The sequence below is a fragment of the Streptomyces hypolithicus genome (assembly GCF_052934925.1).
Genome location: NZ_CM128811.1, coordinates 4022712 through 4253397, shown reverse-complemented (window position 1 = coordinate 4253397; position 230686 = coordinate 4022712). Strand labels below are relative to the sequence as shown.

Annotated in this window: 184 protein-coding genes, 5 tRNA genes and 7 pseudogenes (2 of these 196 only partly in view); 64 read left to right on the top strand and 132 right to left on the bottom strand. The window is 70.9% G+C overall.

Annotation, left to right across the window (positions count from 1 at the left end; genetic code table 11):
* Together ACU6WZ_RS20075 and ACU6WZ_RS20070 are read left to right on the top strand one after the other, a co-directional pair.
* Positions 1 to 208: the 3' portion of a metal ABC transporter permease gene (locus ACU6WZ_RS20075; protein WP_447029474.1), read on the top strand. Its footprint begins 701 nt before the window's first position; 208 of the gene's 909 nt are visible here — the last part of the coding sequence; the start codon falls outside the window, past its left edge; the stop codon is at positions 206 to 208.
* 65 nt (positions 209 to 273) lie between these two features.
* Positions 274 to 705 carry a Fur family transcriptional regulator gene (locus ACU6WZ_RS20070; protein WP_447029473.1) on the top strand — a complete coding sequence of 144 codons (432 nt, stop codon included), beginning with the start codon at positions 274 to 276 and terminating at the stop codon, positions 703 to 705.
* A gap of 99 nt (positions 706 to 804) precedes the next feature.
* On the opposite strand, the gene ACU6WZ_RS20065 is transcribed toward ACU6WZ_RS20070, so the two are convergent.
* The 5 genes from ACU6WZ_RS20065 to recO all read right to left on the bottom strand — a co-directional run bounded on the left by ACU6WZ_RS20065 (position 805) and on the right by recO (position 6082).
* Entirely contained in the window at positions 805 to 1254 is a 450-nt protein-coding gene (locus ACU6WZ_RS20065; RefSeq protein WP_447029471.1) for a response regulator, read from the bottom strand.
* The gene (locus tag ACU6WZ_RS20060; RefSeq protein ID WP_447029470.1) at positions 1251 to 3035 is read right to left on the bottom strand and encodes a sensor histidine kinase; all 1785 of its coding nucleotides are present in this window, start codon (positions 3033 to 3035) and stop codon (positions 1251 to 1253) included. The genes ACU6WZ_RS20065 and ACU6WZ_RS20060 overlap by 4 nt, the downstream gene beginning before the upstream one ends.
* Positions 3035 to 4243, bottom strand: a complete 1209-nt coding sequence (locus ACU6WZ_RS20055) for a PP2C family protein-serine/threonine phosphatase (RefSeq protein ID WP_447029468.1) — start codon at positions 4241 to 4243, stop codon at positions 3035 to 3037. Before ACU6WZ_RS20055 ends, ACU6WZ_RS20060 begins: the two co-directional genes overlap by 1 nt.
* Before the next feature lie 173 nt (positions 4244 to 4416).
* Positions 4417 to 5256 carry an isoprenyl transferase gene (locus tag ACU6WZ_RS20050; RefSeq protein ID WP_447029467.1) on the bottom strand — a complete coding sequence of 280 codons (840 nt, stop codon included), beginning with the start codon at positions 5254 to 5256 and terminating at the stop codon, positions 4417 to 4419.
* 79 nt (positions 5257 to 5335) lie between these two features.
* A complete protein-coding gene (gene recO / locus ACU6WZ_RS20045; RefSeq protein ID WP_447029465.1) occupies positions 5336 to 6082 on the bottom strand; it encodes a DNA repair protein RecO in 747 nt (248 codons plus the stop codon).
* Positions 6083 to 6296: 214 nt separating this feature from the next.
* Here recO and ACU6WZ_RS20040 point away from each other — a divergent pair, with 214 nt between their 5' ends.
* Both ACU6WZ_RS20040 and ACU6WZ_RS20035 read left to right on the top strand, forming a co-directional pair.
* Positions 6297 to 6641, top strand: a complete 345-nt coding sequence (locus ACU6WZ_RS20040; protein WP_447029464.1) for a hypothetical protein — start codon at positions 6297 to 6299, stop codon at positions 6639 to 6641.
* Positions 6642 to 6885: 244 nt separating this feature from the next.
* A complete protein-coding gene (locus ACU6WZ_RS20035) occupies positions 6886 to 8271 on the top strand; it encodes an FAD-dependent oxidoreductase (protein ID WP_447029462.1) in 1386 nt (461 codons plus the stop codon).
* A 28-nt stretch (positions 8272 to 8299) separates the two neighbouring features.
* On the opposite strand, the gene ACU6WZ_RS20030 is transcribed toward ACU6WZ_RS20035, so the two are convergent.
* Entirely contained in the window at positions 8300 to 8995 is a 696-nt protein-coding gene (locus tag ACU6WZ_RS20030; RefSeq protein WP_447029461.1) for a TerB family tellurite resistance protein, read from the bottom strand.
* Positions 8996 to 9146: 151 nt separating this feature from the next.
* Positions 9147 to 10913 (bottom strand): 2-isopropylmalate synthase, encoded by a 1767-nt coding sequence (leuA, locus tag ACU6WZ_RS20025; protein WP_447029460.1) that lies wholly within the window; start codon positions 10911 to 10913, stop codon positions 9147 to 9149.
* Between the two features lie 294 nt (positions 10914 to 11207).
* Between leuA and ACU6WZ_RS20020 the strand changes: the two genes are divergently transcribed.
* The 4 genes from ACU6WZ_RS20020 to ACU6WZ_RS20005 all read left to right on the top strand — a co-directional run bounded on the left by ACU6WZ_RS20020 (position 11208) and on the right by ACU6WZ_RS20005 (position 13576).
* Positions 11208 to 12263, top strand: coding sequence for a M4 family metallopeptidase (locus tag ACU6WZ_RS20020; protein ID WP_447029459.1), 1056 nt, complete (start codon positions 11208 to 11210; stop codon positions 12261 to 12263).
* A gap of 71 nt (positions 12264 to 12334) precedes the next feature.
* A complete protein-coding gene (locus ACU6WZ_RS20015; RefSeq protein ID WP_447029458.1) occupies positions 12335 to 12598 on the top strand; it encodes a protealysin inhibitor emfourin in 264 nt (87 codons plus the stop codon).
* 28 nt (positions 12599 to 12626) lie between these two features.
* Complete coding sequence (locus ACU6WZ_RS20010; RefSeq protein ID WP_447029456.1) at positions 12627 to 13490, top strand: GNAT family N-acetyltransferase; 864 nt, start codon at positions 12627 to 12629, stop codon at positions 13488 to 13490.
* Entirely contained in the window at positions 13427 to 13576 is a 150-nt protein-coding gene (locus ACU6WZ_RS20005; RefSeq protein WP_447029455.1) for a hypothetical protein, read from the top strand. The genes ACU6WZ_RS20010 and ACU6WZ_RS20005 overlap by 64 nt, the downstream gene beginning before the upstream one ends.
* Here ACU6WZ_RS20005 and era read toward each other — a convergent pair.
* The 4 genes from era to ACU6WZ_RS19985 form a co-directional block, all read right to left on the bottom strand.
* A complete protein-coding gene (era, locus tag ACU6WZ_RS20000; RefSeq protein WP_447029454.1) occupies positions 13573 to 14514 on the bottom strand; it encodes a GTPase Era in 942 nt (313 codons plus the stop codon). The genes ACU6WZ_RS20005 and era overlap by 4 nt on opposite strands.
* Before the next feature lie 77 nt (positions 14515 to 14591).
* Positions 14592 to 14981 (bottom strand): transglycosylase family protein, encoded by a 390-nt coding sequence (locus ACU6WZ_RS19995; protein WP_447029453.1) that lies wholly within the window; start codon positions 14979 to 14981, stop codon positions 14592 to 14594.
* A gap of 456 nt (positions 14982 to 15437) precedes the next feature.
* On the bottom strand, positions 15438 to 15806 hold the full coding sequence (locus ACU6WZ_RS19990; RefSeq protein WP_447029452.1) for a cytidine deaminase-like protein: 369 nt from the start codon (positions 15804 to 15806) through the stop codon (positions 15438 to 15440).
* Positions 15807 to 15833: 27 nt separating this feature from the next.
* Positions 15834 to 16658 (bottom strand): helix-turn-helix transcriptional regulator, encoded by an 825-nt coding sequence (locus ACU6WZ_RS19985; protein WP_447034150.1) that lies wholly within the window; start codon positions 16656 to 16658, stop codon positions 15834 to 15836.
* A gap of 181 nt (positions 16659 to 16839) precedes the next feature.
* Here ACU6WZ_RS19985 and ACU6WZ_RS19980 point away from each other — a divergent pair, with 181 nt between their 5' ends.
* Positions 16840 to 18333, top strand: a complete 1494-nt coding sequence (locus ACU6WZ_RS19980) for an MFS transporter (RefSeq protein WP_447029451.1) — start codon at positions 16840 to 16842, stop codon at positions 18331 to 18333.
* Between the two features lie 26 nt (positions 18334 to 18359).
* Here ACU6WZ_RS19980 and ACU6WZ_RS19975 read toward each other — a convergent pair whose 3' ends face one another.
* The 12 genes from ACU6WZ_RS19975 to hrcA form a co-directional block, all read right to left on the bottom strand.
* Positions 18360 to 18716: an MmcQ/YjbR family DNA-binding protein gene (locus ACU6WZ_RS19975; RefSeq protein ID WP_447029450.1), complete on the bottom strand. Its 357-nt coding sequence runs from the start codon at positions 18714 to 18716 to the stop codon at positions 18360 to 18362.
* Positions 18713 to 19996 carry a hemolysin family protein gene (locus ACU6WZ_RS19970; protein WP_447029449.1) on the bottom strand — a complete coding sequence of 428 codons (1284 nt, stop codon included), beginning with the start codon at positions 19994 to 19996 and terminating at the stop codon, positions 18713 to 18715. The genes ACU6WZ_RS19975 and ACU6WZ_RS19970 overlap by 4 nt, the downstream gene beginning before the upstream one ends.
* Entirely contained in the window at positions 19993 to 20490 is a 498-nt protein-coding gene (gene ybeY / locus ACU6WZ_RS19965) for an rRNA maturation RNase YbeY (protein WP_447029448.1), read from the bottom strand. Before ybeY ends, ACU6WZ_RS19970 begins: the two co-directional genes overlap by 4 nt.
* Positions 20491 to 20503: 13 nt before the next feature.
* Positions 20504 to 21511, bottom strand: a complete 1008-nt coding sequence (locus ACU6WZ_RS19960) for a PhoH family protein (RefSeq protein ID WP_447029446.1) — start codon at positions 21509 to 21511, stop codon at positions 20504 to 20506.
* Positions 21512 to 21745: 234 nt separating this feature from the next.
* Entirely contained in the window at positions 21746 to 22843 is a 1098-nt protein-coding gene (locus ACU6WZ_RS19955) for a carbohydrate kinase family protein (protein ID WP_447034149.1), read from the bottom strand.
* 279 nt (positions 22844 to 23122) lie between these two features.
* Positions 23123 to 24112 carry an adenosine deaminase gene (locus tag ACU6WZ_RS19950; protein ID WP_447029445.1) on the bottom strand — a complete coding sequence of 330 codons (990 nt, stop codon included), beginning with the start codon at positions 24110 to 24112 and terminating at the stop codon, positions 23123 to 23125.
* Positions 24113 to 24134: 22 nt separating this feature from the next.
* Complete coding sequence (locus ACU6WZ_RS19945; protein WP_447029444.1) at positions 24135 to 25043, bottom strand: ribonuclease Z; 909 nt, start codon at positions 25041 to 25043, stop codon at positions 24135 to 24137.
* Positions 25044 to 25135: 92 nt separating this feature from the next.
* Positions 25136 to 25495, bottom strand: a complete 360-nt coding sequence (locus tag ACU6WZ_RS19940) for a histidine triad nucleotide-binding protein (RefSeq protein WP_447029443.1) — start codon at positions 25493 to 25495, stop codon at positions 25136 to 25138.
* 286 nt (positions 25496 to 25781) lie between these two features.
* Positions 25782 to 26525, bottom strand: a complete 744-nt coding sequence (locus ACU6WZ_RS19935; RefSeq protein ID WP_447029442.1) for a 16S rRNA (uracil(1498)-N(3))-methyltransferase — start codon at positions 26523 to 26525, stop codon at positions 25782 to 25784.
* Positions 26522 to 27604: a nitronate monooxygenase gene (locus ACU6WZ_RS19930; protein WP_447029441.1), complete on the bottom strand. Its 1083-nt coding sequence runs from the start codon at positions 27602 to 27604 to the stop codon at positions 26522 to 26524. The genes ACU6WZ_RS19935 and ACU6WZ_RS19930 overlap by 4 nt, the downstream gene beginning before the upstream one ends.
* A 165-nt stretch (positions 27605 to 27769) precedes the next feature.
* Positions 27770 to 28903 (bottom strand): molecular chaperone DnaJ, encoded by a 1134-nt coding sequence (gene dnaJ / locus ACU6WZ_RS19925; protein WP_447029440.1) that lies wholly within the window; start codon positions 28901 to 28903, stop codon positions 27770 to 27772.
* Positions 28904 to 29920 (bottom strand): heat-inducible transcriptional repressor HrcA, encoded by a 1017-nt coding sequence (gene hrcA / locus ACU6WZ_RS19920; RefSeq protein ID WP_447029439.1) that lies wholly within the window; start codon positions 29918 to 29920, stop codon positions 28904 to 28906.
* A 185-nt stretch (positions 29921 to 30105) separates the two neighbouring features.
* On the opposite strand from hrcA, the gene ACU6WZ_RS19915 reads away from it, so the two are divergent.
* The gene (locus tag ACU6WZ_RS19915) at positions 30106 to 30885 is read left to right on the top strand and encodes an MBL fold metallo-hydrolase (protein ID WP_447029437.1); all 780 of its coding nucleotides are present in this window, start codon (positions 30106 to 30108) and stop codon (positions 30883 to 30885) included.
* A 68-nt stretch (positions 30886 to 30953) separates the two neighbouring features.
* Positions 30954 to 31784, top strand: a complete 831-nt coding sequence (locus ACU6WZ_RS19910) for a DUF3097 domain-containing protein (protein WP_447029436.1) — start codon at positions 30954 to 30956, stop codon at positions 31782 to 31784.
* Between the two features lies 1 nt (position 31785).
* Here the strand turns inward: ACU6WZ_RS19910 and ACU6WZ_RS19905 are convergent.
* The 5 genes and pseudogenes from ACU6WZ_RS19905 to lepA all read right to left on the bottom strand — a co-directional run bounded on the left by ACU6WZ_RS19905 (position 31786) and on the right by lepA (position 40015).
* Positions 31786 to 32355 (bottom strand): annotated as a pseudogene (locus tag ACU6WZ_RS19905) (Uma2 family endonuclease).
* A 100-nt stretch (positions 32356 to 32455) separates the two neighbouring features.
* A complete protein-coding gene (gene hemW / locus ACU6WZ_RS19900) occupies positions 32456 to 33688 on the bottom strand; it encodes a radical SAM family heme chaperone HemW (RefSeq protein ID WP_447029435.1) in 1233 nt (410 codons plus the stop codon).
* Positions 33689 to 33808: 120 nt separating this feature from the next.
* Complete coding sequence (locus ACU6WZ_RS19895) at positions 33809 to 35842, bottom strand: SpoIIE family protein phosphatase (RefSeq protein WP_447029433.1); 2034 nt, start codon at positions 35840 to 35842, stop codon at positions 33809 to 33811.
* Positions 35843 to 36023: 181 nt separating this feature from the next.
* The gene (locus ACU6WZ_RS19890; RefSeq protein ID WP_447029432.1) at positions 36024 to 37913 is read right to left on the bottom strand and encodes an AMP-dependent synthetase/ligase; all 1890 of its coding nucleotides are present in this window, start codon (positions 37911 to 37913) and stop codon (positions 36024 to 36026) included.
* A 230-nt stretch (positions 37914 to 38143) separates the two neighbouring features.
* Complete coding sequence (gene lepA / locus ACU6WZ_RS19885) at positions 38144 to 40015, bottom strand: translation elongation factor 4 (protein ID WP_447029430.1); 1872 nt, start codon at positions 40013 to 40015, stop codon at positions 38144 to 38146.
* A 181-nt stretch (positions 40016 to 40196) separates the two neighbouring features.
* Here lepA and rpsT point away from each other — a divergent pair.
* Positions 40197 to 40461 (top strand): annotated as a pseudogene (rpsT, locus tag ACU6WZ_RS19880) (30S ribosomal protein S20).
* Between the two features lie 312 nt (positions 40462 to 40773).
* On the opposite strand, the gene holA reads toward rpsT, so the two are convergent.
* Positions 40774 to 41757, bottom strand: a complete 984-nt coding sequence (holA, locus tag ACU6WZ_RS19875; protein ID WP_447029429.1) for a DNA polymerase III subunit delta — start codon at positions 41755 to 41757, stop codon at positions 40774 to 40776.
* 104 nt (positions 41758 to 41861) lie between these two features.
* On the opposite strand from holA, the gene ACU6WZ_RS19870 reads away from it, so the two are divergent.
* The gene (locus ACU6WZ_RS19870) at positions 41862 to 42119 is read left to right on the top strand and encodes a hypothetical protein (protein WP_447034148.1); all 258 of its coding nucleotides are present in this window, start codon (positions 41862 to 41864) and stop codon (positions 42117 to 42119) included.
* Between the two features lie 137 nt (positions 42120 to 42256).
* Here the strand turns inward: ACU6WZ_RS19870 and ACU6WZ_RS19865 are convergent.
* From ACU6WZ_RS19865 to leuS, 5 genes and pseudogenes are all read right to left on the bottom strand, one after another.
* Positions 42257 to 44755: pseudogene (locus ACU6WZ_RS19865) on the bottom strand (ComEC/Rec2 family competence protein); the annotation flags it as partial.
* On the bottom strand, positions 44752 to 45555 hold the full coding sequence (locus tag ACU6WZ_RS19860) for a ComEA family DNA-binding protein (RefSeq protein WP_447029427.1): 804 nt from the start codon (positions 45553 to 45555) through the stop codon (positions 44752 to 44754). The pseudogene ACU6WZ_RS19865 and the gene ACU6WZ_RS19860, both read right to left, overlap by 4 nt.
* A gap of 827 nt (positions 45556 to 46382) precedes the next feature.
* On the bottom strand, positions 46383 to 47228 hold the full coding sequence (locus tag ACU6WZ_RS19855; RefSeq protein ID WP_447029426.1) for a DegV family protein: 846 nt from the start codon (positions 47226 to 47228) through the stop codon (positions 46383 to 46385).
* A 65-nt stretch (positions 47229 to 47293) separates the two neighbouring features.
* Positions 47294 to 48067 (bottom strand): hypothetical protein, encoded by a 774-nt coding sequence (locus tag ACU6WZ_RS19850; protein ID WP_447029425.1) that lies wholly within the window; start codon positions 48065 to 48067, stop codon positions 47294 to 47296.
* A gap of 123 nt (positions 48068 to 48190) precedes the next feature.
* The gene (gene leuS, locus ACU6WZ_RS19845; RefSeq protein WP_447029424.1) at positions 48191 to 51058 is read right to left on the bottom strand and encodes a leucine--tRNA ligase; all 2868 of its coding nucleotides are present in this window, start codon (positions 51056 to 51058) and stop codon (positions 48191 to 48193) included.
* 476 nt (positions 51059 to 51534) lie between these two features.
* Between leuS and ACU6WZ_RS19840 the strand changes: the two genes are divergently transcribed.
* Positions 51535 to 52899 carry a ferric reductase-like transmembrane domain-containing protein gene (locus ACU6WZ_RS19840; RefSeq protein WP_447029422.1) on the top strand — a complete coding sequence of 455 codons (1365 nt, stop codon included), beginning with the start codon at positions 51535 to 51537 and terminating at the stop codon, positions 52897 to 52899.
* The gene (locus ACU6WZ_RS19835) at positions 52896 to 54473 is read left to right on the top strand and encodes an NADH-ubiquinone oxidoreductase-F iron-sulfur binding region domain-containing protein (protein WP_447029420.1); all 1578 of its coding nucleotides are present in this window, start codon (positions 52896 to 52898) and stop codon (positions 54471 to 54473) included. Before ACU6WZ_RS19840 ends, ACU6WZ_RS19835 begins: the two co-directional genes overlap by 4 nt.
* 82 nt (positions 54474 to 54555) lie before the next feature.
* Here ACU6WZ_RS19835 and ACU6WZ_RS19830 read toward each other — a convergent pair.
* From ACU6WZ_RS19830 to ACU6WZ_RS19795, 8 genes are all read right to left on the bottom strand, one after another.
* A tRNA-Ala gene (locus tag ACU6WZ_RS19830) sits at positions 54556 to 54628 on the bottom strand.
* Between the two features lie 146 nt (positions 54629 to 54774).
* Entirely contained in the window at positions 54775 to 55008 is a 234-nt protein-coding gene (locus ACU6WZ_RS19825) for a hypothetical protein (protein ID WP_358586772.1), read from the bottom strand.
* A gap of 336 nt (positions 55009 to 55344) precedes the next feature.
* Positions 55345 to 55417: transfer RNA gene (locus ACU6WZ_RS19820), tRNA-Ala, on the bottom strand.
* A 69-nt stretch (positions 55418 to 55486) separates the two neighbouring features.
* Positions 55487 to 56149: a histidine phosphatase family protein gene (locus ACU6WZ_RS19815; protein ID WP_447034146.1), complete on the bottom strand. Its 663-nt coding sequence runs from the start codon at positions 56147 to 56149 to the stop codon at positions 55487 to 55489.
* Positions 56146 to 56640 carry a ribosome silencing factor gene (gene rsfS / locus ACU6WZ_RS19810; RefSeq protein ID WP_447034144.1) on the bottom strand — a complete coding sequence of 165 codons (495 nt, stop codon included), beginning with the start codon at positions 56638 to 56640 and terminating at the stop codon, positions 56146 to 56148. The genes ACU6WZ_RS19815 and rsfS overlap by 4 nt, the downstream gene beginning before the upstream one ends.
* Before the next feature lie 23 nt (positions 56641 to 56663).
* Positions 56664 to 58325 carry an LCP family protein gene (locus tag ACU6WZ_RS19805; protein ID WP_447029419.1) on the bottom strand — a complete coding sequence of 554 codons (1662 nt, stop codon included), beginning with the start codon at positions 58323 to 58325 and terminating at the stop codon, positions 56664 to 56666.
* Between the two features lie 59 nt (positions 58326 to 58384).
* Positions 58385 to 58999, bottom strand: coding sequence for a nicotinate-nucleotide adenylyltransferase (nadD, locus tag ACU6WZ_RS19800; protein WP_447029418.1), 615 nt, complete (start codon positions 58997 to 58999; stop codon positions 58385 to 58387).
* Between the two features lie 38 nt (positions 59000 to 59037).
* Positions 59038 to 59205 carry a hypothetical protein gene (locus ACU6WZ_RS19795; protein WP_447029417.1) on the bottom strand — a complete coding sequence of 56 codons (168 nt, stop codon included), beginning with the start codon at positions 59203 to 59205 and terminating at the stop codon, positions 59038 to 59040.
* Between the two features lie 192 nt (positions 59206 to 59397).
* Between ACU6WZ_RS19795 and ACU6WZ_RS19790 the strand changes: the two genes are divergently transcribed.
* Positions 59398 to 60468: a M48 family metallopeptidase gene (locus tag ACU6WZ_RS19790; RefSeq protein WP_447029416.1), complete on the top strand. Its 1071-nt coding sequence runs from the start codon at positions 59398 to 59400 to the stop codon at positions 60466 to 60468.
* 140 nt (positions 60469 to 60608) lie between these two features.
* Here the strand turns inward: ACU6WZ_RS19790 and ACU6WZ_RS19785 are convergent, their stop codons facing one another.
* From ACU6WZ_RS19785 to folC, 23 genes are all read right to left on the bottom strand, one after another.
* The gene (locus ACU6WZ_RS19785) at positions 60609 to 61826 is read right to left on the bottom strand and encodes an SCO2583 family membrane protein (RefSeq protein WP_447029414.1); all 1218 of its coding nucleotides are present in this window, start codon (positions 61824 to 61826) and stop codon (positions 60609 to 60611) included.
* A gap of 197 nt (positions 61827 to 62023) precedes the next feature.
* Positions 62024 to 62635: an SCO2584 family spore wall biosynthesis protein gene (locus ACU6WZ_RS19780; RefSeq protein WP_447029413.1), complete on the bottom strand. Its 612-nt coding sequence runs from the start codon at positions 62633 to 62635 to the stop codon at positions 62024 to 62026.
* A 58-nt stretch (positions 62636 to 62693) separates the two neighbouring features.
* Positions 62694 to 63938 carry a glutamate-5-semialdehyde dehydrogenase gene (locus ACU6WZ_RS19775; protein ID WP_447034143.1) on the bottom strand — a complete coding sequence of 415 codons (1245 nt, stop codon included), beginning with the start codon at positions 63936 to 63938 and terminating at the stop codon, positions 62694 to 62696.
* Between the two features lie 195 nt (positions 63939 to 64133).
* On the bottom strand, positions 64134 to 64619 hold the full coding sequence (locus tag ACU6WZ_RS19770; RefSeq protein ID WP_447029412.1) for a DUF8830 family protein: 486 nt from the start codon (positions 64617 to 64619) through the stop codon (positions 64134 to 64136).
* Positions 64620 to 64785: 166 nt separating this feature from the next.
* Positions 64786 to 65913, bottom strand: coding sequence for a glutamate 5-kinase (proB, locus tag ACU6WZ_RS19765; RefSeq protein WP_447029410.1), 1128 nt, complete (start codon positions 65911 to 65913; stop codon positions 64786 to 64788).
* Between the two features lie 188 nt (positions 65914 to 66101).
* Complete coding sequence (locus tag ACU6WZ_RS19760; protein WP_447029409.1) at positions 66102 to 67343, bottom strand: glycosyltransferase family 2 protein; 1242 nt, start codon at positions 67341 to 67343, stop codon at positions 66102 to 66104.
* A gap of 209 nt (positions 67344 to 67552) precedes the next feature.
* Complete coding sequence (locus ACU6WZ_RS19755; RefSeq protein ID WP_447029407.1) at positions 67553 to 69688, bottom strand: hypothetical protein; 2136 nt, start codon at positions 69686 to 69688, stop codon at positions 67553 to 67555.
* 152 nt (positions 69689 to 69840) lie between these two features.
* Positions 69841 to 71340 carry an SDR family NAD(P)-dependent oxidoreductase gene (locus tag ACU6WZ_RS19750; RefSeq protein WP_447029406.1) on the bottom strand — a complete coding sequence of 500 codons (1500 nt, stop codon included), beginning with the start codon at positions 71338 to 71340 and terminating at the stop codon, positions 69841 to 69843.
* 219 nt (positions 71341 to 71559) lie between these two features.
* On the bottom strand, positions 71560 to 72993 hold the full coding sequence (gene obgE, locus ACU6WZ_RS19745; RefSeq protein ID WP_447029405.1) for a GTPase ObgE: 1434 nt from the start codon (positions 72991 to 72993) through the stop codon (positions 71560 to 71562).
* A gap of 132 nt (positions 72994 to 73125) precedes the next feature.
* Complete coding sequence (gene rpmA, locus ACU6WZ_RS19740; RefSeq protein ID WP_361535646.1) at positions 73126 to 73383, bottom strand: 50S ribosomal protein L27; 258 nt, start codon at positions 73381 to 73383, stop codon at positions 73126 to 73128.
* A gap of 11 nt (positions 73384 to 73394) precedes the next feature.
* Positions 73395 to 73715 (bottom strand): 50S ribosomal protein L21, encoded by a 321-nt coding sequence (rplU, locus tag ACU6WZ_RS19735; RefSeq protein ID WP_363211177.1) that lies wholly within the window; start codon positions 73713 to 73715, stop codon positions 73395 to 73397.
* 270 nt (positions 73716 to 73985) lie between these two features.
* Positions 73986 to 78398, bottom strand: a complete 4413-nt coding sequence (locus ACU6WZ_RS19730) for an Rne/Rng family ribonuclease (RefSeq protein WP_447029404.1) — start codon at positions 78396 to 78398, stop codon at positions 73986 to 73988.
* Positions 78399 to 78628: 230 nt separating this feature from the next.
* A complete protein-coding gene (locus ACU6WZ_RS19725) occupies positions 78629 to 79411 on the bottom strand; it encodes a TIGR03936 family radical SAM-associated protein (protein WP_447029403.1) in 783 nt (260 codons plus the stop codon).
* A 335-nt stretch (positions 79412 to 79746) separates the two neighbouring features.
* Positions 79747 to 81672, bottom strand: a complete 1926-nt coding sequence (locus ACU6WZ_RS19720) for a TIGR03960 family B12-binding radical SAM protein (protein WP_447029401.1) — start codon at positions 81670 to 81672, stop codon at positions 79747 to 79749.
* A 50-nt stretch (positions 81673 to 81722) separates the two neighbouring features.
* Positions 81723 to 83285 (bottom strand): CYTH and CHAD domain-containing protein, encoded by a 1563-nt coding sequence (locus ACU6WZ_RS19715; RefSeq protein ID WP_447029400.1) that lies wholly within the window; start codon positions 83283 to 83285, stop codon positions 81723 to 81725.
* A gap of 101 nt (positions 83286 to 83386) precedes the next feature.
* Positions 83387 to 84586 carry a rod shape-determining protein RodA gene (rodA, locus tag ACU6WZ_RS19710; protein WP_447029399.1) on the bottom strand — a complete coding sequence of 400 codons (1200 nt, stop codon included), beginning with the start codon at positions 84584 to 84586 and terminating at the stop codon, positions 83387 to 83389.
* Complete coding sequence (mrdA, locus tag ACU6WZ_RS19705) at positions 84586 to 86751, bottom strand: penicillin-binding protein 2 (RefSeq protein WP_447029398.1); 2166 nt, start codon at positions 86749 to 86751, stop codon at positions 84586 to 84588. Before mrdA ends, rodA begins: the two co-directional genes overlap by 1 nt.
* A 25-nt stretch (positions 86752 to 86776) precedes the next feature.
* A complete protein-coding gene (gene mreD / locus ACU6WZ_RS19700) occupies positions 86777 to 87448 on the bottom strand; it encodes a rod shape-determining protein MreD (protein ID WP_447029397.1) in 672 nt (223 codons plus the stop codon).
* 13 nt (positions 87449 to 87461) lie between these two features.
* Positions 87462 to 88403, bottom strand: a complete 942-nt coding sequence (gene mreC, locus ACU6WZ_RS19695; RefSeq protein WP_447029396.1) for a rod shape-determining protein MreC — start codon at positions 88401 to 88403, stop codon at positions 87462 to 87464.
* Positions 88404 to 88460: 57 nt separating this feature from the next.
* Positions 88461 to 89480, bottom strand: a complete 1020-nt coding sequence (locus tag ACU6WZ_RS19690) for a rod shape-determining protein (RefSeq protein WP_447029395.1) — start codon at positions 89478 to 89480, stop codon at positions 88461 to 88463.
* 292 nt (positions 89481 to 89772) lie between these two features.
* Entirely contained in the window at positions 89773 to 90186 is a 414-nt protein-coding gene (ndk, locus tag ACU6WZ_RS19685) for a nucleoside-diphosphate kinase (protein WP_447029394.1), read from the bottom strand.
* An 80-nt stretch (positions 90187 to 90266) separates the two neighbouring features.
* The gene (locus ACU6WZ_RS19680; RefSeq protein WP_447029393.1) at positions 90267 to 90635 is read right to left on the bottom strand and encodes a DUF4233 domain-containing protein; all 369 of its coding nucleotides are present in this window, start codon (positions 90633 to 90635) and stop codon (positions 90267 to 90269) included.
* A gap of 5 nt (positions 90636 to 90640) precedes the next feature.
* Positions 90641 to 92173 (bottom strand): bifunctional tetrahydrofolate synthase/dihydrofolate synthase, encoded by a 1533-nt coding sequence (gene folC, locus ACU6WZ_RS19675; protein ID WP_447029392.1) that lies wholly within the window; start codon positions 92171 to 92173, stop codon positions 90641 to 90643.
* A gap of 118 nt (positions 92174 to 92291) precedes the next feature.
* On the opposite strand from folC, the gene ACU6WZ_RS19670 reads away from it, so the two are divergent.
* The gene (locus ACU6WZ_RS19670; protein WP_447034141.1) at positions 92292 to 93374 is read left to right on the top strand and encodes a rod shape-determining protein; all 1083 of its coding nucleotides are present in this window, start codon (positions 92292 to 92294) and stop codon (positions 93372 to 93374) included.
* A 58-nt stretch (positions 93375 to 93432) separates the two neighbouring features.
* Here the strand turns inward: ACU6WZ_RS19670 and ACU6WZ_RS19665 are convergent, their stop codons facing one another.
* Complete coding sequence (locus ACU6WZ_RS19665; RefSeq protein WP_447029391.1) at positions 93433 to 96084, bottom strand: valine--tRNA ligase; 2652 nt, start codon at positions 96082 to 96084, stop codon at positions 93433 to 93435.
* A gap of 136 nt (positions 96085 to 96220) precedes the next feature.
* On the opposite strand from ACU6WZ_RS19665, the gene ACU6WZ_RS19660 reads away from it, so the two are divergent.
* Positions 96221 to 97204: a hypothetical protein gene (locus tag ACU6WZ_RS19660; protein ID WP_447029390.1), complete on the top strand. Its 984-nt coding sequence runs from the start codon at positions 96221 to 96223 to the stop codon at positions 97202 to 97204.
* Between the two features lie 74 nt (positions 97205 to 97278).
* Here the strand turns inward: ACU6WZ_RS19660 and clpX are convergent, their stop codons facing one another.
* From clpX to ACU6WZ_RS19635, 5 genes are all read right to left on the bottom strand, one after another.
* Entirely contained in the window at positions 97279 to 98562 is a 1284-nt protein-coding gene (clpX, locus tag ACU6WZ_RS19655; RefSeq protein ID WP_447029389.1) for an ATP-dependent Clp protease ATP-binding subunit ClpX, read from the bottom strand.
* A gap of 158 nt (positions 98563 to 98720) precedes the next feature.
* The gene (locus ACU6WZ_RS19650; protein WP_447029388.1) at positions 98721 to 99407 is read right to left on the bottom strand and encodes an ATP-dependent Clp protease proteolytic subunit; all 687 of its coding nucleotides are present in this window, start codon (positions 99405 to 99407) and stop codon (positions 98721 to 98723) included.
* 41 nt (positions 99408 to 99448) lie between these two features.
* Positions 99449 to 100054 carry an ATP-dependent Clp protease proteolytic subunit gene (locus tag ACU6WZ_RS19645; protein ID WP_447034140.1) on the bottom strand — a complete coding sequence of 202 codons (606 nt, stop codon included), beginning with the start codon at positions 100052 to 100054 and terminating at the stop codon, positions 99449 to 99451.
* 241 nt (positions 100055 to 100295) lie between these two features.
* Positions 100296 to 101693 carry a trigger factor gene (gene tig / locus ACU6WZ_RS19640; protein WP_447029387.1) on the bottom strand — a complete coding sequence of 466 codons (1398 nt, stop codon included), beginning with the start codon at positions 101691 to 101693 and terminating at the stop codon, positions 100296 to 100298.
* Between the two features lie 191 nt (positions 101694 to 101884).
* Positions 101885 to 101961, bottom strand: a tRNA-Pro gene (locus ACU6WZ_RS19635).
* Between the two features lie 139 nt (positions 101962 to 102100).
* Between ACU6WZ_RS19635 and ACU6WZ_RS19630 the strand changes: the two genes are divergently transcribed.
* Positions 102101 to 102174, top strand: a tRNA-Gly gene (locus ACU6WZ_RS19630).
* Between the two features lie 89 nt (positions 102175 to 102263).
* Here ACU6WZ_RS19630 and ACU6WZ_RS19625 read toward each other — a convergent pair.
* On the bottom strand, positions 102264 to 102458 hold the full coding sequence (locus ACU6WZ_RS19625; protein WP_447029386.1) for a hypothetical protein: 195 nt from the start codon (positions 102456 to 102458) through the stop codon (positions 102264 to 102266).
* Positions 102459 to 102972: 514 nt separating this feature from the next.
* On the opposite strand from ACU6WZ_RS19625, the gene ACU6WZ_RS19620 reads away from it, so the two are divergent.
* A complete protein-coding gene (locus ACU6WZ_RS19620; RefSeq protein ID WP_447029385.1) occupies positions 102973 to 104220 on the top strand; it encodes an acyltransferase family protein in 1248 nt (415 codons plus the stop codon).
* Here ACU6WZ_RS19620 and ACU6WZ_RS19615 read toward each other — a convergent pair.
* The gene (locus ACU6WZ_RS19615; RefSeq protein ID WP_447029383.1) at positions 104217 to 104663 is read right to left on the bottom strand and encodes an HD domain-containing protein; all 447 of its coding nucleotides are present in this window, start codon (positions 104661 to 104663) and stop codon (positions 104217 to 104219) included. The two genes, ACU6WZ_RS19620 and ACU6WZ_RS19615, sit on opposite strands and share 4 nt — an antisense overlap.
* Positions 104664 to 104714: 51 nt before the next feature.
* Positions 104715 to 105878, bottom strand: coding sequence for a PP2C family protein-serine/threonine phosphatase (locus ACU6WZ_RS19610; RefSeq protein ID WP_447029382.1), 1164 nt, complete (start codon positions 105876 to 105878; stop codon positions 104715 to 104717).
* An 87-nt stretch (positions 105879 to 105965) separates the two neighbouring features.
* On the opposite strand from ACU6WZ_RS19610, the gene ACU6WZ_RS19605 reads away from it, so the two are divergent.
* A complete protein-coding gene (locus ACU6WZ_RS19605) occupies positions 105966 to 107225 on the top strand; it encodes a GNAT family N-acetyltransferase (RefSeq protein WP_447029381.1) in 1260 nt (419 codons plus the stop codon).
* Between the two features lie 54 nt (positions 107226 to 107279).
* Here the strand turns inward: ACU6WZ_RS19605 and ACU6WZ_RS19600 are convergent, their stop codons facing one another.
* The gene (locus ACU6WZ_RS19600) at positions 107280 to 108092 is read right to left on the bottom strand and encodes an Fpg/Nei family DNA glycosylase (RefSeq protein ID WP_447029380.1); all 813 of its coding nucleotides are present in this window, start codon (positions 108090 to 108092) and stop codon (positions 107280 to 107282) included.
* Positions 108093 to 108174: 82 nt separating this feature from the next.
* Complete coding sequence (locus tag ACU6WZ_RS19595; RefSeq protein WP_447029379.1) at positions 108175 to 108663, bottom strand: ribose-5-phosphate isomerase; 489 nt, start codon at positions 108661 to 108663, stop codon at positions 108175 to 108177.
* Positions 108664 to 108821: 158 nt separating this feature from the next.
* Between ACU6WZ_RS19595 and ACU6WZ_RS19590 the strand changes: the two genes are divergently transcribed.
* A complete protein-coding gene (locus ACU6WZ_RS19590) occupies positions 108822 to 110294 on the top strand; it encodes an amino acid permease (RefSeq protein WP_447029378.1) in 1473 nt (490 codons plus the stop codon).
* A 124-nt stretch (positions 110295 to 110418) separates the two neighbouring features.
* Here the strand turns inward: ACU6WZ_RS19590 and ACU6WZ_RS19585 are convergent, their stop codons facing one another.
* Positions 110419 to 111021 (bottom strand): biotin transporter BioY, encoded by a 603-nt coding sequence (locus ACU6WZ_RS19585; RefSeq protein ID WP_447029376.1) that lies wholly within the window; start codon positions 111019 to 111021, stop codon positions 110419 to 110421.
* Between the two features lie 494 nt (positions 111022 to 111515).
* Between ACU6WZ_RS19585 and ACU6WZ_RS19580 the strand changes: the two genes are divergently transcribed.
* A complete protein-coding gene (locus ACU6WZ_RS19580) occupies positions 111516 to 112961 on the top strand; it encodes an amino acid permease (protein ID WP_447029374.1) in 1446 nt (481 codons plus the stop codon).
* 107 nt (positions 112962 to 113068) lie between these two features.
* On the opposite strand, the gene ACU6WZ_RS19575 is transcribed toward ACU6WZ_RS19580, so the two are convergent.
* Complete coding sequence (locus tag ACU6WZ_RS19575) at positions 113069 to 114325, bottom strand: S1 family peptidase (protein WP_447029372.1); 1257 nt, start codon at positions 114323 to 114325, stop codon at positions 113069 to 113071.
* 132 nt (positions 114326 to 114457) lie between these two features.
* Positions 114458 to 114868, bottom strand: coding sequence for a hypothetical protein (locus ACU6WZ_RS19570; RefSeq protein WP_447029370.1), 411 nt, complete (start codon positions 114866 to 114868; stop codon positions 114458 to 114460).
* Between the two features lie 255 nt (positions 114869 to 115123).
* Here ACU6WZ_RS19570 and ACU6WZ_RS19565 point away from each other — a divergent pair, with 255 nt between their 5' ends.
* Positions 115124 to 115765, top strand: a complete 642-nt coding sequence (locus ACU6WZ_RS19565; protein WP_447029368.1) for a superoxide dismutase — start codon at positions 115124 to 115126, stop codon at positions 115763 to 115765.
* Positions 115766 to 115919: 154 nt separating this feature from the next.
* Here ACU6WZ_RS19565 and ACU6WZ_RS19560 read toward each other — a convergent pair whose 3' ends face one another.
* Positions 115920 to 116558: a mycothiol-dependent nitroreductase Rv2466c family protein gene (locus ACU6WZ_RS19560; protein WP_447029366.1), complete on the bottom strand. Its 639-nt coding sequence runs from the start codon at positions 116556 to 116558 to the stop codon at positions 115920 to 115922.
* A gap of 135 nt (positions 116559 to 116693) precedes the next feature.
* Here ACU6WZ_RS19560 and pepN (ACU6WZ_RS19555) point away from each other — a divergent pair.
* Positions 116694 to 119281, top strand: a pseudogene (gene pepN / locus ACU6WZ_RS19555) (aminopeptidase N).
* Positions 119282 to 119480: 199 nt separating this feature from the next.
* Positions 119481 to 120545, top strand: a complete 1065-nt coding sequence (locus ACU6WZ_RS19550; RefSeq protein ID WP_447029364.1) for a hypothetical protein — start codon at positions 119481 to 119483, stop codon at positions 120543 to 120545.
* 139 nt (positions 120546 to 120684) lie between these two features.
* Here ACU6WZ_RS19550 and ACU6WZ_RS19545 read toward each other — a convergent pair whose 3' ends face one another.
* Together ACU6WZ_RS19545 and ACU6WZ_RS19540 are read right to left on the bottom strand one after the other, a co-directional pair.
* The gene (locus ACU6WZ_RS19545) at positions 120685 to 122409 is read right to left on the bottom strand and encodes a TIGR03767 family metallophosphoesterase (RefSeq protein WP_447029362.1); all 1725 of its coding nucleotides are present in this window, start codon (positions 122407 to 122409) and stop codon (positions 120685 to 120687) included.
* Positions 122410 to 122738: 329 nt separating this feature from the next.
* Positions 122739 to 123200: an NUDIX hydrolase gene (locus ACU6WZ_RS19540; protein WP_447029360.1), complete on the bottom strand. Its 462-nt coding sequence runs from the start codon at positions 123198 to 123200 to the stop codon at positions 122739 to 122741.
* A gap of 212 nt (positions 123201 to 123412) precedes the next feature.
* On the opposite strand from ACU6WZ_RS19540, the gene ACU6WZ_RS19535 reads away from it, so the two are divergent.
* The 3 genes from ACU6WZ_RS19535 to pepN (ACU6WZ_RS19525) all read left to right on the top strand — a co-directional run bounded on the left by ACU6WZ_RS19535 (position 123413) and on the right by pepN (ACU6WZ_RS19525) (position 130798).
* On the top strand, positions 123413 to 126703 hold the full coding sequence (locus tag ACU6WZ_RS19535; RefSeq protein WP_447029359.1) for a S8 family serine peptidase: 3291 nt from the start codon (positions 123413 to 123415) through the stop codon (positions 126701 to 126703).
* Between the two features lie 336 nt (positions 126704 to 127039).
* The gene (locus ACU6WZ_RS19530; RefSeq protein ID WP_447029358.1) at positions 127040 to 128068 is read left to right on the top strand and encodes an aspartate-semialdehyde dehydrogenase; all 1029 of its coding nucleotides are present in this window, start codon (positions 127040 to 127042) and stop codon (positions 128066 to 128068) included.
* 159 nt (positions 128069 to 128227) lie between these two features.
* The gene (gene pepN / locus ACU6WZ_RS19525; protein WP_447029356.1) at positions 128228 to 130798 is read left to right on the top strand and encodes an aminopeptidase N; all 2571 of its coding nucleotides are present in this window, start codon (positions 128228 to 128230) and stop codon (positions 130796 to 130798) included.
* Between the two features lie 63 nt (positions 130799 to 130861).
* Here pepN (ACU6WZ_RS19525) and ACU6WZ_RS19520 read toward each other — a convergent pair whose 3' ends face one another.
* From ACU6WZ_RS19520 to ACU6WZ_RS19490, 7 genes are all read right to left on the bottom strand, one after another.
* Positions 130862 to 131602, bottom strand: coding sequence for an SDR family oxidoreductase (locus tag ACU6WZ_RS19520; RefSeq protein WP_447029355.1), 741 nt, complete (start codon positions 131600 to 131602; stop codon positions 130862 to 130864).
* A 154-nt stretch (positions 131603 to 131756) separates the two neighbouring features.
* Positions 131757 to 132893 carry an allantoicase gene (gene alc, locus ACU6WZ_RS19515; RefSeq protein ID WP_447029354.1) on the bottom strand — a complete coding sequence of 379 codons (1137 nt, stop codon included), beginning with the start codon at positions 132891 to 132893 and terminating at the stop codon, positions 131757 to 131759.
* Positions 132894 to 132993: 100 nt separating this feature from the next.
* Complete coding sequence (locus ACU6WZ_RS19510) at positions 132994 to 133902, bottom strand: LysR substrate-binding domain-containing protein (protein ID WP_447029353.1); 909 nt, start codon at positions 133900 to 133902, stop codon at positions 132994 to 132996.
* A gap of 23 nt (positions 133903 to 133925) precedes the next feature.
* Positions 133926 to 134867 (bottom strand): DMT family transporter, encoded by a 942-nt coding sequence (locus ACU6WZ_RS19505; RefSeq protein ID WP_447029351.1) that lies wholly within the window; start codon positions 134865 to 134867, stop codon positions 133926 to 133928.
* A 282-nt stretch (positions 134868 to 135149) separates the two neighbouring features.
* Positions 135150 to 135380: a hypothetical protein gene (locus ACU6WZ_RS19500; protein WP_447029350.1), complete on the bottom strand. Its 231-nt coding sequence runs from the start codon at positions 135378 to 135380 to the stop codon at positions 135150 to 135152.
* A gap of 20 nt (positions 135381 to 135400) precedes the next feature.
* On the bottom strand, positions 135401 to 137557 hold the full coding sequence (gene malQ / locus ACU6WZ_RS19495) for a 4-alpha-glucanotransferase (RefSeq protein WP_447029349.1): 2157 nt from the start codon (positions 137555 to 137557) through the stop codon (positions 135401 to 135403).
* Positions 137558 to 137806: a hypothetical protein gene (locus ACU6WZ_RS19490; protein ID WP_447029348.1), complete on the bottom strand. Its 249-nt coding sequence runs from the start codon at positions 137804 to 137806 to the stop codon at positions 137558 to 137560. It lies immediately after the preceding gene.
* 241 nt (positions 137807 to 138047) lie between these two features.
* Between ACU6WZ_RS19490 and ACU6WZ_RS19485 the strand changes: the two genes are divergently transcribed.
* Complete coding sequence (locus ACU6WZ_RS19485) at positions 138048 to 141020, top strand: glycoside hydrolase family 84 protein (RefSeq protein WP_447029347.1); 2973 nt, start codon at positions 138048 to 138050, stop codon at positions 141018 to 141020.
* 78 nt (positions 141021 to 141098) lie between these two features.
* Here the strand turns inward: ACU6WZ_RS19485 and ACU6WZ_RS19480 are convergent, their stop codons facing one another.
* The gene (locus tag ACU6WZ_RS19480) at positions 141099 to 141635 is read right to left on the bottom strand and encodes an HNH endonuclease (protein ID WP_447029346.1); all 537 of its coding nucleotides are present in this window, start codon (positions 141633 to 141635) and stop codon (positions 141099 to 141101) included.
* Between the two features lie 236 nt (positions 141636 to 141871).
* On the opposite strand from ACU6WZ_RS19480, the gene ACU6WZ_RS19475 reads away from it, so the two are divergent.
* The 12 genes from ACU6WZ_RS19475 to ACU6WZ_RS19420 all read left to right on the top strand — a co-directional run bounded on the left by ACU6WZ_RS19475 (position 141872) and on the right by ACU6WZ_RS19420 (position 157790).
* Complete coding sequence (locus tag ACU6WZ_RS19475) at positions 141872 to 142936, top strand: mechanosensitive ion channel family protein (RefSeq protein ID WP_447029345.1); 1065 nt, start codon at positions 141872 to 141874, stop codon at positions 142934 to 142936.
* A gap of 194 nt (positions 142937 to 143130) precedes the next feature.
* The gene (locus ACU6WZ_RS19470; protein WP_447034138.1) at positions 143131 to 144363 is read left to right on the top strand and encodes an ROK family transcriptional regulator; all 1233 of its coding nucleotides are present in this window, start codon (positions 143131 to 143133) and stop codon (positions 144361 to 144363) included.
* Positions 144360 to 145625, top strand: a complete 1266-nt coding sequence (locus ACU6WZ_RS19465; protein ID WP_447029343.1) for a 6-phospho-beta-glucosidase — start codon at positions 144360 to 144362, stop codon at positions 145623 to 145625. The genes ACU6WZ_RS19470 and ACU6WZ_RS19465 overlap by 4 nt, the downstream gene beginning before the upstream one ends.
* Complete coding sequence (locus ACU6WZ_RS19460; protein WP_447029342.1) at positions 145616 to 146593, top strand: N-acetylglucosamine kinase; 978 nt, start codon at positions 145616 to 145618, stop codon at positions 146591 to 146593. Before ACU6WZ_RS19465 ends, ACU6WZ_RS19460 begins: the two co-directional genes overlap by 10 nt.
* A 196-nt stretch (positions 146594 to 146789) precedes the next feature.
* A complete protein-coding gene (locus tag ACU6WZ_RS19455) occupies positions 146790 to 148118 on the top strand; it encodes a GlnX family signal transduction membrane protein (RefSeq protein ID WP_447029341.1) in 1329 nt (442 codons plus the stop codon).
* 104 nt (positions 148119 to 148222) lie between these two features.
* Complete coding sequence (locus tag ACU6WZ_RS19450; RefSeq protein ID WP_447034136.1) at positions 148223 to 149176, top strand: glutamate ABC transporter substrate-binding protein; 954 nt, start codon at positions 148223 to 148225, stop codon at positions 149174 to 149176.
* 74 nt (positions 149177 to 149250) lie between these two features.
* Positions 149251 to 150603, top strand: coding sequence for a hypothetical protein (locus tag ACU6WZ_RS19445; protein WP_447029340.1), 1353 nt, complete (start codon positions 149251 to 149253; stop codon positions 150601 to 150603).
* On the top strand, positions 150600 to 153410 hold the full coding sequence (locus ACU6WZ_RS19440) for a serine/threonine-protein kinase (protein ID WP_447029339.1): 2811 nt from the start codon (positions 150600 to 150602) through the stop codon (positions 153408 to 153410). The genes ACU6WZ_RS19445 and ACU6WZ_RS19440 overlap by 4 nt, the downstream gene beginning before the upstream one ends.
* 3 nt (positions 153411 to 153413) lie before the next feature.
* Positions 153414 to 154697 (top strand): PP2C family protein-serine/threonine phosphatase, encoded by a 1284-nt coding sequence (locus ACU6WZ_RS19435; RefSeq protein ID WP_447029338.1) that lies wholly within the window; start codon positions 153414 to 153416, stop codon positions 154695 to 154697.
* A 20-nt stretch (positions 154698 to 154717) separates the two neighbouring features.
* Positions 154718 to 156112, top strand: a complete 1395-nt coding sequence (locus ACU6WZ_RS19430; protein ID WP_447029337.1) for a vWA domain-containing protein — start codon at positions 154718 to 154720, stop codon at positions 156110 to 156112.
* A gap of 68 nt (positions 156113 to 156180) precedes the next feature.
* Positions 156181 to 157311, top strand: coding sequence for an FHA domain-containing protein (locus ACU6WZ_RS19425; RefSeq protein WP_447029336.1), 1131 nt, complete (start codon positions 156181 to 156183; stop codon positions 157309 to 157311).
* A gap of 74 nt (positions 157312 to 157385) precedes the next feature.
* Positions 157386 to 157790 carry a globin gene (locus tag ACU6WZ_RS19420; RefSeq protein ID WP_447029335.1) on the top strand — a complete coding sequence of 135 codons (405 nt, stop codon included), beginning with the start codon at positions 157386 to 157388 and terminating at the stop codon, positions 157788 to 157790.
* Positions 157791 to 157922: 132 nt separating this feature from the next.
* On the opposite strand, the gene ACU6WZ_RS19415 is transcribed toward ACU6WZ_RS19420, so the two are convergent.
* From ACU6WZ_RS19415 to ACU6WZ_RS19385, 7 genes are all read right to left on the bottom strand, one after another.
* On the bottom strand, positions 157923 to 158657 hold the full coding sequence (locus ACU6WZ_RS19415) for a DUF8010 domain-containing protein (RefSeq protein ID WP_447029334.1): 735 nt from the start codon (positions 158655 to 158657) through the stop codon (positions 157923 to 157925).
* On the bottom strand, positions 158654 to 159115 hold the full coding sequence (locus ACU6WZ_RS19410) for an acyl-CoA thioesterase (protein WP_447029332.1): 462 nt from the start codon (positions 159113 to 159115) through the stop codon (positions 158654 to 158656). The genes ACU6WZ_RS19415 and ACU6WZ_RS19410 overlap by 4 nt, the downstream gene beginning before the upstream one ends.
* A gap of 2 nt (positions 159116 to 159117) precedes the next feature.
* A complete protein-coding gene (gene ettA / locus ACU6WZ_RS19405; RefSeq protein WP_447029331.1) occupies positions 159118 to 160782 on the bottom strand; it encodes an energy-dependent translational throttle protein EttA in 1665 nt (554 codons plus the stop codon).
* Between the two features lie 195 nt (positions 160783 to 160977).
* Positions 160978 to 162465 carry a Cys-Gln thioester bond-forming surface protein gene (locus tag ACU6WZ_RS19400; protein ID WP_447029330.1) on the bottom strand — a complete coding sequence of 496 codons (1488 nt, stop codon included), beginning with the start codon at positions 162463 to 162465 and terminating at the stop codon, positions 160978 to 160980.
* A 194-nt stretch (positions 162466 to 162659) separates the two neighbouring features.
* Positions 162660 to 163136 carry a single-stranded DNA-binding protein gene (locus tag ACU6WZ_RS19395; RefSeq protein ID WP_447029329.1) on the bottom strand — a complete coding sequence of 159 codons (477 nt, stop codon included), beginning with the start codon at positions 163134 to 163136 and terminating at the stop codon, positions 162660 to 162662.
* Between the two features lie 94 nt (positions 163137 to 163230).
* Complete coding sequence (locus tag ACU6WZ_RS19390; RefSeq protein WP_447029328.1) at positions 163231 to 165054, bottom strand: YfjP family GTPase; 1824 nt, start codon at positions 165052 to 165054, stop codon at positions 163231 to 163233.
* An 8-nt stretch (positions 165055 to 165062) separates the two neighbouring features.
* Entirely contained in the window at positions 165063 to 166664 is a 1602-nt protein-coding gene (locus tag ACU6WZ_RS19385; RefSeq protein ID WP_447029327.1) for a dynamin family protein, read from the bottom strand.
* Between the two features lie 321 nt (positions 166665 to 166985).
* Between ACU6WZ_RS19385 and ACU6WZ_RS19380 the strand changes: the two genes are divergently transcribed.
* A tRNA-Arg gene (locus ACU6WZ_RS19380) sits at positions 166986 to 167058 on the top strand.
* Positions 167059 to 167251: 193 nt separating this feature from the next.
* On the opposite strand, the gene ACU6WZ_RS19375 is transcribed toward ACU6WZ_RS19380, so the two are convergent.
* The 4 genes from ACU6WZ_RS19375 to ACU6WZ_RS19360 all read right to left on the bottom strand — a co-directional run bounded on the left by ACU6WZ_RS19375 (position 167252) and on the right by ACU6WZ_RS19360 (position 172997).
* The gene (locus ACU6WZ_RS19375) at positions 167252 to 169396 is read right to left on the bottom strand and encodes a 3'-5' exonuclease (RefSeq protein ID WP_447029326.1); all 2145 of its coding nucleotides are present in this window, start codon (positions 169394 to 169396) and stop codon (positions 167252 to 167254) included.
* Between the two features lie 14 nt (positions 169397 to 169410).
* On the bottom strand, positions 169411 to 169557 hold the full coding sequence (locus tag ACU6WZ_RS19370) for a hypothetical protein (RefSeq protein WP_447029325.1): 147 nt from the start codon (positions 169555 to 169557) through the stop codon (positions 169411 to 169413).
* A gap of 96 nt (positions 169558 to 169653) precedes the next feature.
* Complete coding sequence (locus ACU6WZ_RS19365) at positions 169654 to 171327, bottom strand: SWIM zinc finger family protein (protein ID WP_447034135.1); 1674 nt, start codon at positions 171325 to 171327, stop codon at positions 169654 to 169656.
* Positions 171328 to 171557: 230 nt separating this feature from the next.
* Complete coding sequence (locus ACU6WZ_RS19360; RefSeq protein WP_447029324.1) at positions 171558 to 172997, bottom strand: ATP-binding protein; 1440 nt, start codon at positions 172995 to 172997, stop codon at positions 171558 to 171560.
* 672 nt (positions 172998 to 173669) lie between these two features.
* On the opposite strand from ACU6WZ_RS19360, the gene ACU6WZ_RS19355 reads away from it, so the two are divergent.
* Both ACU6WZ_RS19355 and ACU6WZ_RS19350 read left to right on the top strand, forming a co-directional pair.
* Positions 173670 to 175157 carry a PP2C family protein-serine/threonine phosphatase gene (locus tag ACU6WZ_RS19355; RefSeq protein ID WP_447029323.1) on the top strand — a complete coding sequence of 496 codons (1488 nt, stop codon included), beginning with the start codon at positions 173670 to 173672 and terminating at the stop codon, positions 175155 to 175157.
* Positions 175154 to 175528: an STAS domain-containing protein gene (locus ACU6WZ_RS19350; protein ID WP_447029321.1), complete on the top strand. Its 375-nt coding sequence runs from the start codon at positions 175154 to 175156 to the stop codon at positions 175526 to 175528. The genes ACU6WZ_RS19355 and ACU6WZ_RS19350 overlap by 4 nt, the downstream gene beginning before the upstream one ends.
* 248 nt (positions 175529 to 175776) lie before the next feature.
* On the opposite strand, the pseudogene ACU6WZ_RS19345 reads toward ACU6WZ_RS19350, so the two are convergent.
* The 4 genes and pseudogenes from ACU6WZ_RS19345 to ACU6WZ_RS19330 all read right to left on the bottom strand — a co-directional run.
* Positions 175777 to 175842 (bottom strand): annotated as a pseudogene (locus ACU6WZ_RS19345) (hypothetical protein); the annotation flags it as partial.
* A 97-nt stretch (positions 175843 to 175939) separates the two neighbouring features.
* Positions 175940 to 176407, bottom strand: coding sequence for an anthrone oxygenase family protein (locus ACU6WZ_RS19340; protein WP_447029319.1), 468 nt, complete (start codon positions 176405 to 176407; stop codon positions 175940 to 175942).
* A 35-nt stretch (positions 176408 to 176442) separates the two neighbouring features.
* Positions 176443 to 177309 carry an ABC transporter permease gene (locus ACU6WZ_RS19335; RefSeq protein WP_447029318.1) on the bottom strand — a complete coding sequence of 289 codons (867 nt, stop codon included), beginning with the start codon at positions 177307 to 177309 and terminating at the stop codon, positions 176443 to 176445.
* Positions 177306 to 179960: an alpha/beta fold hydrolase gene (locus ACU6WZ_RS19330; RefSeq protein WP_447029316.1), complete on the bottom strand. Its 2655-nt coding sequence runs from the start codon at positions 179958 to 179960 to the stop codon at positions 177306 to 177308. The genes ACU6WZ_RS19335 and ACU6WZ_RS19330 overlap by 4 nt, the downstream gene beginning before the upstream one ends.
* Positions 179961 to 180090: 130 nt before the next feature.
* On the opposite strand from ACU6WZ_RS19330, the gene ACU6WZ_RS19325 reads away from it, so the two are divergent.
* Positions 180091 to 180501 (top strand): GNAT family N-acetyltransferase, encoded by a 411-nt coding sequence (locus ACU6WZ_RS19325; protein WP_447034134.1) that lies wholly within the window; start codon positions 180091 to 180093, stop codon positions 180499 to 180501.
* Positions 180502 to 180578: 77 nt separating this feature from the next.
* On the opposite strand, the pseudogene ACU6WZ_RS19320 reads toward ACU6WZ_RS19325, so the two are convergent.
* The 3 genes and pseudogenes from ACU6WZ_RS19320 to ACU6WZ_RS19310 all read right to left on the bottom strand — a co-directional run bounded on the left by ACU6WZ_RS19320 (position 180579) and on the right by ACU6WZ_RS19310 (position 182185).
* Positions 180579 to 181181 (bottom strand): annotated as a pseudogene (locus ACU6WZ_RS19320) (DUF4291 domain-containing protein).
* A gap of 28 nt (positions 181182 to 181209) precedes the next feature.
* Positions 181210 to 181698 (bottom strand): GNAT family N-acetyltransferase, encoded by a 489-nt coding sequence (locus ACU6WZ_RS19315; RefSeq protein ID WP_447029315.1) that lies wholly within the window; start codon positions 181696 to 181698, stop codon positions 181210 to 181212.
* A 67-nt stretch (positions 181699 to 181765) separates the two neighbouring features.
* On the bottom strand, positions 181766 to 182185 hold the full coding sequence (locus ACU6WZ_RS19310; RefSeq protein WP_447029314.1) for an arsenate reductase ArsC: 420 nt from the start codon (positions 182183 to 182185) through the stop codon (positions 181766 to 181768).
* 143 nt (positions 182186 to 182328) lie between these two features.
* Between ACU6WZ_RS19310 and ACU6WZ_RS19305 the strand changes: the two genes are divergently transcribed.
* Positions 182329 to 182637: an ArsR/SmtB family transcription factor gene (locus ACU6WZ_RS19305; protein WP_447029313.1), complete on the top strand. Its 309-nt coding sequence runs from the start codon at positions 182329 to 182331 to the stop codon at positions 182635 to 182637.
* Entirely contained in the window at positions 182634 to 183743 is a 1110-nt protein-coding gene (gene arsB, locus ACU6WZ_RS19300; RefSeq protein WP_447029312.1) for an ACR3 family arsenite efflux transporter, read from the top strand. Before ACU6WZ_RS19305 ends, arsB begins: the two co-directional genes overlap by 4 nt.
* Here the strand turns inward: arsB and ACU6WZ_RS19295 are convergent.
* Entirely contained in the window at positions 183736 to 184155 is a 420-nt protein-coding gene (locus tag ACU6WZ_RS19295) for a GNAT family N-acetyltransferase (protein ID WP_447029310.1), read from the bottom strand. The two genes, arsB and ACU6WZ_RS19295, sit on opposite strands and share 8 nt — an antisense overlap.
* Here ACU6WZ_RS19295 and ACU6WZ_RS19290 point away from each other — a divergent pair.
* Positions 184064 to 185339: pseudogene (locus ACU6WZ_RS19290) on the top strand (SidA/IucD/PvdA family monooxygenase). The gene ACU6WZ_RS19295 and the pseudogene ACU6WZ_RS19290 sit on opposite strands and share 92 nt — an antisense overlap.
* A gap of 27 nt (positions 185340 to 185366) precedes the next feature.
* On the opposite strand, the gene ACU6WZ_RS19285 reads toward ACU6WZ_RS19290, so the two are convergent.
* The 5 genes from ACU6WZ_RS19285 to iolC are packed head-to-tail and all read right to left on the bottom strand — an operon-like array spanning position 185367 to position 191575.
* Complete coding sequence (locus tag ACU6WZ_RS19285) at positions 185367 to 186866, bottom strand: CoA-acylating methylmalonate-semialdehyde dehydrogenase (RefSeq protein WP_447029309.1); 1500 nt, start codon at positions 186864 to 186866, stop codon at positions 185367 to 185369.
* Between the two features lie 30 nt (positions 186867 to 186896).
* Positions 186897 to 188777 (bottom strand): 3D-(3,5/4)-trihydroxycyclohexane-1,2-dione acylhydrolase (decyclizing), encoded by a 1881-nt coding sequence (gene iolD / locus ACU6WZ_RS19280; RefSeq protein ID WP_447029307.1) that lies wholly within the window; start codon positions 188775 to 188777, stop codon positions 186897 to 186899.
* Complete coding sequence (gene iolB, locus ACU6WZ_RS19275; protein WP_447029306.1) at positions 188774 to 189658, bottom strand: 5-deoxy-glucuronate isomerase; 885 nt, start codon at positions 189656 to 189658, stop codon at positions 188774 to 188776. The genes iolD and iolB overlap by 4 nt, the downstream gene beginning before the upstream one ends.
* A 28-nt stretch (positions 189659 to 189686) precedes the next feature.
* Positions 189687 to 190571: a Cgl0159 family (beta/alpha)8-fold protein gene (locus ACU6WZ_RS19270; RefSeq protein ID WP_447029305.1), complete on the bottom strand. Its 885-nt coding sequence runs from the start codon at positions 190569 to 190571 to the stop codon at positions 189687 to 189689.
* Entirely contained in the window at positions 190568 to 191575 is a 1008-nt protein-coding gene (gene iolC, locus ACU6WZ_RS19265; RefSeq protein WP_447029304.1) for a 5-dehydro-2-deoxygluconokinase, read from the bottom strand. The genes ACU6WZ_RS19270 and iolC overlap by 4 nt, the downstream gene beginning before the upstream one ends.
* Positions 191576 to 191760: 185 nt before the next feature.
* Here iolC and ACU6WZ_RS19260 point away from each other — a divergent pair, with 185 nt between their 5' ends.
* The 6 genes from ACU6WZ_RS19260 to ACU6WZ_RS19235 all read left to right on the top strand — a co-directional run bounded on the left by ACU6WZ_RS19260 (position 191761) and on the right by ACU6WZ_RS19235 (position 198084).
* The gene (locus tag ACU6WZ_RS19260) at positions 191761 to 192672 is read left to right on the top strand and encodes a sugar phosphate isomerase/epimerase family protein (protein WP_447029303.1); all 912 of its coding nucleotides are present in this window, start codon (positions 191761 to 191763) and stop codon (positions 192670 to 192672) included.
* Between the two features lie 251 nt (positions 192673 to 192923).
* Positions 192924 to 193121, top strand: a complete 198-nt coding sequence (locus ACU6WZ_RS19255) for a helix-turn-helix transcriptional regulator (RefSeq protein ID WP_447029301.1) — start codon at positions 192924 to 192926, stop codon at positions 193119 to 193121.
* 179 nt (positions 193122 to 193300) lie between these two features.
* Positions 193301 to 194464, top strand: coding sequence for an IS701 family transposase (locus ACU6WZ_RS19250; protein ID WP_185302568.1), 1164 nt, complete (start codon positions 193301 to 193303; stop codon positions 194462 to 194464).
* Positions 194465 to 194663: 199 nt separating this feature from the next.
* The gene (locus ACU6WZ_RS19245; RefSeq protein ID WP_447029300.1) at positions 194664 to 195278 is read left to right on the top strand and encodes a GNAT family N-acetyltransferase; all 615 of its coding nucleotides are present in this window, start codon (positions 194664 to 194666) and stop codon (positions 195276 to 195278) included.
* A gap of 91 nt (positions 195279 to 195369) precedes the next feature.
* Positions 195370 to 195618: a heavy-metal-associated domain-containing protein gene (locus tag ACU6WZ_RS19240; RefSeq protein WP_447029299.1), complete on the top strand. Its 249-nt coding sequence runs from the start codon at positions 195370 to 195372 to the stop codon at positions 195616 to 195618.
* Positions 195619 to 195714: 96 nt separating this feature from the next.
* Entirely contained in the window at positions 195715 to 198084 is a 2370-nt protein-coding gene (locus ACU6WZ_RS19235; RefSeq protein WP_447029298.1) for a heavy metal translocating P-type ATPase, read from the top strand.
* A 345-nt stretch (positions 198085 to 198429) separates the two neighbouring features.
* On the opposite strand, the gene ACU6WZ_RS19230 is transcribed toward ACU6WZ_RS19235, so the two are convergent.
* The 6 genes from ACU6WZ_RS19230 to ACU6WZ_RS19205 form a co-directional block, all read right to left on the bottom strand.
* The gene (locus tag ACU6WZ_RS19230; RefSeq protein ID WP_447029297.1) at positions 198430 to 199728 is read right to left on the bottom strand and encodes a citrate synthase; all 1299 of its coding nucleotides are present in this window, start codon (positions 199726 to 199728) and stop codon (positions 198430 to 198432) included.
* Between the two features lie 196 nt (positions 199729 to 199924).
* Complete coding sequence (recD2, locus tag ACU6WZ_RS19225) at positions 199925 to 202270, bottom strand: SF1B family DNA helicase RecD2 (protein ID WP_447029296.1); 2346 nt, start codon at positions 202268 to 202270, stop codon at positions 199925 to 199927.
* A gap of 251 nt (positions 202271 to 202521) precedes the next feature.
* Positions 202522 to 202677, bottom strand: coding sequence for a hypothetical protein (locus tag ACU6WZ_RS19220; RefSeq protein WP_447029294.1), 156 nt, complete (start codon positions 202675 to 202677; stop codon positions 202522 to 202524).
* Entirely contained in the window at positions 202670 to 203266 is a 597-nt protein-coding gene (locus ACU6WZ_RS19215) for a Uma2 family endonuclease (protein ID WP_447029292.1), read from the bottom strand. The genes ACU6WZ_RS19220 and ACU6WZ_RS19215 overlap by 8 nt, the downstream gene beginning before the upstream one ends.
* Positions 203267 to 203459: 193 nt before the next feature.
* On the bottom strand, positions 203460 to 203783 hold the full coding sequence (locus ACU6WZ_RS19210; RefSeq protein ID WP_447029290.1) for a hypothetical protein: 324 nt from the start codon (positions 203781 to 203783) through the stop codon (positions 203460 to 203462).
* Positions 203780 to 204094: a hypothetical protein gene (locus tag ACU6WZ_RS19205; protein ID WP_447029289.1), complete on the bottom strand. Its 315-nt coding sequence runs from the start codon at positions 204092 to 204094 to the stop codon at positions 203780 to 203782. The genes ACU6WZ_RS19210 and ACU6WZ_RS19205 overlap by 4 nt, the downstream gene beginning before the upstream one ends.
* 190 nt (positions 204095 to 204284) lie before the next feature.
* Here ACU6WZ_RS19205 and ACU6WZ_RS19200 point away from each other — a divergent pair, with 190 nt between their 5' ends.
* Both ACU6WZ_RS19200 and ACU6WZ_RS19195 read left to right on the top strand, forming a co-directional pair.
* Positions 204285 to 205103 carry a helix-turn-helix domain-containing protein gene (locus ACU6WZ_RS19200; protein WP_447029287.1) on the top strand — a complete coding sequence of 273 codons (819 nt, stop codon included), beginning with the start codon at positions 204285 to 204287 and terminating at the stop codon, positions 205101 to 205103.
* Positions 205096 to 205320, top strand: a complete 225-nt coding sequence (locus ACU6WZ_RS19195) for a DUF397 domain-containing protein (RefSeq protein ID WP_447029286.1) — start codon at positions 205096 to 205098, stop codon at positions 205318 to 205320. The genes ACU6WZ_RS19200 and ACU6WZ_RS19195 overlap by 8 nt, the downstream gene beginning before the upstream one ends.
* Positions 205321 to 205375: 55 nt before the next feature.
* On the opposite strand, the gene ACU6WZ_RS19190 is transcribed toward ACU6WZ_RS19195, so the two are convergent.
* From ACU6WZ_RS19190 to ACU6WZ_RS19170, 5 genes are all read right to left on the bottom strand, one after another.
* The gene (locus ACU6WZ_RS19190; protein ID WP_447029284.1) at positions 205376 to 206122 is read right to left on the bottom strand and encodes an HNH endonuclease family protein; all 747 of its coding nucleotides are present in this window, start codon (positions 206120 to 206122) and stop codon (positions 205376 to 205378) included.
* Positions 206119 to 207327, bottom strand: a complete 1209-nt coding sequence (locus ACU6WZ_RS19185) for an AAA family ATPase (RefSeq protein ID WP_447029282.1) — start codon at positions 207325 to 207327, stop codon at positions 206119 to 206121. Before ACU6WZ_RS19185 ends, ACU6WZ_RS19190 begins: the two co-directional genes overlap by 4 nt.
* 646 nt (positions 207328 to 207973) lie before the next feature.
* A complete protein-coding gene (locus tag ACU6WZ_RS19180) occupies positions 207974 to 208804 on the bottom strand; it encodes a sugar phosphate isomerase/epimerase family protein (protein WP_447029280.1) in 831 nt (276 codons plus the stop codon).
* Positions 208801 to 209979: a dihydrodipicolinate synthase family protein gene (locus ACU6WZ_RS19175; RefSeq protein ID WP_447029279.1), complete on the bottom strand. Its 1179-nt coding sequence runs from the start codon at positions 209977 to 209979 to the stop codon at positions 208801 to 208803. Before ACU6WZ_RS19175 ends, ACU6WZ_RS19180 begins: the two co-directional genes overlap by 4 nt.
* A complete protein-coding gene (locus ACU6WZ_RS19170) occupies positions 209976 to 211127 on the bottom strand; it encodes a Gfo/Idh/MocA family protein (protein WP_447029278.1) in 1152 nt (383 codons plus the stop codon). The genes ACU6WZ_RS19175 and ACU6WZ_RS19170 overlap by 4 nt, the downstream gene beginning before the upstream one ends.
* A 99-nt stretch (positions 211128 to 211226) precedes the next feature.
* Here ACU6WZ_RS19170 and ACU6WZ_RS19165 point away from each other — a divergent pair, with 99 nt between their 5' ends.
* A complete protein-coding gene (locus ACU6WZ_RS19165) occupies positions 211227 to 212366 on the top strand; it encodes a LacI family DNA-binding transcriptional regulator (RefSeq protein ID WP_447029277.1) in 1140 nt (379 codons plus the stop codon).
* Positions 212367 to 212769: 403 nt separating this feature from the next.
* Here ACU6WZ_RS19165 and ACU6WZ_RS19160 read toward each other — a convergent pair whose 3' ends face one another.
* Entirely contained in the window at positions 212770 to 213606 is an 837-nt protein-coding gene (locus ACU6WZ_RS19160; RefSeq protein WP_447029276.1) for an ABC transporter substrate-binding protein, read from the bottom strand.
* A gap of 72 nt (positions 213607 to 213678) precedes the next feature.
* Between ACU6WZ_RS19160 and ACU6WZ_RS19155 the strand changes: the two genes are divergently transcribed.
* The 3 genes from ACU6WZ_RS19155 to ACU6WZ_RS19145 all read left to right on the top strand — a co-directional run bounded on the left by ACU6WZ_RS19155 (position 213679) and on the right by ACU6WZ_RS19145 (position 217403).
* Positions 213679 to 214608, top strand: a complete 930-nt coding sequence (locus ACU6WZ_RS19155; RefSeq protein WP_447029274.1) for a bifunctional helix-turn-helix transcriptional regulator/GNAT family N-acetyltransferase — start codon at positions 213679 to 213681, stop codon at positions 214606 to 214608.
* Positions 214605 to 215396 carry a sugar phosphate isomerase/epimerase family protein gene (locus ACU6WZ_RS19150; protein WP_447029272.1) on the top strand — a complete coding sequence of 264 codons (792 nt, stop codon included), beginning with the start codon at positions 214605 to 214607 and terminating at the stop codon, positions 215394 to 215396. Before ACU6WZ_RS19155 ends, ACU6WZ_RS19150 begins: the two co-directional genes overlap by 4 nt.
* A gap of 192 nt (positions 215397 to 215588) precedes the next feature.
* On the top strand, positions 215589 to 217403 hold the full coding sequence (locus tag ACU6WZ_RS19145) for a glycoside hydrolase family 3 protein (RefSeq protein WP_447029271.1): 1815 nt from the start codon (positions 215589 to 215591) through the stop codon (positions 217401 to 217403).
* 65 nt (positions 217404 to 217468) lie between these two features.
* Here the strand turns inward: ACU6WZ_RS19145 and ACU6WZ_RS19140 are convergent, their stop codons facing one another.
* The 6 genes from ACU6WZ_RS19140 to speB form a co-directional block, all read right to left on the bottom strand.
* Complete coding sequence (locus tag ACU6WZ_RS19140; protein ID WP_447029269.1) at positions 217469 to 218893, bottom strand: S28 family serine protease; 1425 nt, start codon at positions 218891 to 218893, stop codon at positions 217469 to 217471.
* A 65-nt stretch (positions 218894 to 218958) separates the two neighbouring features.
* Positions 218959 to 219330 (bottom strand): hypothetical protein, encoded by a 372-nt coding sequence (locus tag ACU6WZ_RS19135; protein WP_447029268.1) that lies wholly within the window; start codon positions 219328 to 219330, stop codon positions 218959 to 218961.
* 97 nt (positions 219331 to 219427) lie between these two features.
* Positions 219428 to 223162: an ABC transporter ATP-binding protein gene (locus ACU6WZ_RS19130; protein ID WP_447029267.1), complete on the bottom strand. Its 3735-nt coding sequence runs from the start codon at positions 223160 to 223162 to the stop codon at positions 219428 to 219430.
* 190 nt (positions 223163 to 223352) lie between these two features.
* Positions 223353 to 224246, bottom strand: a complete 894-nt coding sequence (locus ACU6WZ_RS19125) for a serine hydrolase (RefSeq protein WP_447029266.1) — start codon at positions 224244 to 224246, stop codon at positions 223353 to 223355.
* Between the two features lie 176 nt (positions 224247 to 224422).
* Positions 224423 to 226105 (bottom strand): thiamine pyrophosphate-binding protein, encoded by a 1683-nt coding sequence (locus ACU6WZ_RS19120; RefSeq protein WP_447029265.1) that lies wholly within the window; start codon positions 226103 to 226105, stop codon positions 224423 to 224425.
* On the bottom strand, positions 226102 to 227085 hold the full coding sequence (gene speB, locus ACU6WZ_RS19115) for an agmatinase (protein ID WP_447029264.1): 984 nt from the start codon (positions 227083 to 227085) through the stop codon (positions 226102 to 226104). Before speB ends, ACU6WZ_RS19120 begins: the two co-directional genes overlap by 4 nt.
* A gap of 284 nt (positions 227086 to 227369) precedes the next feature.
* Between speB and ACU6WZ_RS19110 the strand changes: the two genes are divergently transcribed.
* From ACU6WZ_RS19110 to ACU6WZ_RS19100, 3 genes are all read left to right on the top strand, one after another.
* Positions 227370 to 228896 (top strand): PucR family transcriptional regulator, encoded by a 1527-nt coding sequence (locus ACU6WZ_RS19110; RefSeq protein WP_447029263.1) that lies wholly within the window; start codon positions 227370 to 227372, stop codon positions 228894 to 228896.
* A 178-nt stretch (positions 228897 to 229074) separates the two neighbouring features.
* A complete protein-coding gene (locus ACU6WZ_RS19105; protein WP_447029262.1) occupies positions 229075 to 230232 on the top strand; it encodes an acyl-CoA dehydrogenase family protein in 1158 nt (385 codons plus the stop codon).
* A gap of 37 nt (positions 230233 to 230269) precedes the next feature.
* Positions 230270 to 230686: the beginning of an acyl-CoA thioesterase gene (locus tag ACU6WZ_RS19100; protein ID WP_447029261.1), read on the top strand. The gene runs 468 nt beyond the window's last position; 417 of the gene's 885 nt are visible here — the first part of the coding sequence; the start codon lies at positions 230270 to 230272; the stop codon falls past the right edge of the window.

The window sequence follows — 230686 nt, the reverse complement described above, 5'->3', positions numbered from 1 at the left end:
GGTCACTTCGTACGAGTACGACGTGCCGCCAGGCGCGACCATCGTGCTGCTCGCCATCGCCGCGTTCATCGCCCTGACCGCCTTGGCCGCGCCGCTGGCCCGGCGCAGGGCCAGGGCGGTGCCCGAAGCCGGGCCGGTGGCCGGCTGTAGCGTGGAACCGGGAGCTCTGCCGGACTCCCGCGGCACGACCGGCGGCGTCAAGGTCTGACCGCTGGTCGCTCTGAAGCTGGCAGAATGGCCCGACATATGTACGGGCGACCAGAGGAGGCACCTGTGACGACTGCGGGAACCCCGTCCCCGGTGCGTGGCCGGTCCACCCGGCAGCGGGCCGCCGTAGCGGCGGCGCTCGACGAGGTGGATGAGTTCCGCAGCGCGCAGGAGCTCCACGACATGCTCAAACACCGGGGCGACTCGGTCGGGCTGACAACGGTCTACCGCACCCTGCAATCCCTCGCCGACGCGGGCGAGGTCGACGTACTGCGCACCAGCGAGGGCGAGGCGGTCTACCGGCGCTGTTCGTCGGGCGAGCACCATCACCACCTGGTGTGCCGGATGTGCGGCAAGGCGGTCGAGGTCGAGGGCCCCGCGGTGGAGAAGTGGGCCGAGGCCATCGCGGCCCAGCACGGCTATGTGAACGTGGCCCACACCGTGGAGATCTTCGGCACCTGCGTCCAGTGCGCGGCGGCCGTGTCGGCGCAGGGCTGAGCGGCCCCGGAACGAAGCAAGCGAGCAGCGCGAAGGCCCGCCCGCCCCCCTATGTGGGGTGCGGGCGGGCCTTCGCCGTGTCGGCTCAGCGGCCGTACTTCAGCGGCCGTACTTCGGCAGCCGTACGACCGACACCCAGAAGTCGTCGATCTGCCGGACAGCGGCGATGAACTGGTCCAGGTCGACCGGCTTGGTGACATACGCGTTGGCGTGCAGCCGGTAGCTGCGCACGATGTCCTCCTCCGCCGACGACGTGGTGAGGACGACCACCGGGATGTGCGCGAGAGCGTCGTCCTGCTTGATGCGCTCCAGCACCTGCCGCCCGTCGTACTTGGGCAGGTTGAGGTCGAGGAGAATCAGGTCCGGGCGCGGGGCCTGGGTGTGGTCACCCTGCCGGTAGAGGAAGTCGAGCGCCTCCTGGCCGTCGCGGACGACGTGGAGCTCGTTGCGGATCTTGTTGTCCTCGAAGGCTTCCCTGGTCATCAGCTCGTCGCCGGCGTCGTCCTCGACCAGGAGGACCACGATCGGTTCCACGTCTTCTTCGCTCATGATGCTGCTCCTGTCGGGGTGGCCTCGGCGGGCTCACGCTCGGTGGTGCGCTCTGCGCTGGTCCCGGTGGTCACGTCGCCCTCAGTGGTCCCGTCGCCCTCGGCGGCCGTCGGTTCGTCCTCGGCGGCCTTCGGCTCGGCGTCCTCGTCGGCCGGCAGGCTGAAGCAGATGCGGGCGCCTTCGGCGACCGAGGTGTCCAGCTGAATGTGGCCGCCGTGCTGCTCGACGATCTTGCGGCAGAGTGCGAGACCGATGCCCGTGCCGGCGTATTCGTCACGGCCGTGCAGCCGCTGGAAGATCACGAAGACCTTCTCGCTGAACTCCTCGGGAATGCCGATGCCGTTGTCGGCGACGCAGAACTTCCACAGGCCGCCCTCGCGCTCGCAGGTGACGGTCACGGTGCACGGCCGGTCGGGATGACGGAACTTGATCGCGTTGCCGAGCAGGTTCTGCCACAGCATGACCAGGGTGGTCGGATCGCCCCGCAGCACCGGAAGTGGCCGGCCTTGTACGTCAATCGTGGCGCCGCTGTCCTCCACCGACGCGGCGAGATTGCCGAGGGCCCGGTCGAGCACGCCGTCCAGCGACACCTCGGACCTGACTTCGCCCACCCGGCCGACCCGGGAGAAGGTCAGCAGGTCGTTGATGAGAACCTGCATCCGCTTCGCGCCGTCGACGGCGAAGGCGATGTACTGCTTGCCGCGGTCGTCGACGGTCTCGCCGTACCGCTTCTCCAGCAGCTGGCAGAAGGACGCGACCTTGCGCAGCGGCTCCTGGAGGTCGTGCGAGGCGACGTACGCGAACTGCTCCAGCTCCGCGTTGGAGCGGCGCAGGTCGATCGCCTGCGCGTCCAGGTCGGCGGCCTGAGCGGCCAGCTTCGCCTCACTCGCCCGGGTCACGGCGAGCTCGCCGGCGATCCGCTCGCGCATGGCCTCGACCGTGGCCCCGACCGCCTGGACGTCCGAGGGGCCGTGAACGAAGATGCGGCTGTCGAACTCGCCTCCGGCGACCCGGTCGGACGCGGCGCGCAGCTGGTGCAGCGGCCGCACGACCATGCGGTGCAGCAGCACGGCGAGAACCACCCCGGTCGCGGCGAACACGGCGAGCATGGCCGCGAACGTCCAGTCCCGCAGCTTGCGGGCGCTCTCCGCCTCGGCGCGCGTCTCGGCCTTGGCCTCGTCGATACGGAGTTCCTGGGCCCGCATCAGGGAGCGCAGCTCGTCGAAGCTCTTCTTGTTCGCGAAGAGCTTCGACTCCACCTTGGCGGGGTTCTCCCCGGCCCGTACCGAGGCGATCATCGGCTCGGCCTGTTCCCTGCGCCACTCGTCGGCCTTGCGCACCACGGCGGACAGGTCGGCGCGGAAGTCCCCGTCGTCGAGCAGCTGAGAGACGGTCGCCCGGCTGCGCCGTTCGTCGCGGATGCCCTGGTCGTACGGTTCGAGGAAGGTCTCGTTGCCGCTGAGCGCGAAGCCCCGTACGCCCGTCTCCTGGTCCAGCAGCGCCTTGTGCAGCTGGAGGGTGGCCGAGCGGCCGGGCTCGATGTGGTCCGACAGGGCGGCGTTGCGCTCGGCGGCGGTGCTGAGCACCTGGGCGCCGACCAGCGCGCAGACCACCAGCAGGAAGGCCATGGACAGCAGGACCAGGCGGATCCAGCCCTGGACCGAGAGACGTCCGAGCAGTCTGCTCCGGGTCCCCGCAGGTCCGGTGGGAGCCTGGCCGGGCCCCGTGGGGGCCTGCCCGGCTCCGGCCGCCTTCGCGGACGGTGGGGCGGAAGTGCTCATCAATCGTTCTCCCATGCGAGGTGCAGTACGGCTATGTCGTCGGAGAGGCCGCCGTGCGGTGCGGCGGCCGCCGCTGCGCCGTCGACCATCGCCTGGACGAACGCGGGGGCGGGCAGGCCGGCGCACCGCTGGGCCATGGCGAGCAGACCTTCCTCGCCGAGGCGGGTGCGGGGGCCGGTCAGCCCCTCGAACAGCCCGTCGGTGAAGAGCACGAGGCCAGTGCCGGGGTCGAGCGGCAGGACGGTCTCCGGCCAGCTGGAGTACCCGGGCACCAGCCCGAGGGCCAGCCCGCCCGGGGCGTCGTACCAGCTCGTGCCGGTGGTCGCGCGGACGAGCATGCCGGGGTGGCCGGCCCGGACGACCCGGACGCTGCGCCGGTCCGGCGGGAAGACAAGGCTGGTGAGGGTGACAAAAACCTGGTCGGCGGGTCTCTCGGCCGCCAGGATCTCCTCCAGCAGGCGCATGAGCGCGGGGCCCGTGCAGCCGCTGAGGACCCCGGCCCGCCAGGCGACGCGCAGGCACACCCCGAGGGCCGCCTCGGCGGCGCCGTGGCCGGAGACGTCACCGATCACGGCGTGCACGGTTCCGTCGTGCATCTGGACGACGTCGTAGAAGTCACCGCCGAGCAGGCCCTGTTCGCGGCCGGCGTCGTAGCGCGCGTCGACCTGGAAACCGGAGCTGCGCATCAGCGGCACCGGGAGCAGACCGCGCTCCAGGCGGGCGTTCTCCTCGGCGCGCAGCCGCCCCAGTCGCAGGGCCGCCGCGGCGGCCTCGACCTGCTTGCGCTGGAGGGAGTAGCGGACCGCGCGGCTGAGTATCCCGCCGTCGAGGAGGCCCTTGGCGAGGTAGTCCTGGGCGCCCTCCGCCACCGCGGCCTGGCCCGCCTCGGCCTCGGCGAGGCCGGTGAGCACCACGATGGCGGCGTCCGGGTGGGCGGCGAGCACCTGGCGTACGGCGTCGAGGCCCTGGGCGTCGGGCAGGTGGAGGTCGAGGAGGACGCAGACGGGGCCGTTGTGGCCGCCGAGGAACTTCCGGGCCTCGGCGAGCGACTTGCACCAGGTCGCCTCGACCGGCAGCTCGCTGTCCGCCAGCACCTCGGTGAACAGCAGGGCGTCACCGTCGTCGTCCTCGACAAGCAACAGCGCCGCCGCGGGGTCCCATGCCGACAGGCCCGCTCGAGCGATTGCCTCGACCGTGGTCTCGGACATCGCAGATTGCGCAGCCACCATTTCCCCACCCCACCTTCACTACGGCCGTACTGCCGTGCGTTCCGGTGAGGAATCGTACTGCCCGCACGCCCCGGCACTCAGCCCTCTGCTCGCAGCCGTACCCGCCAGGCCGTGGGGCCCGTGAGATGCGGCACAGCCGTGGCTCGGGACGCTCAGGCCCCGGGGTCGGCGGCCTGCGGCGCTTCCTGCTCCTCGTTCGGGGCGGCCCCGCCGAAGCGGCGGTCGCGTCGGGCGAACTCCAGGCAGGCCCGCCACAGGTCACGGCGGTCGAAATCCGGCCACAGGACGTCCTGGAAGACCATCTCGGCGTACGCGCTCTGCCAGATCAGGTAGTTGGAGGTGCGCTGCTCGCCACTGGGGCGTACGAACAGATCCACGTCCGGCATGTCCGGGTAGTAGAGGTACTTCGCGAGGGTCTTCTCACTGACCTTCGACGGGTCGAGCCGCCCCGCCTTGACGTCCTCGGCGAGCGCCTGCGCCGCGTCCGCGATCTCGGCGCGGCCGCCGTAATTGACGCAGAAGTACAGCGTGAGCTTGTCGTTGTCCTTGGTCTGCTCCTGCGCGACCTGGAGTTCCTGGACGACGGACTTCCACAGCTTGGGCATGCGCCCGGCCCAGCGGATGCGGATACCGAGCTCGTCCATCTCGTCGCGCCTGCGGCGGATGACGTCCCGGTTGAAGTTCATCAGGAAGCGCACCTCGTCGGGCGAGCGCTTCCAGTTCTCGGTGGAGAAGGCGTACAGCGACAGGTTCTTGACCCCCATCTCGATGCAGCCCTTGAGCACGTCCATGACGACGCCCTCGCCCACCTTGTGGCCCTCGGTGCGCGGCAGCCCGCGCTCCTTGGCCCAGCGGCCGTTGCCGTCCATGACGATCGCCACGTGCTCCGGGACCAGCTCACCGGGGATCTTCGGGGGCCGCGCACCCGAGGGGTGCGGTTCCGGCGCCTTGTACTCCCGCCGGTTACGGCCCAGAATCCCGCGTCGTGCCATGAGCTTCGTCTCCCTCGGTTCAGAGTGACCGGCGCATGGGGGGCGGCGTCGCGGCCCACCCCCCAGGTGCCGGTCACTCTCACTTCTCTACGTATCGCAGCGAGCGCAGTCCGCGCTCCAGGTGCCAGTGCAGATACGCCGACACCAGCCCGCTGCCCTCCCTGACGTGCCGCGCCTCACAGCGGTCCGCCGTCTCCCAGTCCCCCGTGAGCAGCGCGCTGAGCAGGCCTACGGCCTCCGCCGAGGGTACGACGCTTCCGGGCACCCGGCAGTCGCCGCAGATGACTCCGCCGGCCGCGACGGAGAAGAAACGGTTCGGCCCGTCGAGGCCGCAGCGCGCGCAGTCGGTGAAGCTCGGCGCGTAGCCGTTGACGGCGAGCGAGCGCAGCAGGAACGCGTCGAGGATGAGGGTCGGGGCGTGCTCGCCGCGGGCGAGGGTGCGCAGGGCGCCGACGAGCAGCAGGTACTGCTGCACGGCGGGCTCGCCCTCGTGGTCGGTGAACCGCTCGGCGGTCTCCAGCATGGCGGTGCCGGCGGTGTAGCGGCCGTAGTCGGTGACGATTCCGCCGCCGTACGGGGCGATGGTCTCGCTTTGGGTGCACAGCGGCAGCCCGCGCCCGACAAGTTCGCTGCCGCGCGAGAAGAACTGCACATCCACGTGCGAGAACGGCTCCAGCCGGGCCCCGAACCTGGACTTCGTACGCCGCACCCCCCGGGCGACGGCCCGGACGCGCCCGTGGCCCCGGGTGAGGATCGTGATGATGCGATCCGCCTCCCCCAGCTTCTGGGTACGCAGCACGATGCCGTCGTCGCGGAAGAGACTCATACGGGCCATTGTCGCGCAGTCGCCGCCCGCTGGGGCAGGGCGGTCCCGCCGCGGCCACGGGACGCGCACGGGAGGGTCCGGGAGAGCCATGCGAGCCGGACCCATCGGCCGTCCGCATGACGTCGTGGCGTGTACGGCGGGGCGGCCGGGTGCGCGTGTGGTGGGCTCAAAGGGCATCAGAGCCCACCCCCTCCACACATTCAGGAGAGCGCACATGCTTCGTCGCATCGCGATCACCCTCGCCGGTATCACCGCCGCCGGCTTCATGGCGGCCGCGCCCGCCGCTGCCATGGACTACGACGGCGGCTACTACGACGGCCACAAGATCGGCTACTCGCACTCCGAGCTCGAGTACGCCAACATCGGTGGCCCCTACGGCATCACCTTCCTGGAGGGCTCGCACACCTCGGCCTACGGCAAGTACGGCAAGAACAAGTACGACAGCTACGACAAGCACGACGAGTACGGGCACAACGGCGACGATGGCCGCAACGGTGACTACGGCCACAAAGACGACTACGACAAGGGCCACCACGACGACAAGGGTGGCCGCTGGTAGGACGCCGCCCCGAGGCTGATCCGATCGGCCCCGCGTCCACGGTCTTCCGTGGACGCGGGGCCGTTTCCGTGCCGGGCCCGGCCGACCGCCGGGAAGGCTGTCTTTGAGAGGCCATAAGGTCCGCTTATGAGGTCATAGGCACGGGTCACGTACCTGAGCGGTCATCTCACTGCCTAGGCTGGCGGAAGACACCTGTCGCCGTTCGAATGCCATGCTCGAATGCCACCGCTCGAAGGGAACACCCATGCCCCGCCCCCTGCGGGTCGCGATCGTCGGTGCCGGCCCCGCCGGCATCTACGCCGCCGACGCCCTGCTGAAGTCCGACGCCGCCGCCGACCCCGGGGTGTCCATCGACCTCTTCGAGCGCATGCCGGCCCCCTTCGGGCTGATCCGGTACGGCGTCGCCCCTGACCACCCCCGCATCAAGGGCATCATCACCGCTCTGCACCAGGTCCTGGACAAGCCGCAGGTGCGGCTCTTCGGCAACGTCGACTACCCGTCCGACATCGGCGTGGACGACCTCCGCACGTTCTACGACGCGGTGATCTTCTCCACCGGTGCGAGCGCCGACCGGGCGATGGACATACCCGGCATCGGACTCGACGGCTCGTACGGGGCCGCCGACTTCGTCTCCTGGTACGACGGCCACCCCGACGTCGCCCGCACCTGGCCGCTGGAGGCCGAGAAGGTCGCCGTGCTCGGCGTCGGCAATGTCGCCCTGGACGTGGCCCGCATCCTCGCCAAGACCGCCGACGAGTTGCTGCCGACCGAGATCCCGCCGAACGTCTACGACGGGCTGGCCGCCAACAAGGCACTCGAAGTGCATGTCTTCGGCCGCCGCGGCCCCGCGCAGGCGAAGTTCAGCCCGATGGAGCTTCGCGAGCTGGACCACTCGCCGAACATCGAGGTCGTCGTCAACCCCGAGGACATCGACTACGACGAGGGCTCCATCGCCACTCGCCGCGCCAACAAGCAAGCGGACATGGTCGCCAAGACGCTGGAGAACTGGGCGATCCGGGACGTCGGCGAGCGCCCCCACAAGCTGTTCCTGCACTTCTTCGAGTCGCCCACCGAGGTCGTCGGCGAGGACGGCAGGGTCGTCGGCCTGCGCACCGAGCGGACACGGCTCGACGGCACGGGCAACGTCACCGGCACGGGCGAGTTCCACACCTGGGACGTGGGGGCCGTCTACCGCGCGGTCGGCTACCTCTCCGACGAACTCCCTAAGCTGCCCTTCGACTTCACCACGGGCACCGTCCCGCACGAGGGCGGCCGGGTCGTCGAGGCCGACGAGCACCTCACGTCGACGTATGTCACGGGCTGGATCAAGCGTGGCCCGGTCGGCCTGATCGGCCACACCAAGGGCGACGCCAACGAGACGGTCGCCAACCTCCTCGCCGACCACCGCGAGGGCCGGCTCCCCGACCCGGCGGCGCCCGCCGAGGACGCCGTGACGGGCTTCCTGGACGACAAGGAGGTCGCGTACACGACATGGGAGGGCTGGCACCACCTCGACACCGCCGAGCGCGCCCTGGGCACCACGCAGGGCCGCGAGCGAGTCAAGATCGTCGAGCGCGCGGACATGCTCCTGGCCAGCAGGCCCGTACCGGCGGCCCCGGCCCAGGACTGATCACGCCTGTTCAGGATGTTCAGGGTGCTCAGGAGGCCGTGCGCGCGGCCCTGAGCAGCCGGACCGTGTCGTCCGGGGCAATGAGCAGCGCACGGCCGACGATGGCCAGCACCTCGCGTTCGCCGGCGCTGTACGGGCCGTCGGCGAGCGCGATCGCGGCGCCCTGAAGCAGGATCGACTCCCGGCCCGCGGCGGCCAGGTGCGGGGCGAGCGGTTCCAGTGCCTCGTGCAGTTCGATGGCGAGTGCGGCGCCGCACGGCTCGCTGGGCGCCTCGTACGCCCCGGGGAGGCGTCCGGTGTCGGCGGCGAGGGCCTCGATGAGGGTGGTGAGCTGGTCCTCGGTGCAGTCGTCGTAGCCCGCGGCGCGCACCGCGGCGACGGCGGTGACCCGCACCGTACGCGAGGACGTGCCGCCGGCGAGAAGGACCGCGAGGGCGACCGTGTGGACGGCGTCGCGGAGCATCGCGGAGAACCGCACGGTGGTGGGGTGGTTGAGCGCCTCGGTGCTGAAGTGGCCCTGGCAGGCGGCGCATTCGACGACCGGGCCCGTGCTGCCGCGCGACAGCAGCGGCAGGCCGAGCACCGTGAGGCGTCTGCGGCCCGTACGGCGGCGGTAGTTGCGGTCGCCGCCACAGCCCGGGCAGAAGAAATCACCGTCGCCGATCGTGCTCCAAGCGGTGCGAATGCCCCATACGCATTGTTTCCGCCTTCGGGCTGGCAGCACGTCGCACCTCCGTAACGCTCCGGCAACACTGCCGCATTGACGTGATGTTAGCCACATCAGTGATGTCGCGTCAGCACCCTGTCACGACAAGCATCACGCGAAACGCCGGACGTGGCCGAAAAAACGGCCCGCCCGGCGCTCGGTCGGCGTGCTATCGCGTGGCCCGGTTCACCGCCGAGACGACCGCCTTCAGCGACGCGCGCGTGGTGTTGGCGTCGATGCCGATGCCCCACAGGACCTTGCCGTCGATCGCGCACTCGATGTACGACGCGGCCTGGGCGCTGGCGCCCTCACTCATCGTGTGCTCCTGGTAGTCCAGCAGCCTGGCGTCCACACCGACCGCGCCCAGCGCCTCGAAGAAGGCCGAGATCGGACCGTTCCCCGCGCCGGTCAGCACCGTCTCGGCGCCGTCCACGACCGCCTCGACGGTCAGCGTGTCGATGCCGTCCGTGTCGGTGGTGGTCTGGCCGGAACGCAGCTGGATACGGCCCCACTCGTGGCCCGCGTTGGGCAGGTACTCGTCCTGGAAGACCGACCAGATCGCCTTCGGCGTGACCTCGCCGCCCTCGGCGTCGGTCTTGGCCTGGATGATCCGCGAGAACTCGATCTGCATGCGGCGCGGCAGTTCCAGCTTGTGGTCGTTCTTCAGGACGTACGCGATACCGCCCTTGCCGGACTGCGAGTTGACCCGGATGACCGCCTCGTAGGAGCGCCCCACGTCCTTCGGGTCGATCGGCAGGTACGGCACGGCCCACTCGATGTCGTCGACGGTCCTGCCCTGCGCAGCCGCGTCGGCCTCCAGCGCGTCGAAGCCCTTCTTGATGGCGTCCTGGTGGGAGCCGGAGAAGGCGGTGTAGACCAGGTCGCCCGCGTAGGGGTGGCGCGGGTGGACCTCCATCTGATTGCAGTACTCGCTGGTGCGCCGGATGTCGTCGATCTGCGAGAAGTCGATCTGCGGGTCGACGCCCTGGGAGAACAGGTTCATGCCCAGCGTCACCAGGTCGACGTTGCCGGTCCGCTCCCCCTGCCCGAACAGGCAGCCCTCGATCCGGTCTGCGCCCGCCATGATCGCCAGCTCGGCTGCGGCGACGGCGGTGCCCCGGTCGTTGTGCGGGTGCACGGACAGGCAGACGTGCTCGCGGCGGGACAGCTTCCGCGACATCCACTCGAAGCGGTCCGCGTGCGTGGACGGGGTCGAACGCTCCACCGTGGCGGGCAGGTTCAGGATGATCTCCCGGCCTTCCTCGGGCTGCCAGACGTCGCAGACGGCCTCGCAGACCTCCAGGGCGAAGTCCAGTTCGGTGTCGGTGAAGATCTCCGGGCTGTACTGGTAGCCGAAGACCGTCTCGGGGCCCAGGATCTTGTCGGCGTACTCCATCACCAGCCGGGTGCCGTCCACCGCGATCTGCTTGACCTGCTCCTTCGAGCCCCGGAAGACGACCCGGCGGAAGGTCGGCGCGGTGGCGTTGTACAGGTGCACGGTCGCGCGGTGGGCTCCGCGCAGCGACTCGACCGTGCGCTCGATCAGCTCCTCGCGCGCCTGGGTCAGGACGGAGATCGTCACGTCCTCGGGGATCGCGCCCTCTTCGATGATGGAGCGTACGAAGTTGAAGTCGGTCTCGCCGGACGACGGGAAGCCGACTTCGATCTCCTTGTAGCCCATGCGTACGAGCAGGTCGAACATCTCGCGCTTGCGGGCCGGCGACATGGGGTCGATCAGGGCCTGGTTGCCGTCCCGCAGGTCGGTGGACAGCCAGCGGGGCGCCTTGGTGACGCGTTGCTCGGGCCAGGTGCGGTCGGGGATCTCGACGGCTTCGTACGGCCGGTACTTGTGGACCGGCATCCCGGACGGCTTCTGCAGCTGCGTCGCGTTGGTGATGGGGGTGGGGCGGCCGACGGGCGAAACAGGGGCGTTCATCGCGTAGGGCTCCTCGGTGTCCTGCGGAGGGGACGGCCGACGGTGTCACTGCAGCACCAGACTCCGCGGGGAGGGGGTCGGCCTACAAGTACAGACCCTCGCCGCGGCAGCTAAGGAGAAGCAGCCCGTAACGCATGATGTGCCGCAGCCTAGCCCAGGGGCGGCGCGTGCGCCGCTGCGTATCAGTATGCGGGACCGGCGCCCGGTAACGGGCGAAGCGTGATGCTTCACTCGATTTCAGCAATCATCGTGGCAACCAGTGACAGGACGGTTACCTGGTGCGAGATTGCCGCCATGAACACCACTCATCCCGTTTTCTGCACCATCGTGCCGCCCCATGTCCTCGACCGGCTGGCCCGGTCCGAGGACCCGGCGCTCGCCGGACCCGCCCGCCGGACCCTGGAGGCCGACGCCGCGCAGCGCACCCGCCGCCGGCTGACCACCGTCCTCGGGGCCCCCGGCGCCCCGCCCCGCGGAACCCCCGCCCCGGCGCCGCACCGCACGGTCTGCGACGCCCAGAACGGGCAGGAGCTGCCGGGCCGCAAGGTGCGCGGCGAGGGCGACGAACCCGTCCGGGACGCCACCGTCAACCGGGCGTACGCCGGTCTCGGCGCGACCTTCGAACTCCTGCTGACCGCCTTCGGCCGCGACTCCGTCGACAGCACCGGCCTGCCGCTCGACGCCAGCGTCCACTACGGCGAGAACTACGGGAACGCCTTCTGGGACGGCGAGCAGATGGTCTTCGGCGACGGTGACGAGATCTTCCGCGACTTCACCCTCCCGGTGGACGTGATCGCACACGAACTGGCCCACGGCCTGACCCAGTACACGGCCAACTTCAGCTACTTCGGACAGCCCGGCGCGCTCAACGAGTCCGTGTCCGACGTCTTCGGTTCCCTGGTCAAGCAGTACGTCAACGACGAGACGGCCGACCGGGCCGACTGGCTGATCGGCGCCGGCCTCTTCACCGAGCGCGTCACCGGCGTGGCCCTGCGCTCCATGAAGGCGCCCGGTACGGCGTACGACGACGACGTGCTCGGCAAGGACCCGCAGCCCGCGACGATGGACGACTACGTACGCACCGGCCGGGACAACGGCGGCGTGCACATCAACTCCGGCATCCCCAACCACGCCTTCTACCTGCTCGCCACCGCTCTGGGCGGCAAGGCGTGGGAGCGGGCGGGACTGATCTGGTACGACACCCTGACCGCCGGGACTCTGCAGGTCGACGCGAGCTTCGCCGACTTCGCGCGCGCCACGACGGCTGCGGCGCAGACCCGTTTCGGTGCCGGAGCGGAGCACCAGGCGCTGCTCAAGGCGTGGTCCACGGTCGGCGTGCCCACCGGCTGAGCCGCTTCCGTGCGGGGCCTCGGTACGGGGCCGCTTCCGTACTGGGCCGCTTCTGTACTAAAACCATCCCCATGCTGATTCAGGTGAGGCGTACGGGCGGATTCGCCGGCATCGAGCGCCGGGCCGAGGTGGACACCACGGCGCGGCCCGACGCCGGCGAGTGGCACGCCCTGGCCGAAGCGGCGCTCGCTCCCGGCCCCGGCTCGCCGGTGGGCGTACCCGACGGGTTCCAGTACGAGATCACCGTCGACGGGACGACCGTCCACTGCGCGGACCCACAGCTGACCGAGGCCCAGCGCCGGCTCGTCTCCCGGCTCCTGAAAGAAGGTGCGTGAGCGACCCTGCGGGTGCTCTGATGCCCCGATGACTTCTACCAGCACCCCGGACACCGAGAACACCGAGAACACCGCCGACCTTCTTGCCGAGTTCGAGCTGTTCTACGACTCGGTGCCGCGCTCCGGTGCGCGCGCCGAGGACTTCGGTCCGCTGACCCTGTTCGTACGGGCAGGGAGCGGCGGATTCCCCTTCTACGCCCGGCCCACCCGGGGGTGGACCGGCGCCCCGGTGACCGCCGCCGACGTGGATCGGGTCAGGGCGCGGCAGCGGGAGCTGGGCCTGCCGGAGACGTTCGAATGGGTACCGGAGACAACTCCCGCGCTGCGCGGGGCGCTTGAGGCCACCGGCCTCGGTGTGCAGGCGCGCCCCCTGATGCTGCTGGAGAGCCGCGAGGAGCCCTCGCCGCATTCGCTGGTCCGGGTACTGGCCTCCGACGACCCGGTGCTGCCCGGCGCACTCGCGGCGCGGCACCTCGCCTTCGCGGACCCCGGCACTGCGGTGGGGCCGGCGGGCCCCACCGAACTGGCCGCGGAGATCGGCGCCCGCGACGGCGACGGCTCGCTGGAACGCCTGGCCACCAGGATGAAGGCCGGCCTGACCGTGGTGGCGGCAGCAGTCGAGGACGGCGTCGTGCTCTGCGCGGGCCAGTACAACCCGGTCGGCGCCGTCACCGAGATCGTCGGCATCGGCACCCTGCCCGCCGCACGCCGGCGCGGCCTCGCGGTGGCGGTCACGGCGGCGCTGGCCGCGGACGCGCGGGGGCGGGGCGTACGCACCCGATCGTCGGCATCGGCACCCTGCCCGCCGCACGCCGGCGCGGCCTCGCGGTGGCGGTCACGGCGGCGCTGGCCGCGGACGCGCGGGGGCGGGGCGTACGCACCGTGTTCCTGACGGCGACGGACGACGCGGTGGCGCGGATCTACGCGCGGGCGGGGTTCAGGCAGGTGGGAACCGCGATGGAAGCCGAGCCCGTCTAGAAACCGAGCTTGCGCAGCTGCTTCGGGTCGCGCTGCCAGTCCTTGGCGACCTTCACATGCAGGTCGAGGAAGACGGGCGTACCCAGCAGCGCCTCGATGTGCTTGCGCGACTTCGTGCCGACGTCCTTCAGGCGCTGGCCCTTGGGGCCGATGATGATGCCCTTCTGGCTGGGGCGCTCGATGTAGACGTTCGCGTGAATGTCCAGCAACGGCCGGTCGGCCGGACGGTCCTCGCGCGGCAGCATCTCCTCGACGACGACCGCGATGGAGTGCGGCAGTTCGTCCCGTACCCCTTCGAGAGCGGCCTCGCGGATCAGCTCCGCGACCATGACCATCTCGGGCTCGTCGGTGAGGTCGCCCTCCGGGTACAGCGGCGGGCTCTCGGGCAGCAGCGGGACCAGCAGGTCGGCGAGGAGCGAGACCTGGCTGCCGCTGACGGCCGACACCGGAACGATCTCCTGCCACTCGAAGCCGAGCTCCGTGGCGAGCTGATCGATGGCGATGAGCTGCTCGGCGAGCTGCTTGGAGTCGACGAGGTCGGTCTTGGTGACGATCGCGATCTTCGGCGTCTTCCGGATGCCGGCGAGTTCCTTCGCGATGAACTTGTCGCCGGGGCCGAGCTTCTGGTCGGCCGGCAGGCAGAAGCCGATCACGTCGACCTCGGCCCAGGTGGTGCGTACGACGTCGTTGAGCCGCTCGCCCAGCAGGGTGCGCGGCTTGTGCAGCCCCGGGGTGTCGACCAGGATCAGCTGCGCCTCAGGGCGGTGCACGATCCCGCGCACGGTGTGGCGGGTGGTCTGCGGGCGGCTGGAGGTGATGGCCACCTTCTGGCCGACCAGAGCGTTCGTCAGGGTGGACTTGCCCGCGTTCGGGCGGCCGACGAAGCAGGCGAAGCCGGCCCGGTGGGGGGCCTCGGAAGACTGGGTGCGAGCGCTCATGCGTGCCATTCTCCCCGATGTACGCGGCCGGGCCGACCAGAGTGCCGGCCCGGGCGTCCCGGCGGAGCGGCGGCGGGTCAGCCCAGGCCGGCCTTGGCACCGCACACGGGCCAGGCGCCGGGACCCTGGCCGGCCAGCACCTTGTCGGCGACGGCGGCCTGTTCCTGGGCGGAGGCCTGGTCAGCGCTCGGGGCGTACTCGGTGCCGCCGTACGCGCTCCACGTGGACGGGGTGAACTGGAGGCCGCCGGAGAAGCCGTTGCCCGTATTGGCGTTCCAGTCGCCACCGGACTCGCACTCCGCGACCGCGGACCAGTCGGCTCCCGAGGCTGCGGTGGGGGCGGCTGCCGCCGGGGCGGCGGACGCGCCGGCGGCGCCGGCGAGCACCATCACGCCGGTCACACCTGCGGCGACGACGGAACCGGTGATGCGGCGGGCGAGGGGGGTGCGGGTGAGGGAGGAGAACACGCTGTACGCCTTTGTTCGGGGGCGGGGGATGTCTCCACCGTGGCAGGGCGGGGCGCCGTGATCCACGGACCTTGGGGAGGGTGCGGCGAGCCTTTCGGCCCGGCAGGGCGGCGAGTGCCCGGGGGCCGTACGGCTCGGGCCGAAGGTCCCGGAGGTGGGCCGTTGCGGGGGCTCGAGGTGGGCGGCGGGAGCGCGGTCCGGGGGTCGCCCGGCCCCCTCGTGGCGGCGATGGTGACGCTGGTCACACGGGTCGCAGATGCCCGGCCCGAGCGGATGTGCGGCCACTTTCAGCCCGCCCGGCGTTTGAGGACCGGGGTCCGGGGCGGAGCCCCCACGCGGTGGAGCCGCACAGTGTCACAGCCGGGACCGGGTAGGGGAGAGCGCCGCAGGCCGCCCCTGCCCCCGGCTCAGCGTCGAAAGGCGCGGGCCCCCGCCGGCTCGCCGCCGCCCCGAACGTCAGCCCGCGGTGACTCGGGCCCGCAGCGTCCCGTCCGGCCCCGCCACAAGCACCGGCGTCGCAGGCCCGCCCAAGTCCCGTACCGCCGCCCGGTCCTCGTCCGTCGCCGTCGCCACCTCCGCCGCCGTCACCACCGCTGCCGCCTCCAGCGACTTCGCCCCGCTGGCCACCGCCATCGCGACCGCCGTGCGCAGGGCGCTGAGCTTGAGGGAGTCCAGGTCGACCGTGCCCGCCACGTACGTACGGCCCGTCTCGTCCCGGACCGCCGCCCCCTCCGGCACCCCGTTCCGCGCCCGCGCGCTGCGCGCCAGCGTGATGATCTTGCGGTCCTCGGAGTCGAGTTCGGTGCTCGGCGTGGTCTCAGTCATGCCCCGAGCATAAGGAGCGCCGACGGCTCAGCCCGCGACCGGGTACAGCGAGCCGCGCCGCCCCTCCGACGAGGCCAGCCACTCCAGCTTCGCCGCCGTCTCAGCCTCCGGCAGCGCGGTGTGCAGCACGATCGTCAGGTCGGGGCGGGCCGGCACTCGCAGCTGTGTCCCTTCCAGGATCAGCGTGCCGGCGACCGGATGCTCCAGCTCCTTGCGGACCTGACCGCCGGGCGCGATGTCCCGCCGCTGCCACAACCGTACGAACTCCGGTGAAAGCGCCGACACTTCGTCGACGACCGCCCGGAACCCCTCGTCGTGCGGGTGCTCGGAGCACGCCGCCCGGTACTGCGCGACGACGTACGCCGCGTTCTGCTCCCAGCTCTTCGCCCGGGCCCGGTAGATCGGGTCGGTGAAGAACGCGACCAGGCAGTTCTGCGTCCGGCCCCCGGGCCGCATGCCCAGGACCGCCGCGGCCGCGTCGTTGTACATGACCGTGTTCCAGTACGCGTCCATGATGTGCGCCGGGTACGGCATCCAGGCGTCGATGAGCCGGTGCAGGCCCCCGCACATGTCCGCCTGGCTCGGATCGACCTCGGGCGCGGGCGGGTTAAGCCCGGCCAGGACGTACAGGTGACGGCGCTCCACGCTGCTCAGCCGCAGCACCCGCCCCACCGAGTCGAGCACCTGAGGCGAGACGGTGATGTCCCTGCCCTGCTCCAGCCACTGGTACCAGGAGACCCCGACGCCCGCGAGCACCGCGACCTCCTCACGGCGCAGTCCCGGCGTGCGCCGCCGGGCGCCGCCCGGTGGAAGTCCGGCCTCCTCGGGGCTGACCCGGGCGCGTCTGCTCATCAGGAACTCGCGCAGTTCGCCGAGGCGGTGCGCCTTGGGACCGAGCGTCCTGGGACCGCCCGCCTTGGGACCGACCGCTGTACCCACGTCCCTACTCCCCCTGTCCGGCTGCCTGGTGGCTGCACCAACAGGATAAGTTCCCGCTCCCCACGGCTATTCCGGCGGCCCGAAGGTGGGGACCATGGCAATCGACACCTCCGCTCCCACACCGGGCACACCAACCTCCCCCGGCACCCCCGAAGTCTCCGCCCCGCCCCGGCTCTCGGGTCGCGCCAGGCTGGTCCTCTTCGTGCTGTGCGCCGCCCAGTTCATGGTGGCCCTCGACTTCTCCGTTCTGAACGTGGCGCTGCCCGTCCTCGGCAGGGACCTCGGCATGAGCCGGTCCGCGCTCCAGTGGGCGGTCACCGCGTTCGCCCTCCCGTCCGGCGGTTTCCTCCTGCTCTTCGGCCGGATCGCCGACCTCTTCGGCCGCCGCAAGCTGTTCCTGACCGGCCTGGCCGTCTTCGGCACCGCCTCGCTGCTGGCGACATTCGCCTGGGACCCGGCGTCGTTCCTCGTCGGGCGGGCGCTTCAGGGGCTGGGCGCCGCCGCGATCGTGCCGACCGGCATGTCCCTGCTGACCACCACCTTTCCCGAAGGCCCTCAGCGCGCCCGGGCGCTGGGCATCAGCGGCACGCTGCTCTCGCTCGGCTTCACTGTCGGCATGGTGTTGGGCGGCGTCATGACCGACACCCTGGGCTGGCGCTCCACGATGGGGCTGCTGGCCGTGGCGGCGGTGCTCGTGCTCGTACTCGCGCCGGGCCTGCTGTCCGAGTCCCGCCCCCATAGCCTTAAGGACATGGGAGGTGCCCCCCTCCATAGCCTTAAAGGCATGGGAGGTGCCCCCACCCCCGAGCGGCCGCGGCTGGACATTCCCGGCGCGGTCACCGTCACCGGCGGTCTGCTCGCGCTGATCTACGCCCTGTCGACGGCCGCCGAGCACGGCTTCGGTGGCGCCGACGTGCTGGTGACGCTGATCGTCGGCGTCGCCCTGCTGACCGCCTTCGGGTACGTCGAGTCCCGCGCGGTCCAGCCCCTGGTGTCGCTGCCGATGCTGCGGCGCCGCACGGTGGCCTGGGGCAACCTGGGCGGGCTGGTGACGTTCTCGATGATGAGCACGGTCGTGTTCGTCCTCACGCTTTACCTCCAGGACGTGCTGAGGCTCTCAGCCCTCCAGACCGGCCTCGTCTTCGGCGTGCAGGGCGTGGCGTCCGCGATCGGGGGCTCGTACGTCCCGAAGGTCATCGGTCGCTTCGGGGCTCGCCGCACGCTGGTCGGCTCGCTGGTCGTCCAGGGCGTGTTCGTCGGCGCCCTGCTCGGCGTCGGCACCTCGTCGGGCGCGATCCTGGCCACGGTCGCCGTCTCGGTGGCGAGCATGGGCCACCTGGGCGCGATCATCTCGTACGGCGTGATCGTGACGTCCGATGTGCCGGACGAGGAGCAGGGTCTGGCGACCGGCCTGGTCACCACCACCCAGCAGGTCGGCATCACGGTCGGCATCCCGCTGCTGGGGGTGCTGGCCACCACGCAGGGGGCGCTCTTCGACGGCGTACGCACCGTGCTCGCCGTGGACGCCGTCCTGGTGCTGGTGGCGGCGGTGCTCGTGGCGGTGGGCCTCAGGAAGGGGCGGGGCTAGCGGGTGTCGGGGGCGGGCCGTGGGGGTCAGGGTCGGTCCAGGCGTAGGCGTTCAGCCTTCGGAAGGCCCGCCACCACCAGGTCGTACGAGTCCTCGATCAGCTCCCGGACCATGCGGTCCGGGAGCTGCCCGCCGACGGTGACCGTGTTCCAGTGGCGCTTGTTCATGTGGTAGCCGGGGACGATCTCCGCGTGCTCCTCGCGGAGTTGCACCGCGATGTCCGGATCGCACTTGAGGTTGCTGGTGAGGGGTTCGGCGTCCAGGGAGCTCAGGGCGAAGAGTTTCCCGAGCACCTTGAAGACGGAGACCTCGGGGCGGAAGGGAAACTCCTCGGTCGCCGCGTTGAATTCCAGGCAGAACGCCCTGAGCTCCTGCGGGGTCACGGCTGCTCCTTGTCCTCCGGCTCCACCAGCACGGTGACGATCTTGTTGCGGCGGCCGGCCGGGGACTCCGCCGTCAGGCGCAGCGCACGCCCGTCGGGGAGGTTCACGGTCGCGGACGCGCCGGCGATCGGCACCCGGCCGAGCGCCTTCGCGAGCAGCCCGCCGACCGTTTCGACGTCGTCGTCGTCGTACTCCTCGAAGCCGAAGAGTTCGCCGAGGTCACCGATGTCGAGGCGGGCCGTCACCCGGTAGCAGCCGTCGTCCAGCTCTTCCACGGGCGGCAGTTCGCGGTCGTACTCGTCGGTGATCTCGCCGACGATCTCTTCGAGGATGTCCTCGATGGTGACGATGCCGGCCGTGCCGCCGTACTCGTCGATGACGACGGCGACGTGGTTGCGCTGCTGCTGCATCTCGCGCAGCAGGTCGCCCGCGTTCTTCGTGTCGGGGACGAAGACGGCGGGGCGCATCGCGGTCAAGACCAGGTCGGACTCGGAGTCGCGGTTGATGTGGGTCTTCTTGACCAGGTCCTTGAGGTAGACGACGCCGACGATGTCGTCCTCGTTCTCGCCGGTCACCGGGATGCGGGAGAAACCGGAGCGCAGGGCGAGGGTCAGGGTCTGACGGATCGTCTTGAAGCGCTCGATGGCGATCAGGTCGGTCCTGGGGACCATCACCTCACGCACGAGCGTGTCACCGAGCTCGAAGACGGAGTGCACCATGCGGCGCTCGTCGTCCTCGATCAGGGATTCCTGCTCCGCCAGGTCGACCATGGCGCGCAGCTCGGCCTCGCTGGCGAAGGGGCCCTTGCGGAAGCCCTTGCCGGGGGTCAGCGCGTTGCCGATGAGGATGAGCAGTTGCGGGACGGGGCCCATGATGCGGGCGAGCGGCAGCAGGACGTACGCCGAGGCGGTCCCGGTGCTCAGCGGGTGCTGGCGGCCGATGGTGCGCGGCGAGACGCCCACGGCGACGTACGACACGAGGACCATCACCGCGATGGCGACGGCCAGTGCCTTCCACGTCTCGTCGAAGGTGCGCAGGCAGGCGTACGTCACGAGGACACCGGCGGCCATTTCGCAGACCACCCGCATCAGCAGGGCGACGTTCAGGTAGCGCGTCGGGTCGGCGGCGACCTGCGCCAGCTTCGCGCTGCCGCGCCGGCCCGACCGTACGGCCTCTTCGGCCCGGAAGCTGGAGACACGGGCGATGCCTGCCTCCGCGCACGCGGCCAGCCAGGCGACGACTACCAGCAGGACGGCGCCGACGATCAGTTGCGCGGTCATGAAACGGTCGGTGCGGGGGACGGGCCAGTCAGGCCCTTGTCCGACCGCCAGCCGTCCACGATGGCCGCCTGGAGGCCGAACATCTCGGCCTTCTCGTCCGGCTCCTCGTGGTCGTAACCGAGCAGGTGCAGCACGCCGTGGACGGTGAGGAGCTGTAGTTCCTCGTCCATCGAGTGCTCCGTGTCGGCCTCCGCGCCCTGCTTCCGGGCGACTTCGGGGCAGAGCACGATGTCACCGAGGAGCCCCTGCGGGGGCTCCTCGTCGTCCTTGGCCGGCGGACGCAGTTCGTCCATCGGGAAGGACATGACATCGGTCGGACCGGAGAGGTCCATCCACTGCATGTGCAGCTGCTCCATCGCGGCCGTGTCCACGACGATCACCGACAGTTCGGAGAGCGGGTGGATCCGCATCCGGGAGAGTGCGTAGCGGGCGATGTCGAGGATCGCCCGCTCGTCGACCTCGGTTCCGGACTCGTTGTTGACATCGATCGACATGGTGCTGGATCTACTACTTCCCGTTGCTCTGACTGTCGTCGTACTTCTCGTACGCGTCGACGATACGGCCGACCAGCTTGTGCCGGACGACATCCTGCGACGTGAGCCGGGAGAAGTGCACGTCCTCAACGTCGTCCAGGATGTGCTGGACCTGCCGCAGGCCGCTCTTCGTGCCGCCGGGCAGGTCGACCTGGGTGACGTCGCCCGTGATGACGATCTTCGAGTCGAAGCCGAGCCGCGTCAGGAACATCTTCATCTGCTCGGCGCTGGTGTTCTGCGCCTCGTCCAGAATGATAAAAGCATCATTCAGGGTGCGGCCTCGCATGTAGGCGAGCGGGGCGACCTCGATCGTGCCGGCCGCCATCAGGCGGGGGATCGAGTCGGGGTCGAGCATGTCGTGCAGTGCGTCGTAGAGCGGGCGCAGGTACGGGTCGATCTTCTCGTAGAGCGTGCCGGGCAGGAAGCCGAGCCGCTCGCCGGCCTCGACAGCCGGCCTGGTCAGGATGATCCGGGTGACCTGCTTGGACTGCAGGGCCTGGACCGCCTTGGCCATGGCGAGGTACGTCTTGCCGGTGCCGGCGGGGCCGATGCCGAAGACGATGGTGTGCTTGTCGATGGCGTCGACGTACCGCTTCTGGTTGAGCGTCTTGGGGCGGATGGTGCGGCCGCGCGAGGAGAGGATGTTCTGCGTGAGCACTTCGGCCGGGGTCTCGTCCGGGCCGTCCCCGTTCTCGCCCGCCCTGAGCATGGCGATCGAGCGTTCCACTGCGTCCTCCGTCATCGGCTGTCCGGTGCGGAGCACCAGCATCATCTCGTCGAACAGGCGCTGGATCAGGGCGACATCCGCCGCGTCACCAACCGCGCTGACTTCATTGCCCCGGACATGGATGTCGACCGCCGGGAAGGCTTTCTCGATCACGCGCAGCAGGGAGTCGCTGGATCCGAGTACCGTCACCATGGGGTGCCTGGCGGGGACGGTGAACCGGGCGCTGGCCTGCGGGTGTGTGGGTGTCTGAGTCATGGGCCGGCACTGTGGCCTGCGCATACCTCCCGTTGCAGGGTTCTCGCTGCTCGACAACCTCTGGAAGACCAAGCGTACGTCGGCGCACTGACAAGGCCGAGGGCTTTTCGCACGGGCGCGCGGGTGCGGGTGGAGTGGGGCTGTGGTCGCGTCGCGGGTGGGTGTGCGCGGCTGGTGATCGCGCCGGTGGGTGGGCGCGGCTGGTGATCGCGCGGGTGGGCAGGACGGCGGATCTCAGGCCGGCCGGCGGAAGCCGATCGTCGGGACCGCCCTGCGCAGCGGCCACACGCGGTCCGCGGCCGGCAGCAGACCGTCCAGGAAGGCGTACCGGCGCAGCGCCTGCGGGTCCTGGCCTTCGACGGCCTGGACCTGCTGCCACCAGCCGGCGACCTCCGACCAGCCGGGCGCCGACAGTGATCCGCCGAACTCCTGCACCGACAGGGCGGCGGTCAGCCCGGCGAAGGCGAGCCGGTCGGCGAGTGGCCAGCCCGCGAGCGTACCGGTGACGAATCCGGCGACGAAGACGTCTCCGGCGCCGGTCGGGTCGAGGGCTTCGACGGCGATGGCGGGAACCTCGGCGGTCTCCCCCGTCGCCCCGTCCACGGCGTACGCACCCTCAGCGCCCAGCGTGACGACGGCGACCGGCACCTTCTCGGCCAGGGCTCGGGCGGCGGCGCGCGGGCAGTCGGTACGGGTGTAGCGCATCGCCTCCTCGGCGTTGGGCAGGAACGCCTCGCAGTGTTCCAGGTCGGCCAGGCCCGCCAGGTCCCAGCGGCCGGTCTCGTCCCAGCCGACGTCGGCGAAGACCTTGGCGCCGCGCCGGGCCGCCGAGGCGATCCACGCCTCCATCCGGCCCGGCGTCAGTGCGGCGATGGCGGCCCGAGCGCGGGGCGGGCAGTCGGGGAACGGGCCGGGCTCGGCGGGCGGTGGGGCCTCGTGTCCGTGGGAGATCATGGTGCGCTCGCCTTCGTACGCCATCGACACGGTGACCGGGGAGTGCCAGCCGGGCACTGTCCGTGACATGTTCAGGTCGATGCCTTCGCCGTCCGCGAGCGCGTCCCAGCAGTACTCGCCGTAGTGGTCGTCGCCGAAGGCGGCGGCCAGCGACGTGCGCAGGCCGAGGCGGGCCAGGGCGGTGGCCATGTTCGCGACGCCACCGGGGCTCGACCCCATGCCGCGCGCCCAGGACTCGGTGCCGCGCACGGGGGCGCTGTCGAGGCCGGTGAAGATGATGTCGAGGAAGACCGTGCCGGTGAGGAACACGTCGCAGCAGGGGCCACCGGGTGCGCGCAGGCCATCCAGCGGATCGAGGTGCGCGGCCCCATCGTGCACGGCCCCGTGGTGCGGGGCGCCGTGGTGCGGGGCGCCGTGGTGCGGGGCGCCGTGGTGCGGGGCGCCGTCGTCCGTGGCGCCGTCGTCCGTGGCCGCTGCGTGCTGTCTCACCGTGCTCACCCTGTGCTCCCGTGCCGTGGTGGGGATCAGAGGTGGTGCCACGCGCGCCGTCGCAGGGCGCCGCAGGGTGCCACCACCTCTCGGGCAAGTGTGCACGATGGGTGTTCGCCGGGGCTTGCGGCGATGCGACGGAGGTCTGCGGCCCTGCGGCCTGCCACCTCAGAAGACGTACGCGTCGACCTCGGCGAGGTAGGCCGCCCTGCGCTCCTCGTCGTGGTCGAGGAAGGCCGCCAGGAAGGAGTTGCGGGCGAGTTCGCGCAGCTGCTCCTGGTCCAGGCCGAGCGCTTCACGCACCGCGTGGAAGGTGTCGCCGACGTACCCGCCGAAGTAGGCGGGGTCGTCGGAGTTCACGGTGACCAGCATCCCGGCTGCCATCATCTGCGGCAGCGGATGCTCCTCCAGTACTTCGATGGCCCGCAGCCGTACGTTCGACAGCGGGCACAGCGTCAGCGGCACCCGCTCCCGCACCAGTCGCTCCACCAGCTCCGGGTCCTCCATGGCGCGCAGCCCGTGGTCGATACGCTCGACGCCGAGGATGTCCAGGGCCTCCCTGATGTACGCCGGCGGGCCCTCCTCCCCCGCGTGCGCTACCTTCCGCAGCCCCAGCGCCCCGGCCGCCTCGTACACCTCGCGGAACTTCGACGGCGGGTTGCCGACCTCGGCCGAGTCCAGGCCGACCGCCGTGATGCGGTGCAGGTACGGCTTGGCGGCGTCCAGGGTGGCCAGCGCCGACGCGGCGGACTGGTCGCGCAGGAAGCACATGATCAGCTGCGTGGAGATGCCGTGCCGCTCCTCGCTGCGGTCCAGCGCGCGGGCGAGTCCCTCGATCACCACCCCGATGTCCACCCCGCGCGCGGTGTGCGCCTGCGGGTCGAAGAAGATCTCCGCGTGGCGCACGCCCTGGGCGGCGGCGCGCGTCAGGTAGGCGTCCGCGAGCCGGTCGAAGTCGTCCTCGGTGCACAGGACCGGCATCAGCGCGCAGTACAGGTCGAGGAAGGACTGGAGGTCGTCGAAGAGATAGGCGTGGCGCAGCTCCTCGGTGGTGGAGTGGGGCAGCAGCACCGCGTTGCGGGCGGCGAGTTCGAAGGCCAGCTCGGGTTCGAGGGTGCCTTCGATGTGGAGGTGCAGTTCGGCCTTGGGGAGGTGCATGGGGGATCTTCTCGTTCAGGGCTCAATGGTGGCGCTTGGGCAGGGGGACGCGCAGCAGATCGGCGGCGACGGTCAGCTCGCCGTCGAACCCGGCAGCGCGCGCCTGGAGTTCGAAGGCCTCGGGGTCGCCGTAGCGCTGCGAGAAGTGGGTGAGGACGAGGTGGCGTACGCCCGCCTCGTGGGCCACCCGGCCGGCCTGTCCGGCGGTCAGGTGACCGTGGTCGGCGGCCAGTCGGTGGTCTCCGTCGAGGAAGGTCGACTCGATGACGAGCATGTCGCAGCTCTCGGCGAGCGCGTACACGCCGTCGCAGAGCCGGGTGTCCATGACGAACGCGAACCGCTGCCCGCGGCGCATCTCGCTGACCTGGTCGAGCGTGACCCCGCCGAGCCGGCCGTCGCGCTGGATGCGGCCGACGTCGGGGCCCTTGATGCCGTGCTCGGCGAGCAGCGCGGGCAGCATGCGTCGCCCGTCGGGCTCGGTGAGCCGGTAGCCGTACGACTCGACGGGGTGCGAGAGTCTGCGGGCGTCGAGGACGTACGAGGGCCCGGTGGCCAGCGGCCCGTCGGCGGCGACCGGCGCCTCGGTCAGCAGGACCGTCTCGCGGTAGGCGGTGGCGTACCGCAGGCGGTCGAAGAAGCGCTGACCGCTCGCCGGGTAGTGCGCGGTGACGGGGTGCGGGACCCGGTCCAGGTTGATGCGCTGGATCACGCCGGCCAGGCCGAGTGAGTGGTCGCCGTGGAAGTGGGTGACGCAGATCCGGTTGATGTCGTGCGCGGCCACCCCGGCGCGCAGCATCTGGCGCTGGGTCCCCTCGCCGGGGTCGAAGAGGATGCCCTCGCCGTCCCAGCGCAGCAGGTAGCCGTTGTGGTTGCGGTGCCGGGTGGGGACCTGACTCGCGGTGCCGAGGACCACCAGTTCTCGTACGGACACGTGCTCTGCCTTGTCTGCCGCGACTTGTCTGCTCGACCTGTCTGCCTCGACTTGCCTGATTCGGCTTGTCTGGTTCGGCTTGTCTGTTCGGCTTATCCGGGGGGCCAGGCGAGCCCGCGGCCGCCGAGGACGTGGGCGTGCGCGTGGAAGACGGTCTGGCCGGCTCCGGAGCCGGTGTTGAAGATCACGCGGTACCCGGTGCCGTCGATCTTCTCGTCGGTGGCGACGCGGCCCGCCTCGGCCAGCACGTCCGCGAGGATCTGCGGCTCGGCGGCGGCGAGCGAGGCGGCGTCCGGGTGGTGGACCTTGGGGATGACCAGGACGTGCGTCGGGGCCTGGGGGTGGATGTCGCGGAACGCGACGGTGGTGTCCGACTCACGGACGACGTCCGCCGGCACGTCTCCTGCGGCGATCTTGCAGAACAGGCAGTCCGCCTGAGGTTGTCCCGCCATGGTTCTGGTCTCCTGGGTTCAGGCTGATCTTGATCTGCCGATCAAGTATGGCCGCATGCTATCCGCCGTGCGTGCTGCGGCCCTTGGGCGCGGCCGCCGCAGGCGCAGGGTAACGGCCTGGTGCGCGATAGGGGGCGGATCAGCCCGCGGCGTCGGATGCGGTGCATCGCAAGGCGGCGGAGCGTCCTCATAGCGGAGCTATTAGGGCGTTTCGCCAACGCGGCGAGGTGCCGTAGCCGGCGTCGCGGGCCCGTCCCCTATCGCGCACCAGGCCGTAAGCGGGGCCTCAGGCCCAGCGGCCCGTGCGGCCCAGCAACAGGGCCGTCGCCGCCGTGCCGGCCGTGGACGTACGCAGGACGCTGCGCCCCAGCCGGTACGGTTTCGCGCCCGCGGCGGCGAACACCGCCAGCTCGTCCGGCGACACGCCCCCCTCAGGGCCGACGACCAGCACGAGGGAGCCCGCGGCCGGCAGGCCTGCGGTGGCGAGCGCCTCACTGCCCACCGTCGGGTCCTCGTGCAGGACGGCCGCGAAGTCCGCCGTGGCCAGAAGCGCCGCCACCTGTTTGGTCGTTGCCGCCTCCGCGACTTCGGGAAAGCGCAGTCGGCGCGACTGCTTGCCGGCCTCGCGCGCCGTGGCCCGCCACTTGGCGAGCGCCTTCGCGCCGCGCTCCCCGCGCCACTGCGTGATACAGCGCGACGCCTGCCACGGCACGATCACGTCGACGCCGGTCTCCGTCATCGTCTCTACGGCCAGTTCGCCTCGGTCGCCCTTGGGCAGCGCCTGTACGACGGTGATACGGGGCGCCGGCTGCGGCTCCGCCGTGACGTCCCGCACCTCGACGACGAGCCGGTCCTTGCCCTCGGCCGCGAGCACCACCGCGGCTGCGCCCGCCCCGAGGCCGTCCGTCAGGACGACGTCCTCACCCGCGTGCAGCCGCTTCACGGACACCGCGTGCCGGCCCTCGGGCCCTTCGAGTACGTACGGCCCCTTCGCCGGTACGGCGTCGACGACGAAGACCGGCGCCGTCACGCCGCACCGCCCGCGCCGCGCAGCGCCAGCGCGGAGCGGGCCGCGTCGGCCTCCGCGGCCAGGACCTCGACGAGCTGCCCGGCCGGCAACTCCCGCGCCAGCCGGTGCCCCTGCCCGGCCCACAGCGCCATGCCCTGCGCGTCGCCCGCCTTGGCCGCTGCCTTGCGCAGGCCGGAGGTGATGTGGTGCACCGCCGGATAGGCGGCGGGGGCGTACGGGCCGTGCTCGCGCATGAAGCGGTTGACGAGGCCGCGGGCGGGGCGGCCGGAGAACGCCCGGGTGAGTTCGGTGCGTACGAACAGCGGGTTGGTCATGGCCTGCTTGTGCAGGGCGTTCGCACCCGACTCGGGGCAGACCAGGAACGCCGTGCCGAGCTGTGCCATGTCCGCGCCGAGCGCGAGCACCGCGCTGATCTGCGTGCCGCGCATGATGCCGCCCGCGGCGACGATCGGCAGCTGCACGGTCTCGCGGATCAGCGTGACGAGGGAGAGCAGGCCGATGCCGGTGTGGTCGCTCTGCGGGTCGTCGCGGTGCGTGCCCTGGTGGCCGCCGGCCTCGATGCCCTGGACGCACACGGCGTCGGCGCCGGCCCACTGGGCGGCCTGGGCCTCTTCGGGGGTGGTGACCGTGACGACGGTGACGGTGCCGGCCTTGGCGAACGCGTCGAGGACGGGCCTGGCGGGGCAGCCGAACGTGAAGGAGACCACGGGGACGGGGTCGTCGATGAGGATCGCGAGCTTGGCTTCGTAGCCGTCGTCGGAGGAGTTGTCCGACTCGCCGAGCGGGGTGTCGTACCAGCCGGATTCGCCCGCCAGCTGATTGCGGTAGACGTCGATGGACGCGGGGTCGGCGTGAGCGGGCTGCGGCATGAAGAGGTTGACGCCGAACGCGTGGGCGGTGAGGCCCCGCAGCTGCTTGATCTCCTCGTACATGCCGTCGGCGGTCTTGTACCCGGCGGCGAGGAACCCGAGGCCGCCGGCCTCGGCGACGGCAGCGGCGAGCTGAGGACTGGAGGCGCCACCCGCCATGGGGGCCTGCACGATCGGATAACGGCAGAGATCGGTCAGTGCGGAGGACATGAACGCATAGTTTCATGCCCTCCGCGGTGCGCCGAATCCCACTCCCCCGGGGCTCCGCCCCGAACCCCGGTCCTCAAGCGCCGGACAGGCTGGTTTCCCGTCAGCGCCCGTTGGCTGCATCTCCCGGGGACAACCCCCGGACCCCGGGCCGGCGACTCGGCCGCGTCAGCGCCCGTTGAACGCGTCCTTCAAGCGGGAGAACAAGCCCTGCTGCCCGGGTTGGAACTGCCCAGTGGGCCGTTCCTCGCCGCGGAGCTTGGCGAGCTGGCGCAGGAGGTCCTCCTGCTGGGGGTCCATCTTCGACGGGGTCAGCACCTCGACGTGCACGATGAGGTCGCCGCGCCCGCCGCCGCGCAGGTGCGTGATGCCGCGCCCGTGCAGCGGGACCGACTGGCCGGACTGCGTACCGGGCCGGATGTCGATGTCCTCCATCCCGTCGAGCGTCTCCAGCGGGCACTTCGTGCCCATCGCGGCCGCCGTCATCGGGATGGTGACCGTGCAGTGCAGATCGTCGCCGCGCCGCTGGAACACCGCGTGCGGCGTCTCGTGGATCTCGACGTACAGGTCACCGGCGGGGCCACCGCCCGGGCCGACCTCGCCCTCGCCCGCGAGCTGGATGCGGGTGCCGTTGTCGACACCGGCCGGGATCTTGACCGTGAGCGTACGGCGCGAGCGCACCCGTCCGTCGCCCGCGCACTCCGGGCACGGCGTGGGTACGACCGTCCCGAAGCCCTGGCACTGGGGACAGGGCCGCGACGTCATGACCTGGCCCAGGAAGGACCGGGTGACCTGCGAGACCTCGCCACGGCCACGGCACATGTCGCAGGTCTGCGCCGAGGTGCCGGGGGCGGCACCCTCGCCGCTGCACGTCGTACACACGACGGCCGTGTCGACCTGGATCTCCTTGGTCGTACCGAAGGCCGCCTCGTTGAGGTCGATCTCCAGACGGATCATGGCGTCCTGGCCGCGGCGGGTGCGCGAGCGCGGGCCGCGCTGGGACGCCGTACCGAAGAAGGCGTCCATGATGTCCGAGAAGTTCCCGAAGCCGCCCTGGCCGAAGCCGCCGGCTCCGCCGCCCGCCTGCGAGAGCGGGTCGCCGCCGAGGTCGTAGACCTGCTTTTTCTGCGGGTCCGACAACACCTCGTACGCGGCGTTGATCTCCTTGAAGCGTTCCTGCGTCTTGGGATCGGGATTCACGTCCGGGTGGAGCTCACGCGCCAACCGTCGGAATGCCTTCTTGATCTCGTCCTGGGAAGCGTCGCGGCGCACGCCGAGTACGGCGTAGTAGTCCGTGGCCACTTACGACTCCGCCAGGATCTGTCCGACGTAACGTGCCACTGCGCGTACCGCTCCCATCGTTCCGGGGTAGTCCATGCGGGTCGGTCCGACCACGCCGAGTTTTGCGACTGCTTCGTCGCCCGAACCGTAGCCGACTGCGACGACGGACGTGGAGCTCAGCCCCTCATGGGCGTTCTCATGCCCGATTCGTACGGTCATGCCTGAGTCCGTGGCCTCACCGAGCAGCTTGAGGAGCACGACCTGCTCCTCCAGCGCCTCCAGCACGGGCCGGATGGTGAGGGGAAAATCATGCCCGAAGCGCGTCAGATTGGCGGTGCCGCCGATCATCAGCCGCTCCTCGGTCTCCTCGACCAGGGTCTCCAGGAGGGAGGCCAGGACCGTCGTGACGGTCCCCCGGTCCTCCGCCTCGAAGGAATCGGGGAGGTCCTGCACCAACTGCGGTACGTCCGCGAAGCGGCGCCCCACGACCCGGCTGTTGAGCCGGGCGCGCAGGTCCGCCAGGGACGTCTCGCCGAAGGGGGCCGGGCAGTCGATCATGCGCTGTTCGACCCGTCCGGTGTCCGTGATGAGCACGAGCATCAGGCGGGCGGGCGCCAGCGACAGCAGCTCCACGTGCCGCACCGTCGACCGGGTCAGCGACGGGTACTGCACGACGGCGACCTGCCGGGTCAGCTGCGCGAGCAGCCGCACCGTACGGGCCACGACGTCGTCGAGGTCGACCGCCTTGTCCATGAAGTTCTGGATGGCGCGGCGCTCGGGCGACGACAGGGGCTTGACGCCGGCGAGCTTGTCGACGAACAGGCGGTAGCCCTTGTCCGTCGGAATGCGCCCGGCGCTGGTGTGGGGCTGCGCGATGAAGCCCTCGTCCTCCAGGACGGCCATGTCGTTGCGGACGGTGGCCGGGGAGACGCCGAGCTTGTGGCGCTCGGTGAGCGCCTTGGAGCCCACCGGCTCCTCGGTGCCCACGTAGTCCTGGACGATGGCGCGCAGCACCTCGAGTCTGCGTTCGCTGAGCATCGCGCACACCTCCAGCTGTCGGTCGTCGGCTTCTGCCTGGCACTCGCTGCGGGGGAGTGCCAGCAGTCTCCCGAGTCAGTGTACGGCGGTGGGGTGCACCCCTAGCAAGGGGCGGCAGGTCACGGTGTCGCACGAAGGACCTGTTCAGCGGGCGCGGGGGTGGGGGGCGGGACTAGCGTCGGAGTATGGACGTGCGGTGGGAAGAGGCAGGCTGGGAGCGGCTCGCGGCGGGTGTCGGGCGGCGGCGCATGCCGCTCTGGGACGCCACGGTCGGCCTGGTGGCGGGGGGCGAAGGGGCCGGCGGCGGGGCGCTGCTGATCGATACCGGGGCGACGCTGCGCGAGGGCGCGGAGCTGCGCGGGCAGGTGCAGCGCCTACTGGCGGACCTGAGCCCACCGAGTCCTCATGGGGCCGGGCGAAGAGTGACGCATATCGCTCTCACGCACCCCCATTTCGATCATGTCCTGGGGACGGCGGTGTTCGCGGGCACGCAGGTGTACGGGGCGGTGGGCGTCGGCGAGCTGCTGCGGCGGGACCGGGACGCCCTGCGTGACGACGCGGTCCGGCACGGGGTGGACGCCGGGGCGGCGGCGGAGGCGGCGGATCTGCTGGTGGCGCCGCACCACGCGGTGTGCGGCGAGTGGACGCTGGACCTGGGTGGCGGCCGACAGGTGCTGCTGGCGAACGTCGGACCGGGGCACAGCGGACACGACCTGGCGGTACTGGTACCCGGCCTGGCGCCGGGCGACCCCGAGGTGGTCTTCTGCGGCGACCTGGTCGAGGAGTCGGGGCCGCCCCAGGCCGGCCCGGACGCCCACCCGTCGCACTGGCCGGCGGCCCTGGACCGGCTGCTGGAACTGGGCGGCGAGAACGCGGCGTACGTGCCGGGGCACGGGGCGGTGGTGAACGCGGCCTACGTCCGCGCGCAGCGGGACGCGCTGGCGGCGCGTGCGGGGGTGGCGTGACGGGGTGGTGCGACGGGGTGGCGTGACGCGCTGTTTGGCGGGGTGTGCGACGGGCCACAATGGCCCTCATGCGCAGCCGACAGTACGGGCCGGACCTCACTCCCCCGTGGAAGAAGACCGCACCCGCTCCCGAAGTCCCCGCCGAGGCCGATCTTGTCGTGGAGGAGGTCACCACCGGGTTCTGCGGGGCGGTGATCCGCTGCGAGAAGACGGCGCAGGGCCCGGTCGTGACCCTGGAGGATCGTTTCGGCAAGCACCGGGTGTTCCCGATGGAGGCCCGCGGCTTCCTCCTGGAGGGCCGTGTGGTCACGCTGGTACGCCCCGACGCCGCCGCTCCCGCCCCGACCCGCCCGGCCCGTACTGCGTCGGGCTCGGTGGCGGTTCCGGGGGCGCGGGCGCGGGTGGCGCGGGCGGGCCGTATCTACGTCGAGGGGCGTCACGACGCGGAACTGGTCGAGCGGGTGTGGGGCGACGACCTGCGCATCGAGGGCGTGATCGTCGAGTACCTGGAGGGCATCGACGACCTCCCCGCGATCGTCGCGGACTTCGCCCCGGCGGCCGACGCCCGCCTCGGCATCCTGGTCGACCACCTGGTCCCCGGCTCGAAGGAGTCCCGTATCGCCGCGCAGGTCTCGGACGCGAGCGTCCTGATCGTGGGCCACCCGTACATCGACGTGTGGGAGGCGGTGAAACCGTCCGCCGTCGGCATCGAGGCGTGGCCGAGGGTCCCGCGCGGCCAGGACTGGAAGACGGGCGTGTGCCGGGCGCTGGGCTGGCCGGAGAACACCGGGGCGGCCTGGCAAGCGATCCTGGCGTCGGTGCACTCCTACCGGGACTTGGAGCCAGCTCTGCTGGGGCGGGTGGAGGAACTGATCGACTTCGTGACGATCGAGAGCTGAGCTATCGGGGGCCGACCGGGGGCAGGGTGGGAAATTCCGCGGTGTCGAGCGTGACACCGAGTGCGTCGAGAGGGACCTGCTCGCCGAACTTGCTGGTGCGTTCCGTGCGGTAGTTGGCTTGTTCGCCACTGCCCACGGGTTCGGTGAGCACGACGCACTTGGCCTCGAAGGGATCGATGATCAAGTAGACCGGCACACCACCGGCCGCATAGATCGACCGCTTGACCACATAGTCGCGGTGCGGGCTCGTCTTCGACACAACCTCGACCAGCAGCGTTACCACTTCGGAAGGCAGAAGCCGCCCGGACTCGGGGCCCGCACCGCGTTCCAGCACCACGAGGTCCGGCTGCGGCTCGCTGGTCTCCGCGAGGATGCCGATGTCCTAGGTCTGGAGGCGCTGCCACTGTTCGCGAGGAAACCCGTCCTGCACAATCTCGACGATTCGATTGTGGACCAAGTCCGGCCCGGCCATCATCACGATTTCCCCCCGCAGTAGCTCCACCTTGACGCCTTCGGGAACTTCGAGGTTCTCGAAGAGATGGGTCATCCGGTGGTCATCCACAGTGGTCATCTCCGGGCCCTCCACATCGCGCCGCGTTCCGTGGCGGCAGCCTAGGAACAGGGTAAGCAGGCCCGCAGCGGGATGGCAGGGCTTCACTCTCGCGAGCGATTCAGTCCACCAGGTCCCGCACCACCGCGTCCGCCAGCAGCCGCCCCCGCAGCGTCAGCACCGCGCGCCCCTCCCCGTACGGCCCGGGGTCCAGCAGCCCGTCCGTCAGCGCCCGCTCCGACGCGGCGAGGCCCGCAGGAGCCAGCAGCGACAGGGGGCAGCCGTCGGCGAGGCGCAGTTCCAGCAGGATCCGCTCCACGCGCCGGTCCTCCGCCGGGAGGATTTCGCGCCCCGCGCCCGGCGACCGCCCGTCGCCCAGCGCCTGCGCGTACGCGCCCGGGTGTTTGACGTTCCACCACCGCACCCCGCCCACATGGCTGTGGGCGCCGGGGCCCGCGCCCCACCAGTCCGCCCCGCGCCAGTACAGCTCGTTGTGCAGGCAGCGGGCGTCGGCCGACGTGGCCCAGTTGGAGACCTCGTACCACTCGAAGCCCGCCGCCGAGAGCGCGGACTCCGTCATCAGGTACCGGTCCGCGTGCACGTCGTCGTCCGTCATCGGGACCTCGCCCCGTCTGATCCGGCGGGCGAGCTGCGTGCCCTCCTCCACGATCAAGGCGTACGCGCTCACGTGGTCGGGGCCCGCCCCGATCGCCGCGTCCAGCGACGCCTGCCAGTCCGCGTCGGACTCCCCCGGCGTGCCGTAGATGAGGTCCAGGTTCACGTGCTCGAAGCCCGCCGCCCGCGCTTCGGCGACGCACGCTTCGGGGCGGCCGGGTGTGTGCGTACGATCCAGGATCTTCAGGACGTGCTGCTTCGCGCTCTGCATCCCGAACGAGACCCGGTTGAAGCCGCCGGCCCGCAGCGCCTCGAGGTACGACGGATCCACCGATTCCGGATTCGCCTCGGTGGTGATCTCCGCGTCGTCCGCGAGCCCGAACTCGTCGCGGATCGCCCCCAGCATCCGTACGAGATCACCGGCGGCCAGCAGGGTGGGCGTACCCCCGCCGACGAAGACGGTCCGTACCGGGCGGGGATCGTCGCCGAGGACCTTGCGGGCCAGGCGCACCTCTTCGATCAGCGTGTCCGCGTAGTTGTCGCGCGAGGCCAGCGCACCGCCCGAACCGCGCAGCTCGGTCGCCGTGTAGGTGTTGAAGTCGCAGTAGCCGCACCGAGTGGCGCAGTACGGAACGTGCAGGTAGAAGCCGAGCGGCCGCTCCGCCGCGCCGGCCAGGGCGTGCGACGGCAGCGCCCCGTCGTCGGGCATGGGCTCACCGTCGGGCAGAACTGAAGGCATACCCCCATTGTCACAGCTCCGGACATCACGGCTCCGGACACACCGCCCGGATCGTTCGTCGTACCGCCCGCAGCGCCGCGACCCCCGCAGCCAGGCCCCGCGCCGGTCGCCCCCGCGGCCTCAGACCGCCTGGAGGACCAGCAGCGCCACGTCGTCGTCCGGTGGGATGGGCGAGAAGTCGTGCACCTCGCGCATGATCCGTTCGGCGACGCCCTGCGCGCTCAGTCCCGCGCACCGCCCGAGCGCCGCCGCCAGGCCGTCCGCGTCGTCGAACATCCGCAGACCGGAGCGCCGCTCCGTCACCCCGTCCGTGACGCACAGCAGGGTGTCACCGGCCCGCAGTACGAAGGTCTCGCTCTCGTACGTCACGTCGTCCACGACCCCGAGCAGCATCTGGGGGACGGCGGCGGGTCGTACGCTGCCGTCCGGCCGCAGGACGAGCGGGAGCGGGTGCCCGGCGCTCGCCAGTGTGCAGCGCACCCCGCCGCCGTCGGCCGCGGCGAGCGGGACCAGTTCGCCGTACAGGAGGGAGAGGAAGCGCGGCTGCGGCGGCCCCTCCAGCCCGCCGAATCCCCCCGCGAGCCCGACACCGGCACCGGCACCGATTCCGGCGACCCCGGCACCGGCCGGCCCCGGCAGCCCCGTCACCCCGGCCGCCGCCTCCACCGCCGCCATCCTGGCCGTCGCCTCCGCCGCTTCGACCGCGTCGTCGAGCAGCAGCCCGTTCAGCCGCCCGAGCACCTCCCCCACCGCCCGCCCCTCGCGGGCGAGCAGCCGCAGCCACGGCCTGACGAGGCCGGTGACGACCGCCGCCTCGGGGCCGCTGCCCTGGACGTCGCCGAGCGTGAAGGACCAGCGGCCGCTCGCGCCGGGGAAGACGTCGTAGAAGTCGCCGCCCGCGACACCCTGCCCGCGCGGCTCGTACACCAGGGCCTTCTCGACGCCCGGGATGTCGGCCATCTGCCCCGGCAGCAGGGCGCGTTGCAGCACCCGGCTGATGGTGGCCTGCCGGGTGTACTGGCGGGCCGCGGCGACGGCGAGTGCGACACGGCGTACGAAGTCCTCGGTCAGGCCGGTCACTTCGTCGGGCATCCGCGTCGTCCCGGCCCGGCCCAGCATCAGCGTCCCGAGGCCGCGGCCGCCCGCGGCCAGCCGGTACGCGACCGCCGCACCTCCGCCGTCTTGGACATCACCCCCTGCCGGCTCTTCCGGCGGGTCCGCGCCCGGCCACGGCACCGGCACCGGGCCGCCGCTCGCGGAGTCCGCCGCCGGCGGCTCCTTCTCGACGCGGCGGCGCAGCTCCTCGACGCCGGCTTCGCGCTGGTGCCAGACGTGGGCGAGCCGGGGCGCCGCGCCTTCCTCCTCCAGCCACACGGCGCACCAGTCGGCGAGCCGGGGCACCAGGAGCTGCGCGGCGAGCGCCGCGATCATGTCCTCGTCGAACTGGCCGGTCAGCAGGTCGGAGGCCTCGGCCAGGAAGGACAGCGCGCCCCGGTTGATCCAGTCGCTGTCGTATTCGCGGTACTCGCGGTACTCGCGGTACTCGCGCGCGGACCGCTGCGGCTCGGGAGCGAGATCGGGCGCGGCCGCCGCGGGGGATGCGGCGGGCGCGGAGCCGGCGGGCAGGACAGGACGCCCCGGCTGCGCGCCGTCGAGGCAGACGCGCGCCCAGACCGTCTTGAGGCCGCTGCGGTAGGTGACGCCCCAGGACGCGGAGAGCGCGGCCACCAGACGCAGCCCGCGCCCGAACTCGTTGCCGCCCACGGCGGGGTTGCTGTCGGGTTCGCCTCGCAGGGCGCGGGCGGGGTGGTGGTCGGAGACCTCGACGACCAGGGCCGCGGGGTCCTCGTCGCGCGCCTCCTCCAGATGGCAGACGAGTTCGACGTCGGTCCCGGCGTGCACGACCGCGTTGGTGACCAGTTCACTGACGATGATCACCGCGTCGTCGGCCGTCCGGTCGGTGAACGCGATCGTCTGCGGCAGCCCGAGCCCGGTCCATTCCGCGAGCGCGGCCCGCACGAACCGGCGCGCGGCAGCAGGGGCGAGCGGATTCCCGGGCAGGCTCGCGCAGGTAGCCGACTGGCCGTCAGGAAGCCCTGCGGTCAGATGCGTTGCGCGGTAGGTGGACTTCCGCTGCCTCGGAATGGACGCCACAGTGCGACTCCCGGTCGGTTCTCTCGAATGCGCCCCGAATGCGCCCCCGACGACACCGACAGAGTGACAGAACGAGTCCACCCATAAGCAAGAAGTAACCGAAGTCACGCACGGAAATGGCCGGGCGGGCGGAACCATACGGCACTTTCGTGCGGTTCCGCCCGCCCGGCCCGCCGCTTCGTCACGCCTCGCGCGAGCCCGCGTACATGTCCTCGATCAGATTCTTGTACTCGCGCTCGACCACCGGCCGCTTGAGCTTGAGGCTCGGGGTCAGCTCGCCGTGCTCGATGTCCAGGTCGCGTGGCAGCAGGCGGAACTTCTTGATGCTCTGCCAGCGCTGCAGGCCCTCGTTGAGCTGCCGCACATAGCCGTCGACGAGCTCCAGCGTCTGCGGCGCGGCGACGATCTCGGCGTACGACTTGCCCTCCAGGCCGTTGTCCTTGGCCCAGCCCAGGATCGTCGGCTCGTCGAGCGCGATCAGCGCGGTGCAGAAGTTACGGTCCGCGCCGTGCACCAGGATGTTGGAGACGAACGGGCACACCGCCTTGAACTGGCCCTCGACCTCGGCCGGCGCGATGTACTTGCCGCCCGACGTCTTGATGAGGTCCTTCTTGCGGTCCGTGATCCGCAGGTAGCCGTCGACGGACAGCTCGCCGATGTCCCCGGTGTGGAACCAGCCGTCCGACTCCAGGACTTCCGCGGTCTTCTCGGGCTGCCCGTGGTAGCCCTGCATGATGCCGGGGCCCCGCAGCAGGATCTCGCCGTCGTCCGCGATACGTACCTCGGTGCCGGGAAGCGGCTTGCCGACCGTGCCGGTGCGGTAGGCCTCGCCCGGGTTCACGAAGGAGGCGGCGCTGGACTCGGTCAGCCCGTAACCCTCCAGGATGTGGATGCCCGCGCCGGAGAAGAAGAAGCCGATGTCGGGTGCGAGCGCCGCCGAACCGGAGACGCAGGCGCGCAGGTTGCCACCGAAGGCCTCGCGGATCTTGGCGTAGACGAGGGTGTCGGCGACCTTGTGCTTCGCGGTCAGGGCGAAGGGCGCGGAGGCCGTGCCCGTACGCCGGAAGTTGTCCTGGCTGACCTTCGCGTACTCGCGGGCGACCTCCGCCGCCCACTGGAAGATCTTGTACTTGGCGCCGCCGCCGGCCCGTGCCTTGGCCGCGACGCCGTTGTAGACCTTCTCGAAGATGCGCGGCACGGCGGCCATGTAGGTCGGCTGGACCACCGGCAGATTCTCGATGATCTTGTCGACGCGGCCGTCCACGGCGGTGACGTGCCCGACCTCGATCTGGCCCGAGGTCAGCACCTTGCCGAAGACGTGCGCGAGCGGCAGCCAGAGGTACTGCACGTCCGAGGCCGTGATCAGGCCGGTCGCGACGGTCGCCTTGGCCATGTACGACCAGCAGTCGTGCTCCAGGCGTACGCCCTTGGGCCGGCCCGTGGTGCCCGAGGTGTAGATCAGCGTCGCGAGCTGGCCGGAGGTGATCGCCGCCACGCGCTCGACGACGGCCTGCGGGTGCTGCGCCAGGTGCGCCGCTCCGCGTGCCTCCAGGTCGGCGAGCGAGAGGACCCAGCCCTCGGGGTCGCCCTCGGCCGGTTCGGCGCCCTGGGGGTCGATGACGACGACATGGGCGAGGTTGGGCAGGTCGGCGCGCTTCTCGCGGGCCTTGGCGAGCTGCGCGGCGTCCTCGGCGATCAGGACGCGGCTCTCGGAGTCGGCCAGGATGTAGGCCGACTCCTCGGCGTTGGTCGACGGGTAGACCGTCGTCGTCGCGGCGCCCGCGCACATCACGCCGAGGTCGGCGAGGATCCACTCGACGCGGGTGTTGGAGGCGAGGGCGACCCGGTCCTCAGGATGCAGGCCCAGGGTGATCAGGCCGGCGGCGACGGCGTACACCCGCTCGGCGGCCTGCCCCCAGCTCAGCGACTTCCAGGCGTCGGGGCCCTGCCCCGACGCGGCCGGTACGGGATACCGGTATGCCTCACCATCGGGCGTGGCAGCCACGCGCTCAATGAAGAGGGCCGCAACCGACGGCGGCCGGTTCTCGATCAAGGTCTGTGTGTCGCTCACGACGTCCTCCGGGCCTGCGGCATCCTGCACGGCTGGCTGGTATTTAACTGGCGAGTAACCTTCGAGTCGTGATCAGAGTAAAGCGCACGCGGCCGGGGCGTAAGAGTCTGCGGCTCGCGGCTTCATAACAGAACGGACCCGCCGCGCCCCGGCACACCCCGGTACGCGAAAAGCGCCCGTCCGGGATACGGAGGGCGCTTCGCGCGTGCCGCACGGCCTGGTGGCGGCTGCTACTTCTTGGACTTGCCGCCGCCGGAGTCGTCGCTGGACAGCACGGCGATGAAGGCCTCCTGCGGGACCTCCACACTGCCGACCATCTTCATCCGCTTCTTGCCTTCCTTCTGCTTCTCCAGCAGCTTGCGCTTACGGGAGATGTCGCCGCCGTAACACTTGGCCAGGACATCCTTGCGGATGGCGCGGATGGTCTCGCGGGCGATGACCCGGGAGCCGATGGCGGCCTGGATGGGGATCTCGAAGGCCTGCCGCGGGATGAGCTCCCTGAGCTTCGCCACGAGCCGCACGCCGTACGCGTACGCCGCGTCCTTGTGCGTGACGGCGGAGAAGGCGTCGACCCGGTCGCCGTGCAGCAGGATGTCGACCTTGACGAGGGCGGCGGACTGCTCGCCGGTGGGCTCGTAGTCCAGGGAGGCGTAACCGCGCGTCTTGGACTTCAGCTGGTCGAAGAAGTCGAAGACGATCTCCGCGAGCGGCAGCGTGTAGCGGATCTCGACCCGGTCCTCGGAGAGGTAGTCCATGCCGAGCAGCGTGCCGCGACGGGTCTGGCAGAGCTCCATGATCGCGCCGATGAACTCGCTGGGGGCGAGGATCGTGGCCCGCACGACGGGCTCGTACACGTCCGAGATCTTGCCCTCGGGGAACTCGCTCGGGTTGGTGACCGTGTGCTCGCTGCGGTCCTCCATGACCACGCGGTAGACCACGTTGGGCGCGGTGGCGATCAGGTCGAGCCCGAACTCGCGCTCGAGGCGCTCGCGGATCACGTCGAGGTGCAGCAGGCCGAGGAAGCCGACGCGGAAGCCGAAGCCGAGCGCGGCGGAGGTCTCCGGCTCGTACACCAGGGCGGCGTCGTTGAGCTGGAGCTTGTCGAGGGCCTCGCGGAGGTCGGGGTACTCGGAGCCGTCCAGCGGATACAGACCGGAGAAGACCATCGGCTTCGGGTCCTTGTAACCGCCCAGGGCCTGGGTGGCGCCCTTGTGCAGGGAGGTGATCGTGTCACCGACCTTGGACTGACGGACGTCCTTCACGCCGGTGATGATGTAGCCCACCTCGCCGACGCCGATGCCGTCGGCCGGGGTCATCTCCGGCGAGGAGACACCGATCTCCAGCAGCTCGTGGCTCGCGCCGGTGGACATCATCTTGATGCGCTCACGCTTGTTGAGCTGCCCGTCGATCACACGTACATAGGTGACGACGCCCCGGTACGAGTCGTACACCGAGTCGAAGATCATCGCGCGGGCGGGGGCGTCGGCAACGCCCACCGGGGCCGGCACGTCCCGCACGACCCGGTTGAGCAGCGCGTCCACGCCGATGCCGGTCTTCGCGGAGACCTTGAGCACGTCCTCCGGCTGGCAGCCGATGAGGTTCGCCAGCTCTTCGGAGAACTTCTCGGGCTGAGCGGCCGGCAGGTCGATCTTGTTCAGTACCGGGACGATGGTGAGGTTGTTCTCCATCGCCAGGTAGAGGTTCGCGAGCGTCTGCGCCTCGATGCCCTGGGCGGCGTCGACGAGCAGCACCGTGCCTTCGCAGGCGGCGAGCGACCGCGACACCTCATACGTGAAGTCCACGTGCCCCGGGGTGTCGATCATGTTCAGGACATGGGTGCTGCCCAGGTCCGGGCCCTCGGTGGGCGCCCAGGGCAGCCGTACCGCCTGGGACTTGATCGTGATGCCGCGCTCGCGCTCGATGTCCATACGGTCGAGATACTGGGCGCGCATCTGCCTCTGATCGACCACACCGGTCAGCTGGAGCATCCGGTCGGCGAGGGTCGACTTGCCGTGGTCGATGTGCGCGATGATGCAGAAGTTGCGGATCAGCGCCGGGTCGGTACGGCTCGGCTCGGGCACGTTGGGAGGAGTCGCGGGCACGCAGGGTCTCGTCTCGGGGCGATGTTGGATCGATACGTAGCTGCCATCGTCCCACGGACGGGGGCCGGGTCTCGGTTTGGGCCGCCCGACCGGCCGCTGGTACTCTGGGCAGCTGTGTCTCGTGGCCCTCTAAGCAGCGAGGCACTCATCGAAGATCCAACGAACCTGTAAAGGCTCTTTCGTGGCGAACATCAAGTCCCAGATCAAGCGGAACAAGACGAACGAGAAGGCGCGCCTGCGCAACAAGGCCGTCAAGTCCTCGCTCAAGACCGCGGTCCGCAAGGCCCGCGAGGCTGTCACCGCGGGTGACCTCGAGAAGGCCACTGTGGCCGTCCGCGAGGCTTCGCAGAAGCTCGACAAGGCAGTCTCGAAGGGCGTCATCCACAAGAACCGCCGCCAACAAGAAGTCGGCGCTGGCGCACAAGGTTGCCGCCCTGCAGGGCTGAGCCCCACACGCACGACCGGTATGACCCGTATGACCTGTATGACTTGCACCATCGCCGGTAGGGACTCAGCGGGCCCTCTCTTCCGCTCCTGACCCGGCACACCTCGCGCCGCACGCGGCCTGCGTTCGCCACGCGGGTGCGGCGCATCCAGGCTCTGACAGAACCTGACAGGCTTCGCGCAAGGGCCCCGGCCTCCGTCCTTCCCCAGGACGGCGGCCGGGGCCCTTGTGGTTTCCGCGGCGTTGGGCAGGTTGCGGCGCTTTACTTTGTCGCAGCGCTTTCCGCAGGGGCGGCGCTTTCCGCTACGGGCGGCTACCGGTTGCGGGCAGCGCGGGCGACCGCGACCACGGCCTTCTCCAGCGCGTACGCCGGGTCGTCGCCGCCACCCTTCACGCCTGCGTCGGCCTCAGCGACGGCGCGCAGCGCCAGCGCCACACCGTCGGGCGTCCAGCCGCGCATCTGCTGGCGCACCCGGTCGATCTTCCAGGGCGGCATGCCCAGCTCACGGGCTAGGTCGGCGGGACGGCCGCCGCGGGCGGACGACAGCTTGCCGATGGCCCGGACGCCCTGGGCGAGGGCGCTGGTGATCAGGACGGGGGCGACGCCGGTGGACAGCGACCAGCGCAGCGCTTCCAGGGCTTCGGCCGCGCGGCCCTCCACCGCACGGTCGGCGACCGTGAAGCTGGAGGCCTCGGCGCGGCCCGTGTAGTACCGGCCGACGACGGCCTCGTCGATCGTCCCCTCGACATCGGCGACGAGCTGGGCCACGGCGCTGGCGAGTTCGCGCAGGTCGCTGCCGATGGAGTCGACCAGGGCCTGGCTCGCCTCGGGGGTCGCGGAGCGGCCCAGCGCGCGGAATTCGGACCGTACGAACGACAGGCGCTCGGCTGCCTTGGTCGTCTTGGGGCAGGCGACCTCGCGGGCGCCGGCCTTGCGGGCCGCGTCCAGCAGTCCCTTGCCCTTGGCGCCGCCCGCGTGGAGGAGTACGAGAGTGATCTCCTCGGCGGGGGCGTCGAGGTAGGACTTCACGTCCTTGATCGTGTCCACGGAGAGGTCCTGCGCGTTGCGCACGACGACGACCTTGCGCTCGGCGAAGAGCGAGGGGCTGGTCAGCTCGGCGAGGGTGCCGGGCTGGAGCTGGTCGGGGGTGAGGTCGCGCACATCGGTGTCGGCGTCGGCGACCCGGGCGGCCGCCACCACCTGCTGCACGGCGCGGTCGAGCAGCAGGTCCTCCTGCCCCACGGCGAGGGTGAGGGGGGCGAGCGGGTCGTCGGTCGAATTCTTCCTGGTGGCCATCGCGGTCCAGCATCCCACGCCCCACTGACAGTGCCCTCGCGCTCCCTGCTGTTGCCCCTGCCCTACCCCTGCCGGAGTTGCCGGAGAATGTGCGGGTGAGCGATGTGAGACACGGACGACGACACGTACGACACGTACTGGTACTGCCCGACCGGGACGCCGCGGAGGAGGTGGCCGGTGAACTCCACGACCGCTTCGGGGTCTCCGAAGAACCCCAGCTGGTCCGGGACGCGCTGGCCGGCGAGGACGACGCGGAGGACGCGCAGTGGCTCGTCGTGGTCGAGGACCCGGACGGCCACCTCGACGCCGCGGCGCTGGACGGGTTCGCGGCGGAGTACGAGGGGTGGCGGGAAGCGACGTGAGAGCTCAGTCCGTTGGCCGAGGGGAGGAGAACGAGCCGGCCGAGCGAGCTTGATGCACGGCGGCCGCTGGCTCGTCTGAACCTGCGTGCCGTCACGAACCTACCCGCCGTCACGGCCCGCCGGTCACGCCCCGCAGGGACCGCACGCAGCGTGGGACCCGAGCCGGTCACGGCCACGGCGCCGTCCGTGTCCGTGCGCAGCACAAGCGCGCCGCCGGTGCGAAGCGCGGTGACGGTGCGGGGTGAGGGGTGCCCGTACGGGTTGTCCCGGCCGCAGGAGACCAGGGCGATGCGGGGGCGGGCGCGGGCGAGCAGAGCGGGGTCCTGGTAGGCGGAGCCGTGATGGGCGACCTTCAGTACGTCCACCGGCGGGAGAAGCGGGTAGGTCCGCAACAGTGCCTGTTGGGCCGGGGGTTCGAGGTCCCCGAGCAGGAGCAGGGTCAGGGAGCCTGCGCGCACCAGGAGCGTGACGCTGGCGTCGTTAGGCCCCTCGGGGAGCAGGGTCGGCACAGGCGGTGGCCACAGTGCCTGCCAGGTCAGGAGCCCGATCCGTCGCCGCTCCCCCGGGCCCGTCTCGCGTACCGGCACCCGTGCGGCGGACGCCGTCCGGCGTACGAACGCGCTCTGTTCCCGGGGCTCCTGGAGCGTCGTCGTCCGGATCTCGCCCACCGCACGCCCGCGCAGCACGCCCGGCAGCCCCGCCACGTGGTCCGCGTGGAAGTGGGTCAGCACGACGAGCGGGACCCGGGTGACGCCGAGCGCCCGCAGGCAGCGGTCGACGCTGCGTGGGTCCGGGCCCGCGTCCACGACCACGGCCGTGCCGTCGCCGGCCGCGAGAACCGAGGCGTCGCCCTGGCCGATGTCGCACATCGCGAACTTCCAGCCCGGCGGCGGCCACCCGGTGACGTACCGGGTGAGTGGGGTCGGTCGCAGGATCGCGAGGACCAGCAGGACCGCGCAGGCAGCGGTCAGCCACGGGTGCCGCAGCAGCCGGCGTGCGGCGAGCACGGTCACCACTGTCACCACTGCCAGCAGCAGGCCGCCGCGCCATCCGCCCGGCCAGTCGGCCTCCGCGCCGGGGAGCGCTGCGCCGGTACGGGCAACCGAGGCGATCCACTCGACCGGCCACCCCGCGCACCGGGCCAGCAGCTCGGCGACGGGCATCGCCAACGGAGCGGCGGCGAGGGCTGCGAAGCCGAGCACGGTCGCCGGCGCCACCGCGAGTTCGGCCAGCAGATTGCAGGGGATGGCAACCAGGCTCACCCTGGCCGCCATCATCGCGACGACGGGCGCACACACGACCTGAGCCGCGGCCGCCGCGGCGAGTACCTCGGCGAGCCGGGGCGGCACACCGCGCCTTTGCAGCCCGGCGCTCCAGCGCGGGCCGATGGTGAGGAGGGCGCCGGTGGCCAGGACGGAGAGCAGGAAGCCGTAACTGCGGGCCAGCCACGGGTCGTACAGGACCAGCAGCAGGACGGCTGCGGCCAGCGCCGGGATCAGCTGCCTGCGCCGGCCCGTGCCGATGGCGAGCAGCGTGATGAGCCCGCAGGCGGCCGCCCGCAGCACACTCGGCTCCGGCCTGCACACCACCACGAAGGCGAGCGTGAGCGCACCGCCGAGCAGGGCGGTGGCCCGCAGCGGGATACCCAGGCGTGGTGCGAGCCCCCCGCGTTCGGCGCGCAGTGCGGTGCCCGGCGGCCCGATCAGCAGCATCAGGACGATGGTGAGGTTGCTCCCGGACACGGCGAGCAGATGCGTCAGGTCGGTCGCCTCGAAGGCCTCCTGCAGCTCGGGCTCGACCCGGGAGGTGTCGCCGACGACCAAGCCCGGCAGGAGCGCCCGCGCATCGGGCGGGAGCCCTGCGGATGCCTCACGCAGACCTGCCCTGAGGTCACCGGCGGTGCGTTGCAGGGTAGTTGGCGGGCGCACCACGGCCGGGGGTTCGCCGTTCGGCACCCGCAGCACGGCGGCGATGCGTTCGCCGCCGCCGGCCGACGGAGGGGCGAGCCGGGCCGTGAGCCGCAGCCCGGTGGACGGCAGCAGTCGCTGCCAGCGGGACGCCCCTCCGTCGGCCGCCGGTGCGACGACCAGGACCGGCGTACGGACGAGCGAGTCCGGCCGGGCAGGCGCACCCGGGCGCGGGCCGCCGGGCGCCGTGACGCGGGTGATGTCGGCGTTGATCACCACCGACCTGGACGTCGTCCGGTCGCCCCGTACCCGGGGGCGGGTCAGGCGCGCGTCCGAGGTCACCGTCAGGTGGGCAGTTACCTTCGCGTACTGGTCGGCCATGCGGGGCACGGGCCCGCGGTGGAGGTCGGCAGCGTGCAGCCCGCCCGACGCCGCACCCGCTGCCCCGCACAACAGCGCGGCGGCGACGGCCGTGACGCTCAGCCCGCGCGGCGCCCCGGCGCCCCTCCTTTCCCGTAGAGCCCGGAAGGCGAGCAGCCCGACCGCCGCGAGCACGCACACCGCCACGAAGCCGGCGGTCCAACGGCCGGAAGCCCCGACCGCCAGGGCCGCCGCAGCCCAGGCGGCCAGCGCGGGAGGCGCGAGCCGCAGATCCGCAGGCCCCTCCTGCCGGGGGTCCGAGGCGCCCAGCCGATGTCCCGACTCGGCGTGGACCTGGGGGCGCGTCATGGCCGTACGAGGGGCTGGAGGTCCGCGAACCTGCGGTCGCCGATCCCCCGCACCTCGCGGAGTTCGTCGACGGAGCGGAACCCGCCGTGCTCGGTGCGGTAGTCGATGACGGCCTGCGCCAGTACGGGGCCCACCCCGGGCAGGGCCTCCAACTGCTCGGCGGTGGCGGCGCTGAGGCCGACCGGAGCCGTCGTGGGGCCGAAGGCAGCGCCCGATGAGGCTCCGGCACCCGATGCGGCCCCGGAACCGCCGGGCGCCGCCGGGCCCGCTGCCCCGGCGGCGCCCGGCAGCCCCACCGCCACCTGCTCGCCGTCCATGAGCAGCCGCGCCCGGTTCAGCCCGGCGGTGTCCGCACCGGTCTTGACCCCGCCGGCCGCGTGCAGCGCATCGGCGACGCGCGATCCGGCGGGCAGCCGGTGGATGCCGGGCCGGCGTACTTTGCCGCTCACGTCGACGACGATGCGTGCGTCGCCGGGGGCGGGGGCGGCGCCTGCGCCGAGGCGGGCCGCTGCTGCGCCGGGTGCCGTAGCGGGCGCACCCGGCGACGGCTCCGGCCGTACCGCCACCGGCTCTTCGGCCACCACGTCCGGGGGCTCTACGGACTGTGGCCGGCCCGTCCAGAAATGCTGGGCGGCGAATACGGCAGCCACGACGAGGGCGACAGCCAACGCGGCCAGCGTCTTCGGTTCGAGCCCGCACCGCGCCTGCACCCACACGGGCAGCCGTTCCCGCAACGCCAACCGCACATGCCGCAGACCGCCCCCGCCGCCGTCCGCCGCATCCGGCCGGATGTGAGACACGATCGGCGCGGGATCCGAGGCTGTGGCCGTTGCGGGTGTCGGAGCAACCGGCGACGCGACGAACCCGGCTGGGGCGGGGGCCCCGACGCTGGGGCGGGACCACGTCGGAGCTGCGGCAGCGGTCGGAGCCGTCGAGGACGAATCCGGTGTACGGGCCACTGCCGGGGCCTGGTCCTGAGCGCGATCCCGTGCATGGGACGGCGGCGGTTCCTCCGCTGTCGCTGTTGTGCCAGTCGTCACCGCAGGACCGGGCGAGTGGGCGGGCGAATGTGCGAACGGCTCCCCACCCGGCGGCGCGTCGCCTCGACGTGCTGACGGTGGTACCGGCGCGAGAAGCGCCTCCGCGCGGCGGCGCAGCGCACGGGACTCGACGGATTCGCAAGACCGGGGCCCGAGACGACTCCGCCGCCGTCGGTGCCCACGTCGGCCCCGGACATCGGAAGCACGACCGTCCGCGCCTCCCCTCGCACCGGAGGGCCTGGCGAACAGGGGCCGAGCCCCCGACGACGGGGACCGGCGCGAGCGAAACTCGGCGTCGCGGCCGACGCCGGACGGCAGAGCGTCACCGGAAGACGCGTCGCCGGAAGACGGGTCGTCGAAGCTGCGGATGTCGGGGGGGCGCGTACCGGCCCAGTGGAGGGGCGAGGCCGGGGCGCGGCCCGGGCCCGTGGTTGCGGAGCGTGATCGGAGAGCCATGGCACAAGACGGTAGGCACATCCGCCCAGCTGCGATGATCAAGCTCAATTCCGGTGGAAAATCCGACCGTTGTGGATAACCCGGTCACTCTCGCGAGGGAAGGCTGTGGGCGAGTCGCCCGCCCACAGCCGTCAGTGCGGCGCCACCACGACCCCGAGCAGCCCCGGCCCTGTGTGCGCCCCGATCACTGCCCCCACCTCGCTGACATGCAGCTCCGCCAGTCCGGGAACCCGGCCGCGCAGCCGCTCCGCCAGTCGTTCGGCGCGTTCCGGGGCCGCCAGGTGGTGCACCGCGATGTCGACGGGGCGCGTTCCGGCCCGCCCGGCCACGATCTCCTCCAGGCGGGCGATCGCCTTGGACGCCGTTCGCACCTTCTCCAGCATCTCGATCCGCCCGCCCTCCAGCTCCAGCAGTGGCTTCACCGCGAGCGCCGAGCCGAGCAGCGCCTGCGCCGCGCCGATGCGGCCGCCTCGGCGCAGGTAGTCCAGCGTGTCCACGTAGAAGTACGCCGACATGCCGGCCGCCCGCTTCTCCGCCGCGGCCACCGCCTCGTCGACGCCGCCCCCCGCGTCGGAGGCCTCCGCAGCCGAGAGCGCGCAGAAGCCGAGGGCCATGGCGACCATGCCCGTGTCCACCACCCGCACCGGCACCGGCGCGTCCCGCGCCGCGACCACGGCTGCGTCGTACGTACCGGAGAACTCGGAGGACAGGTGCAGCGAAACGATTCCTGTCGCCCCCGCTTCGGCCGCCGCCCGGTACGCCGCGGCGAAGACTTCGGGGCCCGGCCTGGACGTCGTGACGGACCGGCGCTTTTGCAGCGCGAGGGCCAGAGTGCGCGCCGAGATCTCCGTGCCCTCCTCAAGGGCCCGGCCGCCGATGACGACGGTCAGCGGCACCGCGGTGATGGCATGCCGCTCCATCGTCCGCTGTGGCAGGTAGGCCGTGGAATCGGTGACGATCGCGACATGGCGGGACATGAGCGGGAGGTTACCCCGCGCGGACGCCCTGCGGCAGTCGAGCCTTTCCGGGCCGTCTTTCCCGTTCAGACCGTGCCTTCCGGCCGGGCCGCCTTCTGCCACGGATACACCGTCTGCCGCTTCGGGTCACCCGCGGTGATCGCTTCCGGCCCTGCGTCGTCCGCGGTCCCGTCTCGCGCGCCGGCACCCGCCGCAGGGGTGTCCGCGTCCGCCGGCACGTCCTGCCACGACTGAGCCCGTGCCGGCTCAGTCGCGCTGCCCGCCGCCGGCCAGGACGCCTCTGCCCCCGGCCCGGTCGCCCAGTGCCGCAGCGCCCCCGACTCCACCTCGATCTGCGCGCTCAGTGACGCGAGGTCGTCGTCCGCGAACCGACTCGCCCGGTCCCGCGCCGCCCACCGCAGTGAGTCCGCCGCGTGCGTCACCCGTTCCGTGCGCTCCCGCAGGTCCGGCATGCGCTCCGCGACCCGCGCCTTGTCCGGCTCGCGCTCCAGCCGCCTCAGCTCGTCGTCCAGCTCGTGCCCATGTGCGCTCAGCCGCTCGAACAGCGCGATGGACTCCGACAGGGACGCGTCCTCCGCGGCTCCGGCGTGCAGCGCGTCCTGCGTCGCCTTCATCGACGTACGCAGCGAAAGCCTCAGCTGGGCCAGCTCGCCGGCGACACCCAGCTGTCCGAAGCTCTTGGCTCGCAGGGTGGTGTCCTCGACGCTGCGCCGCGCCTGCGTGATCGTACGGTCCACTCCGCGCTTCGCCGCGCCGACCGCCTTCACGCCCGCGTAGACGCCTGTCGCCACGAATGCCAAGAAGAGCAGCAGCGCCAGGATCACAATGACGGCTTCCATGAGCGCCCCTCTGTTTGTCGGTCCACTCGACTCGCGTGGTCTCTCCACCGTAAACGGAACGGGCAGGCCGAGGGTTCCATCGGAACCCCCAACCTGCCCGTAGGGGAAAGCCCTACACCGCGATCACGCCGGAACGATGTTGACCAGCTTCGGCGCCCGCACGATCACCTTGCGGATCCCGGCGCCGCCCAGCGCCGCGACCACGCCCGGGTCGGCCAGTGCCAGCTTCTCCAGCTCCGCGTCACCGATCGACGGGGAAATCTCCAGCCGCGCCTTGACCTTGCCCTTGACCTGCACCACACACGTCACGGTCTCGTCGACCACATACGCCGGGTCCGCGACCGGGAAGTCCTGGTGCACCACGGAGTCCGTGTGCCCCAGCTTGCGCCACAGCTCCTCCGCGATGTGCGGGGCGAGCGGCGCGATCAGCAGCACCAGCCGTTCGGCGACCGAGCGCGACAGCGGGCCGCCCGCCTTCGTCAGGTGGTTGTTCAGCTCGGTGACCTTGGCGATGGCGGTGTTGAAACGCATGCCCGCCATGTCCTGGCCGGCCCCGTCGATCGCCTTGTGCAGCGCGCGCAGCGTCTCCTCGTCGGGCTCCGTGCCGACCACCGTGACCTCACCGGTCGTCTCGTCGACGACATTGCGCCACAACCGCTGCAGCAGCCGGTACTGGCCGACGACAGCGCGTGTGTCCCACGGCCGCGACACGTCCAGCGGGCCCATCGCCATCTCGTACAGCCGCAGCGTGTCAGCGCCGTACTCGGCTGAGATCTCGTCCGGAGTGACCGCGTTCTTCAGGGACTTGCCCATCTTGCCCAGGACGCGGCCGACCTTTTCGCCGCCGTACCAGTACCCGCCGTCGCGCTCCTCGACCTCGGCCGCCGGCACGGCGATGCCGCGCGCGTCCCGGTAGACGAACGCCTGGATCATGCCCTGGTTGTAGAGCTTGTGGAACGGCTCCGACGACGAGACGTGCCCCAGGTCGAACAGCACCTTGGACCAGAACCGCGCGTACAGCAGGTGCAGTACCGCGTGCTCCGCGCCGCCGACGTACAGGTCGACACCACCGTGCGGCATGCCCTCGCGCGGGCCCATCCAGTACTGCTCGATCGCCGGGTCGACCAGCTTCTCGCTGTTGTGCGGGTCCAGGTAGCGCAGCTCGTACCAGCAGGAACCGGCCCAGTTGGGCATGGTGTTGGTCTCTCGCCGGTACTTCTTCGGACCGTCGCCCAAATCCAGCGTCACATCGACCCAGTCCTCGTTGCGCGACAGCGGCGTCTCGGGGCGGCTGTCGGCGTCGTCCGGGTCGAAGGTGCGCGGCGAGTAGTCCTCGACCTCGGGCAGCTCCAGCGGCAGCATCGACTCGGGCAGCGGGTGCGCGATGCCGTCCTCGTCGTAGACGATCGGGAACGGCTCGCCCCAGTACCGCTGCCGGCTGAACAGCCAGTCGCGCAGCCGGTAGTTGACGGTGCCCTCGCCGATGCCGCGGGCGGCCAGCCACTCGGTGATCCGCGCCTTGGCGTCGACGACACCCAGCCCGTCCAGCGAGACCCCCTCGCCCGCCGAGTTGACGATCTTCGCGTCGTACGAGGCGAAGGCGTCGTCCCACTGCGCCGGATCCGTGCCCCGCCCGTCGGAGGGCTCGACGACGCAGCGCATCGGCAGCTCGAAGGCGCGCGCGAACGCGAAGTCGCGGGAGTCGTGCGCCGGGACGGCCATGATCGCGCCGGTGCCGTACCCCATCAGCACGTAGTCGGCGATGAAGACCGGCACCTGCTCACCGCTGACCGGGTTGACGGCGTACGCGCCGGTGAAGACGCCCGTCTTGTCCTTCGCCTCGGCCTGCCGCTCGACGTCGGACTTCGACGCGGCCTGCTTGCGGTACGCCGCCACGGCCTCGGCGGGAGTGGCGTGACCTCCGGTCCACACCTCGTGCGTGCCCTCGGGCCAGGCGACCGGGACGATCGCCTGGACCAGGTCGTGCTCGGGCGCCAGCACCATGTACGTCGCGCCGAACAGGGTGTCCTGCCGGGTGGTGAAGACGGTGATCGCGCCCGCGTCCCCCACCGGGAAGTCGACGCGCGCGCCCTCGCTGCGCCCGATCCAGTTGCGCTGCTGCAGCTTGATCGCCTCGGGCCAGTCCAGGCCGTCCAGGTCGCTGAGCAGGCGGTCGGAGTAGGCGGTGATACGCATGTTCCACTGGCGCAGCTTGGCCTTGAAGACGGGGAAGTTGCCGCGCTCGGAGCGGCCGTCCGCGGTGACCTCCTCGTTGGCCAGCACGGTGCCCAGGCCCGGCGCCCAGTTGACGGGCGCCTCGGAGGCGTACGCCAGGCGGTACTCGCCCAGGATGTCGGCGCGTTCGGCGGCGCTCAGCTCACTCCACGGGCGCGCGTCCGGCATCGTACGCTCCCCGCTTTCGAACTGGGCTACCAGTTCAGCGATCGGACGGGCACGGTCCGCGTCCTTGTCGTACCAGGAGTTGAAGATCTGCAAGAAGATCCACTGGGTCCACGTGTAGTAGCCCGGGTCGATCGTCGCGATGGAACGCCGCTTGTCGTGTCCCAGGCCCAGCCGGCGCAGCTGCTGCTTCATGTTGTCCATGGCGGCCTCGGTCGACACCCGGGGGTGGGTGCCGGTGGCGACCGCGTGCTGCTCGGCGGGCAGGCCGAAGGCGTCGAAACCGAGGGTGTGCAGGACGTTGTGGCCGGTCATCCGCTGATGGCGGGCGTAGACGTCGGTGGCGATGTAACCCAGCGGGTGCCCGACGTGCAGGCCCGCACCCGAGGGGTACGGGAACATGTCCATGATGAACTTCTTGGGCCTGGCGGCCAGCTCGGCGTCGCCCGCCAGGCCCCCGCTCGGGTTCGGCGCCTCGTACGTGCCCTCGACGTCCCAGAAGTCCTGCCAGCGTGCCTCGATGTCAGCGGCCATCGCGGCCGTATAGCGGTGCGGTGCTGCCACCTCGGCAGCAGAATTCGTCTCGCTCATGATCCTCAAAGCTCCATCGATCGTCTCTGCCCGCGGCCTGCAAATGAAAAATCCCCTCGCACAGGAGGGGACGCCGCGCCGATTCCGACCGGATCTGTCATCCGTCGGGACTGATCAGCGCGGCTCGCTAAGCAGAAGGCGTACGGCACGCATGGCGTCAGGGTACCGCAGGGCCCGACAGGGCCGCGGCGAGTATCCGCCCGTCGGCCCCTTACCCGCCGCCGGCGCCTTCCCGGTGGCCCGTCGGCCAGGGTTACTCCGCGTATCGGCCCTATCCGGGGCAACGTTCGAGCGAGTTTTCACACAGTTCCCGCACTAAACCTCCAAACGCCGTACTGCCTGGTATGACCCGACCTAGCATGCGGCAACGGGACCACTTTGCCGAACCATTCGGAGTCGCCCCCATGAACCCTCATCCACACCCCCCACATCCCAACTCGCGTCGCAAGAAAAGCACTTCCTTCGCTTTCCCCGCATTGAGCCGGCCCGCGCAAGGAGGCCTGACAGCGGCCGTACTGGTCGTCATACCCCTGTTCGCCATAGCCGGAAGCGACAGTTTCCGGGCCGCGCTGGACTTCACCACGGGCGTGCTGTCCCTGGTGTCCCTCACCGCCTCTGTCGCCTGGGGCATGCTGGCCACCGACCGGCTGCTGCTGCGCCCACGTCACCGTCTGCTCGCCCAGGGCATCCACCGGGCCACCGCGGTCGCCTCCCTCGGCTTCCTGCTGCTGCACGCGACGGTCAAGGTCTCGCTGGGGCACATCTCGCTCCTCGGAGCCCTGATCCCCTTCGGCCTCGGCGTCTCCGGTACGTCCGGCCTCATCGGATTCGGCTCCCTTGCCGGATTCCTCATGATCGTCGCCGCCTCGACCGGCGCCCTGCGCAGCGCCTTCGCCACCCCCGGACGCATCGCGGGCCGCTGGCGGGCGCTGCACATGGTCGCCTACCCCGCCTGGGGATCGGCCCTGGTACACGGCCTGTTCGCAGGCCGGCCGGCCGCCGGGTGGGTGGTGACGATGTACGCGCTGTGCCTCACGGCGGTCGTCGGAGCCCTCTCACTGCGCCTGCTGCCGCCCCCGCTCAAGCGGATGGTCGCCGACCGGATCGTGGCCCTGGCCACCTCGGGCTCCCTGGCACGCCGGCCCGAGCCCAGACCGCGCGACGCTGTGCTCTCCCCGCTGCCCGGCGGCGGATTCGCACCGCCTCAGGAACCGCCGCGCCCGCAGCGGGCGCCCGAGCAGCTGCTGCGCGATGACGCGCCCACACACGTGCAGCCGCCGCCCCGCCTCGCGGCCCCCTCACCGCCGCTGTACGAGGCCGGCCTTCCGGCGCCCGCCTGCAACGCGGCTTCGGACAACGGCATTTCGGCGGCATACCGCGCCGTGTCGGCATCGGCCCCACCCGCCGCCCACGCCTCGGCGTTCGCGGCCGCGCCCACCGAGCGGATCCCGCTGGCGGAGCAGATCCCCCTGACGGAGGAGATCCCGGCCCAGGCACCGCCGCCCCGCTGGCCCACCCCCTCCCCTCCGCCCCCCATCCCGGCCGCCCGCCCGCCGTACGACCCGGACCGCGCGGCGTACGGCCCCGGTGCCGTCCCCGCCCCGGACCTGCCCGGATACGGCCCCGGCGGCTTTCCCGCACCCGACCTCCCCGGGTACGCCGAGTACGCCGCTCACCCGGACAACGTCCCGGGCGCCACCGCCGGGCGCCCCTCCTACGCCCCCGAGGCGTCCGCCGCACCCGCCCCCCACCCCTTCGGCGCACCCGACCCCGCGCCGGCCCCGCCCCACCGGCCCGCCGCAGGCGAGCCCTGGCACGCACCCGCAGGAGAACGACGTTGAACGACCCGCTACCCGACGTCCCCGAAGTCCGCGTCGTCGGCCTTCCCCAGCTGACCACCGGCTTCGACCTGGTCGAGCGCCTCGACCTCGGCATGCACCTGAAAGTGCACGGCCCGCTGGAGCCGGTGGGCGGGGAGCGCCTGGCCGAACTCGCGGACTACATCTCGCTGCGTGGCCGCGGCGGGGCAGGTTTCCCGTTCGGCAAGAAGCTGCGGGCCGTCGCGCAGGCCTCCATCAGGCGCGGGGTGCGGCCCGTCGTCGTCATCAACGGCAGTGAGGGCGAGCCCGCCTGCCGCAAGGACACCGTCCTGCTCAACCGCGCCCCCCACCTGGCGCTGGACGGCGCGCTGCTCGCGGCCGAGGCACTCGGCGCCCGCACCTTGATCGTCGGCGTCACCCGCAACTCGACCGAGGCGTCCATGCGGGCCGCCTTCGCCGAGCGCGGCCTGTCCGACCGGCGCGGCCAGCAGTTGCGCGCCCGGATCGTACGCACCCCGGAGCGCATGGTCTCCGGCGAGGCGTCCTCGCTGATCCGCGCGGCCAACGGCGGCCCCGCCCTGCCGCCGGGGCGCCGTGAGCGCGCCTCCGAAACGGGCGTCGGCGGCGCGCCGACGCTGCTGTCCAACACGGAGACCTTCGCGCAGCTCGCCGTCGCCGCCCGCATCGGCGCCCGCCGCTACGGCCACACCGGCCTGGAGAACGAGCCGGGCACCGTCATGCTGACGATCTCCGGCGCGGTCTCGCGCCCCATGGTCGTGGAGGTGCCCACCGGCGTACCGCTGCGTTACGTTCTCCAGATGGCCGGCGCTCCACCGATGCCCCAGGGCGTCCTGACCGGCGGCTATCACGGCAGCTGGATCGACGCGGTCGCCGCGCACGACGCCGTGATATCCCGTGAGTCGCTCGCGTCCTTCGGCGGCGCGCTCGGGGCGGGGGCGATCCTGCCGATCGGCCCCGAGACCTGCCCGCTGGGCGAGTCGCTGCGCGTGGCGAACTGGCTGGCGGCGGAGACGGCGGGCCAGTGCGGGCCCTGCCGCCTTGGGCTGCCCGCCGCCGCCGGGGGCCTGTCCGACGTGATCAACGGTGGCGGTCAGGCCGCGCTGGAGGCGCTGCGGGAGGTGACGCAGGCCGTGAAGGGCCGCGGCGCCTGCAAGCACCCCGACGGCTCGGTGCGCTTCTTCGTATCGACCCTGAACGCCTTTACGGACGACTTGGCGGCGCACGTCCTGGGCGGCGGCTGCGGCCGCGAGACAGCGGGTGTGCTGCCGCTCCCGGGGCCCGGTTACGAGGAGGAGGGCGTCCCGAGCGGCGAGAAGTTCGCCGTGGACTGGACGCTGTGCAAGGGCCACGGGTTGTGCGCCGACATCGTTCCGGAGCTGATCCGGCTCGGCCCCGATGGCTACCCGGCGCTCTCGGACGCGTCGGTGCCGGTGCACCTGCGGGGGCGCGCGCAGCGTGCCGTACGCCGCTGCCCCGCGCTCGCGCTCCGTATCGAGCAGGAGGCTCCCGCGCGGCCGGCTCGGGCCGCGCTGCCGGGCAGCACCAGGAAGGCCCTCGGCAGCGGCCGGGACTGACCCCCGGCCGCCCCCGGGGCATACGAAAGATCCCGCCCGGTCTCATCCGACCGGGCGGGATCTTCGTGCTGTGGAGCTTCTGTGGAGCTAAGGAGAATTGAACTCCTGACCTCCTGCATGCCATGCAGGCGCTCTACCAACTGAGCTATAGCCCCGCGCGTTCTGCCGTTCTCCGTGGTTTCCCCCGGCGGCTCCGCCAACATTACACGGTCCCCCCGGCCCTCCACCAAATCGTTTGCCCACGCGCCCGCTTTGTCCGTTTCTATCGGACAGTCAGCCGGTCAAGCGGTCGGTCAGGCGGTCAGGCGGTCGCGAAGGAGTAGAAGCGCTTGAGCGTGCAGTGCTCGTCGAGCAGCCTGCCGTAGATGGGCTCGCCCTCGAGTTCGCGATACGTCTCGATGGGGTCGCCCTTTATGATCAGCGCCCGCGCGCATTCCTCGCACCAGTACTGGTACTCGGCGTTGACGGGCTCCATGTCACGGACGATGGGCGTGCCACTGCCGCACCAGTCGCATTTCCGCCGGTGTGCGCCCATGCTTCAGTTCCAGCCGTGGCGGCAGGCCGTGCACACGTACGCGATACCTCCGTTGTCGGCCGGTCCCTCGTCCCCCTCCGGCCGTCCGATTCTGCCATGGCTGTGCAAGAGGGGCGGTGACCTCGGGGCAGGAGGTCCGCCACACCGCACGGCAGTTGACGCCGGAGATCGCGAACTGCCCCGAAATGCGGCGCACTAGCGCTGCGCTGCGCACCGCGAGCGTCACAGAATCCGTCGTTACGGGAGCCGTCATCACGGGAGCCGTGGTCACGGGAGTAATGGTCACGGAAACAAGAAACCCGGTCCCCCCTGGAGGAGGAACCGGGATCCGGATTGTGGAGCTAAGGAGAATTGAACTCCTGACCTCCTGCATGCCATGCAGGCGCTCTACCAACTGAGCTATAGCCCCGCTGTTCTCCGCGCTGTGCGCTGCGAACAAGAAGAACTTTAGCCTGCGACCTGGGAGAAGTGAAATCCGTCAGTCGTCGTCGCCGAGCACCGGCTCCGGGAGCGTCCCGGCGTTGTGCTCCAGCAGCCGCCAGCCGCGGGCGCCTTCGCCCAGGACGGACCAGCAGCAGTTGGAGAGCCCGCCCAGGCCCTCCCAGTGGTGCGACTCCAGCCCCAGGAGCCGGCCGATGGTGGTGCGGATGGTGCCACCGTGGCTGACGACGACGAGGGTGCCGTTGTCGGCCAGTTTGTCGGCGTGCGCGAGCACGACGGGGGCCGCCCGGTCGGCGACCTCGGTCTCCAGCTCCCCGCCGCCGCGCCGCACGGCCTCGCCGCGCTTCCATGCCGCGTACTGATCGCCGAACTGCCCGATGATCTCGTCGTGCGTCAGACCCTGCCAGGCGCCCGCGTACGTCTCGCGCAGGGCAGCGTCGTGCGTCACGTCCAGGCCGGTCAGGGTGGACAGCTCGACGGCCGTTGCCGCCGCCCGCTTGAGGTCGGACGCAATCATCACGTCCGGCTTCAGGGAGGCGAGCAGCCTGGCGGCCCGGCGCGCCTGCGCGACGCCGGTCTCGGTCAGCTCGATGTCGGTGCTGCCCTGGAAGCGGCGCTCCAGGTTCCAGGAGGTCTGGCCGTGTCGCCACAGGACGATGCGCCGGCCCCGGCTCGGCCGGCCGGTGTCGCCGGCGTTCAGCTCAGGTCTCCGTCCACATCACCGGCCGCACGCAGCTTGGCGTGCTCGTCGGCCAGGCCGCGGGTCTTGACGGCGTCCTCGGGCAGTGCGATCTCCGGGCAGTCCTTCCACAGGCGCTCCAGGGCGTAGAAGACACGCTCCTCGCTGTGCTGGACGTGGACGACGATGTCGACATAGTCCAGGAGCACCCAGCGGGCCTCGCGGTCGCCCTCGCGACGCACGGGCTTGACACCGAGCTCATTGTTCAGTCGCTCCTCGATCTCGTCGACGATCGACTTGACCTGACGGTCGTTGGGCGCCGAGGCGACCAGGAAGGCGTCGGTGATGGACAGCACATCGCTGACGTCGTACGCGATGATGTCGTGCGCGAGCCGGTCTGCGGCCGCCTGAGCGGCGGCGTTGATGAGCTCGATGGAACGGTCCGTGGCGGTCACAGGCAGGCTTTCGTCGGTGGTCAGCAGTCCCTCCAGGGTCTCACGGACCACCGACAGCCCCGACGAAATGAACGGGTGCCCTACCTGACCTCGAAATCCTGGCCCAGTACGACGCTGATTTCGGCGTTCGGGGCGCTCTTGCCCTTGCGTACGGCGCTCTCCGGCAGCCCCAGCGTCTTGGCGACCTCCTGGGCCTGCGCTTTTTGAGCCGTGGCGCCGTAGTTGACCTGCGACGACGTGATAGCGGTGCCCGCGCTGCCGGCGTCCACGAACGCGTACCCGCCGTTGACCAGGGCGATCCTGGCGCTCTCGGTGGCGCCCTCGCTGCCGTTCGCGTTCTTGATCCCGACCCGCACGGCCGCACCCTGCTCCGGGCTGCTGACCGAGCCGCCCAGGATGTCCTTGACCACACTGGCGGCGGCGGACTCGCTCAGGCGCCCGTCGGGCTGCACAGGCAGCTGGGCCGTCTTGTGGTCGCCCTTCTTGGCGTGCTCGGCGAGCTTGGCGAGCGAGGCCCCGAGATCCTTCTCCGGCAGCGACGGGTCGAGGATCTGCGCCAGCGTGCGCACGGTGGTGGTCGCGGCCTGCGGATCGTCCGAGATCTCCTTCAGTACGCCCTGCATGACCTGGCCGAACCGCTGGAGCTGCGCGGCCTCTGCCTCGCCGGTCGCCCGGTGGGTGGCGTACGCGACGGCCATCCGGCCGCTCAGCGTCTGCTCCTTGCCCTGACGCACCACGGGTGAGGCGCCCTTCTTGGAATCGGGCACGTCGGTGTCGGTGTCGATCTCGATGTTGCCGACCAGCTCGACGAGGTTCTCCAGGTACGGAGTGTCCAGGCGCCAGGTGCCACCGACCTTCGTCCCCAGCACGGACCCGATCGCCTCACGGGTGCCGGCCGCGCCGTCGTCGTCGACGGACTTGCCGAGCGTCGTGGTGGTGCCGTCGTCTTTCGCCACGGAGAGCGAGTTGGGGAGCAGCACGGTGGTTCCCTGCCCGGTGGTGGCGTTGTCGACGAGCAGCGCGGTGGAGGTGACGCCCTTGTCGCCCCGCTTGGTGTCGTGCAGGTGCACGACGAAGACATCGCGCTTCTGCGGACCGGAAGCGGCGCTCGGGCTCTCGTCGCCGCCGGCGAGGCCGGGCAGCATGCCCGCGTACCAGAGGTAGCCGATGCCGGCCGCGACCACCAGCGCCAGGACGGCGACCAGGGAGACGACACGGTTGCGGCCCCGGCGCCTGGCCTCCTCGCGGCGCTCGGTGCGGCTCTCGGTGAACTTCAGCCAGTCGATGACGTCTTCGGAGTTCTCGTCCGGCTCTTCGACGAAGGAGAACTGCTCGGTGGCGTACTCGTTCCCTGGCCTGCGCTGCTCGGGTACGGGAGCCCGCTCGGGCTCGGCCTCGGGCTCGGCGGCGGGAGCGGGCGCGCTCTCATGCACCGGACCGGCCTGCTGTGGGATCCACTGCTGCTGCTGGGCGGTGTCGGCGTACCCGTAATGCTGCTCCTGCTGGGGCTGCTGCTCGGGCTGCTGTGCGTACGGGTCGTACTGGGGTTGCTGGGCGTACGGGTCGTAGCCGTACCCCTGCTGCTGTTGCGGGGAGTCGTACTGCTGCGGGGGCTGATGAGGAGCCTGCTGCTGGGGCTGCTGGTACACCGGGCGGCCGTAGGCGTCGTAGCCGATGATCTCCGGCTGCTGGACGTACGGATCCTGCGCGTACGGGTCGTACGGATACTGTCCGTCGTTCACCGGTGCCCCTCTCCCTGCTGTGTCTGTGCTCCCCGTACAACCGTGCCGATGCCTGCCGCTCAGTCGCGGTACAGCTCGCACTTGTCGATGTAGCGCACCACACCGTCCGGAACGAGATACCAGACCGGGTCACCCTGCGCCACCCTCGCCCGGCAGTCCGTCGAGGAGATGGCGAGGGCCGGCACCTCGACCAGGGAGACGCCCCCCTTGGGCAGACCGTCGTCGGTCAGGTGGTGCCCCGGCCGGGTCACTCCGATGAAGTGCGAGAGCGAGAACAGCTCCTCCGCGTCCCGCCAGGTGAGGATCTGCGAGAGGGCGTCCGCGCCGGTGATGAAGAAGAGATCCGCGTCGGAGTTGGCCGCCCGCAGATCGCGCAGTGTGTCGATCGTGTACGTCGGACCGCCGCGGTCGATGTCGATCCGGCTCACCGAGAACTGCGGATTGGACGCCGTGGCGATGACCGTCATCAGATAGCGGTCCTCGGCCGGGGAGACCTGCTTGTGGCTCTTCTGCCACGGCTGCCCGGTCGGCACGAACACCACCTCGTCGAGGTGGAAGTGCGCTGCCACCTCACTGGCCGCCACCAGGTGTCCGTGGTGGATCGGATCGAACGTCCCGCCCATCACACCGAGCCGGCGTTTGCCCGCGGCGCTGGGCACCCTGTGCTCTTCCATGCGTGCAGAGCCTACTGGCCCGCTCTCGCGGCCCCGCCTCAGCGGTCGCGGTTGAAACGCGTGGTGATCCAGAGCAGCAGGATGAGCGCGACGAACGCGCCCGCGCCGGTGAAGTAGGGGTTCAGGGACTCGTGGTTGCCGCCGTGTTCGCCGCCCTCGCCGGAGGCAAGGGTCACGAGGGAGGCAGCGGTGCTGTGGAGGCTCATCTTCGGCAGGACCTATCGGGAGTCGGAGCGGAGACTTCGCGCACATCGTATGCGGGCCACCCGGGCACGCTCACGCCGACTCAGTCGTTGACGCAGTGACCGGGCCAGGGAACCGGCCCGGCGCGCGCCGCGTCAGCGCATACGCTGGGACCGTCCGGGGGACGGGAAACACTCGTAGACAGGGGGCCATCCATGACAGACGGCAATCACGAGCATGTGCCAAGCCGCAACCGCCGGCGCTTCCCGGGCATCTCCTCCCGGGCGTACGAGCACCCGGCGGACCGCTCGGCCCTGGTCGCCCTGCGCAAGCTGACCGGCTTCGACACCGTGTTCAAGGCCCTCAGCGGACTGCTTCCCGAGCGCAGCCTGCGGCTGCTCTTCCTCTCCGACTCGGTGCGGGTCGGCGAGACCCAGTTCGCGCACCTGCACGCCATGCTGCGGGACGCGTGCTACATCCTGGACCTGGAGAAGGTCCCGCCGATGTACGTCTCCCAGGACCCGAAGCCCAACGCCATGTGCATCGGCCTGGACGAGCCGATCATCGTGGTCACCACCGGCCTGGTCGAGTTGCTCGACGAGGAGGAGATGCGGGCGGTCGTCGGCCACGAGGTGGGCCACGCGCTGTCCGGTCACTCCGTCTACCGCACGATCCTGCTCTTCCTCACCGGTCTCGCGCTCAAGGTCGCCTGGATTCCGCTCGGCAACATCGCGATCATGGCGATCGTGACGGCGCTGCGCGAGTGGTTCCGCAAGTCGGAGCTCTCCGCGGACCGGGCCGGTCTGCTGGTCGGCCAGGACCTCCAGGCGTCGATGCGCGGCCTGATGAAGATCGCCGGAGGCAACCACCTGCACGAGATGAACGTGGACGCGTTCCTTGAGCAGGCCGAGGAGTACGAGGCGGGCGGGGACCTGCGCGACTCCGTGCTGAAGATCCTCAACGTCCTGCCGCGCTCGCACCCGTTCACCACGGTCCGGGCGGCCGAGCTGAAGAAGTGGGCGGCCGGCCGCGACTACCAGCGGCTCATGGACGGCCACTACCCGAGGCGTGACGAGGACGGCGACACCTCCGTCACGGACTCGTTCCGCGATTCGGCGTCGCACTACGCCGACACCGTGCGGACCAGCAAGGACCCGCTGATGAAGCTCGTCGGCGACCTCGCGGGCGGGGCGAACGATCTCGGAGGCAAGCTGCGCGGCGCATTCGGCGGCCCCAAGCCCGGCCCCACCACCCCGCCCGACGACACACCTCCCGGCACCCCCTGAGAGGCAATCCGGCCCCGCGTGGCAGCCGTGCGGGGTCGGTAAATCCAGCCCCCGCTTGGCAGCCGTGCAGGACCAAATCCAGCCCGTCCGGCGATTGAGGACCGGGGTCCGGGGCGGAGCCCCGCGTCCCCGCCGGCGCCTTACCGGCCGCCGCCCCGCAGCCCCGGCGAAGCGCCCGGCATCGCACCCGGCGCAAACGTCCCGCACAGCGCCGTAGCACCCGGCCCCGTGGCGTACGGGTCGGTCCCTGCCGGTCCCTCCTTCGCGGCCCGCTGCCCGGCCGTCACCGGCCGCAGGTGGCTCGCCCCGCCCGGGGCGGCGCACGCCTGCGGCCCGGCCTGGACGTACGCGCCCAGCAGCTCGGCCCGGTGCATCCGCAGGTCGTCGCGGTCGAACCGGAACCTCAGCTCACGCCGCACGGTGAACAGCGACGCGGGCGACCCGGTCGAACCGTCCGCTCCGGCCGGCCGTACCGCGTACACGAATGTGTGGTCGGAGGTCACGTCCAGACGGCCGGTCTCCGTCTCCTCGACCCGCAGCACGCCCCGGACCCGCACCTGCGGGCTCGCCTGCGCCACCTGCGCCGGGTCGAAGCGCACCAGCCACCCCGTGGCCGCGTGCCGCCCGTCGTCGGCGGGGGCGTCCAGGCTGCGGTCGAACTGGCCCAGCTGGTCGGGATCGAGCAGCGCCCGCACCGGCCGTGCGGTGGACGCCGTGGCCCCCCACACCACCTCGGGGTCGAGCGACGACGTGACGAGGTAGTCCTTCGCGATGGTCAACGCGGCCATCACCTGGCCCTCCGAGAAGTGCGCGGTACGCCGCACGGCCGGCAGAGTGACCCCGTCCGCGCCGGTACGGAACTGCGCCGCCGGGCTGCGCGCGAAGAGCTCTGCGGGCCTGCCACCCGACACCACGCCCTCCGGGGCCAGCGGCACCACCGTGGTCCGCAGCGCCCCGGTGTGCAGGGCGGGCGGGGGCTGGTACGGGTGGCGCACGCCCAGGTAGATCGCCGTACCGAAGGCGACCGCGATCATCAGGACGAGTAGCAGCGCCTGCGCACCCGCCCCGCCCCGCCGCCTGCGGCCTGGGCCGCCGGGCCCAGCACCGCCGTGGCGGACGGCCTGGCGGGCCTGCCACGCCGACCGGCTCCGGACCGACTTCTCCTGCTTCTCGTGGTCGTCCAGGCGCTCCTGCGCCGAGAACTCCTGAAGCCGGGCAGCCCGCACAAACGATTCGTCGAAGACGACGGACCGGTATTCGTCGTCGGGGCCGCCCGGGGGGCCCTCGGGGGGACCTTCGGGGGGACCTTCGGGGGGACCTTCGGGGGGACCTTCGGGCGGCTTTTCGCGGCCTGCCATGACTTCTCCCGACCTCCTCCTCCGCACCAACCGAAGCCGCCGCGCCACGCCCCGTTATGGCCGCGAGCGCACCGAGTAGGGCCTGTCCGTCATGAGTTCAGGGTAGGTCGTCGACGTCGTTCGCGATCGACGGCCGCCATGAAGAGGAAACGTCCAGGTGGGCGACTGCTGTCAAGGGTTGCTGTCAGGGGTTGCTGTCAGGGTGCGGAGCGCGGCACCGCGGACACGGCGGGCACCGCGGAGACCGCGGGCGCCGAGTGCTCGGCGGACGCCGAAGGACCGCCCGGCCGGGAGTTGTCGCTGGTCGCAGGCGGCGGCACCTGGTCCTGACGGGCCCCGGACGCCCCCCGGTATACGGCGCTGAACGCGAGCGCCACCATCCCGATGCCCAGCAGCAGGGCCAGCATCCACGCCACCGGACGGTGCCAGCGCGCGTGTCCGCGGTACGGGCGAAGGCCCCCGCCGTGCCGCCCGTGGAAACCGTCCTCCGCGTCCTCGTCGTCGGCGCAGGCAGGACCGTACGCGCCGTCGTGGCCGGGTTCGCGCAGGCCGTACCCGGCGCCGTACAGCTCGTCGAAGAGGTCGTCGTCCGAGGGGGCCTTGCCGGCCCGCGCCCGGGTGGCTTCCGCGTCGGCGCGCGCCTGGGCGGCCGACAGCAGCCGCTCCACGGCGCTCGGTTCGTGGATCTCGGCGGCTCGTACGAAGTCCTCGTCGAACACCACGGAGGCGAAGTACTCATCCGCGCCTCCGCGGTCGTCGTCGGGCTCCCAGCCGTCCTGGAACGGCCTGCCCCCCACGTCGTCCGGCACTCGTTCAGCGTAGCCCCGGACGGGCGTTTTGGGCAGAGAACGTGCGAACCGGAGCGGGTTACCGGGTGTGGCCGTCTCCGGTGACGATGTACTTCGTCGAGGTCAGTTCGGGCAGCCCCATCGGTCCGCGCGCGTGCAGCTTCTGCGTCGAGATCCCGATCTCGGCCCCGAAGCCGAACTGTCCGCCGTCCGTGAAGCGCGTGGACGCGTTCACGGCGACCGTCGTCGAGTCCACCAACTGGGTGAAGCGGCGGGCCGCGGCCTGCGAGGTCGTGACGATGGCCTCGGTGTGCCCGGACGTCCAGCGCCGGATGTGGGTGACGGCCCCGTCCAGTGAGTCGACGACGGCGGCGGCGATGTCGTACGACAGGTACTCCGTCTCCCAGTCCTCCGCGGTGGCCGGCACGACGGTCGCCTTGGAGCCTTCGCCGTACGCGAGCACCTGCTCGTCCCCGTGGACGGTGACGCCCGCCTCGGCGAGCGCCTGCAGGGCGCGCGGCAGGAAGGCGTCCGCGATGTCCTGGTGGACCAGGAGCGTCTCGGCGGAGTTGCAGACGCTGGGGCGCTGAGCCTTGGAGTTGATGAGGATGTCGACCGCCATGGTGAGGTCGGCCTCGGCGTCGACGTACACGTGGCAGTTGCCGGTGCCCGTCTCGATGACGGGGACGGTGGATTCCTCGACGACCGTACGGATCAGTGAGGCCCCGCCGCGCGGGATCAGCACGTCGACCAGGCCCCGGGCGCGCATCAGTTCCCGTACCGAATCCCGGGACTCCCCCGGCACCAGCTGGACCGCGTCGGCGGGCAGGCCGGCCGCGGCGACGGCGTCGCGCAGGACGCCGACGAGCGCGGTGTTGGAGGCGTACGCCGAGGACGAGCCGCGCAGCAGCACCGCGTTGCCGGACTTCAGGCACAGCGCGGCCGCGTCCACGGTGACGTTCGGGCGGGCCTCGTAGATGATCCCGACGACACCGAGCGGCACCCGGATCTGGCGCAGGTCGATGCCGTTGGGCAGGGTCGAACCGCGTACGACCTCGCCGACCGGGTCGGGCAGCGCGGCCACGTCCCGCACGTCGGAGGCGATGGCCGCGACCCGCTGCGGGGTCAGCGTCAGCCGGTCGACGACGGTCTCGCTGGTACTGGCGGCCCGCGCCCGCTCGACGTCCTGGGCGTTGGCCGCCACGATCTCCTCCGTACGGGCCTCCAGCGCGTCGGCGACGGCCAGCAGCGCGGCGTCCTTGGCGGCGCGCGGGAGCGGCGCGATCTCGGCGGCGGCGGCGCGGGCCCGCCCGGCGGTCAGCATGACCGGGGAGGACGCCGCGGAGGACGCCGGGGTGTGCGGCGCGGGCGGGGACGCGGAGTCGGCGGGAGACGTGTGCGAGGTCATGCCCGCAGGGTAATGCGCCCCCTGCCGGCACAGGCCGGCAATCCCGCTCCGCGAGACGGCCTGCTCACGGCTCAATACAGGTGGCTCAACGGTGGCTCAATATGGGGGGGCTCAATACGGGTGTACGCCGACCGGTGCGGCGGGCAGCGGACCGAAGCCTTCGGCGATCCGCAGGTGGTAGGTGTCCCGGTCGATGACCTCCAGGCCCACGATCTCCCACGGCGGCAGCTTCGACGACGCCCGGTGCTCGCCCCACAGCCGCAGGGCCACGGCAGCGGCGTCGTGCAGGTCGCGGGCCTCTTCCCAGTAGCGGATCTCCGCGTGATCATTGGCGTATCTGCTGGTCAGCAGGAAAGGGTGGTCGTGGGCGAGCTGTTCGAGGCCTCTTCTGACGTCCGCCAGCGGGGCTTCGGCGCCCGAGACGCTGAGGGTGATGTGCCAGAGCCGCGACGCCTCCCGGCTGCCGTGGATCTCCCGGCCGGCGGCCGGTCCCTGATCAGGCTCCGGGCGGTCGTCGAAGTCGGCTCCAGCCCCGACACTCGTCAGGGCACGCTCGGACGTCCCTCGGGGCAGCGCCCCCGGACGCGCTCGTCTCACCGGCGGCCTCCTGTAATGCGTTGTTGTGCCGAGCCAGCGCCGTATACCGCGCCTTGTCCCGCGCCGTACCCCGCAACGCGTCCCGCAACAAAGTTGACCAGTCCTGGGCCCGGCGCGGGGCGCTTTTCGTGAAGGTCTCCGGCCCGAGGCCGGACTTTCAGCCGTTTCAGGGGTGGAGAAGCACCAGATCGTCCCTGTGTACGACTTCGCGCTCGTACGCCGGCCCGAGCTCCTTCGCCAGGTCACGCGTGGAGCGGCCGAGCAGCTGCGGGATCTCCTTGGCATCGTAGTTGACGAGTCCGCGGGCGACGGCCCGGCCCGCCGGGTCCCGCAGCTCCACCGGGTCGCCGGCGCTGAACTCCCCCTCTACGCCCGCGATTCCGGCGGGCAGCAGTGACGTACGCCGCTCCACCACGGCCCGTACCGCCCCCTCGTCGAGCGTGAGCGCGCCCTGCGGCGTCGACGCGTGGGCGAGCCACAGCAGCCGGTCCGCGCTGCGCCGGCCGGTGCGGTGGAAGTGGGTGCCCGTGTCGCGGCCCGCGAGGGCGTCGGCGGCGCGGCCGGCGGAGGTGAGGACGACGGGGATGCCGGCGGCCGCGGCGATACGGGCCGCCTCGACCTTGGTGACCATGCCGCCGGTGCCTACGCCTGCCTTGCCGGCGCTGCCGATGCTGACGTGCGCGATGTCGCCGGGGCCGCGCACCTCGGCGATGCGCGCGGTGTCGGGGGTGCTGGGGTCGCCGTCATAGAGCCCCTCGACATCCGAGAGCAGCACCAGCAGGTCGGCCCGTACGAGATGGGCGACGAGCGCGGCGAGCCGGTCGTTGTCTCCGAAGCGGATCTCGTCCGTGGCCACGGTGTCGTTCTCGTTGACGACGGGGACCGCGCCCATGGCGATGAGCTGGTCCAGCGTCCGGTAGGCGTTGCGGTAGTGGGCGCGGCGGCTGGTGTCGTCGGTGGTGAGCAGCACCTGGCCGACGCGTACGCCGTAGCGCGCGAAGGAGGCGGTGTAGCGGGCCACGAGGAGGCCCTGGCCGACGCTGGCGGCGGCCTGTTGGCGGGCCAGGTCCCTGGGGCGGCGGGCGAGCCCGAGGGGCGCGAGTCCGGCGGCGATGGCGCCGCTGGAGACGAGAACGATCTCCTTCTCGCCACCGCTGCGTGCCGTGGCGAGTACGTCGACGAGTGCGTCGACCCGGTCCGCGTCGAGGCCGCCCGACGCGGTGGTCAGTGAGGAGGAGCCGACCTTGACGACGATCCTGCGTGCCTCCGCGACGCCCTGCCTTGCCCGTGACACGTACACACCCCACTCTTGTTCGCCCGGCTGTCCCCGCAATGTACGTGAGCGGGTCGCGGCGGCGCCCGCGCATTTCGCCCGCTGGACGGGCCCGGCCCCCCGGCTCCGGCTCCTCCCTCCCCGCACCGGCCAGAACGTGAGGGGCGCGCGGGGCGCGACGAGGAAGGCAGCCGGTAGGTGACAGCCCCTCAGGAGCGGGCGATCCGACCGGAGACCGCGCCCCGCGCCATCCGTCGCAGCTTGCGCACGACGCGCCGCGCGAAGGACGGTCTGGGTCTGGCGGCGTTCTTCTGCGGCTTCACCGGGGCGACCCGGACCCCGGCGACCCACTCCGGGACGACCACGGCGAACATCTCGTCGGGTACGCCGGCCGCCGTGTCCCCGAAGTGCGGGTAGGCGAGGTACGGCTTGCCCGCCGAGCCCTTGCGGACGACTTCCGGCACCTCCTCCGCCTTGAGGAACGTCAGGTGTTTCTCCAGGAGATCGGCGCGGCCCTCGGCGACGTAATACATCCGCAGTCGCTCCGGCACCTTCAGCCGGCGGGCCACGCCGGGCGTCCAGTACTTGTCGGTGAGCGGCTGGGCCAGCTCGATCTTGTTCTGGCGGGCGCCGTTCTTCTCCTTCAGCCAGCGGTGATCGAATTGCGGAAGCAGGGTGATCACGAATGGGCGGATCATCAGCTCGTCGCGTTTTTCGCCCGGCGGGAAGAATTCGGCGATCAGGTCCATGAGGGCCGTCGCAGAATCGAACCGCATCGCGTAACTGCCGCTCTGCGTGATGTGCTTGCCGTCGTCCCGGCGCACGATGTAAAGGCAGACGTAGTCGGCCACGATGGAGACCGCGGAACTGCGAACATACGCTTCAAGAGTGAAGCGCGCGTCCTCGCCTGTATACAGCTGCTGATCGAAGCGCATGTTGTGCTTCTCCAGCAGTTCACGCCTGAACAGCTTTTCCGCGCTGAGCGTGAATTTGATGTTGGACGAGAAGAGGTCCGTACGCTCCAGGGTGCGGCCGAACATGGACTTCGGCGCACCGCGTCCGACGCCCTCGATCTTCCCCAGGACGACGTCCGTTCCGTTGCGGTCGGCCATGGCGACCATCCGCTCCAGCGCCTCGGTGCCGAGGTAGTCGTCGGCGTCGAGGAAGAACACGTAGCGACCGCGGGCCATGCCGAGCCCGACGTTGCGGGGCTTGCTCGGTCCGCCGGAGTTCTCCTGGTGGACGACGCGCGTGGCGACTTTGCTCCGGACCGCGAAGTCGTCGAGGTACTCGCCGGTCCCGTCGGTCGAGCCGTCATCGACAGCCACGATCTCAATGCGGTCGGCGCCCAGCGTCTGGGCCTCGACCGACTCAAGGCAGGGGATCAGGTACGGCATCGCCTCGTAAGCCCCGATGATCACGGTTACATCGGGAATCTCAGCGGGGGCCATGCCCGTCTCATTCTCGTTCATCAACATCCAAGACAGTCCGCACATGGGTGGGGTTGTTCACCATCGTCACTTTTTCACGTGATGCACGCCACATCACACACGAACAGCCCGGCGGAACGTCCCGAAGGACGCCCCCCCGGGGCCGTTCTTGTGACTGTGTGCGGTTTTCGACCGCCAGTGCGGCCCGTGAGAGCGGGGACGGGCCGAGGTCAGCCGGTCACGGTCGAGTCGAGCCCGCAGGACTCCGGAGCGGAGTCGCTCGGGTCCGCCGCGGTGACGGCGATCTCCACGCCGGTGCGCTGAGCCACACCCAGGTTGCGGACCTCCGACGCGGCCGCGAGGGCTCGTACCGCGTCGTTGAACTGCACGATGGACGGGGGCTCGTCGGGGCCGAGCAGGTACGTCTTCAGCTCACGCCGCGCCTCGGCCAGCGCGTCCGCGCGCTCGCCCGCGGTGACGGTGGCGAGCAGTTCGCCGAGCTCGGCCGCGTCGTTGGAGAGGATCACGGCGGCGCGTACGGCGGTGTTCTGCCGCTTGAACTCCTCCACGCCCAGCTCCGCCGAGTCGGTCACCGCGTACGGCTTGCCGCTCGCGATGAAGTCCGAGACGACGCTGGAGATGTCGGAGACCATGCCGTCGGATTCGTTGAAGCAGTCGTACAGGTGCGGCTCGGGGCCGGTGATCACCCGGTGCTCCCACCACCCGAACGAACGCCAGTACGCCGCGTTCCAGGTGTGCCGCAGCTGCGCCAGCTCCGCCTCGCGGGCCGGGTCGGCCAGCGCGTCACGTGACTTCTCGGCTTCGTCCTGGCCGTTCTGGCCGTTCTTGCCGCTATTGGGCTTGCCGTTGCCACCGAGCTCGCCGAGGCGTTCCTCGATACGGTCCAGCTCGGCCCGCGCCGCGAGCTGCTGCGAGCGCAGCGCGGCCCCCTCCTCCGCCCAGCGGGGGTCGGTCGCCCGGCCCGCGGCCGCCGTCTCGACCATGGCGGTGATGCGGGCGTGGACGGCCTTCGCCACGGGGCTGCGGGTCCCGGTGAAGGGGTGCGGCTTGTACAGGACCCGCACCGGCTCAGGGTTCGCCAGCAGTTGCCCCACGATGTTCTCGCCGGCCAGCAGGAGCGAGGTGTTCCCCGGGTTGTCGTCCCAGCCCTCCCAGGTGGGGGCGTACAGCACGGTCGGAACCGGGTGCTTCGGGGCGCCGCTCCAGGTCTGGATCGGGGCGAGCTGCGGGCGGCCCACCTCGACGATGTCCTCGTCGCGGACACCGACGTCAGCGAGCGCGAACCGGTCGCGTCCGGCCCGGCCGGCGCTCCACACCTCGTCGTAGACCTTGCTGTACGGGTTGATGCTCGCGACCTTGTCGCTGTCGCCGTGTCCGATGAAGACGTGCTTCATCGTGGGCACGCGCAGCAGGTGGATGTTCTTGCCGACGTTGGCGGCGTAGAGCGCGACGCGGACCGTGGAGAGGTCCAGGTTCATCAGGTGTGTGGCGCTCGGGACACAGATCATCGGCACCGAGGTCGGGGCGAGCTGCGGCACGATGTGGCGCTCTCGCAGGATGATCAGCGGCCGGCCGTCGAGCTGCTTCATCGTGTCCAGCCACATGTTGACCTGGTACGCCGACTCGCGGGAGCCGGAGAAGTACAGCACGACGTTCGGACGGTACTCGCGCAGCCAGTCGTCGATCGACGCCAGGACGGTGTCCACCGGCGGGACCCGGCGCCCGGGCCGCAGGTAGGGCGTCAGCGCCGCGAGGTAGGCCACCCCCAGGCCCAGGCTGACCGCCAGGCCGGCGTAGCCGATGGCGTACGTGCCGCTCTCGACCGCGATCAGCACACCCGCCAGGGCGAAGACGTCGAGGTGCAGCATCTTCTCCGCGGACCGGTGCAGCAGCGCCTTGGGCGGCGCCGCCGGGATGTTCAGCGCGCCGAGGTCGATGTTGCGGGTCACGACCGGCATCCTGCGGCGCATCCTGATCAGGGCCACGAGCGCGCCGTGCGGCGCCTGGAACCCGTAGAAAAGCAGCAGCCCGGCGATCGTCACGTAGAAGATGCGCTGGTCGGCGAACTCCATGCGGGCCAGCAGCAGGATCAGCAGCAGCTGGCGCACCAGGAACCGGATGGACAGACCGGCCCGGACCTTGCCGAGACGATTGATCAGATAACTGCCGCAGCGGTGCAGGTAATGGTCGGCGACGTACGTCGCGACCCCCGCTCCCGCGAAGATCCAGAGATTCGGGATCAGGGCGGCCAGCATTATGCACGGGTAGCCCAGCCCGATGACTGCAGCGGCGGCCAGTTCGGAACCGCTGCCCACGCGGGCCAGGCGGATGGCGGTCGAAATCACGAAGAACCTGCTCCATAGGGTGCCGGTTGTTTTTATGATCGAGAGGAGAGCGTCAGGCAGAGAAGCGCGTAGGCCGACGCCACGAACTCGGGCCTCTGTTCATCGCCCTATTGGCGACCACAGAGGCCCGAATTGTCAATTGTCAAGCAGTATTACACATCTTCCTGCCGATCAAGAACAGCCGCCAGCGCCTGCTCGAAACCGGACGCCTCCGACGCCGCACGGGTCGGGTCCACCTGCCGTACGTCGATGACGTGACCGGTGAGTTCCGACAGCAGCACGTCCAGCGACGTCCGCGCCACCGCCTCGGAGGACAGCAGCGAACCGGCCGGCTCGTCGCCGAACGCCTTGGTGCGCATAGGAGTTGCCGTGCGCTCCGGGTTGACGCAGTTGACGCGCACGCCTTCGGTCGCCCACTCGTCCGCGAGAGCCTGGGTGAGATTCACCATGGCGGCCTTCGTGGAGGAGTAGAGGCTGTACTCGGCGCGGCCGCGGGTGTAGCTGCTGGAGGTGTAGAGCAGCAGCTGGCCCTTGGTCTCGGCGAGGTACTTGTGCGAGGCGCGGGCGATCTGCACGGGGGCCAGGTAGTTGACGTTCAGCGCTTCCTGGATGGTCGTGTTGTCCGTCTCGGCGAGCTTGCCGATGCGGAGCACGCCCGCCGTGTTGATCACGTAGTCGATCCGGCCGGTCTCCGAGTACGCCTTCGACAGCGCGTCGTCGACGTGCTCGGGGTTCTCGACGTGCGTCCCGGTGGTGGAGCGGCCCAGGGCGTACACCTGGGCGCCGTAACTCTCGGCGAGGGCGGCGATGTCCGCGCCGATGCCGTACGAACCGCCGAAGACGACCAGGGTCTTGCCGGCCAGCAGTTCGCGGTAGGCGGCCTCGTCGGCCTGCTGCGGGGAGGCTGTGGTGGCGAGCTGGAAGAGCTTGTCGGCGATGAAGACGTCGACGGGCTGCGTCACCTTCATGTTGTACTCGTCACCCGCGACGACGTAGATCGGCACGTCCGGCAGGTACTTCAGCACCACCGAACAGTCGTCGGTGGCCTGGAAGTTGGGGTCGTCGGCGGCGACCTCGTACGCCCTGCGCACGGTCGACAGCTTGAAGGCCTGCGGCGTCTGGCCACGGCGCAGCCGGGACCGGTCGGGGACCTCGGTGATGAACTCGCCGTCGCCGCCGTGCGTGCGCGTCACGATGATCGTGTCGGCGGACGGGATGGCGACGTCGACCGCCTCGTAGCGCTCCAGCGCGTCGACACAGTCCTGGATCACGCGCTGTGACAGCAAGGGGCGCACCGCGTCGTGGAAGAGGACATTGCGGTCCTCACCCTCGGCGAGGCCCTCGCCGAGCGCGGAAATGGCGCGCTCGGTGGTCTCGTTGCGCGTCGCACCGCCCTCGATGATCCTGCTGACCTTCTTCAGGCCCGCCTTGGCGACGATGTTCTCGACGTCCGGGACGAAGCCCGGCGCCATCAACACGACGATGTCGTCGATGCATTCGGCCTGCTCGAAGATCGACAGCGTGTGCTCGATGACCGCCTTGCCCGCGATCTTCAGCAACTGCTTGGGAATCGACAGACCCACGCGCTGACCGGTACCGCCGGCGAGCACTACTGCTGTGGTTCGGGGCTTCGCTACGCGCTGCACAGACACACACGACCTACCTTGTGAGGGTTGGGAGACATTTGCGATGGTCGCACTCTCCGTCACCGTCTCGCAAGATGGACGTCCTTCTGCCGACACCTGTACGAAACCGACTCACAGTACGTCCGACGAAAAACGGACGGGCCGGATCTCCCCGCGCAACACCGTGAAGGTGCAGCCCGGCGAAATCCGGCCCGTCCGTTGATTCGAGAACCCGTCCCGCAGGGGTTAGAACGGGTCGAACTCGTCGTACTCGCGCTGTGCGTCGTCACGCTCGGCCTCGCGGTCACGGCGGCGGGTGGCCGCCGGACGCGGGGCCTCCAGGCGGTGGTCCTCGCCTCGGCGGCCCAGCATCTCCGCTCCGGCCATCATGGTCGGCTCCCAGTCGAAGACGACCGCGTTCTCCTCGGGTCCGATCGCGACCGCGTCGCCCGCATTGGCGCCCGCCTTCATCAGCCGGTCCTCGACACCGAGGCGGCTCAGGCGATCCGCGAGGTAGCCGACGGCCTCGTCGTTGCTGAAGTCGGTCTGACGGATCCAGCGCTCCGGCTTCTCGCCGCGCACGCGGTAGACGCCGTCCTCCTCGGTGACCGTGAAGCCTGCGTCGTCGACGGCCTTCGGGCGGATGACGACCCGGGTCGCCTCCTCCTTCGGCTTCGCCGCGCGCGCCTTGGACACGACCTCGGCGAGCGCGAAGGACAGCTCCTTGAGCCCCGTGCGCGCGACGGCGGACGCCTCGAAGACGCGGTAGCCGCGCGCCTCCAGGTCCGGGCGGATCATGTCCGCGAGGTCCTGCCCGTCCGGGATGTCGATCTTGTTGAGGACGACCACGCGCGGCCGGTCGTCGAGCCCGCCGTACTGCGACAGTTCCTCCTCGATGACGTCGAGGTCAGAGAGCGGGTCACGGTCGGACTCCAGCGTCGCGGTGTCCAGTACGTGCACGAGCACCGAGCAGCGCTCGACGTGCCGCAGGAACTCCAGGCCGAGGCCGCGGCCCTGGCTGGCGCCCGGGATGAGGCCGGGAACGTCCGCGATCGTGTAGACGGTCGAACCCGCGGTGACGACACCGAGGTTCGGTACGAGCGTGGTGAACGGGTAGTCCGCGATCTTCGGCTTGGCGGCGCTGAGCACCGAGATCAGCGAGGACTTGCCGGCGCTCGGGTAACCGACCAGCGCCACGTCGGCGACGGTCTTGAGCTCCAGGACGACGTCGCCGCCCTTGCCCGGCTCACCGAGCAGCGCGAAGCCGGGCGCCTTGCGGCGGGCCGAGGACAGTGCCGCGTTGCCGAGGCCGCCGCGGCCGCCCTCACCCGCGACGTACGTCGTGCCCTCGCCGACCATGTCGGCCAGGACGTTGCCGTCGCGGTCGAGGACCACGGTGCCGTCGGGCACCGGCAGGACCAGGTCCTGGCCGTCCTTGCCGCTGCGGTTGTCGCCCGCGCCGGGCTGGCCGTTGGTGGCCTTGCGGTGCGGGCTGTGGTGGTAGTCAAGCAGCGTGGTCACGGACTGGTCGACGACGAGGGTGACGTCGCCGCCACGCCCGCCGTTGCCGCCGTCAGGACCGCCAAGCGGCTTGAACTTCTCACGGTGTACGGAGGCGCAGCCGTGGCCTCCGTTACCCGCGGCGACATGCAGTTCGACGCGGTCCACGAAGGTGGTCATGGGTGGGTCCTCCAGTACATACGAAAATGTCTACATACGTAACGCGCCAAGGGCGGCCGCGCTTCCCCGTCACCCGGGAAAGTGCGTCCGCCCTCGGAAAGTGCTGTGTGTACCGCTCGACGAAGGCCGTGATTACTCGGCGATCGGAACGATGTTCACAACCTTGCGGCCACGGTGCGTGCCGAACTGAACCGCACCGGCGGCCAGCGCGAACAGCGTGTCGTCGCCGCCACGGCCGACGCCCGCGCCGGGGTGGAAGTGGGTGCCGCGCTGGCGGACCAGGATCTCACCGGCGTTGACAGCCTGACCGCCGAAGCGCTTAACGCCGAGCCGCTGGGCATTGGAGTCGCGACCGTTCCGAGTGGACGATGCGCCCTTCTTGTGTGCCATGTCTCAGTCCCTTACTTCGCAGCCGTGGGGATACCGGTGACCTTGATCGCCGTGTACTGCTGGCGGTGACCCTGGCGACGGCGGTAGCCGGTCTTGTTCTTGTACCGAAGGATGTCGATCTTGGCACCCTTGTGGTGGTCCACGACCTCGGCGGTGACCTTGATGCCGGCCAGGACCCACGGGTCGCTGGTGACGGCGTCGCCGTCGACAACGAGCAAGGTCGAGAGCTCGACCGTGTCGCCAACCTTGGCAGTGGAAATCTTGTCAACCTCAACGATGTCGTCGACAGCAACCTTGTGCTGGCGACCACCGCTGCGCACGATGGCGTACACGCGGATCTCTCTTTCGCTCGGAACGGGACCCCTGATGCCAGCCGCTCGCACGGGCCGGGGCCCGCGACGAATCCGAATGGACGAGCGGCCTCTGACAGCGCACCCCACGGAGAACCCGAAGGAATGCTGAAAGGGAGATGCTCAGGAGATGGCGTGCATAAAAACACGCCGACGGTCAAGAGTACGGGCCCCCGCAGGGAGGGTCAAACCGGCCCCGGCGCAGCTCTCCCCCCGCCAGGCGGGGCCGGCGGGGGGAGAGTGAACCGGAGGTCAGTCCTCGGTGGTGGCGGCCGAGACCGCCGACTGCGACTGCTGGTCGGCAGCCACGGTCTTCTTCGAAGCCGACGCCTTCTTGGCCGTCGTCTTCTTGGCGACGGTCTTCTTGGCCGCCGTCTTCTTCGTGGCGGCCGCCTTCTTCGCCGGGGCCTTCTTGGCGGCCTTACGGACCGCCTTCTTGGCCGGAGCCGCGCCTTCCGCGTCGGCCTCGGCCGGAGCGGCGTCGCCGGCAGCGGCACCGGCTCCGGCGCTCGCCTCGGCCCTAGCCTCGGCCGCCGGGGCCTCGACGACCAGCACGGCCGCGTCGTCCGCGCCCTTGGGCGACCCGGCAGGCGCGGACGCCTTACGGGTCGCACGACGGCGCGCACGCGGCGCAGCAGCGGCTTCGGGCTCCGCGGCTGCCTCGGCCACCGGCTCGGCGGCCTTGGGCTCCTCGGCCTTCGGCTCCACCACGGGGGCGGGGGCGACGACCTGGATGTCCTCAACGACCTCGACCGCCTCGGCGGACTTGGGCGCACCGGCCGGTGCCGACGCCTTGCGGGTCGCCCGACGCCGCGTACGGGCCGGTGCGGCCTCGGGCTGCGGCTCGGACAGCGCCTCGGGCACCTCAGGCGTCTCAGGCGTCTCGGGCTGCGAAGCCGTCACGGCCTCGGCCGGCGTAGCCGCCTGCGGAGCGCGCTCCGGCTCTTCGGCCCGCACCGGAGCTGCCGCCCTGGGCGCGCCGGCCGGAGCCGACGCCTTCCGGGACGCGCGACGGCGCGAACGGCCACGCCCCGCGGCCGCCTCGGCCTCGGCGGCGCTGCTGTACAGCTCCTCGTCGGCCTCGAACACGGGCTCCGGGAGGGCCAGCGGCGCAGCCACCTCGGCGGCGAGCTCGTCCTCGGTCTCCACCTCGATGTCGGCCTCGGCCGACTCGGCGCTCTCGATCTCGTGGTCGTGCGGGTGCTCCGCACCGCCACGACCCCGCTTCTTGGCCCGCTTGCCGCCGCCACCGCCACCGGCCGATGTCGGCTGCTCCATGTGCACGATCACGCCGCGCCCGTTGCATTGGACGCAGGTCTCGGAGAACGACTCCAGCAGACCCTGGCCCACCCGCTTGCGGGTCATCTGGACCAGGCCCAGCGAGGTGACCTCGGCGACCTGGTGCTTCGTACGGTCGCGTCCCAGGCACTCCAGCAGGCGCCGCAGCACCAGGTCCCGGTTCGACTCCAGCACCATGTCGATGAAGTCGATGACGACGATGCCGCCCAGGTCGCGCAGCCGCAGCTGGCGCACGATCTCCTCGGCCGCCTCCAGGTTGTTCCTGGTGACGGTCTCCTCAAGGTTGCCGCCCTGCCCGGTGAACTTGCCGGTGTTGACGTCGACGACGATCATCGCCTCGGTCTTGTCGATGACCAGCGAACCACCGCTCGGCAGATAGACCTTACGGTCCAGGGCCTTCATCAGCTGCTCGTCGATCCGGTACGTCGCGAAGACATCGACCTCCGACGTCCAGCGCGACAGCCGGTCCGTCAGGTCGGGGGCGACATGGGCGACGTAGCCGTGGATGGTCTCCCACGCCTCGCTGCCGCTGACGATCACCTTCGAGAAGTCCTCGTTGAAGATGTCGCGCACGACGCGCACCGTCATGTCCGGCTCGCCATAGAGCAGCGTCGGCGCGCTGGTCGCGCCGGTGGTCTTCGACTTCCGCTGGATGTCCTCCCACTGCGACTGGAGGCGCTCGACGTCACGGCGCAGCTCGTCCTCGCTCGCACCCTCGGCGGCGGTGCGCACGATGACGCCCGCGTCCTCGGGGACGATCTTCTTGAGAATGGTCTTCAGGCGGGAACGCTCGGTGTCGGGCAGCTTGCGGCTGATGCCGGTCATCGAGCCCTCGGGCACGTAGACCAGGTAGCGGCCGGGCAGCGAGACCTGGCTGGTCAGGCGGGCGCCCTTGTGGCCGATCGGGTCCTTCGTGACCTGCACGAGCACCGACTGGCCCGACTTGAGAGCGGTCTCGATGCGGCGCGGGCCGTGGCCCATGCCGAGCGCGTCGAAGTTGACCTCACCGGCGTACAGGACGGCGTTGCGGCCCTTGCCGATGTCGACGAAGGCGGCCTCCATCGACGGCAGTACGTTCTGGACCTTGCCCAGGTAGACGTTGCCGACGTACGAGGTCGACTCCTCCTTGTTGACATAGTGCTCGACGAGGATGTCGTCCTCGAGCACGCCGATCTGGGTGCGGTCGCCGTGCTGACGTACGACCATGACCCGCTCGACGGCCTCACGGCGGGCCAGGAACTCGGCCTCCGTGATGATCGGGACACGTCGGCGGCCCTGCTCACGGCCCTCGCGGCGGCGCTGCTTCTTGGCCTCCATGCGGGTCGAGCCCTTGATGGACTGGACCTCGTCGAAGCCGGTGCCGGGCTCGCGCTCTTCCTTCTTGCGCGGCTCGCGGACCTTGACGACCGTACGCTCCGGGTCGTCCGAGCCGTTGTCGGCGTCGGTGCCGGAGTCGCCACTGCGACGGCGGCGACGGCGGCGGCGACGGCTGGAGGCGGAACCCGAACCGTTGTCGCCGTCCTCGTCAGCGTCGGCTTCAGCGTCGGCGGCGGCGTCGGCCGCGCGGGCCGCGTCGGCGGAGTCGGTCTCGTCGCGGCCCTTGCCTGCCCCGTCCTGCTGCTCGGCGCGGCCCTCGTCCGACTCGTCGGCGTCCTCGGCGTCGGCGGGCTCGCCACGGCGACGGCGACGGCCACCGCGGCGACGGCGGCGCGCCCTGCGGTCCTCGGCGTCGTCCGCGTCGTCGCGGTCCGCGCCGGAGGTGTCGGCGGCGTCCTCAGCTTCGTCGGCGTCCTGCGCGCGCTCGTCCTCGACGCCCTTCTGCGGCTCGGGCTCGGGCGCGGTCGCGGTCGCGGTCGCGGTCGCGGTCGCGGTCTCAACGAATCGTTCGGCCTTGGCCGGACGCTCGGTGCGCTCGTCCTCGGCGGGCTCACCGCGACGGCGGCGACGGCGGCCGCGCGAGCCGGTCTGCGGGGCGGGGGCGGTCTCGGCGACCGTCTCCTCCTCGGCCTCTTCCGTGTACTCGGGGTACTCCGGCTCGGCACCGCGAGCGGCAGCGGCAGCCGCAGCCGTCTCCGGGGTCTGGAACATCGGCTCGGTGAAGACCGGGGCCTGGAACACGGCGACAGCCGGCCGCGTGGCGCGGCGGCGCGAGCGCGGCGGCTCCTCGGCCGCGTTTCCGGCGGGCTCGGCGGACTTTGCGGGCTTCGGCGTGGTCTCGGCTGCCGCGGCCTCGTCGGCGGCCTTGCGGCCGGCGCGGCGACGCGGCGTACGGCGCGGGGTCTCCTCGGCCTCGGCGGCCACGGGCTCGGCCGGGGTGGGCTCGGCCGGGCGGGCTTCCTCGGCGGCGGGTGCCTCTTCGGCCTTCGGCTCGCTGCGGGGCGCGCCGGCGGGCGCGGTGGCCTTGCGGGTCGCCCGGCGGCGGCCGCGGCCACGCGGCGCCTCATCGGCGCTCTCGTCGGCGGAGGCGGACTCGTCCGCCACAGCGGCAGGCACCGCGGCAGCCTCGGGCGACGCGGGTGCGGCCTCGACGACGGTCTCGACAGGCGCAGCGCTCTCCTCGCTCTTCGGCGCACCGGCGGGCGCGGTCGCCTTACGGGTCGCACGACGACGCGCACGAGCCGGCGGAGCGGCCTCCTCGACGACCTCTGCCACAGCCTCGGGCTCAGGCTCGGCCTCGGAGCCGGTCTCGGGAGTCGCAGCGGCGTCCTCACCCTTCGGCGCACCCGCGGGCGCGGTCGCCTTACGGGTCGCACGACGACGCGCACGAACCGGCGGAGCCGCCTCTTCCGCGGCTGCTACGGCGGCGGGCTCAGGCTCGGGCTCGGAGCCGGTCTCGGGAGTCGCAGCGGCGTCCTCGCCCTTCGGCGCACCCGCCGGCGCGGTCGCCTTACGGGTCGCACGACGACGCGCACGAACCGGCGGAGCCGCCTCTTCCGCGGCTGCTACGGCGGCGGGCTCTTCGGCCGCGGGCTCGTCGGCGGCAGCCACCGGGGCCTCCTCGGCCACTACGGCCTTCGGCGCACCCGCAGGCGCGGTCGCCTTGCGCGTGGCGCGGCGGCGCGGACGGGCCGGCGCGGCCGACTCGGTGTTCTCTGCGGCGTTGTTCTGCGCGGCCTCGGCCGCGTCATTGGTGTCGCTCACGGCACCCTCTCCGGCCGGTATGGCCGGAGCCGCGGCCTCTGTGATCTCGGCGGTCTCGGCGGTCACCACGGCCTTCGCGTCGCCGGACGGAGGTCCGGCGGCGCGCGAAGCGGCGCGGCGCCGGCGGCGCGGCGGCAGCGTGTCGCTGGGTGAGTTGTTGTCGGATTCCCCGGCGGTACGCGCGGTACCTGCCGAGGGCTCGGTGGAATCGGTCGGCTCAAGCATTGCGGGCGGTTCTCCCGTCGCGCTCCCGGGCGCCACGCCTGATCCGGTCCGGTTCGGTCCGCTCGATGAACGCGGTACCGCCGTCCGGGGCGCGGGCGCCGCACGGGAGCTGTTGTCTAGCTCGCCGGTTCCGTCCGCGTGATGCGCACGGCCTGGCGAAAGTCTTCTGGCCATTGCGCGGCCCGACCCAGGTGGCTCCCGAGTGCCAGGGCTGCGCTACAACGACCGCCCTACGCGGAACCTGCACCTTCCGGCGCCTTCGCGGCGGTCAGTCCGGCGGCCATGGGTGTGGCGGCCGTGACTGCCTCGCGGTCGGGCGCGAGCGGGTCGGTCACCGTGCCGGTCTCCTCGTCGAAGAGCCCCTGCGCCAGCCTGGTCACCGCTGCGGCAACCGGCGGCGCCAGGTCGGCCACGGCTCGGAGACCGGACAGGACGTCGTCGGGTCGTACGGCGGGTGTTGCGTGCCGAACAACCAGGCGCAGTATCGCACAGGCGTCGTCCCTGGGCCTATCGGCCTGCGGAGCGGCTGCCTGCAGATTCGCGACGGCACCGCGCGCGTCGAAGGACCTCATGCCGTTCTTGGTACGGCGCTGGACCTCGACGCTCTCCGCCGCGAGGAAGGCCGTCACCGCCTTCTCCGCGTCCTGGACCGCGACTCCGTCGAGCCGCAGCTCCCACACCGACGCCTGCAGCCGGTCAGCGAGTCCAGACGTACGCGCCTCGACCGCGTCGGTGATGTCGAGCCCGTCCGGCAGTGACTCGTTGAGCAGCTCGCGCAGCTCGTCGGGATCGCGCGGGGCGGTCAGTGCGATTTCCAGGTACTCGGCCTCGCTGCCGGTGCCGGTGGGTGCGGCATTGGCGTACGAGACCTTCGGGTGCGGGGTGAAGCCGGCCGAGTAGGCCATGGGCACGTCGGCGCGGCGCAGCGCCCGCTCGAAGGCGCGCTGGAAGTCGCGGTGGCTGGTGAACCGGAGGCGGCCGCGCTTGGTGTAGCGCAGTCGGATGCGCTGCACCGCCGGTGCGGGCGGCGGGCCTTCGGGCTGTCGCTTGCCCAGTGGTTCTTCTCCTCGTGCGGGGCGGCGCGCTGTCCGCGCACCACCCTCCGGCGTGGTGGTGTCCCCGATGGGGCGTCCGCCGCCCGGCTCACCCCTGCGAATCAGTCCTGCAGGGAGATCTCGGACGCGGGTGCCGCGCTGGGGGCAGTCGTCTTACTACCCAGAGTACGCGCAGCAGCCCCCACCGGTTCCCCGGCCTCGCCCGACGCCCGTCCCGGCACGGCGGTGCGGGCCCGGAGCGCCCTCGGCCCGGACCGGGTCCCGGTCCGGGCCTTCGGCACTGTGCCGCCGCGCTACTTGACGACCGTCAGCGGCAGCAGCTTCTTGCCTGTCGGGCCGATCTGGATACTCGTGTCGAGCTGAGGACACACGCCACAGTCGAAGCACGGCGTCCAGCGGCAGTCCTCGACCTCGGTCTCGTCCAACGAGTCCTGCCAGTCCTCCCAGAGCCAGTCCTTGTCCAGGCCCGAGTCCAGGTGGTCCCAAGGCAGGACTTCCTCGTACGTGCGCTCACGCGTCGTGTACCAGTCGACGTCCACGCCGAAGTCCGGCAGCGTCTTCGCGGCGGCTTCCATCCAGCGGTCGTACGAGAAGTACTCGCGCCAGCCGTCGAAGCGGCCGCCGCCCTCGTAGACGGCGCGGATGACCGAGCCGATGCGCCGGTCGCCGCGTGAGAGCAAGCCCTCGACGATGCCGGGCTTGCCGTCGTGGTAGCGGAAGCCGATGGAACGGCCGTACTTCTTGTCGGCGCGGATCTTGTCCCGCAGCTTCTCCAGACGCGCGTCCGTCTCCTCGGCGCTGAGCTGCGGCGCCCACTGGAACGGGGTGTGCGGCTTGGGTACGAAACCGCCGATGGAGACCGTGCAGCGGATGTCGTTCTGGCCCGAGACCTTGCGGCCCTCGGCGATGACCTTGACGGCCATGTCGCCGATCTGGAGCACGTCCTCGTCGGTCTCGGTCGGCAGGCCGCACATGAAGTACAGCTTCACCTGGCGCCAGCCGTTGCCGTACGCCGTCGAGACCGTCCGGATCAGGTCCTCTTCGGAGACCATCTTGTTGATGACCTTGCGGATGCGTTCCGACCCGCCCTCGGGGGCGAAGGTGAGGCCGGACCTGCGGCCGTTCCTGGTCAGCTCGTTGGCGAGGTCGATGTTGAAGGCGTCCACGCGGGTTGACGGCAGGGAGAGGCCGATCTTGTCCTCCTCGTACCGGTCGGCGAGCCCCTTGGCGACTTCCGCGATCTCAGTGTGGTCCGCCGAGGACAGCGACAGCAGGCCGACCTCCTCGAAGCCGGTCGCCTTGAGACCCTTCTCGACCATCTCGCCGATGCCGGTGATGCTTCGCTCCCGCACGGGGCGCGTGATCATGCCGGCCTGGCAGAAACGGCAGCCGCGGGTGCAGCCGCGGAAGATCTCGACGGACATCCGCTCGTGGACGGTCTCGGCGAGCGGGACCAGCGGCTGCTTCGGGTAGGGCCACTCGTCGAGGTCCATGACGGTGTGCTTGGACACCCGCCACGGCACGCCGGACCTGTTCGGTACGACACGGGCGATACGGCCGTCGGGCAGATACTCGACGTCGTAGAACCGCGGCACGTACACGCTTCCGGTCCTGCTCAGCCGGAACAGCACCTCCTCGCGCCCGCCGGGACGGCCCTCGGCCTTCCAGGCACGGACGATCTCGGTGATCTCCAGCACGGCCTGCTCGCCGTCGCCGATCACCGCGCAGTCGATGAACTCCGCGACCGGCTCGGGGTTGAAGGCGGCGTGGCCGCCCGCGAGCACGATGGGGTCGTCGAGCGTGCGGTCCTTGGACTCCAGCGGGATGCCGGCGAGGTCCAGGGCGGTGAGCATGTTCGTGTAGCCCAGCTCGGTGGAGAAGCTGAGCCCGAAGATGTCGAAGGCGCGGACCGGACGGTGCGCGTCCACCGTGAACTGCGGGACCTTGTGCTCACGCATCAGCGCTTCGAGGTCCGGCCACACGCTGTAGGTGCGCTCCGCGAGGACGCCCTCGCGCTCGTTCAGTACCTCGTAGAGGATCATGACGCCCTGGTTGGGCAGACCGACCTCGTAGGCGTCCGGGTACATGAGCGCCCACCGGACATCGGTGGCGTCCCAGTCCTTGACGGTGGAGTTGAGTTCGCCGCCGACGTACTGGATCGGCTTCTGGACATGCGGGAGAAGCGCTTCCAGGCGTGGGAAGACCGACTCGACAGGCATCGTGTGTCTCTCATGAGCGGGCAGGGTGACCATCCAGCGTACCCCGACGCTCAGCCGCCCAGATCCGCCCGGAGTTTCGCCCCCGACGCCAGCTCCCAGGCCTGCGGCAGCTCGCGCTCCCGGGCGTCGGCGGCCGCTTCCTCCTGGCCGTACAACAGGCCCCAGGTGAACGCCGTCTCGCCCGCCGCGTGGGACTGGACGGCCAGCGTCCGCAAGGCCTCGCGGGCCACCACGCTGTCCTGGTGCTCGCCGAGTACGGACTGAACAGCCTTCACCCGCTTCGCGAACCGCTTGGCGGGCTTGCCCAGGGCGGGTTTGGCGGCGTCGGCGGCGTAGCGGGTGCGCTTGGCGGCCTTACGGGCGTCATGCATGGCCAGATCACGTTCCTCGCCGGGAGGCAGGGCGAGCGCCCGCTCCATCCGGGTGGCGAGGCGGGCGTAATCCTTCCGGATCGCCTTGGGCAGCCGCTTCGTGGCGGGCTTCGAAGCGGCCGGGAGCAGCGGCGGGTCGGCGAGGAGCCCGTGCAGGGTGCGCAGGAGGTCGAGGTGGCGCTTGCTGTCGAGTACGGCGAGGGTCTTGCCGCGGGAGCCGGTGCGGCCGGCGACGGACCAGATGCGCAGCCGGCCCTGGACGGGGCCGAGGAGGAGGGGGTGCGGGAGCTGTCCGACGCGGGTCTGGATGCGGTCGTCGAGGACCTCCTGGTCGCGGTCCACGCCCAGTTCCTGGGCCAGCCATCTGAGTTCGGCGGCGATCGGGTCGGTGACCTCGCGGTCGAGGATCTTGCGGTAGGTGCGGAACGCGCTGCGCATGCGGCGGGTGGCCACCCGCATCTGGTGCACGGAGTCGGGCAGGTCGCGCCGGACGGCGGGGTCGTACGCCACGAGGGCGTCGTACTGCCGGCGGAGGTACGTGAGGACGTGGTCGCCCGCGGTGTGCGAGGCGGCGGCGGGCGGCGCGGAGGTCTTCGCGGCCGGCACCGTGTCCTGGAGTGCGCGGGCCAGCTTGGAGGCGTACGACGCGGGGCGCAGCCCGGCCTTGCGGAGTTTCTTCTCTACGGCGTCGAGTACGGCGGGGTCGCCCTGGTCGGCGAGTTCGACCTCGATCTCGGTCCAGCGGACGGCTGTGACGAGGGCCGTGCCGCCCCCGGCTGCGGGGCCGGCGCCGGAGCCCGCGGCGCCCAGCCGCTCGGCCGTGACGGAGTCGACGCTGACCTCGGCGAGCAGTTCGCCGCGCGCGTCGAGCAGATGGCGCAGGTCGCGCGAGGAGCGCAGCCGCACGACGGGAGCGATCGCGTCATCCAGGGTCCTGGAGCGGAGGAGGCCCTTGATCGAGCCGGGGACCGTGTCGCCCAGCGGGGCGCGGATCTCGTCGCGTACGTCCGGGGAGACGGGAAGTTTGAGGTGCCAGCCCGCGTCATCGCCTCCGGTGCGGCGGCGCAGGGTGATGGAGTCGGCGGCCAGCCGCAGGTCCTGGGTGTCGTAGTAGACCGCGTCGAGTTCCGCGACGCCCTTGTCCTGGACGGTCGAGACTCCGGCCACCCGGGTGAGGTCGGGCAGCCGGACCCCGTCATTGGCTTCGTACTTGCGCTCGATTTCTCGCTTGATGTCCGCCATGAATCGAATCTAGTCGCGATTGCGGCTCCATGACAGGCCCCGAAAGAGCTACCGGGCAGAGCTGCCAGGCAGAGCTACCGGGCCGGGCTACGGCGCAGCGCCTACGCCGACATGGGCCGTTGCACCCTGATCGACTGGAGCAGGCCGATCGCCACCCAGACCGCGAACATCGATGATCCTCCGTACGAGACGAAGGGCAGCGGCAGTCCGGCCACCGGCATGATGCCGAGCGTCATGCCGATGTTCTCGAAGGACTGGAAGGCGAACCAGGCGATGATGCCGCCGGCCACGATCGTGCCGTACAGCTCCGTCGTCTCGCGTGCGATGCGGCAGGCGCGCCACAGGACGACGCCGAGCAGCAGCAGGACCAGGCCGGCGCCGAGGAACCCGAGTTCCTCGCCGGCCACGGTGAAGACGAAGTCCGTCTGCTGTTCGGGGACGAACTGTCCGGTGGTCTGGCTGCCCTTGAAGAGCCCGGTGCCGGTGAGGCCGCCGGAGCCGATCGCGATACGCGCCTGGTTGGTGTTGTAGCCGACGCCCGCGGGATCGAGTTCGGGGTTGGCGAACGCCGCGAAACGGTTGATCTGGTACTCGTCGAGCAGGCCGATCTGCCACACGATCAGCGCTCCGGCGGCGCCCGTGCCGACCAGGCCCAGCACCCAGCGGTTGGAGGCACCGGAGGCCAGCAGCACGCCGAGGATGATGACCGCGATCACCATGACCGACCCGAGGTCGGGCATCAGCATGATGATGACGATCGGCACCACGGCCAGGCCGAGCGCCTTGACGACGGTGCGGTGGTCGGGGTGCTGCTGGTCGCCGGCGTCGACGCGGGCGGCCAGCAGCATGGCCATGACCAGGATGATCGTGATCTTGGTGAACTCGGAGGGCTGGAGGGAGAAGCCGCCACCGACCACGATCCACGCGTGCGCGCCGTTGATCGTCGCGCCGAGCGGGGTGAGCACAGCGGCGACCAGGACCACCGAAAGCCCGTACAGGACCGGCACGGCGCCGCGCAGGGTGCGGTGGCCGAGCCAGATGGTGCCGACCATCAGGGCGAGGCCGATGCCGGTGTTGAGGATGTGGCGCCAGAGGAAGTACTCCGGGTCGCCCTGGTTGAGCGTGTCGCGGCCGCGGGTCGCGGACCACACCAGCAGCGCGCCGATGACCGACAGCGCGAGGGACGCGCCGAGCAGCGGCCAGTCGAGTCTGCGCACCATGGAGTCGCGGGCGGTGAGCTTGGCCAGGCTGCCGCGCTCGGGAGCGTAGCGCTGGATGGAGAAGCCGTGCGGGCTGTTCATCAGTCTCTCCTGCCGATCGCGAGCTGCTGCGCGTCGGCCGGCGGCTTGGGCTTCTCGGGTACGTACGGCTTGATCTGGGGGGCGTCGATGGTTCCGTCTCCGCCGACCTTGGGAAGTGCCTTCTGCGGCTCGGGCAGCAGGGCCTTCTTCTTGTTGATCTTGCCGTCTTCGCTGACGCCGTACAGGGCGTTGTAGATCTTGCGTACGGCGGGTCCTGAGGCACCGGAGCCCGTACCACCCTGGGAGATCGTCATGACGATCGTGTAGTCGTCGGTGTACGTCGCGAACCACGAGGTGGTCTGTTTGTCGTAGACCTGGGCGGTGCCGGTCTTGGCGCGCATCGGGATCTTGTCCTGCGGCCAGCCGCCGAACCGCCAGGCGGCGGTGCCGCCGGGCTCGACAACCGCCCGCAGGCCCTTGTCGAGGTCGCTGACGGTCTGGGCGTCGACCGGCAGCTTGCCGTGGGCCTTGGGCTTGATCTCTTCGACCTTCTTGCCGTCCGGGCTGATCACGGCCTTGCCCACGGTGGGCTCGTAGAGGGTTCCGCCGTTGCTGATGGCGGCGTAGGCGGTGGCCATCTGGATGGGGGTCACGAGGACGTCGCCCTGGCCGATGGCGTAGTTGATGCTGTCGAAGGCCTTCAGCTGGTTGCCTTCGAGGCAGCTCTCGTAGGCGATCTGCTCGACGTAGGTGCCGCCCTTCTTGCCCTGCTTGCACCAGGAGTCCTTGTTGGCCTTCCAGAAGTTCTGCTTCCACTCACGGTCGGGGATGCGGCCCTTGACCTCGTTCGGCAGGTCGATGCCGGTTTCGGCGCCGAGTCCGAAGTCGTGGGCGGTCCGGTAGAACCAGTCGTTGGCGTTCTTCTTCGGCCTTATGCCGCCGTCGCGTTGCCACTCCTTGTGGCCGAGGGCGTAGAAGACGGTATTGCAGGAGAACTTGAGGGCGTCGCCGAGGCTGATGGGACCGTGCCCCTTGGACTCGAAGTTCGCGAAGCTCCGGTTGCCGAGGCTGTAGGAGCTGCTGCAGTTGTAGCGGCCGTCGAAGGGGTAGCCGGCCCGCACGGCCGCGCTCGCCGACACCACCTTGAAGATGGAGCCCGCGGGTGCCTGGCCCTGGATGGCCCGGTTGAGCAGCGGGTAGTTGGCTTTCTTACCGGTGAGTCTGGCGTACTCCTTGCCGGAGATGCCGCCGACCCAGGCGTTCGGGTCGTAGTCGGGCTGGGAGGCCATGGAGACGACGCGGCCGGTCTTGGACTCCATGACGACGACGGCGCCCGAGTCGGCCTCGTACTTGCGCCCGGTGACCTTGTCGGTCTCCTTCCGGGCGGTCTTCATCGCCTCATGGAGCTCGAACTCGGCGACCGCCTGTACCCGGGCGTCGATGGAGGTGACGACGTTGGCGCCGGGGACCGTCGGGTCGTTCTCGGCCTCCCCCATGACGCGGCCGAGGTTGTCGACCTCATAGCGGGTGACGCCGGCCTTGCCGCGCAGTTCCTTGTCGTACGTACGCTCAAGTCCGGAGCGGCCGACCTGGTCGGAGCGCAGATACGGCGACGGGCCGTCCTTCGCCTTCTCGATCTCGTCGTCCGTGACGGGCGAGAGGTAGCCGAGGACCTGGGCGGCCCTGGACTTGCCGGGCGCCGCGTAGCGCCGTACGGCCATGGGTTCGGCGGTGATCCCCGGGAAGTCCTCGGCGCGTTCGCGGATCTGGAGTGCCTGCTGGGTGGTGGCCTCGTCGGTGACGGGGATCGGCTGGTAGGGCGAGCCGTTCCAGCAGGGCTTGGGGGTCTCGGAGTCGCAGAGCCTGACCTTGCCCTGGATCTCTTTGTCCGTCATCCCGAGGACTTCGGCGAGGACGGCTAGGACGGACTTGCCGTCGTCCTTTATCTTCATCAGCTCCGTGCGGCTGGCGGAGACGACGAGGCGGGTCTCGTTGTCGGCGAGCGGCACGCCGCGGGCGTCGAGGATCGAGCCGCGGACGGCGGGCTGGACGACCTGTTGCACGCCGTTTCCGGCGGCTTCGGCGGTGTACTCGTCGCCGTTGCGGATCTGGAGGTACCAGAGGCGGCCGCCGAGGGTCAGGAGCAGGGAGACGACGAGGACCTGGATGATGATGAGCCGGGTCTGGACCCTGGGGGTCCTGCCGGTCTCGGGAATGTTGCTCACGCCGTCCCCTCCGTGATGCGAGCTGTCACAGTCGCTTGCCCCCCTTGATACGTCCGGCCCGCGCGGCCCGTGAGCGCGCGGTCTTGATCCTCATCCCGCCGCGCTGGCCGCCGATGCGCAGGCCGGTGCCCGAGGCGAGCCAGCCGGAGGCCACGTCGCCGCCGCCGTTGCCGCTCTGGGTGTCGACGAGCGGATCGTTCTCGGCGCGTCTGGCCAGTGCCATGACGACCGGCACGACGAACGGGGCGAGCAGCAGGTCGTACAGCGCGGAGGTGAACAGCAGTCCGACGATGCCGACATGGCGGGCCGCGGTGTCACCGACGAGGGCGCCCACCGAGGCGTACAGCAGGGTGGAGCCGAGGGCGGCCGCGACGACGGCGACCATCGGGCCGGTCGCGGATCTGAGCTGCCCGCTCTCCGGCTTGGCGAGGCCCGCGAGGTAGCCGATGAGGCACAGGACCAGCGCGTAGCGGCCGACCGCGTGGTCGGCGGGCGGGGCGAGGTCGGCGAGGAGGCCCGCGCCGAAACCGATGAGCGCGCCGCTGACGTGCCCGTACACGAAGGCCAGCCCAAGGACGACCAGGAGCATCATGTCCGGTACGGCGCCCGGCAGTTGCAGTCTGGCCAGGACGCTGACCTGGACGACCAGGGCGACGAACACCAGGGCCACGGAGAGCAGCATCCGGTTGAAGCGCATGGGGGGTCAGCTCCTACGGGGTGCCGTCGGCGGCGGCGGGCGGCGCCGACGGGGGGACGGTGACGGTCACCGTGGGCGTGGGTTTGGGGCCCGCCGGCTTGGGCGGCAGGACGGTGTCGCGGGGGTCCGTACGGGGAGCTTCTACGACGACGCCGACGATGTCGAGCCGGCTGAAGCCGACGTACGGGCGAACGTAGACGGTACGGGTGAGGTCACCGCCGGACGGGTCGACGCGGGAGACCTCGCCGACCGGGACACCCGGCACGAAGGGCCGGTCGCCCTGCGAGCCGAACGTGACCAGCCGGTCGCCGGCCTTGACCTTGGCCTTGCCGTTCAGCATCTGCACGGCGAGCGGGCGGTCGCCCTGGCCGGTGGCGAAGCCGAGTTCGGCCGTCTTCTCCAGCCGGGTGCCGACGGTGAAGTCCGGGTCGTTGGCGAGCAGCACGGTCGCCGCGTCGGGGCCGACGGTGGTCACGCGGCCGACGAGTCCGTCACCGTTGAGCACCGTCATGTCGCGCTTGATGCCGTCGTTGGTGCCCGCGTCGATGGTGGCGGTCCAGGAGAACCCCTGGGCCGCTCCTATACCGATGATCTCGGCGCCCTTGATGCCGTACTGGCCGGCGCCGGCCGTCTTGAGGAGGCGGTCCAGTTCGCGTACGCGGCTGCGGTTGCGGTCGTCGCTGCCGAGCTTCTGCTTGAGTGCGGCGTTCTCCCGCTCCAGCACGGCGAGGCGGTCATGGCGCTGACCGGAGTCCCGGATCGCGCCGATGGCGTTTCCGATCGGGTTGACGGCGGTGGAGACCCCGTTCTCCACCGGTCCGAAGACGGTGGCGGCGGCTCTCCTGGCCCCGTCGACCGGCGACTGTTCGCCACCGCGGATGTCCACCGTAATCAAAGCGAATGCGATGGCGATCAGCAGCACCAGGAGCAGCCGGCTCTCTCGTGTGTCCCTCACGTGCGGCGGCCGTGCCTTCCTCGTCGGGATTGTCGTGCCTGTGTATCGCGGAGAGGATCACCGCCGGGGCTGGGCGTCCAGCACCTGCTGGAGCGCCTCGAACTCCTCGACGCACTTGCCCGCGCCGAGCGCGACGGAGTCGAGCGGGTCCTCGGCGATGTGGATCGGCATGCCGGTCTCGCGGCGCAGCCGTTCGTCGAGACCGCGCAGCAGGGCGCCGCCGCCGGTGAGAACGATGCCGCGGTCCATGACGTCGCCGGACAGCTCGGGCGGGCACTTGTCGAGCGTCGTCTTCACGGCGTCGACGATGGCGTTGACCGGCTCCTCGATGGCCTTGCGGACCTCGGCAGCGGAGATCACGACGGTCTTGGGCAGACCCGAGACGAGGTCGCGGCCGCGGATCTCGGTGTGCTCGTCCTTCTCGAGGTCGTACGCCGACCCGATGGTGATCTTGATCTGTTCGGCGGTGCGCTCACCGAGCAGGAGGGAGTACTCCTTCTTGATGTGCTGGATGATCGCGTTGTCCAGCTCGTCGCCGGCGACCCGGATCGACTGTGCCGTGACGATTCCTCCGAGCGAGATGACCGCGACCTCGGTGGTGCCGCCACCGATGTCGACGACCATGTTGCCGGTGGCCTCGTGGACGGGCAGGCCCGAACCGATGGCCGCGGCCATGGGCTCCTCGATGATGTGCACCTGACGGGCACCGGCCTGCGTGGACGCCTCGATGACGGCGCGGCGCTCGACTCCGGTGATGCCGGAGGGTACGCACACGACGACCCGGGGACGGGCCAGGTAACGGCGCTTGTGGATCTTCAGGATGAAATAGCGGAGCATCCGCTCGGTGATCTCGAAGTCGGCGATGACGCCGTCCTTCAGCGGCCGGACGGCAACGATGTTGCCCGGCGTCCGGCCGATCATCTTCTTCGCCTCGGAACCCACGGCGAGAATGCCGCCGGTGTTCGTGTTGATGGCGACGACGGAGGGCTCGTTGAGCACGATCCCTTTGCCCCTGACGTACACCAGCGTGTTGGCGGTCCCGAGGTCGACAGCCATGTCACGGCCGATGAACGACATTGAGTTCCCCTTGTTCCCCATGAGGATGCGTCGGGCCTTCCCAAGTGGAGCGGTTGGCTTTGAGGTCGGCGAAGTGGGTGCTGCGGGCGTGGAGACTTCCATCGTAATGGTGCCGCCTGCACGGACGCAGCGCGAGGGTCCTTCGCCATTGTGAGCGGAACACGTACCCGCCCCAGTAATGGTGACGTCGTGTCGGAGGGATGCGTTCCCAGCATCGTCTCGCATATGCCGGGGGGCGACCGAATTACTTCGGTCGCCCCAAGGCGCACGACTCTGAATGGCTGACGTTATGTCAGGAAATGCCGGGGAAGAAAAGCTTCAGTTCCCGCTCGGCGGACTCCTCGGAGTCCGAAGCGTGGATCAGATTTTCCCGGACGATGGTTCCGAAATCGCCACGAATGGAGCCGGGCGTTGCCGCAATCGGGTCAGTGGGACCCGCCAGTCGGCGTACACCCTCGATGACGCGCTCACCCTCGGCGACGAGAGCGACGACCGGGCCGGACGACATGAACTCCACGAGCGGCTCGTAGAACGGGCGGCCCTTGTGCTCACCGTAGTGCTGCTCCAGCGTCGCCTGGTCGAGGCCGCGCATCTCCAGCGCGGTGATCTTCCAGCCGGCCTTGCGCTCGATACGGCCGACGATCTCGCCGATCAGCCCACGCCTGACGGCGTCCGGCTTGAGAAGGACGAGGGTGCGCTGAGTCATGTACGGCTCCTAGCGGGCATAGCGAATGCGATGCCCAGAGGCTACAAGGGCACGCCACGGCCCCCGCACCCGGACGCCCCCTATGCCTGGCCCGGTGCGCCGGCCTCGGTTCCCGCCTCCGCCTGCGCGGCCCACTTCGCCTTGGCCTCGTCGATCTTGCGCCCGTAATGGATGGACGCCCACCACAGGCCCGCGAAGACCGCGCCAAGGAAGAACATCATCGGGACCACGAAACCGCTCGCGATCAGCCCGATCTGGAGCGCCCAGCCGAGCTGAACGCCGCCGGGCCGCGACAGCATCCCGCAGAGCAGGACCGACAGCAGCATCCCGATGCCGCACACCGTCCAGACCGTGGTCATCGACATGTCGTCGGACTTCATCGCGACCAGCCCGGCGAAGCCGATCACAAAGAACTCGCTGATCAGCGTGGACGCACAGAGCATACGCACAGGAATCAGCCCCTCCCCAGCAGCAGTCGGGCCTCGCCGACCGTGATCACGGAACCGGTCACCAGGACGCCGCCGCCCGAGAACTCGCCGTCCTCCTCGGCCAGCGTGATGGCCTCCTCCAGCGCGTCGTCGAGGCGCGGCTCGACCTGCACACGGTCGTCGCCGAAGACCTCGACGGCGATCGCGGCCAGCTCGTCGACGTCCATCGCCCGGTGCGTGGAGTTACTGGTGACGACGACCTCGGCGAAGATCGGCTCGAAGGCTTCGAGCAGGCCCTTCACGTCCTTGTCACCGCTGGTACCGACCACCCCGATCAGCCGGCTGAAGCTGAACGCCTCCGTGACGGCCTCCGCCGCCGCCCGGGCGCCCGCCGGGTTGTGCGCCGCGTCCAGGACCACGGTCGGACTGCGGCGTACGACCTCCATGCGGCCCGGCGAGGTGACGGAGGCGAACGCCTTGCGCAGAGTGTCGATGTCCAGCGTGCGCGCGTGCTCCGCGCCGATGCCGAAGAACGCCTCGACGGCCGCCAGGGCCACCGCCGCGTTGTGCGCCTGATGCGCGCCGTGCAGGGGCAGGAAGATCTCTTCGTATTCCCCGCCGAGCCCGCGCAGCGTGATCATCTGGCCGCCCACGGCGACCTCGCGGCTGACGATGCCGAACTCCATGCCCTCGCGGGCCACCGTCGCGTCGACCTCGACGGCCTTCTTCAGCATCACCTGCGCGGCGTCCACCGGCTGCTGCGCCAGGATGACCGTGGCGCCCGGCTTGATGATCCCGGCCTTCTCCAGCGCGATCTCACCTGGCGTGGAACCGAGGCGGTCCGTGTGGTCGAGGTCGATCGGGGTGACGACGGCGACCGAAGCGTCGATCACATTGGTCGCGTCCCAGCTGCCGCCCATGCCGACTTCGACGACGCCCACGTCCACCGGTGCGTCGGCGAACGCCGCGTACGCCATACCGGTGAGCGTCTCGAAGAAGGAGAGACGGTGCTCCTGCATGCCGTCGGTCATCTCGACGTACGGAGCGATGTCCCGGTACGTCTCGATGAACCGCTCCGCCTCGATCGGGGCACCGTCCAAGCTGATGCGCTCGGTGATCGACTGGACGTGCGGGCTGGTGTAGCGCCCGGTGCGCAGCTCGAAGGCGCCGAACAGCGCCTCGATCATGCGGGCGGTGCTGGTCTTGCCGTTGGTCCCGGTGATGTGCACCGAGGGGTACGCGCGCTGGGGCTCGCCCAGTACGTCCATCAGCGCCGCCATCCGGACCAGCGACGGGTCGAGCTTGGTCTCCGGCCAGCGGCCGAGCAGCTCCTGCTCGACCGTGCGCAGCGCCTTGGCCACCTCCGGGTCCTGTGGGCGGGTGGCGGCGCCGTCGCCCTGCGGGACGGCGCCCTGGGTGCGCAGGGTACGGCTGCCGGCCTCGATCACCGCCAGGTCGGGGTCGCGGCCGGTCGCGGCCTCGACGATCTCTTCGAAGGCGTCGGGGGCGTCGGGGGCGTCGGGGGCGTCGCTGTCATCGTGCGGGGGGAGCTGGCTCACGGGGCCATTCTACGGAGCACCACCGACAGTCCCCAGACGGGACCTCTGCGGCGGCGCCCCGGCCGGAGCCGTGCAAGCCTTGAAGATCACGACCCGGGGAGGTTCTCACGTGAGCGACATGGCCAAGGACATCGGCATTGACCTGGGGACGGCGAGCACCCTCGTGTACGCCCGAGGCAAGGGCATCGTTCTCAACGAACCGTCCGTGGTGGCCGTCAAGGCGGGCTCCACGGCCGTACTCGCGGTCGGCACGGACGCCAAGGAGACCATCGGCAGGACGCCGGGGTCGATCACCGCGATCCGGCCGCTCAGGGAAGGCGTGATCAGCGACTACGAGGCCGCCGAGGAGATGATCCGGTACTTCGTGCGCAAGGCGGTGCCGGGCCGCAGGCCCCGCACCCGGATGGTCGTATGCGTCCCCAGCGGCATCACGCCGGTGGAGCGCCGCGCGATCGTGCACGCCGCCGACAGTGCGGGAGCGCGTGCGGTGCGGCTGATCGAGGAGCCGATGGCGGCGGCGATCGGCGCCGGGCTGCCGGTGTCGGATCCGCGCGGCTCGATGGTCGTCGACATGGGGGGCGGTACGACCGAGGTCGCGGTGATCTCGCTGGGCGGGATCGTCGCGTCGCAGTCGCTGCGGGTGGGCGGCGACGGGCTGGACGCGGCGATCGCCGACCACATACGCAAGAACCACGGGCTGCTCGTGGGGGAGCGCAGCGGCGAGCAACTGAAGATCGCCATCGGTTCGGCGTGGCCGGTGCCGGAGGATCCGGATCTGGAGACGCGCAGCTTCGTCGTACACGGCCGGGAGAAGATCTCCGGGCTGCCGGCCACCCTGGAGCTGACCGCCACCGAGGTGCGGGCGGCACTGGAGGAGCCGATCGAGGCCGTCGTCGCGGCGGTGAAGTCGACGCTGGAGGAGTGCCCGCCCGAGCTGGCCGGTGACGTGATGCAGCACGGCATCGCGCTCACGGGCGGTGGAGCGATGCTGCCTGGCCTCGATCTGCGGATCGCGTCGGGGACCGGCATCACGGTGTTCGTGGCCGACAATCCGCTGGACTGCGTGGCGCTCGGCTCCGGCCGGTGTGTCGAGGACTTCGACGCGCTCCCCGAGTCGTTCAGCCCCGCCCTGCCCTTCGGCGCCTCCCGCGTGCTCTACAGCCCGTCGGGCGCGTCCTCGTACAGCCCGACCGGTGTCTGAGCACGAGTGACCCCCGGCGCCGTTGCGCCGGGGGTCACTCGTCACGCCCGGGGCTGCCCTACTTCTCGGGCAGCGTCGCCAGCTGGGCGGTGATCCGCTCGATGTCCGCCTCGGCCTTGGAGAGCCGCGCGCGAATCTTGTCGACCACGTTGTCGGGGGCCTTGGCCAGGAAGGCTTCGTTCCCGAGCTTCCCGAGTGCCTGGGCCTTCTCCTTCTCGGCCGCCGCGAGATCCTTGGCGAGGCGCTTTCGCTCCGCCTCGACGTCGATGGTGCCCGACAGGTCGAGCGCGACCTTGGCCCCCGCGACCGGCAGCGACGCGGTGGGGTGGAAGTCCTCGCCGGCCGGCTGGAGGCGCAGCAGCTGACGCATGGCCGCCTCGTGCGGGGCGAGCGTGGTACCGGTCAGCGTGAGCTCGGCCGGGACCTTCTGCCCCGGCTGCAGGCCCTGGTCGGAACGGAAACGGCGGACCTCGGTGACGACCTGCTGGACGAGCGCGATCTCCTGCTCGGCGCCGGCGTCACGGAACCCGCCCGGGGCGTCGGCCCCAGGAACGTACACAGCCGTGGGCCACTCGGCGATGACGAGTGACTCCTTGCCGGTGAGCGTGGTCCACAGCGTCTCGGTGACGAAGGGGACGATGGGGTGCAGCAGACGCAGGGTGACGTCGAGGACTTCGCCGAGGACGCGGCCGGACACCTTGGCGGCCTCGCCACCGGCGAAGAACGTCGTCTTGGACAACTCGACGTACCAGTCGAAGACTTCGTCCCACGCGAAGTGGAAGAGCGAGTCCGAGAGCTTCGCGAACTGGTAGTCGTCGTAGTACGCGTCGACCTCGGCGACCGTGGCGTTCAGCCGCGAGAGGATCCACCGGTCGGTGGCCGACAGCTGATCGACGGGCGGCAGCTCACCCTCCACCGTCGCGCCGTTCATCAGCGCGAAGCGGGTTGCGTTCCAGATCTTGTTCGCGAAGTTGCGGGACCCCTGGACCCAGTCCTCGCCGATCGGGACGTCCACACCGGGGTTCGCGCCCCGCGCCAGCGTGAAACGGACCGCGTCGGAGCCGTAGGTGTCCATCCAGTCCAGCGGGTTGACCGCGTTGCCGAAGGACTTCGACATCTTCTTGCCGAACTGGTCGCGGACCATGCCGTGCAGGGCGATGGTGTGGAACGGCGGGGTGCCGTCCATCGCGTACAGGCCGAACATCATCATCCGGGCGACCCAGAAGAAGAGGATGTCGTAGCCCGTGACCAGCACGGAGTTGGGGTAGAACTTCTCGACGCTCGGAGTCTGTTCGGGCCAGCCCAGCGTGGAGAAAGGCCACAGGCCGGAGGAGAACCACGTGTCCAGGACGTCGGTGTCCTGGTGCCAGCCCTCGCCGGTGGGCGCCTCGTCATCGGGGCCGACGCAGACGACCTCGCCGTTCGGGCCGTACCAGACCGGGATCCGGTGCCCCCACCACAGCTGACGGGAGATGCACCAGTCCCGGAGGTTGTCGACCCAGCCGAAGTAGCGGGGCTCCATCTCCTTGGGGTGGATCGTGACGCGGCCGTCGCGGACCGCGTCGCCGGCCTCCTTCGCGAGCGGGCCGACCTTGACCCACCACTGCAGGGACAGGCGCGGCTCGATGGTGGTCTTGCAGCGGGAGCAGTGCCCGACCTGGTGGACGTACGGGCGCTTCTCCGCCACGATCCGGCCCTCGGCCCGAAGCGCGGCGACGATGGCGCTGCGCGCCTCCAAGCGGTCGAGGCCCTGGAACGGGCCGTGCGCGGTGATCACCGCACGCTCGTCCATCACGGCGAGGTTCGGCAGACCGTGCCGCCGGCCGATCTCGAAGTCGTTCGGGTCGTGGGCCGGGGTGACCTTGACGGCTCCCGTGCCGAACTCCGGGTCGACGTGCTCGTCGGCGACGACCGGGATCCGGCGGCCGGTGAGCGGCAGTTCGATCTCACTGCCGACGAGGTGGGCGTACCGCTCGTCGTCGGGGTGGACGGCGACGGCGGTGTCCCCGAGCATCGTCTCGGCGCGGGTGGTCGCGACGACGATCTCGGAGTCTCCGGAGCCGTACCGGATGGAGACGAGCTCGCCGTCGTCCTCCTGGTACTCGACCTCGATGTCCGAGATGGCCGTCAGGCAGCGCGGGCACCAGTTGATGATGCGCTCGGCCCGGTAGATCAGCTCGTCGTCGTACAGCTTCTTGAAGATCGTCTGGACGGCCTTGGACAGGCCCTCGTCCATCGTGAACCGCTCGCGCGACCAGGCAACTCCGTCACCGAGGCGCTTCATCTGCCCGGAGATCTGGCCGCCGGACTCGTCCTTCCACTGCCAGACGCGCTCGACGAACGCCTCCCGGCCCAGGTCGTGGCGGGACTTGCCCTCCTTGGCGAGCTCACGCTCGACGACGTTCTGGGTGGCGATGCCGGCGTGGTCCATGCCCGGCTGCCACAGCGTCTCGTAGCCCTGCATGCGCTTGCGGCGGGTGAGCGCGTCGATCAGCGTGTGCTCGAAGGCGTGGCCCAGGTGAAGGCTGCCCGTGACGTTGGGCGGGGGGATGACGATGGTGTACGGCTCTTTGTCGCTCTTCTCGTCCGCCTCGAAGTAACCGCGCTCCACCCAGCGCTCGTACAGCTTCCCCTCTACCTCGGCCGGCGCGTACTGAGTCGGCAGTTCGGGGGTCTGGGCGGCTGGCTGCTGCTGAGAGTTCTCGGTCACCAGCTCAGTTTACGGGCGTCACAGCCCCGTACCGAAACCGGATTCTTGGTAACGGCTGGCCCCCCGCGGCCCCGGGGCGGCGGAGCCTGGGACAGGATGTGAGGAGCGCATAAGCATCTGGAGGGGAACCCAGCCCATGAGCCACAACCAGCCGGGCCCGTACGGCGGGCAGCAGCCCGGGCCTTACGGTCAGCAGCCGCCCCAGGGCCCGTACGGTCAGCAGGTCCCGCAGCCTCCGCAGGGCCAGCCCGGCTACGGCTACCCGCAGCAGGCACCGCCGCCGCCCGGGTACGGGTACCCGCAGCAGGGCCAGCAGCCGCCGGCGTACGGCCAGCAGCCACCCCAGGGCCCGTACGGTCAGCCGCAGCAGCCCGGCCCCTACGGCCAGCAGCCCCAGTACCCCGGCGGCATGGTCCCGCCGCCGCCGCCGGCCCCGAAGAAGAAGACGGGCCTGATCGTGGGCGCGGTGGTCGTCGCGCTGGCGGTCATCGGGGGCGGCGTGTACTTCCTGACGGCGGGCGGTGGCGGCTCTGTCGCCGACGACGGCAAGACGTACCGGCTGACCACGCCGTCAACGGTCCTCCAGGCGGCGTACAAGAAGTCGGAATCGCCCTCCGCGGGCAGCGGCTCCATGACGGCCGACGACATCAAGGAGTTCGAGGAAAGGGGCGTCACCAACCCCAAGGACGCTCACGGTCAGTACACGGCCGGCGAGGGCATGGGCAAGAAGGGCCTCAACTTCTATGGTGTGTACGGGGAGATCGACGACCCCGAGAAGGTCGTCGACGCCTTCCTCGCGGAGTTGAAGAAGAACTCGGCCGGCTCGGACCAGGGTTTCAAGGTCGTCGGCAGCCCGCAGGAGTTCACGCCCGCCGGCTTCGAGAACGGCGTCATGAAGTGCCAGGAAGCCGAGTTCACGATCAGTGATCTCGCCCCCGAGGACGCGAGCGCCCCCAAGAGCCTCAAGACGGCGATGTGCGTGTGGGGCGACCGCAGCACGCTGGTGAACGTCACGTCCTCCGACGCCGGCACCATGCTGGCCGGGCTGGGCGTGCCGCTGCAGGAGGCAGCGGAGAACGCCGCCAAGCTGCGCGACGACATCCGCGTCGAGATCAAGTAACGCGCAAGACAACGCGAAGGGGCGCCCCGCCGGTCGAACCGGTCGGGCGCCCCTTCGGCGTACGTGCGCAGCCGCTACGCGGACTTCTCGTGGCGGCCGTCGTCCTTGACGATGCGTGGGACGAGCGTCGGGTTGACGTTGTTGCGGACGACGTCCCGTGTGATGACGACGCGGGCGACGTCCTTGCGGGACGGGACCTCGTACATCACCGACATCAGGACCTCCTCCATGATCGCGCGCAGACCGCGCGCGCCCGTCTGGCGGAGGATCGCCTGGTCCGCGATCGCTTCCAGCGCCTCGCGCTCGAACTCCAGCTCCACGCCGTCGAGTTCGAAGAGCCGCTCGTACTGCTTCACCAGCGCGTTGCGCGGCTCGATCAGGATCTGGAGGAGCGCCTCACGGTCCAGGTTGTGGACCGAGGTCAGGACGGGGAGACGGCCGATGAACTCCGGGATCATCCCGAACTTCACCAGGTCCTCCGGCATGACCTCCTGGAACTGGTCGCTCGCCTCGATCTCCCGCTTCGAGCGGATCGTCGCCCCGAAGCCGATCCCCTTCGCGCCCGCCCGCGACTCGATGATCTTCTCCAGGCCGGAGAAGGCGCCGCCCACGATGAAGAGCACGTTCGTCGTGTCGATCTGGATGAACTCCTGGTGCGGGTGCTTGCGTCCGCCCTGCGGCGGCACCGACGCCGTCGTGCCCTCAAGGATCTTCAGCAGGGCCTGCTGGACACCCTCGCCCGAAACGTCGCGCGTGATCGACGGGTTCTCGCTCTTGCGGGCGACCTTGTCGATCTCGTCGATGTAGATGATCCCGGTCTCGGCCTTCTTGACGTCGTAGTCGGCGGCCTGGATCAGCTTCAGCAGGATGTTCTCGACGTCCTCGCCGACGTAGCCCGCCTCGGTGAGCGCCGTCGCGTCCGCGATGGCGAACGGGACGTTCAGCATCCGGGCGAGCGTCTGGGCCAGCAGCGTCTTGCCGGAGCCGGTGGGGCCCAGCAGGAGGATGTTGGACTTGGAGAGTTCGATCGCGTCTTCGCGCCCGGCGGCGCCGCCGTTCTCACCGGCCTGAACGCGCTTGTAGTGGTTGTAGACCGCGACCGAGAGGGCCTTCTTGGCGGGCTCCTGGCCTACGACGTACCCCTCGAGGAACTCGTAGATCTCGCGCGGCTTGGGGAGTTCCTCCCACCGCACCTCGGAGGTCTCTGCGAGCTCCTCCTCGATGATCTCGTTGCAGAGGTCGATGCACTCGTCGCAGATGTACACACCGGGGCCTGCGATGAGCTTCTTCACCTGCTTCTGGCTCTTCCCGCAGAACGAGCACTTGAGCAGGTCGCCGCCATCACCGATGCGTGCCACGAGGTGCTTCCCCTTCGCCTGGGAGACGCCACGTTCAGCGACTCCTGGTGCCTCATATCCGACGGTACCTTGCCTGGCCCCCCGTTCGGGCCCCCCTTGGCGCGGTTCACATGGACGTGGACCGTGCCAAGGGGCGGGCTGCTGGGGCCTGGCCGGCGTCAGGCGCCCACGGGGGCGTTCTTGCGGGTGGACACGATCTGGTCGATCAGACCGTACGCAAGGGAGTCCTCGGCGGTCAGGATCTTGTCCCGCTCGATGTCGTCGCGGATCTTCTCCAGCGGCGTGGTGGAGTGCTTCGCCAGCATCTCCTCCAGCTGGGTGCGCATCCGGAGGATCTCGTTGGCCGCGATCTCCAGGTCGGAGAGCTGCTCGCGGCCGGTCTGCGAGGACGGCTGGTGGATGAGCACCCGCGCGTTGGGCAGTGCCATGCGCTTGCCCGGCGTACCGGCGGCGAGCAGCACGGCCGCGGCGGAGGCCGCCTGGCCCATGCAGACCGTCTGGATGTCCGGCTTCACGAACTGCATCGTGTCGTAAATGGCCGTGAGGGCCGTGAACGAGCCACCGGGGCTGTTGATGTAGATGGAGATGTCGCGGTCCGGGTCCATCGACTCCAGGCACAGCAGCTGCGCCATGACGTCGTTGGCGGAGGCGTCGTCGATCTGCACGCCGAGGAAGATCACGCGCTCCTCGAAGAGCTTCGCGTACGGGTCGTACTCACGCACGCCCTGCGAGGTGCGCTCGACGAAGCGCGGGACGATGTAGCGGTTGTCCACCTGCGGGCCGGTGTAGAGGCCGCTCGCGGAGGCGGAGGCGCCTGGGAAGTTGTTCATGTGGGTGTTCACCATCCTGATGGCGTTCGATGGGCCGGGGAAACGTGGTGCGGGGCTCAGGCCCCGGTGCCGCCGCCGCCCGGAACGCCCGAAGCGGAGCTGATGATCTCGTCGATGAGGCCGTAGTTCTTGGCCTCCTCCGCCGTGTACCAGCGGTCGCGGTCACCGTCACGAATGATCGTCTCGACGCTCTGACCGGAGTGCCGGGCGGTGATCTCCGCCATGCGCTTCTTCGTACGAAGCAGTTGCTCGGCCTGGATCTTGATGTCCGAGGCGGTGCCGCCCAGGCCGGCCGAGCCCTGGTGCATCAGGATGTCGGTGTTGGGGAGCGCGAAGCGCTTGCCCGCGGTGCCACCGGTCAGCAGGAACTGGCCCATCGACGCGGCGAGGCCCATGCCGATGGTGACGACGTCGTTCGGGATGTACTGCATGGTGTCGTAGACCGCCATGCCCGCCGTCACCGAACCGCCGGGGCTGTTGATGTACAGGTAGATGTCCTTGTCCGGGTCGGCGGCAAGGAGCAGCAGCTGCGCTGTGATCTTGTTGGCGATGTCATCGTCGACCTGCTGGCCGAGGAAGATGATCCGCTCGCCGAGCAGCCGGTTGTAGACCTGGTCGCCGAGGCCTCCACCGATGGACGGCTCACCCGCGGCGTACGGCATCAGATTCGTCACGTATACACCTGCTCGTCTCTGACGGCTCGGGCCGTCTCAGCGTCTTCGTACCTGGAGGGCGGGGACTCCCCACTCTCCTCTTCATGGACCCTAACGCGCAGGTAGGACAACGCCATCCCGCTTCCCGAACTGTTCGCTGGGAGCGCAAGGTGGGCCCCGTACGGGTACGGGCCCGGACGCATGGCGCGTCCGGGCCCGTACCCGCGGATCAAGCTGATCGGACCGTGGCTCAGGCCTCGGTCTTCTCGTCCGACTTCTCGTCGGCAGCCTTCTCGTCGGCGGACTCAGCCTCGGTGGCCTCGGCAGCCTCGTCTTCGTCATCCTCCAACTCGACGGCCTCACCGTTGGTGTCGGTGACCTTGGCGGCCTCGACGACCACGGCGAGCGCCTTGCCGCGGGCGACCTCGCCGACGAGCATCGGCACCTGGCCACCCTCGACCACGGCCTGGGCGAACTGGTCGGGGCTCATGCCGGAGGACTGCGCGCGCCGCATGAGGTGCTCGGTGAGCTCCTCCTGGTTGACGTTCAGCTTCTCCTTGTTGACGAGCTCATCGAGGATGAACTGCGTCTTGATGCCCTTGACGGCCTGCTCGCCGAGCTCGGCGTCGAACTCCTCGGCCGACTTGCCCTGGATCTCGAGGTACTTCTCGATGTCCAGGCCCATCTGGCCGAGCTGGTGGTTCTCCAGGTTGTGCTTGCGGGTCTTGACCTCGTCCGCGAGAAGCTTCTCGGGGATCGGGACCTCGACCAGCTCCAGCAGCTTGTCCAGGACGCGCTCCTGGGCCTGCGTGGCCTGGTCGAACTGCTTCATGTTCTCGAGGCGCTTGCGGCTGTCGGCGCGGAGCTCGTCAAGAGTGTCGAACTCGCTGGCCATCTGCGCGAAGTCGTCGTCCAGCTCGGGCAGCTCACGGGAGGCGACCGCGGTGACCTTGACGGTGACCTCGGACTCCTTGCCCTCTGCGGTGCCACCCTTCAGCTCGGAGGTGAAGGTGGTCTCGCCACCGGCCTCCAGGCCGGTCACGGCGTCGTCGATGCCTTCGAGGAGCTCGCCGGAACCGATGGTGTACGAGACACCCTCGGCGACGCCGTCCTCCAGGACCTCGCCGTCGACCTTGGCCTGCAGGTCGATCGTCACGACGTCACCTGCGGCGGCGGCGCGCTCGACCGGGTTGGTGGAGGCGAAGCGCTCGCGCAGCTCCTCCACGGCCTTGTCGACGTCCTCGTCCTTGACCTCGACCGCGTCGACCTCGACCTCGATGCCGGAGTAGTCCGGGATCTCGATCGTCGGGCGGATGTCGACCTCGGCGGTGAAGGACAGCAGCTCGCCGTCCTTCAGCTCGGTGATGTCGACCTCGGGCTGGCCGAGAACGTTCAGCTCACCCTCGTTGACAGCCTCGGTGTAGAACTTCGGGAGGGCGTCGTTGACGGCCTCCTCCAGCACAGCACCACGGCCGAACCGCTGGTCGATGACGCGGTTCGGGATCTTGCCCTTACGGAAGCCCTTCACCGTGACCTGCTGGTTGATCTTCTTGTACGCCGCGTCGAGGCTGTCCTTGAGCTCCTCGAAGGGCACCTCAATGCTGAGCCGAACCCGGGTCGGGTTCAGGGTCTCCACGGCGCTCTTCACGGTTCGGTCTCCTTGGTGGCTGACTTCTTGGGTTCTGCTGGGCCGCGCGGGAGGCGGCTTCGCCGTATCGAGCCCGGCACATCAGACACACGGGCACGCAGTTTGCATAGTAACGGCAAGCAGGAAGACTCCCACAACGCGATCTTGATCGGGATCGCGCACCAGGCCGTAAGGCCGGTGGTGTCTGTTGATGGTCGGGGTGGCCGGATTCGAACCGACGACCTTCCGCTCCCAAAGCGGACGCGCTACCAAGCTGCGCCACACCCCGTCGGTGCGACACGTAGGGTACATGCCCGCGGGGCGGGCGGCCTCCCCATGACCGGCAGGCGGTCACAGGTGTGCGCCGACGGGCCGGGACCCGCTACGATACTTTTCGTGCCGCGGTCACCCGACCTGCGGTGCGGCATGCGGGCGTAGCTCAATGGTAGAGCCCTAGTCTTCCAAACTAGCTACGCGGGTTCGATTCCCGTCGCCCGCTCCACAGACTGCGGCCCGGCTCGGTGACACGTCACCGAGCCGGGCCGCAGTCGTGTCGGGAGCCGCGTCCGGAGCCGGCAGGCCGCCACGGCCTCAGAAGCTGATCTGGTTGATCGTGTCCGCTATCGAGTCCATGAAGCGGTTGATCGACGGCGCCATCCCGGTTGACGCGAGGAAGAAGCCGAAGAGCACGGCCACCAACGCCGGTCCCGCCTTGATGGAGCCCCCGCGGATCAACACCACAAGGACGATCGCCAACAGAAGCACCACTGACAGTGAAATGGCCACACTGATCACACCTTTGGTCGGTCCGCCTTGCCGGCCCGGGAGTGCACGGCACAGCGCACTCCCGCAGGCACCATCGTGCCACCAACTCACCCGTGGTGGCTGCCGGGTGACACAACGTCGGTGACGGGCGTGCGCCGCCGGAAGCCCGGCGTACACACCAGGGCGCGGGCACCGCACTGCGCGCCGCTGAATGCGACTGCCCCGCGCCGGAGTAATAAGCGTGATCACTTCTCTATCCACACACCATGTGCGCAACAAATTCGAATAGCCTCGCGCCACACATCCGCCGGGGCGACAAAGGCGTAATGAGACGCACATATCGCCAGAGTCACCCGAGGGTGTTATGACCCGTTTAAATGGGATGAGTTGACCCATACGGGCGCATGGATGTGCGCCCTGCCATAAAGTGCCGTCACGATGTCGCCTTGGTCTCTTCACGGGGTATCCGCGCGAATACCAGACACCGCGGACCAATGTTTTACGAAATCTGACCGGCGACGCTAGGGTGCCTCAGATGTTTCACGCTCCGCACGGATATCAGAGGGCCCCGCTCCCACCGGGCCGGGACCAGGAGCCCCAGAACCCCTTTGTCCGGACTGTCGCTCGCAGTACGCGGTCCGGGGCCGGCGCGGCTCCTCGCGCCACCGCCACCACGCCCGCCGCCTCCCCCACGAGCAGCGCCACCGCCGCCGCCCCCGCGGCTTCCCCGACCGCCCCCGCCCCCGCCGCCAAGCAGCGGGACGCGTTCTTCGACAACGCCAAGTACCTGGCGATCGTGCTGGTGGCCGTGGCGCACATGTGGGAACCGGTCATGGACGGCAGCCGCGCGACGCGCGCGCTCTACATCATCGTCTACACCTTCCACATGCCGGCGTTCATCATCATCTCCGGCTACTTCTCGCGCAGCTTCGATATGAGCCGGCGGAAGGTACAGCGCCTGATCACGGGCGTCGCCGTACCGTATGTGATCTTCGAAACCGTCTACACCCTGTTCAAGCAGGCGGCCGACGACCCCACGCAGACCGTCAGCCTGCTCGACCCCTGGTACCTGACCTGGTTCCTGATCGCCCTGTTCGTCTGGCGGCTCACCACCCCCATCTGGCTGGCCCTGCGCCACCCCCTGCCGGTCGCGCTCACCATCGCGGTGTTCGCCACCGTGACCCCCGACATCGGGGACGACCTGAACCTCCAGCGCATCCTGCAGTTCCTGCCGTTCTTCGTGCTCGGACTGCTGCTGAAGCCGGAGCACTTCCAGATGGTGCGGCGCCGGGAGGTCAGGCTGCTGGCGATTCCCGTGGTCCTGAGCACGCTGGTCTTCGGCTACTGGGTGGCCCCGCGCATCGGGCTGCGGTGGTTCTACCACAGCAGCGCCTCGCAGGAGATCGGCTCGCCGTGGTGGGTGGGGGTCATAATGACCTTCGCACTCTTCGGCTGCTCCCTGGTACTGACGGCCTGTTTCCTGTCCTGGGTGCCGCGCCGCCCGATGTGGTTCACCGTACTCGGCGCGGGCACGCTCGCCGGCTACCTGCTGCACGGATTCCTGGTGAAGGGCGCCGGCTACGCGGGCCTGTTCGAGATGTTCCCCTGGATCTCCAGCCCGCTCGGCGAGGTCGCCCTGACCGTGGCCATGGCCTGTGCGGTCACGCTGCTCTGCACGCCGGCGGTACGTCGGCTGCTGCGCTGGGCGCTGGAGCCGGAGATGAACTGGGCGTTCCGCCGCGACGCGGGGAAGGTCCAGCACCCTCCCCAGAAAACGCCCTAGCCTTCCGCCCCCAGCAGACCCCGCACCTGTGCGTATTTGAGCGTGAGCCTGGCCCTGGTCACCTCGTCGAGTACGGCGAGCCGGCCGGGGTCCGCGTTGTGTGCGAGGTCCGCCTCCTTGACCAGGCGCGCGCCGGGTGTCGCGAGGATGCGCCGGGTGTACGCGGGCAGGTCCTCCCCCGGGCGCTTGGTCACCGCGAGGACCATGTCCTTGGTGGCCTGCGGCAGTTGCGCCCCGGCCAGCCACTCGGCGGACAGCGCGTCGTCCTCGACCGCGTCGTGCAGCCACGCGGCGGCGATCTGCTCCTCGCTGCCGCCCCGTGCTCGTACGCCCTCGGCGACTGCGGCGAGGTGTTCGGCGTACGGACGGCCCGCCTTGTCCCTCTGGGCGGCATGCGCGGCCCGGGCGATCGCTTCCACTTCGGCGAGGGTCAGGTGCGGCATGGTCCGACTGTACGGCGCGCTACGTGGCGGGCCGTGACCAGGCGGCCGGCCTCACGCGTCGTGGCAGATCAGCAGGAGCGCCCGGTCGTCGTTGACGTCCTTCGCGACCGCTTCGATGAGGTGCCAGGCCGCGCCCTGGAAACCCGACGCCACATAGCGGTCGGCCTCGCCCGTGAGCCGGTCGATGCCTTCCGCGATATCCCGGCCCGACGCCTCCACCAGGCCGTCCGTGAACAGCATCAGGACGTCGCCGGGTGCCAGTGAACCCTTGACCGGGTCGAACTGGGCGCCGTCGTACACCCCGAGCAGCGGGCCCTCGCCGGACTTCTCCTCCCAGCGCCCGCTGCCGGCGTGCAGCTGGAGGGCGGGGAGGTGGCCGGCCGACAGCAGCTCGTAGTCGCCGGAGTCGAGATCGAGCACCAGGTGGATGGAGGTCGCGAAGCCCTCGTCCCAGTCCTGGCGCAGCAGATAGCCGTTGGCGGCGGGCAGGAATCCGTGCGGCGGGAGCGAGCCCAGCAGGCCGCCGAACGCCCCCGAAAGCAGCAGCGCCCGCGACCCCGCGTCCATGCCCTTGCCCGACACGTCGGTGAGGACGACCTCCAGGGTGCGGCCCCCGCCGGTGCGGGCCGCGACCACGAAGTCACCGGAGAAGGACTGGCCGCCGGCGGGCCGCAGGGACATCTCGCTGTGCCAGTGCTGGGGCAGGCTGGGCAGGGCGCTCTGGACCCGGATGCGTTCGCGCAGGTCGAAGAGCATGGTGCCGCCGCGCCGCCACGGGACACCGACCCGGGCCCGGAACTGGGCGATGACCAGGCCGAAGAAACCGCAGGCCGCGACGGTGAGGACGGTCCCGGGCGTGACCCGGCCGGGGCCCTGCGTGTAGGGCCCGAGCACGGCCGACTCGACGATCAGAGCCGCAGCGGCGGCGGCGTACAGGCCGAGCAGGCTGGCGGGGCGCAGCAGCAGGCCGCCGGCCACGATGGGCAGGACGAGGGCGGACGGGGCGCACCAGACCGGCATGGCGATCGTGGCCAGGGCGATCGCCGGGACGGTCAGCAGCAGGCCCGCGAGGGCGATCCAGTCCGAGCCGTCACCCCGGAAGTAGTCGACGCCGGATTTGCGCAGCGCGTTCCGGGCCCGGTGCGCCGACTTGCGCGTCCGGGCCGAGAACGATTCGGTTCCTACTCCACCTGCCATTGCCGGGACCTTATCCATCTCCGCCGCTGCTCCGCAGGGGGACCCCTGTGACAATGCGTTCGAAATCGGGTCGCCCGAATGCCGGTGGCCTGATAGGCATGGCATATGACCACGGAACTGCGGGTGTTGCGACCGGACGAGTGGGATGTCTGGTTCGACGCGGTGGAGCTTGCTTTCGGGGGCGTCGCGGAGAGCCGGGAGGCGCGGGAGTTCTTCCGCGACGCGACCGAGCCCGGGCGGAGTCTAGGGGCCTGGGACGGGGACGCGTGCGTCGGCAGCGCCTCGACCTTCTCGTTCGGCCTGACCGTGCCCGGTGGCGCGCTGGTCCCGGCCGCGGGTCTGAGTTTCGTGGGCGTGGCGCCGACGCACCGGCGACGCGGGACCCTGACCTCGATGATGCGGCGCCAGCTCGACGACGTGCGGGCGGGCGGTGAACCCCTCGCGTTGCTCACCGCTTCGGAGCCCGCGATCTACGGCCGCTTCGGGTACGGCATGGCGACGCAGCAGTTGGCTGCGGAGATCGACACGTCCCGGGTGCGGCTGGCGGTGCCGGACGGGACGGACGGCGTACGGCTCACCGAGGTGAGGGCGCAGGACGCGGGGGTGCGGCGCGCCTGCGAGGCGGTGTACGCGCGGAACGTGCCGACCCGGCCCGGAATGCTCGCGCGCCGGCCGCACTGGGAGCGGCAGCCGCTGCTCGACCCGGAGAGTGAGCGGGGCGGGGCGTCACCGCTGCGGTGTGTGCTGGCCGAGCGGGGTGGCGGCGGCAGCGGTGAGGTCAGTGAGGTCGTGGGGTACGTCCGGTTCCAGGTCCGGCCCGGTACGGGCTGGAGGGGGACCGACGGCGCCGTCGTGCTGCGGGACTTGGAGGCGCTCGATCCGGCGGCGTACGGGGCGCTGTGGCGTTTCCTCTTCGACATCGACCTGACATCGCGGATCCGGCTGCGCAACCGGCCTGTGGACGATGCCTGGCAGCATCTCGTGTCCGACATCCGGCGGTGCGACGTAGGGCTGAAGGACTCGCTGTTCGTACGGTTGGTGAACGTCGGGGTGGCGCTGGAGGCGCGGGCGTATCTGGCGCCGGTGGATGTGGTGTTCGAGGTGACGGACGCCTTCTGCCCCTGGAACGAGGGGCGTTGGCGGCTCACCGGCGACGACAAGGGCGGTGCCTCGTGCGGGCGGACGGCCGAGGCGGCGGATCTGGCGCTGTCCGTACGGGAGTTGGGCGCCGCGTATCTCGGCGGCGTCAGCCTGGCCTCGCTGGCGGCGGCGGGACGGGTGCGGGAACTGCGGCCCGGAGCGCTGAGCGAGGCGTCGGTCGCCTTCGGGGCTGGGGTCGCGCCGTGGCTTCCGCACGGGTTCTGACGCCCCCTCGAACGCCCCTCCAACGCCTCCGTGGGCGCCTCGCCGGTGAGTCGGTCAGGTCAGTTGGCAGGCTGGGCACCAGAAGAGGTTGCGGGCGGCGAGACCGGCGGTGCGGATCTCGCCGCCACAGATGTGGCAGGGCAGGTTCGCCCTGCGGTACACGTAGACCTCGCCGCCGTGGTCGTCGACGCGCGGCGCGCGGCCCATCGCTTCGGGCAGGTGCTCGGGGCGGACCGTGTCGATGCGGTTGTTGCGCACGCCCTCGCGCATGAGGTCTGCCAGATCGGCCCACATGGCGTCCCACTCGCGGCGGGTCAGGTCCTTGCCGGCGCGGTAGGGGTCGATGCCGTGACGGAAGAGGACTTCGGCCCGGTAGACGTTGCCGACGCCGGCCACGATCTTCTGGTCCATGAGGAGCGCCGCGACGGTGGTGCGGCTCCGGGAGATGCGCTGCCATGCCTTGGCGGGGTCGGCGTCGGGGCGGAGCGGGTCGGGGCCCAGACGGTCGTGTATGGCCTGCTTCTCACCGTCGGTGATCAGGGCGCAGGTGGTGGGGCCGCGCAGGTCCGCGTATGCCTCGGTGTTCTCCAAGCGCAGCCGAACCGTGTCCGTGGGGGGCGGCGCGGGGGCAGGGCCGAAGCCGAGCTTGCCGAAGAGGCCGAGGTGGATGTGGACCCAGCCGGATTCCTCGAAGCCGAGGAACAGGTGCTTGCCGTGGGCTTCGGCGGTGTCGAGGCGGGCGCCGTCCAGGAGGGCCGCTGCTGCGGCGAATCTGCCCTGGGGGCTGGTGACGCGGAGAGGGGCGCCGGGGGTGAAGCGGGCGCGGTGGTCCGCCGCGAGGCGGTGGATGGTGTGCCCCTCGGGCATGCGGTGGGTCTCCTGGGGCGGGCCTGGTGGGGCGCGGGGGCTCCGCCCCACCCCGGACGGACGCCCTGGCTGCGATTGAGAGCTACGGCTGCTGCGGGTGGTGTGCGGGGACGGGGGGGAGGTCGCCGGTCTGCTCGTACGCGGCGAGCATGTCGATGCGGCGCTGGTGGCGCTCCTCGCCCGAGTACGGGGTGGAGAGGAAGATCTCCACGAACTTCGTGGCCTCCGCCTCGGTGTGCATCCGGCCACCGATGGAGATGACGTTGGCGTCGTTGTGCTCGCGCCCCAGCGCCGCCGTCTGCTCGCTCCACGCCAGCGCGGCGCGCACCCCCTTGACCTTGTTCGCGGCGATCTGCTCGCCGTTGCCGGAACCGCCGATCACGATCCCCAGGCTCTCCGGGTCCGCGGCGGTCTTCTCCGCGGCGCGCAGGCAGAACGGCGGGTAGTCGTCCAGGGCGTCGTAGATGTGGGGGCCGCAGTCGACGGGCTCGTGCCCGTGGGCCTTCAGCCACTCGACGAGGTGGTTCTTGAGTTCGTATCCGGCATGGTCGGAACCGAGGTGCACGCGCATGGGAGGAGTGTGGCACGGGCGGGGCCGGGTAGCCGTCGCGGGGGTCGGGAGTTTGGCTCCCGTACAACGATCCGGAATCAGGGCTTCCGTCCTGGGACACACCGGGTTTGAATGCGAGGGCTCGTAACCCGAGTGCCCCGAGAAGCTAAGGATTGTGCATGAGCGCGCAGCCGACCCTTGCGAAGGCAGGCGGAAACCCGGAAGAACCCGGTAATCTGCAGTCCTCCGACGGTCTCCAGGCCGGTCTGAAGAACCGCCATTTGTCCATGATCGCCATTGGCGGCGTGATCGGTGCCGGCCTCTTCGTCGGCTCGAGCAGCGGTATCGCGGCGGCCGGCCCGGCGATCCTGCTGTCGTACGCACTCGTCGGCGTGCTGGTCGTCTTCGTCATGCGGATGCTCGGCGAGATGGCCGCGGCGAACCCCACCTCGGGGTCTTTCTCGGCGTACGCGGACCGGGCCCTCGGGCGCTGGGCCGGGTTCTCCATCGGCTGGCTCTACTGGTTCTTCTGGGTCGTGGTGCTGGCCGTGGAGGCGACCGCAGGCGCGAAGATCCTCGAAGGGTGGATCCCGGCCGTACCGCAGTGGGGCTGGGCGCTCATCGTGATGGTCGTGCTGACGGCCACCAACCTCGCGTCGGTCGCGTCGTACGGCGAGTTCGAGTTCTGGTTCGCCGGCATCAAGGTGGTCGCGATCGGCGGCTTCGTCGTCATCGGCTTCCTGGCGGTCTTCGGCGTACTGCCGGGCTCCGACAACCCGGGGGCCGGGCTAGCGCATCTGACGGACAGCGGCGGGTTCTTCCCCCACGGCGCCGGGGCGATCCTGACCGGTGTGCTGATGGTCGTGTTCTCCTTCATGGGCAGCGAGATCGTCACCCTGGCCGCCGGCGAGTCCTCGGACCCGCAGCGGGCCGTGACGAAGGCCACGAACAGCGTGATCTGGCGGATCGCCGTCTTCTACCTCGGCTCGATCTTCGTCGTGCTGACGCTGCTGCCGTGGAACGACAAGTCGATCGTCGACGACGGCTCGTACGTCGCCGCCCTGAACTCCATCGGCATCCCGCACGCGGGTCAGATCATGAACGTCATCGTGCTGACGGCCGTGCTGTCGTGCCTGAACTCCGGGCTCTACACGGCCTCGCGGATGGCGTTCTCGCTGGGCCGCCGCGGTGACGCGCCGAAGGCGTTCGCCGTGACGAACAAGCAGGGTGTTCCGCGGGCGGCGATCCTGTCCTCGGTCGCCTTCGGCTTCGTCGCCGTCTTCTTCAACTACAAGTGGCCGGACACCGTCTTCGCTTTCCTGCTGAACTCCTCGGGTGCGGTCGCCCTCTTCGTGTGGCTGGTCATCTGCTTCACGCAGCTGCGGATGCGCGGCATCATCCTGCGCGAGGCGCCGGAGAAGCTGGTCGTGAAGATGTGGCTGTTCCCGTACCTGACGTGGGCGACGGCCGCGATGATCATTTTCGTCATCGGCTACATGGCCTTCGAAGAAACCGCCCGCGAGCAGGTGCTGCTGTCGCTGCTGGTGGCGGCCCTGGTGGTCGGCATCGCGCTGGTCCGCGAGCAGCGGCGGCGCGGCCGGGGCGAGGGTGTCGAGCGGAGCGCGGCGAAGGACTCGGTCGGCGCGCCGTAGCGGCCGCTTCCCTGGCTCGGACATGACGGAGGGGCCCGCATCTGCGAGAGCAGGTGCGGGCCCCTCCGTGGTCATGGGTACGGCCGTGCGAGGTCATGGGTACGTGGTCATGGGTACGAGCGAGTCAGTCGCGGTCACCGATCAGCTTCCACGCGGCCGGCAGCGCGCCCATCGCCAGCGCCGCCTTCAGGGCGTCGCCGATGAGGAACGGCACCAGGCCCGCAGCCACGGCCGCGCTCAGCGTCATGCCGGTGGACAGCGCGAGGTATGGCACGCCCACGGCGTAGATGATCGCGGAGCCCAGCACCATCGTGCCCGCGGTGCGCAGCACCGAGCGGTCGCCGCCTCGGCGGGCCAGGGCTCCGACCACGGTCGCGGCCAGCAGCATGCCGAGGATGTACCCGAAGGAGGCACCTCCCGCACCGGAGGTCCCGCCGGCGAACCAGGGCATCCCGGCCATGCCGACGACGGCGTACAGCGCGAGCGAGAGCAGGCCGCGGCGGGCGCCGAGGGCGGTGCCGACGAGCAGCGCCGCGAAGGTCTGGCCGGTGACGGGCACCGGGGAGCCGGGGACCGGAACGGCGATCTGCGCCGCGATGCCGGTGAGCGCGGCTCCGCCGAGCACCAGGGCCGCGTCGCGGGCGAAGGCCCGGCCTGCGGTGGTAACGGACGGCAGCAGGTCGGCGAGGACCGCTCCGGAGCGGACGGGGGCGGCAGCAGTGCTCATCGGGACTCCGCGGGAGAGAAGAAGGGGGAAGAGAAAAGAATGGGGAGGGCAGAAAGGACACGGCGACCGTAGCCCAGGGACTGACGAGCGCTCACCGTCAGTCGTTGACAAAGCGGAGCTCGGCGGTTTGGTGGAGTTCAGACAAAGGGCGCGCGCCAATCCCGGGCTCGCGTGATACGCGTCACTGAGGTCCGGGGCATGGTGGCCCCTTTTGGCGAGAGGTGACGTGCTCGGCAGGACTGTAGGTTCTTGATAAACCGTCGGCGCGATCCGCCGAACGTCCCACGAGTTGCGAGCACCATGTACGACGAGCAGGCCGAGCCCCCGGCCCACGTGTTGAGGGAGTTGCGTGCGAGACGTGGGTGAGTGTTCACCATGTGTCAGCATGGTGTCCGTATAGCGGTCAAGTGTTCCCTGTGAACGGGGCACATACCCAGACTGTGGCTTCTGTTCCCCGTCGTTCCTCCGTCTCAGCTACTGAACAGGGCACCCCCATGTCTCGGACTTCCGCGCCTGCGCCCGTCGAGGGCGCCGACTCCGTCGGCAACAAGGCCGACTCGCCGCTCGCGCAAGGACTCAAGCAACGCCATCTGTCGATGATCGCCCTCGGCGGTGTCATCGGCGCGGGACTGTTCGTCGGATCGGGCGCGGGCATCGCCGCCGCCGGTCCCTCGATCGTCATCGCCTACGCGGTGTCCGGGCTCCTGGTGATGCTCGTGATGCGCATGCTCGGCGAGATGTCGGCGGCCAATCCTGCCTCCGGGTCCTTCTCCGTCCACGCGGAGCGCGCGATCGGGCCGTGGGCGGGCTTCACCGCGGGGTGGGCGTTCTGGGTTCTGCTGTGCGTGGCGGTCGGGCTGGAGGGCATCGGCGCGGCGAACATCATGACGGGCTGGTTCCCCGACACGCCGCAGTGGGCATGGGTAGCCCTGTTCATGCTGGTCTTCCTCGCCACCAACCTCGCGGCCGTCAAGAACTTCGGCGAGTTCGAATTCTGGTTCGCCGCGCTGAAGGTCGGCGCGATCACGCTCTTCCTGGTCATCGGCGCGCTCGCCATCCTCGGCATCCTGCCCGGCAGCGACGCGGCGGCCCCCGGCACGGCCAACCTCACCGGTGAGGGCGGATTCCTGCCGAACGGCAGCGAGGGCCTGATCGTCGGGCTGCTCGCCTCGGTCTTCGCGTACGGCGGCCTGGAGACGGTCACCATCGCGGCGGCCGAGTCCGAGCACCCCGTCCAGGGCGTCGCCAAGGCCGTGCGGACGGCGATGTGGCGCATCGCGCTCTTCTACGTAGGGTCGATGGCGGTCATCGTCACGGTCGTGCCGTGGGACGACAAGGCGGTCGTGGAGAAGGGGCCGTACGTCGCGACCCTCGACCACCTGGGGATTCCGGCCGCCGCGGAGATCATGAACGTGGTCATCCTGGTCGCGCTGCTCTCCGCGATGAACGCCAACATCTACGGCGCCTCGCGGATGGGGTACTCGCTGGTCCGGCGCGGCCAGGGCCCGAAGGTGCTCGGCGCCCTGTCCGGCGGCGTTCCGCGGGTGGCCGTGCTGGCGTCCTCGGTCTTCGGCTTCGGGTGCGTGCTGCTGAGCTACTGGAGTCCGACGAAGGTCTTCCCCTGGCTGCTGAACATGATCGGCGCGGTGATCCTGGTCGTCTGGATCTTCATCGCCGTCTCGCAGTTGTTGCTGCGGCGCCGCACCGAGCGCGAGGCGCCGGAGAAGCTGGTCGTGAAGATGTGGGCGTACCCGGTGCTCACGTGGGTGGCGCTGGGCGGGATGGCTTACATCTTCTGGCTCATGACGCAGCAGCCGCAGACGCGCGACCAGTTGCTCGCTACGGGCGCGCTGACGCTGGTGCTGGCCGCGGGCGGCTTCGCGCTGCAGAAGTCGCGAGAGCGGTCCGGGGTGGCGGCGACGGTGGACAAGCAGGACTGAGCTGCGCGCGGGAGCCCCGGGCCGGCGCTGGTGCGGCCCGGAGCTCCCGCGCGTTTTCGCGCGTCCTCAATCTCCCCCACAGCGGACTTTCTTGAGCGCGTCGGCGGTCACTGGTGGGCGCCCTGCTCGGCGTCCTCCTCCTCGCTCCCGCCGATGCCGACGTCGTCGGGCACGCCCGCACCCGCGTCCTCACCGGCACCCGCGTCCTCACCCGCGCCCGCTGCGTCACCGGCACCAGTGCCGGTACCCGCCCCGAGCTCGGCGCCGACCGCTGCCAGGGCCGTTGTCACGGGCTGGAAGAACGTCTCGCCGCCCGAGGTGCAGTCGCCGCTGCCCCCCGACGTCAGCCCCACCGCGCTTCCGTCCTCGGTGAAGAGCGCACCGCCGCTGTCGCCGCCCTCGGCGCAGACGTTGGTCTGGATGAGGCCCGTGACGGTGCCTTCCGGGTAGTTGACCGTGGCGTTGAGCCCGGTGACCGCGCCGTCCTTGAGCCCCGTCGTGCTGCCCATGCGGAGCACTTCCTGGCCGACCGCCGCGTCCGCCGCCTGCTTGATCTCCACGCTCTGCCCGTTGCCCACGTCCACCGTGGCGGGGGCGTCGACGCCCGGGTCGTCGTAGGTGACGAGCGCGAAGTCACCGTCTCCGGGGAAGACGGCGTTCTGCACCGTACCGATCGCGGGGCCGCCCGCCGCCTCCGACCACTGCTCGGCCGCCACACCGCAGTGACCGGCGGTCAGGAAGCCGGGGCTGCCGTCCTGGGTGGTCACGTTGAAGCCGAGCGAGCAGCGCGCGCCACCACCGAAGATGGCGTCACCGCCCTCAGCGAATGTCTTGAACTCACCGGCTGATTTCCGCACTCTGGCCACCCCCGAGCCCAGCGACTCGACCGCCGACTCCAGCCGGTCCCACCTGGCTCCGGTGACCGTACGGTCCGCCGTGACCACGATCCCGTTCGTGCGGGGATCGATGGCCCAAGACGTGCCGGGGATGGTGGCCCGCTGGGCCAGGGTCGCCGCGGCGGTCTTCAGTTCGGCCCCGCTGTTGCGCACCTTCCTCGGTACGGCGCCGGCCTTCTTGACCTCCAGGTTCACGTCGTTGTCGTCACCCACGACGTTCACGTTGACGATGAGCTGCTGCTTTCCGGAGTCGTAGTAGGCACCGGCATAGGACGTGCCGAGCCGCGGAGCCAGCCGTGCGATGAGGTCGGCCGCGGACGCCGCACTGATCTGCCGGGGGCCCGGCTCTCCTTCTTCGCCGGACTGCGATGCGTTGGCCTGGGGCAGCAGCACCGCGGCCGCGGCGATTCCCACCGCCCCGGCACCCGCAAGTACGGCCTTGCGCTTGGGTATTCGCCTGTGACTCAATTCGTCGCCTCTCACGGGGAACGGAGCCCGGTTGCCTGCGGAAACCGGGGGGACGCGTCCGCCCCTTGTTACGGATGTGACGAGAGGTGTGTTCAACGCCCGTTGCCGGAACGGCTACTTGGGGGAACGAGGTCAGGCGGACTCGTTGAGCAGGGCGGGACCGGCCCGGTCCATCCGCAGCGCGTCCACGGACTCCGCGAGGAATTCGTACTCCGTGGTGTCGTCGCGCGTGACGACGCGCACGAGGTGTCCGCCGGACAACCGCTCGGCGATCATGCCCTGATGGGTCTCGTCATCGCGCCAGGCCCGGAGCGTGTGCGGTACGTCCGGGGCGCTGGTGGCCATGGGGGCGAGGGCCTCGGCGGGAAAGTGCTCGCTCGCCGGGCTGGGGTCGAGCCGCTCGGCTATCCAGGTCGCGCGGTCTCGCATCCACCACAGCGCGAGGGCGAGCGTGGGCGCACGGTACGTGCCGAGGGGCACGCCGACGTGCTGCCCGCCACAGATTCCGTAGGCGGTGACGTGGCACAGGAACTCGTCATGCACGGCCGCTCTCCTTGCGCCGTTCTGGACTTTCCCGGGACCGCAGCGCAGTGTGATCGATTCCTCACGCCATCAGCGAAAATATGTGGTAGACGACGGCCTGTCACGACGCCGTTCAAGCCAGAGTTGAAGGAAATTCATCCCTTTTCATGGCTCGATTACGCACCCCGGCACAGCCGCGTCTGATCAACTTCCGAGACTCCTGCTGTTAGGGTGCACCTGCATACAGGTCGCAATAAGCAGTGGGAGGGCTCGGACATGGCCACGTACACACTTCCTGAACTTCCGTACGACTACGCGGCGCTCGAACCTGTCATCAATCCGCAGATCATCGAGCTGCACCACGACAAGCACCACGCGGCGTACGTCAAGGGCGCCAACGACACCCTTGAGCAGCTTGCAGAGGCGCGAGACAAGGACTCCTGGGGCGCCATCAACGGCCTGGAGAAGAGCCTCGCCTTTCATCTCTCCGGCCACATCCTGCACTCCATTTACTGGCACAACATGACCGGTGACGGCGGCGGCGAGCCGCTGGCCGCGGACGGTGTGGGCGACCTCGCGGACGCGATCGCCGAGTCCTTCGGGTCGTTCGCCAAGTTCAAGGCGCAGCTGACCAAGGCCGCCGCGACCACCCAGGGCTCCGGCTGGGGCGTTCTCGCGTACGAGCCGCTCAGCGGTCGCCTCATCGTCGAGCAGGTGTACGACCACCAGGGCAACGTCGGCCAGGGCTCCGTCCCGGTCCTCGTCTTCGACGCCTGGGAGCATGCCTTCTACCTTCAGTACAAGAACCAGAAGGTGGACTTCATCGAGGCCATGTGGAAGGTCGTCAACTGGCAGGACGTGTCGAAGCGTTACGCCGCGGCGAAGGCGCACGCGAACACCCTGCTGCTCGTTCCGTAAGCACGGACGGGCCCGCACACGCCCGGCCTCGTGATCGTCTTCTCAACTTTCACCGGGGCGGGTGGATGAAACAGCCGGCCCCCGCGAGGACATGACTCGCGGGGGCCGGCTGTCTGCTCTGTTGGGCTGTGGTGTGGTGACGGGGTCGGTACGGTCAGTCGAAGATCGGGCCCTGGGTGCGGGTGCGCTTGATCTCGTAGAACCCGGGGACCGAGGCGACCATGAGGGTGCCGTCCCACAGCCGCGCCGCCGCGTCGCCCTTCGGTGCCGGGGTGACCACGGGGCCGAAGAACGCGACCTCGTCGCCGTCCGCGCCCGGGACCGCGATGACCGGGGTGCCGACCTCCTGGCCGACCTTGTCGATGCCCAGCTGGTGCGAGGCACGGATCTCCGCGTCGTACGTGTCCTTCTCCGCGTACTCGATCAGCTCCGCCGGCAGGTCGGCGTCGGCCAGCGCGCCGGCGATCGCCTCCAGGGTCGAACCTTCGTCACGGTTGTGGAAGCGGGTGCCGAGCGCGGTGTAGAGGCGGCCGACCGAGTCGTTGCCGTGCAGCTCCCGGGCCGCGGCGACCACCCGGACGGGGCGCCATGCCTCGGGGCCGAGGAGTTCGCGGTACTTCTCCGGGAGATCGTCGAGCTTGTCCTCGTTCAGCACGGCGAGGCTCATGATGTGCCAGCGGACCTCGACATCGCGGACCTTCTCGACCTCCAGCATCCAGCGGGACGTCATCCAGGCCCACGGGCACAGCGGGTCGAACCAGAAGTCTGCGGTGGTCTTGCCGTTCTCGGACATGTCTCTCCTCATCCAGGACGCGATAACAGCTCCTACCTGCGAACGTCCGCCGGCACCGCAGGATTCCCGCGCGCACCGGGTGCCAGTGCCGCGTGGGAAGATCGGGTCGTTCGTACGAGACACGAAGGAGTGCCCGTGCCCGGTGAGAATCTGTCCCGCGACGAGGCCCGCGACCGGGCCGAGCTGCTGTCCGTCGACGGGTACGAAGTGGCCCTCGACCTGCGATCGGCGGTCGAGGAGGCGACGGACGGCGGGGAGCCGCGGACGTTCCGGTCCGTGACCACGCTCCGCTTCCGGTGCGCCATTCCGGGCGCCGGCACCTTCCTGGACCTGCTGGCACCGTCGGTGACGGCCGTGACGCTGAACGGCGAGGCTCTGGACCCGGCGGCGGTCTTCGACGGATCGCGGATCGCGCTCGCCGGACTGCGCGAGGAGAACGTGCTGGTCGTGGACGCCCAGTGCGCGTACAGCAGGACCGGCGAGGGCATGCACCGCTTCGTCGACCCGGAGGACGGCGAGGTCTATCTCTACACGCAGTACGAACCGGCCGACGCGCGCCGCGTCTTCGCCAACTTCGAACAGCCCGACCTGAAGGCCCCCTTCCGCTTCGAGGTCCGCGCCCCGGAGGGGTGGACGGTCTGGAGCAACGGCGTGGGCGAGCACGGCGCGGACGGCGTCTGGCGGTTCGCCGAGACGAAGCCGGTGTCCACGTACATCACTGCCGTCGTCGCCGGGCCGTACCACTACGAGAGCGATCTCTACCGGCGGGTGCTCGGCGACGGCACGGAGCTGGAGATTCCGCTCGGCGCGATGTGCCGCAAGGGCCTTGCCAGGCATTTCGACGCCACCGACATCTTCACGGTCACCAAGCAGGGACTCGACTTCTTCCACGACCACTTCGACTTCCCCTACCCGTTCGGGAAGTACGACCAGGCGTTCGTGCCGGAGTACAACATCGGCGCGATGGAGAACCCGGGCTGTGTGACCTTCCGCGAGGAGTACATCTTCCGCGGGAACGTGACGCGGGCGTCGTACGAGCGCCGGGCGAACGTCATCCTGCACGAGATGGCGCACATGTGGTTCGGTGACCTCGTCACCATGCGGTGGTGGGACGACCTGTGGCTGAAGGAGTCCTTCGCGGACTTCATGGGCTCGTACTCGCTGGTGGAGGCGACCCGGTTCACCAACGGGTGGGTCACCTTCGCCAACAACCGTAAGGCGTGGGCGTACCGGGCCGATCAGCTGCCCTCGACGCACCCGGTCACCGCCGACATCCGTGACCTGGAGGACGCGAAGCTCAACTTCGACGGGATCACCTACGCCAAGGGCGCGTCCGTCCTCAAGCAGCTCGTCGCGTACGTCGGTAAGGACGCCTTCATGGAAGGCGCCCGGCGGTACTTCAAGCGCCACGCGTACGGGAACACCCGGCTCGCCGATCTGCTGGCGGTGCTGGAGGAGACGTCGGGGCGGGACCTGGCCGCGTGGTCACGGGCGTGGCTGCAGACCGCCGGGGTGAACTCGCTGACGCCGCAGATCACTTACGACTCCGGCGGGCGGATCACCGAGCTGGCCGTGCTCCAGGAGGCGGCGCGGTCGCACCCCGAGCTGCGGACGCACCGGGTGGCCGTCGGGCTGTACCGCCGCGAGGCGGCCGGCGCGCTGGTGCGGTACGCGAGGGCCGAGGTGGACGTCGCGGGGCCGCGTACGGTCGTGGCGGAGCTCGTGGGCAGCGAGAAGCCGGAGCTGGTGCTCGTCAACGACGACGACCTGACGTACTGCAAGATCCGCTTCGACGCGGAGTCGCTGGACACGCTGCGCGCGCACCTCGGTGAGCTGACGGATCCCCTGGCCAGGGCATTGTGCTGGTCCGCGCTGTGGAACCTGACGCGGGACGCGCTGATGCCGGCGCGGGACTTCATCGACCTGGTGCTGAGGTTCGCGGGCCGCGAGAGCGACATCGGCGTACTCCAGATGCTGCACGCCTGGACGCGGTCCGCGCTCACGCACTACGCGGCGCCCGAGTGGCGTGAGGAGGGCGGGCGTCTCCTCGCCGGGGGCGCGCTGCGGGAACTGCGGATCGCGGAGCCCGGCAGTGAGAGCCAGCTGACATGGGCACGGTTCTTCGCGGCCGTGGCGACGGGGGCGGCGGACTTCCAGCTGCTCCAGGCCTGCTGGACGGCACGGCGAAGATCGACGGCCTCGACGTGGACCAGGAGCTGCGCTGGACGTTCCTCGGCCCGCTCGCCTCGCACGGGGCGGCCGACGAGAGGGCGATCGGCGCGGAGCTGGCGCGCGACGACACGGCGTCCGGCAAGCGCCACCAGGTGCGGTGCCTCGCGTCGCGCCCCTCGGCGGCGGTCAAGGCGCAGGCGTGGGCGGCGCTCGTGGAGTCCGACGCGCTGTCGAACGCGCTGGTCGGGGCGACGATCGGCGGTTTCGTACAGCCGAGTCAGCGGGAGCTGATGGCGCCGTACGCCGAGAAGTACTTCGCGGTGATCGAGCGGGTGTGGGCCGAGCGGTCGATCCAGATCGGAATGGACGTCGTGTCGGGACTGTTCCCGGGTCTCCAGGACGACCAGGGCACGCTGGACGCGGCCGACGCCTGGCTGAGCGGCCACCCGGATTCGGCTCCCGCGCTGCGGCGGCTGGTGCTGGAGGCGCGGGACGACCTGGCGCGGGGGCTGCGGGGTCAGGCCTGCGACCGGGGGGCGGCGGGGGTGTGAGTCCCGGGCCCATCCCGGCCGGGGCTGCGGACCGGATGGGCCCGGCGCTTCTCCGAAATGCGGCGGGCGAGCGGCGGGTGCCAGCGGGGGTGCGGTTTCGGCAGTCGAACGGCCGTACTTTAGTGCAGGCTTGTCCTGGATTGTCGACGAGTACGTAACAGGGGTTAGCGGGAGGGGCGTTGGCGGGAAGTCCCGGGACATGAACCACAACACCCCCGTCTCCCCCCGCCCGGTCGGCCACCTCACCGACGCCCGCCGCCGCGTCCTGTCCGCCGGGCAACTGCGCGCGCACGGGGTCACCGCCGCCAAGAGCGCCGCCCGGTGCCGTCCCGGCGGGCCGTGGCAGCAGATCCTCCCCGGCGTCTTCGCCCTGCACTCGGGGCCGACCACCAGCGAGGAGCGACTGCACGCCACGCTGTTGTACGCGGGCCGGCCCGCGGGCGATGCGGCGATCCCGGCGCAGGACACGGGCGACGGGAAGGCCGGGGCGTACGGCGAGACCATGGTCACCGGGCTGGCCGCGCTCGCCCTGCACCGCTTCTCGTCCGCTCCCCCGCTGCTCTCCCTGGACCGCATCGACGTGCTGGTCCCCCGCACGCGCCGGCTGCGCTCCACCGGGTGCGCGCGCCTGGTGCGGGCACACGCCATGCCGCAGGCCCAGCAGCTCGGCGGCGTACCCGTAGCCCCCGTGGCACGCGCCCTGGCCGACGCGGTCGCGCAACTCGGCGACTGCCGCACCGACGCCGACACGGTACGACTGCTGCTCACCGAGGCTATCCGCGGCGGACACTGCGAACCGGCTTCGCTGGTGAGGGAGTTGACACTCGCCCGGCTGCTCTCACGGCCGCACGTGGTCGACGCCGTCGACTCCCTGCTCGCCGAGGGGCGGGCCCTCGCCGAGGACCGGCTGTACGAGCTGGTCCGCGACCACGGGCTGCCCGACCCGCTGTGGAACGTCGACCTTCGCCTTCCCGGCGGCCCCCACCTCGGCGGGGTCGACGTCTACTGGCCCGACCATGCCGTGGCCGTGGAGCTGGACACCCGCGCGCACCAGCAGGACCACCCCGACATCGACGACGGCGTCCAGTGGTCGCAGTCCGCCCGCAAGCGCGAGCACCTGGAGCGGCTCGGCATCACCGTCGTACACCTCACGCCGAAGAAGCTGCGGGACGCACCGCAGCAGCAGGCGACAATCGTGCGGACCGCCCTGATGGCGTCGGCCGACCGGGAACCGTCCGCGCATGTCGTCGTGCTGCCGCGTTAGGGCCCGTCCGGCGGACCAGGGTCGGAGAGGTCGCGGCGTCTGGTGCGGTGCATCGCAAGGCGCCGGAGCGCCCTAGTAGGGGGTGTCTGACAATTCCCCGCGGCGTCGCGACCCCGGCCATGATCCGCCGGACAGGCCCCTAGGGCTTCCTGATGAGGAGTTCCGTGTTGCGGGCGTCGGCCGGGCCGGCCAGGGTCTGTCGGGCGCCCGGGGCGTTGAGGGACAGCTCGCGGTAGAGCGACGCGAGGCCGGTCTGGCTGAGGTCGGTGAAGTCGGTGCGGTGCGGGGCGGCGGACTCGATGAGCGTGGTGAACAGCGAGAGTGTGCCGTCCTCGTTGTCGGTCAGCTCGATGATCCGCGCGAGCTGCGGGAACTCGACATGGGAGGCGGTCGAGATCTCCCAGAACGTGCGGTGGGCGAGGATCGCGTTGCGGTGACTGTGCCCGTTGATCCACGCGATGACGTTGCTGTTGCGCTGCAGGAGGTCGCCGATCTTGTCGCCGCCGCCGTCGTCGAAGGTCCAGCTGTTGTGGTGGCTGAAGACGATGACGTGGTCGTCCCGGTGCGCGGCCAGCGTCCGCTTCAGCCAGCTCAGCTGCGCCGGGCCGATCGAGCCCGCGAAGTGTCCGCCCTTGTCCGTCGTGTCGAGGCTGATACCGAGTACGTCGTCGGAGATCCGGAACGAGTAGTACAGGTTGCCGGTGTCGGCGTTCTCCCGCGTATAGCCGTGGCCGGGCACTCCTCCGGCCCCCGCGTACGCCGGGTCGAGGTGCGCCTCGACGTACTCGCGCGCGGTGAACGGGGCGCGGGCCGGGTCGGGGGTGATGGAGCGCATCCGCCGGGTCTCGCGGCGCAGGAGGTCCGCGAAGAAGCGCCCCTTGGGGTCGCCGCCCTTCTTCAGCAGCGCTTCGAGCGGTTTCGCCTCGGACGCCGGCAGGGAGAACAGCTTGCGGCCACCGACCGCGAAGTCGGCGAGGTACCCGGAGCCGCCGTTGGCGAAGGTCCCGCTGGACAGGTCGTCATGGTTGCCGACCGTGGAGTACCAGGGCATCCGGAGCCCGGGGCTGTTGACGGGCCGCAGGGCGGCGGCGAGGTAGCCCTCCAGACGCGGGAAACCCCGCTTCTTGTCGGCGTCGCGCAGGGCGCCGTCCGGGTGCCAGAAGAGCGGCAGGCCCGAGTCCTGGACGCCTTCGTAGCGCGTCCGGTGGCCGGTGTTGGGGGTGATGCGGCCGCCGCTCATGGTGCGCAGGAACCAGTCGAGTTCGGCCTTGTTGTTGTTGTCCGTGTTGTCGCCGGTCGTCATGGCGAAAGCGAGGTCCGCGCCGGTGACGGGCCCGCCGCGCAGTGCGTTGACGCGCTCGACGAGTGAGATCGCGCCGTGCACGGTGAGGGCTTCCTGCGGCCGCCAGGCCGCGTCGGCCTGGGCGCGCAGGTATTCGGTGCGGACCGGGTGCTGGACATCAGTGATGTGCAGGTCGGTGAGCTGCACGAAGGAGGCGAGGGCGGTACGGCGGTCCGCGCGCCCGGAGCGGGCGGCGGCCAGCTGGGTCCGTACGACGCGCTTCCAGCCGGGTCCCGCGGCGAGCCGCCGGTAGCCGGACGCGTCGCCGCGCGGCGTGGCGACCGTACGCAGGGTGGTGCCGGCCTGGGCCGGGACGGCGCCGGGAGGAAGGGTGGGGCCCGCGGCCGTGGCGACGGCGGCGGGAGCGGGGCCGGGGATGCCGGGCCCGGCGGAAGCCCCGGCGGCGCCGGACTCCGGGCCCAGGGCGATGCCGAGACCGGCGGAGACGCCGACCGCGCCGGTGGCGGCGAGGAACGTGCGTCGGTCGAGGGCGGATTCGGCTGCGGAGCTTAGGCGTGACATGCGCGGTCTCCCCGGGATGCGATCGAGGCGGCTGAGCGGAGGTGGAACCTCCCGCCCCCACTGGATCGTTGGCATCCGGGATGGCCTGTGCGTTAACTGCTCCGCAACGGGCAGCGCCGATCGTCGGACAGGGATCACCCGGGTGGCGGGCGTCGCCTGAACGCCGTCTGCTGCTCGCCGGCCGTCGCCGCGCCGCTCCCCCGGCGTTCATCCTGCCGGGGCAGTGGCCGCGGGCCGGCCGCTGGAGCTCGGCCCCGGACCGCACTCCTCGAACGCCGGAGGCGCTGGATTGTGCCGCGCGAGTCACCGCGCGATGTCACCGCGCGAGGTCACCGCGCATGCGCCGGACGCACTCGCCCCGTCGCCGGCCGCTCGCGCCAGAGGTTTATCCCGGTATCGACCAGTTCGACACGGTCGAGCCGGGCCACCTCGTCCAGGGGATGCCACGCCGCCAGATCCGTCGAGCCGCCCGCCTCGTGGCGGAGTTCACCCCCGGCGATCCGCCCCTCGTAGACGATCCGCAGCCCCTGGAAGTCCGCGAACGCGCCAAGCCTGCGTGGATAGCGACGGGTGACGGAGTCGACGCCGAGCAACCGGACCGGCTCGGCCGCGTACCCCGTCTCCTCCTCCACTTCGCGGATCACCGTGTCGTACGGGTCCTCGCCGTGGTCCATGCCACCGCCCGGCAGCGTCCACCGCTTCGCCCCGTCGGGTGCCACCCAGCGGGCCAGCAACAGCTGCCCGTCCCGGACGCACACGGCGTAGGCCGCCACCCTGAGCTCTCGGTTCATTGGCTGAGGTTACGGGGTCGTGGCCCAGCGCCTTCCCAAGTGCCCGGAATCTGGCGATTTGACCCCGATGGCGCATGCCGCGCAGTGGCGGATGTGCGCCACGACCGCATTCCACTATCGACAACTCTCCCCAAAAGTCTCTCACTTAGGCAAAGCTGAGCGGTCATCCGGCACCGTATTCCGGACTCCTTCTTTCACATACAGGGAAGCCCATGACCCTCGAATCATCCGGCTCCATACGCGCGGCCAGACCCGCGGCCCGCATCGCGCTCGCCGCCGGTCTGGTTGCCGCACTGTGTGCGGCCGCGCCGGTAACCGCCACCGCGGCAGGCACCGACGACCCCGGTACCGCTGCGACCACCAAGTCGGCCGCGAAGAAGCTGGGTTCGGCTGACGCCGACCTGCTGGCCGAGGCGGAGGCCGACGGCGCGAAGAGCGTCACCCTGATGGTCGCGACCGCGCCCGGCGCCACCGAGGAGGTCGCGAAGCAGTTCGACGCCGTACCGGGCGGACTGGTCGGACGCACGGACGACAAGCTCGGTTACGTACGCGCCACCCTGCCGACCGGCAAGGCGGACGCGGCCATCAAGGCCGCCGCGAAGCTGTCCTCCGTCCACGGCATCGACCTCAAGCAGGAGATCGAGCTGGACGACCCGACGCCGGCGGCCGACCGCGGCAAGGGTGCGGAGACCGCAGCCGAGGGCACGTACCCCGCTCCGGGGAAGAAGACGCCGGCGAAGAACCCGTACAACCCGTCCTTCGAGACCGGCGCCGTCGACTTCGTGAAGGAGAACCCGAAGGCGGACGGCCGCGGGATCACCATCGGCATCCTCGACTCCGGTGTCGACCTGGGTCACCCCGCGCTGCAAAAGACCACCACAGGCGAGCGCAAGATCGTCGACTGGGTGACGGCCACCGACCCGGTCGCGGACGGCGACGGAACGTGGCGCCGGATGACGGCCGAGGTGAGCGGCCCGTCCTTCGCGATCGGCGGCCGTACCTGGTCCGCGCCTGCGGGCACGTACAAGTTCAGCACGTTCGCGGAGGCCGCCACCACGGGTGGCGACATGGCGGGCGACCTGAACCGCGACGGTGACACCACCGACGTCTGGGGCGTGCTGTACGACGCCGCGGCCGGCACGGTCCGCGTCGACCTCGACAACGACGCCGACTTCGGCGACGAAGAGGCGATGAAGCCGTACAAGGACGAGAAGCAGATCCGGTACTTCGGCAAGGACGACCCGGCGACCGAGGTCGTCGAGCAGATCCCGTTCGTCGCCGAGATCCGCAAGGACGTCGTCTACAACGCCGCCGGCGCAAAGGCCGACTACGTCAACATCGGCATCATCGAGGGCTCGCACGGCACGCACGTCGCCGGCATCACCGCCGCCAACAGCCTCTTCGGCGGCAAGATGAACGGCGCCGCCCCCGGCGCCAAGCTGGTCTCCTCGCGCGCCTGCACCTGGAGCGGCGGCTGCACCAACGTCGCGCTGACCGAGGGCATGATCGATCTCGTCACCGAGCGCGGTGTCGACATCGTCAACATGTCGATCGGCGGCCTGCCGGCGCTCAACGACGGCAACAACGCCCGCGCCGAGCTCTACACCCGCCTCATCGACACCTACGGCGTGCAGCTGGTCATCTCGGCCGGCAACAGCGGCCCCGGCACCAACACCATCGGCGACCCGTCGCTGGCGGACAAGGTGATCTCGGTCAGCGCGTCCATCTCCAAGGAGACCTGGGCCGCCAACTACGGCTCGGTCGTGGAGAAGCGGTACGCGATGATGCCGTTCTCCTCGCGCGGCCCGCGCGAGGACGGCGGTTTCGCGCCGACCATCTCCGCGCCCGGCGCGTCCATCAACACCACCCAGACCTGGGCGCCCGGCGGCCCCGTCGCCGAGGCCGGCTACAGCCTGCCGGCCGGCTACTCGATGCTCCAGGGCACCTCGATGGCCTCGCCGCAGGCGGCGGGCGCGAGCGCGCTGCTGCTGTCGGCCGCCAAGCAGAGCGGGATCGAGCTCAAGCCCGCGAAGCTGCGTACGGCGCTGGTCAGCCAGGCCGACCACATCAAGGGCTTCCAGGCGCACGAAGAGGGCGCCGGCCGGATCAACATCGTGGACGCGTGGACGGCGATCAAGAAGGACGCGACCGCCCACGACTACACGGTCAAGGCGCCGGTCGACACCGCGATCGACCAGTTCCTGAAGACCCCGGGCTTCGGCACCGGCCTCTACGACCGCGAGGGCGGCCTGAAGACCGGCAAGAAGAAGTTCTACGACGTCGTGGTCACCCGCACCTCGGGCCCGGACCGCGCCGTGCGCCACGAGCTGCACCTGGAGAACAACGACGGCACCTTCAAGCTCGCCGGCCGGGACGAGATCCTGCTCCAGCTGAACACGCCGGTCACGGTCCAGATCGTCGCCGAGCCGCGTTCGGAGGGCATCCACAGCGCGATCCTCGAGGTCGACGACATCCGCACCGAGGGCATCGACAAGCAGATCCTCACGACCGTGGTCGCGTCGCAGGACCTGGCGAAGCCCGCGTACTCGGTCTCCGAGACCGGTTCGGTGCAGCGCAACGCCCCGAAGTCGTACTTCGTCACCGTCCCCGAGGGCGCGAAGTCCCTTGAGGTCGCGCTGGGCGGGCTCGCCGCCGGCAGCCAGACGCGGTTCATCTCCATCCACCCGTACGGCGTCCCGTCCGACCCGACGTCGACGATCAACTGCTACCCGAACTACACCAGCCCCTCCAACACCTGCCGCCCCGACGTGCGTGCGTACGCGAACCCGCAGCCCGGTGTCTGGGAGGTCGAGGTCGAGTCGCGCCGCACGTCGCCGCTGCTCGACAACCCGTACCAGCTGGACGTGACGGTGCTCGGCGCCGACTTCGACCCGGCGGTGCAGAAGATCGCCGAGGCCAAGGTCGGCACGCCGGCACCGGTGGAGTGGAAGGTCACCAACGGCTTCGCCGCGCTCGACGGCAAGCTGAAGGGCGGCTCACTCGGCTCGTCGAAGGACGCCCGTCCCTCGATCAAGCAGAGCGAGCAGCAGGAGTCCACGATCACCATCGGTGAGGGCGTGGAGCGCCTCGACGTCGCCATCGGCAACGTCGCCGACACCGCCGCGGACCTGGACCTGGCGGTCTACCGCGGCAGTGTGCTCGTCGGCTCGGCCGCCGACGGTGACTCCGAGGAGGCCGTCAGACTCGTCAAGCCGGCCGCCGGCACGTACCGCGTCGTCGTCGACGGCTACGCGATTCCGGCCGGGACCACGGCGTACGACTACCGCGATGTGTACTTCGCGCCGTCGCTCGGCCAGGTCAAGGTCGACGACTCGCAGGTCGTGAAGCTGGCCAACGGCGCTTCGGCGCAGGTCAAGGCCGAGGTCGTGGTGGCCGGCGCGGCTCCCGAGGGCCGGCAGTTCTTCGGCGAGGTGCAGCTGGTGAACACGCGCGGCACGGTCGCGGGCTCCGGCAGTGCCCAGATCGAGAAGGTCACGCCGTAACGGCTTGATCGCGTAGAGGGAGGGGCGGGCGGCCAGTACGGCGTCCGCCCCTTCGTCTGGGCGCTCGGGTCGTCTGGGCTCCCTACTCGTCTGGGCGGTCGACGGCAGGCCGCAGCCGGTGAGGCGTGTCACCACGAGCGCCGGGCCGCACACCTTCCCCGCCCGGATTCCTCCGGATCAGGACTGGCGGACCGTGCGGTTTCGAGGTGCGATGAGGACAGCGTCGCAGGTCCAGGGTCCGGACATTGGATTGGACAAGGACACCTTGGACAGACGCATGATGGGCAGCGTCAGGTCAGCTGCCTTGAGCACGTTCGTACGTACGAAGGAGTCCCCGTGAGGGTCGGAATCGTCGGAGCCACCGGTCAGGTCGGCACAGTCATGCGCAGGATTCTGGCCGAACGGAACTTCCCGGCCGACGAGCTTCGCCTCTTCGCCTCCGCCCGCTCCGCCGGTTCCACGATCGAGTGGCAGGGCAGGGACATCACCGTCGAGGACGCCTCCGCGGCCGACTACTCGGGCCTGGACATCGTGCTCTTCTCCGCCGGTGGCGCCACGTCCAAGGCGCTGGCAGAGAAGGTCGCCTCGCAGGGCGCCGTCGTGATCGACAACTCGTCGGCCTGGCGCCGCGACCCCGAGGTGCCGCTGGTCGTCTCCGAGGTCAACCCGCACGCGGTCGCCGACCGCCCCAAGGGCATCATCGCGAACCCGAACTGCACCACGATGGCCGCGATGCCCGTCCTGAAGCCGCTGCACGCCGAGGCGGGCCTGACCGCGCTGGTCGCCACCACCTACCAGGCCGTGTCCGGCTCGGGTCTGGCCGGTGTCGCCGAGCTCGACGGCCAGGTCAAGAAGGTCGTGGACCACGCGGCCGAGCTCACTCACGGCGGCGACGCCGTGGAATTCCCCGCGCCCGGTGTCTACAAGCGCCCCATCGCGTTCAACGTGCTGCCGCTGGCCGGGGCGATCGTCGACGACGGTTCCTTCGAGACCGACGAGGAGCAGAAGCTCCGCAACGAGTCCCGCAAGATCCTGGAGATCCCCGACCTCAAGGTCTCGGGCACCTGTGTGCGCGTCCCGGTCTTCTCCGGCCACTCGCTCCAGGTCAACGTCCGCTTCGAGCGCCCGCTGAGCGTGGAGCGCGCGTACGAGCTGCTCGGCGGGGCGCCGGGCGTCGCCCTGTCCGAGATCCCGACGCCGCTCCAGGCAGCCGGCAAGGACGTGTCGTTCGTCGGCCGCATCCGCACCGACGAGACCGCCGAGAACGGCCTGGCGCTGTTCCTCTCGGGCGACAACCTGCGCAAGGGCGCGGCGCTGAACGCCGTGCAGATCGCGGAGCTGGTGGCGGCCGAGCTCAAGGGCTGACCTGCGCGCGATACAGCGGGAGGGGCGGGGACTCACCGGAGTCCCCGCCCCTCCGGCATGCGGCGCGGATATGCCACCGCGTCCTGATCGCGCCCATGGAAGGATGGCGCCAACGTCAAACACCGCACATCGAACACCGCACACCGAGGAGATGACTGGGTGCCTGGCACGAATCTGACCCGCGAAGAGGCCCAGCAGCGGGCAAGCCTGCTCACTGTTGACGCGTACGAGATCGAGCTCGATCTGAGCGGCGCGCAGGAGGGCGGCACCTACCGGTCCGCGACGACCGTGCGTTTCGAGTCCGCCGAGGCCGGCGCCGAGACCTTCATCGACCTGGTGGCTCCCGCCGTGCACCAGGTCGTCCTGAACGGGCAGTCGCTGGACGTCGCCGCTGTCTTCCGCGACTCGCGGATCGCACTGAAGCACCTTGAGGCCGGCCCGAACGAGCTGAGGGTCGTCGCCGACTGCGCGTACACCAACACGGGTGAGGGACTGCACCGCTTCGTCGACCCGGTCGACGAGCAGGCTTACCTCTACACCCAGTTCGAGGTGCCGGACGCGCGGCGCGTGTTCGCGTCGTTCGAGCAACCGGACTTGAAGGCGACCTTCCAGTTCACCGTGAAAGCGCCGGCCGGCTGGACGGTCATCTCCAACTCGGCGACGCCGGAACCGAAGGACGACGTCTGGGCGTTCGAGCCGACGCCGCGGATGTCGACGTACATCACCGCGCTGATCGTCGGCCCGTACCACTCGGTGCACAGCAGTTACGAGAAGGACGGACAGAGCGTGCCGCTCGGCATCTACTGCCGGCCGTCGCTCGCCGAGTTCCTGGACGCGGACGACATCTTCGAGGTGACGCGGCAGGGCTTCGACTGGTTCCAGGAGAAGTTCGACTACGCCTACCCCTTCGCGAAGTACGACCAGCTGTTCGTCCCGGAGTTCAACGCGGGCGCGATGGAGAACGCGGGCGCGGTGACCATCCGCGACCAGTACATCTTCCGTTCCCGGACGACCGACGCGGCGTACGAGCGGCGCGCCGAGACGATCCTGCACGAGCTGGCGCACATGTGGTTCGGCGACCTCGTCACCATGGAGTGGTGGAACGACCTGTGGCTGAACGAGTCGTTCGCCACGTACACCTCGGTGGCCTGCCAGGCGTACGCGCCGGGTTCGAAGTGGCCGCACGCGTGGACGACGTTCGCGAACTCGGAGAAGACCTGGGCGTACCGCCAGGACCAGCTGCCCTCCACGCACCCGATCATGGCCGAGATCCGTGACCTGGACGACGTCCTGGTCAACTTCGACGGCATTACGTACGCCAAGGGCGCGTCGGTGCTCAAGCAGCTCGTCGCGTACGTCGGCCAGGACGAGTTCTTCCGGGGCGTGCAGGCGTACTTCAAGGCGCACGCGTTCGGGAACACGCGCCTGTCCGACCTGCTCGGCGCGCTGGAGAAGACGTCCGGCCGCGACCTGAAGACGTGGTCGAAGGCATGGCTGGAGACGGCTGGCATCAACATCCTGCGCCCGGAGATCGCGACGGACGCCGACGGCAACGTCACCTCCTTCGCGGTACGCCAGGAGGCGCCGGCGCTGCCGGCGGGCGCCAAGGGCGAGTCGACGCTGCGCCCGCACCGGATCGCGGTCGGTTGCTACGACCTGGACGGCGCCGGAAAGCTGGTTCGTACGAACCGGATCGAGCTCGACATCGCGGCGGCCGAGCTCACCGAGGTGCCGTTCCCCGCCGGCACGAAGCGGCCCGCGGTGATCCTGCTGAACGACGACGACCTGTCGTACGCGAAGGTGCGCCTCGACGCCGAGTCGCTGGCCACCGTGACGGCGTACATCGGTGACTTCGCCGAGTCGCTGCCGCGCGCACTGTGCTGGTCGGCCGCGTGGGACATGACCCGCGACGGCGAGCTCGCCACCCGCGACTATCTCGCGCTGGTCCTGTCGGGCATCGCCAAGGAGTCGGACATCGGTGTGGTGCAGTCGCTGCACCGGCAGGCGAAGCTGGCGCTGGAGCTGTACGCCGCACCCGACTGGCGCGAGACGGGCCTGACGCGGTGGACAGACGCGACGCTGGAACAGCTGCACGCCGCCGAGCCGGGCAGCGACCATCAGCTGGCGTGGGCGCGGGCCTTCGCTTCGACGGCCCGTACCGACGCGCAGCTGGACCTGATCCAGGGCCTGCTGGACGGCACGGAGACGGTCGCGGGCCTGGCCGTGGACACCGAGATGCGCTGGGCCCTGGTCGGACGGCTCGCGGCCACGGGCCGCGCGGACGAGAAGGCGATCGCGGCTGAGCTGGAGCGCGACAAGACGTCCGCGGGCGAACTGCACGCCACGTCGGCGCGGGCGGCGCGGCCGACGGCGGAGGCGAAGGCGCAGGCATGGGCCTCGGTCGTGGACTCCGACAAGCTGCCGAACTCGATGCAGGAGGCGGTGATCGGCGGCTTCGTGCAGACCGGCCAGCGTGAGCTGCTCGCGCCCTACACGGAGAAGTACTTCGCGGCGGTCGAGCGCATCTGGGAGTCGCGCAGCTACGAGATGGGGCAGCAGATCACGGTCGGCCTGTACCCGGCCGTGCAGGTCTCGCAGGCGACGCTGGACGCGACGGACGCGTGGCTGGCGTCGGCGGGCCCGAACGCCGCGCTGCGGCGCCTGATGTCGGAGTCACGCTCGGGCATCGAGCGCGCGCTGAAGGCCCAGGCGGCGGACGCGGCGGCGTAGCCCCGCGCACCGAGGGGCCCCGGCCCGCCGCACGGCGGACCGGGGCCCCTCGGCCGTGTCCGCTCAGCGCCCGCCGGCGACCTTGAGAACGGTGCCGGTGGTGTACGACGCGTCGGCGGACAGCAGCCAGGAGACGGCGGCGGCGATCTCGAAGGGCTCGCCGGGCCGCCCAAGGGGGGTCACGGCGGCCGCCTTGGCGGGGCGGTCGGGGTCTCCCATGGCGGCGTGCATCTCGGTGTTGACGACGCCGGGGGCGACCGCGTTGACCCGGATGCCGTCCGGGCCGAGCTCCTTGGACAGGCCGACGGTGAGGGCGTCGGTGGCGGCCTTGGTCGCGGCGTAGTGGACGTACTCGCCGGGGCTGCCCAGGGTGGCGGCGACGGAGGAGATGTTGACGATGGCGCCGCTGCCGCGCGCCGCCATGTCCCGGGCGGCCCGGCGGCAGCAGAGCAGGTAGCCCAGGAGGTTCACCTCGACGACGCGTCGCAGGTTCTCGGTGGTGGCGTCGGCGAGGCGGCCGAGGGGCCCGGTAACACCGGCGTTGTTGACGAGGCCGGTGACGGGGCCGAGTTCGGCGGCGGTGACGTCGAACAGCCGGTCCACGTCGGCCTCCGCGGAGGTGTCCACGCGCACCGTGACGCAGCGCGCGCCAGCCGCGCGCACGTCGGCTGCGGTCGCCTCGGCGGCGGTTGCGTTGCTGACGTACCCGAGGGCGAGGTCGTGCCCGTCGACCGCGAGCCGGAGGCAGGTCGCCGCGCCGATTCCCCGGCTACCGCCGGTGACGATGGTGACGGGACGTGACACGAGTTGCCTCCTGTGATCGTTCGGTGGTGCTCACCTCAGTGGCACGGACGGGAATCGCGTCGCCGGTGAGCGCGACCATCGTGCCGTACCGGCGAGCGGCGCCCGCTCTGCGTTGCCCCGTAACGCAGAGCGGGAGAACGCCGGTCCGCGACCCTCAGCCGGTCAGGTCCTGGTAGCGCGCGCGCAGGTCGGCCGTGCCCTGCGCGGTCGGTTCGCCGTGCAGCCGCATCCGGGCCACGCCGCCGTCGGGGAACGCGTCGAGGCGGACGTGGGTGGCGACGGCCTGCGCCGGGAGCTTGAAGCGGTGGAGCGTGTCGGGCTGGAGCCGGGTGCGCGGGATGATCTCGAACCAGTCGCCGCTCTCGCCGTTGCGGCCGCTCAGGGCGATCCAGCCGGCCGAGTTCCCCTTGAGGTACGCCGTGTCGATCTCGACGGCGCGGATGGCGCCCTGAGCGACGAGGCGGAAACGCACCCAGTCGTTGGTGTCGCGGACGCGGCGGCGGCGGTTCTCCCAGCCGTCGTCCATCTTGCGCGAGGTGCCGGGCAGGATGATCTGGGTCGGCGAGGAGTAGAACTTGTCGGACGCGTCCTCGTACACCCCAGCGTTGAGTACCGAGACGAGGTCGACGGTCCCGAGCAGGCCGAGCCACTCGGGGTCGGGCACCACCTCGCCGTGCACCCGCAGCCGGGCGACGCCGCCGTCGGGGTGCTGGCAGAGCCTGAGGTGGGTGAAGCGGCGCTCGGCGGTGATCTCGAAACCGTTGGCGGCGTGGCCGCGCACGGGGGTGGGCGGCACGAGCTCCTCCCACTTCACGTCCGCGCCCAGCAGCTGCTCCGGGCTCGGCGTGCCCTCCACGGAGGCGGCCTGGACGCTGACGCGCTGCGGGTAGTTGCCGCGGAAGTGGGCGGTGTCGACGATGATGCCGCGGATGACGCCGGGGGCGCCGAGACGGACGATCGCCCAGTCGTGGTCCTCGGGCTCCGGGAACGGCCGCGCCCCGTCGGCGCCGCGACGGCGGCGGGTCTCCCAGCCGTCCATGATCTTGCCCTTGTGCCCGAAGTGCTCGGGGTCGAAGACGGCTCGCTCGCGGATGAGGAGGTTCTCGCGCTCGGCGAAGAACTCGTCGTTGGCGGCGACGACACCGGCCCCCAGACGCCGGTCGGCCAGGTCGACCAGGTCGGTGAAGGCGAAGTCCCCACCGCGGTAGTCGGCGTACGGGTCGCCTCCGCCGTAGGGGGCTGCGTCGTTGGCGTGCGGGTCCTCGGAGTGCGCTTCGCGCGTCGTAGTCATGCCTCGACTGTCACAGCCCGAACCGGTCAGGTCCATCGAATGTTTCTGGACAGGCTTTGAAGCAGAACCGAAAGGTGAGGCCACCCTCGCTGAGCGGACCTCACCCCGTCCGCGCCGCCGCGACCTGCCGCAGGGCCGCCAGGACGCGGGCGACCGCGGGCCCCGCCTCCGCTCCGCGGCGTACCGCCGCCACCACGTGGCGCTGGGGCTGGTCCGCGTTCAGGACCCGCATCACCACGCCCGTACGCCGCTCGGCCGCCGCCATCCGCGGGACCAGCGCCACGCCCATGCCCGCCTCCACCATGGCCAGGATCGCCGTCCAGCCGGCCGCGCTGTGCGCCTGTTCGGGGACGAAGCCCGCCGCTTCGCACGCGTGCCGGGTGATCTCCGACCAGGGCCCGCTCCCGCCGAAAATCCACGGCTCCCCCGAGAGGTCGGCGAGCCGAAGCCCCGGCGCGGCGGCGAGCGGGTGCGCGGCTGGGAGCGCCACGTCCAGCGGGTCCGCCAGCAGCGGCAGCCGGGCCAGTTGGAGGTCGCGGGCGGTCGGGGCGTGCGCCGCCAGCGACAGCGCCAGGTCCACGGCCCCGCTCGCCAGCAACTCGTACGCCTGGGCCGCCTCCGCCTCCCGTACCCGGACCCGCAGCGCGGGGTGCGTGGTGCGCAGGCGCTGCACCGCAGGTACGACCAGCGCGGGCACCGCCGTCGAGAACGCCCCGACGCGCACCTCGCCCGCCTCCCCCTTCACGTACCCCGCCAATTCGGCGTCCGCCTGCTCCAGTTGCGCGAACACCGACTCGGCGTGCCGGAGCACGAGGTGGGCCGCGTCCGTGAGCCGCACCCGCCGCCCGTGCGCCTCCAGCAGGGGTACGCCGAGTTGCTTGGCGAGGTTGGACAGCTGCTGCGAAACGGCCGAGGGCGTCATCAGCAACGCCTCGGCCGTCGCGGTCACGGTCCCCCGGTCGCGCAGGGTCCGCAGAATCCGCAGCTTCTTGATGTCCCACTCGATCATGGGACGGAATCTATCCCGGTCGCTCACCGGCCCCGGCCCGCCCCCAGCATCACTCCGCCCAGGATCAGCACCATGCACACGATCTGCGTCGGGCCCGTCACTTCGCCGAGCAGGGCGAAGGAGAGCAGCGCCACGCACACCGGCTGGAGGTGGTAGACGACGCCCGCTCGCGCCGCGCCGATCAGGGAGATCGCCTTGTTCCAGGCGAAGAAGGCGACCGCGGACGAGAAGACGCCCACGTAGACGAGAGGACCGACGGTCCCCGCCGTCGCCTCAAAGCCGCCCTGGAGGGCCAGGCTTGCGGCGTACGCGGGCAGCAGCATCAGGGCGCCGAGCACGAACGTCACGAAGAGGAAGGCCGGTCCGCCGATCTCGGCCGGTTTGCGGCGCAGCAGCGCGCTGTACGAGCCGAAGCAGACGGCGGCGGCGAGCATCCACACGTCCCCGGCGGCGAAGTCCACGGCGAGGGAGCCCTTACCGACCAGGAGCAGCACCCCGGCGCAGGCGATCAGCATCCCGACGGTGCGGCGGGCGCCGAGTCGGGCGCCGCCCAGGCGTTCGTACAGGGCCATCAGAACCGGCGACGCGGCCATGATCATGCCCATGTTGCCCGCGGAGGTGGTGAGTCCGGCCTGGTTCACCAGGGTGTTGTAGACGGTGACGCCGAGCAGGGAGGCCAGCGTCAGAAAGCCGATGTGACGCCGGATCAGAGCTCGCGCACGCCAGGCCTCGCGGGCCGCGAACGGGGCGACGGCGATGATCGCCACGATCCAGCGCCAGAAGGCGGCCTGCACGGGCGCGACGGAGTCGTGGAGCGCGCGGGAGGTGACGAAGCTGCCGGACCAGACCACCGTGGCGACGGCGGCGAGGACGAGGCCGACGGCCGACGCCCGCGCCGCCGCGCTCCTGGCCTGCGGCTCGCTGCCGATACGGAGATGGACACGGTCCTGGACGGTCACTGACATCCCTTCGTCGTCCGGTCCCCGGATGGGGATCCCGGGTGAGGGATCTACCGTCGCATCGAGCCATCCATCAGGTCCATCGAATGTTTTCGACGAATCTCTTCAGTGGAGCTGAATGATCGTGGTCGGGGCCGGGCCAGACAGTGCGACGCGCGAGAGGCGCGAGGCCGGAAGGCCCGGAAGGCCACGGGATCGACGAAGGGCGTCCCCCCGCCGCAGAAACCACGGCCGGGTGACGCCCTCAGAAAGCTGTGCCGGTCGGCACGGGTCGGCAGAGCCGGTGTGTCAGCTCTGCTTCTTGCTCTTGTCCAGCACCATGACGAGTCCCGCGATCACCGCGAACAGCACGATCGGAGCCACGACGTACAGACCGAGCGTCTCGACCACGCTCAGGCCGGAACCCGGGTCGTCGCCGTCGTCGGAGGTGTTCGCGAGCGCGGGGGACGACATGAGCAGCATCATCAGCGTCGTACCGGCCGCGACAGCACCGGCGCGCAGGGCATTCTTCTTGTCCACGGTGCCAACGTAGCGAACGCCTACGCGGGCCGCGCGCCCGGGGGTGCCGTACGGGCCCGGAACACCTCGATCAGCTTGTGCAGGCGCGGTGAGGCGGCCAGATCCTCCAGGGTTACCGGACGCCCTTCGGCGTCGGCGACGGGCAGGCGCCAGTTGGGGTACTGGTCCCAGGTGCCGGGCAGGTTCTGCGGCCGGCGGTCCCCCACCGTGTCCGGCAGCCAGATCCCGACCATCCGGGCCGGGGTGCGCAGCAGGAACCTGTACACGGCGCGGATCTCGCCCTCCTCGTCGCCCGCGCCCTCCGGCAGCAGGCCGAGCCGGGCCAGCGACGACAGCCAGTCGGCGACCTCCACCGCCGCCTCGGTGCGTTCCTCGTCGAGCGGGCGGGTGAGCAGCCCCAGCCGGTGGCGCAGCGCGACGTGCTCGCCCGTCAGGCGGGCGGCGGTGGACGGCAGGTCGTGCGTGGTGGCGGTGGCCAGGCAGTGCTCGCGCCAGTCCTCCGGGGGCAACGGCGCCCCCGAACCGGCCCAGTCGCGCTCGAACCACAGGACCGAGGTACCGGACACACCGCGCTCGGCGAGCGCGTCGCGCACGCCGGGTTCGACCGTACCCAGGTCTTCCCCGATGACGGTCGCGCCCGCCAGGTGCGCCTCCAGGGCGAGCACGGCGAGCATCGCCTCGGCGTCGTAGCGGACGTACGTGCCCTGGGTGGGGGCGTGGCCCTCGGGGACCCACCAGAGCCGGAACAGGCCCATCACGTGGTCGATGCGCAGGGCGCCCGCGTTGCGCAGCAGGCCGCGCAGCAGGCCGCGGAACGGGGCGTACGCGGCGGCGGCCAGCACGTCGGGGCGCCACGGCGGCAGGCCCCAGTCCTGGCCTAGGGCGTTGAAGGCGTCCGGGGGTGCGCCGACCGACATGCCCCGCGCGAAGGCGTCCTGCTGCGCCCAGGCGTCGGCGCCGCCGGGGTGCACGCCGACGGCCAAGTCGTGGACGACGCCGACGGGCATGCCGGCGTCCAGGGCGGCGCGCTGGGCGGCGGCGAGCTGGGTGTCGGTGAGCCAGGCCAGCCAGCAGTACAGGTCGACCCGCTCGCACAGGTCGTCGCGGGCGCGCCGGACGGCGGCGCAGTGGGGGTCTTCGCGCAGCTGGGCGGGCCAGGTGTGCCAGTCGGCGCCGTACACCTCGGCGAGCGCGCACCAGGTGGCGTGGTCTTCGAGGGCGGCGCCCTGCTCGGCCAAAAAGTCGCAGTAGGCGATGCGCCGGCCGGGGCCGAGCGGGACCGACCGTACGATCTCCAGCGCCTGTCTCTTGAGCTCCCACACGGCGTCGCGGTCGATCAGCGCGCCCTTGCTCAGGACGTTTTCGCGCAGGGCGGCGGCCTGGTCGAGCAGGTCGTCGACGCGGGCGCGGTCCTCGGGGCGGATGTGGGCGTACTCCGGTACGGCCTCGACCCGCAGGTGGACCGGGTCAGGGAAGCGTCGGGAGGACGGGCGGTACGGCGAGGGGTCGGTGGGCGCTCCGGGCACGGCCGCGTGCAACGGGTTGATCTGTACGAATCCCACGCCGAGCGACCGCCCGGACCAGGCTGCGAGTTCGGCGAGGTCGCCGAGGTCGCCCATGCCCCAGGAGCGCCGGGACAGCAGCGAGTAGAGCTGGACGAGGAGGCCGTACGTCCGGCCAGGAGGCGGTGGGACACGGCTCGGGGCGACGACGAGCGTGGCGGCGTCCGTGGCCCCGTCCGGCGTACGGACCTCCAGGCGGTGCACTCCGAGCGGCAGGCGGCCCCAGGCGTCGGCGGAAGGCGTCTCGTCCGTGGCCCGGCGCGGCGGCGCGTCGGACCCGGCCGGGTCCGGTGCCGCGATCCGCCACTCGACGGCCGGTCCCTGCTCCGTCTCGACGCGCAGAGCTGCGCCCGCGGGGAGGCCGGCCAGGGCGGGGGGCGGCTGCGGGCCGTCCTCGCCCGTCCAGGACACCACCGTGGCGGGCAGCAGACGGCGGGCGGCGGCGCTCTCGTGGGCGTCGAGGGCAGCCAGGACGGCGTCGGGGGTGCGCGCGTCGACACCCAGGGCCGCGAGCACGGCGATCACCGTGCCGTCGGGGACCTGGAGCGTCCGGTGCGCCGATGGCTGGTAGGACGTGGCGACGCCGTGAAGGGCCGCGAGGCGGGCAAGGCCCATCTAGACCCCCGTGGGCTCCATGCCCGATGCCGTGCCGTGGGCGGTGGGTTCGCTGGTGAGCGGGGCGGCGTCGGCCATGGGGGGCTCGCTGGTGAGCGGGGCGGCGTCGGCCATGGGGGGCTCGCTGGTCAGCGGCGGCTCGGTGGTGAGCAGCGGCTCGGCGAATCCGGCGTCGAGGTGGTCGAGGGCGGGGCGGGGGGCGGGCACCGGTTTGGACAGGGCGGAGAGCAGAAGCTGTGCGGCGGCCACGGGGGCCTCCCTACGGTGGGCTACATGGACACAGCAGCCCTACCCAATGGGCGCGGCCGCAGACGTATACGTTCCAACAACGTGTCCCGCGTCACATGGTGTTCCCCGTAGGGAAATTGACACCCGGGCGGGTGGGTGGTGGGCTCGGTCACCACACAGATCACATCGCAGAGTGTTCAAGAAGAGCACTCAAGAAGTCTGAAAAAGTCTGAAGAAGTCTGACGCGACTGAGGAGACGGCCGTGCAGCTCGGGCGTAGGAGAGGCGCGACCGCCGTCGCGGTCGCGGTCATTGGCGGACTGCTCGGTGGTGCGCCCGGCGCGTTCGCCGCTCCCTCCCCGGGCGCCCCGGGCGCCCCCTCGGCCGCCGGCCAGGACCGGGGCGACGCGGCCGCGCTGCCGCCCGTATGGCCCCGTCCGCAGTCGATACGGGCCGCCGGTCCGGCAGTTGTGGTGGGCGAGGAAGCGGTGCTGGTCGCCGGGCCGGGCACCGATCCGTACGCCGTGACGGCCATAGAGAAGGTGCTGCGCGGCGCGGGTGTCCAGACGCTGTACCGCGTCGGCCCCGGCGAGCCGCTGCCCGCGCGCGGCCTGGTCGTACGGGTGGGCGGCCCCGCGGCGCAGGACGCCCTGCGCACCCTGCGCGCCCCCTCCCTCGCCGACCTGCCGTCCGGCGGCTACCGGCTCGCGGTCGGCGTGGTCGCGGGCCGGGACACCGTCGCGCTCGACGGCGTCGGCGACGACGGCCTCTTCCACGCCGCCCAGACGCTGCGCCAGCTGACTGCGGGCGACGAGATCGCCGGTGCCGTCGTCCGGGACTTCCCGGGGACCGCCGTGCGCGGGATGACGGAGGGCTTCTACGGCCAGCCGTGGACGCGGGAGCAGCGCCTGGCCCAGATCGACTTCATGGCGCGTACGAAGCAGAACCGCTACCTCTACGCGCCCGGCGACGACCCGTACCGCCAGGCCCGCTGGCGCGACCCGTACCCGGCGGACCAGCGCGCCGACTTCCGGGCGCTCGCCGAACGGGCCCGCGGCAGCCATGTGTCGCTGGGCTGGGCGGTGTCGCCCGGGCAGGCGATGTGCATGTCGTCCGACAACGACATCAGGGCACTGAACCGCAAGTTCGACGCGATGTGGGCGCTCGGGGTGCGTTCCTTCCAGCTCCAGTTCCAGGACGTCAGCTACAGCGAGTGGCACTGCGAGCGGGACGCCGACACCTTCGGCTCGGGCCCCGAGGCCGCGGCGAAGGCGCACGCGCAGGTGGCCAACGCGGTGGCGCGGCATCTGGCGGAGCGCCATCCCGGTGCGGAGCCACTGACGGTGATGCCGACGGAGTTCTACCAGGAGGGCGAAACCGAGTACCGCAAGGCGCTCGCCGGCCGGCTGGACACCGGAGTGCAGGTCGCCTGGACCGGGGTCGGCGTCGTACCGAAGACGATCACTGGCCGTGAACTGGCGGGCACACGGGCCGCGTTCCGGCATCCGCTGGTCACCATGGACAACTATCCGGTCAACGACTACGCCCAGGACCGGATCTTCCTCGGCCCCTACACGGGCCGCGAGCCGGCCGTCGCCGGCGGCTCGGCCGCGCTGCTGGCCAACGCCATGGAGCAGGCGTCGGCGTCCCGCATCCCCCTCTTCACGGCCGCCGACTTCGCCTGGAACCCGCGCGGATACCAGCCGCAGGAGTCCTGGCAGGCGGCGGTGAACGATCTGGCGGGCGGCGACGCGAAGGCCAGGGAGGCGATGCGGGCGCTGGCGGGCAACGACGCCTCGTCCGTGCTCGGCGGCGACGAGTCGGCGTACCTGCGCCCGCTCATCGACGGCTTCTGGCGTGCGCGTACGTCCGACGACGCCGGCGTGCGGGACGCGGCGGCGAAGAAGCTGCGCGCCGCGTTCACCGTCATGCGTGAGGTCCCGCGGCGGCTCCGGAGCTCGGCGGGCGGCGCGCTCGACGCCGAGGTGGGGCCGTGGACCGAGCAGCTCGCCAGGTACGGCGCGGCGGGCGAGCTCTCCGTCGACCTGCTGCAGGCCCAGGCCCGCGGCGACGGCCCGGCCGCCTGGCGGGCCTCGCTCGACCTTCGAGCGCGGCGCGACTCTCTCAAGGCGAGCGAGGTCACCGTCGGCCAGGGCGTGCTCGACCCGTTCCTGGCGAAGGCGGTCAAACAGGCGGACGCCTGGACGGGGGCCTCCCGCAAGGGCGGCAGCGTCTCCAAGAGCGCGGGCGAGTACGTCGTACGGCTGGACCGGCCGCGCCCCGTCGAGGCGCTGACCGCGATGACCGAACCGGGTACGGGCGAAGGCACCGCCGTCGAGGCGCATGTGGTGGGCGAGGGCTGGCGGCGGGTCGGCGAGCTGTCCGGCAGCGGCTGGACGCAGACCGACGCCGGGGGCGCGCGCGTGGACGCCGTGCGCCTGTCCTGGAGCCCGTACGCCGGGGTCGGCGCTCCCGTGGTGCACCGGGTGGTGCCGTGGTTCGCGGACGAGCCGCGGGCGGGGCTGCGCCTGGAGCGCACCGAGGCGGACGCGGAGATCGGCGGGCAGCCGCAGCGGGTGACGGTGCGGCTGACCGGGCAGCGGCCGGGCGACGTACGGGGCCGGCTCAAGGCGGAGCCGCCCAAGGGCATAGAGGTGAAGGCCCCGCCGGCGACGACGGTGCCGCGTGGCGCTGACACGCAGGTGCCGCTCGACATCCGGGTCGACCCGAAGGCGCCGGCGGGTGAGTACCGGGTGCCGGTCGCGTTCGACGGCCAGGACAGTGTGCTGACCGTGCGCGCGTTCCCGCGTACGGCAGGCCCCGACCTGGTCAGGGCTGCGGGTGCCGCGGGCAAGACGGTGTCGTCGTCCGGCGACGAGACCGCCGACTTCCCGGCACCGAACGCGGCCGACGGGGACCCCACGACCCGGTGGACCTCACCGATAGGGCCCTCCGCGTGGTGGCAGACGGAGCTCGCGGAGCCGGTGCGGCTCGGGCAGGTCGTGCTGCACTGGCAGGACGCGTACGCGAAGAAGTACCGCGTCCAGGTCTCCGATGACGGCCGCACCTGGCGCACGGCGGCGACCGTCAGGGACGGACAGGGCGGGCGCGAGGCGGTGCGGATGGACGCGAAGGGCGCGCGCTTCGTCCGGATCCAGTGCGATGAGCGGGCCCTGCCGTTCGGCTACTCGCTGTTCGCGGTGGAGGCGTACGCGGTGGAGGCGGCGGCGGAGTGACGGCCTGACAGGCCGGATGTGGCCCGCTGTCTCAGACCCTGCGGCGTGGCGGAGTGGGGCCCGGGGCGGCGCCCCCGCTCACGCCGACACGCCGTCGATGCGGGCCAGGGCGTCGTCGGCGCCGAACGGCTGCAGGTACGGCAGCCAGCGCGGGTCCCGGTGCCCGGTCCCGATGATCCGCCACGCGAGCCCCGACGGCGGCGCCGGCTGGTGCCGCAGCCGCCAGCCGAGTTCCAACAGGTGCCGGTCGGCCTTGACGTGGTTGCACCGGCGGCAGGCCGCCACCACGTTCTCCCAGGCGTGCTGTCCGCCGCGGCTGCGCGGAATGACGTGGTCGACGCTGGTTGCGACGCCACCGCAGTACATACAGCGCCCGCCGTCCCTGGCGAAGAGCGCACGGCGGGTGAGGGGAACGGGCCCCCGGTAGGGGACACGCACGAACCGTTTCAGCCGAACGACGCTGGGGGCGGGGACGGCGCGGGTCGCGCTGTGCATGAAGGCGCCGGATTCCTCGAGGCAGAGAGCCTTGTTCTCCAGGACGAGGACGAGCGCGCGGCGGAGCGGTACGACGCCCAGCGGCTCGTACGACGCGTTGAGGACCAGGACATGCGGCACGGATGCCTCCTATTACGCCGGCGGCGCGTGGCTCGCGCCGGGACGATCTGCTCCCAGTCTCCCCTCATGCCTGGTCCGAGCGCCACCACGTCCGGGTAACGGGCCCGGAGTGTTTTCGACCACACCGGGCCTGGTCACCGGTGAGCCTTGTCTCTCCCCGGCGCAGAGCGCCGGACGGAGCGTGATGCCCCGTTAGTGTGGTTGGTCAGCTGTTGTCGCGCCTGGAGGTCACTGCCGTGTTCTGGTCCGTCCTGTCGGTCGCCGACCCCTCGTCCGAGCCGGTCACCCTCGACGAGGCGGCCCAGCATGCGACGAACGCCGCGGGCTGGGTGGAGCAGAACTGGTCCACCTGGCTGAGCATCGGCCTGCGCGTGCTGCTCATCATGGTGATCGCCGCGGTCCTGCGCACCGTCATCCGCCGCTCCCTGACCCGGCTGATAGCGCGGATGAACCGCGGCGCCCAGTCGGTGGAGGGCACCGCTCTGGGCGGCCTGCTGGTCAACGCCGAGCGGCGGCGGCAGCGCTCGGAGGCGATCGGTTCCGTCCTGCGGTCCGTGGCGTCGTTCCTGATCCTGGGTACGGCGGCGCTGATGGTGCTCGGCGCGTTCAACATCAATCTGGCGCCCCTGCTGGCGTCGGCGGGTGTGGCGGGTGTCGCGCTCGGTTTCGGTGCGCGCAACCTGGTCACCGACTTCCTGTCCGGCGTGTTCATGATCCTTGAGGACCAGTACGGCGTCGGCGACAGCATCGACGCGGGTGTGGCGTCCGGCGAGGTCATAGAGGTCGGCCTGCGCGTGACGAAGCTGCGCGGGGACAACGGCGAGATCTGGTATGTACGCAACGGCGAGATCAAGCGGATCGGCAACCTCAGCCAGGGCTGGGCGACGGCCGCGGTCGACGTACAGGTCCACCCGTCCGAGGACCTGGACCGGGTCCGCGAGGTCATCACGGAGACGGCGGAGGAGTTCGCCAAGTCCGACCCGTGGAACGAGCAGCTGTGGGGTCCGGTCGACGTGCTCGGCCTGGACTCGGTGCTGCTCGAATCCATGGTGGTGCGGGTCTCCGCGAAGACCATGCCGGGCAAGGCGCTCGGCGTGGAGCGGGAACTGCGCTGGCGTCTGAAGCAGGCCTTCGACCGGGCGGGCATCCGGATCGTGGGCGGACCCATCGTGCTCGGCCAGGAGGGCGCCCCGGCCGACCCGACGGCGGGTATGTCGGCGCCCTCGGCCCTGGCCAGCCCGACGTCTCCGCAGTCCCTCGCCGCGTCTGCGATCCCGCCGCCCGCGAACCTCAACAAGTAGTCCGTACGGCCCGACCGCGACCCCGTGGGCAACGCCTTGTTGCCTGCGGGGTCGTCGGCGTGCGGCTCTTGACCGCCGGTGCCCGGCGCCCTAGCCTGACGCCGCCGAACAGGAAAGTTTCCTAACAGTCTTGCCCGGCCATGAGGGTCATGGCAGGCATGCGGTTCATGGAAGTCATGCGGTTCATGGAAGTCATGCGGGAAGGCGGGTGCTCTGCCGTGGCCACCACACCAGGGACGCCCAGCGTCCTGCGGGCGATGAACGACCGGGCCGCGCTCGACCTGCTCCTGGAGCAGGGCCCGCTCTCCCGTACGCAGATCGGCCTGCTCACCGGCCTCTCCAAGCCCACCGTCTCACAGCTGCTGGTCCGCCTGGAGTCCGTCGGCCTCGTCGTCGCCACCGGCACGAGCGAGGGGGGCCCGGGACCCGGCGCACAGCTGTACGCGGTCAACGCGCGGGCCGCGCACGTCGCCGGCCTCGACGTGACCTCAGGCCGCATCCGAGCGGCCGTCGCGGACCTGTCCGGCAGGACGGCCGGAGCGTTCGAGCTGCCCGCCGCCGGCCGCCCGGCCGAGTCCGTCGTACGCCGGGTGACCGACGCGCTCGACGGCGCCGCCGAGGCCGCCGGGATCGCACGGGCCGCCCTGCACCGCGTCGTCATCGCCACCCCGGGCGCCTTCGACCCCCGCACCGGGCGGCTCCGGTACGCCGCCCACCTACCGGGCTGGCACTCCCCCACCCTCATGGACGACCTGGCGGCGGCGCTGCCCATGCCCGTCGCGTACGAGAACGACGTGAACCTGGCCGCCGTCGCCGAGCAGCGCCAGGGCGCCGCGCGCGGCAACGAGGACTTCGTCCTGCTGTGGAACCAGGAGGGCATCGGGGCGGCCCTGGTGATCGGCGGGCGGCTGCACAGGGGCGGGCGCGGGGGCGCCGGGGAGGTCGGTTTCCTGCCGGTGCCCGGCACCGCCCTCGTCCACCGGGTGACGGAGGCCAACAGCGGCGGCTTCCAGGAACTCGCCGGGGCGCGGGCGGTGCGCCGGCTGGCACGCTCGCTGGGCATCGCGGTGCCCGAAGGGCCGGACGCCGAGGTCGCCGCCAAGCTGCTGGCGCGGGCGGCGGCGCAGGGCGGGGACGGGCCGCCGGGTGAGCTGCTGAGGCAGTTCGCCCAGCGCCTCGCCGTCGGCCTGGCCTCGGTCGTCGCCGTACTCGACCCCGAACTGATCGTCCTGGCCGGGGGCGTGAGCGCCGCCGGCGGGGAGCCACTGCGCGCCCTGGTCGAGGCGGAACTGGCGGATCTGGCGGCTTCCTGTCCGCGCCTGGTCCTCGGCGGGATCCGGCGCGACGCCGTCCTGCGGGGCGCGCTGGAGAGCGCACTCGCCGCCACCCGCGACGAGGTCTTCGACACATCAAGGAGAACGCGATGAAACTCGCGGTAGTGGGCGGCGGATCCACCTACACGCCCGAACTGATCGACGGTTTCGCACGCCTGCGCGACACCCTGCCGATCGAGGAAGTAGTCTTGGTCGACCCGGCCGCCGACCGCCTCGAACTGGTCGGCGGCCTCGCCCGCCGGATCTTCGCCAAGCAGGGCCACCCCGGGCGCGTCACGACCACCTCCGACGTGGACGCGGGCGTCGCCGGCACCGACGCGGTGCTGCTCCAGCTGCGCGTCGGCGGGCAGGCCGCCCGCCATCAGGACGAGACGTGGCCCCTGGAGTGCGGCTGCGTCGGGCAGGAGACGACGGGGGCGGGCGGCCTCGCCAAGGCGATGCGTACCGTCCCGGTCGTCCTGGGCATCGCCGAGCGGGTGCGCCGCGCCAACCCAGACGCCTGGATCATCGACTTCACCAACCCGGTCGGCATCGTCACCCGGGCGCTGCTGCGGGCCGGGCACAAGGCGGTCGGTCTGTGCAACGTCGCGATCGGCCTGCAGCGCAGGTTCGCGAAGCTGCTGGAGGTGGCGCCCGCCGACGTACACCTGGACCATGTGGGGCTCAACCACCTCAGCTGGGAGCTGGGCGTACGCCTCGGCGGGCCCGGCGGCGAGGACGTGCTGCCGGGGCTGCTCGCCGCCCACGGCGGGGCGATAGCGGACGACCTGCGGCTGCCGCGCGCGGTGCTCGACCGCCTCGGCGTCGTCCCCTCCTACTATCTGCGCTACTTCTACGCGCACGACGAGGTGGTCCGGGAGCTCGGCGCCAAACCGTCGCGGGCCGCGGAGGTCGCGGCGATGGAGAAGGAGCTCCTGGCGATGTACGGCGACCCGGCGCTCGACGAGAAGCCCGCCCTGCTCGCCGCGCGCGGCGGCGCGTTCTACTCGGAGGCGGCGGTGGACCTCGCCGCGTCGCTGCTGGGCGACGGGGGCAGCCCCGTGCAGGTGGTCAACACGTACAACAACGGCACGCTGCCCTTCCTCGCGGACGACGCGGTGATCGAGGTGCAGGCGCGGGTGGACAAGGCGGGCGCCACGCCGCTGGCCGTGCCCGCACTGGATCCCCTGTACGCCGGGCTGATCGCGCAGGTGACGGCGTACGAGGACCTGGCCCTGGACGCGGCGCTGCGCGGTGGCCGCGACCGCGTGTTCAAGGCGCTGCTCGCGCACCCGCTGATCGGCCAGTTCGAGTACGCCGACGGGCTCACCGACCGGCTGATCGCGCACAACCGGGAGCACCTGGCGTGGGCGTGAGCGCGGCGGTGGTCGCCATCGACGCGGGCAACAGCAAGACGGACGTGGCGGTGATCGGCGCGGACGGCTCCGTGCTGTCGGCGGCGCGCGGCGGGGGTTTCCAGCCGCCGGTGGCCGGCGTCGGGGCGGCGGTGGACGCGCTGGCGGTGACGGTGGGGCGGGCGCTGGCGGACGCGGGGGCCCGGGGGGCCCGGCATGTGTCGGCGTGTCTGGCCAACGCGGACCTCCCTTCGGAGGAGCGGGAGTTGGAGGCCGCTGTGCGGGCGCGCGGCTGGGGCCGTACGGCAGCGGTCCGCAACGACACCTTCGCGATCCTGCGGGCCGGGGTGGACGAGCCGCGCGGGGTCGCGGTGGTGTGCGGCGCGGGGATCAACTGCGTCGGGTTGCTCCCGGACGGCCGCACCGCCCGGTTCCCGGCGCTCGGCCGGCTCTCCGGCGACTGGGGCGGCGGAGGCGGCCTGACGGAGGAGGCCCTGTGGTTCGCGGCGCGCGCGGAGGACGGCCGGGGCGAACCCACCGCACTGGCCACGGACTTGCCCGCGCACTTCGGACTGCCGTCGATGTACGCGCTGATCGAGGCGCTGCACCTGGGGCGCATCGCCGCGGAGCGCCGGCACGAACTGACCCCCGTCCTGTTCGCCGCCGGGGCGGCCGGGGACCGGGTGGCGCGGGCGCTGGTCGAGCGGCTGGCGGAGGAGGTAGTGGCCATGGCGACGGTGGCGCTGGACCGGCTGGACCTGCTGGATCCCGACGCCGGGGAGGTGCCGGTGCTGCTGGGCGGCAGCGTGATGACGGCGCGTCATGCGGCGCTGGACGCCCGCATCGTGGAGCTGCTCGCGGCGCGGGCGCCGAGGGCGGTGGTACGGGTGGTGGCGGCGGCGCCGGTACTGGGGGCGGCGCTGCTGGGTCTGGACCGGCTCGCGGCCCCGCCGTCGTCCCATGCGCGGCTGCGGGGGCACTACGCGTGAGCGGGGTGCCGCTGCGCGGGGCTGTTCCCCGGGCAGCGGAACCGGCCCGCAGGGAACCGAACCGATCTCTGCCACGTATACATAGCAAGGGGAGATCAGAACCAGGCAATCCCGGTGTATCCGCCGGCGCCTGCGGCCATACTGCTTCCCGGGCGGGACGACGCACGACCGCGTCGAAGACCAAGGGGGAGGTCACGTGGCACACCCATCGCTCGGCCGGCGCACCGCGTGGTCCGAAGGCGTGGACCGGCTGCGCGCGGGCGCGACCACCGAACCCGGCCGGCTGCGGATCATCGGAGCCCTCGTCGCCGTCCTCGTCGTGGCGTTCGGCGCCGCGACCGCCTGGGAGGTGGCCGACCGGGCCGCCGCCGCGGACGACGTGGTGACGCGCAGCCAGCCGCTCAGCGCCGACGCCGCCAGCATCTACCGCTCCCTCGCGGACGCCGACTCCGCTGCCGCCAGCGGATTCCTGGCGGGCGCCGAGGAGCCCCAGGGCGTGCGTGAGCGCTACGAGAAGGACATCTCGACCGCGTCCGCGCTGCTGGTGAAGGCCGCGGCGGGCACCGACCGCGCCAGCGCCTCGGGCCGCCACATCGCCACGCTGAACGAGCAACTCCCCCAGTACACCGGCCTCATCGAGCGTGCCCGCGCCAACAACCGCCTCGGCCTGCCGCTGGGCGGCGCCTATCTTCGGTACGCGAACGAACGCATGACGGCGAAACTACTCCCCGCCGCGAAGGACCTCTACGACGCCGAGACCAGGCGCCTCGAAGGCGATTACGACGACGCACGCGCCTGGCCGTTCATCGGCCTGGGGCTCGGATTCGTCGCACTGGCAGGCCTGTTCTGGGCCCAGCGGCGCAATTACCGGCGTACGAACCGGGTGTTCAACCACGGCCTGCTGGCCGCGAGCGTCGCCTCCGCGGTCGTCCTGCTGTGGCTGGGCGCAGGACACGCCATCGCGCGGTCCGAACTGAAGGACGCGATGGCGCACGGCCAGGCGTCGCTCGAAGTCCTCAACGACGCCCGCATCAGCTCGCTGAACGCCCGCGCCAACGAGAACCTCACCCTGGTCGCGCGCGGCGCCGTACTGGCGGAGGACGGCAAGCGCGATCTGTACGAATCGCAGTACGCGGACGGCATGAAGACGCTCGGGCAGCGCCTGGGCGACGCCGACAGGCTCGCCGACGACCTGCAGGGCAGCGGGCCGGTGGCGCGGGCCACGGCCAGGGTCAAGGAGTGGCGCGAGCGGCACGCCGCCGCGCGCGTCACCGACGACGGCGGCGACTACGAAGGCGCCGTGGAGCAGATCATCGGCGACCGGAAGTCCACAGGTGACTCCTTCAACGGGGTAGACGTGTCGTTGGAGAAGGCGCTCGCCCATGAGCAGGCGGAGTTCACCGAGGCCGCCGAGAGCGGGCGCGGCGCGCTCACCGGGCTGCCGCTGGGCGCCGCGGCTCTGGCGGTGCTCGGTGCGGCGGGCGCGGTACTCGGCATCGGCCGCAGGCTTTCGGAGTACAGGTGATTCGGGTGGGAGGTGGAGCGGTGACCAGGGCGGGCGGCGGCAGGACCCGAACCGGGGCGGCCAGGACCGGCGGCAGGCTGCGCGGCTGGGGCGGGGTCGCCGCGATGGCCGCGGCGTGCGCCCTGACGGCCGCGGCGACGCTGCTGCCGCTCTCCCACGGCGCGGGTGCGCAGCAAGACACGGGCCGGGCCGGGCGCGGTGTGACCCAGGCCGTCACCGCGCGGGCCGACACCTGCGATCAGCCGGAGCGCAGCCTGAGGCCGTCGGACGCCGAAGGACCGGCGATCGAGCGGATCAAGGCGCGCGGCAAGCTGATCGCCGGTGTCGACCAGAACAGCTTCCGCTGGGGTTACCGCAACCCGGCCACCGGCAATTCGGCCACCGGCGGACTGGAAGGCTTCGACATCGACCTGGTGCGCGCCATAGCCGACGACATACTCGGCGACCCGGACAAGGTCGTCTACCGCGCGATACCCACCAACCAGCGCATCCTCGCCCTGCAGGAGGGCCGGGTCGACGTCGTCGTGCGGACGATGACGGTCAACTGCGCGCGGATCAAGGACGTCGCCTTCTCCACGGCCTATTTCCAGGCCGGTCAGCAGGTGCTCGCCCCCAAGGGTTCGACGGTCAAGGGCTACGACGCGTCGCTGTCCGGCAAGAGGGTGTGCACGGCCGAGGGCTCCACGGCCTACGACGCGCTCGCCGCGAAGTCCTTCGGCGCCCGGTTCAAGGACCTCACCGTCGCCAACCAGCTGGACTGCCTGGTGCGGCTCCAGCTCGGCGAGGTCGACGCTGTGGTCACCGACAACGCGCTGGCGGCCGGCCAGGCGGCGCAGGACCCGGCCGTCGAGCTCAAGGGCGAGCCGTTCACCCGTGAGTTCTACGGAGTCGCGGCGAAGCTGGGCAGCGACGACCTGGTGCGCCGGCTGAACCAGGTGCTCGACGACTACCGCGCGGGCGGCGAGGACGGGCCGTGGATGCGGGCGTACGGAAAGTGGCTGGCGGACGACCTGCCGGGTATCAAGAAGCCGCCGGAGCCCAAGTACCGGGAGAACTGACCCGGTTGGCGTCGGGGTCAAGCATCGGATCGCGGATCGCACCACAGGTGCGTACAGGAGCGGAGAGGTGAGCGATGGGTGTGGCGGGTTCCTACCCCGGCCCCGGCGGACCGGGTACGCCCCATCGGCCGGTGATGGACCGGGACGAGGCGGACCGTGCGCTGGCCCGGCTCGGCGCGGAATACGAGGCGATCGAGAGTTCGCTCCTCGCCCTCCAGGACCACGCGGGCCGCAGACTGCTGGAGGGCGCCGAGCTGACGGGTGTCACCAAGGACCGCTGGGCGACCGCCGATCAGTCCATCACCCTGCTGTGGTCGTACTTCGACGCGTACACCGCCGCCCTGCGGGGCGCCCGTGAGCTGCGCTCGCGCCGGCGCTGGCCGAGCCGGGAGGACCTGGCCGAGCTGACCGACGTACTGCGCGGCGACAGCGTGACCGTCGCGGGCGACGCGTCGGCCCACTCCGCGCCGTCGATCACCGGGCCCGCGAAGCTGTCCGAGCGGTTCACGCTCGCGGCGCTGGTGACGCGGATGAACGAGCTGTACGCGCAGTCGCTCGACATGGTCGTCACGGCGGACGCGGTGTGGTCGGCGCTGCCGGCCCGGATAGACCTCCTGGCCGCGGAGCTGAGGCGCACCCGTTCGCTGGCGCACTCGGTGGGCGTACGGCCGGGTGAGCACCCTTCGGGCGACGACCTGGAGTCGATCACGCATGAGCTGGCGACACTGCGCGACCAGGTGGTGTCCGACCCGCTCGCCTTCTGGCGCCCCGGAATGGGCAGTTCCGCTCCTGGTGGCGGCCGGCCCGACACCGACCGCTACGACCGGGCGGCCCGCGCCCTGGAGGAGGTCAGGCGCGAGATCGACGCCGTGCTGACCGTGCGGCAGGACGCCGAGCACCGGCTGGTGAAGCTCCGCGACGTGCTCTCGCGCGCGGACCGCACGCTCACCGAGGCCAGGTCGGCGCGCGGCGAGGTGCTGGCCAAGATCGCCGCGTCGGAGGTGCCCGCGGTCGGCGGCCCGCCCACCGCGCTCCAGGAGCAACTGGTGCTGGCCGCCGGGTATCGCAGGGACGCTCAGTGGCACAGGCTGTCCCCGCTGCTGGAGTCCCTGGAGCGCGAGGCCGAGGACGAGCTGATCCGGGCACGCGAGTCACTGTCGGCGGTCACCGCTCCGCTGGCGGTCCGCGCCGAGCTGCGCGGCCGCCTCGACGCCTACCGGGCGAAGGTGGCCCGGCACGGCATGGCCGAGGACCCGCTGCTGATCGAGCGGTACGACGCGGCCCGCCGCATGCTGTGGAGCGCGCCGTGCGATCTGCGCGTCGCCGGGGAGGCGGTACTGCGCTACCAGCAGGCGGCGGTCGAGGCCCTGGTCCCGCGACCGCCCGGGCCCAGCGACCGCACCGATCACAGGGGGAACACCTCATGAGCACGTGCCAGCGCCCCGGCTGCGAGGGATCGTACGAGGACATGGGCGGCGGCGAGATGTACTGCGACACCTGCGGTCTCGCGCCGGTCGTCGCGCCGACCGGTGGCGCGGCGGGTGGGCGCGGCAACAGCGTCTCCGTGCACGGCGGTTCGAGTGCCTCGGCGGCGGCCGAGTCGTCAGGGGCGGCCGGATCGGCAGGGTCGGCCCCGTCCTCGCGGTCCTCGGCATCCGCACGGTCCTCGGCGTCTTCGGTGACCTCGCGCTCCTCCCGGTCGTCCGGTTCGCGCCGCTCCGTCTCGGGCCGGCTGTCCCACTCCCTGTCGGGCGTCACCACGTCCCGGTCGGTCTCGGTCCGCAGTTCCGGTACGTCGTCGACCGCATCCGGGCGCAACCGGCTCGGCGCCGGCCTGGTGTCGGTACCGGACGTGCCGCGCCCCGATCCGCGGACCGCCGTCATGGACCATCCGGAGGTCCCGGAGCGCAAGCGGTTCTGCTCGCGCTCCGACTGCGGCGCCCCGGTGGGGCGGGCGCGTGGTGAGCAGGCGGGGCGCACGGAGGGGTTCTGCACCAAGTGCGGGCACCCGTACTCGTTCGTACCGAAGCTGAGCGCGGGCGACATCGTGCACGGCCAGTACCAGGTGATGGGCTGCCTGGCGCACGGCGGCCTCGGCTGGGTCTACCTGGCGATCGACCGCGCGGTCTCGGACCGCTGGGTCGTGCTCAAGGGTCTGCTGGACACCGGCGACCAGGACGCGATGGCCGCGGCGATCTCGGAGCGCCGTTTCCTGGCCGAGATCGAGCACTCCAACATCGTCCGGATCTACAACTTCGTCGAGCACCTGGACCAGCGCACCGGCTCCCTGGACGGGTACATCGTCATGGAGTACGTCGGCGGCAAGTCGCTCAAGGAGATCGCCAACGAGCGGCGCGGCCAGGCCGGCAGGCGCGACCCGCTGCCGGTCGAGCAGGCGTGCGCGTACGGCATCGAGGCGCTGGAAGCGCTCGGTCATCTGCACAGCAGGAACCTGCTGTACTGCGACTTCAAGGTCGACAACGCCATCCAGCAGCAGGACCAGCTGAAGCTCATCGACATGGGCGCGGTCCGGCGGATGGACGACGACGAGAGCGCGATCTACGGAACGGTGGGCTACCAGGCGCCCGAGGTCGCGGAGGTGGGCCCGTCCGTCGCCTCCGACCTCTACACGGTGGCGCGCACGCTGGCGGTGCTGACCTTCGACTTCCAGGGTTACACGAATGTCTTCGTGGACAGCCTGCCCGACCCCGGCAACATCGACGTCTTCAGGCGGTACGAGTCTTTCTACCGGCTGCTGGTCCGGGCGACCGACCCCGATCCGGGGCGGCGGTTCGCCTCGGCGACGGAGATGGCGGAGCAGCTGACGGGTGTCCTGCGGGAAGTGGTGGCGGTGCAGACGGGCCGGCCACGGCCCGCGCTGTCCACGCTGTTCGGACCGGAACTGCGGGTGCTCGACACGCAGTTGTTCGCGGAGCTGACGGGCGATGTCTCGCAGCTGGGCGGCCGGACCGCCCCGACGGGCCGAAGCGCGCGCCGCACGTCGGCACGGGCGGGCGCGGGCGGCGCGGGCGCGGGCGGTGCGGGCGCGGGCGGTGCGGGCGCGGGCGGTGCGGGCGCGGGCGCGGGCGGTGCGGGCGCGGGCGCGGGCGGTGCGGGCGCGGGCGGTGCGGGGGGCCACGGCGCGACCCCTTACGCGGCCCCGCCCACGCCCCCTGGGCCGTACGCCGGCGCCGCGTACCCCGGCACCCAGGCCGCTGTTCCGGCGCCGGTCACCGTGCCCGGGGCCGTCGCGCCGCCCGGGGCCGCGCCCCTGGTCGGGCCCGGCGGCGTACCAGCCCTGTCCCCGTACCTCGCGCCCCTCGCGGCCGGGGCCACCGCGCTCGCACTGCCGGTGCCCCGCGTCGACCCGAACGACCCCAACGCCGGGTTCCTGGCCGGCCTGCTCGCCTCCGCACCCGCCGAACTCGTCGCCGCGCTGGCCTCCGCCCCAGGCGACTCCGTCGAACGCCGGCTGCGCGAGCTGCGCGCCCGCCTGGAGATGAACGAACACGCCACGGCCGCAGCGGACTTGCGGTCACTGGAGCTTCAGCACCTGGACGACTGGCGGGTCGTCTGGTACCGGGGCGTCGCCTCCCTCGTCACGGGCGACAACGAGCGGGCCGCCCTGTCCTTCGACGCCGTGTACGACGCCTTCCCGGGCGAGGCCGCGCCGAAGCTCGCGCTCGCCGTGTGCGCGGAGGTCCTCGGTCAGCTCGACAACGCGGCCGAGTACTACCGCCTCGTCTGGGCGACCGACCCGAGCTACGTGAGCGCCGCCTTCGGGCTGGCCCGCGTCCAGCTCGCCGCCGGCGAACGGACCGACGCCGTACATACGCTGGAGTCCGTGCCCGAGGCGTCGATCCACTACACGGCGGCCCGTGTCGCCGCCGTCCGGGCCCGGCTGCGCCGGCGCGCCGCCGAAGACGCGCTGACCGACGACCTGACGGCGGCGGCCGCGCAGGTGGAGGCCCTGGAGAGCTTCGGGCTGGACGCCGTACGCCGCGAGCAGCTGTCCACCGAGGTGCTGGGCACCGCGCTCGACTGGGTACTCTCCGGTGGGCACGGGGCTCACCCCGCACAGCGGGCGCTGCTCGGCAGCCAACTGGACGAGCGCGGACTGCGCTTCGGCCTGGAACGCTCGTACCGGGTGCTTGCCCGGCTCGCCCAGCGGGGCGAGGAGAGGATCGACCTGGTGGAGCGGGCCAACCGTTTCCGCCCACGGACCTGGGTGTGAATGATGTCGCAGATGCGCCAGCTGCCTGCTGAGCCGACCTGTCCGGGATGCGAGGAGCCGGTGGAGTCCGGCGACTTGTTCTGCGGGGTGTGCGGGTACGACCTGTCGGCCCTCCCGAGGTCGCCGTCGCCGCAGGAGGACCCCGGCACGGACGACTTCACGCTCGCCGCACCCCGCCCCCCGGCCGCGGCCGCGCCGGATCCGCCCGCCGACCCACGCACCCCGGCGCCCGCGCCCTGGACCGCGGCCTCGCCCGAGCCCGAAACCGGGCCCGAAACCGGGCCCGAGACCGAGACCGAGCTCGGGTCAGAGCCCCCCGCCAAGGCGTGCGTCGCCTGCCGCGCCGGCCGGATCGACGACGACGGCTACTGCGAGAACTGCGGTCACGCCCAGCCGCGCGAGCGCGACCACATGGAGCAGGAGCTGGACGCGGTGGCCGCGGTCAGCGACCGCGGCCTGCGCCACCACCGCAACGAGGACGCGTTCGCGATCTCGTCGGCGGCCCTGCCCGACGGTTCGCCCGCGGTCGTGGCGGTCGTCTGCGACGGTGTCTCCTCGGCGACCCGCCCCGACGAGGCGTCGGCAGCCGCCGCGAGCGCGGCGGGCGAGGCGCTCGCGGAGTCGCTGCCGCGCGGCACGCACCCTCAGCAGGCGATGCACGACGCGATCGTCGCCGCGTCCGAAGCGGTCAACTCTCTGGCCGACAGGCCGGGTGACGGTGAGGACCACACCACTGAGCACGACCCGAACCGCCAGCAGAACGCGCCCGCGTGCACCCTGGTCGGCGCCGTGGTGGCAGGCGGTCTGCTCGTCGTCGGCTGGGTCGGCGACAGCCGCGTCTACTGGGTGCCGGACGACCGCACCACCGCGCCCGCCCGCCTGACCGAGGACGACTCCTGGGCCGCCCAGATGGTCGCCGCGGGGCTGATGAACGAGGCGGAGGCGTACGCAGACGAGCGCGCCCACGCCATCACGGGCTGGCTCGGCGCCGACGCGTACGAACTGGAGCCGCACACCGCTTCCTTCAAACCCGACCGCGCCGGCGTCGTCGTGGTGTGCACCGACGGCCTGTGGAACTACGCCGAAGCCGCCCAGGAGATGGCGCAGGCCGCACCGGCCGACGCCGCCGCGCGGCCGCTGCACTGCGCCCAGGTTCTCCTGGGGCACGCGCTCGACGGCGGCGGACACGACAACGTGACGGTGGCGGTACTGCCGTTCGCCGTGGCCGGGCCAGGGACAGGATCGGCAGGATCGTCCACCCAGTCCACTCACCTCACCGTTCCGTGACGTCCCGGGAGCCCATTGCCATGGCCAACTTCTCCAAGTCGCACGTTCCGCGTTTCTCCGTCGACGTGTACCAGAACGAGTACCTGCCGGAAGGCGGCCGCGAGGTCAACGCGATCGTCACCGTGACGTCGACCGGCGGCGGCACCGGGGCCCCACTCTCCTCCATACCGGGCATACCCGACCAGACCTCCGGTGCCGCCCAATCCTCCGGTGCCGCCCAGACCGCCGGTGCCGCCCAGACCGCCGGTGCCGCCGTCGTGATCATGGTCGACTGCTCCGGGTCGATGGACTACCCGCCCGCCAAGATGCGCAACGCACGCGAGGCCACGGCGGCCGCCGTGGACACCGTGCGCGACGGCGTGGCCTTCGCGGTGGTCGCCGGCACGCACATCGCCAAGGAGGTCTACCCCGGGGGTGGGCGTTTGGCGACAGCGAATCAGGTGACCCGGGCGCAGGCCAAGGAGGCCGTGTACGCGCTGCGCTCGGGCGGCGGCACCGCGATCGGCACCTGGCTCGGGCTGGCCGACCGACTGCTCGGCCAGGCCGAAGTCCCCATCAGGCACGGCATCCTGCTGACCGACGGACGCAATGAGCACGAGTCCCCCCAGGCCCTGCGGAGCGCACTGGAAGTCTGTGCGGGACGCTTCACCTGTGACGCGCGGGGTGTCGGTACGGACTGGGAGGTCAAAGAGGTCACCGGGATCGCATCGGCGCTGCTCGGCACGGCCGACATCGTCGCCGACCCCGGCGCCCTGGCCGCGGACTTCACACAGATGATGCGGAACGCGATGGCCAAGGGGGTCGCGGACGTGGCACTGCGGCTGTGGACTCCTGTCGGCGTGGAGATCAAGTTCGTGAAGCAGGCGGCGCCGGCCGTCGAGGACCTGACCCACCGCCGCACCGACGCGCCCCCGCGCGCCGGGGACTACCCCACGGGTTCCTGGGGCGACGAGTCCCGCGACTACCACGTGTGCGTACGGGTGCCGGCGGCGGGGGTCGGCCAGGAGATGCTGGCGGCGCGCGTCTCCCTGGTCCTCCCCGACCCGTCGGGAGGTACGCCGCAGACGCTGTCCCAAGGTCTGGTAAGGGCGGTGTGGACGGACGACATGAGCGCGTCCACCTCCATGAACCCGCAGGTAGCGCACTACACGGGGCAGGCCGAACTGGCACAAGCCATCCAGCAGGGGCTCGACGCGCGCAAGTCGGGCGACTTGGACGGAGCCACCGCGAAACTGGGCCGCGCGGTGCAGCTGGCGGCAGCCTCAGGTAACGCCGATACGGCGAAGCTGCTTTCGAAGGTGGTGGACGTCGTGGACGCTGTGACGGGTACTGTGCGACTCAAGGCGAAGGTCGCAGAGGCGGACGAGATGACCCTCGAAACGCGCTCGACCAAGACAGTCCGCGTCAAGAAGTAACCAAAAGCAGCGAGAAGTACCGATTGATTGCGGCCTTCGGGCCGGACGAGAGAGGGGGAAGCGCCGACATGCCGACCTGCCCGAACGGACACCAGTCGGGTTCCGACGAGTGGTGCGAGGTCTGCGGTCACCGCATGCCCGGCGCCATGCCGCCGCCTCCCCCGCCGCCCCCCGCCCCCGGTTACGGCTACCCCCAGGGGCCCGGTCCTGGCTCTGGCGGACCTGGCCCTGGCGGGCCTGGCCCCAACTCGGGATACGGCTTCCCGCAGAGCCCCGAAGCCACCGCGCAGGCGGAGCTGTGCCCGCAGTGCCGGACCCCGCGTGAGGCGATGGCCCCGTTCTGCGAGGAGTGCCGCTGGAACTTCCTGACGAACACGGCGACGTCGTACACACCTCTCGCCCCGCAGAACGCCGGTCCCGGCCCGGGTCCCGGCCTGAATCTGCCGCCCGGCTTCCAGGCCCAGCACCAGGGCCCGCCCGCGCCTCCCCCGCAGGCGCACCAGCCCCCGCACCAGCAGCACCAGCAGCACCAGCCGCCCCAGCAGCACGGCGCCCAGTACGACTACCAGGCCTCGCGGCCGTCGCAGCTGAACCGCCCGGCCGAGCCGCTGGCACCCGAGCAGCCGGGTCCGCAGGCCCCACCGTCGTTCCAGCAGCAGCCCCCGTTCCAGCAGCCGGGGCCGCCGCCGCCCGCGTACCAGCAGCCGCAGGGCAACGGCGACGACGACTGGATGCTTCCGCCGCCGTCCCAGCAGCAGCCGCCGCAGCAGTTCCAGGCACCACCGCCCGCCCCGGCCGGCTGGACGGCGACGGTGGGCCCGGACCGCGAGTACTTCATGGCGATGATGCAGCGCAGCGGCCCGGACGCGGCGGGCCTCAACCTGCCCGCGTACTCTCCCGAACAGCAGCGCAGGCTCACCGGCAACCAGATCAGCATCGGCCGCCGACGCCAGAGCACCGGCGAGGCTCCCGACATCGACCTGGCCGTACCGCCGGAGGACCCCGGCGTATCGCACCAGCACGCGGTACTGGTCCAGCAGCCGGACGGTTCCTGGGCGGTGGTCGACCAGAACTCGACCAACGGCACCACCGTGAACGGCGCCGAGGACCCGATCCAGCCGTACGTCCCGATCCCGCTCCAGGACGGCGACCGGGTCCACGTCGGCGCGTGGACCACGATCACCGTCCGCCGCGGCTGAACACGCCCCCCAGCCCCCGGCGCCCAGGTCCTAGGACCAACGCCCTCCGTCCCCGCGTCTGAGACGATGGACCCGTGAACGAGATTCCGATCGGCACGCTTCAGGAGCAGACCTTCTACGAGCAGGTCGGCGGCGAGGAGACCTTCCGGCGCCTGGTCCACCGCTTCTACCAGGGTGTGGCCGAGGACCCGCTGCTGAAGCCCATGTACCCGGAGGAGGACCTGGGCCCCGCCGAGGAGCGGCTCGCCCTCTTCCTGATGCAGTACTGGGGCGGCCCCCGCACGTACAGCGACGAACGCGGTCACCCGCGTCTGCGGATGCGGCACGCGCCCTTCACCGTCGACAAGGCCGCGCACGACGCCTGGTTGCAGCACATGCGGGTTGCCGTCGACGAGCTGGGGCTCTCCGAGGACCACGAGCGGCAGCTGTGGAACTACCTGACGTACGCCGCCGCATCCATGGTGAACAAGACCGGCTGACCCGCGAATGGTTTTATCCGCCACCCAGCTCGCCGCGCACCGGCACCCCGGCCCCCAGCCCGTCCGGCGCTTGGGGGCGGAGAGCTGGCCGCCGGACGCCAGGCAACCCCCGCAACCGGGCGACCCGGGCGACTACACCGGCGCCACCGAGAGCGCCCCCAGCCCCGCCCTCCGCACCGCGATCGAGCCATACGGCGTGCGCAGCCGCAGCCAGCCCCCCACGGCCAGCAGCGCCACCGCCCCCGGCTCGAGTCCGCCCGCGCCCGCGAGGACGCGCGCCCGCACCGGACGCAGGAACCCCAACGACTGCGCTGCATGCGCGGCCCGCAGTGGAAGCTCCGTGTCGCCCAATGTCCGGGACCAGATCTCGCGGCCGATACGGTCCCGCGCCGTCCGCGTCCGCTCCTGCGGCGCCAACGCCTCGTCCCGCGACCGGAATTCGGCGACGGCGGCCGTCAGCTCCGCGCGTATCGCGGTCGGCTCCGGGAGCCCCGGAAGCTGCTGCCAGCCGCCGCGCGGCGGCAACACCCCGGCCCACGGCGGCCCGGTCACCGCCCCGGGCACGGCTACCGTCCCGGAGGACTCCGCGATGCCTTCGAGAAGCTCACCGGCAGACACGGTGACATCCAAATCCACCGCACCCCCAGCCACACCCGTACCCACACCCACACCCCGCCGCCCCGAAAGGCGCGAAGTCCGAACCGCCAGCACCTCGAACGACGGCGGCCGTCCGAAAACGGCCACCGCCCCGCCGCCCACCTGGAGCCGGACCGCCGCGGCCCGGTCATAGTGGATCAGCCGCCCGAGATACGCGGCGAGATCCGCCGCCTCCCCCGCGTCCGCCAGCTCCAGCCCGAGTGCCGTCATGCGGCGACAGTCCCCCGCGGACCGCCTGACGCGATGTCGTCGTCCAGGTACTCCTGGAGGAACGCTTTCTCCTCCGCCGAGATGCGCCGCGGCCGCGCCGCTTCGAGGTCGTACGGCACGACCACCGTCGACGCCCGGACGTACACCCGCTCCGAGCCGTCGGCGTCTGCGTCCTTCACCTCGTAGGCGATCGTCAGGGACGCCGCACCAATCTTCGTGACCCAGGACTCGATGATCACAGGCTCGTGCCGGTGGACCAGCGGCAGCTTGTAGTCAATCTCGTGCCGGGCCACGACGGACCCGCCGGCGAACGACGGCGAGCCGTCCCCCGGCGCCAGCCGGAACATGAAGTCGATCCGCGCTTCCTCCAGATACCGAAGGAAGACGACGTTGTTGACGTGCCCGAAGGCGTCCATGTCCGACCAGCGCAGAGGACAGCTGTAAATATGGCGAGACAAGATCAGCCCCGGGTCAGCTTCTTGTACGTCGCCCGGTGCGGCCGCGTCGCGTCCGCGCCCAGGCGCTCGACCTTGTTCTTCTCGTACGACTCGAAGTTGCCCTCGAACCAGTACCACTTCGACTCGCCCTCGTAGGCCAGGATGTGCGTCGCGACCCGGTCCAGGAACCAGCGGTCGTGGGAGATGACCACGGCCGCGCCCGGGAACTCGAGCAGCGCGTTCTCCAGCGACGACAGGGTTTCCACGTCGAGGTCGTTGGTCGGCTCGTCGAGGAGCAGCAGGTTGCCGCCCTCCTTGAGCGTCAGCGCGAGGTTGAGGCGGTTGCGCTCACCACCGGAGAGCACCCCGGCGGGCTTCTGCTGGTCCGGGCCCTTGAAGCCGAAGGCGCTGACGTACGCGCGCGACGGCATCTCGACCTGGCCGACGTTGATGTAGTCCAGCTCGTCCGACACGACCGCCCAGAGGGTCTTCTTGGGGTCGATGTTGGCGCGACTCTGGTCGACGTACGAGATCTTGACGGTGTCGCCGACCTTGATCGAACCGGCGTCCGGCGTCTCCAGGCCCTGGAGCATCTTGAAGAGCGTGGTCTTGCCGGCGCCGTTCGGGCCGATGACGCCCACGATGCCGTTGCGCGGCAGGGTGAACGACAGGTCGTCGATCAGGACCTTCTCGCCGAACGCCTTCGACAGCTTCTCGACCTCGACGACGATGGAGCCCAGACGCGGGCCCGGCGGGATCTGGATCTCCTCGAAGTCCAGCTTGCGCATCTTGTCCGCCTCGGCGGCCATCTCCTCGTACCGGGAGAGACGCGCCTTGGACTTGGTCTGGCGGCCCTTCGCGTTGGAGCGGACCCACTCCAGCTCTTCCTTGAGCCGCTTGGCGCGCTTCTCGTCCTTGCGGCCCTCGACCTTGAGGCGGGTGGACTTCTTGTCGAGGTACGTCGAGTAGTTGCCCTCGTAGGGGATCGCGCGGCCGCGGTCGAGTTCGAGAATCCACTCGGCGACGTTGTTCAGGAAGTACCGGTCGTGGGTCACGGCCACTACGGCGCCCGCGTACTTCGACAGGTGCTGCTCCAGCCAGTTCACCGACTCGGCGTCGAGGTGGTTGGTGGGCTCGTCGAGGAGCAGCAGGTCGGGCGCCTCGATCAGCAGCTTGCAGAGCGCGACGCGGCGCTTCTCGCCGCCGGAGAGATTGGTGACGGGCCAGTCGCCGGGCGGGCAGCCCAGCGCGTCCATGGCCTGTTCGAGCTGGGCGTCGAGGTCCCAGGCGTTGGCGTGGTCCAGGTCTTCCTGGAGCGTGCCCATCTCTTCGAGGAGCGCGTCGGAGTAGTCGGTCGCCATGAGCTCGGCGACCTCGTTGAAGCGCTTCAGCTTGCCCATGATCTCGGCCGCGCCGTCCTGGACGTTCTCCAGCACGGTCTTGGACTCGTCCAGCTTCGGCTCCTGCATGAGGATGCCGACGCTGAAGCCGGGCGACAGGAACGCGTCACCGTTGGACGGCTGCTCCAGGCCCGCCATGATCTTCAGTACCGTGGACTTACCGGCACCGTTGGGCCCCACCACACCGATTTTCGCGCCGGGCAGGAAGCTCAGCGTGACGTCGTCAAGGATCACCTTGTCGCCGTGCGCCTTGCGCGTCTTGCGCATCGTGTAGATGTACTCAGCCAAGAGAAACCGTCCGGCAATCGATGTGTGGGCAGATACACCCCATCTTGCCTGACGTCCACCTCCCGGCGGAAACCGCCTGTCCACGGCCTGAACGCCGGCGGCCCCGGCGCGCCTGTAAGCCACGGCCCCGGCGAGCCTGGGCGCACCGGGGCCGGCGTGGGCGCCCGGGGGTCGGGCGTGACCGCTTCGGCCCGGTTACTCCTGGCCGGAGGTGGGCTTCTTCTTGCGGAGGAAGAAGACCGCTGCGGCGCCCACGACGACGAAAACGGCGGCGATGATCAGGATCGTCGGGGTGGCGTCGGAGGTCCCGGTCTCGGCGAGGTCGGGGCCGTCGGCCACCGGGGTGTCACCCGCGGTGGCGGGAATCGGACGGTTCTGAGGCTGATCCATGGTCCCCGAGCCCGTGCCGGTTCCAGACCCGACGCCCGTACGCGTGCCCGTACCCGCGCCTGCTCCCGCGCCGGTGGCGCCGGATGTCCTGCAGTCCAGCACACCCTTGAAGTTCTTCTTGTGGCCGCCCGGCCCCGCGATCGTGAAGTCGTACGCCTGGTCCTCCCCGACCGGGATCGTCACGGTCCGCGACTGGCCGGCGGCCACGGTGTGCTTGGTGTTCATGAGCGCGAAGCTGAAGGGCTCGTCGCCCTTGTTGGTGGCGGTGATGTCCACGCCGCCCTTTGCGCAGTTCTTCTTGGCGGAGAGCGCCGGGATGGCGCCCTTCTTCGCCCAGGTGGCGGTGGCGCCCGCCGAGACGGTGGATTCGCTGGAGCCGGCCAGGATCTGCGTCTGGCTCTGCGCGGCCGCGGCGAAGGCCCGGCCGACCGGCACCGAGGTGGTGGCGTGGACGGTCAGCGCGGTCGAGCCGTCGGACGCGCCGGCGGGTACGTCGAAGTACAGCTCACCGCCGTTGACCGCGTCGGTGACGGGCTTGCCGTCCTTGCCGACGACCTTGACACCGCTGGCGGCCGCGTCGGTGGGCGGGGCCACCGTGACGCGCCCCGCGTCGGTGCGGACCGTGACCGGGCCCAGCTTCTCGCCGGCCTTGCCGGAGACCGCGCTCGGCTCCAGCATCAGGGACGCCCTGGGCTCGGCGGCGCCGCGCGCGTTCTTCTCCAGGAAGTCGGCGAGCTTCTCCGCCGTGGGGTCGAGCGCCTCGACCTTCACATGGTCCGAGTACCGCCAGATCGCGACCTGGGTTCCGGCCGCGGCCGTCTGCTCGGTGAGCGAGCCGGTGTGGGCCCGCTCGGCCAGCGCGCTCAGGTCGTCCACCTGCGGGTAGGAGTGCTCAAGAATCCAGCGGATCTTGCCGGCGTCGGCGTTCGCGCCGAGCGAGGTCTCGTCCCAGGAGGTCTCCAGGTACCGGGCCTGCTCCTGCGTCGGCCGGTGCACGTCCACGCAGTAGGTCTTGAGGGTGCCGCCTCCGTCGACCGTCATCTCGAACAGGCCGGCCGCGATCTGCTGGTCACCCCCGTCGGTGCGGATGACGGCCTGGTCGTAGATCTTCAGCCCGTCGAGAGTGGCTGCCGCACCGCCGTGGTGCGCGGGCGCCTCCTCCGCGACGGCAGGTATCGCGACGGACACCGCCCCCACCGCGAGGAGTCCCGAAGCCGCGGCAGTGGCGGCGATTCGGGCGGAGCGTCGTCCCCGTACAGCGCGCGCGGACGGTGCGAAGAGCGCAGAAAACACAGAATTCCCCTTCGGGCGAGGCCTTTTTCGCGTGCGTGCGACAGCGCGTGCGTGGGACAGCGCGCAGGTGCGACGGTTGGGGGGAGCGCCTCGCCGGCAGACTCAAGTGCCCCGTGAATATCCGGAAAGCCTAGAGACACGCCGTACGACAGCGCCCTGTCATGCCGTCACATCACCAATCCGAATCGGAATCGTTATCGCCCTTCGCTTCTTTGAGCCGACGCTGTCGACAAATCACCGTACGAATCAACCGAGTTGCGTTCTTCAGCAGCGACGACGTCCGCCCCCACGCGCCGCATGAGCCCCGGGTCGCCCCTCACCACCCGTCTGAAAGCCGATGTCCCGCGCGTCATGTCGTGCCCCACCGCGAGTGCGTCGATGTCCGCCGAGAACCGGCGCTGCCCGTCCCGCTCCTCGTCCCGGACCCGCAGCCGGCCGTTCACGACAAGAGGTTCACCGATCGAGACGGACGCGGCCAGATTCGTCGCCAGCGACCGCCGCGCCCACACCGTGTAGAAGCTGGAGTGCCCGTCCGCCCAGCTCTCCTTCTGGCGGTCCCAGTACCGCGGCGTCACCGCGAGACGAAACCGCGCGACTGGGCCCGCGGCCGAATCCCGGTAGTCCACCCCCGTTGCCGCGTTGCCCACCAACGTCACCAAGGTTTCGCTCATCACCGCTCCCCCTACCACCACCTGTGACCCGCCATCGGCCGGCCGACTGGTCCCATGCTGGCCGAGGACACCCGAGCCCGCCCGGGCCTGTGGATCACCGGCCGATTGTGGACAACCCGGTCACCGCCACGTACTGCTCCCGCACCTCCCGGTACCGCAACAGCTCCGCCGACACCGGGTCCAGTACACGCGCCCGCCCGCACCCCGCGGCCGCCTCCCGCAGCCGGCGTTCGGCCTCCTGCCCGTACCGCCGGGCCGGGCCTCTGGCCGCCATCGAGCACGCCCACTCCACCAGTGGGCCGCCAATGATCCCGCCGAGCATCACCAGTACGGGCGGCAGGAGTCCGGGGTCGAGTACGCCGACGATCTGGCCCACCAGCCACAGCCCCCCGAAGAACTGAAGCAGCGTCATCGCGGCCTGGGCCAGCACCGCCACCGGCCACCACGCCGGCCTCGGCGGCCTGCCGCGGGGCAGGCCCGCCCGTACCGCCAGTACGTCCAGCTCCTCCGGCAGCCCCGCGGCGCCGCGCACCGCTGCCTCCCGCACCGCTTGCGCCCAGGGCGCCGGCAGCCCGGCGGCGGCCTGGCCGGCGACCGTCCGTACCGCCTGCTCCACGCGCTGCCGGGCGGTGATCTCCTCGTCGGCCGGTGCCTTCCCGGCCACCGGACCTGCACCATTGCCGGGCATACGCCTCGACTCGTACCAGCGCCACAGCCTCAGCCACGGTGTGCCGCACGCCTTGCCCGCGTTCCTGCGCCACTCGCGTTCGGCGGCCTCGCCCACGGCGGACGCCCCGACGGCCGCCGCCAGCCGGTCGGTGAACTCGGCGCGTGCCCGCTCACCCAGCTCGGGCCGCCGGCCGTCGGCGATGTAGACGGGGCGCAGCCGGCCGGCGGCGGCGTTCACGTCGGCCGACAGCCGGCGGCCGGCCGCCCCGCGCTCCTGCACGAACTGGCCCAGCGTGTCCCGCAGTTCTCCGACGCCGTCTCCCGTGAGAGCCGACAGGGCGAGCACGGTGGCGCCGGGTTCGCCGTGTTCGCCGAGCGCGATGCCGTCGTCGTCGAGCAGGCGGCGCAGATCGTCGAGGACTAGGTCGGCGGCCTCGCCGGGCAGCCGGTCGATCTGGTTGAGCACGACGAAGGTGACTTCGGCGTGGCCCGCGAGGGGCCGCAGGTAACGCTCGTGCAGTACCGCGTCGGCGTACTTCTCCGGGTCGACGACCCAGATCACCGCGTCGACGAGTTTGAGCACCCGGTCCACCTGGTCGCGGTGCGCGGTGGCTGCCGAGTCGTGGTCGGGCAGGTCGATGAGCACCAGGCCGTGCATCGCCTCGTCGCGTTCACCGGCGTGCAGCGGTCTGCGGCGCAGCCGCCCCGGGATGCCGATGCGGTCGAGCAGGCCTGCGGCGCCGTCCGTCCAGCTGCAGGCGATGGGCGCGGACGTGGTCGGTCTGCGCGGCCCGGTGTCGGAGATCTGCACGCCGGCGAGGGCGTTGAAGAGGGTGGATTTCCCGCTGCCGGTGGCGCCGGCGACGGCGACCACGGTGTGCCGCGCGGAGAGCTGCTGGCGGGCGGCGGCCTCGTCGAGTACGCGGCCCGCCTCGGCGAGGGTGGCCGCTTCGAGGCGGGTGCGGGAGAGCCCGACGAGTTCGCGCAGGGAGTCGAGGCGGCCGCGCAGTTCGCTGCCGTAGGCGCCACCGGGCGGCGGGCCGTCGTACTCGTCGTCGCCCTGCGCCGGGTCCGGTGGTGACAGCACCAGGTCGCCGGTCTGCTGTCCGGTCTGTTCGTCCCCCGCGTGCTCGGCGACCCGCCGGGCGATCAGACCGTCGTCCCACCGGCCCTCGCCACGCCCTTCACCACACTCCTCATCGGTGTCGTCAGTCTCACCAGTACCAGTCTCACCTGTAACAGCAGCCACGGTTGGGGTCACTTCTCCCTCTGCAGTACGGAGAGCGCGGCGATCAGCTCGGCCTGCGGCTCCGGGGTCACCTCAAGAGCGTCGAGCGGCGCGAGCCGCCAGTCCCTCTCGGCATTGAGTACGCGGTCGATGTACGTCGCCAGCAGGTCCCCTCCCTTGTCGCGCAGCCGGAGCGCGGCGATCGCCCCGATCCGGTCGGCCAGCCGTTCCCCGGCGCTGCGCGCCCGCCGCCCGCCCAGCAGCGCGGCGGCGAGCAGGGCCGCGACGGTCTCGGGGTCGGGTGCGGGAGGCCGCTCCAGCCCCCTTACCTCTTCGTCGGCGAGCTCTTCGATCTCGCGCCGCCAGCGCCGGGCTGCCATCCCGATCCGTTCGACGGCCTCCCGGTCGGGCCGCCGGGCCGGCACCGCGCCGCCGGCGGGGTCGCGCCGCCACGCCTCGTGGACGTGCTCGTCGGCGGCGGCGACGGCGCACTGCATGAGCGCGGTGAGGCTCTCGGCGAGCGAGTCGAGCAGCTCCCCCGGGGAACTGTCCAGCGGGTACCCCCGCCAGCGGGTGAGCGCGTCCCCCGACAGGACGGCCCCGCGCTGGAGCCTGCGGCGTACCCGCGTGCCCTCCTTCTCGTACGCCTCCTCGACCGCCGCGGTGAGCCGCACGGACGCGGCGTACTGCGCGGCCACGGCCCCGGCGAGCTCGGGCATCCGGCGGTTGAGCGACTCGATGACGCCGGTGGCCGTACGAGCGACGGCCTGCTGACGGGCCGCCGGGTCGTGCGCCCGGTGGGCCAGCCAGGCGAACAGTGGGGCGACGGCGGTGGAAGGCAGCAGTCCACTGCCCCCGCCGGCGGATTCGGGCAGCTCGGGGATGGTGAACCGGGGCACGTCGCCGAGCCCGGCCTTGGTGAGCAGCGCGGCGTACTGCGCCGACACCTCGCCGATGACCTGGTGGGGCACCCGGTCGAGGACGGTGATGAGGGTCACGTCGTACTCCTTGGCGGTGCGCAGCATGTGCCACGGCACCGCGTCGGCGTAACGGGAGGCGGTGGTCACCATCACCCACACGTCGGCGGCGCAGATGAGCTCGGCGGCGAGCAGTCGGTTGGCGTCCACCAGCGAGTCGATGTCGGGCGCGTCGAGCACGGCGAGCCCGCGCGGCAGGGTTCCCACGGTCTCCAGCCGCAGCGCCTGCCCTTCCTCGCCGCGCCCCCGCTCGGCGTACACCTCACCGAGGGTCTCCTCGTGCTGCGGCACCCATACCCGGGCGAGCTGCGGCAGTACGCGGAGGTTCGCGAACCAGTGGTGGTCGTCCGGGTGGCAGACCAGCACCGGTGTGCGCGTCGTGGGCCGCAGCACGCCGGCCTCGCTGACGCGTCTTCCGACGAGGGAGTTGACGAGGGTCGACTTCCCGGCCCCGGTGGATCCGCCGATGACGGCGAGCAGGGGCGCTTCGGGCTGTTTCAGCCGTGGCACCAGATAGTCGTCGAGCTGCGCGAGCAACTCGACCCGGGTCTGCCGCGCGCGCGGAGCCCCCGCCAGCGGCAGCGGGAGGCGCACGGCGGCGACACGGTCGCGCAGGGCGGAAAGTGCGTCGATCAGCTGAGGCCGTGCGTCCAAGGTCACCACATGTGAAGAATGCCCAATTTTGGAGCGTTTTAGAAGCTTGAAGGCACCTCTGCGCCCCGATTGGCGGCCCAGGACAGACGGGACGAGTGGGACGCAGGCATAACGAGTGCACAACACCCGGGGCGCGAGACGTCAAAAGCGATGCACGATTCGCACTCGCCTGCGATTATCGGCTTCGCTTCACTGAACCTTTACATCGTGCCACGCAGGTGAAGCAACAGGCCCAAAGCAATGGGAGCCCTATCCTTGTCCCCGGCAAGGCCCAGGACTCCCCGAGCCCGGGGCCCCTGGCCTGCCAAAGGCCACGATCCGGCCCCCGTAGCTCAGTGGATAGAGCAGGCGCCTTCTAAGCGCTTGGCCGCAGGTTCGAGTCCTGCCGGGGGCACTCTCGTTTTCGCAGGCCAGAGGCTCCACCCCCCTCCGTAAGATCATTTACGGAGGGTTTTCTCTGTAGCCAGCCACAAGGTTCGAACAGAGCATGCGTCAACGCGACTCCCGCTTCATCCATCGCATGCCCCTACGACTAGGCGCCTGCTCCAGCCTCGAGCCGGGCCGTCAGTGCGACGCGGACGGGGCTCCTATGCCACTCCCGCGCCAGCGAGAAAGCGACTCGCTGGACCACTCCACGACACGTGCAGTCGGTCGCGTGCGCGCGTACAGGCGACGAAGAGCAGACAACGCTCGGCTGTCAGATCCGTGTGGTGCTGAATGGGGTCGAGTTCCATCGGCGTGATGGCCCCTGGGTACGGAAGCGTCCCTTCGCGGACCCCAACAACCGCCACGCACCTGAACTCCAGCCCTTTGAGGGAATGCATGGTTGCGATCCTGACGCCCTCAGCGTCGGCGCCTCCGTCTTGCCGTAGCCGGACCGCGGGGATTCCCTCGTCCCGCAACCGCTGCGCTACGCTGTACACGATCTTGTTGAACCGGGCAGCCACCGCGATGTCGGACAGCTCGACTCCACTGTCAGCCCATTCCCGGATACGCACCACCAGCTCGGCCAGTTCCGCATCCGGGTCATCCGTGGCACACACGGTCGGGCGGGCGCCGCGGAGCGAGGACCGGAATCCTGCCAGCGTGTCCGCGCTGCCGTTCTCCAGTTGCTCCACGGGCCGGCCGTCCAGCAAAGCCACCGCCCAGGTGAGGATTTCCTGCGTACTGCGGTAGTTCTTGCGCAGCCGGGTGGAACGGCCGGTCACCGGGATCCCTAGTGATCTCAGAGACACCTTCGTGTCGTAGATGCGCTGATGCGGGTCGCCGGCAATGAACAAGTCGTCAGGGCGAGCGGGCACCACGGCCCGCAGCAGCCTCCACTGAGCGGGGTGGAGGTCCTGTGCCTCGTCAATGACAACATGCCGGTAGAGCGGCACCCCGGATGCGGTGACCCGCAACGCCGCTTCATCACACACCCCCAGATGCGTACGCGCGGAGCGCTTGTCGAGCGCGGCCTGGAACGCCTCCACCGCCTGCCAGACCTCGTGCCGTCGAGCGGAGGCGAGTCGGGAGCCCCGACCGCTTCTGGACGCCTCTCGGTAGGCGTCGAGCGAGCGCAGGCCCTGCGCCAAGATGACGTGCTTGTACTCCTGGGCCAGGAACTGGCCGCTCCACGGCAGGCCCAGCTGCTCGCCGATCTCTCCCCAGAGAGCCGGCTCCTGCACCCCGTCGAGGTACACACGCCGGGCGGCGTCATGTGATTCAACGATCTCTCGTGCCAAGGCGTTGACTGTCGACACGTCCACCCGGCCGCGCAGCTCCTCGTCCTCGATCAGCAGGGCCAGCCCCTCACGAAGAGCCGAGGTGAGCGCCCCGGTGTATGTGGTGAGCAGGATGCGTTCGCCGGCCCGTAGATGCCCCAAGAGGTGCTTGACCCGATGGAGCGCCACCACAGTTTTTCCCGTGCCCGGTCCGCCGGTCACTTGGGCAGGTCCCGAGTAGCTGGGCCGGTACGCCAAATACCGCTGAGACGGGTGCAGGAAGATCCTCCACGCGGCGAACGGCTTGTCGAGGATCTCGGACAGTTCTCCCGGGCCCGTCACCAGGGCAATGCGCGACGGAGTGTTACGCATCGCACCGGCCAGGTCTGTACGGTCCACCGTCAGCGCGCCGTTCCGGGCGCGGAATGCGACCAACTCACCCCATACCGTCTGCACGCTCAGTCCCTCGGCGAGGAACTGCAGCACCTGCCACTGATCCTCCGGCATCAACGGAGCGAAGGCGTCGAGCTGCTCCTTGGAGGTCAGGGAACGGGCAGCGCGCAGCACGTCATCCTCGATGCCGAGGCCACGAAGTTCCCCGTCCGGGTGACGGGCGAAGAGAGGTTCCACCGCGGCGGTGGCCGCCTCCGCCTCCCATGCTGGCACCAGCTGTTCCACGGTCACGACGTCACGGATCTCCAGTCCATGGGTCACCGCGTTAACGCTCGGCACCTGGTTGGCCGCCCACGTGTAGGCGTCGTCGTGCGCCATCACACGCAGCAGCAGAAAGTCCTCGCCAGTGCCGGGAGCCAGTACGACTCCCCGATAAAACCTGTCGATACGGCAGGTATAAATGTGCTTGTCCCTGGCCCCCTTGGGCTGCTTGAAATCCAGTCCGGCGTCCGACCAGAGCTGTGTGAGCGCGAGCTGCTGAAACTTCAGAGCCGTCTTCACGGCCCCGGACCGCGCCTTGGAGTCGAGCTTCCCGAACTCGTCGAGGAACCGGACCGACAGAGCCAGCTGTGCCATGGAAGCTCCTTCGGTCAGTTTCGGCGCGTGGCGGCCCGGCCGACGCCCGTAGTGCGCGAGGTGCGCAGCCGGATACGTACGAGCGCGTCCCGCACCTGGACGGTCTCTGGTGCATCCGGCCCGTACTCGGCCATCAGGTCCCGGTACAGCGGCATCAGCACCTCGACCGCTCCCTGCCCCCAGTCACGATCACGCGCTTGAACTTTTCATATGCTACGAGAAGCGTGAGCCCGCGGAACGGAACAGATACGTCCGCGTCACAGCCCGTGCTGATCGAGGAGGCGCATCAGATTTCGCTTGCGCTTCTGTTCGGCGCGGAGCTCGCCCAGGTAAGCGGTGAACTCGTCCGGCGATCCCAGTCGGCGATGGCAGTCGCGGACGCTCAGCAGAAGGCCCACCAGCTGTTCGTAGACGGCGTTCCCCGTTTCGCGCCGGAGAGGTTGGATGCGCTCCAGGTATACGCGCAGCGAATCGGCGGGCCGGGTGTCACGTACGCGATCGGCGAGGATGAGCCACTGTCGGCTGTCGGCACCCGTCTCGGTGGCGGCCCGCCAGGCGACTTCAGGTTCGTTGTCGTAGAGCAGGGCGTCGATAAGGGCCAGGCCGCCGTACCGGCCCTTTGTGCGTTGGGACGCGTCGGCGCGCAGCAATTCCAGGGCACCCTCCCGCTCCGTCTGCCAGCACTCGGCACCGCGCGCTTCCTTACGCAGGTTCTGATACGCGGCCAGCGAGCGGCGCGCGGCAAGCTGGTCACGGCGAAGGGCGACTGCCCGGGGTCGTTGCCCGTATTGCTCGTAGCGCGTGCAGAGGTAGTCGATCAGGCCGCTGTCGAGGTCGGCGGGGTCAGGGGTGTCCCCGATGCCGCGCTCGGCCCAGGCGAGCGCCTCGTCCGGGCGGCCGGCGGTGTCCAGTTCCCGGGCGATGGTCAGGTGCGTGCTGCCGTCCGGGGCGAGGTCGGCCGCGTGCACGGCGACCAGGGCGTCCACGTTCCCCTCCGCCTTGGTCAGGCGCTCCATCAGGTACTTCTCCGCCCAGCCCGACCGGTTGCCGCGCCAGGCATCGACCACCAACTCCCTTACAGTGGAAAGCCCTTGTTCGCCGAGAACGTCCCGGTAGTCGAACAGGTCGATGTCGGTCAACTCGTTGAGGTCACCGAGCAGGTGTCCGACCAACCACTGCGCCGTCGCCACCGGATCCGGGTGCGCCGCACGGCACGCGTCGAGATGCACTGCGGCAAGATCACTCCCTACCGAGCCGACCGCGCCGTCGGAATCGTCGATCTGCTCGTAGGCGCCGCCCAGTTCCCGCATCGCGTCCCGGGCCAGGACCATCGCCTCCGCAGGCTGTCCGGCTTCGGTGAGTGCGGCGATCGCGGCCACCGCCTGCGCGGCTTGTTCTCCGTAGGCGTGCGCGTCCGCGTATTCGACGTATCCGTAGCGCGCGAAGGGGCCGATTTCGAGGAGTTCGGTGATGCGCGCGCGGACCTCGGCGAGGTCGGCCCGCGCGGTTGCGGCCCGCAGTTCCAGGCGTCGGCGCAACTGCCGGTCCTGCGCCACCTGTTCCCGTACAAGTGTCAGCAGCTCCTCCCGCGAAAGTGCGGCCAGCCACGTCTCCAGGCTCTGTGCGCGGGCCTTGGCCCGGGTGCGCTGTCGGGGCAGGCTCTCCGGCCGCCCGAGCACGGTGAGCCCCACCGCGACCAGGTGTTTGCAGAAGTTGCCGTCGAGACCGTAGGGGCAGTCGCAGTCCCCGGTGATGCTCGCGGGGCCATCGAGCGACAGGTGGACCTCATACGCATCCGTCCCGTGGACGGTGGCGGTGATCCAGCCGTCCCCGACCTCCAGACCGGTCACCGCGTCCAGGTAACCCAGCCCCCGCTCGAAAGAGCGTGGCCCCGCCAGTACCCGCAGATCACCCTCGGTGAAGTCGCCCATGGCCTCATCTCCCTCCTTGGCGGTCGCGATGAGCACATTACGCTCGTCAGCTTCAGCCATTGGCGGCTTCAAGCCCAGCCGGCGCAGTGCTCAGTGTCACCCTGCCCCGGTCTGGGGTCGTGGGTAAGGACCGGAGGCACCTCAGGGCTCCGGTGGACGGCATCTGCCTCCCTGGAAATCCACCGCCACAGCCGAAACGGGAGCGTGCCCCAACATGCCGCGCACCACGACTACCGCGGCTGCCACGCCCGTACGAGGTCCTCCGGCCCCCAGTGCGCCGCCAGCGGCAGATTGTCAGCCACTCCGCAGCGGGAGACCGCGACGAGCGGGGTGTCGGGTTCGGCACCGGGGACAGCGAGCATGTCGCGTACCAGGGCGTCGTACTCATGACGACCGAAAGGCTGGGTCTCCAGCCACTTGACCGATCCGACGAAGTGCACCTGCCGGGCCACCGGTTCACGGTCTGCGCCGATGAGGTCGATCTCGGGGTTGTTCTGACGGTTCCACCAGCCGCCGACTGCCTCGGTCTCGGGCCACTCTTCATCGGGCAGCAGGCGCAACAAGGACTCGCGGATCAGCGGCTCCACTGCTCGGCCACGCCAGGTGGTCCAGGACCGCTCGATGCGTTCCAGCGCCAGGTCGCCGCGGCCACGCTCGATGAGCGGGATCGCGCGTTGCAGGAACGCCAGCCAGAACCGCAGATACGGATCGGCGATCCGGTAGCGCTTGTTCTTGCTGTCCGGCTTGACAGACAGGGGGAGATCAGCAGCCAGAACCCGCTTGGCCTGCAGCGTGGTCAGCAGCGGGGAGAGCGTGCCGGACGGCAGCGCGCTGGAGCCGCCGGCTTGGGCGGCGATCGTACTGAAGGTCCGCTCACCACTGCCGACCGACTCGAGCACCGCCCGGGAATGCGAGGCTTCGGGAAACTCACCGAGCAAGGACAGCTCGCCGGCCACCAACAAGGGCGACAGGGGATTCGCGGCCGACCCACGCAGGAATTCCGCCCGGCTCATCCCTGGCTGCCATGACTGCACGATCTCCGGGAATCCGCCGGTGATCAGCTGGGCATCCACGGCGTCCGCCGCGTCGAGCGCGGTCATGGCCTGCACGTCTGCCAGGTGCAGAGGCTGGACGGTCATCTTCGCCGCCCGTCCGAAGAAGGGACGCCCGTACGACTGCAACGCCTCCATCACCGACATGTCGCTGCCGACGAGCAACAGGAGCACCGGCTTGGACGACAGATGACGGTCCCAGACGGTCTGGAGCGCGCCCTCGAATTCCTGGTCCTGCTCGACCAGCCAGGGCACCTCGTCGATCACCGCGACGCTGGGCCTGTCGTCCGGAACCGCGAGCGCAAGCGACCGCAGGGCCTGATTCCAGTCCTGCGCCTGGAGGCCGGCGACCAGTTCCGCCCCCGGCAGCGGCGACTGCGCCAATAGCGCAGTGAAGTCTGCTCGCTCCGCCACGGGGTTACGCCCCCGGGTGGCCTGGAACATGACGTAAGGCGCCCCCGAACGGTCACAGAACTCCTGAACCAGCCGTGACTTCCCCACTCGCCGCCGTCCCGTCAAGATCACAGCTCGGCCCCGCGTAGCGCCACCGCCCTCTGCGACCATCCGGTACTGCTCAGCCAGCAGCTGAAGATCCCTGGCGCGACCTTGGAATTCCACTAGGCACCACCAATTAACGTAGAAGCATTCTTACGTAGATTGAATATTACCTCGGTCCTCCTCAGACTCGGACGTGAAGGGGCGGGGGAAACGCGACTACCGCCCAGAATTCACCGGACTGGCACCTCGCCCGAGCGCAGCAATCGACCTCGCGCACCCAACGAAGATCGTCCCTCATAGGTCCCACAACGCGCCTGACAGTCCATCAGGCAGGTGAATATCGGCAGGTCAGAGCGCTGCTGCTCCTGATAGAGCAGGCGCCTTCTAAGCGCTTGGCCGCAGGTTCGAGTCCTGCCGGGGGCACCACCAAAATTGGCCCTTACGGCCTGGTGCGCGATAGGGGGCGGATCAGGCCGTTATTGATCGCCGCACACGGCGGTGCCCGGATACGGCAACCGGTGACGCATCAACGTCCTATGGCCACGGATGGCATGCGCAAGAAGCCATCCCGCGCCATCGCGCCATCCCAGGTCGGGGCGCCGTGACCGAACGGCGAACCAGGTGACAAGTAACCCCCAGTGGTTTCCTCGATGTGGGGGGGGGCTCCTACCGCTGGCCTCAGCCGTACGTTGACGTGGGCTGTTCTGGAGGGACTGAGGGGACCTCGGATAGGCTCGCGCGATCGGGCCGGGCCGCCAAGGAGCTGCGGCCGCATGGAGGGAAGGCGGGGTCATGGCGCAGCAGGCTTCGGCGTCCCGGGAACCTGAGCAGGCGCCACCGCTACTACTGCACCCGGATGAGGCGGGGCGGATCGCGGCGGTGCGCCGCTACGACATCCTTGATACCCCGCCGGACGGGGCGTTCGACCGGGTCGCGGCGATGGCCGCACGACTGCTGGACGTGCCGGTGGCGTCGGTGACGATCGTGGACAGTGACCGGATCTGGTTCAAGACCGCGCACGGTCTGGAAGGGGTCAGCGAGATCGGCCGGGATCTGGGCCTGTGTGCCTCGGCGATCCTGCGTGATGACGCCCTGGTGATCTCCGACGCTCTCGCCGACCCGGTGGCCTGCTCCAACCCGCTGGTGGCGGGGCCCATGGGAGTGCGTTTCTACGCCGCGGCCCCGATCACCACTGCTGATGGGCACCGGCTGGGTACCGTGAACGTCCTGGACACCCGCCCACGGCTGATCAGCGCCGCTGACACCGCGACGCTGGCGGACCTGGCCGCGATCGTGATGGACGAGCTCGAACTGCGGCTGTCCGCCCTGGGCACGGTCCGGGCCGAACAGGCTCAGCGGGAGGCCGAGCACCAGCGGGCCGAGAGCGAACGCGTGGCGCGCGAGCAGGCCGAGCGGGACAAGAGCGCCATCGCCGCCTTCGCCGCCACCCTCCAGCGCACCCTCCTGCCGCCGGCCCTGCCGACGGTTGCCGGATTGGAACTGGCCTCCCACTACCACACCGCTTCCTCCCGGGACGTGGGCGGCGACTTCTACGACGTCTTTCCGCTCGGCTCGGGGCAGTGGGCGTTCTTCCTCGGTGATGTGTGCGGCAAGGGTGCCGAAGCCGCCGCCGTGACCTCCCTGACCCGCTACACGCTGCGCGCGGCGGCCCATGTGGACCCCGACCCCGAAGCGGTCCTGACCACGTTGAACTCCGCGCTGCTGATGGACCCCTCCATCGGCAGCCGGTTTTGCACCGCGGTGTTCGGCGTTCTGGTCCCCGAGGAACAGGGCGCCGGCTTCACGGTCACGGCGGCCACCGGCGGCCACCCCCCGACCTACCATCTGATTCCCGGCGAGCAGGCGGGCGGGGTCCGGGTGAGTCCGGTGCATCCCAAAGGCGGCATGCTCATCGGGGCTTTCGCCCAGGCCCGTTTCGCCACCACTACCGTGTTCCTGGCTCCCGGCGAGGCGCTGCTGCTGTACACCGACGGGCTGACCGAAGCCCGCACCCAAGACGGCGGCATGCTCGGCGAGGACGGGCTGATCGCCTTCCTGGCCCAGCGCCCCGCCCCGATGTCCGCCGCCGCCCTGGTCAAGGACACCGCCGCCCTCCTGGACGCACTGCCCGAGGGCCCCGACGACGATGTGGCGCTGCTCGCGCTGAGCGTGCCCACCCGCCCCGCGGCGCCGCGCGGTGCCAGCGCCACCGCCCACACCACCACAGCACCCAGTGCCGGGGCGTCCGAGTCCGCAGGCAGGAGCCCTGAAGCCCCGTGAGTGACACCTCTGACCTGGTCCTCTCGCACTACCATCACGGCGCGACCACCGTGGTCGCCGTCACCGGCGAGATCGACTTCCACAGCGCCCTCGCGCTGCGCGCCCGTTGCCTGGACCTGATCGAGCAAGGCCATCCGCGCCTGGTCCTCGACCTGTCGCAGATCGCCTTCTGCGACTCCTCCGGCCTAAGCACCTTCATCAACCTGTGGCATCGCACCCGGGCAGCCAACGGCTGGCTGGCGCTGGCCGCGCTGCCCGTGTCGCTGGACCGGGTGCTGCGTCTGACCGGCGTCGATACCCTCCTGCCCGTCCACGCGAGCGCAGCGGACGCCCTGGCCGCCCCTGGCGCACTGCCGCTGGAAACTGCCTGAAGCAGCAGGTCATCGGCAAAGCCGAAGTCCTGCGGGTCACCCGCCCGGCACTGCCCGCAGGTACACAGCTCCACATCCCTGGCCGTCAGCCGCTGGGCACCGCCGCGCCCGGCCGGACCGCCGGGCGACGGCCTCCCGGCGCCCGGCGCCGCGCCCGGCGTGAATCCTGCGAGCCGCCGCGTGATCTCGTCCTTGTCGAAGGAGGCCGGATCGTAACCATCCGCACGCAGCCCGACGATCAGCTCACCGTGCAGCTCGTGCTCGGCCCCGTCGCGGTCATCGAGGAGCTCCAGCACCTCGGCCAGGCCCCACACCCCGCCGATGTCCTCGGCCGGCACATCGGCGCGACGCCCGCCGGCGCACCGCACGCGCCAGTCAGGGCGTACACGCGCATGCGGCCGGCCGGCCGCCTCAGGCCGTCGCCGCCGCCGTGATCGCCACGAAGCCGGCGGTGACCAGCAGGGTGCGTACCAGGTGGAGCCGGTTCCACCGCGTCTCGAAGGCCGCGCGGGCGTCGCGGTCGGGGGTGCCCGCCTGTTCGGACGCGGCGAGGGCGTTGTTGAGGGGGACGTTCCCGGCGACCGTGACCAGGTGGTTGAGGAGTACGCAACCGAATCCGGCGCCGAGCAGCACCCACTGCGCGGCGGACCGGTCGTCGCCGGGGACGGCGAGCGCGGCGACGGGGAAGGCCACCGAGGCGAGCATCACCGCCACGAACACGCCGCGCGGGACGTCCTCGTTGATCCGCCGCATCGCCGACGTGAACTGTTCGTCCGTCAGCCGCCCGAGCGCAGGCATGATCCCGGTCAGGAAGATCAGCATGAACCCGGCGTACAGCCCGGTGGCGACGACAGCGAGGGCGATCAGGAGAGTGGCCATGGCGCACATCATGGCCGACTCCCCCGCACAGAGGCCTAGGAAACGACGTCCTTGCGGCCGAATCCCCGGAACGCGAGTGCGAAGAGCACCAGTGCGTACGTCACCGAGACCGCGGCCCCCTTGAGCATTCCGCCCCACTCCAGCTGGGGCTGGAGCGCGTCCGCCCACGCGAACTGCCAGTGCGCGGGGAGGAACTCGCGCCATGTCCCCAGCGCCGTCACCGCGTCCAGCACATTGCCGACGATGGTGAGGCCGACCGCGCCGCCGACCGCGCCCAGCGGGGCGTCCGTCTTCGTCGAGAGCCAGAACGCCAGCGCGGCGGTGACGAGTTGGGAGACGAAGATGAAGGCCACCACGACGGCGAGGCGCGGTATGGCGTCCCCCGCGGGCAGCGATCCGCCCGTCGGCAGCTCCAGCGAGCCCCAGCCGTACGCGATCGAACCCGTCACCAGGGCCACCACCGGCAGCAGCACCATCGCCGCCAGGCTGAAGCCCAGGGCGACCGCGAGCTTGCTCCACAACAGCCGGGCGCGCGGCACCGGCGCGGCGAGCAGGTAGCGCAGCGAGGACCAGCTGGCCTCGGAGGCCACCGTGTCGCCGCAGAACAGGGCGACCGGGATCACCAGCAGGAATCCGGCGGACACGAACAGGCAGGTCGCGGCGAAGTTGGCGCCGGAGGCGGTGGCCGTGTCCATCAGGGTCACCCGGCCGCTGTCCGCGCTGGGCGAGCCGCCGATCGCGAACGCCGCGATCAGGACGAGCGGCAGGGCGCCGAGCACCAGAGCCATGACCAGGGTCCGCCGCCGGCGCCACTGCCGCATCGCCTCGACGCGCAGCGGCAGGGTGTGGCCGGCCCGGTAGCCGGGGGCGGCGTCATGACGTTCCATCGCTTTGGTGCTCATGCGGAGGAGCCTCCGATCAGGGTGAGGAACGCGTCCTCCAGGCGACGGTTCGGCCCGACACCCGTCAACGGAACGTCCAGACGGACCAGTTCACCGATGAGAGTGCTCGGCGAGGCCCCGTCCAGCCGTACGAGCAGGCCTTCCTCGGTCGCCGCCGCGGAGCCGATACCCGGCAGCGAGGCGATCTTGTCGGCCAGCACCTGGGTCACCTCGCCCTCCGTCGTCACGAGCAGCGTGTCCGTGCCACCGGTGATCTCCGCGACGGGCCCGGCCTGGATCAGCCGTCCCCGGTCCATGACGACGAGGTGCGTGCAGGACTGCTCGACCTCGGAGAGGAGATGGCTGGAGACGATGACGGTGCGTCCCTGGGCGGCGTACCGGATCATGACGTCCCGCATCTCTCGGATCTGGGGCGGGTCGAGGCCGTTGGTCGGCTCGTCGAGGATGAGCAGGTCCGGCATCCCGAGCATGGCCTGGGCGATCGCGAGCCGCTGCCGCATGCCTTGCGAGTACGTCCGCACGGCCCGCTCCAGCGCGTCGCCGAGCCCGGCGATCCGCAGGGCGTCCTCGACGTGGGAGTCCTCGGCGGGCCGGCCGGTGGCCTTCCAGTACAGGTCGAGGTTGGCGCGTCCGGTCAGGTGCGGCAGGAAGCCGGCGCCCTCCACGAACGATCCGACGCGGGACAGGACGGGCGAGCCCGGCCTGATGGCGTGCCCGAAGACCCTGATGCCGCCGCTGTCGGGCGTGATGAGGCCCATGAGCATGCGCAGGGTGGTGGTCTTGCCCGCGCCGTTCGGCCCGAGGAGCCCGAGTACCTGCCCCTTGTCGACGCGGAACGAGAGATCGCGGACCGCGTACCGGTCGACGGACTTGGCGTACTTCTTCGTCAGGCCCGTGATCTCCAGCGGCACCTCGGCCAGCTCCGGATCCGGTGCGGGCGCGGCCGCCCGCCGCCTGGCCGTGAGCAGCAGTACGGCGGCCACCGCGGCGCCGGCGGCGGGCAGCCCCCAGACCCACCAGGGCAGCCCGGCCGCCTGGGTCCGCACCCCGGGGGCGGTCGGCACGCTCAGCGCCCCGTTGCCTTCGAGGGAGACGGTGTACGCCGCCGGGTCCGCAGGGGACGCGTACCCGAGGTCGGTGGCGGCGAGCACCACGCGCAGCCGGTGCCCGGCCCTGATCTCGTGGTCGATCGCGGGGAGGCGCAGCTCGACGGTGGCGCCGCCCTTCGCGCCCGCACCGGTGATCCGGGCCGGGGCGACGAGCTGCGACGGCAGTACCTTCCGCGCCCCGTCCGCGCTCACGTCGTACACCTTGCCGAACAGGACGGCGTCCTCGCGGTCCGACTTCACGTTGACCTTGACGGTCGGGGTGCCGGTGATGCGCAGGTCGGAGTTGAGCTTCGCGGTCTCGAAGCCGGCGTTCTGCCCGGGGAAGTCGAGGGAGAGCCCGACGCCGAGGCTGCCGAGCCCGGACAGCGACCCGACACCGGGCACCGCCGAGATCGCGGGCGGGTTCGCCCCGGCCGGGTTGGCGAACCTCTGCTCGGGCCTGCCGGTGAGCTTCAGCTCCCGCTGCCCGCTTTCCAGGCCCGGGTAGCGGTCACCCGTGGCGCCCCTGAGCTGGGCCTCACCATCCGTGGAGTCGACGCCGCCGGTGCGGGTGATGCGGAAGGCGGGACCGGTGTCGGCGTTCTCGTCGTCCTTGAGGTGGCGGTCGAACCACTTCGTGATCCGCCCCTCGATCCTGGCGCTCTCGCGGTTCCCGCCGTCGTGACCGCCCGCGATCCAGTCGACGGCGACGGGTGCGCCGTTGCCGGCGACGTTCTTCGCGATGGCGTCGGCCTGGTCGAGCGGGAACAGCGAGTCGTTCTGCCCCTGCACGATGAGTGCCGGCACCTTGATGCGGTCGCCGACGGCGGCCGGGCTGTGCGCCCGGAGCAGGTTGCGGGCTGCGGCGTCCGGCTTCCCGGCGACCGCGACCCGCTCGTACATCTCGCACAGCCGCTTCTCGAAGTTCTCGCAGCCGCCGCCCGTGTTGATGAAGAGCCCGGCCCAGAGTTTCTTGAAGACGCCGTCGGGGAACAGCGCGTCGGCCAGGTTCCAGTACGTGATCTGCGGGGCCACGGCGTCAACCCGCTTGTCGTGCCCCGCGGCGAGCAGCGACACCGCCCCGCCGTACGACGAGCCGCTGACGCCGACGCGCGGATCGCCGTCCGCGTCGAGTTGCACCTCGGGGCGCTCCGCAAGCCAGTCGATCAGCCGCGAAACGTCGCTGACCTCGCCCTTCGGGTCGTTCAGCCCGATCTTGCCGGTCGACTTGCCGAAGCCGCGGGCGGACCAGGTCAGTACCGCGTACCCGTCCCTGGCGAGCTGCTGGGCCTGCGCCGTCACGTCGCGCTTGCTGCCTCCGAAGCCGTGCCCGAGCAGCACCGCGGGCCGCTTGCGGTCGGCGCTGCCCGCAGTGAAGTACGAGGTGTCGACGCGCGCCCCGCCGGCTCCCTGCGCGCCGCCCATCCTCATCATCCGTTCCTCGCGGTGCACGGCGGGCGCGCCGTCGGAGGCGGCGGCCGTCCAGGTACCGGCCCCGGCGAGGACGGCACATGCGACGGCCGCACCGGCGAGCGCTCGGCTGCGGGGCATGCGTAGCTTCATACCTGAACCCTAGATCCCAGGTCTGACACCCGATGCCGCCCCCGGATGGAACCCTGTCCAGTACGCGAGGAGTACGAGGCCGCCGCCCCGTACCGCACCTGGAGTAGGGACGCACGCCGTGGACACCGCCCTGACCGTCCGCCGCGCCACGACTGTGGCGGAACTCATGGCCGCCGAGCACCTGTACGACGGCCCGGCCCGCCCGGAGTGGGCCGAGCGCTTCCTGGCCTCCCCCGGCCACCTCATGCTCATCGCGTACGTCGACGGGGCACCGGCCGGCATGGTCTCGGGCATCGAGATGAGCCACCCGGACAAGGGCACCGAGATGTGCCTGTACGAATTGTCCGTCGACGAACCCCACCGGCGCCGCGGCATCGGCCGCGCCCTGACCGAGGCGCTGGACGCGGCCGCCCGCGAGCGCGGCTGCTACGACATGTGGGTCGCCGTGGACCGCGACAACGACCCGGCTCTCGCGACGTACCGGTCGGCGCGGGCGCAGGACGAAGGCGAGTGCGCGATCCTGACCTGGACCTTCGAGTGAGCGCCTACCCGGCCGCCGCCCGCCCGCGCCGCGCACGGGTCCAAGAACTGACGGCCACGGTCACGCCCGTGGCCCCGTCACCCGCCGGCCCCGACCAGGTGGTCCAGGAGATCCCCGACCACCGGGTACGGCCGCTCCACCGGCAGCAGGGCGGTCGCCGCGTCCACGCCACCGCCCCGTACCAGCGCGTGAATCTCGTGGGCGAGCGGAGTGACGTCGGTGATGGACACCGTCCACTCGTCGGCGTACCGCGCTGCCGCGTCGCTCGCCAGGCCCAGTTGGAGGGAGCGGTACGGCAGCGCGTTGAGCCGCACGTCGCGCTCGGGGTCCCACTGGACACGCGTCTGGGACTGGCTCAACTGCCGCTTCCAGGCAGCCTGGTCGGCGTGCATTGCGCGTACGTAGTGCGACAGGCACGCGTGCCGCAGCGCCCGCTCGAAGCCAATGGGGTATCCCCTGCTCCTAAGAGCTTAGGGAAGGGTGATCTCGACGGCCAGCACCGTCTCCTGGTCGGGCTTCGTGGCCCAGCCGCACCGGTACATCATCCACGGGAACGACGGCTTGACCCAGGTCATACGGTCCCGCTTTCAGGCGGCGGGGAACCACCCGTCCCGGGCCGCCGGGAGGCCGATGGCCGGCGCGTACGCCTGGTAGACGGTGACCGTCGTGTCCGTGTACAGCGCGCGCGCATCTCGTGCATCAGCGGGATCACAGGGCCTTGTGCATGATGTGCAGGCCTACATACCCCTGCGTCGGATGCTTGAAGCCCTCCGGCAGCGTGCCGATGACGGCGAAGCCGATGGACCGGTACAGCTTCACCGCACGGACGTTGCTCTCCGCGACCGCGTTGAACTGCATCGCCCGAAAGCCCGCCGCACGCGCCCACTCAACGCTGTATTCGCACAGCGCCCGGCCCACACCCTGCCCCGAGTGCTTCGGGTCGACCAGGTAGGTGGCGCTGGCGACGTGGGAACCGTTGCCCATGTGGTTGCGGTTCATCTTGGCCGTGCCGAGGACCGTACCGGCGTCGTCCACGGCCACGACAGTGCGGTTCGGCTCGGCGAGGTACCACCACTCCCGGCCGTCGCCCTCACTGAGATGGAGCGGGTACGTGAGCGTCTCGCCGGCGGCGACGATCTCGTGGAAGAACGGCCAGATGGCGGGCCAGTCCTCAGCGGTGACTTCCCTGATCAACATCCGCCCAGCATGCCGGGTACGCAACCCCGGCCGCCAGCGCTTTCCCGCGGCGGCAGTACCCAGGCAGTCAGGCCTGCGCCAACGCGTCGATCTCGGCGATCAGGGCCTCGATGCGGGTCCTGATCCGGTCGCGGATGGGCCGGACCGCCTCGACGCCCTGGCCCGCCGGGTCTTCGAGGGCCCAGTCGAGGTACTTCTTGCCGGGGAAGATCGGGCAGGCGTCGCCGCAGCCCATGGTGATGACGTAGTCGGACGCCTGGACCGCCTCGGTGGTCAGGATCTTCGGTGCCTGACCGGAGATGTCGATGCCGATCTCCTTCATCGCCTCGACCGCGGCCGGGTTGACCTGGTCGGCGGGGACGGACCCGGCGGAGCGCACCTCGACGCGGTCGCCCGCGAGGTCGGAGAGGAATCCGGCGGCCATTTGCGAACGCCCGGCGTTGTGGACGCAGACGAAGAGCACGGACGCGGCGGCGGTGGAGGACATCATTTCTTCCTTCGCGAAACGGTTCAGCAGGTGTGTTCAGCAGGTGTTCGGACGGGCGTGGGCCGGGTCAGTGGGGCAGGGAGTCGAGCCGCGCGGCGACCTCGGACTGGTATCAGCTCCGGATGATGTGACAGTATCAGCCCATGATGACGTCAGTCGACACTGATCTGATTCGGGTTCTCGCGGACCCTCTCAGGCTCCGGATCGTGACCCTGCTCGCCCACGAGACGCTCTGCACCACGCACCTGGTCGAGGAGACCGGCGCCAAGCAGACCAACCTCTCCAACCATCTGAGAGTGCTGCGCGAGGCCGGTGTCGTGGAGACCGAACCGTGTGGGCGCTTCACGTATTACAAGCTGCGTCCGGATGTCATCGCCCAGCTCGCGGGTCAGTTCGCCGACCTGGCCGAGTCCGCCCGTACCGCTGCCGAGAACAAGAGGGCCTGTCCGTGACCCCCACCCAAGCGCCCGCGACGACCGAGGACACCTCGGTCGTCGCGAAGCTGTCGACGCTCGACCGTTTCCTCGCCGTATGGATCCTGCTCGCCATGGCCCTCGGGCTCGGCCTGGGGCGACTGATTCCCGGGCTGAACGACGCCCTGGCCAAGGTCGAGATCGGCGGCATCTCGCTACCCATCGCCGTCGGGCTATTGATCATGATGTATCCAGTGCTGGCCAAGGTCCGTTACGACAAGCTCGACGCCGTCACCGGTGACCGCAAGCTCATGGTGTCGTCGCTGGTCATCAACTGGATCGTCGGGCCGGCCGTGATGTTCGCGCTGGCCTGGATCTTCCTGCCCGACCTGCCCGAGTACCGCACCGGACTGATCATCGTCGGCCTCGCCCGCTGCATCGCCATGGTCATCATCTGGAACGACCTGGCCTGCGGCGACCGTGAGGCCGCGGCCGTCCTGGTGGCCCTGAACTCGGTCTTCCAGGTCATCGCGTTCGGCCTGCTCGGCTGGCTCTACCTCGATCTGCTGCCCGGCCGGCTGGGCCTCGGCGACGGCGAGACACTCGACATCTCCATGTGGAAGATCGCACTGAACGTCGTCATCTTCCTCGGCGTGCCGCTGCTGGCCGGCTTCCTGACCCGCCGCATCGGCGAGAAGAAGATGGGCCGCGAGTCCTACGAAGCGGGGTTCCTGCCGAAGATCGGCCCCTGGGCCCTCTACGGCCTGCTGTTCACAATCCTCATCCTCTTCGCCCTCCAGGGAAAGACCATCACCTCCCAGCCCCTGGACGTCGTACGGATCGCGCTGCCCCTGCTGGTGTACTTCGCGATCATGTTCTTCGGCACCTTCCTGCTCGGCAAGGCCATCGGTCTGGCCTACGAGCGCACCGCGACGCTGGCCTTCACCGCGGCGGGCAACAACTTCGAGCTCGCCATCGCCGTCGCCATCGCCACCTTCGGCGTCACCTCCGGCCAGGCACTGTCCGGAGTCGTCGGACCGCTCATCGAGGTGCCGGTCCTGATCGCACTGGTCTACGTCTCCCTCGCGTGGCGCAAGAAGTTCGCCGCCGGCCACCACCTGCGCGGAGCATCGGCCGTCAGGTGATGGCGTCGCTGCGGCGCTCCACCAGAACCACGTCGCGCCACTGTCCGCGGTGACGGCCGACGCGTTCGCGGACGCCGATGACGCGGAAACCCGCTCGCTGATGCACAGCGAGGCTGGCGGCGTTCTCCGGGAAGATCCCGGCCTGGATTGTCCAGATGCCGTCCGCTTCCGTGGACTCGATGAGCGCGCACAGCAGCGATGAGGCAACCCCGCGGCCCCGGGCGCGCGGATGGACGTACACCGAGTGCTCGACAACTCCGGCATAGGCACAGCGGTCGGAGACCGCGCTCGCGGCGGCCCAGCCCAGCACTTCGCCGTCCCTGCCGAGGGCGACGAAGCGGTGTTCGGGCAGCGGGGCCGGCCCGACCGGCCTGGCCGCCGCCGCGCATCTCACCGCGCTCCTGGCCCCCACCGGCTGGACCGCGCCCGACCGCGCCGCCTACCCTTCCGGCGCCGACTGGGCCGAGACGTACCTCCAGCCGCTCGCCGACGCCCTCGGGGACACAGTCCGCTACGGCGCCACCGTCACCGGCGTATCCCGCTTCGGGCGCGACCGGGTCGTGGACGCCGACCGCGAGCAGCAGCCGTTCACCGTCCGCGTCACGCTCGCCGACGGCACCGAGGAGCGGATCCTGGCCCGCGCCGTGATCGACGCCTCAGGCACCTGGTCCACCCCGAGTCCCATCGGCGCCGACGGGCTGCCCGCCCTCGGCGAGCACGCCGCCGGCCCGGATCTCCTACCGCATCCCCGACCTCAAGGACCCCGAAGCCCGAGCCCGTTACGCCGGCAAGCGCACCGCCGTCATCGGCTCCGGCGCTTCCGCGTTCACCGCCTTGGCCGCTCTGGCCGACCTCGCCCAGCAGGCTCCGGGCACCCACTCCGTGTGGATCCTGCGGCGCGGCATCAGCGGCTCCACCTTCGGCGGCGGCACCGCCGACCAGCTGCCCGCTCGCGGCGCCCTCGGCCTCGCCGCCAAGGCCGCCGTCGACAACGGGTACGCCGACGCCGTCACGGGCTTCCGTACGGACGGCGTCGAGACCACCGGTGAGCAGCTGGTCCTGGTGTCCGAGGACGGGCGCCGCCTCGACCCGGTCGACGAGGTCATCGCCTTGACCGGCCTGCGCCCGGACCTGTCCTTCCTGGCCGAGCTCCGCCTCGATCTCGACGAACGCCTCCAGGCGCCGGTGGAACTCGCGCCGCTGATCGACCCCAACCAGCACTCCTGCGGCAGCGTCTACCCGCACGGCCACCGCGAACTGTCCCACCCTGAGCAGGGCGTCTACCTGGTCGGCATGAAGTCCTACGGCCGCGCCCCCACCTTCCTGGCCATGACCGGCTACGAGCAGGTCCGCTCCGTCGCCGGCGACATCGCCTCCGCCGACCGCGTCGAACTCACCCTGCCCGAGACCGGAGTGTGCGGCGGAGCCGGCCTGTTCGACGACCCGTCCGCCGAGCAGGCAGACGGCGGAGGCTGCTGCGCCCCGGCGCCCGCTCTCGTACAGATCGGCACAGCGGCTCCCGCCACAGCGGCGGCCGCCGCCGTGGCGGAGCAGAGGCCGCCCGGGCAGGAGCCGTCAGGCGGCTGCTGCTCGTGACCCGCCCGGCGGCGCCGCGAACCCGCGTCAGTGGTTGCGCGGGAAGCCCAGGTCGACGCCGGCCGGGGCGTCCGCCGGGTCGGGCCAGCGGGTCGTGGTGACCTTGCCGCGGGTGTAGAAGCGGATGCCGTCGGTTCCGTAGATGTGGTGGTCGCCGAAGAGCGAGTCCTTCCAGCCACCGAAGGAGTGGTAGCCGACGGGCACCGGGATCGGCACGTTGACGCCGACCATGCCGGCCTCGATCTCCAGCTGGAAGCGGCGCGCCGCTCCCCCGTCCCGGGTGAAGATCGCGGTGCCGTTGCCGAAGGGCGACGCGTTCATGAGGGCGACACCCTCCTCGTACGTGTCGACCCGCAGCACGCACAGGACCGGGCCGAAGATCTCGTCGCGGTAGGCGTCGGAGTCGGTGGAGATCTCGTCCAGGAGGGACAGGCCGATCCAGTGGCCGTCCTCGAAGCCCTCGACCGTGTGGCCCGTGCCGTCGAGGACGACCTTCGCGCCCTGCGCGGCCGCGCCCGTGACGTACGAGGCGACCTTGTCGCGGTGCGCGGCCGTGATCAGGGGGCCCATCTCGGACGCGGGGTCGTTGCCGGGGCCGATCTTGATCTTCTCGGCGCGGGAGCGGATCTTGTCGACCAGCTCGTCGCCGATCGCGCCCACCGCGACCACCGCGCTGATCGCCATGCAGCGCTCGCCCGCCGAGCCGTACGCCGCCGAGACCGCCGCGTCGGCCGCCGCGTCGAGGTCGGCGTCCGGCAGCACCAGCATGTGGTTCTTCGCGCCACCGAGCGCCTGGACGCGCTTGCCGTTCGCGGAGGCCGTGGCGTGGACGTAGCGGGCGATGGGGGTCGAGCCGACGAAGGAGACCGCCGCCACGTCCGGGTGGTTGAGCAGCCCGTCGACCGCGACCTTGTCGCCGTGCAGGACGTTCAGTACGCCGTCCGGCAGGCCCGCCTCGGACGCCAGCTCCGCGAGCCGCACCGACGCCGACGGGTCCTTCTCGCTCGGCTTGAGCACAAACGTGTTGCCGCACGCGATGGCCAGCGGGAACATCCACATCGGCACCATGGCCGGGAAGTTGAACGGCGTGATGCCGGCGACGACACCCAGCGACTGGCGGATCGAGGAGACATCGACCCGGTTGGAGACCTGCGTGGACAGCTCGCCCTTGAGCTGCGTCGTGATCCCGCACGCCAGCTCGACGATCTCCAGGCCGCGGGCCACCTCACCGAGCGCGTCGGAGTGGACCTTGCCGTGTTCGGCGGTGATCAGCGCGGCGATCTCGTCGCGGTGGGCGTCCAGCAGCGCGCGGTAGCGGAAGAGGACGGTGGTGCGCGCCGCGAGGGACGAGGTGCCCCAGGTCGCGTACGCGTCCTTCGCCGCCGAGACCGCGGCGTCCACGTCCTCGACCGAGGCGAGCGCGACCTGCGTGGTCACGGCGCCGGTCGCCGGGTCGGTGACCGGGCCCCAGTTGCCCGACGCACCCTCGACGGCCTTGCCGCCGATGAAGTGGTTGACGGTCTTCATCCCAGATCTCCTTTGTCGCTGCGGGGTCGGTCAGAGATGGCGGCGTCGCCGAGCGGCTTGACGGTCGTACTCCTCCCGGGCCTTGACCGTCGACGAGCGGGTCGCGGTCTCGGCCACAGGTACATCCCACCACGCCTGGGCGGCGGGCGGGCCCGACACTGTGTCGGGCGTTCGTGTCTCGACGTAGACACATGTGGGGGCCGTCGACGCGCGCGCGTCGGTGAGGGCTTCTCGCAGGTCACGGACGCTTTCGGCGCGGATGACCCGCATCCCGAGGGAGGCGGCGTTGGCGGCGAGGTCCACCGGCAGCGGGGCGCCGGTGTACGAGCCGTCGGGCTCCCGGAAGCGGTACGCCGTACCGAACCGCTCGGCGCCGACGGACTCGGAGAGGCCGCCGATGGAGGCGTACCCGTGGTTCTGGAGGATGACGAGCTTCAGGGGCAGCCGCTCCTGCACGGCGGTGACGATCTCGGTGGGATTCATGAGGTACGTCCCGTCGCCGACCAGGGCCCACACCGGACGGCCGGGGGCGGCGAGCTGGACGCCGACTGCGGCGGGGATCTCGTAGCCCATGCAGGAGTAGCCGTACTCGACGTGGTACTGGTCGCGGGAGCGGGTCCGCCAGAGTTTGTGCAGGTCACCGGGGAGCGAACCCGCCGCGTTGATGAGGATGTCCTCGCCGGTGACGAGGCTGTCGAGTACGCCGAGCACCTGCGCCTGGGTCGGCCGGGCGCCCTCGTCCGGGGCGGCGTACGCGGCGGTGACCCGGTCCTCCCAGGCCGCCTTCGCCGCGCGGTACTCGGCGGCGTAGGCGTCGGGGACGCGGTGGGCCCCAAGGGCGTGGGTGAGGGCCTGGAGGGTGACGCGGGCGTCCCCGACCACTGACAGGGCGCCCATCTTGTGGGCGTCGAAGCCGGTGATGTTGACGTTGACGAAGCGCACGTCGGGGTGCTGAAAGAGGGTCGACGAGGCGGTGGTGAAGTCGGTGTAGCGGGTGCCGACGCCGATCACCAGGTCGGCGCGGCGGGCGAGTTCGACCGCCGTGGCGGTGCCGGTGTGGCCGACGGCGCCGACGTCGGCGGGGTGGTCCCACGGCAACGAGCCCTTGCCCGCCTGGGTGGAGGCGACGGGCGTGCCGGTCGCATCGGCGAAGGCTTCCAGGGCACCTTCGGCGCCGCTGTGACGCACGCCGCCGCCCACGATCAGCAGGGGGCGGCGGGCGGTGCGGATGGCGGCCATCGCGGCGGCGAGTTCGGCCGGGTCCGGCTCCTGGGCGCGTACCCGCCAAACGCGTGCGGCGAAGAAGTCATCCGGCCAGTCCCAGGCCTGCGCCTGCACGTCCTGCGGCAGCGCGAGGGTCACGGCGCCGGTCGCCGCCGGGTCGGCGAGTACCCGCATCGCTGCGAGCGCGGCCGGGATCAGGGCCTCGGGGCGGGTGATCCGGTCGAAGTACCGGGACACCGGGCGCAGGCAGTCGTTGACGGACACATCACCGGCGGACGGGACCTCCAGCTGCTGGAGTACGGGGTCGGCGGGCCGGGTCGCGAAGGTGTCCCCGGGCAGCAGCAGCACCGGGAGGTGGTTGACGGTCGCGAGGGCGGCGCCGGTGACGAGGTTGGTGGCGCCGGGGCCGATGGAGGTGGTGACGGCGTGCGCGGAGAGGCGGTTGCTCTGGCGGGCGTACCCGACGGCGGCGTGCACCATGGCCTGCTCGTTGCGGCCCTGGTAGTAGGGCATGTCGGCGGAGCCCGGTTCGAGGAGTGCCTGGCCGAGCCCGGCGACGTTGCCGTGGCCGAAAATGCCCCATACGCCGTTGATCAGGCGTCGGCGGGGGCCGTCGCCGCGCTCGGTGTACTGGCGGGCGAGAAAGGCGAGAAGGGCCTGGGCGGTGGTGAGACGACGCGTGCTCATCGCGGCGCCCCCGCCCCGTACAACGGCAGCCGGGGATCGACGGGTTGCGCGGGCCAGGTGTCCCGGATCCAGCCGTGGTCGGGATGGTCGCTGATCAGCCACTGCCGGTCGTCGCCCGAGCCCGGTCCTGCCATCACGTTGAGGTAGTAGAGGGTGTGGCCGGGCGCGGCGACGGAGGGTCCGTGCCAGCCGTCGGGGATCAGGACCGCGTCACCCGTGCGGACTTCGGCGAGGACGTCGGTGCCGCCGGGGCGGGACGGTGAGACGCGGTGGTAGCCGAGACCGCCAGGACCCTCGGATTCGAAGTAGTAGATCTCCTCCAGCTCGCACTCGACGCCCGGTTGGTGCTCGTCGTGTTTGTGGGGCGGGTACGACGACCAATTGCCGCCGGGGGTGAGGACTTCGACGGCGATGAGCCGGTCGCAGTCGAAGGCGCCCGCCGCGGCGAAGTTGTTGACCTGGCGGGAGCAGGGGCCGGCGCCGCGCAGTTCGACGGGAACCTCCGGCGCGGGGCCGTAGCGGGCGGGGAGTCGTCGCTCGCACTTCGCTCCTGCCAGGGCGAAGCGGCCTCCCGCGCCGGAGGAGATCTGTGCGTGCGTGTCGCGGGGCACGTACGCGAAGTCGGTGACCGAGCCGAACACGCTTGCCCTGCCCAGCAGTTCGAAGGTCTGGTCCGCCACCCGCACCGTACAACCACCGCTGAGCGGCAGCACGATCCACTCGCTCTCCCCCGCCGCGAACGCGTGCGCGCCGCCAGGCGGCAGCTCCAGGACGCGCAGCGCGGCGTAGTCCCAGCGGGCCTTGGTCGGGTCGATGGTCAGGGCGTACGGGCCCTCGGCGGCGGCGCCCGCCCGTACATGCCAGTCGTCGTTGTCCGTCATGCCTTACTCCCTACCCGTCGTGCTCGCGCTACAGCAGCCCCACGGCCGTGTCGACCGCCGCCGCCACGTCCCCGTCGGCCGGATAGAGCAGCGACCGGCCCACGACCAGTCCCTGTACGGTCGGCAGGCGCAGCGCCTCGCGCCACTTCTCGTACCCCGCTTCCTGGTCGGCGCCGACTTCGCCGCCCAGCAGCACGGCGGGCAGCGTCGAGGTGTCCAGGACCCGCGCCATGTCGTCGGGATTCTCGGTGACGGGGACTTTCAGCCAGGTGTACGCGGAGGTGCCCGCGAGGCCGGAGGCGATCGCTATGGAACGGGTCACGGCGTCGGCGCCCAGGTCGTTGCGCAGCTCACCGCCGACGCGGCGGCAGACGAACGGCTCGACGAAGACCGGCAGCCGGTGTGCGGCCATGGCGTCGACGGTGCGGGCGGCAGCGTGCAGGGTGTCGAGCGATCCGCGGTCGTCGTAGTCGATGCGCAGCAGCAGCTTCCCGGCGTCGAAGCCGCGGCGGGCCAGGTCGTGGGCGCGGGGGCCGGTGAAGCGGTCGTCGAGTTCGAAGGCGGCGCCGGCCAGGCCGCCGCGGTTCATGGAGCCGACGACGACCTTGCCGTCGAGGGCGCCGAGCAGGAGCAGGTCGTCGAGGATGTCGGCGGTGGCGAGCACCCCGTCGACGCCGGGGCGCGAGAGGGCGAGGCAGAGCCGTTCCAGCAGTTCGGGGCGGCGGGCCATGGCGAATGAGCGGTCGCCGACGCCGAGGGCGCCGCGAGCGGGGTGGTCGGCTGCGACGATCATGAGCCGTCCGCTCGGGCCGAGCAGCGGCCTGCGGGGGCGGCGGGCGGCTGCTTCCGCGATCGCTTCGGGGTGGCGGGTCCGAACCCGGGTGAGGTCGGCGATGCGCACGGCGGTGGTCACGACGGGGGCTCCAACGGCGCCTGCGGGCCTACGGCGGGGACCCCGCCGCACGCGAGGATGTGCTCGACCTCCGCCGGCCGGGGCATCGCGGAGGAGCAGGCGAGGCGGGCTGCGACGATGGCGCCGGCGGCGTTGGCGTACCGCATGGTGCGCTCCAGGTCCCAGCCGGACAGCAGCCCGTGGCACAGCGCCCCGCCGAACGCGTCGCCCGCGCCGAGCCCGTTGAGTACGTCGACGGGCACGGGCGGCACCTGCGCGGTGGCGCCGTCGCGGTGCACGGCGAGCACGCCCTTGGGTCCCTGCTTGACCACGGCGAGTTCGACGCCCGCGTCGAGCAGGGCGCGGGCGGCGGCGTGCGGTTCGCGCTCACCGGTGGCCACTTCGCACTCGTCGAGGTTGCCGACGGCGACGGTGGCGTGGCGCAGGGCGTCCGCGTAGTACGCGCGGGCGGCGTCACGGCCGGCCTGCCAGAACATGGGCCGCCAGTCCAGGTCGAACACGGTGCGGCGCCCGTCGCCGGCCGCCGCTGCCGCGCTCCGCGCTTCCAGGGCGGTGAATGTCGCCGTACGGCTCGGTTGCTCGCACAGGCCAGTTCCCGTCATCCAGAAGATCCGCGCCGACCGGATCGCGTCCAGGTCGAGGTCGCCGGCCGCCAGCTCCAGGTCCGGCGCCTTCGGCTGCCGGTAGAAGTAGAGCGGGAAGTCGTCCGGCGGGAAGATCTCGCAGAACGTCACCGGGGTCGCCAGGCCCTCGACGCCCGTCACCCACCGGTCGTCGACCCCGAACTGCCGCAGTTCCTGGTGGAGATAGTCGCCGAAGGGGTCCTTGCCCGTGCGGGTGATCACGGCCGTGCGGCGGCCCAGTCTGGCCGCGGCGACCGCCACGTTCGCGGCCGAGCCGCCGAGGAACTTGCCGAACGTGTCGACCTGCGCCAGCGGAACCCCCGCTTGCAGCGGATAGAGGTCCACACCGATCCGGCCCATCGCGATCAGGTCGTACGCCATACGCGTCCCTCCGATTCGGCGGCTGCACCCAGGTCCAGGTCTGGTGGCTGCACCCAGATCCGGGCGGCTGCACCCAGGTCTAGTCGGCGCCTCCGAGCGCTGTCAACATTTTGTCCGGACATTCGGACGAACGCTTGACACCATTCTCTTGACACCGTTCTCCGGCGGCCGGAAAGGTGGCGCTCATGACGTCTTCCGCGCCCGCACCGAACCGAATCCGGGTCGGTTCCGCCCCCGACTCCTGGGGAGTGTGGTTCCCCGAAGATCCCGAACAGGTGCCCTGGGAACGCTTCCTCGACGAGGTGGCGCAGGCCGGTTACCCCTGGATCGAGCTCGGCCCGTACGGCTACCTCCCGACCGATGCCGCGCGGCTCACCGACGAGACGCGCCGCCGCGGCCTGTCGGTCTCGGCGGGCACGGTCTTCACCGGCCTGCACCGGGGCCCCGACGTCTGGGACGCCACCTGGAAGCACGTGGCGGACGTCGCGGAACTCACCCGCGCCATGGGCGCCGAGCACCTGGTCGTCATCCCGTCGTTCTGGCGCGACGACAAGACCGGCGCCGTACTGGAGGACCGCGTCCTCACGTCCGCCCAGTGGCGGACCCTCGCCCGCCAGACCGAGCGGCTGGGACGCGAGGTGCGCGAGCGGTACGGGTTGAAGATCGTCGTCCACCCGCACGCGGACACCCACATCGACACCGAGGAGAACGTCACCCGCCTCCTGGACGCGACCGACCCGTCGCTGGTGTCGCTGTGCCTGGACACCGGCCACTACGCGTACTGCGGCGGGGACAGCGTCAAGCTCATCGAGACGTACGGCGAACGGATCGGCTACCTCCACCTCAAGCAGGTCGACCCACGCATCCTCGCCGAAGTCGTCGCGGAGGAAGTGCCGTTCGGGCCCGCGGTCGGACGGGGCGTGATGTGCGAGCCGCCGGGCGGGGTGCCGGCGCTGGAGCCCGTACTCGCGGCGGCAGGGCGGCTGGGCGTAGAGCTGTTCGCGATCGTCGAGCAGGACATGTATCCGTGCCCACCGGACCAACCGCTGCCGATCGCGCGCCGTACCCGCAACTTCCTGCGTTCATGCGGCGCTTGAGCAGCCGATCCGGGTGCCGGGCACGGCGCTCGAGCAGCCCGCCCGGGTGTCGGGCGCGTCACATCCGTTGAACTCCTGTCACACATGTCCCGGTTGCGCGGGGCTTACGTCACAGGCCATCGACAGCCCCTCTCCCACCGTCACTCTGCGTCGTTCAACGGGCACAGGCTGAGTGATCGCCAGCGTTCGCGCCCCAGACCCCCCGGGCGGCCCCCCGGCCGCCGCTGGGCGCACGCAGGGAGGTGCCACCGATGACTGACCGCAAGCTCTGGTCGTACAAGGAGATCGCCGCACACATCAGGGTCCAGCCCGACACCGTGCGCTCCTACCGCAAGCACGGGCTGCTGCCCCCGCCGGACCACGTGGAGGGCGGCAGGCCGTACTGGTACGCGGACACCATCCGCACCTGGGTGTCGCGCCGTCCCGGCAACAGAGGCCGCAGAGACTGAGAAGCCGTTGTGGTGTTCGCCGGCGGCGGGCCTGCGAGGGTCCCGCTCGTCGGCGAAGTCGCGGCACTCCCCGCTCGGCTCCAAGCCGAAGGGCCTAATACTGCAACCGCATGTGGCGTGACAGGGCGCCGTCTTGGTCGTTGGACTGACTGTGTGATGAATCGCTGACGGTCGCGCAGATCGAGAACTGGTCCGAGGGGATAGCCGATCTTCATGCTCGCTTTGCGGGCCGTTTCGGCAGGTCGGAGCCGCGTGAGCGGGCGCTGGACTACCTGAGTACGTTGCTCGCACCGCTGGAGAAGAAAAACGGGTGGACGCTGGCCGAGCAGGCTGGCCAGCGTCGCCCCGACGGTTTCCAGCGGCTGCTGAACTTCGCCGACTGGGACGAGAATGCCGTCCGTGACGACGTGCGTGACTTCGTCGTCGAGACGATCGGCGCCAAGGACGCGGTGCTGATCGGGGACGACACCGGCTTCCTGAAGAAGGGCGTCAAGTCGGCCGGTGTCCAGCGGCAGTACTCCGGAACGGCCGGCCGCACGGAAAATTGTCAGATCGGCACGTTCCTGGCCTACGCCTCCGTGAAAGGCCGGGCGCTGATCGACCGGGAACTGTATGTCCCCGCCTCCTGGACCGATGACCGCGAGCGGTGCAGGCAGGCCGGGATCGGTGACGAGGTGCCCTTCGCCACGAAGATCGAGCATTTCAAGTGGATGCTGCAACGCGTGATCGACGCCCGTGTCCCCTTCGCCTGGGTCACTGCGGATGAGGCATACGGCCAGGTCAAACACATGCGGGCCTGGCTGGAGGAACGGCACGTCGCCTATGTACTGGCCACCAAGGTCAACGACATCGTGACCACCACCGATGGTGCGGTCGCCGAGGTGCGCGACCTGATCACCGCAGTGCCCCGGCAGAGATGGAAGCGGATCTCCGCCGGAGCGGGCGCGCACGGTCAGCGGTTCTACGACTGGGCCCGGATCGCTGTCCGCCCGCAGTGGCAGGACGGCTTCGGGCACTGGGTCCTGGCCCGCCGCAGCATCAGCGACCCCGCCGAGATCGCCTACTACGTCTGCTACGGCCCCGCCACCTCCCGGCTGAAAGACCTGGTCAGAACCGCTGGCGCACGGTGGCAGGTGGAGGAATGCTTCCAGATCGCCAAGGGCGAATGCGGCCTGGACCACTACCAAGTTCGTCTCTACCGGGCCTGGTACCGGCACATCACCCTCGCGATGGCCGCCCTCGCCTACCTGACCGCCACCCGTGCCGCAGAAGCCACAAAAGGGGCAGCCGAGACGACGAGCAAGACCTCATACCCCTCAGCGTCCCGGAGATCCGCCGGATGATCGGGCACGTCGTCATCACGCCCCGCTGCCACGACAACGAGCACCGTCTCCGCTGGTCACACTTCCGACGCCGCAGCCAGGCCCGAGCCCGCCGCTGTCACTACCAACGCCGAGGCCAAAACCCACACATGCGGTTGCAGTACTAAGAGGGGACATCAGCGGCTTTGGGGTGGGCGGCGCGACCTTCGAGAATCGGCCAATGCCCGAACACGACGCACCCGCCGACTTCTCCCTCAAGCCCACGCTCACCGGCGAACGGGTTCTGCTGCGCCCGTTCACGGCGGACGACGTACCGGTGATGGCCGGCGTCCTGGCGGACCCCGAGGTGACCCGACTCGCCGGCTCACCGGCCGAAGCGATGCCCCTGGAGCGGCTGCACGCCTGGTACACGACCCGCGATCAGCAGACCCGCCGGCTGGACCTGGCCGTCGTGGACCGCGCCACCGGCGCGTGTGTCGGCGAGGTGGTGCTCAACGAATGGGACGAGCCCAACCGCAGCTGCTCCTTCCGCACGCTCATCGGCCCCGGCGGCCGTGACCGCGGGCTCGGTACGGAGGCGTGCCGCCTGATGGTGGGCCACGGCTTCGAGCGCCTCGGCCTGCACCGCGTCTCGCTCGGCGTGTACGCCTTCAATCCGCGCGCCCGCCGTGCGTACGAGAAGGCCGGCTTCGTCGCCGAGGGCACCGAGCGTGAGGTGCTGCTGCACGAGGGCGAGTGGGTCGACGCGACGACGATGTCGATCCTGGCCCAGGAGTGGGCCGTGCATCGGGGCCGCCCTCAGCGGGCGGCCGATGCTCGCATTCATACCCCCTAGGGGTATAGAGTGGTCAGCATCAGGACGTCACGGCATCCCCGCGGCTTTCTGGGGCACCACCACGCACACGTCATTCGAGAAGGAGAACGTCATGACCGCCGAGACGAAGTCCGAAGCCACCGCGACCGACGTCACCACCGTCTACCAGGTGACCGGGATGACCTGCGGTCACTGCGAGGGCGCTGTCGCCGCCGAGGTCTCGGAAATCAGTGGCGTGAGCGCGGTGACGGCCACCGCCGCCACCGGCCGGGTGACGGTCGTCTCCGACGCCCCGCTCGACGTGGCGGCCGTACGCGCCGCTGTCGACGAGGCCGGGTACGAGCTGGCCGGCCAGGCCTGAGGCACGGGTACGGCCACCCCATCCGCGCCTGGCCGTACCGGACCGGTCGCACCGGCCCGCGTACGGCCCGGCCCCCCGTCTTTCTGGAGCAGGGCGATGAGCAGTACAGCGCACGAGGCACCGAAGCCGGCCGTGGACACCTCCCGGGTCGAACTCACCATCGGCGGGATGACCTGCGCCTCCTGCGCGGCCCGCATCGAGAAGAAGCTGAACCGGATGGACGGCGTCCTCGCCACGGTCAACTACGCGACCGCGAAGGCGAGGGTCAGTTACGACAGCGGGACGGGTGGGACGGGTGGGACGGGCGGAGTGAGCATCGCCGACCTCATCGCCACCGTCGAGAAGACCGGCTACACCGCCGAGCAACCCCCGCCGCCGCCCGCCCCGCGCACGGCGCACGACCCGGCGTACGACACACGGGAAGAGAACTCGGCGCAGGAGTCCGGCCGGCGCCCCGAGCAGGACGACGAGCTCGCCCCACTGCGCCAGCGCTTCGTCGTCTCGCTGACGCTCGCGCTACCCGTGGTCGCGCTCGCGATGATCCCCTCCCTCCAGTTCGACAACTGGCAGTGGCTCTCGCTCACCCTGGCCGCCCCCGTCGTCGTCTGGGGCGGGCTGCCGTTCCACCGGGCCGCCTGGACCAATCTCCGGCACGGCGCCGCCACCATGGACACCCTCGTCTCGGTCGGCACTCTCGCCGCGTTCGGCTGGTCCCTGTGGGCCCTGTTCTTCGGGCACGCGGGCATGCCGGGCATGCGCCACGGCTTCGATCTGACCGCTTCGCGCGGCGACGGGGCCTCGGCGGTCTACCTCGAAGTCGCGGCCGGCGTCGTCACGTTCATCCTGCTGGGCCGTTTCCTGGAGGCGAAGGCCAAGCGGAAGGCGGGCTCGGCGCTGCGCGCGATGCTGGAGTTGGGCTCGAAAGACGTGACGGTGCTCAGGGACGGTGCGGAGGTACGTGTCCCGGTCGGCGCACTCGCCGTCGGGGACCGGTTCGTGGTACGGCCGGGCGAGAAGATCGCCACCGACGGCACGGTCATTGAGGGCGTGTCCGCCGTGGACGCGTCCATGCTGACCGGGGAGTCGGTGCCGGTGGACGTGGGCACCGGGGACGGCGTCACGGGCGCCACCGTGAACGTCTCGGGGCGCATCGTCGTCGAGGCGACCCGCGTCGGCTCCGACACCCAGCTCTCCCGGATGGCGCGGCTCGTCGAGGACGCGCAGAACGGCAAGGCGCAGGTGCAGCGCCTCGCCGACCGTATTTCGGCGGTCTTCGTGCCGGTGGTGCTGGTCATCGCACTGGGCACGCTCGTCGGCTGGCTGCTGGCTACGGACGACCCGACGGCCTCGTTCACGGCTGCGGTGGCGGTCCTGATCATCGCGTGCCCGTGCGCGCTCGGGCTCGCCACGCCGACCGCGCTGATGGTCGGCACCGGGCGCGGCGCCCAGCTCGGCATCCTGATCAAGGGCCCCGAGGTGCTTGAGTCGACCCGGCGCGTGGACACCGTCGTGCTCGACAAGACGGGCACAGTGACGACAGGCCGGATGGAGCTGCAGGACGTCTTCGCGGCGCCCGGCACCGATGAGACCGAGCTGCTGCGCCTGGCCGGTGCGCTGGAGCACGCCTCCGAGCACCCGATCGCCCAAGCGGTCGCGGCGGGCGCGGCCGAGCGGACCGGGACGCTGCCGGAGGCGGAGAAGTTCGAGAACGTCGCGGGGCTCGGCGTCCGGGGCTTCGTCGACGGGCACCAGGTGCTGGTCGGGCGCGCGGCGCTGCTCGCCGCCGCCAACGTGGAGCTGCCGCAGCCACTGGTCGATGCCAAGGCGTCCGCGGAGGCCCAGGGGCGTACGGCGGTGGCCGTGGCCTGGGACGGCGCGGCGCGCGGCGTGCTGACGGTGGCGGACGCGGTGAAGGAGACCAGCGCGCAGGCGGTGGCGCAGCTGCGCGCTCTCGGCCTGACCCCGGTGCTGCTGACCGGCGACAACCGGGCCGTCGCGGAGTCGGTGGCGCGCGCGGTGGGGATCGGGGCGGACTCGGTGTACGCCGAGGTGCTGCCCGAGGACAAGGTGGACGTGGTCCGCCGGCTCCAGGCGGAGGGCCGCACGGTGGCCATGGTCGGCGACGGCGTGAACGACGCGGCGGCGCTGGCGACGGCCGACCTGGGGCTCGCGATGGGCACGGGGACCGACGCCGCGATCGAGGCGGGCGACCTGACGCTGGTACGCGGAGATCTGCGGGCGGCGGCGGATGCGATCCGGCTGTCCAGGAGGACCCTGGCCACCATCAAGGGCAACTTGTTCTGGGCCTTCGGCTACAACGTGGCGGCCCTGCCGCTGGCGGCCGCGGGGCTGCTCAACCCCATGATCGCCGGGTTGGCGATGGCCTTTTCCTCGGTGTTCGTAGTGACAAACAGCCTTCGGCTGCGTACCTTCACAGGAAGCACACAAAGTGACGCAGCTCACTGAGATCCGAGGGTAACCATTCGGCCGGCTCGCGTGTCTAAGTAAGCGATGCCAAGGATGTCTTGGGGGACGTCCGCGGAGTGTCTTGGGGGACATTCCGGGCAAGCGTTGGCCGGGGCACGTGCACCTGGGGAGCTTTGAGCGGCCCTCCCGTGCGTACGCGTCCCGGCAGGCCGCGCGGAGTGAAATCGCTGCGCATCGCACGGCCCGCAGACGCCCGGCCGGATCCCGTGGGGGGAATCCGCTCCGGGAAAAGGAAAGCGCCCCGGCTTGTCGACCCGTGGGGGGATCGACAAGCCGGGGCGCTTTTCCGCTTCTCAGCGGGTGACGCGACGGGGGCGCGACTGACTAGCGGCCCTCGACCGGGACGAAGTCGCGCAGGACCTCGCCGGTGTAGATCTGGCGCGGGCGGCCAATGCGCGAACCCGGCTCCTTGATCATCTCGTGCCACTGGGCGATCCAGCCCGGGAGACGGCCCAGCGCGAAGAGCACGGTGAACATCTCGGTCGGGAAGCCCATGGCCCGGTAGATCAGGCCGGTGTAGAAGTCGACGTTCGGGTAGAGCTTGCGCTCCACGAAGTAGTCGTCGGCCAGCGCGTGCTCTTCGAGCTTGAGCGCGATGTCGAGCAGCTGGTCGTCCTTGCCCAGGGCGGAGAGGACGTCGTGCGCCGCAGCCTTGATGATCTTCGCCCGGGGGTCGAAGTTCTTGTAGACGCGGTGCCCGAAGCCCATGAGCTTCACGCCGTCTTCCTTGTTCTTCACCTTGCGGATGAAGGTGTCGACATCGCCGCCGTCGGCCTGGATGCCTTCCAGCATCTCCAGCACGGACTGGTTGGCGCCGCCGTGCAGGGGGCCCCACAGGGCGCTGATGCCGGCGGAGATCGAGGCGAACATGTTCGCCTGCGAGGAGCCGACCAGACGCACGGTGGACGTCGAGCAGTTCTGCTCGTGGTCCGCGTGCAGGATCAGCAGCTTGTCGAGCGCGGCGACGACGACCGGGTCCAGGTCGTACTCCTGCGCGGGGACCGAGAAGGTCATGCGCAGGAAGTTCTCGACGTACCCGAGGTCGTTGCGCGGGTAGACGAAGGGGTGGCCGATCGACTTCTTGTACGCGTACGCCGCGATCGTCGGCAGCTTGGCGAGCAGGCGGATCGTCGACAGGTGACGCTGCTGCTCGTCGAACGGGTTGTGGCTGTCCTGGTAGAACGTGGACAGCGCGCTGACCACCGACGACAGCATCGCCATCGGGTGCGCGTCGCGCGGGAAGCCGTCGAAGAAGCGCTTCACGTCCTCGTGCAGCAGCGTGTGCTGGGTGATCTCGTTCTTGAAGGTCGAGAGCTCGTCGACCTTGGGGAGCTCACCGTTGATCAGCAGGTAGGCCACCTCGGTGAAGGTGGAGTTTTCCGCCAGCTGCTCGATGGGGTACCCGCGGTAGCGCAGAATGCCCTGCTCACCGTCGAGATAGGTGACCGCGGATTTGTACGCGGCCGTGTTGCCGTATCCGCTGTCGAGAGTGACCAGGCCCGTCTGGGCCCGCAGCTTCCCGATGTCGAAGCCTGTGTCGCCGACGGTGCTGTCGATCACCGGGTAGGTGTACTCGCCATCGCCGTACCGCAGTACTACAGCGTTGTTCGCGTTGTCGCTCACGTCATCCCTCACCGACGTAGTGCCTCTTCTTCGAGGTGCCCTGACTGTCTCTACCATCCCCCATTTGGCTCAGCAGAGTGCACTCGGGGTCGGCCATTAGGCCCATTCGCGGCACTCAGTGCCGCCAACCTGCTCATCCTGCCCCCTTCGCCCCGGTTCCGGAAGTCCTGCCGGACGTTTGCCGCTTATCGTCCCCCTATGAGGGGTTTTGCGCCGAGCGTTGGTTCGGGACCCGCCCGGCGTCCTCGCGCGCGCCGCCCGGGTTCCGGGCCGCGATCCGCCCCGCCAGCCGGTGGTCGAGCGCAGTGCAGCGCCTGCCGGCAGAGACCGTGCGTACCGCCTGGCCGATCGCCTTGCGTGAGCCGACCAGCACGACGAGTTTCTTGGCCCGGGTGACGGCCGTATAAAGCAGATTCCGCTGCAGCATCATCCAGGCGCCGGTGGTCACCGGGATCACCACCGCCGGGTACTCGCTGCCCTGGGAGCGGTGGATGGTCACGGCGTACGCGTGTGCCAGCTCGTCCAGCTCGTCGAAGTCGTACGGAACCTCCTCGTCCTCGTCCGTAAGAACCATCAGGCGCTGCTCGTCCGCGTCGAGGGAGGTGACGACACCGACGGTGCCGTTGAAGACGCCGTTCTGCCCCTTGTCGTAGTTGTTACGGATCTGGGTTACCTTGTCCCCGACGCGGAACACCCGGCCGCCGAACCGCTTCTCCGGCAGGTCCGGCCTGGCAGGCGTAATCGCTTGCTGGAGAAGGCCGTTGAGTGCTCCCGCGCCGGCCGGGCCCCGGTGCATGGGGGCGAGCACCTGGATGTCGCGCCGCGGGTCGAGGCCGAACTTGGCCGGGATGCGGTGGGCCGCCACGTCCACGGTGACCCGCCCCGCGTCCTCCGTCTCGTCCTCGACGAAGAGGAAGAAGTCCGGCAGGCCCTGAGTGATCGGCGGCACACCGGAGTTGATGCGGTGCGCGTTCGTCACGACCCCCGAGCGCTGCGCCTGGCGGAAGATCCGGGTCAGCCGCACGGAGGGGACCGGGCCGCCATCGGCCAGCAGGTCGCGCAGCACCTCCCCCGCTCCCACGGAAGGGAGTTGGTCCACGTCGCCGACCAGGAGCAGGTGCGCGCCCGGCGCCACCGCCTTGACCAGCTTGTTGGCCAGCAGCAGATCGAGCATCGACGCCTCGTCGACGACCACCAGGTCGGCGTCCAGCGGCCGGTCCTTGTCGTACGCCGCGTCCCCGCCCGGTTTGAGTTCCAGGAGCCGGTGCACGGTGGACGCCTCGGCGCCGGTGAGCTCCGCGAGGCGTTTGGCGGCCCGGCCGGTGGGCGCCGCCAGGACCACCTTGGCCTTCTTGGCGCGGGCCAGCTCGACGATGGAGCGCACGGTGAAGGACTTGCCGCAGCCGGGGCCGCCGGTGAGCACGGCGACCTTCTCGGTCAGCGCCAGTCTGACCGCCGCCTGCTGCTCCGGGGCCAGCTCGGCGCCCGTACGGTCCGCGAGCCAGGCCAGCGCCTTGTCCCAGGCCGCGTCCCGGAACGCGGGCATCCGGTCCTCGGGGGTGCGCAGGAGACGCTGGAGCTGGGCGGCGAGGGACAGTTCGGCGCGATGAAAGGGCACCAGGTAGACGGCGGTGACGGGCTCCCCGCCGTCCGGGCCCGGCACTCTTTCTCGTACGACGCCCTCGTCCTCGCCGGCGAGCTCGGCGAGGCAGTCGATGACCAGGCCCGTGTCGACCTGGAGCAGCTTCACGCCGTCGCTGATCAGCTGCTCCTCGGGCAGGAAGCAGTGGCCCTGGTCGGTGGACTGCGACAGCGCGTACTGCAGGCCGGCCTTCACCCGCTCCGGGCTGTCGTGCGGGATGCCGACGGCCTGGGCGATCTTGTCGGCGGTGAGGAAGCCGATGCCCCACACGTCGGACGCCAGCCGGTAGGGCTGGTTCTTGACCACCGAGATCGAGGCGTCCGCGTACTTCTTGTAGATGCGCACCGCGATGGAGGTGGAGACGCCGACTCCCTGGAGGAAGATCATGACCTCCTTGATGGCCTTCTGCTCCTCCCAGGCCGCCGCGATCATCTTCGTCCGCTTCGGGCCGAGCCCCGGCACTTCGATCAGCCGCTTCGGCGCCGCCTCGATGACGTCGAGGGTGTCGACACCGAAGTGCGTGGTGATCCGGTCCGCCATGACCGGGCCGATGCCCTTGATCAGCCCGGAGCCGAGGTAGCGGCGGATGCCCTGGATGGTGGCGGGGAGGACGGTCGTGTAGTTCTCGACGGTGAACTGCTTGCCGTACTGGGGATGCGAGCCCCAGCGGCCCTCCATGCGCAGCGACTCCCCCGGCTGGGCGCCGAGCAGCGACCCGACCACGGTGAGCAGGTCACCCCCGCCTCGGCCGGTGTCGACGCGGCCCACGGTGTAGCCGGTTTCCTCGTTGGCGTACGTGACGCGCTCCAGCACACCTTCGAGCACCGCCGGACCGCCCCCGGCGCCCCCGCTCCGGGCGTTCCCGGCGCTCGCCCTGGTTCCGTCGCTTCCGTCAGACATGACCCCGACGGTAGCGCGCGGCGCTGACAGCCCCGCCGAACGGGATGAATTGCATTGCATGCAACTTTCAGCAAGGTGGCCTGACTCTCACTACGCCGATCCAGGCGCGCGCCCCTGGTGGACAGCCGGACATCTGCATCCGGTGCTACCTGGCGGACGCCATCACCGCCTTCCCGGATGCCGTCTCTCTCATCGAGGTCGTACTCACCAGGACGAGAGGCGGAGGCAGCTGAGGGTGTTCTCGGTAGATGTCAGGCCTGCCGCGCAACCAACGGGTACGCGCCTTCACCGGCGGCAACGACATAGACGACGACCAGGCCGCCCTCGTCCTGACCGCGACTCCCGCAGTCGGTCTCCTTCCCCGGTAGAGGACTGTGGAAATGCCGGGGCAGCTCGGCCTCAGCCATGGAGCATGTCCTTGGCCGTGTAGAGCGGCAGGACGCTGGTGTCCAGCTTCAGCGGGCCCAGGTCGGTGACCAAGGTCGGAGCGGTGGCGTAGGGATGCTTGGCGAGCCGGTTGGCGTAGACCGGGCGGCCGCCGCTGGAGTCGATGCCCCACTGGTACGTCCAGGTGCCGTTGCGCGGATCGACGATCAAGTAGTGCTCGATACCCATCGCCGGGTAGTCGGACGCCTTGGTGACGTAATCGTTGTCCGGGTTCGACGGCGAGACGATCTCGATCGCGAGGACGATCTCACGCGGGTCGAGGGTGTCGTCGGCCAACATGGCCTCGCGCGAGGTGACGACGATGTCAGGGATACGCAGTTTGCCGAGGGTGTCGTCGTCGGTGTCGGTCGCCTCGTACGCCCTGATGCCGTCGGGCAGCTGCGGATCAAGCTGCTCGGTGATGTCCTTCGCGGTGACCTGATGCCGGGGCCGCGGACTCATCATCATGACGAACTGGCCTTCGCTGATCTCGGGGTGGGTGAAACCGGCCGGCGGGGTGAAGTGCTCGCGGAGCTCACGCAGGTGCCTGTAGATCACGTTCTGAGTCATGTCGGCGCGTCCTTTCAAGCGTGCGGTGCCGGGTGATCCGCTCGCCTGCGTCATCGGCGTCATCGGCGTCGCCGCTGCGGCCCACGCCCCCAATTTAGCGGGCCATCACGCCACACCCGCACGCTGTGTCAAGGACGTGGGCGATGGCCCGGGCCACGCGGTCCGTCCAGTCGATCGCGTCGGCAGATGGTGACTACCCATCGGGGCCCTCACCCAGGTCGGCCGCCGCCTCGTTCAGCCGCCCTCCCCGGCTCTCCGCGACACGTTTGACGTCGTGCAGCGACTCGGTCAGCCGGCTGGCGAGGAAGTGCAGCTCGACGCCGGTCACCCGGCGGTCCGCGAGCAGCGCGGACGCGTGGCCGAGCAGGTCGCCCGCCATGCCGAGCTGGACACTCTCGATGTTGTCCGCGACGCGGGACACGTATCCGTTGCCGTCCCCGAGGACGTAGCACGGCTTGCCCTCCGGCCCGGTCCATGGCAGCAGCCGCGCCACCGTCGCCCGGTGCTCGCGCCTCACGCGGTGACCTCCACTCCGTGCACCGCGAGCCACAGCGCCCGCCCCCGCCGCGCCTCGGTGACCCTCTCGGCGACTTCCACCGCGGCCAACTCCCGCTCGAAAGCTTCGAGATAGGGACGGACCAGGGGGCTGTCCTCCCCGCGCAGCGGGTGTTCGCCCGTCCGCCGGACAGCCGGCCCTCCGACGTAGTCGCACGAGTACGGGTACGTGTACGGGCACGCACTCGGGACCGGAGGCCGGCGCCTCAGGCCCCCGCCGGGGAGCAGGAGCCGCAACAGCGGCTCGAAGAATCGGGCGATGCAGTCCTTCACGTCGACCTGCTTTCTCGGATTTCAGTTGGCCTGCCCCCGGACCGTCCACAGCGGTCGCGGGGGGCTTCGTCTGCGCCTGCTTGCACCATCGCGTTCTGTGGCGAACTGCTCACAGAATGGGGTCGTTCCTGGCTACGCTGCCAGTAGCCGGGCCTTGACAGCGCGCCGGTCAAGCCGGGGAGTTGATCGCATGGAGAAGCACCACAGGCCGCGTACCCCACGGGAGAAGTACGGCGAGGAGCTGAAACTCCGCCGGTTGGCGGCGGGGTTGACCCAGGAAACACTGGGTGAGCAGGTTGTCTGCTCGCCGACACTGATCAGCCATTACGAGGCCGGGCGGCGGCTTCCCAGTCCTGATGACGCACGGCGGATCGACCGGGCGCTGGAGACGGACGGGTTCTTCGCCCGGTGGCTGGAAGATCTGGACACGAAGTACGCCGATCACTTCGCGGCCGTGGCCGAGCTGGAGCAGCAGGCGACGGAGATCCGACAGTACGGAGCTTCACTCGTCCCCGGGCTCCTCCAAACGGATGCCTACGCCCGTGCGGTGTTTCGTGCGCACAGCCCGAACCACCGTCCGGAAGAACTTGACAGGCTGGTCGTCAACCGAATGGAGCGTGCCCGACTCCTGGCGGACTCGTTGAAGCCCACGGCTTGGACCTTGCTCGATGAAGCGGCGCTCAGACGCGAGATCGGTGGGCCGCAGGTCATGGCCGAACAGCTCCACAAGATCGCAGCTATGGCCGAATCCGGTCGACTGCGCCTGCATGTAATTCCGTTCGCTGTGGGGGCACACGCCCTCATTGAGAGCATGCTCTACCTCCTGAGCTTCGTAGATGCCGCACCGGTGGCCTACGTCGAAGGGCTGCACACAGGACACTTGCTCGACGATCCGGCGCTGGTAGGAGCCTGTCAGACGGCATACGCTCTTGCACTGAGCGATGCGGCGTCGCATCAGGAGTCTCTGGCCCTCGTGAGGGCCATCGCGGAGGAACACGAAAATGGTTAGCACTGAGCACACCGTCTCCGACGCCTCCACCCTCAGCGGGTGGTGCAAGTCCAGTTACAGCGGCGGCAGCAACGGCGAGTGCCTTGAAGTGGCTCATGGTTACGACACCGTCCCGGTAAGGGACAGCAAGGCTCCGCATGGCCCGGCTCTGGTCTTCCCGTCAGACGGCTGGTCGTCGTTCGTCGCCGCCGTCAAGGGCGGCGCCATCGGCGCCTGACGGGACCCTCGTCCCGGCCCCGGTCTGCGCCCAGGGCCGGGACAGGGGGTGTGGGTCACGTCCGCCCGAGGAACCCACTGCGCAGCTCCGGATCACGCAGAAGGCCGAGTACGTCGTCCTCGCCGCTGAACAGGATCTCGGCAGCAGGGTGCGTCGATTGGTGGAACATTGAGGCGAGTACGTCCGCCAAGGGGCGGTCCCAGGCGATGCGGACCGTGTCCCGCGCCTTGCCGTTCTGCTGCTTGTGCGTGGCGCTGCGCCACTTCGCAAGGAAGAGAGCAGCTGTCCAGTACGCATCGAGACGGCCCTTGACCAGCGAACCCCGATTGAGCCCGAACACCTCGATGCTGGCCTGTCCTTGAGGGCTGAGGGCACTGTACTGACCCGTTCCGAGGACCAGGTGAAGGTGTTCGAGCGGCTCCTGAATCGTCGGGTCGACCAGGAGCGGGCGGCCGTCCCCGTCGCGCGGAAAGAGATCCCGCTTGCGATGGCTGTTGCAGAGTGAGCAGGCGAGCAGGTGGTTAGGCCACTCGAAGGTCCGTAACGGGGCCGGAATCAGCGGCTCGAAGTGGTCGATGTCGGTGCCCTGGTTGTCGCCGCAGTACATGCAGCGCTCGTGGCCGGGGGCCATCTCCTCCAGTGCGGACTTGAGGGCCGGGTGGACGTGACGGCGCACGGTGGTGTGCTTCCATAACGCGCGGGCTTTGTCCGACGGCTCGTCGGCCTGCCTGATGCTCTCGGTGTGCGTGCCCAGGTGCGACATCGTGTCCGGAGGCAGCTCAACCCGCCGAAGACGGATCACTCCCCGTCCCCCTCGCCCTCGGCGAGCTCCTTGAGGCGGGCGGACATCTCGTCCAGCCGGGCCGTCGGAGAGCTGGTGAGCAGACGCTTGAGTTCCCGGTGCCGGGCAACCGCCTCCGCGTCCGCGCGCCCGTGCAGGATGTCCATCTCCAAGGCAACCAGTTCGCTGCGCTTACGCTCGGCCTGCTCCGAGTACGGGGTGTCCAAGCCGAAGAGGTCGGAGAGCACCGCGTCGTCGCCGCTGCCGTAGACAACGCGCTCGTAGAGGTCCTCCTCAATGACCTCGGGCGGCCTCTGTTCGTCGACGCCAGGCAGACGAATCAGCCCACCAGGAGCGGCGGACTGGCAGATGTAGGGGCTGTGAGTGGTGACGATGAATTGGATGTTGGGAAAGTGGGAGGTCAGCCAGGAACCGATGCGGCGCTGCCACGAAACGTGGAGGTGGGCGTCGATCTCATCAATGATGACGATGCCCGGCACTCGGTTGAACAGCGGCTGGTCCTCGAATTCCCAGACAGCGAGGTCACCAAAGGTGTCGTGAATCTGCTTGAGGATGTCGACGACCAGGGCAGCCACGGTGCGGAATCCATCGCTCATCTCCCGCAGGGGGAAGCGGTGACCGCCGCGCTCCACCCAAAGGCCCTCGGAGTCCACGTCGACGTTCCGATAGCCGTCCGGCAAGAGGCCGTCCCGAAGAATGGCAAGTGCGGTGTCCTTGAGCAAGGCTGCTCCCGGGCGTGCTTCCAGTGCGCGCAGGTGCTGCTCGATCAGCCAGGCGACACCCTCGGCAAGTGATGCGTCCTCATGGAAGAGGCTCGCCTGCCGGGCCACCGGGCCGGACGCCAGCATCAGCCGTTGCACTTCACCGGAACCGCCCGCCATCCGCCGAAACGGCCCGTAGGCGGCGCAGAACCAGCCAGCAGGGTTATCCGCCCAGGGACCTCGTCGCGCGATGCTGTTCTGTGCCTTGGTGTACCGGATCTCCTCCAGTGAAGGCTGGGCGCCCCGGCGGCCGGCCGCCCTGCTGTCTACCAGGCTTTCATGGGGAGCTGTCCACCTGAGTCCAGCTTTGAACGGGGCGGAAGGTGACCGTCCTTGGGTGAATCGGTCATGCACCAAGTCCCTGGTGATCTCCACCTCGATACGTCCCGCAGCTGCCCCCTGCGCCACCCAGTTGTCGAACCCCGGCACCAGGCTGCGCGCCACCACCGGCCCGCTGAGTGCGAACGCGATTGCCCGGAGCAGCGTCGTTTTGCCCGCGCCGTTCCGGCCCGCAAGGACCGTCCAGCCTGCGTGGGTGCCGTCCGGTCGGTCAGGGTCAGGTCAACCCGACGGGGGCCGTGGAACGACTTGATGTCCTGTACGGAGACCCGGCTGACGTACATGGTGACGGTGTCCGTTCGGTCGGTGCTTGCTGGGGCAACAGGGGAAAGCTCGGCGCTGGTCGCGAACTCGCTGAGCGCTGTCTCCACCCCACCCCGTAGCCCTGTCAGGATGGTCAAGTCTAGGCCTGGGGCGGAGCGGGAACAGCAGGCTTTGTCGGGGCGGGCGAAGCCCTGGCCGGCAGTGCGGGGCGCCTGCGGGCGCGTCGGTTCCGGAAACCAAGGAAGCCCGGTCTGTCGACCGGGCTCCTCAGATCCCCCCACCGTTCAGGCCTCCCTTGATCCCCCCGGATTCCCCCCGGAAGCCCTGATGCCAAGTAGGACCCGCGGAGTGGGCGAACGGTTGCACGTTGATGCGGAGATATTTGAGACGGGCACAAGGCGGCCAGGAACGATCACAGGCGTAACGGCCTGGTGCCCGATAGGGGACGGGCCCGCGACGCCGGCTATCGCGCACCAGGCCGTAACTGTCAGAGCACGTGGGTGACGTACCGGTCGGCTACTTCCGCCAGGACCTCCGTGCCGTCGCGGGACCAGAGTGTCTCGTTGAAGATCTCCACCTCGATCCAGCCGGTGTAGCCCGCCCCGTCCACGTGGTCGCGGAAGTCGCGGAAGTCCACCGCTCCGTCGCCCAGTTGGCCGCGGCCCAGCAGTACGCCCGCGGGCAGCGGTGTGATCCAGTCCGCCAGCTGAAATGCGGCGATGCGCTCGCCCGCGCGGGCGATGTCCGCCGCGACGCGGTCGTCCCACCACAGGTGGTAGGTGTCCACGACCACGCCGACCTCCCGCGCCGGGAAGCGTTCCGCCAGGTCCAAGGCCTGACCCAGGGTCGAGACCACGCAGCGGTCGGAGGCGAACATGGGGTGCAGGGGTTCGACGGCCAGGGTTACGTCGCGCTCCTTGGCGTACGGCGCCAGCTCGGCCAGGGCGTCCGCGATGCGCTCGCGGGCGCCGTGCAGGTCGCGGCTGCCGGGCGGGAGGCCGCCGGAGACCAGGACCAGGGTGGTGGTGCCGAGGGTGGCCGCCTCGTCGATCGCCCGGCGGTTGTCCGCCAGGGCCGAGGTGCGTTCGGCGGCGTGGCCCGTGAGGAACCCGCCCCGGCACAGGCTGGTGACCGTGAGGCCGGCGTGGCGGATCAGGCGGGCGGTGCGCTCGACGCCGTACTCCTGGACCGGGGCCCGCCACAGGCCCACGCCGGCGATGCCCGCCTTCGCACAGCCTTCGGCGAGCTCGGGCAGCGACCACTGCTTGATGGTCTCCTGGTTGAGGCTGAGGCGGGAGAGGGCGGTGTGGTCCGTCACTGGTCGACCCCGTGCAGCGTGAGGAGGGTTTTCATGCGGGCCTCCGCGAGCTGCGGGTCCTGGAACAGGCCGAGGCCGTCGGCCAGTTCGTACGCGCGGGCCAGGTGAGGCAGGGAGCGGGCGGAGTGCAGGCCGCCGACCATCGTGAAGTGCGACTGGTGGCCGGCCAGCCAGGCCAGGAGGACGACGCCCGTCTTGTAGAAGCGGGTGGGCGGCTCGAAGAGGTGGCGGGACAACTCGACCGTGGGGTCGAGCAGCTCACGGAAGGTCTTCACGTCACCCGCGTCCAGGGAACGGACCGCCTCCGCCGCCAGCGGCCCCAGCGGGTCGAAGATGCCGAGCAGGGCGTGGCTGAAGCCCTGGTCGTCACCCGCGATGAGTTCGGGGTAGTTGAAGTCGTCGCCCGTGTAGCAGCGCACCCCTCGGGGAAGGCGCCGGCGCAGGGCGATCTCCCGCTGGCCGTCCAGCAGCGAGATCTTGACGCCGTCGACCTTGTCCGGGTGCGACGCGATGACGTCCAGGAAGGTGTCCGTGGCGGCGTCCAAATCGGCGCTGCCCCAGTAGCCCGCCAGCTCCGGGTCGAACATCGGGCCCAGCCAGTGCAGGATCACCGGCTCGCTCGCCTGGCGCAGGAGATGGCCGTACGTCGCCAGGTAGTCCTCGGGGCCGCGGGCGGTTGCCGCCAGGGCTCTCGATGCCATGAGGATGGCCCGGGCGCCGGTCGACTCGACCAGGGTGAGCTGTTCCTCGTACGCCGTGGTGACTTCCGCCAGGGTGTGGTCGCCGGATGGTAGTTGGTCGGTGCCCGCGCCGCACGCGATCGCGCCGTCGACTGCTGCCGCCTCCTTGGCCGAGCGGCGGATGAGTTCCGCCGCGACCGGCCAGTCCAGGCCCATTCCGCGCTGCGCGGTGTCCATGGCCTCGGCCACGCCCAGGCCGTGCGACCACAGGTGGCGGCGGAAGGCCAGCGTGGCTTCCCAGTCGACGGCCGGGGATCCGTCCGGCGACACGCCGGCGTACGGGTCGGCCACCACATGGGCCGCCGAGTACACCGTGCGGGAGGTCAGGGGGGCTCCGAGGGGCGGGAGGGCCACGGGTTCCTTGCGGGGTTCGTATGTGCGGTGCGGGAGTGTGCGGTGCGTGTGCCGGGTTGTGCCCGGGAGTCGGATCGTCACAGCGACAGCTCCGGTACGTCGTAACGGCGTCCGTCCGCAGACGACTTGAGGCCCAGCTCGGCCAGCTGCACTCCGCGCGCGCCCGCGAGGAGGTCCCAGGTATAGGGCTCGTCGAGCGTGACGTGGCGCAGGAACAGCTCCCACTGGGCCTTGAAGCCGTTGTCGAAGGTGTCGTTGTCCGGGATCTCCTGCCACTGGTCGCGGAAGGACTCCGTCGCCGGGAGGTCCGGGTTCCAGACCGGCTTGGGCGTCGCACTGCGGTGCTGCACACGGCAGTTGCGCAGGCCGGCGACGGCGGAGCCGTGGGTTCCGTCCACCTGGAACTCCACCAGTTCGTCGCGGTGCACGCGCACCGCCCAGGACGAGTTGATCTGGGCCACCGCGCCGCCCTCCAGCTGGAAGATGCCGTACGCCGCGTCGTCGGCCGTGGCCGCGTACGGCTTGCCCTGCTCGTCCCAGCGTTGCGGGATGTGCGTGGTGACGTGGGACTGGACCGTGGCGACTCTGCCGAACAGCTCGTGCAGTACGTACTCCCAGTGCGGGAACATGTCGACGACGATGCCGCCGCCGTCCTCGGACCGGTAGTTCCAGGACGGGCGCTGCGCGTTCTGCCAGTCGCCCTCGAAGACCCAGTAGCCGAACTCGCCCCGGATGGAGAGGATCTCGCCGAAGAAGCCGCCGTCGATCAGACGCTTCAGCTTGCGCAGGCCGGGGAGAAAGATCTTGTCCTGGACCACGCCGTGCTTGATGTCGGCCGAACGGGCCGCCCTGGCCAGGTCGAGTGCCCCCGGGAGGCCGGTCGCGGTGGGCTTCTCGGTGTAGATGTGCTTGCCGGCCGCGATCGCCTTCTTGATCGACTCTTCACGGGCGGACGTCCCCTGCGCGTCAAAGTAGATGTCGATCGCCTCGTCCGCGAGTACGGCGTCCAGGTCCGTTGACCAGTGGGTGAGGTCGTGGCGGACGGCCAGCTCCTTGAGTGCGTGCTCGCGACGGCCCACCAGGACGGGTTCCGGCCACAGGAACGTGCCTTCGCCCAGGTCCAGGCCGCCTTGCTCGCGGATGGCGAGAATCGAGCGGACCAGGTGCTGGCGGTACCCCATTCGCCCAGTCACGCCGTTCATGGCGATGCGCACTGTCTTGCGTGTCACGAAAGTTCCTTCCTCGCAGCAGCTATAGCAAGCGCTTTCTATGCGCTAGGAAGCTAGCCTGCGGACAGCGGCTCGTACAAGACCCGGAGGACCGACCAGATGACAGTGACCTTGGCGGATGTGGCGGCCCGCGCCCAGGTGTCGCCTGCCACCGTCTCCCGTGTGCTCAACGGCAACTACCCGGTCGCCGTCGCCACGCGGGAGCGGGTGCTGCGGGCGGTCGACGAGCTCGACTACGTGCTGAACGGGCCGGCGAGTTCACTGGCCGCGGCCACGTCGGATCTGGTGGGGATCCTGGTCAACGACATCGCCGATCCGTTCTTCGGGATCATGGCTGGGGCTGCGCAGTCGCAAATAGGTGGGGGCGAAGCGGGTGGTGGGGGCGGGCGGGCCGGTGGGGAGAAGCTGGCCATTGTCTGCAATACGGGAGGGTCGCCCGAGCGGGAGCTGACGTATCTGACGTTGCTGCAGCGGCAGCGGGCGGCCGCGGTGATTCTCACCGGGGGTGCGATCGAGGACGCCGAGCATTCGGCTGCGGTCGCGGCGAAGCTCGGGAAGCTGGCGGACGGGGGGGCTCGGGTGGTGTTGTGCGGGCGGCCACCGATCGCCCTGTCGGGGGCCGGCGGCGCTGTGGCCGCGGCCACGCTGACGTTCGACAACCGGGGTGGGGGGCGGCGGCTCACCGAGCATCTGCTGGCGCTGGGGCATCGGCGGATCGGGTACGTCGCGGGGCCGGTGGAGCGTACGACTACTCGGCATCGGCTGGAGGGGCATCGGGAGGCGCTTGCTGCGGCGGGGGTTGGGGGTGGTGCGGGCGCTGGTGCGGGTGCGGGTGCGGGTGCGGGTGCGGGTGCGGGTGCGGGTGGTGATGCCGGGCTTATCGTGCACGGGCCGTACGACCGGCGGTCGGGGTACGACGCGACGCTGTGGTTGCTGCGGCGGGAGCCGGGGTTGACGGCGGTGGTCGCGGCGAACGACACGGTGGCGCTCGGGGCGTGCGCGGCTTTGCGGGACCAGGGGCTGCGGATTCCGGAGGACGTGTCGGTGGCCGGGTTCGACGACCTGCCGTTCTCGGCTGACGCGGTGCCGGGGCTGACCACGGTGCGGCTGCCGTTGTACGAGGCGGGGGCTCGGGCGGGGCGGCTGGCGGTGGGGCGGGAGGCTGCGCCGCCGGGGGGTATCGCTTCGGTGCCGGCGGAGTTGATGGTGCGGGGGTCTACGGGGGTTGCCCGGGGGTGACGGCTGGCGGCCTCGGCCCGGGGTGACGGGCCTGGCGGGCTTGGCCCCGGGGGTCACGGGCCAGCTTGGCTTGCGCCGGTCGGTGTGGGCGGGGGCGGGCCGCTCCGGGGGCGGCATTCGGGACTGCATGATTTAGGGCGCTGAGGGCGTTTTCAATTGCGAAGCCCGCCTGCTGCCCACCAATCACGCTCTACGTCCCGAACACCACCCCCTGCGCGTCCCGCCCCCTCACGCCGGTGGGGGCAGCCGGCGTGAGGGGGGCGAGTCCGGTGAGCCCGTTCCGGTGCGGTCCATGTAGGGCCGGGCCCGGTGGGCCGGTTCCGGTGCGATCCGGTCCTGGTGGGCCGGTTCCGGTGCGGTCCGGTGCTGGCGGGTCGGGGGCGGTGGTGGCTCGATGGCAGGGCTATGCCGGGAGTGTCAGGGCTTGGGTCAGGGTGGTGAAGAAGGTTGCGTGGGACGTTGCGCTGGCGGGGAGTTCCGGGTTCCAGGGGATGACCCTGGCGTGAGATACGTGGGTCGGGTCCAGGGGGATGGCGTTGGTGCGGGTGTCGGCCAGGATGATGTCGGGGGCCAGCGCCGCGGCCTCGGGCCAGGGGACGGTGGACCAGTTCGCGCCGGTCCCGGGCGGTGGTTCCGGGAGGTTTACGCCGAGCGCCATGAGGGCGCGCAGGTCGGGCCAGGACTGGGGGCGGGCCAGGTGGACGCGGTCGCCGGACGGGGACAGTGCCAGGACCCGGGGGGCGTCGGGCCCCGCGGCGGCGGTACGCAGGTTCTGGCGGGCCGCGTCGAGGGCCACCGGGGGCTCCGCGCCGCCCAGTGAGGCCGCCAGGGCCGCGAAGCGGCCCCGGATCTCGTCCAGCGATCGGCCCTGCCCGACTTCCAGGACCACCAGGGGGACCTGTTCCTCGATGCGCTTCGCGACGGCCGGGTCCATTCCGTAGACGCTGTCGCCGTCGTAGCTGACCGCGATGAGCAGCTCGGTTCCCGCCGACAGGACGCGGTCGGGGTCCAGAGTGGCGCCCGCGCCGAAGTAGGCGATCTCGCCCAGCGGGAGACGGCCCGACTTGGCGCGGTCGGGGCCGGGGCCGTCGTGGAACGAACCGAAGACGCCCAGGGGCAGTAAGCCGTGGTCCCAGAGCGTCGCCCCTGCCTGGATGTAGGCGACGGCCTTCGTGGGCCAGTGCGGCGCCGACGACACCTGGCCGCGGTCGTCGGTGAATTGCCATATCGCTGCTGTCATGGGCCAGTACTGCCCCGTTGGGAGCGTCCGTACGCGAGGGATTATTCTTGACTCAGTCAAGGAAGGAGAGTCGTGATCCAGGAAATCCGCGCGTTCAACCGCTACTACACGAATCTCATCGGCGCGCTCGACTACAGCCGCCACCTGTACACGCCGTACACGCTGACCGAGTCCCGTGTGCTGTACGAACTCGCGCACAGCGAGCGGTTGGACGCCGCCGATCTGCGCGCGCAGCTGTCGCTGGACGCCGGGTACCTGAGCCGGCTGCTGGCGAAGTTCGAGCGAGACGGGCTGATCGAGCGCGAACCGTCCGAGGACGACGCGCGGCGTCAGCGGGTCACGCCGACCGCGCGGGGGCGGGAGGCGGCGGCGTTGCTGGACGAGCGTTCGCGTGCGGCGGTGGGCTCGCTGGTTGCGGGCGTACCGGAGGAGGAGCTGGTGCGCCTCACCGGGGCGATGCGGACCATTCGGGAGGTACTGGGAGCTGCCGGTCGCGGGAGTGGGCGGCCTGCGCTGCGGGCGCCGGTGGGCGGGGATCTGGGGTGGATCGTGCAGCGGCACGGTGCGCTGTACAGCGCCGAGTTCGGGTGGAATGCGGGGTTCGAGGGGCTGGTCGCGCGGATCGTCGCCGACTTCGCGCAGGATCACGACCCGGAGCTGGAGCGGGTGTGGATCGCCGAGCTCGACGGCCGGCCGGTGGGGTCGGTGATGTGCGCACGCGACGACACGCCCGGGACGGCACGCCTGCGGCTGCTGCTGGTGGACCCCTCGGCGCGCGGGCACGGGCTGGGTGACCTGCTGGTCCGCACGGTGATCGACTTCGCTTACGCAGCGGGCTACCGGGAAGTCGTGTTGTGGACGAATGATGTGCTGTCAGCTGCCCGGAAGATCTACCAGCGCGCCGGATTCACGCTGGTGGAGGAGAAACCGCACCACTCGTACGGAGTGGATCTGGTGGGCCAGGACTGGCGGCTCACCCTGAAGGAAGGACCAACACAGTGAAGTACGCCTTCTCCACGCTCGGGGTCCCGGGCATGCCCATGAGCGACGTCGCGCGGCTCGCGCAGGACACCGGTTACGACGGGGTGGAGCTGCGCGCCCACCCCGAGGAGCCGGTCCACCCGGGCATCGGACCGGACGCGCGGGCCGATGTGGTGGAGACCTTCGGGCGGGCAGGCGTCAGCATTCTGGCGGTGGCCGGGTACGTCAAGGTGGCGGCACCCGGTGAGGACGGGCCTGTGCGGGAGGAGCTGGACGGGCTGATGGCGCTGGCGCGTGATCTCGGGGCTCCGTACGTCCGGGTCTTCCCCGGCGGCGGCGACGAGCAGAGCCAGGAGGAGGCGGACGCGGCGGCGGCGCGGCGACTGGGGCTGGCCGCCGAGTCGGCGGCGGACTACGGCGTACGCATCCTGCTGGAGACCCACGACTCGCACCGCACCGGAGCGGCCGCCTCACGTGTGCTGGGACCGGTCGGCCACAAGAACGTCGGCGCGCTGTGGGACGTCATGCACACCTGGCTGGGCGGCGAGACCCCGGCGGCCTCCCATGCCGTTCTCGGCCCGCATCTCGGCTACACCCAGGTCAAGGACATCGCTTCGGCGCACGACACGGCTCCACTGATGCTGGGCACGGGCGTGCTGCCGCTCGGCGAGTGCGTCGCGCTGCTGGACGACGACAGCTGGGTGTGCTGGGAGTACGAGAAGCGCTGGTACCCGCAGGCGGCGGAGCTGCCCGGACTGCTGGCGGACGGGCGGGAACATCTTCGGGGGCTGAAGTGGGGTGAGATGTAGGGAAGTTCCGCCCTTCTCGCGTCGGTCGCGCGGCGACACGAGGTGCTTGGTGCTGCCCGGACCCTTGACCTGGCAGTTAGTTTCCGGATATCCGTGACTCCTTGGAAGTTTCCTTCAACTCCGTTGTCGAGCAAGGCCGACCGGCAAAGCCGGCCCCAATTGCCGGTCGGCCCAAGGCTGTAAGGAGCTCACGTGCACCGCACCTCCCGACGCACCCTGCTCACCGCGACCGCTGCCGCCGTGGCCGCGACCGCCATGAACTCCGCACCCGCCCTCGCGGACGACTCCGTCCGGGCGTCCACCCGTGACCGGCTCAAGCGGCTCATCTCCCGGATGAGCCTGGAGGAGAAGGTCGGCCAGCTCTTCGTGATGCGGGCATACGGCCACTCCGCGACCGATCCGGACCAGGTCGACATCGACCTCAACCTCAAGGAGCTGGGGGTCAGGACCGCTGCCGACCTCGTCGCGAAGTACCACGTCGGCGGCATCATCTACTTCGCGTGGGCGCACAACACGCGTGAGCCGCACCAGATCGCCGATCTGTCGAACGGGATCCAGCGGGCGGGCCTCGCCCAGGACACCCCCGTACCGCTGCTCATCTCCACCGACCAGGAGCACGGCATCGTCGCCCGTGTCGGCAAGCCCGCCACCCTGGTGCCGGGTGCGATGGCGCTCGGGGCCGGCGGGTCGCGGTCCGACGCGCGCCGGGCGGCGCAGGTCGCCGGGTCCGAGCTGGCCGCCATGGGCATCGTGCAGAACTACGCGCCCGTCGCGGACGTCAACGTCAACCCCGCCAACCCGGTCATCGGCGTACGGTCCTTCGGCAGCGACCCGCAGGCCGTGGCCGGGATGGTCGCCGCGCAGGTCAAGGGCTACCAGGGCGCCGGGATCGCCGCCACGTCCAAGCACTTCCCCGGACACGGCGACACCAAGGACGACAGCCACTACGCGCTGCCGACGATCCATCACACCGCCGCCCAGTGGGAGGAACTGGACGCCCCGCCGTTCCGGGCCGCCATCGCCGCCGGAATCGACTCGATCATGACGGCGCACATCGTCGTCCCGGCGCTGGATCCGGCCAAGGACCCGGCGACGCTCTCCAAGCCGATCCTGACCGGCGTCCTGCGCGAGCGGCTCGGCTACGACGGGGTCGTGGTGACCGACTCGCTGGCCATGGCGGGCGTGCGGCAGAAGTACGGCGACGACCGGGTGCCGGTGCTCGCGCTGCTCGCCGGCTGCGACCAGCTGCTGAACCCGCCGGACCTGCCGCTCGCCTGGAACTCCGTCCTGGCGGCCGTGCGGGGCGGGGAGCTGAGCGTGGCCAGGATCGACGAATCGATCCTGCGCATCCTGCTGCTGAAGGCGAAGCTCGGGCTGTTCCGGGACCCGTACGTCAGCCACAAGGGCGTCGACCGCACGGTGGGCGTACGTTCACACCTCGCGGCGGCGGACAGGATCGCCGAGGGCACGACCACGCTGCTCGCCAACGAGGGCGGACTGCTGCCGCTCAGTCGGCGTACGCACCGCGCTGTGCTGGTGGTCGGCGCCGATCCGTCCTCCCCGTCCGGGTCCACCGGGCCGCCCACCGGTGTGCTCGCCGGGGCGCTGACCGAACTCGGGTTCACCGCCACCGCCCTGTCCACCGGGATCACGCCGACCGCGGCGAAGATCAGCGAAGCGGTGGCGGCGGCGCGGGGCAAGGACGTGGTGGTGGTGGGGACGTACAACGTCTCGGCGACCAGCCCGCAGCGCACGCTGGTGCGTGAGCTGGCGGCGACGGGGGTGCCCGTCGTGACCGTGGCGATCCGCAACCCGTACGACATCGCCCAGCTCAGCGGGTTCGGCGCGAGCGTCGCCGCGTACTCGTGGACCGACGTCGAACTGCGGGCCGCCGCGCGGGTCATCGCCGGGCAGGCGACTCCCGAAGGGAGGCTGCCGGTGCCGGTGCTGCGGGCCGACGACCCGACGAAGGTGCTGTACCCGGTCGGGCACGGGCTGAAGTACTAGAAGTATTAGAAGTACCGTTGGTGTCCGGGGTACGCCGTTGATTCGGCGTACCCCGGACAGGTGCGTTACGGGCGCAAGGTCTGGCGCTGCTCCACGTCACGCTTGTCCAGCTTGGCGTCGTAACGCGCCAGCGGCTTCGCCTTCGACGGGTCCGCCTGGACGGCGGCCGGGGCCACGCCCGCCCATTCGAGGATGGCGGCGGTCGCCTTCGCCTTCTGGTCGGGGACCAGGGCCGCTACGTTGGCGCCGTGGTTGGCGCCGGGCGCGGTGTAGACGTAGGAGTCCTCCACGCCCTTGCCGAGGCGGAAGGGTTCGGCGCTCCACGGGTCGTTCTGCCCGTTCACGAACAGCATGCGCTCGGCGTTGTGCCGCACCCAGCTGTCCACGTCGCGCATGGTGCTCGGGTTGAACTTCATCGGGATGTCGCGCGGCACGTAGGCGCGCGGCTGGAAGTACTCGGGGCCGTAGTTCATGAGGCCAGCCAGGTGCGGGTACTTGAGCTGCGGGGCGCCGAGCTGGGTTCCCGCCTGGTAGTAGTACGGCGTGTACGTCGCCAGGCCCTGGTCGGCGTAGGCGGCGAATCCGGCGATGCCGTCGACGTAGTCGTAAATGACCTGGTCGGAGGAGTCCGCGGCGGGCACGTCGGCGCAGTCGCTCGCCAGGCTGTACTGCCAGAAGGCATAGACGAAGTCGAGGACCGTAGACTCGTACGCCTTGTCCAGGCTGCCCACCGTGTCGAAGGTGGCGCCGTTGGCGTCGGCCCACTCCTTGAACTTGGCGCTGAGCGGGGCGCGGCGCTCAAGTGCCTCGCGCTGCACGGCGTTCAGGGCGTCGCGGCACTCCTTGGTGCCGACGTTACGGAAGAAGCGGTCGTACGCCGCGTCTTCCTTGTTCACCACGTCGTTGGGCGCGACGTACGCGACGACGCCGTCCATGTCGCGCGGGTAGAAGCGCTCGTAGTACGTGGCGGTCATGCCGCCCTTGGAACCTCCGGTGGAGAGCCACTTCTTGGCGTAGATCTTCTTCAGCGCGGTGAAGATACGGTGCTGGTCGCTCGCCGCCTGCTTGATGTCGAGCTTCGACCAGTCGGCCGGCGACGGGCGGGACGGCGTGAAGAAGCGGTACTCCATCGACACCTGGTTGCCGTCGACGATCGTCGTCGGCTCACTGCGCCGGGGCGTCGTCGAGACGTTGTATCCGCTGGTGAAGAAGACCGTCGGGCGGTCGGTGGCCTTGTGCAGCAGGGTGATGCGCTGCTGGAAGGTGCCCTTGGAGGGGCGCCGGTGATCGACCGGCTGGGTGTAGTTCAGTACGAAATAGCGGTAGCCGGTGTACGGCTTCTCCTCGATCAGGCTCATGCCCGGTATCGCGAGGATCCTGTCCTTGATGTCCGGCTCTGCGGCGGTGGCCGCCCCGGCCGGTGCGCTGCTGATTCCCACGGTCCCGATGAGCACCACGAGTGACAGCAGCCATCTGAGCGCCTTGCGCATTCGTCCTCCCCTGTAGTCACAGACGACGGGGCGAACCTAGTCGGGCAACTCCCGTACCACCAGGGTCAGCAGAGAATCCAGCCAGTCGACGCCTTCTTCCCGCCGACCGAACCGTGCGCCCGCACACAGCGGTTGAGGGCGTAGACCGTCACCGGTCCCGCGCGGTAGGAGAAGCGGCCGCTGTCCCTCGCGGTGCGACTGCCACGGGCCTGGATGCTGACCGACATGTGCTGGCGTGCGCCGGCGCGTCTGGCGACGGTCGTCGCGCAGACGTAGCGGCGGCTCTTGTAGACGCGCAGCTCGCCGGTGGCGAAGGTCACGGTCTTCACCTTGCGGCCGGTGCAGGCGGTGGGGCCCTGGGCGGCCTCGGCGCTCATGGCGCCGGGTCCCACGAGGGCCAGGCCCGCCGCCGCGACTGCCACAACAAGTCCGTACATCAGGTGTTTTCTCATCGCCCCACCGAACACTCGTGCCCCTTTGCCTCACGTGAGCGTACGTCCGTACGGACGCAGGCGGTACGGAGCACGGTTGCGCTCAGAGGGCCGGCGCGGGCTCGTCCTCCCCCACGAAGGTGCGCCACAGCCGGGCGTACGTCCCGTTCAGGGCCAGCAGTTCGTCGTGCGTGCCGTCCTCGACGACCCGGCCGTGGTCCATCACCACGACCCGGTCCGCGCGCGCCGCCGTGGTCAGGCGGTGCGCGACGACCAGGGTGGTGCGGCGGCCGGTGAGGCGGTCGGTGGCCTGGTTGACCTGCGCCTCGGTGGCGAGGTCGAGGGCGGCGGTGGCCTCGTCGAGGAGCAGTACGTCCGGGTCGACGAGCTCGGCGCGGGCGAGCGCGATGAGCTGGCGCTGGCCGGCGGAGAGGTTGCGGCCTCGTTCGGCGACGGCGTGCAGGTAGCCGCCGTCCAGCGTCGCGATCATGTCGTGGGCGCCGACCGCGCGGGCCGCCGCCTCCACTTCGGCGTCGCTCGCCTCGGGCCGCCCGTAGGCGATGGCGTCGCGGACCGTACCCGCGAAGAGGTACGCCTCCTGCGGTACGACGCCCAGGCGGTGGCGGTACGCCGTCATGTCGAGGTCGCGCAGGTCGGCGCCGTCGGCGGTGACGCGTCCGCTGGTCGGGTCGTAGAACCGGGCGACCAGCTTGACCAGGGTGGACTTGCCCGCGCCGGTCTCGCCGACGAAGGCGACGGTCTGACCGGCGGGGATGCGCAGGTCGATCCCGGTGAGCGCCTCCTCCGCGCCGTCCGCGCCGCCGTACTGGAAGGTGACGTCCTCGAAGGCGATCTCGCCGCGCAGCGCCCGGACGTCCTTCGGACGGTCGTGGGCGGCGGTGGAGGTGGGTTCCCGCAGGAGTTCCTGGATGCGTCGCAGGGAGACGGTGGCCTGCTGGTATCCGTCGAAGACCTGCGAGAGCTGCTGCACGGGGGCGAAGAACAGGTCGATGTAGAGGAGGTACGCGACCAGCGCGCCGGCGGTCAGTGTGCCCGCCTCCACCCGGCCGGCGCCGACGATCAGCACCGCGGCGGCGGCGACCGACGACAGCAGCTGCACGAAGGGGAAGTAGATGGAGATCAGCCACTGGCCGCGCACCCGTGCCTCGCGGTAGGAGGCGCTGCCCCGGGCGAAGTTCTCGGCGCCGGAGCGCTCGCGGCGGAACGCCTGGACGATGCGCAGTCCGGACACCGACTCCTGGAGGTCGGCGTTGACGCCGGAGACCCGGTCGCGGGCCAGTTCGTACGCCTTGACGCTCGACTTCCGGAAGAAGTACGTGCCGATGATCAGCACTGGGAGCGTCGCGAAGACGACGAGGGCGAGCTGCACGTCGATGACGAGGAGGGCGACCATGATGCCGAAGAAGGTGACGACGGAGACGAAGGCCGTGACGAGACCGGTCTGCAGGAACGTCGACAGGGCGTCGACGTCCGTCGTCATACGGGTCATGATGCGGCCGGTCAGTTCGCGCTCGTAGTAGTCGAGTCCGAGCCGCTGGAGCTGCGCGAAGATCTTGAGCCGCAGCGAGTAGAGGACGCGTTCGCCGGTCTTGCCGGTCATGCGCATCTCGCCGGTCTGGGCGATCCACTGCGCGAGCACGGACAGCAGGGCGAGCCCGGCGGCCGCCCAGACCGCGCCGATGGCGAGCTGGGTGACGCCTTCGTCGATGCCGTGCCGGATCAGGATGGGCAGCAGCAGTCCCATGCCCGCGTCGACGGCGACGAGGCCGAGGCTGACCAGCAGCGGCCGCCCGAAGCCGCGCAGCAGGCGGCGCAGGCCGTAGGACTTCTCGGGCTGGACGGCGCGGGCCTCGTCGATGGCGGGCACGTCGTGGGCGGGCGGCAGCGCTTCGACCTGGGCGAGCAGTTCGGGGGTGGCGGGCATGCCGGGCGCGTGGTCCATGGCCAGGTCCGGCGAGGTCTCGTCCCGTACCCACAGGTCGGGCGTGATCCCGCGCTCGGCGTCGAACTCGGCGTCCAGCTCCGCCTGCACGGTGCGGTCGTCCGCCGGTTCCGGCATCTTGGTGAGGATGTGCCCGGGCGATACGCCGCCGAGCTCGTCGGGGTCGGTGAGCAGCCGCCGGTAGAGCGCGGAGCGGCGCTGGAGTTCGTCGTGCGTACCGATGTCGGCGAGGCGGCCGGCGTCGAGCACGGCGATGCGGTCGGCGAGGTTGAGGGTGGAGCGGCGGTGCGCGATGAGCAGCGTCGTACGCCCGGCCATGACGGACTTCAGTGCCTCGTGGATCTCGTGCTCGACGCGGGCGTCCACGGCGGAGGTGGCGTCGTCGAGGAGGAGCAGGCGGGGGTCGGTGAGGATGGCGCGGGCGAGGGCGATCCGCTGGCGCTGGCCTCCGGAGAGGGTGAGGCCGTGCTCGCCGACGGTGGTGTCGTAGCCGTTCGGCAGCGCGGCGATGAACCGGTCCGCCTGGGCAGCGCGGGCGGCGGTCTCGATCTGCTCCTGGGTGGCGTCGGGCAGGCCGTAGGCGATGTTGGCGCGCACGGTGTCGGAGAAGAGGAAGCTGTCCTCCGGTACGAGCCCGATCGCGGCCCGCAGCGAGTCGAGCGTCAGCTCGCGGACATCGTGGCCGCCGACGAGGACGGCGCCGTGGGAGACGTCGTAGAAGCGCGGCAGCAGGAGCGACACCGTCGACTTGCCGCTGCCGGAGGAGCCGACGACGGCGACGGTCTCGCCGGCGCGGATCTCCAGCGAGAAGCCGTCGAGGACGGGCCGGTCGGCCTCGTACCCGAAGCTGACGTCGTCGAACTCGACGCTCGCCCCGGCGTCGGCCGGGAGCTCCTTCGTCCCGTCCTCCATCGACGGTTCGGTGTCGATCAGTTCCAGTACGCGCTCGACGCCGGCCCGCGCCTGCTGGCCGACGGTCAGGACCATGGCGAGCATGCGCACGGGGCCGACGAGCTGGGCGAGGTAGGTGGAGAAGGCGACGAACGTACCGAGGGTGATCTCTCCCCGGGTGGCGAGCCAGCCGCCGAGGGCGAGCATGGCGACCTGTCCGAGTGCGGGCACGGCCTGGAGCGCCGGGGTGTAGCGGGAGTTCAGCCGGACGGTCCGCAGCCGCCCGGCGAAGAGCCGCCGGCTGACCTCGCGCAGCTTCCCGGTCTCCTGGTCCTCCTGCCCGAACCCCTTCACGACGCGTACGCCGGACACGGCCCCGTCGACGACCCCGGCGACGGCGGCGGCCTGCCCTTGCGCGTACCAGGTGGCCGGGAAGAGGCGGACGCGGCTGCGCTTCGCGATGAACCACAGGGCGGGGGCGACGGCGAGGGCGACGACGGTGAGCGGCAGCGAGAGCCACGCCATGATCACCAGGGAGATCAGGAAGAGCAGCACGTTGCCGATGGTCATCGGCAACATGAAGAGCAGGCCCTGGATGAGCTGGAGGTCGCTGGTGGCCCTGCCCACGACCTGCCCGGTGGACAGCTCGTCCTGGCGGCGCCCGTCGAGGCGGGTGATGGTGCCGAACATCTCGGTGCGCAGGTCGTGCTGTACGTCGAGGGCGAGGCGGCCCCCGTAGTAGCGCCGGATGTAGGTCATGCCGTACACGACGACGGCGGCCACTATCAGCAGCGAGGTCCATACGGCGAGCGACTTGGTGCTGTCCCCGATGACGTCGTCGATCACGACCTTGGTGATCAGCGGGACGAGCGCCATCACGGCCATGCCGCCGAGCGACGACCCGAGCGCGAGCACGACATTGCGCCGGTACCGCCAGGCGTACCCCGCCAGCCGCCGTGCCCACCCTTGATCTGCCGCCGCCACTGCTGCCTCCCGATCGTCCCGCTCTACCGGAAGGCTCCAACGCGGTGGGGTGCGGATTTCATCCCGCTGCGGCGAAGTGGGGCCGTTGGTCCTAGGACCGAGCGGGGCCCCGGCCTCGCGGCGCGTCAACGGGGGCAAGCCTCCACTCGTCCGGAGGGCTGCCTGACCGTTCCATCCATTACGGCCCCGGTCAGGGGCGTGGGCTGCCCGTGGCGGGGTTCAGGTTCTTGTGGATGGCTCGGGAGACCGCCTGGATGGTGTTCACGCCGTCGTCCATCGTGCGGTTGCCGTGGGTGAGCACGGTCATCCTGTAGTCGTGGCCCCGGCCCGTGAACGCGCCGATGGAGTGGACCCGCCAGCCGTGGGTGGCGCGGCCCAGCCAGCCGTTCTTGACCTGGACGGTGGCGGAGGCCGGGGCACCGGCGGGCGTGCCCCAGCGCTGGGAGGGTACGACCTTGCCGATCAGGCGCAGGGTGTACGCGCGGGCGTTGTCGCTCAGGACGGCGTTCTTCGTGGTGAGGAGTGCGAGGAGCCGTTGCTGGTCGGCCGCCGTGATCTGGGTCAGCCCCCAGGAGCCGCCCGTGCGGGGGGTGGTCTGGGTCATGCCGGCGGCCCGCAGGAAGCCCCTGATCTTGGTCGTGCCGAGCCGGCGCCACAGCGCGCTGGTCGCGTCGTTGTCCGACTTGGTGATCATGTCGGTGGCGAGGGCGGCCTCGCGGGAGGTCAGGTGGCGGTTGGTCTTGTCGGCTTCCCGGAGGAGTGCGGCGAGGACCGTCACCTTGATCACGCTGGCGGAGTCGAACTTCTGCGTGGCGTGCAGGGTGCAGGTGGTTTTGGTGGCGCGGTCGTGGAGCGCTATGGCTGTCGTGGACTGACGGCCTCGGAGGGCCGCGTCGATGTCCTTGGTCAGCTTGGCCGCCAGGCCCGCCTTGGCCGAGGTGCACATCAGTGCCGGCGCGGCCGCGGGGGCCGGTGCCGTGGGGGCCGGTGCCGCGACGGCCGGTGCCGCGGCGGCGACGGGCGCGAGCGCGCCCGCGGACAGGGCGGCGGCGATCGTGGCGCCGGTTATTCGGTTGCACCTCATGGTGTGGATTTCCGTCCCCTTGTGCTTCTGGTTCAGATGACCCGTCAGGGGCCGAACGGTTGTACGCGCCGGCAGTGAGCGGGGCGGCGCCCAGCCCTGCGGGCAGCTCTGCGGGCAGGTGTACGCGGCGCTCGCCGCGCTGGGGCGCTACGGGAGGGCCCGGGTGCTTCGCCCGGTCACAGGTGCGTCGGGGCGAACATGCGCAGGAGGGCGGGGAGTACGACGACCGAAGGGCCGGGAGCCGACAGGGACTTCGCCAGGTCCTCGCGCAGGGTCTCCGGGGTCGTCGCCGCCGCCGGGACGCCGAAGGACTGCGCCAGGGCCACGAAGTCCGGGCGGGCGAGTTCCGTACCGGTGGGCTCGGCGAAGGCGTCCGTCATGTACTCGCGGAGGATGCCGTAGCCGCCGTCGTCCACGATCAGCCAGGTGACCGGGAGGTTGTGCTGGCGGGCCGTGGCGAGTTCCGCGATCGAGTACATCGCACCGCCGTCGCCCGAGACCGCGAGAACCGGCCGGGTGGGGTCCGCCACCGCAGCGCCCAGCGCCGCCGGGAAGCCGTAGCCGAGGCCGCCCGCGCCCTGCGCCGAGTGCATGGTGTTGGGGTGGCGGGGGTCGAAGGCCGACCAGGCCCAGTAGGTCAGGATCGTCATGTCCCAGAAGCTGGGGGACGTTGCGGGAAGTGCTTCGCGGATGGACGCCAGCAGGTTCTGTTCCAGGAGCAGGTCCTGGGACGCGAGACGGGCACGCACCCGGCCGAGGACTTCGCGTACGCGCTCGTGGGCCGTCTCGTCGGTGCGGGGCTCCGTCGTCTCCAGGAGCGCCGACAGGGCGAGACGTGCGTCGGCGTGGATGCCGAGGGCCGGGTGGTTGGACTCCAGCTTGCCGAGGTCCGCCTCGATCTGGATGACCCGGCCCCGCGGCCTGAACGTGCCGTAGTTGGAGGAGAGTTCGCCCAGGCCGGAGCCGACGACGAGCAGGACGTCCGCGTCCTCCAGGAAGTCCGTGGTGTGGCGGTCTTCCAGCCAGGACTGGAGCGAGAGCGGGTGTTGCCAGGGGAAGGCGCCCTTACCGCCGAAGGTGGTGACGACCGGGGCGTCGAGCCGTTCCGCGAGCGCGCGCAGCTTGCCGGAGGCGTCGGAGCGTACGACTCCACCGCCCGCGACGATCGCGGGGCGGGCGGCCGTGGAGAGCAAGTGGGCTGCCAGCGCCGTGAGTTCGGGGCGCGGGGGTAGCTCGCACGGGGTCGCGTCCATCGCCGTGACGACGGGGAGCACGGTCTCCGCGAGGAGTACGTCCTGCGGGATCTCGATCCACACCGGTCCGTGCGGGGCCGTCAGCGCAGACTCCCAGGCCTCGGCGATCGCCGAGGGGATCTGGGAAGCCGTACGGACGGTGTGAACCGACTTCACGATGTCGCGGAACGACGCCTTCTGGTCCCGGAGTTCGTGCAGGTAGCCGTGCCGGCCGCCGCCGAGGCCCGCCGCCGGGATCTGGCTGCTGATCGCGAGGACGGGCGCGGACGCCGCGGCCGCCTCCTGGAGTGCGGCGAGCGAGGTCAGCGCGCCCGGCCCGGTGGACAGCAGCAGCGGGGCGGCCTCCCCGGTGATCCGGCCGTACGCGTCGGCGGCGAAGCCCGCGTTGTTCTCGACGCGCAGGCCGACGTACGCGAGCGAGGAGCGGCGCAGCGCGTCGAACACGCCAAGGGCGTGCTGGCCGGGGAGGCCGAACACGGTGGTGGCGCCCAGGCCCTGGAGTGTCTCGACCACGAGGTCGCCGCCGTTGCGGCCGGCGGGGGGATTCAGGGCGGCTGCGGTCTGCGCGTCGGTGGGGCGCAGGTTCACCTCGTGGTCGTGGGTCACTTCGCCGTCCTCGCCGCCGCGATCTGCCGGGACATGATGGTGGTGAGCTCGTACGCCGTGTGGGAGGCGGCGACGGAGGTGATCTCCGCGTGGTCGTACGCCGGGGCGACCTCGACGACGTCTGCGGACACGAGGTTGCAGGAGGACAGGCCGCGCAGGATCTCCAGGAGCTCGCGGGAGGTCATGCCGCCCGCCTCCGGGGTGCCGGTGCCGGGGGCGTGCGCCGGGTCGAGGCAGTCGATGTCGATGGAGATGTAGAGCGGGCGGTCGCCGATGCGCTGGCGGAGCTGGTCGGCGACCTCGTCGGCGCCGCGCCGGTAGACATCGGACGAGGTGACGATGCCGAAGCCCATCTTCTCGTCGTCGGTGAGGTCCTGCTTGCCGTACAGCGGGCCGCGCGTACCGACGTGGGACAGCGCCTCGGTGTCGAGGATGCCCTCCTCGACGGCCCGGCGGAACGGAGTTCCGTGGGTGTACTCGGCGCCGAAGTACGTGTCCCAGGTGTCCAGGTGCGCGTCGAAGTGGAGCAGCGCGACCGGGCCGTGCTTCTTCGCCACGGAGCGCAGCAGCGGCAGCGCGATGGTGTGGTCGCCGCCGAGCGTCATCATGCGGGCGCCGGTGCCGAGCAGGTCGTCGGCCGCGGCCTCGATCGTCTCGACGGCCTCGTTGATGTTGAACGGGTTCGCGGCGATGTCACCGGCGTCCGCGACCTGCGCCAGCGCGAACGGCGAGGCGTCCTGGGCCGGGTTGTAGGGGCGCAGCAGCCGCGACGCCTCGCGGATCGCGTTGCCGCCGAAGCGGGCGCCGGGCCGGTAGGAGACGCCGGAGTCGAAGGGCACGCCGACGACGGCGACGTCGGCCGTGCCGACCTCGTCGAGGCGGGGCAGCCGCGCGAACGTCGCCGGGCCCGCGTACCGCGGGATGCGGGAGGAGTCGACGGGACCGCGGGGCTGCTGCTGCTCGCTGCTGCTGCTGCTCATGTGAAATGCCTTCTTTTCTGCTCTTCGTAACGAATTACGACTTTAACCGGATGCGGCGGCGTAATCGGACACGGGCGGGACGGGGTCTCGGGTCCCGTCGGCCGCCCCTCGGCCCGCCGGCCGCTCCCACCTGCGGGCCAGGACGACGGGGCCGGTAGGGGCAGTGGCGAGGCTCACGACGACGTCGGCCGTGACCGTCGGCGGGCTCGACACTAGGCGGCCGGCGGGCGACGCTGAAGTGTACGTTTCATCCCCTCACACCACCCCTGATAGATGGAACATCCATGCCAGAGCCCCAGGCCCCACCTCCTTCCCCGTCTCCTTCCCCGTCTCCCTCCCCGCTCCCCTCCGCGCCTCCTTCCCCGCCGATCTCACTGGCCGCGCTGCTGGCGCGGAAGGATCTCGGCCTGCGGCGGATCGCCGGGCCCGGGGACGCGGAGGTGCACTGGGTGCACACCTCGGAGATGGCCGACCCGTATCCGTACCTCCTCGGCGGTGAACTCCTGCTGACGGCCGGCGTCCTGCTCGACGATCCGGAGAGGTACGTGTCCCGGGTCGCGCTGGCCGGGGCGGCGGCGCTCGGCTTCGGCGTCGCCCCGGTGTACGACACGGTGCCGGCGGAACTGGTCGCGGCGTGTGAGCGGCACGGGCTGCCGCTGGTGGAGGTGCCGCCCCCGACCACGTTCACCGCGATCGCCCGGGCGGTGTGGAGCCTGATGGCGCAGGCCCGTACCCGTGAGCTGCGCCGCGTCGCCGAGGCCCAGCAGGGCCTGGCCACCGCGGCCGCCAGGAGCGACCCCGTCCCCGCCGTCCTGCATCAGCTGACGACGCGGCTCGGCGGGGCGTGGGCGGAGCTGCTGGACGCGGACGGCGCACCCCTCGCCACGGCGGGCCGCCCGCCCGACCCCGCGACCCGGGCGGCCCTGGTCCGCCTCGCCCACGTGGTGAACCCCCCGGTCGACGACTCTCCCACCCGAGCCGTGCCCGCCTCCGCCACGGACACCGCGGGCGGCGGTCATCTCGCCGCGTACGCGCTCTCGGGTGGCCGGCGCCTCGCACTCGGCGTCGCCTCGGACCGCCGCGAGGCCGGTGACCACACCGTCGCCGGAGTCGCCGTCGTCCTGCTGTCGCTGCTCACCACCCGCCACCGGGGCGCCGGGGAGTCCGCGCGCGCAGCGGCCCTGGTGCGGCTGCTGCTCGGGGCGGACGCGGTCGAGGTGGCGCCGCTGCTCGGGGCCGGCGAGTGGACCGTGGTGCACGCCCGGCCGGCCGGCCCCGGCCACGGCGAGGGCCCGCTGCCCGCCGCCACGCTCGGCGCGGCCCTCGGCAGCGCTCTGGTGGACACGGCGGACGACGGCGCGGTACGGGTCCTGGTGAACGGGGCGGACGGCGTCGCGATCACCGCACAGCCCGGCTGGACGCTGGGCGTCAGCGCCCCCGTCGCCGCGCCCGGCCTGCCCGCCGCCGACGCCCGCGCCGCCCGTGCGGTACGCCGGGCCGAGGCCACCCGCAGCCCCCTGGTGCGCGACCGGGGCGAGGCAGGCGCCGGCCTCGCCTCCCTCGTCGCGCCCGACGAGGCCCGCGACCACGCCCGGGTGCGGCTAGCACCGATCGCCGACTCCCCCGCCCTCACCACGACCCTGCGCACCTGGCTGTCGCTGCACGGCAGTTGGGACCGCAGCGCCGTCGCCCTCGACGTGCACCGCAATACGGTCCGCCAGCGCATCGCCCGCTGCGCCGCGCTCCTCGACGCCGACCTGGACGACGCCGACGTACGGATGGACCTGTGGTTCGCACTGCGCTGGCTGTGACGCGTACGACCGTCCCCAACCCTGGACAGTCCAGGTGACCAACGGGTAACTTCTGACTGAGCAAGCGCTTAGTGCCACAACCAATAAGTGCAGCAACCAGTAATTGAGCAACCCGAACGGCGATCGGCCACCTCCGCGAGAGCGGCGGCGGCCGCGCCGCAAAGGAAGGGGGCGTCCCGTGCGCCGGACCGTATTCAACGAGGACCACGAGGCGTTCCGGGACACCATCCGGGCCTTCATCGAGGCCGAGGTCGTCCCGGTCTACGACGAGTGGTACGCCGCGGGCCAGGCGCCCCGCGAGTTCTACAACAAGCTCGGCGAGCTGGGCGTCTTCGGCATCGAGGTCCCCGAGGAGTTCGGCGGCGCGGGCCTGGAGACCTTCAAGTTCGAGGCCGTCATCGCCGAGGAGTGCGCCCGCGCGGGTGTGTCCTTCGGTGGCTCCGGCGTGCACGTGCTGCTCTGCCTGCCGTACCTGAAGGCGTACGCGACCGACGAGCAGAAGAAGCGCTGGCTGCCCGACTTCGCGTCCGGCGAGACGATGTACGCCATCGCCATGACGGAGCCCGGCACCGGCTCAGACCTGGCCGGCATGAAGACCACCGCGAAGCTCTCCGAGGACGGCTCGCACTACGTCCTCAACGGCGCGAAGACCTTCATCACCGGCGGCGTCCACGCCGACCGCGTCATCGTGTGCGCCCGCACCGCCGCGCCCACCGCCGAGGACCGCCGCCACGGCATCTCCCTCTTCGTCGTCGACACCAAGGCCGAGGGCTACGCGGTCGGCCGCAAGCTCGACAAGCTGGGCCTGAAGGTCTCCGACACCGCCGAGCTCTCCTTCAGCGATGTCAAGGTCCCGGCCGAGGACCTGCTCGGCGAGGAGAACAAGGGCTTCTACTACCTCGGCCAGAACCTGCCGCAGGAGCGCCTCGGCATCGCGGTCGGCGCGTACGCCCAGGCCAAGGCAGCGATCCGGTTCGCCAAGAGCTACGTCGAGGAGCGCACCGTCTTCGGCAAGCCGGTGGCCGCCTTCCAGAACACCAAGTTCGAACTGGCCGCCTGCAAGGCCGAGGTGGACGCCGCCGAAGCCGTCGTCGACCGTGCGATCGAGGCCCTGGACGCCGGGGAGCTCACCGCCGCCGAGGCCGCCTCCGCGAAGCTGTTCTGCACCGAGGTCGCACACCGCGTCATCGACAAGTGCCTCCAGCTGCACGGTGGGTACGGCTTCATGAACGAGTACCCGATCGCCCGCCTCTACGCCGACAACCGGGTCAACCGGATCTACGGCGGCACCAGCGAGGTCATGAAGATGATCATCGCCAAGGACATGGGCCTGTAGGGCTCGAAGCCGAAGCGGACCCTGTACAACTAGTTCGATGAACAAGGCACTTGAGTCCCTGCTCGATCTGCTCGACCTGGAGCGGATCGAGCAGGACATCTTCCGGGGCGTGAGCCGTTCGGCGATCGTGCCCCGCGTGTTCGGCGGCCAGGTCGCGGCTCAGGCCCTGGTCGCAGCCGGCCGTACCGTCCCCGAGGACCGCACGGCCCACTCCTTGCACGCGTACTTCCTGCGCGCCGGTGACCCGGGCGCGCCGATCGTCTACACCGTCGACCGCATCCGCGACGGCAGGTCGTTCACCACCCGCCGGGTCGTCGCCGTCCAGCACGGCCAGCCGATCTTTCACCTCTCGGCGTCGTTCCAGACGTACGAGGAAGGCCTCGAACACCAGGCGGACATGCCGTCCGCCCCAGACCCCGAGACGCTCCCGACGGCGGCGCAGATGCTGCCGCGC

Coding starts and splice junctions, on each gene's coding strand:
- ACU6WZ_RS19930 (WP_447029441.1), bottom strand. CDS start 27,604: ATGTCCTCCGCACTGACCGATCTCTGCCGTTATCCGATCGTGCAGGCC.
- ACU6WZ_RS19660 (WP_447029390.1), top strand. CDS start 96,221: ATGAGCCACAACCAGCCGGGCCCGTACGGCGGGCAGCAGCCCGGGCCT.
- ACU6WZ_RS19550 (WP_447029364.1), top strand. CDS start 119,481: ATGAACCACAACACCCCCGTCTCCCCCCGCCCGGTCGGCCACCTCACC.
- ACU6WZ_RS19470 (WP_447034138.1), top strand. CDS start 143,131: ATGCGGGAAGGCGGGTGCTCTGCCGTGGCCACCACACCAGGGACGCCC.
- ACU6WZ_RS19825 (WP_358586772.1), bottom strand. CDS start 55,008: ATGGGCGCACACCGGCGGAAATGCGACTGGTGCGGCAGTGGCACGCCC.
- ACU6WZ_RS19595 (WP_447029379.1), bottom strand. CDS start 108,663: ATGCGCGTGCACCTCGGTTCCGACCATGCCGGATACGAACTCAAGAAC.
- ACU6WZ_RS19245 (WP_447029300.1), top strand. CDS start 194,664: ATGCCCGAACACGACGCACCCGCCGACTTCTCCCTCAAGCCCACGCTC.
- ACU6WZ_RS19670 (WP_447034141.1), top strand. CDS start 92,292: ATGGCCAAGGACATCGGCATTGACCTGGGGACGGCGAGCACCCTCGTG.
- ACU6WZ_RS19340 (WP_447029319.1), bottom strand. CDS start 176,407: ATGGCCACTCTCCTGATCGCCCTCGCTGTCGTCGCCACCGGGCTGTAC.
- ACU6WZ_RS20055 (WP_447029468.1), bottom strand. CDS start 4,243: ATGTCCGAGACCACGGTCGAGGCAATCGCTCGAGCGGGCCTGTCGGCA.
- ACU6WZ_RS19760 (WP_447029409.1), bottom strand. CDS start 67,343: ATGGCCCCCGCTGAGATTCCCGATGTAACCGTGATCATCGGGGCTTAC.
- ACU6WZ_RS19580 (WP_447029374.1), top strand. CDS start 111,516: ATGTCTCGGACTTCCGCGCCTGCGCCCGTCGAGGGCGCCGACTCCGTC.
- ACU6WZ_RS19195 (WP_447029286.1), top strand. CDS start 205,096: ATGGTTAGCACTGAGCACACCGTCTCCGACGCCTCCACCCTCAGCGGG.
- ACU6WZ_RS19540 (WP_447029360.1), bottom strand. CDS start 123,200: ATGAACCGAGAGCTCAGGGTGGCGGCCTACGCCGTGTGCGTCCGGGAC.
- ACU6WZ_RS20035 (WP_447029462.1), top strand. CDS start 6,886: ATGCCCCGCCCCCTGCGGGTCGCGATCGTCGGTGCCGGCCCCGCCGGC.
- ACU6WZ_RS19615 (WP_447029383.1), bottom strand. CDS start 104,663: ATGCCGCACCTGACCCTCGCCGAAGTGGAAGCGATCGCCCGGGCCGCG.
- ACU6WZ_RS19585 (WP_447029376.1), bottom strand. CDS start 111,021: ATGAGCACTGCTGCCGCCCCCGTCCGCTCCGGAGCGGTCCTCGCCGAC.
- ACU6WZ_RS19790 (WP_447029416.1), top strand. CDS start 59,398: ATGACAGACGGCAATCACGAGCATGTGCCAAGCCGCAACCGCCGGCGC.
- ACU6WZ_RS19375 (WP_447029326.1), bottom strand. CDS start 169,396: ATGGCACAGCTGGCTCTGTCGGTCCGGTTCCTCGACGAGTTCGGGAAG.
- ACU6WZ_RS19505 (WP_447029351.1), bottom strand. CDS start 134,867: ATGTCAGTGACCGTCCAGGACCGTGTCCATCTCCGTATCGGCAGCGAG.
- ACU6WZ_RS19915 (WP_447029437.1), top strand. CDS start 30,106: ATGGACGTGCGGTGGGAAGAGGCAGGCTGGGAGCGGCTCGCGGCGGGT.
- ACU6WZ_RS19715 (WP_447029400.1), bottom strand. CDS start 83,285: ATGGCGGACATCAAGCGAGAAATCGAGCGCAAGTACGAAGCCAATGAC.
- ACU6WZ_RS19990 (WP_447029452.1), bottom strand. CDS start 15,806: ATGACTGAGACCACGCCGAGCACCGAACTCGACTCCGAGGACCGCAAG.
- ACU6WZ_RS19220 (WP_447029294.1), bottom strand. CDS start 202,677: ATGGCTGAGGCCGAGCTGCCCCGGCATTTCCACAGTCCTCTACCGGGG.
- ACU6WZ_RS19960 (WP_447029446.1), bottom strand. CDS start 21,511: ATGACTCAGACACCCACACACCCGCAGGCCAGCGCCCGGTTCACCGTC.
- ACU6WZ_RS19940 (WP_447029443.1), bottom strand. CDS start 25,495: ATGGCGGGACAACCTCAGGCGGACTGCCTGTTCTGCAAGATCGCCGCA.
- ACU6WZ_RS19650 (WP_447029388.1), bottom strand. CDS start 99,407: ATGGTGAACACCCACATGAACAACTTCCCAGGCGCCTCCGCCTCCGCG.
- mreD (WP_447029397.1), bottom strand. CDS start 87,448: ATGCGCTTCAACCGGATGCTGCTCTCCGTGGCCCTGGTGTTCGTCGCC.
- iolD (WP_447029307.1), bottom strand. CDS start 188,777: ATGAGCACGCGTCGTCTCACCACCGCCCAGGCCCTTCTCGCCTTTCTC.
- hemW (WP_447029435.1), bottom strand. CDS start 33,688: ATGCCTTCAGTTCTGCCCGACGGTGAGCCCATGCCCGACGACGGGGCG.
- ACU6WZ_RS19395 (WP_447029329.1), bottom strand. CDS start 163,136: ATGAGCGAAACCTTGGTGACGTTGGTGGGCAACGCGGCAACGGGGGTG.
- ACU6WZ_RS19775 (WP_447034143.1), bottom strand. CDS start 63,938: ATGCTGACCGCCGGGCGGGCCCGCGCCGCCGCCGCCGAGATCGCGCCG.
- ACU6WZ_RS19985 (WP_447034150.1), bottom strand. CDS start 16,658: ATGAGCAGACGCGCCCGGGTCAGCCCCGAGGAGGCCGGACTTCCACCG.
- rodA (WP_447029399.1), bottom strand. CDS start 84,586: ATGAACAGCCCGCACGGCTTCTCCATCCAGCGCTACGCTCCCGAGCGC.
- ACU6WZ_RS19620 (WP_447029385.1), top strand. CDS start 102,973: ATGTTTCACGCTCCGCACGGATATCAGAGGGCCCCGCTCCCACCGGGC.
- ACU6WZ_RS19165 (WP_447029277.1), top strand. CDS start 211,227: ATGACAGTGACCTTGGCGGATGTGGCGGCCCGCGCCCAGGTGTCGCCT.
- ACU6WZ_RS20065 (WP_447029471.1), bottom strand. CDS start 1,254: ATGAGCGAAGAAGACGTGGAACCGATCGTGGTCCTCCTGGTCGAGGAC.
- ACU6WZ_RS20020 (WP_447029459.1), top strand. CDS start 11,208: ATGAACACCACTCATCCCGTTTTCTGCACCATCGTGCCGCCCCATGTC.
- ACU6WZ_RS19425 (WP_447029336.1), top strand. CDS start 156,181: ATGCCGACCTGCCCGAACGGACACCAGTCGGGTTCCGACGAGTGGTGC.
- ACU6WZ_RS19445 (WP_447029340.1), top strand. CDS start 149,251: ATGGGTGTGGCGGGTTCCTACCCCGGCCCCGGCGGACCGGGTACGCCC.
- ACU6WZ_RS19600 (WP_447029380.1), bottom strand. CDS start 108,092: ATGCCCGAGGGGCACACCATCCACCGCCTCGCGGCGGACCACCGCGCC.
- nadD (WP_447029418.1), bottom strand. CDS start 58,999: ATGGAAGAGCACAGGGTGCCCAGCGCCGCGGGCAAACGCCGGCTCGGT.
- ndk (WP_447029394.1), bottom strand. CDS start 90,186: ATGACTCAGCGCACCCTCGTCCTTCTCAAGCCGGACGCCGTCAGGCGT.
- ACU6WZ_RS19590 (WP_447029378.1), top strand. CDS start 108,822: ATGAGCGCGCAGCCGACCCTTGCGAAGGCAGGCGGAAACCCGGAAGAA.
- ACU6WZ_RS19310 (WP_447029314.1), bottom strand. CDS start 182,185: ATGTCCTCCACCGCCGCCGCGTCCGTGCTCTTCGTCTGCGTCCACAAC.
- ACU6WZ_RS19430 (WP_447029337.1), top strand. CDS start 154,718: ATGGCCAACTTCTCCAAGTCGCACGTTCCGCGTTTCTCCGTCGACGTG.
- ACU6WZ_RS19450 (WP_447034136.1), top strand. CDS start 148,223: ATGGCCGCGGCGTGCGCCCTGACGGCCGCGGCGACGCTGCTGCCGCTC.
- ACU6WZ_RS19850 (WP_447029425.1), bottom strand. CDS start 48,067: ATGGAAGCCGTCATTGTGATCCTGGCGCTGCTGCTCTTCTTGGCATTC.
- malQ (WP_447029349.1), bottom strand. CDS start 137,557: ATGGGCCTTGCCCGCCTCGCGGCCCTTCACGGCGTCGCCACGTCCTAC.
- ACU6WZ_RS19335 (WP_447029318.1), bottom strand. CDS start 177,309: ATGAGCACCAAAGCGATGGAACGTCATGACGCCGCCCCCGGCTACCGG.
- iolC (WP_447029304.1), bottom strand. CDS start 191,575: ATGGCGTACGACCTGATCGCGATGGGCCGGATCGGTGTGGACCTCTAT.
- ACU6WZ_RS20050 (WP_447029467.1), bottom strand. CDS start 5,256: ATGGCACGACGCGGGATTCTGGGCCGTAACCGGCGGGAGTACAAGGCG.
- recO (WP_447029465.1), bottom strand. CDS start 6,082: ATGAGTCTCTTCCGCGACGACGGCATCGTGCTGCGTACCCAGAAGCTG.
- rpmA (WP_361535646.1), bottom strand. CDS start 73,383: ATGGCACACAAGAAGGGCGCATCGTCCACTCGGAACGGTCGCGACTCC.
- ACU6WZ_RS19970 (WP_447029449.1), bottom strand. CDS start 19,996: ATGACCGCGCAACTGATCGTCGGCGCCGTCCTGCTGGTAGTCGTCGCC.
- holA (WP_447029429.1), bottom strand. CDS start 41,757: ATGGCCACCAGGAAGAATTCGACCGACGACCCGCTCGCCCCCCTCACC.
- ACU6WZ_RS19160 (WP_447029276.1), bottom strand. CDS start 213,606: ATGACAGCAGCGATATGGCAATTCACCGACGACCGCGGCCAGGTGTCG.
- ACU6WZ_RS19980 (WP_447029451.1), top strand. CDS start 16,840: ATGGCAATCGACACCTCCGCTCCCACACCGGGCACACCAACCTCCCCC.
- ACU6WZ_RS19255 (WP_447029301.1), top strand. CDS start 192,924: ATGACTGACCGCAAGCTCTGGTCGTACAAGGAGATCGCCGCACACATC.
- ACU6WZ_RS19240 (WP_447029299.1), top strand. CDS start 195,370: ATGACCGCCGAGACGAAGTCCGAAGCCACCGCGACCGACGTCACCACC.
- ACU6WZ_RS20010 (WP_447029456.1), top strand. CDS start 12,627: ATGACTTCTACCAGCACCCCGGACACCGAGAACACCGAGAACACCGCC.
- leuA (WP_447029460.1), bottom strand. CDS start 10,913: ATGAACGCCCCTGTTTCGCCCGTCGGCCGCCCCACCCCCATCACCAAC.
- ACU6WZ_RS19465 (WP_447029343.1), top strand. CDS start 144,360: ATGAAACTCGCGGTAGTGGGCGGCGGATCCACCTACACGCCCGAACTG.
- ACU6WZ_RS19785 (WP_447029414.1), bottom strand. CDS start 61,826: ATGGCAGGCCGCGAAAAGCCGCCCGAAGGTCCCCCCGAAGGTCCCCCC.
- era (WP_447029454.1), bottom strand. CDS start 14,514: ATGAGCGCTCGCACCCAGTCTTCCGAGGCCCCCCACCGGGCCGGCTTC.
- obgE (WP_447029405.1), bottom strand. CDS start 72,993: ATGACCACCTTCGTGGACCGCGTCGAACTGCATGTCGCCGCGGGTAAC.
- ACU6WZ_RS20015 (WP_447029458.1), top strand. CDS start 12,335: ATGCTGATTCAGGTGAGGCGTACGGGCGGATTCGCCGGCATCGAGCGC.
- ACU6WZ_RS19510 (WP_447029353.1), bottom strand. CDS start 133,902: ATGATCGAGTGGGACATCAAGAAGCTGCGGATTCTGCGGACCCTGCGC.
- ACU6WZ_RS19200 (WP_447029287.1), top strand. CDS start 204,285: ATGGAGAAGCACCACAGGCCGCGTACCCCACGGGAGAAGTACGGCGAG.
- ACU6WZ_RS19135 (WP_447029268.1), bottom strand. CDS start 219,330: ATGTACGGACTTGTTGTGGCAGTCGCGGCGGCGGGCCTGGCCCTCGTG.
- ACU6WZ_RS20060 (WP_447029470.1), bottom strand. CDS start 3,035: ATGAGCACTTCCGCCCCACCGTCCGCGAAGGCGGCCGGAGCCGGGCAG.
- ACU6WZ_RS19435 (WP_447029338.1), top strand. CDS start 153,414: ATGTCGCAGATGCGCCAGCTGCCTGCTGAGCCGACCTGTCCGGGATGC.
- ACU6WZ_RS19535 (WP_447029359.1), top strand. CDS start 123,413: ATGACCCTCGAATCATCCGGCTCCATACGCGCGGCCAGACCCGCGGCC.
- ACU6WZ_RS19610 (WP_447029382.1), bottom strand. CDS start 105,878: ATGGATAAGGTCCCGGCAATGGCAGGTGGAGTAGGAACCGAATCGTTC.
- ACU6WZ_RS19545 (WP_447029362.1), bottom strand. CDS start 122,409: ATGTCACGCCTAAGCTCCGCAGCCGAATCCGCCCTCGACCGACGCACG.
- ACU6WZ_RS19285 (WP_447029309.1), bottom strand. CDS start 186,866: ATGAAGACCGTCAACCACTTCATCGGCGGCAAGGCCGTCGAGGGTGCG.
- ACU6WZ_RS19330 (WP_447029316.1), bottom strand. CDS start 179,960: ATGAAGCTACGCATGCCCCGCAGCCGAGCGCTCGCCGGTGCGGCCGTC.
- ACU6WZ_RS19560 (WP_447029366.1), bottom strand. CDS start 116,558: ATGTCCGAGAACGGCAAGACCACCGCAGACTTCTGGTTCGACCCGCTG.
- ACU6WZ_RS19355 (WP_447029323.1), top strand. CDS start 173,670: ATGGCGCAGCAGGCTTCGGCGTCCCGGGAACCTGAGCAGGCGCCACCG.
- recD2 (WP_447029296.1), bottom strand. CDS start 202,270: ATGTCTGACGGAAGCGACGGAACCAGGGCGAGCGCCGGGAACGCCCGG.
- ACU6WZ_RS19305 (WP_447029313.1), top strand. CDS start 182,329: ATGATGACGTCAGTCGACACTGATCTGATTCGGGTTCTCGCGGACCCT.
- ACU6WZ_RS19440 (WP_447029339.1), top strand. CDS start 150,600: ATGAGCACGTGCCAGCGCCCCGGCTGCGAGGGATCGTACGAGGACATG.
- ACU6WZ_RS19855 (WP_447029426.1), bottom strand. CDS start 47,228: ATGTCCCGCCATGTCGCGATCGTCACCGATTCCACGGCCTACCTGCCA.
- ACU6WZ_RS19950 (WP_447029445.1), bottom strand. CDS start 24,112: ATGCACCTCCCCAAGGCCGAACTGCACCTCCACATCGAAGGCACCCTC.
- ACU6WZ_RS19365 (WP_447034135.1), bottom strand. CDS start 171,327: ATGGGCGACTTCACCGAGGGTGATCTGCGGGTACTGGCGGGGCCACGC.
- speB (WP_447029264.1), bottom strand. CDS start 227,085: ATGAGCAGCAGCAGCAGCGAGCAGCAGCAGCCCCGCGGTCCCGTCGAC.
- ACU6WZ_RS19690 (WP_447029395.1), bottom strand. CDS start 89,480: ATGTCGTTCATCGGCCGTGACATGGCTGTCGACCTCGGGACCGCCAAC.
- ACU6WZ_RS20040 (WP_447029464.1), top strand. CDS start 6,297: ATGCTTCGTCGCATCGCGATCACCCTCGCCGGTATCACCGCCGCCGGC.
- ACU6WZ_RS19125 (WP_447029266.1), bottom strand. CDS start 224,246: ATGAGGTGCAACCGAATAACCGGCGCCACGATCGCCGCCGCCCTGTCC.
- ACU6WZ_RS19795 (WP_447029417.1), bottom strand. CDS start 59,205: ATGAGCCTCCACAGCACCGCTGCCTCCCTCGTGACCCTTGCCTCCGGC.
- ACU6WZ_RS19645 (WP_447034140.1), bottom strand. CDS start 100,054: ATGCCGTACGCCGCGGGTGAGCCGTCCATCGGTGGAGGCCTCGGCGAC.
- ACU6WZ_RS19415 (WP_447029334.1), bottom strand. CDS start 158,657: ATGACGGCACTCGGGCTGGAGCTGGCGGACGCGGGGGAGGCGGCGGAT.
- hrcA (WP_447029439.1), bottom strand. CDS start 29,920: ATGCTCAGCGAACGCAGACTCGAGGTGCTGCGCGCCATCGTCCAGGAC.
- alc (WP_447029354.1), bottom strand. CDS start 132,893: ATGACTACGACGCGCGAAGCGCACTCCGAGGACCCGCACGCCAACGAC.
- iolB (WP_447029306.1), bottom strand. CDS start 189,658: ATGACGGACAACGACGACTGGCATGTACGGGCGGGCGCCGCCGCCGAG.
- ACU6WZ_RS19260 (WP_447029303.1), top strand. CDS start 191,761: ATGACGTCTTCCGCGCCCGCACCGAACCGAATCCGGGTCGGTTCCGCC.
- ACU6WZ_RS19910 (WP_447029436.1), top strand. CDS start 30,954: ATGCGCAGCCGACAGTACGGGCCGGACCTCACTCCCCCGTGGAAGAAG.
- ACU6WZ_RS19315 (WP_447029315.1), bottom strand. CDS start 181,698: ATGTTGATCAGGGAAGTCACCGCTGAGGACTGGCCCGCCATCTGGCCG.
- ACU6WZ_RS19605 (WP_447029381.1), top strand. CDS start 105,966: ATGACCACGGAACTGCGGGTGTTGCGACCGGACGAGTGGGATGTCTGG.
- ACU6WZ_RS19720 (WP_447029401.1), bottom strand. CDS start 81,672: ATGCCTGTCGAGTCGGTCTTCCCACGCCTGGAAGCGCTTCTCCCGCAT.
- ybeY (WP_447029448.1), bottom strand. CDS start 20,490: ATGTCGATCGATGTCAACAACGAGTCCGGAACCGAGGTCGACGAGCGG.
- ACU6WZ_RS19235 (WP_447029298.1), top strand. CDS start 195,715: ATGAGCAGTACAGCGCACGAGGCACCGAAGCCGGCCGTGGACACCTCC.
- ACU6WZ_RS19565 (WP_447029368.1), top strand. CDS start 115,124: ATGGCCACGTACACACTTCCTGAACTTCCGTACGACTACGCGGCGCTC.
- ACU6WZ_RS19110 (WP_447029263.1), top strand. CDS start 227,370: ATGCCAGAGCCCCAGGCCCCACCTCCTTCCCCGTCTCCTTCCCCGTCT.
- ACU6WZ_RS19215 (WP_447029292.1), bottom strand. CDS start 203,266: ATGACTCAGAACGTGATCTACAGGCACCTGCGTGAGCTCCGCGAGCAC.
- ACU6WZ_RS19730 (WP_447029404.1), bottom strand. CDS start 78,398: ATGCTTGAGCCGACCGATTCCACCGAGCCCTCGGCAGGTACCGCGCGT.
- ACU6WZ_RS19140 (WP_447029269.1), bottom strand. CDS start 218,893: ATGCGCAAGGCGCTCAGATGGCTGCTGTCACTCGTGGTGCTCATCGGG.
- leuS (WP_447029424.1), bottom strand. CDS start 51,058: ATGAGCGAGACGAATTCTGCTGCCGAGGTGGCAGCACCGCACCGCTAT.